A 179,630-nucleotide genomic window follows, 5' to 3' on the forward strand; every position below is an offset into this window, starting at 1 on the left:
CGGGTGCCGAGCGGGGCGACCTTCGCGAACGTGCCGCGCTGCGGGGTGACCTGCTTCGGCGCGACCGTCACGCCGTCGGCGCGGACACCGGCGCCGATGATCCGGTAGACCTCGTCGGTGTAGAGCCGGGCAGTCGGTGCGTCGGCCGAGTGCGAGTACTTCGCGACGACCTCGTACCAACGACCGGAGTCCTTGCGGGCGTCGCCCTGCAGACCGGCGGCATCGGCGTACGCGTCGAGCACTGCGGCGGCGCCGTCGATGTTCGAGGGAGTGTCCTTGGCGAGCTTCTCGACCGGCAGGCCGGTCAGCTTGGCGGCCTCGGACATCGTGTGGTTCTCGTTGTTGCTGACCAGGTGCATGACGCCGTAGCCGTTGTCCTGGCTCGGCTCACCGTTGTGACCGTCCAGGTGCGACTCCGCGTACCCGACGCCGACCAGCAGCTCCCGCGGTACGTCGTACTTGGTCGCGGCCGATGTGAACGCGGACGAGATGTCGATCGAGCCGACCGGCTGGGTCGGCTCGACGGCGCTGCTCGGCAGGGCACTCAGCGCCAGGGCGCCGGCGGCCGCCGCAGCCAGGAGGGCGGAGAGTCTGGGCACGGGTACTCGGGCGATTTTCCCCATGGGCGGTTCCTTCCCTTGGTCGGTCCGTCGAGGGGCGGTCGACGGTCCCGAATGCAAGCTAGCCGTCACGCTAGGCGAAAACCTTCCGCCATGACCAGTAGTTGAGTGAACTTTTTCCCGTCACCGCGTGAATTCGCCTCGTTACGCAATTCTGCCACGCAGGACGATCAGTTTCGGGTGCGACAGGACGGCGGGGTTCGCGCGCGGATCCTCCTCGTAGACGACCAGATCGGCCGGATCCCCCGGCTGCAGTGTGCTCGGTACGCCGAGCCACTCGCGCGCCGCCCACGATCCAGCGGCCAGCGCCTGCTCCCCCGACATCCCGATCCCGGTCAGCGCCTGGATCTCACTCGCGATCAGACCATGTCCGAGGACGCCGCCGGCGTCGGTTCCGGCGTACACCGGAACTCCGGCCTCGAACGCATCCCGGAGCCGGTGCAGCCGACGCTCGTACAGGTCGGTCATGTGTGCTGAGTAGATCGGGAACTTGGCCGCGGCCTGATCGGCGTACTCCGGGAAGTTCTCCAGCTGGATCAACGTCGGTACGACGGCCACCCGGCGCTCGGCCATCTGCGCGAGCATCTCGGGTTCGACACCGGTGCCGTGCTCGATGCAGTCGATCCCCGCAGCCAGCAGATCGGGCAGGGCGTGCTCACCGAAGACGTGCGCGGTGACCCGGGCGCCGAGCTCATGGGCGCGGGCGATCGCCGCATTCAGCGCCTCGGCCGGCCAGCACGGGGTCAGGTCGCCGGCATCCCGGTCGATCCAGTCGCCGACCAGCTTCACCCAGCCGTCGCTGCGGCCGGCCTCCTGCTCGACGTACGCGACCAGCTCCTCCGGCTCGATCTCCCAGCCGTAGTTGCGGATGTAGCGCTTCGAGCGGGCAATGTGGCGGCCGGCCCGGATGATCTTCGGCAGATCCGGCCGATCGTCGATCCAGCGGGTGTCGGTCGGTGAACCGGCATCCCGGACCAGCAACGCACCGGCGTCCCGGTCGGCGATCGCCTGCTGCTCCGCGGTCGCCGCGTCGACCCCACCGACGGTGTCCAGGCCGATGTGACAGTGCGCGTCGACGAGGCCGGGGATGATCCAGCCGCCGGTGTGGACGGTCGTCACCTCGGCAGCGGCGGGCCGGTCGACGACCAGCCCGCCACTGAGGTGAAGCTCCTGCTGCTCACCGGACGGCAACACCGTGCCGACGAGCCTGAGTACGCCGGATTCACTCATGGAGTGACCGTATCCGGCCAGGGATCACCCGTGCGAGCCCCCACCCGGCGTACACGTCGGGGTGGTCGGGTCCGCCGAACACGGCGTCCCGCTCGGGGTCTCCGTCGGCGTCGGCGTGGGTGTCGGCGTCGGAGAGGGAGTCGGCGTCGGCGTGGGAGTCGGCGTCGGGCTCGGCGTCGGCTTCTGTGTCGGCGGCTTGGTCGGCTTCTGCGTCGGCGGTTTCGTCGGCTGCTCCACCGGGTCCGGCGTCGTCGTCGGCAACGTCGGCTTCTTCGTCGGCGTCGGGGTCGGCGTCTTGGGGTCGCCCGGCACGTCCGGGACCTGGCGCGGGTCGACCTTCCGCTCGGCGTTACCGGTCGGCTTCGGGACCGACAGCAGGCCCTTCTGGTTCGGGATCAGGACGGCGTTCTTGCTGTAGACGCGCATCCACTTCAGCACCGTGGCGACGAAGTCCTTGGAGTGCTGGTAGCGCAGCAGGGACTCGACCAGGTCGCGCGGGCGCCTCAGGTCGTCGCCCTCGGCGCAGAGGTAGACGGCCACGGTGGTCACCGCGTCGTACACGTTGTTGGGGTTGCGGAAGGCGTCGCCGTTACCGTCGGCACCGTAGTCGGCCCAGACCTGCGGGATGATCTGCATCGGGCCGACGGCCCGGTCCCAGACCAGGTCGCTGTCGAACTTGCCCTTGTCACTGTCGGGGATCTTGCCGTTGCCGTTCTTGCCGTTGAGCACCGGACCGAAGATCTTGCCGCGGGTGGTGCCGGCCACGTCGACCCGGCCGCCACTGGCGTGGTCGGACTCGACCTTGCCGATCCCGGCCAGCAACGGCCAGGTGAGACCACAGTTCGGCCGGACCACGGCGAGATTCGCGGTGGCGCGGCGGTAGGCGGGGAAAACCCCGCGCGGGATGCCGTTGACGGCCCCCGGACGCCCGGGACGGACCACCGAGCGGCCGTCGGTGGCCCCTTGGACGGGCACGTCGGCACGGGCAGGCTTGTCGGATCCGAGCCGGCCGTCCACTCCGGGACGCTGCGGCACGATCATCGTCAGTTCGTCGAACTCACCGCTGTTCAGGCCGGCTCCAGGCTGAGGAGCAACCGGACTGTCCGTCGCGAGCTGACCGGAGGCACCGGCCCCACCCGAAGCCACTGTCACGATCGCCCCGACCAGGAGCGGGACCGTACACAGTGACGCGATGATTATTTTGACCCGACGGTTTCCACTACGGGTTAGGCGCATAGTCGGCTCAACGACCGATAGGCCAAAAAGTTACCTCAAGACGACGCAAAGTTATCCGCCCCACCCTTGACCTGATCGAACAGCACGAAATCGTGCAGGACAAGGGGTTTTCCGGGCCCGACCACTACTTCGGCTGGGGGGCCACCTGCTCGGTCTGACCGGCCGGGCTCGGGCTCGGCGTGGTGCAGGGCGACGGCGTCGTCGTCGGGTCGTCGGCCTGTGCCTGCTGCGCACCGGACGGAGTGCCGCTCGGCGTCGTCGACGGCGTGTCCGGGCCCTCCGGGGTGGGCGTCGGAGTCGGGGTCGGCGTCGGCGTGGGGGTCGGCGTCGGGGTGCAGACCGGCGGGGTCGGCGTCGGCGTGTGCTTCGTCGGCGGCGGCGTGTACGGCGGCTTCGGCGTCTTGGTGGGCGTCGGAGTCGGGGTCGGCGTCGTCGGCTTCGGGGTGGTGGGCTTCGGCGTCGTCGGCTTCGGCGTGGTCGGAGTGACCGTCGGAGTCGGGGTCGGCGTCGGGCTCGTGGTGTTGTTGCGCGTCGGGTTGTTGACGTTGCCGTTGTCACCAGGCGGGGTGATCACGCCCGGCGTGTCCGGAACCTTCACGGTCGTCTTGCTGTAGGACTGCATCCAGCGCAGCACCGTGGAGACGTAGTCCATCGAGTGGTTGTAGCGCAGCACCGACTGGACCAGCCCCTGGGCGTCGGCCAGGTTGGCACCGCCCGAGCAGAGGTAGTCACCGGCGGCCCGGGCCGCGTCGTACACGTTGTGCGGGTTCTTGACGCCGTCGCCGTTGCCGTCCGCGCCGAAGGACTTCCAGGTACCCGGGATGAACTGCATCGGGCCGACCGCCCGGTCCCACTGCTTGTCGTCGTCCCACTGGCCTTGGTCGGTATCGGAGATCGCCGCCATGCCCGGGCCACCGTTCAGCACCGGGCCGAGGATCTTGCCGCGGGTGTCGCCGTTGGTCTCGACCTTGCCGCCGTTCGCGTGGTCGGACTCGACCTTGCCGATGCCGGCCAGCAGCGGCCAGGTGATGTGGCAGTTCGGCGTCGCGGCGGCCAGATCGTTCGCGACCTTCTGGTACGCCGCCAGCACGGTGCCGGGGATGCCGGAGGTGTCACCGGTGATGCCGGGGATCGGCGGGACGTTGCCGTCGGTGCTCCCGGTGACCGGGACCGAGACCGTCGACTTCTCCTGGGTCGGCAGGCTGCCGTCGACCCCGGGCTGGTTCGGGACGTCGTTCACCAGGTCGTCGAAGACCGCGTCCGGCCGCGGGGCGGCCAGGGCGTGCGCGTCCACGATGAACGTGTTCGACGTGACACCGCCGATCACGAACACGGCGACCATCGCCGTCGGCGGAGCCAAGCACACCCAGGTAGCGGTGAGCTTGCCCCGCCACGTGTCCAGGTTCTTGAACTGCTGCCTCATCCGATCCGTCCTTCGACGTTTCCGCAGTTTCGACTTTCTCCGGGCGTGGGGTCGATCTTAGCGGGCCCAGGAGCATCGACAACGGGTAACGGGGTGTCACTTGGTGCAGTGACCGGTTGTCCGATCGGGCAGGATCAGTGCCCCGTCACCGCCTGTCACCGACCTCCTATTGGCCGCCGAGCATCTTCTTCAGGTCGTCGGGCAGCTCGAAATCGCCGCCGTTCTGGCCGCCGAACGCGGCCGGCAGCTCACCGGGCTGCGGTGGCTGCGGCTGCGCCGGGGCGCCGGAGCGCTTGGCCGGGTTGCCGGAACCGCGCTTCTTGCCCTTCTTGGCCTGCTGCTGCTTCGCCTTGCGCGCGCCGCCACCCGGCATCCCCGGCATGCCGGGCATCCCCGGGATGCCCTTGCCGGAGGCCATCGCGGACATCATCTTGCGGGCCTCGAAGAACCGCTCGACCAGACCGCTGACGGTGGCGACCTCGGTCCCCGAACCCTTCGCGATCCGGGCCCGGCGGGAGCCGTTGATGATGTTCGGGTCGGTCCGCTCGGCCGGGGTCATCGAGTGGATGACGGCCTCGATCCGGTCGATCTCGCGCTCGTCGAAGTTCTCCAGCTGGTCCTTGAACTGGCTGGCGCCGGGCAGCATGCCGAAGATCTTGGTCAGCGGGCCCATCTTGCGCACCGACTGCATCTGGGCGAGGAAGTCGTCGAGCGTGAAGTCCTTGCCGCCGCGCTTCTGCAGCTTGGCGGCCGTCTTCGCGGCCTCGTCGGCGTCGAAGGTCCGCTCGGCGGACTCGATCAGGCTCATCACGTCGCCCATACCGAGGATGCGCGAGGCCATCCGGTCGGGGTGGAAGACGTCGAAGTCCTCGAGCTTCTCGCCGTTGCTGGCGAACATCACCTGGCGGCCGGTCACCTGCGCGATCGACAGCGCGGCACCACCGCGGGCGTCACCGTCCAGCTTGGACAGCACCACGCCGTCGAAGCCGACGCCGTCGAGGAAGGCCTGCGCGGTGACGACCGCGTCCTGACCGATCATCGCGTCGACGACGAACAGGATCTCGTCGGGGTTGACCGCGTCGCGGATGTCCGCGGCCTGCTTCATCAGCTCCTCGTCGACACCCAGCCGGCCGGCCGTGTCGACGATCACCACGCTGTGCTGCTTGGCCCGCGCCTCGTCCATCGCCTTCCGGGCCACGTCCACCGGATCGCCGACACCGTTGCCCGGCTCGGGAGCGAACACCGGTACGCCGGCCCGCTCACCGACCACCTGGAGCTGGGTCACCGCGTTCGGCCGCTGCAGGTCGGCCGCGACCAGGATCGGCGTCTGGTGCTGCGTCTCCTTCAGCCACTTGGCCAGCTTGCCGGCCAGCGTCGTCTTACCCGCGCCCTGCAGACCCGCCAGCATGATCACCGTCGGCGGCCGCTTGGCCATCCGCAGCTCACGAGTCTCCCCGCCGAGGATGCCGACGAGCTCCTCGTTCACGATCTTGATCACCTGCTGCGCCGGGTTCAGCCCCCCGCGCACCTCGGCCCCGCTGGCCCGCTCCCGGATCTTCGCGATGAAGTCCTTCACCACCGGCAGCGCGACATCCGCCTCCAGCAACGCGATCCGGATCTCCCGCGTCGTCGCCTCGATATCGGCGTCGGTCAGCTTGCCCTTGCCGCGCAGATTCTTGAACGCAGCGGACAACCGATCGGAAAGCGTGTCGAACACGGGAAAGTCCATCCTCTAGCGAGCACCGAACAACTCTCAGAGTCTACCGGCCACCCAACGCTCTCCCACCGCCCGACCTTGAGCACCGCTCAGTCACCTGAACCGCCGTTCGATGGTTGAACCGTGCTCAAGGTGAATGGCGGCGGTCACCTTGAGCACGGTTCGGTCGTTTGGGCGGCGCTTCGGTGGTTGACCCGTGCACAAAGTGCGGGGGGTCCCGGGGCTGTGGATAACCGCGGCACGGTGGGACGGGTTCGGGCTAGCGTTCTGCCATGGGCCTCGACGACTTCAGCTCCCGCCGATTCGCACGGCTGCTCCTGCTGATGCGGCAGTCGACCGATGCGTATGTGACGGCGTCAGAGGATCTCTACGCTCTGGTTCCGGACCTACCTGAGGCGGAGCGCGCCGACGCGGTCGACCAGATCGAGCGCCTCGGCGAGCACCTCGGGTTCCTCGCCGAACGCCGGACTCGCGGCGAATCCGTCCGCTCCGCCGAGTTGCCGGACTTCTCGGCCGCGACCGACTTCAGCAGCCGCCGAGCCGCCCAGGAGCGCCTCCTGACCGACGAGTTGCTCGACCTCCTCGTGACCGCTCAAGAAGATCTCTACGCGCTGGTTCCCGACCTCCCCGAGCCCGACCGCGCCGACGCGGTCGACCAGATCGAGCGCGCCGGTACGTATCTCAGCTTCCTCACCGAGCGCGCGACCCGGGCCGAGCAGCTCGCCGGCCAAGCAGTCGGTGACGCCCTCGTCGGCCGCCGCGGCATCGACGACAAACTCGCCGGCATCGCCGCCGCCTGCAGCTACGTCTGGGCCCTCGCCGACGAACTGGAGCGCGAAGGCAAATCCAAAGAATCCAGTCAGGTCCGCTGGAAGACCCGCCCTCTCGACTGCACCTCCCGCGATCTCGAAGACCCGACCGTCCCCTGGGCCGACCACAACGTCACCCACTACGAGCCCACCATCCAGGAGAGCCTCGAAGGCCGCCTCTGGATGGACCTCCCCGAAGGGCGCCGCTGATGGACATCGCCAAGATCAACTCGCTGTTCGCCCAAGCCCGCCACGAACAACGCCAGCACCCCGCGTACGACGTACGCCCCACCCAGCACGAGATCCGCACCCTCGTCGCCGGCGAACCCGACTCCGACGACAAAACCTGGGCTCTCCGCCTGGCCGACAACCTCGCCAGCCCGCTCCCGCCCGCAAGAGAGTGGAGCGCCCTGTACGACGAAGCCGCCGCCATCGCGGGTGAGCTCCCGGCCGCCGACGCCCCGATCGAGCAGCAGGTGGCTGCACTCAGCGAGGCTCGACGACGGATCTGGGAGATCGCCGATCGCGCCGCTCCGGACGAAGAGGTCCACATCCGGGCGCTGGCGTCGCCTCTCGAGCGGATCCAGGACTACCTTCAGCCACCGACGTTCGGGTCCGGTGACTGACCATGGCCCGGTATGAGCTGATCCCGCCAGACTCCCGGGTCCACCAGGAGTTCACACGGCTGTATCGGCTCGCACAGCAACAACGGCCGGGCAGTGGTGGTCGGTGGAATGGGGAACTGTACGCACTCCACGACGGTGGGTCGGCACAGCTGAACTCGCAGACGGGCGCCATCGCCTTGTCCGCGGACCGGGTCCTGCCGTACCTCGCGCGACAGGTCCCGCCGAACCAGCACGACCACCAGGCAGGCGCCTTGCGGACGGTCCTGGAGATGTCGACGCACGCGAGCATGTCGGTAGCGCCGGAGTCATCTCCGCATTCCCACAGCCTGGCGGCGGGAATTGGCGAGGTTCGGGTGGCGACTGACTTCGAAGCCTTCGCCAACCGTGCTGGATATCCACAGCTGACCTTGCCTACATCCGAGCCGTCAGGCGTCCACGCGGCTGCCGACAGTCTGTTGACGCAGGCGTCTGGGCTTACTACTGGGCGGGACGAGTTGTTGAGTGAGTTGGTGGCAACGCCGGTTGGACAGCAGTTCGATCGGTTGGCCAATGGAGTCGTGCGGAATCGGCTGCGGGAGGAGGTTCCGTATGGCCGGCAGGAGGCGGCCCGGGCTCGGTTGATCGAGCCGATGCTGCACGAGGCGTGGCCGAGGCTGCCTGCTCACGACGCAGCCGCCGGGCAGCAGGTGGCCGACGAGATCCGCACCGGCCTCAACTCCACTGTCGAAGAGCTCCGCCACGAACACCACCCAGCCAGTACGGCGCACGCTCCGACCAGCACGTCGATGGACGGGCAGCTGCGGTTTCTGGCGGGACAAGCGAGCCCGACGCGCGCGACGTCGTACCGGCCGGAACTCGGCGATGGGGCGCGCGGGCGCGGCGGTACGAAGACCCAGGCGACGGAACGTGGCCTGGAGTAGGCGCTACGATCCTCTAACCGAAAGAATCATCATTACCGGTTAGGGAGGGATTGTGGGGCGGAGTCGGGTGGTGGTGGACGGGCCTTCGAACTTGGGGTTGCGGCCGCCGGCGGAAGGGACCGTGCCGGGCTGCTACAAGCTTGCGGGCGCGTTGCGGGATCAGGGGATCATCCAGCGGATCGGCGCTACCGATGCGGGCTGCATGGTGCCGCCGCGCTACGACCGTGGCGACTGGAAACCTGGTGACGGAGTCTTCAACGCCGCAGCGATGGCTTCGTACAGCGTGCGGCTGGCGGATCGCGTGGGCGCACTCCTGGACGACAAGAAGTTCGTAGTCCTGCTGGGTGGGGAGTGCAGCAATCTGCTCGGACCGGCGCTGGCACTCAAGAGGCGAGGCCGGTACGGCGTCGTCTACCTGGACGGGCATTCGGACATGCGGACCGTCGACAACGACGAGTACGTCGGCGCTGCCGGCGGCGAGGCGTTGGCGCTCGTGACTGGGCGCGGGCAGGACGACCTGACCGACCTGGAGGGGCTGAAGCCCTACGTGCGCGATGCCGTGATGCTCGGCTACCGGGAAGATGAGGCCTATCTGGACACGCTCAACCAAGCAGGCATCCCGCACTGGTCAGCACTCGACCTCATCGCCGACGCCGCAGGCGCAGCCACCTCAGTGCTTGAGCACCTGAGCGGGCTCGACGGATTCTGGGTGCACCTGGACGTGGACATCCTGGATGCGGCCATCATGCCCGCGGTCGACAGTCCGGACCCGGGCGGCATCGACCACGCCCAACTCCAAGCGCTCCTCCGCCCATTGCTGGCCGACGAGAAGTGCGTCGGGATCGACATCGGCATCTACGACCCCGACCTCGATCCCGACCTGATCTATGCGGCGGAACTCACCGACAGCCTGGTAGCGGCACTCAGGTAATCAGAAAGCGTTCCAGACCAGCCCCTGGCCGTGATCCCCGATCCGCCCGAGCACTCGCCGCCCGCCACCCGGCCAGTTCTCCAGCTCGATCAGGAAGTCGCCGCCCGCCGCCGTCGGCTCGAACCGCAGTCGCGCAAGCGGCGCCGACTCGTCCGCCCGCTCTCCCAGCTCAGCCAGGTGCGCGTCCACGGCCGCACGGTCCGCCTCGGTCAGGTACTGCCACATGATCGAGTGCCACAGCACCGTCACGTGGCCCGGTGACAGCTCCAGCCCGCGCACGAACGAGACCGCGTCCTCACGCCGTACGTCGGCCGGCACCTGCCGCGCGACCTCCAACGCACCGCGCAGCCGCATCAATCGCTCGGACATGTCCGGCCACACGTACGACGTCAGCGTCCGAGCGCCCTCCGCCGACAGCGGGTTCACCGGCGCGATGTCCGAGCCGACCCGCTCAGCGATCCGCAACGTGACCGGCTCAAGCCTCCGCCCCGACCAGGCGTCCTCAATGACCACCGGGCTGTCGGCAGCGCCGTACGACTCACCATCGGCGAGGTAGTGGAAGTGGTCCGCCCGCAGGTTGAGCCCAGCACTCGCACCGATCTCGAACAGCCGCACCGGCAGCGGCACCTCCTGCATCAACTGCAGCAGACCGCCATAGAGCGCGGCCGCCCGCCGTACCTCGTTGGTCTGCGGCGGCTGAGTCAGCAACGCCCGCACCTCGGCGGACCGGGACTGCAGCACCTGCTCGAACGCCTCCCACCCGAGCACGGGGTCCCACTCCCCACCAACGCTCGGATAGAAGACCGCCAGCTCAGGCGCCTCCCCCGCCAGCACCAGACCGTGTACGGCGCCCAGCAGCCGCAGCCCGATCACGGCTCCCGGCGGCGGGTCCTCATACCCAGCCAGTACGTCGGCAGCCACGCCACCGACCTCGTAGTTGTCCACGAGCCGCCGCAGGATGTCGGCGTACATCGGAGACCCGAGGCCTTCGCACCGGACGGCCTGACGCTGAAGTGACCCTAGGAGAGGCATGGCCTAGAGGTTAGAACGTCAGGCGATCCAGCACGGTCTTGGACGTCGTCCGCGCGTCCTCCTCCTCAAGAGGAGAGCCATGGCGATCAGTGAGGTAGAAGACATCCACACACTCGGCCCCCAGCGTGCTGACGTGCGCTGATCTGATGTCAGCGCCAGTTGCCGCTATGGCCGAGGTGACGTCGTACATGAGCCCGGGTCGGTCGTGGGCTCGCACCTGCAGCACCGTGGCGGTTTCGGATACGCCTGGCAACAGGTCCACCCGGCTGGCGACTCTTGGCGCAGACGAGTCACGTGCGGCCAAACGCCGTACCAGGTCGGTGTTGTCGCGGAGGGCGACTGCCAGTCGGTCGCGGAGGCGGACTGGGTCGGGCGGCGAGCCGGCGACGGACCACTGGGAGATGCCCAGGCCGTCGACGGAGGTGACGACGGCGGCCCGAACAGCGAGCCGTTCCACCGCCAGTACGGCGGCCACTGTCGACAGCGTGCCCACCTGATCCGGTACGGCGACATTGACGCGGAGGTCGCCGTGGTGATCAGTGACGGAGACGCCGAGCTGGCCGATGCCGACGACCTGGTGCAGGGGCGGGACTGGGATCGGCGGATTGTCGGTCCACATCCCCTCACCACCACCGGACAGTTCACCGCGCACACGACGGCACAACTCGCCAACCAGCCGCATCCGCCACGGCGAGGACGCCGCGGGACCGGCCGCGCGCGCATCGGCGTACGTGAGCGCCTCCAACAGGTCCAGCGTCTCGGTATCCCGGACGATCCCCGACACCAGCTCGACCGTCATCGGGTCGTCCAGATCGCGTCGGGTGGCGACCTGCGCCAGCATCAGGTGCTGGCGGACGAGCAGCGTGATGATGTCGGAGTCTGATTCGCTGAACCCGATCCGACGAGCAACGCGGGCAGCGATCACCGCACCGGTGACACTGTGGTCGCCGTCGACCGCCTTGCCGAGGTCATGCACTAGGGCCGCGATCAGCAGGAGGTCAGGCCGCCGTACATCCCGCACCATCTTGGAAGCCTCGACACACGTCTCCAGCAGATGCCGGTCGACAGTGAAGCGGTGGATCGCCGACTGCGGCGGCCGGAACCGCACGGTGTCCCATTCGGGCAGGATCCGCGTGATGTAGCCGGCCTGGTCCAGCGCCTCCCACACCTCAAGCAGGCCCTCACCCGCACCCAGCAGTGCACACAGCAGTCGCCGTGCTTCACCAGGCCAGGGCTCAGACAGAGCCAAGGCCTTCTCAGCCAGCCGCATGCACACCGCAGGAGACAGTCCCAGCTCACGATCCGCAGCGACCGCAGCCGCCCGCAGACCCAGTACGGCGTCCCGCTCCGGCCGCGCATCCGGCATCAGCACGACTTCACCCTCGTGCTGGCCAACGCCTTCATCAAGAGCGAGCAGCAGAGGCCCACCAGTGCGTTGGAACCGCCGCGTCCGTGGCGGCCGAGTCAGCAGACTCTCCACCCGCCGCCACGACATGTCGCACACGTAGGCAAGCGTCCGGCCCGTCTCGTACACGTGCCGCAGCAAGGCATCCCGACCATCCAGTCCGAGCCCAGCCGCGACCTCACCGGCCACATCCGCAACCAGCCGGTCGGTCGCACGACCAGCCACCGTATGCAGCTCGTCACGCACATCCAGCAGCTCCCGCCGGACTCGCTCCACCACGGGATGCGGTACGTCGATCAACCACGAGGCCACCAAGGCACGCAGTACGACGGCATCCCGCAGACCGCCGTACGCCTCCTTCAAGTCCGGTTCGGCCAGATGCGCCAGCTCACCGACCGATGACGCCCGGTCCCGGCACGCCTGCGCCAGCTCGGGCAGTCTGGTCTTCGCCGTCCGCCGCCAGTCGGCCATCAGCACGGACCGCAGCTCCAGCGTCAGATGCGAGTCCCCCGCGACATGCCGCGCGTCCAGCAACCCCAGTGCGACCCGCACGTCTTCTGCTGCCGCCGAGCGGGCCTGGGCGACCGTCCGGACACTGTGGTCCAGCTTGGTGCGCGAGTCCCACAACGGGTACCAGATCTGGGCCGCCAGCTCGTCCAGCCGTGGGTACCCGTCGACGTGCAGGAGCATCACGTCGAGATCGCTGTACGGCGAGAGCTCCTCCCGGCCGTAGCCGCCGACAGCGACCAGGGCAACGCCCTCGGTGGGTACACCGAGGGCGTCGCATGCCTTGGAGAGGAGCAGGTACAGCAGCGCGTCGGCCTCCTCGGCCCTGGCGCGCCGCTGTTCTGCTCGATCCAGCATCTAGAGAGCGTCTCCGTCCAGCTCACCGGTACGGACCCGGACGATCGTCTCGACCGAGGTCACCCAGACCTTGCCGTCACCGATCTTGCCGGTCTGCGCGGCCTTCACGATCACGTCGACCACGTCGGCGCCGTCACTGTCCTCGACGACCACCTCGAGCCGCACCTTCGGTACCAGGTCCACCTCGTACTCCGCGCCGCGGTAGACCTCGGTGTGGCCCTTCTGCCGGCCGTAGCCGCTGGCCTCCGACACAGTCATCCCGGTGACGCCGAAGGTCTCCAGGGCAGCCCGGACATCTTCCAGCTTGTGCGGCTTGACCACCGCGGTGATCAGCTTCATGCGTTGGCACCTTCCTTCTCGGAAGTCTCGGTGGAGCCATTGTCCGTGGTCGCCACGACGCGGGTCGCCAGCGCCCCGCGGACACCGCTCGCGCTGAGGAAGTCGTACGCCGTCTCGGCGTGCTCGACCTGGTCGACACCGGTGACCTCGTCCTCTTCGGACAGCCGGAAGCCGATCGTCTTGTCGATCACCTTGCCGAGGATGAACGCGACCCCGAAGGAGTACACGCCGACCGCCAGGTTGGCCAGTGCCTGCTTGCCGAGCTGCGAAGCGCCGCCGCCGTAGAACAGGCCGTCGACCGCCGACGGCGCCGCCGCCGTACCGAGCAGGCCGATCGCCAGCGAACCGAACAGACCGCCGACCAGGTGCACGCCGACCACGTCGAGCGAGTCGTCGAAGCCGAGCTTGTACTTCAGCGAGACCGCGAAGGCGCAGATCGCACCGGCGAACACACCGAGGATGATCGCGCCGATCGGGCTGACCGCGCCACAGGACGGGGTGATCGCGACCAGACCGGCCACCGCACCCGAGGCCAGCCCCAGCGTGGTGGCCTTGCCGTGCACGAGCCGCTCCACGATCAGCCAGCCGATCACCGCGGCAGCGGTGGCGACCTGCGTGTTCACGAAGGTGACCGATGCGGTGGTGCCGGCGCTCAGCGCCGAACCGGCGTTGAACCCGAACCAGCCGAACCACAGCAGACCGGCACCGAGCAGGACCAGCGGCAGGCTGTGCGGCCGCATCGGGTCCTTCTTCCAGCCGACCCGCTTGCCCAGCACGATCGCCAGCGCCAGCGCGGCCGCACCGGCGTTCACGTGCACCGCCGTACCGCCGGCGAAGTCGATCGCCTTCAGCTTGTCGCCGATCCAGCCACCGTTGCCGTCGTCCAGGAACCAGACCGAGTGGGCGACCGGGAAGTACACCAGGCACGTCCAGCCGACCACGAACGCGATCCAGCCGCGGAACGTCACCCGGTCGGCGATGGCACCTGAGATCAGCGCCGGGGTGATGATCGCGAACATCAGCTGGAAGGCGACGAAGGCGAGCGTCGGGGTGCTCCCGCTGATCGCTTCGGGGGCCATCAGGCCCTTCAGTCCGACCTCGGAGAAGTCGCCGATCACATGTCCGCTGTCACCAGCGAACGTCAGTGAGTAACCGACCACCACCCACAAGATGGTGACGACGGCGATGGTGACGAAGCTCATCATCATCATGTTCAGCACGCTCTTCACGCGCACCATGCCGCCGTAGAAGAAAGCCAGGCCCGGTGTCATCAGCATCACCAGGGCAGCGCTAGCCAAGACCCAGGCGGTATCGCCGGCGTTGATCTCCATCAACGTCATCCCTTCCATGTCATCAGGGGGTGGCCGGCGTCCTCATTCGGGAGAACTCCACAACTCCGGGGAGCCCGCGCCCAGCCACATCGCAAACGGTGTCGGCGCGCCGTTTCAGCCGATCGGTCCGTTTGTTTCCGGCATGTGACAAAGCGGCCTCCCAGGTGACATCGGCGTGACATCGGCACCCAAGGGCCTCGGTATGGCACTCTGGCCTGGACCACACGGGACCGCAGCCGCGCCACTGCACCCGTCCGAAGTAGGGAACGAAATGGAGATCGATCACGGGGTGACGCCGCGCCGCGGCCGGCCACGGGACCCTGACGCGGAGCCGAGGATCCGCCAGTACGCCGTGCAGCTGCTGCTGGAGCGTGGGTTCGACGGAATGACGGTGGACGACGTCGCGGAGGCCGCAGGAGTCGGCAAAGCGACGATCTACCGGCGGTGGGCGAGCAAAGAGGAGCTCGCCAACGATGCGATGGCCGGCCTGTTCGACATCGAGATCCCCGATGCCGACACCGGCTCACTGGCCGGAGACCTGCGAGAGGTCTACGGCACTGCTCTGACGTTCGTGAACACCCCGGCCGGGGTCGCGCTGATGCGGCTCGGGATCACCGAGGCGAACCGTGACGAGCGGTCCGCGGTGATCTACAGGTCGTTGCTCGATCGCCGTATCGAGCTCACAAAGGCTGCCCTGCAACGCGCCTGGGCCCGCGGTGAGCCGATCCGGCGCGAGGCCGATCCGGTCATGATGGTGCAGTGGCTGTCCGGTTTGTTCGTGTTGCGCACCGTGCTCAACGAGCCGATGCCGAAGCCCGAGGACGCCGACCTCCTGGTCGAACTGACACTGCGAGTGATCCGCGAGCCTTCAGCCGGTGACGGGTAGCCAGCCGTAGGCGAACGCCGCAAGGACGGCCAGCGCGAACCCAACCGCCAGCAGTACTCCGACCAGCGCCGTACGGCGTCGGCGGCGGTTGAGGATCACGCCGGCCGTCCAGGCGCGGTCGGCCAGGCTGACCTCCGGCAGGTCCTCGGAAACCTGGTGCAGCAGCGGTCCGATGTCCTCACGCCTCATCTGGTCTCCCCTGCCGCGATAGCCCTCCGGAAACGCTCGAACGCGGACAGTCCCTGGGCATGCACAGCGGTGTGCGACATGGTCAGTACGTCGGCCACCTCGAACTCGGTGAGCTCTTCCAGGTGCAACAGGACCAGGACCGTCCGCTGAGTAGGTGTGAGGTCCGCCAGGGCCTGTTCGACCGGGTCCTCGGTCTCCGGAAAGGGCCGCACCCGGCTCCACCGCGTCAGGGCCGGTTGGTAAAGCAAACGCTGGACGAAGACGTCCGGATCGTCCACCTTCGGCCAGTGCAGTGACAGCCGGGTGAAGGCGTGCAACAGAGTGTGCTCGGCTCGTTCCAGCTCTCCGTACACGAGGTACGCAGTACGTAACCATCTGCCCTGTCGCGCATCAACGTACGAGGCGAACTCGGGGTCGACCGTGTCGAGCACGGCCCTATTAGACCTCTCAACTACCGCGTGCGGCGAGAGCCAACCGCGTCTCTTCTGCAATCAGATCGCCGTTGATCGCCGCACCGGCCCGCAGCCCCGCACCGGCCGCCTGCAGGACCTGTCCCATCGGGTCGGTCACGTTGCCGGCCGCAAAGACTCCTGGCACCGCTGTCTCGCCCTTGGCATCGACCACGAGCGCATCGCCGTACACGACGCCAGCAGCCTCCTGAGCAGTCACCTCGAGCCCCAGTCCGGTCAGGAAGCTCGCCTTGGCGCGCAGAGTGGTCTGTACCGTGAGGACGTCCCGCGAGATGACCTTGCCGCCCTCCAGCCGGACACCGGTGAGCTTGCCGTCCATCACCTCGACCTGCTCGACTTTCCCTTGTACGACGGCGATCTGCCGCGCCGCGAGCTCCTCCCACTGCTCGTCGGTCAGGTCTGGACCGGTGTGCAGGAACAGCGTCACGTCATCACTCAACTGCCGGAACATCTGCGCCTGGTGCACCGCCATCGGACTGGTCGCCAGTACGCCGATCGCCTGGTCCTGCACCTCCCAGCCATGGCAGTACGGGCAGTGCAGCACGTCCTTGCCCCACTGCTCGGCCAGACCGGCAACGTCCGGCAGCAGGTCGGTCAGTCCGGTGGCGACCAGGATCCGTCGCCCCTGGTACGACGTACCGTCCGCCAGCTCGACAGTGAACACGTCACCGCGTCTCACCTCGGTGACGGTGCCGGTCGCGAACTCACCGCCGTACCCGGCGACCTCTTCGCGGCCGAGCGCGTAGATCTCGCTCGGCGGCGTCCCGTCCCGGGTGAGGAAGTTCTGCACGTGGCCGGCCGGGGCGTTCCGCGGCCGGCCGTCGTCGATCACCAGCACCGACCGGCGCGACCGCACCAAGGCCAGCGCCCCACTCAACCCCGCCGCACCGCCACCGACCACGATCACGTCATACATGATTAGCTCCTCTCGTCCCCTAGAGGATCCGCAATGATTCTCGTTTTCGACAACATTGTTTGCCAGAATGGCAACATGGAACCCTTCGAGGACGACCGGGAAGCGCCGGCGGCGGTGAGGATCACGACCGCACCGCCTTCGCGGCCTTCACGGCGAGGGACTCGACGGCGCGCTGCAGGTCGGCGCGATAGCCGATGAACAGGCGGTTGGCCAGCGCCGGCGCCCAGGTGCCCTGCCGCGCCACGTTGAAGACGCGGTGAACGAGCCGGGTCTCGCCGCCGTGGCGCTCCGCAGTGTATTCGCCGCGGTACCACCAGCCGCCCTGCAGACTGAGCAGGCCGGGACTCCGACCCACACCGGGCCCGGAGGTGACGGCAACAGCGGCGTCCCAGCCGAGCTCGTGCAACAGCCAGTCGCCGTCGATCAGCGCTCGCAGTTCGTCCACAGCGGCCGGGACGGGCGCGGACGCTTCGAACAGCAATCTGCGCTTCCCGCCGCTCAGCGTCGTCTGAGGTGCTTCGGACATGGGTGATTCCCTTCGGTGAACTGTGGCCCGCCGCACTAGGCTCACCGGTGCAATCCCCGAGCCGTGCCGCGTGACCATCTGGTTGCGTGTCTGCGGTTCCGGTCCGGGAGCGGCGCGCCAACGCCGCCCCGGACCACTTCATCTCACTCCGTCGGTGCCACCTCCGGTGTGAGCGCGATGAGCGCAGCGAGGTCGGGCCAGGCGAGGCGCTCGGACTCGAGGTCGGAGACCAGCGCCGCCACCCAGTCCCGCTCGGCGGCGACACGGGCCCGTTCGAACTCGACCTCCAGCATCAGCACCCGTGGCACCGGCGTCTCGGCGAGCACCGTGTTGAGTGCGGCGGAGCTCGCCTCCAGCGCATCGTGGCGTGTGCGCAACGCGGCCGCCGCCGCGTCCGGCGGCAGGCAGCCGATGAACGACAGCGCCGCAACGAGCAGTGTCGCGTCCGGATCAGGTGTCGCCAGCAGCCGCCGTACCCTGGCGGCCAGCTCGGTGCGACCGGCATCGGTGAGCGCGTAGACGATGCGTTCGGGTCGGGTGCCGTCGCGGATGGTGTCGGCCACGGCGATGAGCTCGTCGCGCAGCAGCCGCTCGACGGAGTGGTACATGCTCCGCGGCAGCCCGGTCACGAAGTCCTTGTGCGTGTCGATCATCAACCGGTGCATCTCGTAGGTGTGACGTGGCCCGGTCATCAGCAACGCGAGCACAGTGAGGCCGGGAAGATCCCGATCCGCGCGCTGTAAGCCCATGTCGACCGCTCCCTCGTTGACGCGACTTGCACTATGGCAGATTGCCATAGTCGAGCGCAAGCGCGAACCGGCGGCCTGCGGTGGATTGCAGAACGCCGTGCTCGACGATCCGCAATGATTCTCGTTTTCGACAACATTGTTTGCCATAGTGGCAACGACCGGGGTGGCGGGGCGGGGAAAGGATAAAAATGGAAGACTTCGAGGACGTCCTGGAAGCAGTGGGACCACGCTTGAAGACGTTGCGGGTCGAGCGCGGGACGACGTTGGCCCAGCTGTCGGAGTCGACGGGGATCTCGGTCAGCACGCTGTCGCGTCTGGAGTCCGGGCAGCGCAAGCCGACGCTGGAGCTGTTGTTGCCGTTGGCACGCGCTCACCAGGTGCAGCTGGACGAGCTGGTGGACGCGCCGACCACAGGTGACCCGCGGATCCATGCGAAGCCGGTCAAGCACCATGGCGGCGCGACCGTCATTCCGCTCAGCAAACGGCCCGGCGGGCTGCAGGCGTACAAGCAGATCGTGCCGAAGGGCTGGCCGGGCGGAGAGGTCAACCAGAAGACCCATGAGGGCTATGACTGGGTCTACGTGCTGTCGGGGAAGCTCCGGATCGTGCTCGGCGACAACGACTTCATCCTGACCGCCGGTGAGGTCGCCGAGTTCGACACCCGGGTGCCGCACTGGTTCGGCAACGCTGCGGCCGGGCCGACCGAACTGCTGTGTCTCTACGGACCGCAGGGGGAACGGATGCACGTCAGGGCGCGCACCCGCTAATCTTCGGCAGTCGATCTCGGCTATTGAGGAGCTGGTAGTGAGCGTCGCGTTGTTCACCTTGGGCGGCACCATCGCGATGGCCGGCGGCCGCCGGCTGAACGGAGCGGATCTGACCGCGGCCGTGCCCGGTCTGGCCGAGCTGGGCCATCCAGTAGAGATCCAGGACATCGAAGCGGTCCCGAGCGCCAACCTGACCGCAGCGAAGGTGCTTGAGGTCGTCGACGCCGCGTCGAAGGCAGTAGCTGCCGGCGCCGCCGGAGTCGTCGTCACGCAAGGCACGGACACGCTGGAAGAGACGTCGTTCCTGGTTGACCAGGTGTGGCCGCACTCGCAACCGTTCGTCCTGACTGGTGCCATGCGCAACCCCACGCTGGCCGGACCGGACGGACCGGCCAATGTGCTGGCCGCCTGCCGCGTCGCCTGCTCCCCTGTCGCCCGCGACCTCGGTGCGCTGGTGGTGTTCAAGGAAGAGATCCACGCCGCCCGCTGGGTCCGCAAGACACACAGCACCAGTACGGCGACCTTCATGTCGCCCAACGTCGGTCCGATCGGCCATGTGGTCGAGGACCAGGTCCGCATCCTCGCCCGTCCGGCACGGCTGGACGGTGTCCAGGGCAGTGCGGAGCCGGCCGACCTGGACGCCAACCGGGTAGCGCTCTACACGATGACCATGGATGACGATGGTCTGTTGCTGAAGGGGCTGGCCGAGACTCACCAGGGTCTGGTGGTGGCCGGCTTCGGTGCGGGACACGTGCCGGCGGCGCTCGCTCCGGTACTCGGTGAGCTCGCGGCGGCGATGCCCGTCGTACTGACGTCGCGCACTGGCGGTGGCTCGATCGTGCGGAACACGTACAACGCTCCGGGTGCGGAGACCGATCTGTTGCAGCGTGGGCTGATCGACGGTGGCTTCCTCGACCCCTACAAGGCGCGGGTGCTCCTACGGTTGCTGCTGGCAACCGATGACGACATCAGTGCGGCGTTTGCTCAGTACCAGTGAGCGCGTCGGCCTTCTTCAGCAGATAGTCGCGCTCGGGCAGACTCGTCGTACTGCGAGCTGCCTCCCGGAAATGCTTCACCGCGGTGTCGGTGTCGCCCTGCATCTCGTACAGATGGCCGCGGGTCGCGTCGAGCCGATGGTTGCCGCTCAGCTCCTGGTCCAGCGGCTCCAACAGCTTGAGACCTGCGTCCGGTCCGTCGACCATGGCTGCTGCGATGGCGCGGTTGAGCTTCACCATCGGATTGCCCGACAGGTCCTCGAGCAGTCCGTAGAGCGCGAAGATCTGCGGCCAGTCGGTGTCCTCCGCGCGCTGCACCTCGTCATGGAGGGCAGCGATCGCGGCCTGCAACTGGTACTCACCCAGTGGTGGCGTGTGGAACGCTTTCACGGCCAGCTCGACGCCTTCGGCGACGTAGTCGGCGTTCCAGAGCGTGCGGTCCTGTTCGGCAAGCGGGATGAGCTCTCCGGCGCTACCGGTGCGCGCTGCCCGACGGGCGTCGGTCAACAGCATCAGGGCCAGCAGACCGGTGACCTGGCCGTCGTCGAGCTGTGCGTGCACAGCGCGGGTCAGTCGGATCGCCTCACTCGACAGGTCGCCCCGGTGCAGCTCTGAGCCGCTGCTGGTCGCATAGCCCTCGTTGAACATCAGATAGAGCACATGCAGCACGTTGCGCAGCCGGTCCGCATCGGCGGTCAGCTCGAAGGTCTCACCCTTGAGCTTGCTCTTGGCCCGGCTGATCCGCTGCGCCATCGTTGCCTCTGGCACCAAGTACGCCGTGGCGATCTCAGCGGTGGTGAGCCCACCGACCGCCCGCAGCGTGAGCGCGATGGCCGAGGCCGGCGTCAGCCCCGGGTGACAGCACAGGAACAGCAGCCGGAGAGTGTCGTCGTACTCCTCGACCTCCTCCGGCGGCAGCTCGCGCAGCGCGGCCCGTTCCTCCCGGGCCCGTCGGGCCTGGGCCTGCCTGATCTCGTCGATGAACCGCCGCGACGCGGTCTGGATCAGCCAGGCCTTCGGGTTGTCCGGCTGCCCGTCCCGCGGCCACGTGGTCGCGGCCGCGAGCAAAGCCTCCTGTACGGCGTCCTCGGCCGCGGCGAAGTCACCGGACCGCCGGACGACAGCCCCGAGGACCTGCGGCGTCAGCTCACGCAGCAGATCCTCGAGTTGGTGCTCAGATGTCCCAGAAGTCTGCATCCGAACCCATCAGTCGGCGGACCTCGATCGGCTGCTCGATGGGCACGCCACCGGGCCCAGGCGCACTGGACTGCTCGGCGGCGATCTCCAGCGCGCGCTCCTCCGACTCGACGTCGATCATCGTGTACCCGGCCAGGATCTCCTTGGCCTCGGCATACGGCCCGTCCGTGATCACCGGCGCGCTCACACTCGCCGCCCGCACCACCTTGGCGTGCTTCGGCCAGGTCAGCCCCTGCACGTCGACCAGCTCGCCGCTCTCGCGGAGCCGGTCCAGTGTCGCGGTCAGGTGGTCCAGGTGGGCCTTGCGGTCCGCCTCGTCCCACTCGTGCATGGTCGTTGCCGCCGTACCGCCATCGTGGTTGATCAGCAACAGGAACTTGGTCATCTCAGGGTCCTCCTCGGTTGTGCTTTTCCCGGAGGACGAAGCCAGCACCGGGCTCTCGACATGTTCCGATGAAATCAGTCGAGGAGGGCGTCGACGAACTGCTCGGGGTCGAAGGGGGCCAGGTCGTCTGCGCCTTCACCGAGGCCGACGAGCTTGACCGGTACGCCGAGCTCGCGCTGCACCGCGATGACGATGCCGCCCTTCGCCGTACCGTCGAGCTTGGTCAGCACCAGGCCAGTTACGTTGATGACTTCGGCGAAGACGCGGGCCTGGGTGAGGCCGTTCTGACCGGTGGTGGCGTCGATGACGAGCAGCACCTCGTCGACCTCGGCCGACTTCTCGATGACGCGCTTGACCTTGCCGAGCTCGTCCATCAGGCCGGTCTTGGTGTGCAGCCGCCCGGCGGTGTCCACCAGGACGACGTCGGCCTCCTCCGCGATGCCCTGCTTGACCGCGTCGAACGCGATGCTGGCCGGGTCACCGCCCTCGGGACCGCGCACGGTCCGGACGCCGACGCGCTCACCCCAGGTCTGCAGCTGGTCCGCGGCCGCGGCCCGGAACGTGTCCGCCGCCCCGAGGACCACGTGCTTGTCCTCGGCGACCAGCACGCGGGCGAGCTTGCCGACCGTGGTGGTCTTACCGGTGCCGTTCACGCCGACGACCAGTACGACGGCCGGCTGCGTCTCCCGGCGAGTCACCGCGAGCGAGCGGTCCATCGACGGGTCGACCAGCGCGATCAGCTCCTCGCGGAGGATGTCCCGGGCCTGTGCGGCCCCGACACCCTCGACGCGCATCCGCGTGCGCAGCTTCTCCACCAGCTCCTGGGTCGGCGCCACGCCGACGTCGGCGGTGATGAGGGTGGTCTCGATGTCCTCCCACGCTTCCTCGTCGAGCTTGTCCCGCGACAGCAGCGCGAGCAGGCCCTTCCCGAGGGAGCCCTGTGAGCGGGCCAGACGTGCCCGGAGCCGAACCAGCCGACCCTGCGCGGACTCGGGCTTGTCGAGCGTCGCGGCCTCATCCGGCAGCTCGGTGTCCTCGAGCGTCCGGGTCGGAGTGTCGCGCGGTGTCTCGGCGTCGTCGCCAACCTTCGGCTCGGCGGTGTCCAGCGACGCCGGACGCTCCGCCGTGGGCAGCGCCGAGCGCCGGCGCCGGGTCACGACGAGTCCGGTCGCGCCGCCCAGTACAACGACCGCGACGACGATGATCGCGATCAGGACCTGGTCAGTCAGCAAGGTGACAAGCTGTGAGGTGAACACGGTTACTCATCTTGGCAGACGCCCGGCCCGCCCCTCGCATCCCGCACGAAGGATGCCGCGTCCGTCACGGGAGGCGCACCGCCCGTCGCAGCGCGTGAGCGGGTGCCAGCTCGGGCCGATGAGTCAGCAGTACGACGGTCCGCCGCCCGGCCGCCGCGAACAGGTCCGCCAGCAGTGCCCGGCCGGTCTCCTCGTCCAGGTGCTCGGTGGGCTCGTCCAGCACCAGTACGTCGCGGTCCGCGAGCAGCAACCGGGCGAACGCCAGCCGCTGCCGCTCACCACCGGACAGCCGGGCACCGTGCTCGCCCACCATCGTGTCCAGCCCGTCCGGCAGCCCTTCGACGAATACCCCGAGCCGCGCGAGATACAGCGCCCGCCACAGCCGCAGGTCGCTCGCACCGGGCTGCGCGAGGAGCAGATTCTCCCGGATGGTCGTGTCGAACACGTGGCTCTCCTGCGTCAGCAGCCCCACCACCGACCGCACCTGGTCGCCTTCGAGACTCGCCAGATCCACACCGTCCATCAGCACCTCACCATCTCGAGGCTCCAGGAACCGGAGCAACACCGCCGCCAACGTGCTCTTGCCGGATCCGCTCACCCCCGTGATCACCACGCGGCTCCCGGCCGGCATGTCCAGGCTGAGCCCATCCAGTACGTCGTCGTCGCCGTACCCGACGTGCAGGTGCTTCACCTCTAGGTCACGCCCCCGCGGTAGCGCCGCGGCCAATGTGGGCTCATGCACCGGCTCGGGCGCGTCGACGAGCTCCTGGACCCGGCCGAGTGCCGCCCGGACTCGAATGGCTAGCTGAGCGGCCGCCGGGATCCCACCGAGGACATCAGCCAACGCCAGCGGAGTAAGGACGAGTACGGCGAACACCGCGCCGGTGATATTCGCCGTACTGCCCAGCACCAGTCCCGCAACGCTCGCCCCGCCCACGCACAGCACCAGCAGCGCACCGCCGAGCCCAGCGCTCCAGGCCGACCGACGCTCTGCCGCCGCCAGCCGGTCGTCATGCGCACTGAAGGCGGCCAGTACGTCGTCCACCGCATTGAAGGCGACGATGTCGCCCGCGGTCAGCAGCGTCTCGGTGGCGGCCGCAGCCACGTCACCACGCTCACCCGCGATCCGGCGCTCCGCCCGCGCGGCCGTCCTCGCGGTCAGCCACGGTACGACGGTGCACGCGATCAGCACCGCCAACGCGACGGCCACTCCGGCCACCGGCAACAGGAGCACTAACAGCGTCACGGTCGCGGCGGCCGTGACCATGGCGACCGCCACCGGCAACAGCACTCGCAACCACAGATCGAGGACCGCATCCACATCCAGCACCAGCCGGGCCAGCAGGTCCCCTTGCCGACGACCACTCAACCCACCCGGCGCAATCCGCTCCAGCCGACCGGTGATCCGCGCCCGCGTCTCCCCCAGCACCCGGTACGCCGCGTCGTGGCCGGCCAGGCGTTCGACGTACCGGAAGACGCCACGACCGACACCGAACGCGCGCACCGCCACGATCGGCACCATCAGGATCAGCACCGGCGGCTGAGCCGCCGCAGTGGTAATCAGCCAGGCCGAGGTCGCCAGCAACGCCACCGCAGAGCCAGACGCAGCGACGCCCGCAACCAACGCGAGCACCAACCGCCACCACACTCGGCCCTCCGGCCGCACCAATGCCCAACTGCTCATGCCGGCACCAACTCTCGGGTTCCCACGACGACTGTTCGATCGGCGGCTGCTAGTAGTGCGGGCCGGTGCGCGACCATCAGCACGGTCCGACCGGTGGCTCGCAACCCTGCAACGACTGCTGCCTCCGCCTCGGCGTCCAGCCCAGCCGTCGGCTCGTCGAGCAGCAGCACAGGCGCATCGGTCACCAGCGCACGAGCCAGCGCGACTCGCCGCTGCTGACCGCCCGACAGCAACTGCCCGCGCTCCCCCACCGCCTTGTCCAGCTCCAGCTCACCAGCACCCGCCGCCAGCAAGGCCAACCGCACCTCGTCATCGGACGCCAGAGGCCGACCAAGCCGCACGTTGTCCGCGACCGTCCCCATCCGCAGTCCCGGCCGCTGCGGCACCCAGGCGAACTGCCGCCGCCACACGCTCGGTTCGAACTCGTCCGCCGCACTCCCGCCAACCACGACCACACCTCGCTCCGGAACCACGAAGCCGAGCAACACTGCGAGCACCGTCGACTTCCCAGCCCCACTGGCTCCGCTCAGCGCGACCACCTCACCGGGCCGAACCTCCAGGTCGAACCCATCAAGCGCCGGCTCCGACCGACCCGGATACCGCACCGTCACGTCATGCAGTTGCAGAGCCGTAGCCGTTAGATCCGGTACGTCGGTCCGCTCCCCGCGCTCCGGCAGCGGCGTCTCCAACACCCGGAACACCTCTTCACTGGCTGCCACCCCATCCGCACTGGCGTGGAACTGCATGCCGACCTGACGCAGCGGCAGGTATGCCTCGGGCGCCAGGATCAGCACCATCAGCGCGGTCTCCAGCCCCAGGTGCCCGTTGATCAGCCGCAGCCCAACTCCGACCGCCACCAGCGCCACCGAGATGCTGGCCAGCAACTCCAGCGCAAACGACGACAGGAACGCGACCCGCAGACTGCTCATCGACGCAACCCGGTGCCGATCCGTCACCCGCCGCACGGCGTCTTCCTGGGCCTTGGCGCGACCGAACAGCTTGAGCGTCGGCAAGCCTGTCACCACATCCGTGAAGTGGTGAGCCAGCACCCCCAGCGCACGCTGCCGCCGTCGGCTGTGCGCCTGCGTCGCCCAGCCGATCAGCGCCATGAAGATCGGAATCAGGGGCAGCGTGACCACGACCGTCCCGGCCGCGATCAGATCGCCGGTCGCCATCCAGCCGATCACTCCGGCCGGAACCGTTGCCGCGAGCACCAATTGCGGCAGGTAGCGGGCGAAGTACGGATCAAGGTCGTCGAGTCCCTTGGTCAGCAGCGTGGTCAGCGCACTACTGCGCTCACCACTCAGCCACACCGGACCGAGCTTCAGCGAGTGCTCCAGCACCTGCCGCCGCAGAGTGGACTTCACCGCAGCCGCAGTGCGCTGCGCCACCACCTCCTGCAGCCACAGCAGCGCCGCACGACCAGCCACCACCGCAGCCAGCGCCCACGCCACCCCTGTCACGTCAGCGCCGCGGAGCACCACCCCTGCAATCCCACGCGCCAGCAGGACCGCCTGCACGACAATCAGCACGCCACTGGCGATGCCGATCAGAACCGACGCAGCCAGGAAAACCCGGGCCGCTCGCGCCCGGCGCAACAGCCTTGGGTCGAGGGGCTTCATGCCACCACGACCCGCTTGCGGAACACCCAGTACGTCCAGCCCTGGTAGAGCAGCACCAGTGGAGTGAAGATGCCGGCGATGATCGTCAGGATCTTCAACGTGTACGCCGTTGAGGCCGCCTCGACCGCGGTCAGTGTCGACTGCGGGTCCAGCGTGGACGGGATCACCACGGGGAACAGGGCCGCGAACAACGACACCACGGCCAGCCCGGTCGCCACCGCCGTACCGGCGAAAGCCCAGCCTTCACGGCCGAACCTGTTGGCCACCAGACCGCCGACGAAGGCCAGTGCAGCAGCAGCGGCCACAATCGCCGAGCCGGTGTCACCACGCAGCGCTTGTGCCCACCAGAGGAAGGCGACGGCCAGGACTGCGGTCACAACCCCGAGCCGCGCGGCCAGCCGGTTCGCCCGCTCGCGCAATACGCCGTCGGTCCGCAGCGCCAGGAAGATCGCGCCATGCGTGACGAACACCGCCACGAACGTCACCCCGCCGAGCAGTGCGAACGGACTGAACAGATCGCCCAGGCTGCCGACGAACTCGTGGGAGTTGTCCAGCGGTACGCCGCGAACCAGGTTGGCGAAGGTGATCCCCCAGAGCAGCGCTGGCACCACCGAGCCGATGGTGATCAGCGTGTCCATCCGTCCACGCCACAACAGGTCGGCGCGCTTCCCGCGGTACTCCAGCGCGACCCCGCGCAGGATCAGCGCCACCAGAATCGCGAACAGCGGCAGGTAGAACCCGCTGAACAGCGTCGCGTACCACTCCGGGAACGCGGCGAACGTGGCCGCACCCGCCATCACCAGCCAGACCTCGTTGCCGTCCCAGACCGGGCCGATCGTGGTGATCGCCGCCCGGCGCTCGGGCTCGTCCCGGCCGATCACTCGCAGCAGCGCGCCGACGCCGAAGTCGAAACCCTCCAGCACGAAGTACCCGGTCCACAGCCCCGCAATCACGAGGAACCAGACAGTCGTGAGCTCCATCAGTCAGCCCCTTCAGTACGCGAACGAGAGCGGTTCGGCGGATTCGGAATCGTCCGGCTCGGAGCCGGGCGCGGGGGCGTCCGTCCCAGCCAGTCCACCCCGGATCGTGCGGAGCATCAGCTTCACCTCGACCACCGCGAGCACGCCGTACAGGACGGTGAAGCCGACCAGCGACGTGATCACCTCGCCCGCGGTGGTGCCCGGCGAAACACCCGAGGCCGTTGGCAGCAGCCCGAACACCAGCCAGGGCTGGCGACCGGTCTCGGTGAAGATCCAGCCGAAGCAGTTGGCCACCAGGGGTAGCAGTGGCAGCGGTGCGACCACCCAGATCAGCCACTTGGCCGGCGCCCGCCCCCTTCTGGTTGCCCACAGCAACCACAGTGCGATCGCGCCGGAGGCCATCCCGACCCCGATCATCAGGCGGAAGGTCCAGTAGGCGAGCGGCACGTTCGGGCTGTAGGAGCCCGGTCCGTAGAGCGTCTCGTACGCCTGCTGCAGCGAGTTGATGCCCTTCACCTCGCCGTCGAGGTGACCGGTGCCAAGGAAGGACAGCAGGTACGGCACCTTGATCGAGAAGATCTCCTTCGAACCGTCCAGCGTGCCGATCGTGAAGACCGAGAACGACGCCGGCTTCTCGGTCTCGTAGAGCGCCTCGGCGGCGGCCATCTTCATCGGCTGCACCTCGGTCATCACCTTGCCCTGCCGGTCGCCGCTGAGCGCGACCCCGGCGCTGGCCACCAGCACGATCACCGCACCGATCTTCAGCGCGGACCGGAACACCTCCCGGTCGACCGTCGGCCGGCGGAGCAGATGCCACAACGCGACCCCGGCCACGAACGCACCGCCGACCATGAAGGCCGCGAAGATCGTGTGCGGGTAGGTGACGAGCACGACTTTGTTGGTGAGCACCGCCCACAGGTCGGTCAGCTCGGCCCGCCCACGCTCGGCGTTGTAGCGGAAACCGACCGGGTTCTGCATCCACGAGTTGGCCGCGAGGATGAAGTACGCCGACAGTTGCGTGCCCAGCACGACCATCCAGATGCAGCCGAGGTGCACCAGCTTCGGCAGCCGGTCCCAGCCGAACATCCACAGGCCGATGAAGGTCGACTCGACGAAGAACGCGAGCAGCCCCTCCAGCGCCAGCGGGGCGCCGAACACGTCGCCGACGAAGCGCGAGTAGTCGCTCCAGTTCATCCCGAACTGGAACTCCTGGACGAGACCGGTGACCACACCCATCGCGATGTTGATCAGGAACAGCTTCCCGTAGAACTTGGTCAGCCGCAGGTACTTCTCCTTGCCGGTCCGGTACCACGCGGTCTGCAACCCGGCGGTGATCGCGACCAGCGAGATCGTCACCGGCACGAAGAAGAAGTGATAAACGGTGGTGACGGCGAACTGCCACCGGGCCAGATCCAGCGTGTCCACGGAACCCCTCCAGAACACATCTACGACGTTACGTAGTAGATGCTACAACGGATCTACTACAACGTGTAGTTACACTGGTCACGTGACCAGTGAGGAGAAGGCCCCGCGGCCGCTCGGCGATCTCGAGCGAGTCGTCATGGAGCAACTATGGGCGGCGCCCGACGCGCTCACGGTGCGCGCTGTCTACGAGCAGGTCTCCACCACCCGCAACCTCGCCTACACGACCGTGATGACGGTCCTGGACCGGCTGGCGAAGAAGAATCTCACCGAGCGCGAGCGCGACGGGAAGGCCTGGCGCTACCGGGCCGCCGCACCACGCGAGGAGATGGCCGCCGACCTCATGCGGGACGCCCTCGATCGCGCGGGCGATCGCCGTGAGGCCCTGGTCCGGTTCGTCGGCCAGGTCAGTGACGAAGAGGCCGCGCTGCTCAGAGAGGCGCTGGCCAAGCTGGAGGAGCGGGAGGGGTGATCACCCCGGTCCTGTTGGCCGCACTGGCCCTGGTGCTCACCGGACCGGCGCCGGCTCTGCTGGCACGTTCCTCTTGGCCGTACCGCGTCCCCCGCGCCGCCGTCGCGCTCTGGCAGGCGATCGCGCTGGCCGCCGTACTGGCTGCTCTTGGTGCCGGTATCGCGCTCTCCTACTCCACCGCGGGTGAGCCAGGCGAGCCACGCTTCGATCCGTCGTCACCACGCGACCTCCTGGCCGCAGCGATCCTCGCCATGACCGCACTGGTTGTCCTGAGACTCCTGTGGGCCACAGGGAAGGTGGCCGTCGGCACGCGGGCGCGACGAAGACGGCACCGCGACCTGGTCGACGTACTGGCCACACCGGATGGCCTGATCCCCGGACTGCGTGTCCTAGCTGAAGAAACGCCGCTCGCCTACTGCCTACCTGCCATCAGCGGTCACCGCGTGGTCGTGTCCGTCGGTGCGCTCGACCGGCTCGACGACACTGAGCTCAAGGCGGTCCTCGCTCACGAGCAGGCACATCTGCGTGCGCGACACGACCTGGTGCTGGAGGCGTTCACCGCACTCCACGCAGCCTTCCCCCGCTGGGTACGCAGCGAGGTAGCGCTCGACCAAGCCCGCACGCTCGTCGAGCTCCTGGCCGACGACGACGCCCGCCGCCGCAACGGCCCACGTCCACTGGCGAGAGCCCTGGTTGCTTTGGCCGGCTCCCCCGCCCCCGAAGCCGCCCTAGCTGCGGCCAAATCCTCCACCGTGCTGCGCGTTCAGCGACTGGCCGACCCAGAGCCCGGCAACACAGCACTTGCCGTCGGCACCTACACCGCCGCCGCCCTGCTGCTCGTCCTCCCCACCTTCACGGTCGCCGCCCCCATCGTCAAAGCCATCATCAACGCCGTCGGCTGAACACGCGCCCGTCAAGGCACACCCTGCCCCCTCGCACCGCACGATGAACCACTCGGCACGGCGACCCGGCTCGGGAGCTGGATCGCGCCCCCTAAACCGGTTCGGGGAGGATTCACCCCCCGAATAGGGCTGCGGTCCTCCCCAAACCGGTTTGGGGAGGACCGGCCTGCACTGTTCCAGAGGCTGGGGAGTCCTGCCACCCGATTCGGCGGGGTACCGCTCCCCAGCGCCGCAGACGGCACCGCATTTGACACGACCCCGAACCGCCTAACTATGCGGCATAGGGGTTGCCCCTTCAGATGGTGGGTTGCCCGCTGAAAATCTCAAGGGGCAACCCACCAGTTCAGGGGGCAACCCGAGTCTTTTCGGCGGCCAGCCACTCGACCGCCAAAGGCGGCCTGCTGAAACCGTGCGGCGCGGCCGATGGCGGGTGGCGCAGGTACGGCGAACTGTCAGGCGACGCTCTTGATCGGCATTACCAGGAAGGCTGCGGCCAGCCCGGCGAAGCACGAGGCGAGGAACAGGGTCGGGAAGCCGAACGAGTTGATCAGCCACCCACCGGCGCCGGCGGCGAAGACGTACGGCAGCGAGTTGGCGATCTGGATGACGCCCAGGTCCTTCCCGCGATCCTCTGCGTGCGGCAGCACCTGGGTGACCAGGGCCTGGTCGACCGACAGATAAGCGCCGTACCCGATTCCCAGAATCGCGGCGCCGACGATCGCAGCCGACATCTGCGGCACGAAGGCGAAGAGCAATGCCGCCGAACCCTGCAGGGCCGAGGCGATCACCACCATGCGCTTGCGCTTGCCGGACTTGTCGGACCGGCGGCCCGACGGCACCGCGACGGCCACGACGGCGACCGTGTAGACCAGGATGAGGACCAGCGTGCCGTTGTCGGGATCGGTGTGCACCTCGTCCTTGAGGTACTGGTAGAGGAAGATCTGGGCCAGCGCGTTGGAGAGCTGGATCATGAAGCGCTGCCCGAAGGCCCAGGCGAAGTCCGCGTGTTTGAGCGGAGCGACAACACCGACCGCGATCGCCTTGAGATCCAGCGGCGGCCGTTCACTGCGCGCGAGCGGGATCCCCTTCGTGAACAGGGCAAACGGGAGCACCAGCACGAACATCAGCACGGCGAGGCCGACGTACGCGTCAAGGATGCCGGTCAGCAGCAGCGTCAGCACCACGACGCCGGCCACCGGTCCGACCGACTGAGCGACACCCTGGTAGCCGGAGATGGTCGCTCGCTGATTGACCGGAACCTCATCCGGTACGGCGGTCTGCAGCGCGACGCTGACTGCGGCGTACCCAACCTGGAAAACGGCCCAGCCGAGGACGATGCCGAGTACGCCGTGTTGCAGTCCCTGGAAGACGAACGCGACGGCGGCGAGCGCCGTACCGTAGAGGACCCACGGCTGGCGGCGGCCACGTCGGTTCAGCGTCCGGTCCGAGAAGGCACCGGCCAACACCGAGACGACGACAGTGACGAGAGCAGCCACGAGATTGGCCAGGCTCTGCGCGGAGACCGCGGCCGAGCTGACGTTGTCGGTGACCTCGTTGGTATGGCGCGGCAGCAGCACCTGCTGGGTGGCGAAGTACGCCATGAAGATGCCGAAGTTCGCCAGCGTCCAGTACCGAGCCCAGTACGCCGGAACCCGGGTGACCGGCTCAGCCAGCGCCGAGGTCCGCGGAACGTCGATATCCGTCATCCCACCACGATCGGGCATCATCGCCCCGAAGGGAATAACTGAACTATTGTCAGTTTCGGTGGGGTGCTGCCTACGATGGGGCATGGACAGCACAGCGCTCGAAGGGGCGATCAGTGATCTCGCGGGGGCCAAGGAGCGGTGGGCCGAGCTGCCGATCGCCGGCCGGCTCGACTACCTGAACCGGATCCGGACCCTCGTAGCCGGGCGGGCGGATGCCTGGGTCGCGCTGGCGGCACAGGCCAAAGGGCTGCGTCAGGACTCCCCCCTGCTCAACGAGGAGTGGCTGGGTGGCCCGTACGCCGTACTGGGCTGGATCAACGCGATCACCGAGACGCTGCAGGCCCTCGACGCCGGCACCGACCCGCTGCGTGGGTCCAAGGTGAGCCAGCGCGCTGACGGGCAGACCGTCGTACGGGTCGCACCGCACGACTTCAACGAGTGGCTGCTGCTGAACGGCTTCAGCACCGAGGTGTGGATGCAGCCAGGTGTTACGCCGGCCAACGTCCGTGACAGCCTCGGGAGCGCGTACCGCGGCCCGCGGCCCACCGGCCAGGTCGCGCTGGTGCTCGGTGCGGGGAACGTCTCCTCGATCGCACCGCTCGACCTGCTGTACAAGCTGTACGCCGACAACGAGGTCGTCGTCTGCAAGCTGAACCCGGTCAACGACTACCTCGGTCCGACCTTCGAGGAGATCTTCGCGCCGCTGATCGAGGACGGGTACGTCCGGTTCGTGTACGGCGGCGCCGACGTCGGCGAGTATCTCTGCACGCACGCGGGCGTCGACACGATCCATGTGACCGGCAGCGAGCGCACCCACGACGCGATCGTGTACGGCGTCGGTCCGGAGGCAGCGGCCCGTCGCGAGCGGGATGAACGCGTCAACCCGAAGCCGGTCTCCGCGGAGCTCGGCGGGGTCGGCCCGACGATCGTCGTACCGGGCCCATGGTCGAAGGCCGACATCGCCTTCCAGGCCGAGCACATCGCCACCCAGAAGCTGCAGAACAGCGGGTTCAACTGCATCGCCGCGCAGGTGCTGGTGCTACCTGAGGGCTGGGAGCACACCGAGGCCCTGATCGCCGCCGTACGGAGCGCACTCGAGAAGGCCGAGCAGCGGCCCGCCTACTACCCCGGTGCCGACGACCGGCGCCAGGGCGCGGCCGACGCCTATGCGCAGGCCGAGGCACTCACCGGCAACCGCACGCTGGTGACGGGCGTCGACGCGTCTGACCCGAAGGCCTACGCGTTCACGACCGAGTTCTTCGCACCGGTGCTGGCGACCACGACGTTGCCTGCGGCAGGGTTCCTGGAGCGGGCGGTGACGTTCGCGAACGAGCAACTGCACGGCACACTCGGCGCGAACATCCTGGTACACCCGCGGACGCTCCGCGAGCTGGGTCCGAAGCTGGACGACGCGGTGGCGGCGCTGCGGTTCGGGACAGTGGCGATCAACGCGTGGACAGGTGTCGGCTACGCCAGCCCGCGCGCGACCTGGGGCGCGTTCCCCGGTCACACGCCGGACGACATCCAGAGTGGGACCGGCGTGGTGCACAACGCGTTGCTGTTCGACCGGGCGCAGAAGACCGTCGTTCGTGGACCGTTCACACCGTTCCCGCGCTCGATCGGTTCGGGTGAGCTGGCGATGTCGCCGCGGCCGCCGTGGTTCGTCACCAACAAGACCGCGCTGGCCACGGCCGAGCGGCTCACTCGCTTCGCCGCGGATGGCAAGCTGCGCCGGCTCCCCGGCATCTTGGCTTCGGCGATGCGCGGCTGAGTCAGGACATGGCTGCGGGGTTCGGCCTCACGCTGATCACCTACAACATCCTGCAGCTGCCGCTGTTCGGCTCCGCACGCCGGGCAGCGCTGGCCGCGCAGGTTCTCGAGACGGCCGACGCCGACATCGTCGTACTCAACGAAGCCTTCAACCGGCCGGCCCGCAGGCTGGTGCTGCACGGCCTCGGCAAGCGCGGGTACGCCGTCACTCCAGAGGTCGGCCGGAAGAACCGCGCGTGGACGAGCGCATCGGGCCGGGACCGGCGCTGGAGCACGCTCGCCGGTGGCGGCATCTACATCGCCAGTCGGCTGCCGGTCCTCGAGCAACACCAGCACCGTTATCGGGCGTACAAGCCGCTGACCTCAGACGCCCTCTCCAACAAGGGCGCCGCTCTGGTCGCCCTGCAGACACCGGTGGGCCGGCTCTGGGTTGCTGCGACTCACCTGCAGGCGGACGAGCGCGGCTCCCATCACGCCGTACGGATGCAGCAGCTGGACGAGCTACGCCGCTTCGTCGCCAGTACGGCGGGAGCCGGTGAACCAGTGCTCGTCGTCGGCGACCTCAACGTCGAGTACTACCCCGACGGCCGCGACCTCGCCGAGGCCGAACGCACCCTGGGGGGCACGATCCTCACTGGCCCCATCCACGAACCCACCTTCGACGGCAGCCTCAACCGAGTGCTCCCCCACCGCTACCGCACCTACCGCAACGTCCTGGACTACGTCGGCAGCATCGGTCCGAGTCTGGAGATCACCACGCGGACCCTCACTGACGAGACGGCCCGAGACGCCTCCGACCACTTCCCGGTCCAGGCCACCGTGACGATCAGCTAGCCGGCCGGTAGCGCATCAGTACGCCGTTGCCGGCCCACGGGCGCGCCTCGATCAGCTCGAGGGCCACCCGCTGATCGGAGAAGACAGGCCGGCCCGCACCCAGCAGCACCGGGCACACGCGCAGCTGGATCTCGTCGACCAGCCCGGCAGCGAGCAACGAGTGGAAGAGCGAGATGCTCCCCCACAAGATGATGTCCTTGCCGTCCTCGGCCTTCAGCTCGCGCACAGCCTCGACATCACGGACCACTGTCGCCGGCTCATGCGCTCCCCACGGAGCCTCCGCGAGGGTCGTCGAGACGACCACCTTGCGCAGCCCGTTGAGCAACGGGGTGATCGGCTCGGCGGCCGCGGCCTCCGTCGGCCAGAAGGCGACGAAGATCTTGTACGTCTCGGCGCCGAGCAGCATCGTGTCGATCCGCTCGAACGTCGCCCGGTCCTCGGCATCGTGCTCGCCGACCGTGGCGAAGAACGGCGTCTCGCCGTCCGCGTCGGCGGCGAACCCGTCGAGCGTCACATACTCCTGGAAGATGAGCTGTCTCATCTTCCGCAGACTAGTGCTAGCCGAAGTGTTTGCCCTCACCTCGCGCGACCGCGAGCAGGACCAGCCCGGCCAGGACCAGCAGAACAACCATGGTTACAACGAACGTCAGCACTTCTCTCCCCGATTTCCCAACCCAGATCCCCAGCGTCTAACCAGTGGACGATCTCAGTCGCGCAAAAGTTCCCCGAACGCCTTGGTGATCTCGGCCACTGACCACTGCAGGGTGTGCGGCGTGATCACCAGCTCGATCCACGACCAGCCCGGTACGGCGGTTGGTTGCCAAGGGCCACAAATGGACTCGCGGGTGCGCTCCATCCGGTCGACCGTCGCGGCCTCGATCACGGCGGCGTCGCGGGGCGCGTAGACCTGGAACGAGTTGGTGTGCGGCGGTTCGGGGACCACCCGATAGCCCGCGGCCTGCAGCGCGGTGGCGACTTCGACTGCTCGCTTGTAGAGGTCGTCCATCTGCGGCAGGACTGCCCGCAGCCCTTCGCGCGCGGCGACGGCGTACGGGAGCATCGTGTAGAGGTTGCCGCCCAGGCGTCGCTGCCAGCGCCGGGCCTCGGCGATCACGTCCTCCGGCCCGGCCAGGACCGCACCGGCCAGTCCACCGAGCACCTTGTAGAACGACAGGTACACCGACGTGGCCAGCGCGGAGATCTCCGCCAGGCTGTGTCCCAGGTACGGCGTGCTCTCCCACAAGCGCGCGCCGTCCAGATGCAGCGGTACGCCGCGCTCCGCGCACGCCTCGGCGAACACCACCAGCTCGTCCCAGGTCGGCAGCAGGAACCCCGGCTCGCGCAGCGGCAGTTCCAGCGTCACCGCGGCGAGCTTCCCCGGAATCGCGGCCAGCTCGTCCGGCCGCGGCTGCCGCGGGTCGGAGGTCAGCCGCTCGATCCGGAGGTGGTGCACCTCTTCCAGTGCGTTCAGCTCGTGCACCAGGAGGTGGGACTGTCCGTGGACTGCTACCCGCTTGGTCCCCGCACGGTCGGCGTACACACGCAGGACGCTCTGCTGCGCCATGATGCCGGACGGCATGAAGACCGCGGCCGGCTTGCCCAGCAGGTCGGCGACCTCCTGCTCCAGCGCCTCGATGTCGCCGCCGTGGCCGTAACTGTCGTAGCGCTCGTCGGTGGCGGCCTCCGCCAGGCGTCGGAGCCGCTCCGGCGCCGGGACCCGCGCCTGTGACAGCCAGCGGTCACAGGCGTCGCTGGCGGACTTACGACGGGCGCGGAGATCGTCTGCGGAAGTAGCCACGACTCAATCCTCTCCCGAGGCCGCAACCAGATTTCAGACGGTGGTGGTGACGACGTGCTCGCCCTGCACGGTCTTGATCTCGACCGACTGCACCTGGTCCGGCCGCACCAGCACACCGCCACCGAACCGGCTACCGTCCTGCGCTGCCTTGCCCGAGACCAGCCAGCTGCCCGCAGTCCAGGTCTTGCCGGCCTTGTCTGTCACGAACATCACGCACTCGGCACCAGGCTTCAGACCGGTGATCTGCACCCGCACCCACGTCCAGCCCTCACGGGGCTCCACGGTGGTCGTCATCGACGTACCAGTCACCGCGTCGACCGCACTGACCTGCCTGGAACCTGGAACGGGCGCATCGGCCTGGTCAACTGTCTGACGACCAATCAGTACGCCGCCGCCCAGCGCACCGGCCACGACGACCACTGCGGCCGCGACCAGCAGCCACGGCTTCCGGCTCTTCTTAACCGGCTGGCGCACCTCACGGAGGGTGCGCTGCAGCAGCAGGTCACCGTCCTCGGGCGGTCCGTCCAGGAACGCTTCCGGCGGCACCTCGCCGAGGAGCTCCTTCATCTCCTCGAGCTCGGCCAGCTCGGTCCGGCACTCGGCACACGTCGCCAGGTGCTCGTCGACCTCACGGATCTCGGCAGGCTCCAACGCACCCAGTGCATAGGCGCCCAGCTGCGAGTGATCGTGTTCACTCATCGGGTCACCTCCGGTCCTGCCATCACCGCGCGCAGAGCTCGGAGGGCGTAGTACGTTCTCGATTTCACGGTACCCGGCGGCACACCGAGTTCCTTGGCCGCCTCGGCCACTGAGCGGCCCCGGTAGTACAGCTCGACCAACACTTCACGGTGCTCGGGTGAGACCTGGTCCAGTGCGCCCAGCACCACCATGGTGTTCACCACTGCCTCGGAGTGGTCCCGCTCGACCGGAGGCTGGTCAACCACGTCGGCAACCTCGACAGGTCGGGCTGCTCGCGCTCTGGCTCGGTCAGTGACGATGTTGCGCGCCACGGTCAGCAGCCAGCCCCGCACCGAGCCCTTGGTCTGATTCAGGTCGTCTGCATGCTTCCAAGCCCGGACCAGAGTCTCCTGTACGACGTCCTCCGCCGCAGCGCGGTCGCCGGTCAGCCGGGTGGCATACGCGAGCACGCTCCGACCGTGCTCGGCGTACAGGGAGCGGACGAACGTCTCGGCCGCGTCCTGCCCCTGGTTAGCACCCACCGTCGGAACGATAGCGGGTGCCCACCCGGGGTAGTACTCAGTAGCCGGAATTGCCATCGGTCGACGGCTGGGTCGTGATCTTTTTCCCGTCCGGGCCAACGACCCACCAGACGCCGCCGACGGCCTGCCCCTTGGTCTCACCGGCCTTCGAGTCAGACGCGAACAGGTAGATCGGCAGTCCGCCCACAGCCAACTGCTTGCTGCCGTCCGACCGGGTGATCGTGGAGACCTCCACGCCGTCCAGCTTCGGCGTACTGTCCCCAGCGGCCACAGCCGGCCACTTCGCCAGACAGTCGCCCTCACAGTTGGACTTGCCGGCGGTGTCCTTGTCGAACACGTACACGGTCCGGCCGTTGCCGTCGACAAGGATCTTGCCGAGTCCGCTGTCCGCAACCTTCAACTGGTCGGCGGACTGCGACGTACCGCCGCTTGCCTTGCTGTCCGCGCCCTTGTCGTCACCACAAGCAGTCAACGCGCCGAGCCCCAGCACGACTACTCCCATTACAGCGGCCACACGCCTCATCAGGTCCTCCTCGAAAGTCCGTTGAACACCTGCCATACGTGGCGATCCGGCGAGTGGTTCAATCGGCTTATGAGCCAAGAGATCCCGGCCGCGGTCCAGCGTGCGCTCACCGCGATCGACGAGCAGGACAACGAGGCGTTCGTGGCAGCCTTCGCCGCCGACGGGTACGTCGACGACTGGGGCCGCCAGTTCCGTGGACCCGAACAGATCCGGTCGTGGAGCGACAACGAGCTGATCGGCAAGCGCGCGACGTTCACCGACACTCAGGTCTCCACACCGGGCAACCCGATCACCCTGGTCACCCAGGTGGGCGGTGACGGCTTCAACGGCCCGTCCCACTTCACCTTCGACGTCCAGGGTGATCAGCTCGCCTCGATGACCATCACGGCCTGAGCAGGACCTTGCCCTTCCGGCCCGGCTGCTGGGAGTGCGCCACTGCCTTCGCGTACTCCGCCACCGGGTAGACCGCTTCCACCCGCGTCTGCAGCACCCCGTCCACGGTCAGCTGGGCCAGAGCGTCGTACGTCTGCTGGATCTCGCTGGCAGGAGCCTGCTCCAGCCAGTTGGGGATCCACACTCCGCGCACCTGCAGCTGCCGGTAGATGAGGTCACCAAGGCCGACTGCAGGCGCCTGGCCGGTCACCGATGAGTAGCTGACCACAGTGCCGCCGAACGCGGCCCACTGCGCCAGTGCGCCCACCGTCGAGTCTCCGGTGCCGTCGACCACTAGCTCGAAGCGGTCCGTCCCCAGTGCGGACCGGATGCGCCCCGAGAGGTCGTCCCCGTCGACCAGTACGACGTCGGACTGCAACCCCTCCGCCGCCTCCGGCCGCCGTACGACGCTCAGGGTCTTGTAGCCCGCATGCTTCGCCAGTGCGGTGACGTACTGACCCACTGCCGAGTTTCCGAGGTTCAGACCGACCCAGTCCCCCGGCTTCAGGTCGACGAACTTCGTCAGCGCGAGGTGCGCAGTCAGCGGGTTCGTACCGAGCATCGCCAGCTGCAGCGGGTCGCCCTCGTCCGTGATCGGTACGACGTTCGCCGCCTTGACCACGACCTCGTCGGCCCAGGTGCCCTGCTCGTAGTTCGGCTTGATCAGCACGCGGCGTCCACGCAGGCCGGCGTCGGCCGCGCTCCCCACCTGGGTCACTCGGCCGATCCCCTCGGTGCCGAGGTCGAACGGCGTCTCGATCTGGTAGCCATAGTTGCCACTGGCAAGCATCGAGTCGACCGGGTTGATCGTGGCCGCCTCGATCGCGACCACCACGTCGTCCGGGCCGAGCGTTCCGGCACCGGTCTCCAGCACCGCGTTGTCGAGCAGCTCGCCGCGGGCCTTCAGTACTACCTTCATCGTGTTGCTCCTGTCGTGAGAACCATCCGGAACCGGGCCGCGCCGGACATCATCCGGTCGTAGGCGCCGGCGGCCTGCTCGAGCGGGACCCGCTCGACCATCGGCCGGACATCGTGGGCGAGGGCGAACGCGAGGTTCTCCTCGTTCTCGCTCGGGGTGCCGGTCAGCGACCCCTCGATCGACCGGCCGCCGAAGATCAGCGAGCCGGTGGTGACCTCGATCGGGTCGGCCGCCGCACCGACGACGACCAACTTGCCGCGCACGCCGAGCCCGTCGACCAGCGGTGTCATCGAGGCACCGCTCGCCGCGGTCGCGACGATCACCTGAGCGCCGCCGAGCTCCTGCAGTGCCTTGCCCGGGTCGACGACCGAGCTGTCGATGTAGTCGGTCGCACCGAGCTTCAGAGCCAGCTCACGCTTGTCCTCGCCGCGGGCGATCGCAGCCACCCGCAGACCGAGCTTGGCGGCGTACTGAATGGCGAGGTGGCCAAGACCGCCGATGCCCTGCACCGCAACCAGCCCACCCGGCCGGGCCGCGCCCTTACGCAGCGCGTTGTACACAGTGATCCCCGCGCAGAGCAGCGGCGCAGCCTCCGCCGCGTCCCACTCCTCCGGTACGGCGACCAGTCCGCTCACCGGCGCGGTGAGGTAGTCGGCGTACCCGCCGTCGATGGTGTCACCGGTGACTGGCTGATTTGTGCAGTAGACGAACTCGCCCTGCCGGCAGTTCTCGCACACACCGCAGTGCCCGGCGAGGAAGCCGACGCCGACCCGCTGGCCGATGGCCCACGCCTCGACCCCGGTGCCGACCTCGTCGATCCACCCGACCACCTCGTGGCCGGGGACGACCGGCGTACCGGCGGACCGGCTGCCGTTCAGGTTGTGCACGCCCAGGACATCGCTGTGACAGACGCCGCAGGCCTCCACCCGGATCCGGACCTGACCGGCGCCGGGCGCTGACAACTCACGCTCTACCTGCGTGAAGGCTCCGTCCAGAGCCTCGATCGCGCGATAGGTAGCCATATCTCTCCTCTAAGACGGTCGGTCATCTTGTATTGGTCAAAGCAAAGCCGCCCGCACCCGAGGGCGGCTGAAATCAGGCCAGCAACGCGTCGAAGGTGACCGCGAAGAAGACGTCGAAGGCCTCGGCGGTCTTGTCCGCCCGGGCCCGCAACAACGTGCCCTCCCAGGCGCTGGTCAGGTAATACGCCGCCTGGTGCGGATCGAGCGACGTACGAATGGATCCGTCCGCCTGCCCCTGCTTGATCGCCTCGGTCAGTACGTCGGCCCAGTAGTCCCAGTTGCCCTTGACCCGCTTCCGCAACGGCTCACTGTGGTCGACCACCTCGGCCCCGAAGTTCCCGTACATGCACCCCTTGGTGAACTCCGGCAACTCGTCCCGCAGGAACTCGAAGTGCCGGCGCATCCGCTCCACCGGCGGCACCGACCGGTCACCCAGCTCGCTCATCCGGCGCGTCTCGCCGTACCGCTCCAGCGCCACCTCGGCCAGCGCCTCTTTGCTCTCGAAGTGGTTGTAGAACGACCCCTTCGGCACCCCCGCCCGGTCGGTGATGTCCTTCACCGCCGCCGCATTGAACCCCCGCTCCAGGAACAGCTCGACGCCCGCCCCCAGAATCTCTTCCCGCATACTCCGCCTGGCCATGTCCCCAATATGACCGGTCGTCTCAAAAACCGCAAGCCCCGCCCGGCGCCGTCATCCATTTGGTGGGCTGACCCACCCGGTTGTGGGTGAGCCCACTGCATGCGGTTAGCCCACCCACAACGCCGTGGGCCCACCCACCAAATGGTTGGGGCGGCGCGGGGCGGGGGCGCTTGGTGGGCGGCCGGGGGCGGACCGGCCCGACCACCGGCTACACCGGTTCGGGTTCGCGGATGCGTTGGGAGATGACGGCGGAGACGCCGTCGCCGCGCATGGTGACGCCGTAGAGGGCGTCGGCGACCTCCATGGTGCGCTTCTGGTGGGTGATGACCAGGAGTTGGCTGTTCTCGCGGAGCTCTTCGTAGATCTCCAGGAGGCGGCCGAGGTTGGTGTCGTCGAGGGCCGCTTCGACCTCGTCCAGGATGTAGAAGGGCGAGGGGCGGGCCTTGAAGAGGGCGACCAGGAAGGCGACCGCGACCAGGGAGCGCTCACCGCCGGACAGCAGCGAGAGGCGCTTGACCTTCTTGCCGGGCGGGCGGGCCTCGACGTCGATGCCGGTGGCGAGCATGTCGCTGGGGTCGGTGAGGATCAGGCGGCCTTCACCGCCGGGGAAGAGCCGGCTGAAGACGTGCTGGAAGGCGATCTCGACGTCGCGGTAGGCCTCGGTGAAGACCTGCTCGACGCGGTCGTCGACCTCCTTGACGATGTCCATCAGGTCGCGGCGGGACTTGCGCAGGTCCTCGAGCTGCTCGGACAGGAAGCGGTGCCGCTCCTCCATCGCGTCGAACTCCTCGAGCGCGAGCGGGTTGATCCGGCCGAGCTGGTTCAGGGACCGCTCGGCGGACTTGAGCCGCTTCTCGACCTTGGCCCGGTCGAACGGCTCGCCCTCGAGCTCGAGGGTGTTGTCGTCGCCGTCCTTGGGCAGCGGCGGCACCAGCTTGTCCGGCCCGTACTCCGCGACGAGCGCCTCGACTGCGATGCCCAGCTCACCAAGCGCCTTCTCGTACAGCTGCTCGAGCCGCATCTTCTGCTCGGCCCGGGCCAGCGCGTCGCGGTGGACGGTGTTGGTCAGCTGCTCCAGCTCGGAGCTCAGGTTCCGGGTCGCGGAGCGCGCCTGCGACAGCGCCTGCTCACGGTCGGACCGCTGCGCCTGGATCGCAGACCGCTCGGACGCCGCCAGCTGCAGCGAGTGCTCCAACCGGGCCAGCACGTGGCCGGTCGCCAGGTGCACGGCCTGCGCGGCCTCGGACTGCCGTGCCCGGCGGGCAGCACGGGCGATCGCGCGGGCACGTGCCTCGCGCTCCTGCCGAGCTGCACGCTCCAGCTGGTCGGCCCGGCCGGACAGCGCCCGGGCCCGCTCCTCAGTGGTGCGCAGCGCGAGCCGCGCCTCCATCTCGGCTGCCCGCCCGGCCTTGGCGGCCTCGGCGAGCTGGTCACGCGTTGACGTGTCCGGTTCGTCGCCGTCCTCGTCGAACATCTCGGCGTCGTTCAGCCGCTCTTCGAGCTCGGCCAGACCGGACAGGTTCTTGTCGCGCTCAGCCTCGGCCGCAGCGATCGCCTCGGCCATCCGCTGCGCTTCACCGCGGGAGGCCTTGGCCAGCGACCCGAAGTGCGCGAGCTGCTCGGCCACCGCCGCCATCGCGGCATCCGACTCGTGCAGCCGGGCCAGCGTGATCTCGACGGACTCCTTCTGCCGGGAGCGCTCGTCCTCCATCCCGGACAGCTCGAACCGCAGCCGCTCACTGCGCGCGGTCGCCTCGATCAGCTTCTCCGCGGCCTCGTCGACCGCCGACTGCACCTCGATCAGGCTCGGCGCGGCGTCAGAACCGCCGTACGCGAAATGCGCCCCCAGTACGTCGCCCGCCCGCGTCGAGCAGGTGACGTCGGGCAGGTTCCTGACCAGCGACTGTGCCGCGGCGACGTCGTCGACGACCGCGACCTTGCGGAGCAGCCGGCGCAGGCCGGGTCGCAGGTTCTGCGGGCACTCGACGACATCGACGGCGTACAAGGCGCCGTACGGAAGGCTTGGCCAGGTCGCGTAGTCGTCGGCCGGGGCGTCGCCCAGGAGCATCCCGGCGCGGCCGAGGTCGTGCTCCTTCAGGTGGCCGACCGCGGCCAAGGCAGCGTCGGCGTGGGTGACGGCGACCGCGTCGGCGGCCTCACCGAGAGCGGCCGCGATGGCCGTCTCGTACCCGGAGCGCACGCTCAGCAGCGCCGCGACCGAACCCATCAGGCCGGCGATCTGCTCGGAGGCGGCCAGCAGGGCACCGGCGCCGTCCTTGCGGTTCAGGCCCAGCTCCAGCGCCTCCTTGCGCGCGCTCAGACCGGTCCGCTCACGCTCGGCGTCCCGCTCCTCGGCGCGCAGCTTGGCCAGCCGCTCGTCCAGCTCGTCCAGAACCGACTGAGCCGCCTCGTACTGATCGTCGAGGCCACGCTCACCGGCGTCAAGCCCGGCGACCTGGGTCTCCAGCGCGGTGAAGTCGTGCTGAGCCTTGGCGGCCCGCGCCTCGGCCTCGTTCATGTTCGTCGCCAGGCGGCCGATCTCGGACTCGGCGGCGGCCGCGCGGCTCTTCAGCGCGTTCACCTGGCCGGTCAGCCGGGCCAGGCCCTCGCGACGGTCGGAGGCGGCCCGGATCAGCGCCGAGATCCGGCGGTCTTCCTCGGCCTCTTGGTTCTCCAGCGCCTGACGGCGCTCGACGGACTCGGCCAGCAGCTCCGAATGAGCCTCGACCTCGGCCTCGATCTGGGCCTCGGTCTCGCGGACCCGCGCGGCCTCCAGTTCGAGCTCGTCGGGGTCGCGCCCAGAGCGCGGACCGTCGTCGGCCTCGTCGTTCAGCGAGCGGATCCGGTCGGCGGCGATCCGGGCGGTGCCCTTGATCTTCTCGCCGAACCCGGACAGCTGGTACCAGGTGTCCTGGGCGGCCTGCAGGGCCGGCGCGTCCTCGCGGAGCGCCTCCTCGAGCTCGGCCTCCAGGTCGCGCGCCTCGCGCAGCTTGGCCTCGATCTCGGTACGGCGTTCTGTCATCCGCGCCTCGTCGGCCAGCTCGGCCTCGAGCGCGGACTGGGCCTGGACGATGTCGTCGGCCAGCAGCCGGGAGCGGCCGTCGCGGACCTCGGCCTGGATCGTCACGGCCCGGCGCGCCACCTCCGCCTGGCGCCCGAGCGGCTTCAGCTGGCGGCGGATCTCGGCGATCAGGTCGCCGAGCCGGTGCAGGTTGCCCTCGGTGGCCTCCAGCTTCCGGATCGCCTTTTCCTTGCGCTTGCGGTGCTTCAGGACGCCGGCGGCCTCCTCGACGAAGCCGCGGCGGCCCTCCGGGGTCGCGCGCAGGATCGAGTCGAGCTGGCCCTGACCGACGATGACGTGCATCTCGCGGCCGATACCGGAGTCGCTGAGCAGTTCCTGGACGTCCAGCAGCCGGCAGCTCTGGCCGTTGATCTGGTAGTCCGAGCCGCCGTTGCGGAACATCGTCCGGCTGATCGTGACCTCGGCGTACTCGATCGGGAGCGCGCCGTCGGTGTTGTCGATGGTCAGCACCACCTCGGCGCGGCCCAGCGGGGCGCGGCCCGAGGTGCCGGCGAAGATGACGTCCTCCATCTTGCCGCCACGCAGGGATTTCGCGCCCTGCTCGCCCATCACCCAGGCGAGGGCGTCGACGACGTTGGACTTACCGGAGCCGTTCGGGCCGACGATGCAGGTGATCCCCGGTTCGAAGTTCATCGTCGTGGCCGACGCGAACGACTTGAAGCCTCGGAGCGTCATGCTCTTCAGATACAAAGCGATGCTCTCCAACCCGTGAAAGGACAGACGATACCGAAGGAACCGTCGCAACTCGTAACGCTGTCGCTACCCGGGGAAGTAGTTCCGTCGCACAGTCTACAAAACGCTGTCCGCGAAACCGTGGAGGCCTACCGGTCGGAACGGCAGGCAAGGTGTGGTGGGAGCACAACATCGGGACAAGCACAACCGGCGGAGGCCCGGACGGGGGCCACCGCCGTCCATCGTGCGGTTTGAGCGTGCAGGGTGCGACCGGAGCTGGTCGCGACCAGGGTCGTCAGACCGTGGCAGGCGTACGCAGAGCCTCGTCGACTGTCAGCAGCCGGCCCTCATGGACCTGTGCGACGAGATGGTCGTTCTCTGCCTGCAGGCGCATCACGTGCGCCTCCAGATCGGCGACACGCCGGTTGAGCAGACGAACCTGCTCGAGCATGCGCGGGTCAGTGCCTCCAAGGTGCCCTAAAAGAGCCTTGGCCATTGTGCTGTCCTCCGGAAGGGTTCTGGCCGGGTATGCGCGCCCTCGCAGTCAAGACACGATAGGGTGCGCCGAAAATGTGTACCGTCTTTCAGGGTGACACCGGCGAGGCCGACGGTCAACCTGGGCCACACTTATTAACAATACCTCGCTTACCAGCGGACCAGCCGCGGTACCGGCTGACATCTCGGGCACCGGAACGACGAACGGTTCATGAACGGCTCACGGCGGATCGGCCGGCCGTCCCGCGGACACGGCGAACCCTCTTGCCCGTAGACGTTCAGGCCGCGTTCGAAGTAGCCGGACTCGCCGTTCACGTTGACGTACAAGGCGTCGAAACTGGTCCCGCCGACCCCCAGCGCCGCGGCCATCACCTCATGGGCATGGCGGAGAATTTCCCTTGCCTGTAAGGGTTTCAGCGAGTCCGTGGCTCTGGCGTAGTGCAGCTTCGCGCGCCACAAGGCCTCGTCGGCATAGATATTCCCGATCCCGCTGACCACGGTCTGGTCCAGCAGCGCTCGTTTGAGACCGGTCTTGCGGCGCCGCAGCGCGGCCGCGGCCGCCTCCGGATCGAACAGAGGATCGAACGGGTCCCGGGCGATGTGGGCGATCTCATCCGGGAGCTCGGCGCCACCTTCGGAATACGACAGACCACCGAACATCCGCTGGTCCACAAACCGGACCTCTCCGCCGTCGTCGGCGAACCGGAACCGGACCCGCAGATGGGCCTCGTCGGGCGCGCCGACCGGCTGGACACGGAATTGGCCGCTCATGCCGAGATGAGTGAGAACCGCGTCACCCGAGGCAAGCGGCAGCCAGAGGTATTTTCCGCGCCGGGCCGGCGCGGCGAAGACCTGCCCCTTGAGCCGGGCCACGAAATCGTCCGGTCCGGCGAGATGACGCCGTACCGGACGGGGGTGCAGGACCTCGACCGCATCGATGGTGCGGCCGGTGGTGAAGTCCGCCAGACCTCGGCGGACCACCTCTACCTCTGGGAGCTCGGGCACCTGTGGATACTAGGGCTGCTGCGAAGGATCCGTGCTGTCGGGATGCGCGGCGCGCAGGGCCTTCCAGGCGGTCTCTGCGGCCTGCTGCTCGGCTTCCTTCTTGCTGCGGCCGATGCCGTGACCGTAGGTCTCCGCACCGATCCGCACCCGCGCCTCGAACGTCTTGGCGTGGTCGGGACCGGACTCGGCGATCACGTACTCCGGGACGCCGACACCGAGCTGGGCGACCAGCTCCTGCAGCGACGTCTTCCAGTCCAGGCCGGCGCCGAGCCGGGCCGAGGACTCCATCAGGTCGTCGAACAGCCGGTGCACGACCATGCCGGCCACCTCGAACCCACGGTCCAGGTAGACGGCGCCGATCAGCGCCTCGACGCAGTCGGCCAGGATCGACGACTTGTCGCGGCCGCCGGTGGCTTCCTCCCCGCGGCCGAGCCGCAGGTACTTGCCCAGCTTGAGCTCCCGGGCGACCCCCGCGAGCGCACGCATGTTGACCACGGCGGCGCGCAGCTTGGCCAGCCGGCCCTCGGAGAGGTCCGGATGGTTGCGGAACAGCGACTCCGTGACGATGACCCCGAGCACGGAGTCCCCGAGGAACTCCAGCCGCTCGTTTGTCGGCAACCCACCGTTCTCGTACGCGAACGAGCGGTGGGTGAAGGCGTGCTCCAGCAAATTGTCAGCCAGCGCTACGCCGAGCCGTACGTTCAGCTCGGCGTAGGGCCCCCCATGCGCCGGGTCAGGCCCGGCGTCGACTGATGAATTCACTGATAGTGCCGTTTAGCTCTCGACGACCTGGCGACGCTCGCCCTTGGCGCCGTACTGGCCGCAGGTGGGGCAAACGGTGTGCTGCAGGTGCTTGGCGCGGCAGGCGGGGTTCACGCAGGTCACCAGCGACGGGGCAGTGGTCTTCCACTGAGCCCGGCGGTTGCGGGTGTTGCTGCGCGACATCTTCCGCTTCGGAACGGCCACGGTTATGACTCCTCGGTTCGGCCGGGGGCTGGTTGACCCGGCCGGCTGGTGTGCGTGTATTCGGTGTTCAGTTGTCTTGCTGGTCGTTCTTCAGCAGTCCGCCCAGGGCGGCCCACCGGGGGTCTCCCCCGTCCTCGTGCTGGTGACCGGGCTCCTCCACCAGGCGCACCCCACACTCGGGGCACAGTCCCGGACAGTCGTCCGAACACAGCGGCTGGAACGGTAGCGCGAGCACCACCTGATCCCGCAATGCCGGCTCGAGGTCGATCAGATCGCCCTCCATCCGGCTGGCCTCATCCGGCTCGGCCTCGCTCTCCGGGTAGACGTACAGCTCCTGGACGTCAGCGAGGAACTCGTCCTCGATATCGACCAGGCACCGCGCGCACTCCCCGACCAGCCGGCCGGCGGCCGATCCGGAGACGAGCACCCCTTCGACAACCGACTCCAGCCGTAGATCGAACTGGATCGGGTCGCCCTCGGGGACGCCGATCACATCGATACCGAGATCTGCCGGTGCTGCGGCCGTGAAGGAGACTTCGCGCTGGGACCCGGCGCGGCGTGACAGCTCGTGCGTGTCGATCACGAGTGGGGACCGCGGATCCAAGACGCTCAGGACATCCCTTTCAGGCGTGGGCAGGCATAAATCTCGGTCTCAACGAGACCGGTAGACCACATTATCAACTACCTGGCCGGACACCCAATTCGGGGCCTATCGGTGTTTCGCCAGTAACCGTGTGTGAACACTCGCCGTCACGAAGGAGGACACGTCGCCACCGAGTTTGGAGATCTCCTTGACCCAGCTGGAGGAGATGAAGCCGTGCTCGGCGGCGGTCGGCAGGAACACCGTATCGACACCGGTCATCCGCCGGTTCAGGTGGGCCATCTGCAGCTCGTAGTCGTAGTCGGCCGCGGTCCGCAGACCCTTCACGATCACGCCCGCCCCCTGCTCGGTGCAGAAGTCGACCAGCAGCCCGTCGAAGGTGGCGATCCGGACGTTCGGGAACGGCTCCGCGAGCTCGGTCAGCATCTCGACCCGCTCGGCGTCGCTGAACAGGCGGTTCTTGGACTGGTTCACCCCGGCCGCGACGATCAGCTCCGTGAAGGCGCCGGCCGCGCGGGCGATGACGTCCAGGTGACCGATGGTCGGCGGGTCGAACGAGCCCGGAAACACAGCCTTAGCCATGGCGGTGACCGTACCAAAGCCGGGCCTCGCCGTACTTGCGGTCGCGCAGCCCGGTGAACCCTTCCGGCCACTCCCACGGCTCCCGCTTCCCGCGCTCGACCACCACGAAGGCGTCAGCGGCCAGCCAGCCGTTGGCCGCCAGGGCGACCAGCACGTCCTGCAGCTCGGCGGTCTCCAGCTTGTACGGCGGATCGGCGTACAGGAGGTCGAATTCCGCCAGAGGCTCCCCTGCCGCCAGCTTCTCGACCGGCCGGCTCAGCACGGTCACCCCGGGCAGCCCGACCACCTTGATGTTCGCCGTGATCACCTCGGCCGCCTTGCGGTCCGACTCGACCAGCACCACCTTGGCCGCTCCCCGCGAGAGCGCCTCAAGGCCGATCGCCCCGGAACCGGCGTACAGGTCGAGGACCTTGACCCCGTCGAAGCTGCTGAACTCCGCCTCGAGAGACGAGAACAACGCCTCCCTGGTCCGGTCGGTCGTCGGCCGCGTCCCATCCCCCGGCGGTACGGCGATCCGCCTGCCGCCCGCCACTCCCCCGATGACACGTGTCACGTCTTCTCCAGGTATTCGGTGGACTCGGATGCCAGCGCGCTCTGCACGAATGAACGCAGCGCCGGGTACTCGGCCAGCTCCGCGTCGACCGAGATCAGCGACTGCGCCACGTGGCGGGCGGTGAAGATCAGGTCCTCGTCCCGCAGCACGCTCAGCAGCTTCAGGCTGCTCCGCTTGCCCGACTGAGCCACGCCCAGGACGTCGCCCTCGCGGCGGGTCTCCAGGTCGATCCGCGACAGCTCGAACCCGTCCGTGGTGGACGCCACCGCGGCCAGCCGCCCGTACGACGCCGTACCGTCCCACAGGTCGGTGACCAGCAGGCAGAGCCCGGGCACCTTGCCCCGGCCGACCCGGCCGCGCAGCTGGTGCAGCTGCGAGATGCCGAACCGGTCGGCGTCCATGATCACCATCGTCGAGGCGTTCGGTACGTCGACGCCGACCTCGATCACCGTGGTCGCGATCAGCACGTCGACCTCGCCGGCCGCGAACCGGGTCATCACCGCGTCCTTCTCGTCGGCCGGCAACCGGCCGTGCAGGATCTCCACCCGCAGGTCGTGCAGGATCTCGCCGAGCGCCTCGGCCACCTGCATCACCGAGATCGGCGGCCGGGCCTGCTTCTTCCCGTCGCCGCCCTCGTCGCCCGCCGCGAGATCGCCTTCCTCGTCGGCGGCGTTCTTCACGTCGTCACCGATCCGCGGACAGACGACGTACGCCTGGTGGCCCTTGCCGACCTCCTCGCGGACCCGCGCCCAAGCCCGCTCCAGCCATTCGGGCTTCTGCTTGGCCGGTACGACGGACGACTGGATCGGCGAGCGACCGGCCGGGAGCTCGGTCAGCGTCGACACCGCCAGATCGCCGAAGACGGTCATCGCGACTGTCCGCGGGATCGGGGTCGCCGTCATGACCAGCACGTGCGGGGTGTTCTCGCCGGATTTCGCGCTCAGCGCCGCTCGCTGCTCGACGCCGAACCGGTGCTGCTCGTCGACCACCACGAGCCCGAGGTCGGCGAACTGCACCTTGTCCTCAAGCAATGCATGGGTGCCGACGACGATTCCGGCGGCTCCGCTCGCGGCGTCCAACATCGCCGTACGGCGGGCTGCCGCGTTGAGCGAACCGGTCAGCAGACCGACCTTCGTGGCATGCTCCGCGCCACCGAGCATGCCCTGCTCGGCCAGGTCACCGAGCATCTTGATCAGCGTCTTGTGGTGCTGGGTGGCGAGCACCTCGGTCGGTGCGAGCAGGACGGCCTGGCCGCCGTTGTCGACCACGGACAGCATCGCCCGCAACGCCACCACCGTCTTGCCGGAACCGACCTCACCCTGCAGCAGCCGGTGCATCGGGTGCGGCCGCTTCAGATCGGCGAAGATCTCCTCGCCCACCTCGGCCTGGCCGGCGGTGAGCGAGAACGGGAGCCGCTTGTCGAACTCGTCGAGCAGGCCGCCGGCGGTTCGCGGCCGCGCGACCGCCTTCAGCGCATCGGTGACCGCACGGCGCTGCGCCAGGATCGTCTGCATCACCAGCGCCTCCTCGAACCGGAAGCGTTTCTGGGCGTCGCTGATGTCCTTCTCGGTATCGGGCAGATGCACCTTCTGCAGCGCCTCGACCAGGCCGAGCAGCTTCTCCTTGCGCAGGATCAGCTCCGGGACCGGATCCTCGAGATCCTCACCCAGGTTGTCCAGAACGATCTTGATGCTGCGCTCGATCGTTGCGGTCGGCAACTTCGCGGTCGCCGGGTAGAGCGGACGGAACGGCCGGGCCCGGCGTTCGATCTCGGCCTCGGTGAGATCCTCGTCGTCGAGGATCTCGGTACCCGGGCCCTTGAGCTGCATGATGTCGCGGAACATCGTCACCTCGCCCCAGAACAGGGCCGCCGTACCGGGCGTGAGCTTGGTGGCGAGCCAGGGCTGGTTGAAGAACGCGAGCTCCAGGTCGTGCTTGCCGTCGGTCACCACGACCTTGGTCAGCGTCTTGCGCCGGGTCCACTTCTGCACCTCGACGAGCGGGATCTCGGCCTTCGTGTCGAGCGACCGCACGGTGACCTTCTTGACCCGGCCGTTGACCGTCGCCTGGTCGCCGACCTCGAGCTCGTCGAAGGGGGTCAACTCGCCCTTCTTCAGGTAGCGCCGCGGGTAATGGCGCAGTAGGTCGCCGACGGTCTCGATGGCGAGCACGTCTGCAAAAGTCTTGGCCGTCTTGGCTCCGACGAAATCGCGGAGCTTGCGGTCCATGTCTGCCATTTGATTGAACACAGTTATTCGACCCCGATCAACAACGGGTACCTGTCTTGCCCTCCGTCGTACACCACGACATCGACATCTTTGCGTTGCTTGCGCACGTGCCGCTCGATCGCCGCGGCCAATTCGGGGTCCGCGTCGCGGCCGGTGACGATGGTCAGCAGCTCACCGCCACCGCCCAACAGCCGGTCCACAACGCCGAGCGCGGCCTCGGTGATGTCCTGGGTGATGAGGACAAAGTCACCATCGATCACGCCGAGTGCGTCGCCGAGCTGGCAACGGCCGGCCATCGTCCAGGCTTCCTTCACCGCGATCGTGACCGCACCATGCCGGGTCTGCCCGGCGGCCGCGGACTGGTGCACGACGTCGTCGTCGAAGCTCGCAGCAGCATCATGTACGGCGATCGCCGCCAGCCCCTGGACCTGGGCCCGAGTGGGGATCACGGCAACCCGGATGCCGTCCTGGCGGGCCGCCGTGGCGGCTGCCTCGGCGACCGCGATGGAGTCCTTGTCGTTCGGCAACAGCACGATCTCGGTCGCCTTCGACTTCTCGATCGCGGCCAGCAGCTCGCCGGTCGAACACCGTCGCCCCGGTCCACCGACCACGACCTTGGCACCGGCCTCGGTGAACAGGTCGGCCAGTCCTTCCCCGGCGACCACCGCGATCACCGCGCGGCCGGGAGGCGGCTCATGATGCGCTTGGTCAGCGCTCTGCTGATCTTTACTGAAATGAGTGACCCGGATCCGGTGCGGGCGGCCGATCGCGATGCCCAGCTCAATCGCCGTACCGACGTCGTCAGCATGCACGTGGACGTTCCAGAGGCCGTCTCCGCCGACCACGACCACCGAGTCACCCAGGGCTGCCAGCTGCCGCCGGAAGTCCCCGACAGCCTCGTCAGCGGCGTCCAGGAGGTACATCACCTCGTACGCCGGCCCCTCCGGGCTCAGGTCACCGGCAACCTCCTGCGGTTCGACCCGGGCCGGTACGTCGATCGTCACGGTCCGACCTGTCAGCACCGACTCCATGGCACCGAGGATCACCACCAGGCCGGCTCCCCCGGCGTCGACCACCCCGGCCCGGCGCAGTACGTCGAGCTGCTCGGTCGTCTTGGTGAGCGCCTGCCGTGCGGACGCCACTGCGGCCAGGCAGACATCCGCCAGGCTCTTGCCGTCGTTGGCCGCGGTCATCGCCCCGTTGGCGGCCTGCCGGGCGACGGTAAGCATGGTCCCCTCGACGGGTTCCGCGACCGCGCCGTACGCGGCATCAGCGGCGTACGTGAGCGCATCGGCGAACGCAGCCGCCTCACTCATCCGCGGATCAGCCAGTACGCCGTCGGTCACCTGGTCCCGCGGCAGGTTCTCGGCCAGCCGCATCCCACACGCCCGAACCAGCTGCGAGGTGATCACCCCCGAGTTCCCCCGCGCCCCGAGCAGCGCGCCGCGCCCGAACGCCTGCACCGCCTCCGCGAACGTCAGCTCCCCCTTGGGCAGCGCCTCACAAGCCGCCTCCCAGGTCAGGTAGAGGTTCGTCCCCGTGTCCCCGTCCGGTACCGGATACACGTTCAGCTCGTCGATCCCGGTCCGCGCCCGTCCCAACTCCACCAGCGCGGTCCGAGCCCAAGCGCGCAATACCCCGACCGTCAATTCCTCCACGCCCGGAACATTAACGCCCCACCCGCCCCCAAGCGTCTCCCCCGGCCCGGCGCCTCACCCTCAGCCGGTACAAGTCCACCTTGAGCACCGCTCAACCATCTGGTGGGGGCGGATGTGGTTGGTGGGTGCACAAAGTCCCACGCCGGCGGCACCTTGAGCACGGGTCAACCATTCGGTGGGGGCGGAGGTGGTTGGTGGGTGCTCAAGGTCCGGTACGGCGGGAGTCGGGCGCTCGCGGACGGGGTGATGGGCGCGGGCGGGTGGGTGTGGGGTTGCGGATGGGGGGATGTGGGGTGGGCTTCGGTACGGTCGGGCGGTGAATGTGTTGTTCTCGGTTGCGGGTGACAGTTACGAGTGGGCTGTGCGGGAGATCCGTGCCGAGTTCGGGAAGGTGCCGTTTCAGCGGGTCGGTGCGGATATCGGGCGGGTAACCGGCCCGGGGGTGCAGGAGCTGGCCGAGGCTTGTGACTCGGGGCGGATCATGTTCGTCCGGCATCTGACCAACGAGGTCGCGAGCCTGGACGAGTTGCCGCCTGGTTACGAGCTGGCCGAGATGATTCTGAGCGAGCTGCCGGTGTATCCGAAGATGCTCGCGGTGCAGGCGTGGACGGATCGCGCGGGGACCGGCGGGACGTATTACCACCGGATCGAGGAGGCACTGGCCGAGCGCGGAGTGGGAGTCACCCGGTCCGGTCAGGAGTGGGTGGTCTCGTGCTTCGAGAGCCCGCGTGCGGTGCTGCTCGGCGTGAACCGGCTGGCGGACAGCCTGTCGGACTGGCCCGGTGGGCGGATGCGGCTCGCGAGAGGTGAGGAACGCGTCTCGCGGTCGGAGTTCAAGCTGGAAGAGGCGATCGCGACCTTCGGGCTGGAGTTGCCGCCGGGTGGCAAGGCGGTCGACCTCGGCGCCTCACCAGGCGGCTGGACGCGGATCCTGCGGCTGCATGGGCAGGAGGTGTGGTCGGTGGACCCTGGCTACCTGGACGAGCGGCTGCACGGCGACCGCGGGATCCATCACGCGGCGACGACCGCCGGCCGGTTCTTCGCCGAGAACCGGACCAGGTTCGACGTCGCGGTGAACGACATGCGGATGGACCAGGTGCTGAGCGCCCGGATGATGCTCGACGCGGCCCAGCACCTCAAGGCCGGTGGACTCGCGGTGGTGACCCTGAAGGGCGGCGGCAAGAACCCGCTCGACGGCGCCCGCCGCGGACTAGACGTCCTGGGCGCGGAGTACGACGTACTGCACGCGCGCCAGCTCCACCACAACCGCAACGAAATCACGGTCGTAGCCCGCAGACGGCGCTAACTCTTTCCCCACCCCACGGCCCTGGACAGGAGAAACACGACAAGGCGCCCCGGGTCGAAACCCGAGGCGCCTGTGTCAGCCCTACACGGAAAGACTTGCAGGCGGTCGACTAGCCGACTACGCGCTGGACCTTGCCGGCCTTGATGCAGGACGTGCAGACCTTCATGCGGGTCGGGGTTCCCTTGATGATCGCCCGGACCGGCTGGATGTTGGGGTTGAAACGGCGGGGCGTACGAGCCTTGACCCGCCGGATCATCGCGCCCTTACCCAGGCGGGCAACGCTGTTGCCGAACGTCGGCTGCTTGCCGCAGACATCGCACTTCTTAGACATGATTCTCCGTGTTCAGGGTCGTGACACCGACAAACCATGTTACATGGGTGTCAGGGCTCGACCAATTCGGTCAACCTACGCTCGTCACGCAGTGAGGTACGCCACTTCTTCGTCAGTCAGCGACACTGTCAGACCAGGCGTCGAGGTCCGCGTCTCACTGATGTGCCGGGGCCCGATCAACGGGAACACCGGGTACGGCTGATGCAGCAACCAGGCCAGTGCGATCGCGGTCGGCTCGACTCCCTTGGCGGCCGCGAGCTCCCGGGCCCGGTCCAGTCTACGGAAGTTCTCGTCGGAGTAGAAACAGCGGACCAGTTCCTCGTCCGACCGGTCCTCGGGTTTCGCCCGTCCGGTGAAGAATCCGCGGGCCTGACTCGACCACGGGAACAGCGCAACCTGACGGTCCCGCAACCAGGCCTGCGACTCGTCGTCCGACACATGCCGGCACCCGGCCCACGGTACGTCGTACGCTCGCGCGAGGCTGAGGTGGTTGCTCAGCAGCGTGAACGGTTGCTTTCCATGAGCCGTCGCATACGCGTTGGCCTCGTCGAATCGCTCGAGCGACCAGTTGGACCCACCGTACGCCTTGATCCGGCCGGCCTTGAAGTGCTCATCCAGTACGTCGACGAACTCGCCGACCGGGATTTCCTCGTTGTCGCGGTGCATCAGGTACAGATCGACGTGGTCGGTCTGCAGCCGCCCGAGGCTCTCCTCCAGCTGGCTGGTGATGGAGGAGGGATCACAGTGCGGGGTGTGCGCACCCTTGCCGATGACAACGACCTCGTCGCGGTTGCCGCGCGTCTTCATCCACTGGCCGAGCAGCTTCTCGCCGTACCCGCCGCTGTAGATATAGGCCGTGTCGAACGTCGTCCCGCCACGCTCGACGAAGTCGTCGAAGACCGTGGCGGCGTGGGTGAGGCTGTACTGGTTGTCCACGCCCATCACGACCCGCGAGACCTGCTTGTCCAGGCCGGCGACGGTCCCGTACTTCATCGGGGCATCGGTACGTCGGGCCAACGGCCGGCCGCTCGCGGTCGGGATCGCGGCGTCGTCGCGCTCGATCGCGTACTGCTGACCGATCGCCGCCCGCCAAGCGTCCTGGACCGTGAGGTTGCCGAGAGTGTCGGCCCAGTTCATCTCGGGTGCCTGGCGTTCGGAGATGGCCGCGGCGACCGCCTCTGCTTCGGCCGCGTAGATGAGCGCGGGCTCGGCCGAGATCTCGCGCACGCTCTCGCCGACCTTGTGCAGGGTGACGTGCGTCGGCTTGCCGTCGCCGCCGAACCACGGGTCCTCGACGATCAGGTAGCCCTTGCTGCCGACGATCCGGACCTGGTTCTGGTCGCCGAGCCGGACGCCGGTCGTGACGTGCGCGGTGACGCCGCCGTCGAAGAACAGCGTCGCGGCGGTCCACTCGTCAGCGCCGGTCTCCCCCACTGTCCCGACCGCGTTCACGGCGGCAGGTTCGGCGTACGGGAGTCCTCGGTCGGCGCCGGCGATCAGGCGCGCGTACGAGACCGGGTAGCCGCCGACGTCGAGGATGCCGCCGCCCGCGAGCTCGTCGGCGTAGATGCGGCTGGTCGGGTTGAAGGAGGCGTTGAACGCGAACGTCGCCTCGATCTGGTGGACCTTGCCGACCTCACCGTCGCGGACCAACTGGGCGACCAGCTTGGTCTGCGGGAGGCAGCGGTACATGTACGCCTCCATCAGGAAGACGTCGTTGCGCACCGCCGCCTCGATGATCGCCTCGGCCCAGGCCTTGTTGATCGCGAGCGGCTTCTCGCACAGCACGTGCTTGCCCGCGTCAGCCGCCTTGATCGCCCACTCGGGGTGCATCGGATGCGGCGTCGCGACATAGATCGCGTCCACGGTCTCGTCGGCCAGCAAGGCGTCGTACGAGCCGTGCCTGGTCGGGATGTCGAAACGGTTGCCGAACTCGTCGGCGGAGGCGAGCGACCGGCTGCCGACCGAGACCACCTCGTTGGCCGGTGAGGTCGGCACCTGCTCGGCGAAGCGGGACGCGATGTTCCCGGTCCCGAGAATGCCCCAGCGGAGTTTGCTGTCAGTCAAAGGAGATCCCTCGTCAGGTTTTTGAGGACGGTCAAGACTTCATGGCGCCGGCCGCGAGGTCGGCGATGAACGAGCGGGCGCCGATCAGGAAGACCCCGATCAACGGAATCACACTCATCAACGCTCCGGCCATCACCATCGAGTAGTCGGTGTTGTACAGGCCGTTGAGCTGGTCGAGCGCGACCTGCAGGGTGAGCCGGTTGGGGTCGGTCATCACGATCAACGGCCAGAGGTAGTCGTTCCAGACGTTGATGAAGGTGAAGATGCCGAGGAAGGCCATGCCGGGCCGCAGTACCGGCAGACCGACACTCAGGTACTGCCGGAAGAAGCCGGCGCCGTCGACCTTGGCGGCCGAGATCAGTTCGTCCGGGATCGCGCCCGCGGCGTACTGGCGCATCCAGAAGATGCCGAACGCGTTCGCGGCCCCGGGGATGATGAGCGCCTTCAGCGATCCGATCCACCCGAACTGCGCCAGCGTCACGAACTGCGGCACCAGCGAGAGCTGGGCCGGGATCATGAAAGTTGCCAAGAGCAACCCGAACAGCACCTTGCGGCCGGGGAACTCGTACTTCGCGAACGCGAAGGCCGCCAGCGAGTCGAAGAACAGCACCAGCACAGTGACAGACACCGAGGCGATCAGCGTGAGCAGCATCGAACCGAAGAAGTCGACGTTGTCGAGCACCTTGCCCATGTTCTCGAACAGGTGCGAGCCGATCCACAGCTTCGGCGGGTAGGCGAAGATGTCCGGTGTGGTGTTGGAGGCCATCACGACCATCCAGTAGAACGGGAACAGCGAGACCGCGACACCGAGCATCAGCACGACGTGACCGACGGTGCTGCGCAGGCGCTCAGCGGGCGTCATCAGCAGCCTCCTTCTGTACGGCGATCTTGCGTTCCACCCGGCGTTTGGCCCGGCTCGTCACGCGTTCGTCGTCGTTGCCGCCGATCAGCCGCCAGTTGATGATGCTGAACAGCACGATCAGGATGAACAGCGCCCAGCCGATGGCGGCGCCGTACCCGAACTGGTTCTTGATGAACGCGCTCTGGTAGAGGTACGAGACGATCGTCATGCCTGCGTCGCCCGGACCGCCGATGTTGTTGGTGTCGCCGAACAGCACCCGCGACTCGGTGAAGATCTGCAGCCCGCCGATGGTCGAGGTGACCGCGGTGAACAGGATCACCGGCCGCAACATCGGCACGGTGATCCGCCAGAACGTCTGCCGCGGGCTCGCGCCGTCCATCTTGGCGGCCTCGTAGACATCGGCCGAGATCGCCTGCAACCCGGCCAGGTAGATGATCGCGTTGTAGCCGACCCAGCGCCAGGTGACGATCGTCGCGATCGCGATCTTGATCCCCCACGGCTGCGTCAGCCAGTCGAACTTGGCGAGCCCGATCGACTGCAGGAACGCGTTCAGCAGACCGAAGTTGTTGCTGAAGATCGACCCGAAGACGAGCGTGACGGCGACCACCGAGGTGACGTTCGGGATGAAGTACGCGATCCGGTAGAAGGTGCGGAACCGGGTCGCGTTGTGCAGCGCGTTCGCGATCACCAGCGCGAGCAGCAGCATCGGGACCGTCGACAGCACCCAGATGATCATCGTGTTGCCGATGGCTTTCCAGAACGTCGGATCACTGAGCAGGTAGCTGTACTGCTCGAGTCCGACCCACTTCATCGACCCGATGCCGTCCCAGGAATGGAACGAGATCCAGATCGAGAACAGGATCGGGAACGCCCCGAAGACCGCGAACAGGATGAAGAACGGCGAGATCGCCGCGTACTGCGGGAACGCCTGCCGGACCTTGTTCGGCGGCTTCTCGTCGGTCTCCTGGGTCGTGTGCACAGTGGCCGGGAGAGCTTTGCTGACCGCCATCTCAGATCGCCCCCGCCCGGGTCAGTTCCCGCTCGATCTGCCGTTGGGCGTCTTTCCACGCCTGGTCCGGCGCCTTGCCGCCGGTCTCGACGTTGACCAGCTCGGCGCTGAGCGGCGAACCGATGATCGAGTCGTACGGCGAGAAGTACGCGCCGGGGTACTTCTTCGCGGACTCGGCGAACACGTCCACGATCTGCTGCCCGCCGAAGAACTCGTCCGGCGCGCTCAGCCGGGAGTCGGTGTAGGAGGCCGGCGTGGACGGGAACAGCACCGGGTCGAGGAAGGCCTGGGCCTGGTTCTTCGCCGACTCCAGCCAACTGATGAAGGCGAACGCCGCGGCCGGGTTCTTGCAGTACTTCGTGATCGCGAGGAACGAGCCACCGCGGTTGCCGGGTCCACCAGGAGCCGCCGTCACCCGCCACAGGCCCTTCGTCTTCGGCGCCGCGTTCTTCGGTCCGAGCTGCGCCCACCAGACCGCAGCGTTGAACGCGACCAGCTTGCCGTTGCTGATGATGGCCTTGGCGTCCGTCGACCCGTCCTGAGCGTTGGCCGACAGCCCTTCCTTCACCACCCGTACGGCGAGATCGAACGCCTCCCGCACGTGGTCCTGATCGCCGATGTACTGACCGTCGGCGCTCATGTACCGCTTCGGCGCCTGCGCCATCCGGTAGGCGAAGATGCTGTTCACGTTGTCGGTGATCGCGGAGCCGGGAGCCGCCTGCTGGATCTTCTTGCCGAGGGCGATGTAGGTGTCCCAGTCCGGCGCCTGCTCGGCGAGGGCGGCCGGATCGACGTCGACCCCGGCCTTCTGCAGAAGGTCGCTGCGGTAGAACAGCGCGGTCGGACCGGTGTCCATCGGGTAGGCCATCATCTTGTTCTGGGTGACGCCGAGCTTCCACTTCCAGGGCAGGAAGTCCGCCTCCCGGTCCCGGGCGCCGAGCTCGTACAGGTCGTGGAACTGGTCCGCGTTCGGGAAGTAGGTCGCGACGTCGTCGTTGATCGCGACGATGTCGGGCACCAGGGACTTGCCGGCCAGCGCGGTCAGCACCTTGGTCTTGTAGTTGCTCCCGATCCGGGTCATCGACAGCTTCAGGCCGTCGTACCCGGGGATCGCCTTCTCGGCCTGCGCGATCAGGTCGTCGTTGACCGAGCCGACCCAGGTCCACATACTCAGTTCGCTCGCGGTCCCCAGCGAACTGCGGGAACCACATCCGGTCAGCCCCACGGCAGCGGCGGCGGCACCGCCTGCGAGGAACGTCCTTCTGCTCAGCGGCATACGCCTCACCCGGCGCTTTCTGTTGGAAGCTGTCCGATCGTGTTTACGTAGCCATTAGGTAAGCGCATACCGGCTTAACCGGTCAAGGGGTGGGGCTGACAGGATGAGTTCCTATGACGCCCGAGATCACTACTGTCCTCTTCGACGCCGACGGCGTCATCCAGCGCGGCACCCAGGACTGGACCGGCCGGCTGCACGCGATGGTCGCCGGTGACGGCGAAGGTTTCATCAACGACCTGATGCTGTCCGAGGGGCCCGCGCTCGTGGGCAAGGAGGAGTTCCGGGACGCGGTGGGCGGCGTACTGAAGCGCTGGCACGTCACGGCGAGCCTCGACGAGGTGCTCGAGCCGTGGAGCTGGTTCGCCGCCGAGCCGGTGGTGGTCGAGCTGATCCAGAAGCTGCGCCAGGCCGGGATCAAGTGCCACCTGGCCACCAACCAGCACGCCTACCGCCGCGACGTGATGCAGGAGCGCGGGTACGGCGACTGGTTCGACCAGTCGTTCTATTCGTGCGACCTGGGCCTCCGCAAACCCGACCCGGCCTACTTCCGCGCGATCCTGTCGGCGACCGGCGCTCCAGCCTCCTCGGTCCTGTTCGTCGACGACCTCTCGGTGAACGTCGAAGGCGCCCGCTCCATCGGTATCAACGCCGAGGTCTACGACCTCAACACCGCCGGACCGGACGCCCTCACCGACTTGCTACGGAAGTACGGACTACCGGCCTGACGCTGCGGCTGAGGGCGAAGAGGATCAGTAGCAGCGGGATGGTGATCAGGTAGGCCAGGCGGAGATCGACGAGGCGCGCTAGGCCTGCCAGGGCGGCTGGGGTGATGAGGATGGCGGTGCCGGAGGCGAGGGCGCCGAGGGCTGCCAGGCGGGTGGGGCTGAGGCCGGGCATCGCTACTAGCGCTGCGAGGGTGACCGGGTAGAGCGGGGCGACGCCGATGCCGGCGATGATCAGGCCGAGGGCGATCAGGGCGGGCGCGTTGAGCAGGCTGACAAACAGGGTGCCGATGATCGCGAGGCTGCCGCCGATGACCACCGGGGGCACCGAGCGCCAGTGGACTGGGCCGATTGCCCGTCCCACGGCCATTCCGATCGGGAAGCTGCTGCCGAGGAGGGCTGCGACGGCCAGGGTCAGTCCGGAGTCGACCAGCCGAGCCACTGCCCAGACGACGAAGCAGAACTCGACACCAACAGCCAGTACGACGCGCAGCCAGCCGAGGGCCACGGTCCGGCCGACCGCGTGACCAGTGGGTGCTTCGGACAGGACAGGCGGTACGACGTCCGGGCCTTTGACGGTGGCCAGGATCAGCAGCGGCGGTACGGCGACCAGCATGGCGACGCGACCGGTGATCCCGAGAGCGTCGATCAGGCCAATGGTGAGCGGGGCGAGGATGCCGGCTGCGCTGGAGACCGCATTGACGCGGCTGAGCCGTGCAGCGGCAGTAGGCCCGTGGAGCATCAGTGGGGCGAGCAGGACAAGCAGTGCACCGCCCAGACCGATACAGAGCCCGCCGACGACCACAACGGCGTACACGGGAGCTAGAGCGAGCAGTGCGGCACCGACGGCGCAGATGACGGAGCCAGCGCGCAGTACGACGCCGATCGACCAGGCGCGCAGGAGTCGGGGGCCTACTGCGGCCACGATCACCAGACCGACAGCGAAGGCGGACGAGAGCAGGGCCAGCCGACCAGTGGGCTCGTGGAGGTCGCGGGCGAGGATGGCGACGCAGGCGCCCAGGCCTGCGAGCAGATAGCCCAGTGAGGAGAGGCTGATCCCGATCTGCAGCTCCTCGGACCGCGCGGTCATTCGGTGAACAGCTGGACGAGGCGGTGGAGGTCCGGCAGCCGGATGTCGGCCGGGATGCCCTTCACACCGGCGGTGGTGGCGCCTGAGGCTTTGCCAGCAGCCAGACCAACGGGCGTGTCCTCGACGACCAGGCAGCGCTGAATCTCGACACCCACCAGCTCGGCGGCGCGGAGGTAGCCCTCAGGGTTGGGTTTGCCGTAGGCGACGTCGTCGATGGTGACCAGGATCGACGGCGCGATCCCCGCGGCGGCGAGCCGGACCTTGGCCAGCACGTCCGGGGCGCTCGTGTAGACCGCCCACGGCAGGCCGAGGCGTTCGAGGGTCGCGATCAGTTCGTGCGCACCGGGGGTCGGCACGACATCGGAGACGTCGTCGGTCTCGAGTTCAAGGACGCGGGTGCCCGCGGCAGCACGCTCGGAGTCGGTCAGGTCGGGCAGGAACTGCGCGACGGTGGCCGCCGCCGGGTTGCCGTGGGCGACCGCCAGCACCTCGGCCGGCGAGAGGCCGTACTCCGTTGCCCAGGTGCTCCAGCTCCGGTCGACGACCGCATCCGAATCGACGAGGGTGCCATCCATGTCGAACAGCACTGCGCGGATGTCCCGGATCTCCACTGCTCCTCCATTAAACTCGTCGTACGAGTATAAGATGGGACAATGTTATGACCAGTGGGCGCCGTGGACAATGGCAGACCGCCGCCGAGATCCTCACCCGGGTGAGCCGACACCCGGGGATCACCCGCGCCGCTGTCGCGCAGGAGCTCCGGCTGAGCACCAGCTCGGCTACGGAGGTGACGGCTCGGCTGCGTGAGGCGCATCTGCTGTCCGAAGCACCGGCACCGAGCCGAGGGCGTGGTCGGCCGACCACGCTGCTGCAGGCGCACCCGTCTGGTCCGCTAGCGCTGGCGCTCGACCTGCGGCAGAGCAACTGGCGCACTGCGGTCGTCGGGCTCGACGGCTCGTTCCTGAGCCAGGATGACCACCGGCACCGCACACGCCGTGCCTCAACAGTGCTCGGGAACCTCCACCGCGCCGTACAGGAAGCACAGCACCAGTACGGCGATCGGCTGCGCGCTGTTGGTTTGGCTGTGCCCGGGACTTTGCGCGGCAGCCTGCTGCTGCAGTCGTCGGCGCCGGAGTGGGCTGCACTCGACCTCGAGACGATCACTGCCGGCACGGATCTGCCGCTGGTGGCCGGCAACGACGCCACCCTCAGCGGACTCGCCGAGGCACGCGGCGGGGCTGCCGTCGGCGCGGGGACGGCACTGCACCTCATCATCGAGGCAGGTATCGGCGGGACGCTGCTCATCGACGGCGCACCGGCGCTCGGCGCATCTGGAGCGGCCGGCGAGTTCGGGCACACGCCGTACGGAGACCGGAGCCGTGCCTGTCTCTGTGGTGCACACGGTTGCTGGAACCTGGAGGTGGACGGACGCGCACTCGCCTACCACCTGCAGGAGCCCGATCCTGACGATCCGCACGCCTACACCCTGCAGGTCCTGGCCCGCACCGACGCCGCGGCCGTGCAGGCGGTCGAGAAGGTCGTCGCGGCGATCGGCGCCGGACTGGCCGGGCTGGTCAACGCCCACGACCCCGACGTGATCACCATCGGCGGCCTGGCGGTCCCTCTCCGAGCAGCCGCCGAGGATGTCTTCCACCAGGCCTACCTGGCCAGCCTTATGCACTTCCACCGCGCGGACCCGCCGCCCGTCGTACCGGCAGCCCACCAGTCCGACGGTCCCCTCCGGGGCGCCGCCGCGCTGGCGCTCGACCACCTCATGACAGAGGAGGCGCTCGCCAACTGGGCAGCTACTCGGTGACCGCCTCGGCAGCCTCGGTTTCAGCTTCGGCCTCTGCCTCGGTTTCCTCCACCTCGACCGGCTTCGGCTTGGGCACGATCGGTGGCTCCACCTTGGCCAGGATGCCCAGGATGTCGTGGCGGTGGTGCTGGACCTCGTGGGCGGTGTGGCGGATGACCCAGCCCAGCGAGCGAGGCATCCGGACCGGGTAGTTGTAGAGGCCCAGCTTGCCCAGCTGTGGCGGCGTGAGGACTCGCGCGGCAGCACCGAACTCCTTGGCGAACCGCACGAGGGCAGCAGCGACCTCCATGGGGTCCTGGTGTTCGTACTTGGCCTGCTTCACGCGCCCGGTGCGGTCCATGGGCGCGTAGACCGGGCGGTCCTCGGCGAGGCACTGGGCGATGCGCAGGCGCTGCACTTCCAGTACGTCGCGGACGTGGCAGGCGTACTCGATCGCCGACCACACCTCGGGCTCGGGCCGCAGCCGTACGACGTTGGAGTCCGGACCTGCGGCGGCCTTGGTGAGCGCCATGCTGCAGTCGGCGGACTGGCGGACGAGCAGGGTCACTGTGCCCTGCAGGTCACCGGTGTCGTAGTTGAAGCCGCACTGCTCGCAGTACCCGTCGACCGGGGGCTGCTTCGTCAACTGCCACTCCCTCGAAATCTCCACGCGTGATCGACCGGACCGATCCCACCACCGAGTGCGAACCCGGCCTGGATCGCACCGGTCACGTACTCCTTGGCGGCACCGACCGCACTCTCGACGTCGTACCCACGAGCCAGGTACGTCGCGATCGCGCTCGCCAACGTACATCCGGTGCCATGGGTGTGCCGGTTGTCGGCCCGGACCGCACTGTAGGCCCGTCGGACCCCAGCGCCGTGCAACACGTCAACAGCGGCCGTGCCGACATCATGCCCGCCTTTGACGAGCACCCAGGACGCACCGGCCTCCAGCAGGATCTTGGCGGCCAGATCGCGGTCCTCGACGGTCTCCAGCGAGACACCGGCGACAGGACCCAGCTCAGTCAGGTTCGGCGTCAGCACAGTCGCCAGTGGCACGATCTCAGCCCGTACGGCGTCCATCGCGTCCGCGGCGAGTAGCGCGTCACCATGCTTGGACACCGACACCGGATCGACCACCACCGGCACCGACGGCGGCAGCGTGCGCAGGAGCGACGCGACGACGCGCACCATCGATTCGGACGCCAGCATGCCGGTCTTCACCGCATCCACACCGATGTCGTCGACCACACTGTGGAACTGCGCCCGCACCTGTTCCTCAGGCAGCTCCCAAGCCCCCTGCACACCCAGACTGTTCTGTGCGGTGATCGCCGTCAGCACGCTCATCCCGTGCACACCGTTGGCCAGCATCGTCTTCAGGTCGGCCTGGATCCCAGCGCCTCCGCCGGAGTCCGAACCGGCGATCGTCAGCACGCGTGGCGGTCGATTCATCTCAGCTCCTGAAGTGGGCGTGGCCGGACTCGGCGGCGTACGACGCTCCGTCGACGGTGACCGTACCGGCCGGGCGATCCTCATTGCCTTCGGCAACTGATCCGATGACGGTCCAGCCCTCCGGTACGTCGGCCGGCTCGAAGGTACCGACCAGTGCGTGGTCCTCTCCCCCGGTCAGCACGAACTTGAGCGCGTCCACCCCAGTCGCCGCGGCCACCGCCTGCAGCGGCTCCGGTACGGCGAGAGCCTTCGTGTGGATGTCGATGACGACGTGACTGGCCACAGCGATGTGACCGAGGTCAGCCAGCAGGCCGTCGCTCACATCACACATGGACGACGCTCCGGCGAGCGCGGCCCGCGGACCTTCGCCGTACGGCGGTTGTGGGCGCCGGTGTGCCTCGACCACAGTCCGCGGTGACCGGAAGCCTCGTGTCAGCACGGCATAACCGGCCTCGGCCCACCCCAGTCGACCGGCGACGGCCACCTCATCACCGGGCCGCGCGCCAGACCGTAGTACTGGCGCCCGTCCGTCGAGTGAACCGAAGGCTGTCACCGAGATGACGATCTTGTCGGACTGCACGGTGTCGCCACCCACGATGGCCGCGGACACCAGCTCACACTCGTCCACGAGCCCCTGGTAGAGCTCCTGGACCCAGGCGACCGGCAGGTCCGCAGGTCCACCAAAACCGATCACCAGTGAGGTCGGTCGAGCCCCCATCGCCACGACGTCGGCCAGGTTCTGTGCGGCGGCCTTGCGGCCCACGTCGTACGCGGAAGACCAGTCCTGACGGAAATGGCGGCCCTCGACCAGCAGGTCGGTGGTGATCACCATGCGGCCGTCGGGCGCGGCGACGACGGCGGCGTCGTCGCCTGGACCGACCAGGACGTCCTCAGTGGTGGACAGCCCCTTGGTGAGGGCCTCGATCAGGCCGAACTCACCTGTGCTCCCCAACGTCTCTGTCACGTCAGCAGACCTCCCATGTACCGGAACGGAGTCTAGGCGGTACCGTGACCGGGCAACGAAGAGTACGCCCGGCGCGTGTGCAGTACCGTGGCCGGTGCCCAGCTGAGGACGACTGAGTGGAGAACGACGTGGTGGTCCAGGCCTACATCCTGATCCAGACCGAGGTCGGCAAGGCCGCCGATGTCGCAGCGCAGATCGCCGAGGTCCAGGGCGTCACCCTGGCCGAGGACGTCACCGGTCCGTACGACGTGATCGTCCGCGCGGAAGCCCGCAACGTCGACGAACTGGGCAAACTGGTGGTTGCCCGCGTTCAGAACGTGCCCGGGATCACCCGCACGCTGACCTGCCCCGTCGTCCACATCTGAACGGGTCCAAGGCCGCCACTGCCACTCGTTTCGTTTCGCATGCCCAAGTTCCTGCTCGCTGCACTCGGCCTGCTCGTGCTCGCCGGGTGCAGCCCGGGCCCCACGCCGGTCCCGGTGCCGTCACCGGCCCCTGAGGTCGCGGCTGCCTGTGAGCCGCTGATCAAGGCGCTGCCGGCCAAGGTGCTCGACGCCAAGCGCCGCAAGGCCGACCCGCCCAGCCCGCTCACCACCGCGTACGGCGATCCGCCGATCGAGGTGACCTGTGGGGTCGCCCAACCGGCCGGGATGGCCCAGGCGCAGTCCCAGTGCTTCGAGGTGAACGGCGTCGGCTGGTTCGCCAAAGAGGTCACCAACGGCACCATCTTCACCACCATCGGCCGGGCGCTGTACCTGGAGATCGCAGTCCCCGACAAGTACAGCCCCGAGGCGAATGCCCTCACCGACGTCTCCGACGCCGTCAAGCAGTACAACAAGCTCATCACCCCCTGCACCTAAGCCCCGCCCGCCCCGCCCCGCCCCGCCGCACTCCGCCCGCCTCGCCTCGCCCCGCCCCGCCCCGCCTCGCCGGCAATTTCAGGGGATCTCCCCTGAAATTGCCGGTTCTCCGGTCAAAAATTGAGGGGAGAACCGGCGAACTGGAGGGATATCCGTTCATATTGCACGGGCCGGCAGGCAGGGGTGGGCAGGGGTGGGCAGGGCACGGGTGGGCGGAGCAGGGGTGGCTCGATGGGCCGCGTCGGTGAGCGTGGGACCGGTTCGCGGCGGCTGAGGATGGCGCCTCAGCGCAGGCCGGTCGACCGGGTCAGGGCCAGGGTCAGCAGGCGGTCGACGAGAGCGGGGTAGTCGAGGCCGGACGCGTTCCACAGCAGCGGGAACATGCTCTTCGGCGTGAAGCCCGGCATGGTGTTGATCTCGTTGATGACGATCCGGCCGTCCGGCTCCAGGAAGAAGTCGACCCGGGCCAGCCCCTCCCCCTCGATCGCCTCGAACGCGGTCACCGCTTGCGCCCGCAACTGCGCCGCGACCTCGTCCGGGAGTTCCGCAGGGATCGTCAGCGCGGCGAAGTCATCACCCTCGGGCAGGTACTTCGTCTCGAAGTCGTAGAACTCGTGCCCGCCCCCCGAGACCGTGATCTCGCCGCAGACACTCGCATCGGGACGAGCGCCGTTCAGACCCTGCAGTACGGCGACCTCGATCTCGCGCGGGTTCGTCGCGGCGGCCTCGATCAGCACCTTCGGATCGTGCACGCGCGCCGCCGCGATGGCCTCGTCAAGCTCCTCCGGCCCGTCCACCTTGCTGATGCCCAGGCTCGACCCACCGCGCGCAGGCTTTACGAACACCGGGTAGCCGAGTGCATCCACCGCCGCCCGGTCCACCTGCGCGCCCCGTACGACGACGTACGGGGTGATCTGCAGACCGGCGGCCTGGAGGACGACCTTCATGAAGTGCTTGTCCATGCCGACGGCACTGGCCAGTACGCCGGAACCGACGTACCGGATGTCTGTCATCTCCAGCAGTCCCTGGATGGTGCCGTCCTCACCCCAGGGACCGTGCAGCAGCGGGAAGACCACGTCGACCTCGCCGAGCGTGTTCGGCACCGAGCCAGGCTCGTTGACGACGAGCTCCCGGTTCGAGCCGAACAGCACCGGCAACGCGGTGACGTCGACCTCGGGGAGCTTGCCGTCGGTGATCGACAGGTGCTCCGGGTCGCCGCTCTCCAGCACCCAGTGGCCGCTGGTGCTGATGCCGATCGGGATCACGTCGTACTTGTCCCGGTCGATCGCCTGCAGGACGTTGGCGGCGGTCACACACGAGATGGCGTGCTCGCTCGAGCGGCCGCCGAAGACCACCGCGACCCGGATTTTGCGTTCAGAGCTCACCGGCCCGACTTTAGCGGGCCCTACCAGGTGACCGGCAACGCCTGTACGCCGTACACCAGGCTGTTGTCCTTGAACTTGATCTCGTCGAACGGGACGGCCAGCCGCAGCGTCGGGATCCGCGCGTAGAGCCGGGTGAAGACCTCCTGCAGTTCGACGCGGGCCAGCTGCTGACCGAGGCACTGGTGCGGTCCGAAGCCGAAGGCGACGTGGGCCGAGCCCTGGCGAGCCACGTCCAACTCGCCTGGGTTCTCGAACACCTCCGCGTCCCAGTTCGCCGCTGACAGAGCGGCCACCAGGTAGTCGCCGGCCTCGATCGTGGCGGCTCCGGACGGGATGTCGTCGGTCACGTGCCGGAACAGGCCGAACTGGATGACGGACAGATACCGGAGCAGCTCCTCGACCGCGGTCGCCGCGAGCTCTGGCTTCGCCCGGAGCGCCTCGAGCTGACCGGGCTCGCGAAGCAGCGCGAGGGTGCTGAGCGCGATCATGTTCGCGGTCGTCTCGTGCCCGGCGATCAGCAGGGTGATGCCGATGGTCACCAGCTCGGGGATCGTGAGGTTCTCGCCCAGCTCCTCGCCACGAGTGATCACGCGGGACAGCATGTCGTCCGCACGGTCGGCCTGCTTGGCCATCACCAGTCCGGCCATGTACTGGTTGAGCGCGTCGGCGACCCTCGTGACCTCATCGGGGTCGGCGTCGATCGACACCAGCACCGCGCTGCGCTCCTGGAACTCGGCCCGGTCCTCGTACGGCACGCCGAGGAGCTCGCAGATGACCAGCGACGGGATCGGGAGCGCGAACGCCTCGACCAGATCGATCGGGCCGCCGTGCGCGAGCATCGCGTCGATGTGCTCGTCGATCAGCTTCGCGACCCGCGGCCGGTACGCCTCCATCCGCTTGACCGCGAACTCCGTGGCCAGCACCCGCCGCAACCGCCGGTGCGCCAGGCCGTCGACCTGCAGGATCGAGCCGGACTCGACCTCCCGGTCGAGCTCCACGGCCGCGATGACGTGATCGGACGGCGCCGACCGGGAGCTGAGCGCGGGATCCCGGAGCACCGTGCGGACGTCGTTGTACCGGCTGACAACCCAGGCGTCGACACCGGCCGGGGTGGACACCTTCGAGGGCGCCTCGCGGTCGCGCAGAGCGGCGTAGCCGCTGGCCGGGTCGAACGGGCAGCCGGACGGCCGCTGCGTCGGGAAAGCCGGCCTGGTCGCGTTCTCGGTCATGCGCACCCCTATCGATCGATTATGGCAGTCACTACCATATGACTGTACTTGCCGATCGGCAGCAGCTGCCGGTGCGTCGGTGACCCGGTACTCTGCCCGCGGAGGTGCAGATGGGACTGCGGGAGCTCAAGCGGGAACGGACTCGCCGGCTGATCGCCGACAAGGCATTCGAGCTGTTCAGCGATCACGGCTTCGGCCGGACCACGGTCGAGCAGATCGCGGCCGCGGCGGAGGTCGGTCCGAGCACGCTCTACCGGTACTTCCCGACCAAGGAGACGCTGGTCCTCGAGTTCGTCGAGGAGAGCCTGATGGGCGCCGTCGCCTGGTTCCACGAGCAGCCGCCGGTGGACCTCCCCGACGGTCTGCAGGCCGTCATCGAGCACGTCCTCGACCAGCTCGACGCCAACCCCGACCGGGTTCGCGCGGTCTACGACCTGGCCGACCACACGCCCTCGGTCAGCGCGCAGCTCAACGACCTGATCTGGCAGTTCCGCAATGCCCTCGCCGACGAGCTGACCGGCCGGCTGTCCGGCCAGGACCCACAGCTCGTGGAGTTCACCGCATCCCTGTCGGCGGGCAGCGTCATGAACATCATCGAGACCGTCGTGCGGATGTGGGTGGACAACCCGGACGGCGTCGAGGTGAAGGTGCTGGCCCGCCGGGCGATGGGGCTGCTGCGCGGCGGCGGCATCCCCCTGCCCGGTACGGCGTCCTGTCCCGGCGACAATGCTGTGCATGGCCCCTGAACTCGATCCATCCACTGTCGTCGTCCATGCCGGCCGCCCGGAACGCGTACCCAACGCGCCGGTCGGCGATTCGCCGGTGTTCAGTTCGACGTACGTCGCGGGTGGTGATCGGGGCTATGGGCGCTTCGGCAATGACGCGTGGACGGCGTTCGAGGAGACGCTCGGCGCGCTCGAGGGTGGACGCGCTCTAACCTTCGCCTCCGGTATGGCGGCCGCCGCGGCCGTGTGTGACCTCGTCCCGGTCGGTGGTCGGGTCGTCGCGCCCATCCACGCCTACTCGGGTGTACTCGCCCTCCTCGACCAACAGGCCGCCACCGGACGCCTCAGCGTCACCCGAGTAGACGTAGCCAACACCGAAGCCGTCGCCGCAGCAGTCCTAGGCGCCGACATGCTGTGGGTCGAGTCGCCAACGAACCCAGCCATGGAAGTGGCCGACCTCCCCGCGATCATCGCAGCAGCGCGCGCGACTGCCGGTGGGACGTGGGTTGCTACTTCAACAACGGGGCAGGTGCTCGCGGGCGTGGCGAGCTTGCCCACGCGAGGACCGATCGTGGTTGTGGACAACACGTTTGCGACGCCGCTTCTCCAGCAGCCGTTGGGGATGGGCGCGGACATCGTCATGCACTCCGCGACCAAGTTCATCGCCGGCCACTCGGACGTCGTACTGGGCGCTGTGGTGACGGCGGATGACGAGTTGTGGGCCGCGCTGGAGTTGCGGCGGCGGAGCCTGGGCGCGATTCCGGGGCCGATGGAGACTTGGCTTGCGTTGCGTGGGTTGCGGACGCTGGCTCTGCGGTTGGAGCGGTCGCAGTCGACCGCCGCCTTCCTGGCGCAGCGGCTGCTCGAGCATCCGCGGGTCAGCCGGGTACGGTACCCGGGCCTGCCGGACGATGCCGGTCACGCCCGGGCGGCGGCGCAGATGTCCGGGTTCGGCGCGATCCTCTCGTTCGAGGTCGGTGGGGATGCCGAATACGCCCAGCGGATCTGCGAGAGCACCAAGTTGTGGCTGCACGCGACCAGCCTGGGCGGCGTCGAGTCCCTGCTGGAACGGCGACGCCGCTGGCCGATCGAAGTGCCGACGATCCCCGAGGACCTGATCCGGTTGTCGGTCGGCATCGAGCACCCCGCTGACCTGTGGGCCGATCTGGAGCAGGCGTTCACTTCCGCGACTTGAGCACCGGCCCGCCGAAGAACGTCAATACGCACAGCACCAGCGGCAGGATGAACGCGAGGTTCAGCGGCATCCAATGCGCCAGCCCGCCGATCAACGCCGGGCCGGCGAGCAGACCGACGTACCCGAGTCCGACCACGCGCGCCATCAGCACGCCGGCCGAGCGCGGGTCGAGGTTGCCGGCGGCGGTGAAGAGCTGCGGTACGCCGCCGGCCAGGCCGAGACCGAACACCGCCCAACCAACGAGCCCGAGTGCGACCCACGGACTGACGATGACGATCGCGATCCCGAACGCGGCCAGCGCTGCGCCCCAGCGCACGATCGCGGCCGGACCGACGACGGCCGCGACCCGGTCGGTGAGGAACCGACCAACGGTCATGGCGACGGCAAAGGCGCCGTACGCGTAGGCCGCCGTACTGACTGAGGTGCCGAGGACGTCGCGGAACTGCAGCGCGGCCCAGTCGTTGGCCACGCCCTCGGACAGCATCAGGCCGAAGGCCAGCGCGCCGAGCGCCCAGACCAGCTTGGCCGGTGGCTTGGTGCGCTCCTCAGCCTGCTCCTCTTCCGCAGGTTCGGTTGCCTCTAGCAAGAATCGACCGGCGCCGACGGCAACGATGATGCAGACCACGCCAGCGGCGCCGAGCGTGGTCTCAGTCGGTACGCCGGCGCGCAGCGTGGTCGCGCCGATCAGCGCAGCGATCGCACCGCCGATCGACCAGACCGCGTGGAACGCCGCCATGATCGGCCGCGGGTAGCCGCGCTCGACCACGACGGCCTGCGCGTTCATGCCGACGTCGATCGCGCCGTTGCCGAAGCCGAGGAAGATCAGCGCGATCCCGAGGCTCCACCAGTTCTGCGCCAGGCCCGGGCCGAACAGGGCGATGCCGAGCAGGATTCCGGCAGCCGGAACGAGTCGGCGTTGACCAAGGCGGTCAACGAGCGGACCGGCGAGCTGCATGCCAGCGAAGGCCGCGCCACCGAGCACGAGTAACAGCAGGCCGAGCGTGCTGTGGGAGATGCCGGTCGCGTGTTCGATGCTGGGGATGTGGACGACCCACATCCCGACCGCGAAGCCGTTCAGGCCGAAGTACAGCCAGGTGGCGACGCGGGCGGCTCTGGGCGGGGCGGTCTGTTGGGGCTGCTGAGTCGCAGTCACTGGGATTCCTCCGGATCCGCCACCTCGACCAACGCGCCGCGCTGCATGAGCAGGGTGCGCTGGTCCTCGGGGGCGGAGGGGTCGGTGATGATCAGGTCGGGCCGTTCGGCCGGGCAGACATAGGCGAGCGCAGCGCGGTCCCACTTGGCGCCGTCGGCGAGCACGATCGACCGCGCGGCGACGCTCATCGCCGCCTGCTTCACCTCGGCATCACCAAGGTCGAAGGCCGTCATGCCGGCGTCGAGGCTGAACGCGCACGGGCTCAGTACGGCGACGTCGAACCGCAGCGCTCGCAGCGACGCGATAGCCAGTGGACCGACCAGCGACAGCTCGCCCTGACGCGCCTCACCGCCAGGAATCAGCAGCCGGACGCGCGGCGCCTCGGTCAACTCCTGGGCGACGCGCAGCGACAACGGCATCACCGTGACCGCGCGATCGTGGAGCAACCGCGCCACCTCGAGGGCCGTCGTACCGGAGTCGAGAACGATCGTGTCGCCGTCCTTGAGGTGCGCCACCGCGGCGCGCGCGATCGCCCGCTTGGCGGCGACCGCCTCCTGGGAACGCAGCGAGTACGGCGGCTCCACGCCGGTCGGCATCGCCGGTACGGCGCCACCATGCACCCGCCGGAGGACACCCTGCGCGGCGAGGAAGTCGAGATCGCGACGGATGGTCATATCCGAGGACTCGGTCGCGTCGACCAGTTCCTGGACGGAGATTCGGTTTCCCCCGCGGAGTCGATCTATGATCGTTTGATGCCGTTCTGCACTTCTCACACGCAGAAATCTACCATCCCCCTGATCGTTCGAACAGATGGATTGTTTACTTGTGGCTGACGACACCCAACTGCTCAAGCGCTCCCGGTACGCCGTGGCCGCCGTCTTCTGCGTGCACGGATCGGTGACGGGGTCCTTCGCGACCCGGGTGCCGTGGATCCAGGACCACGCCCATCTCTCCCCCGGCGAGCTCGGCCTGGCCCTCGCCTTCCCGGCGATCGGCGCCGCGCTGATGATGCCGCTCGCCGCTCGCATCAGCCACCGCTTCGGCACCCGGACCGCCCTGCGCGGCCTGCTCGCGCTCTGGACCCTCGCGCTGATCCTGCCGTCGTTCGCGCCGGGCTTGCTGACGCTGTGCGCGGCCTTACTCGTGTACGGCGGTACGTCGGGGATGGCCGATGTCGCGATGAACGCCCTCGGGGTCGAGGTGGAGCACCGACTGAAGAAGTCGATCATGTCCGGCCTGCACGGGATGTGGAGTCTTGGTGCGCTGATCGGATCGGCAGTCGGCACGATCGCGGCCCATGCCGATCTGAGTGCGCAGGTTCACCACGTCATCGCGGCCGTCGTACTGACTGTGCTCGGCGCTGTGGTCTGTCAGTTCGTACTGAACATCCATCCCTCGGATGATGAGGAGCCGCCGGCACGGTTCGCGTTGCCGCCGCGGTCGGCGTTGCTGATCGGCGCGGTCGGGTTCTGCGCGGTCTTCGCCGAGGGCGCGAGCCTGGACTGGTCGGCGGTCTACCTACGCGACATCCTGGACAGTTCGGCCGGCGTCGCCGCTGGTGCAACAACCGGCTTCGCGCTGACGATGGCCATCGCACGGTTGACCGGAGATGCGGTCGTCGACCGGTTCGGCGCCGTCCGAACGGTTCGGTTGAGCGGAGTGATCGCGGTCGCGGGCGGGATCCTGGTGGTGCTCGCCCCGAACGCGGTCGCCGCGATGATCGGGTTCGGACTGATCGGGATCGGCGTTGCGGTCGTCGTACCGCTCGCTTTCGTTGCCGCCGCGCGCAGCGGATCGAACGCGTCGCAAGCCATCGCCGGTGTCGCGACCATCACTTATGCCTCTGGGCTGGTCGCGCCGTCGATCATCGGTGGGATCGCGCAGGCCAGCAACCTGACCGTCTCGTTCATCGTGGTCACCGCCCTCGCCGCCGCTCTCGCCTTCTTCGCGCCGGTCCTGCGCACCCGCCCAGCCACCCGGACCACCGCGTGAGCTACCTGCGGATGAGTCGCATTAGAGTGACGACCATGAGTGAGGATTCTCCGCGCCCGGAGTCGGTCTAGTGTCCCCAGCACGCCGCGCTGCACTTCTCACAGCGAGCGTCTTCTTGGTCGCATTGTGTCTGCGCCCGGCGCTCACCGCGGTAGGTCCGGTCCTGCCGCGGATCGGCGCTGACGAGGGACTCGGCGAGGCTGCTCAGGGTTTGCTGGCCGCGCTGCCGTTGCTGGCGTTCGCGGCCGCCTCCCCCTTGGTGCATCTGGCGTCCCGGCGGTTCGGGATGGAGCGCACGGTGCTGATCTCGCTCGTCGTACTGGCGGTGAGCAGTATCGCCCGCTCGTACACCGGCTTTGCTGGGCTCTGGATCGGTACCGTCGTCATCGGCGCATCGATTGCCGTCGGCAACGTTCTGGTCCCGGTCATCCTGAAGCGCGATTACGCCGCACACGTCTCCCGAGCGACCGGCATCTACACGGCCTTCATCACCACCGGCGCCGCGATGGCCTCGATCGTCGCCGTACCGATCGCCGACGCCGCCGACTGGCGCCTCTCCCTCGCGATCTGGGGCGGGCTAGCTCTAGCGGTCGCACTGATCTGGCTCCCCCGTTCCATCGCCTCCGAACCACCAGCGCGAGTCGTAGCGGACGCCGTACCGTTGGTCAGCGTCTGGCGGCAACCCATGGCCTGGCTGGTCACCGGCTTCATGGGGCTGCAGTCGACCAGCTTCTATCTCCTCGTGAACTGGCTCCCCACCATCGAGATCTCCACGGGAATCTCGGAACGTACGGCGGGCGTCCACGTCTTCCTGTTCCAAGGCTTCGGCCTGATCGGCGGCCTCACCATCCCCCGCCTCATGAAGAACCCGATCAGCCAACGCGCCGGCGCAGTCACCGCCAGCATCCCGATCCTGATCGCCCTCCTGGGCCTCCTGCTCGCTCCCGGCCTGGCAGTCCTCTGGGCAATGGTCGCCGGCCTAGGCCAAGGCGCCGCCCTAGTAGCCGCCCTCACCCTCATCAGCCTCCGCGGCCGCACCCACCACGAAACCGCCCAGCTCTCCGGCATGGCCCAATCAGTCGGCTACCTCCTAGCCGCCACCGGCCCCGTCATAGCCGGCGCCCTAACCCAGCAAACCGGCTCCTGGCACACCACCCTCATCGTCTTCGCAACCCTCTCCGCCCTACAAATCTGCCTAGGCCTAGCCGCCGGCCGCCCCCGCCCCACACATCCTGTCTCCTGCCACTAGTGGTGGCCTGAGGCACGAAGAGGCGGCCCGAGACCTGTGGCACGAGGTCTCCAGCCATCAGATCCTGACCCACGCCACTAGTGGCGGCCGGGGCCAGATCGTCCTAGCGCCAGGAGGTGTCGGTGCAGCAGCCGCCACAACCGCCCGAGGCCTGGTCCGTGCTCCATCCGTGAAAGATGTACCGACCAGCGCGATCACGCCCGTGGCGTGAAGATTCGGACAGTTGCCGCGAGCCCCCTTCCCGAACCGCAACCACAGCCCGTCAACCCCAAGCAACGTGAACCCGATCGCGGCGCCCTTCCCGAACCGCAACCACAGCCCGTCAACCATAGGCAACGCTGAGGGCTGGTCGCGGCCTCGCCATCCCCCTCAGCCACCGCGGCGCCCAGCCACCCCGTCTTTAATCGGCCGCAGACATGCCCAGCCACAGCGAGACATAGCCGGCCGAGTCGCCTACCTGGCCGCCCTGCCACTCAACCGCCTCCGGCGGTCGACTGAAACCTTCGGGCGCGCCAGGTAGATGGCTGAGGGGGATGGTGCGGTCGGCGACCGAGGTGCACGTTGCCTGAGCTTCCGGGCTGTGGCTTGGGTACGTGATGCCCGAGGCCTGCGCTACGGGTGAGATTTTCGGGTCCAGGCGACGAAGAACTCACCGACTAACGCACCCGGCAGCCGTCGTCTGGTCGGGGCGGATGGCTGACCGCGTGTCGGGGGTGTGTACCCCCTGTGGTGGGCGTGAACAAGCTATGACCTGTCCACACTCACCATTTCTTGTTCAAGCCCCCGGTGGTTGGCGCGGCTCGGCCGCCTGGCGGCGGCCACTGAAGCCTTCGGGCGCGCCGGGTAGATGGCTGAGGGGGATGGTGCGGTCGGCGACCAGGCTGGGCGTTGCCTGGGCTTCCGGGCTGTGGCTGGGGTGCGTGATGCTCGAGGGGTCTTGCGTTAGCCGGTAACTTTTCGGGTCCAGGTGACGAAAAAGTACCGGCTAACGTCATGGATGGTGTGGGCAAGTTGAGTGCGCAACCAGCCCACACCAACAGCCCACACATCCGTTGTAAATAAGGGCTTCTCGGCTCGAAAACTGTCGGTGGGCGTGGCTATGCTTTTCGGTATGGAGATCTTGGCGATGCGCCCGGTGTGCCTGCAGAGTGACAGCGAACTGCTGTCCTCTCTCGACACGCTGGAAACCGTCGAGGCCCTGATCAAAACCGCCAAACTCCAAGTCATCGCCGACCTCCACGCCAGAGGCACCGCCCAGGCACTCGGCGCCCGCGACACCATCGAACTCGTGTCACAGCGGTACCGGCTCAACCCCGCCGACGTCCGCAAGGACGTGGCGTTTTCTGGGGCCCTCGGCAAGTATTCGGCGGTCATGGACGCGTTGCCTGATCCCACCGACCCGTCGCGTCCGGCGGTTCTGGATCCGGCGCTGGCCAAGGTCATCGTCACGACCCTGGAGAAGGCACCCGCCTCAGTTCCGGTCGACCAACTGGAGGTCGCAGAAGAACAGATGGTCAACGCCGCACGGATCTCCAATCCCCGCGAACTGACCAAGTTCGGTCAGGAGGTTCTGGCGCGGCTGGATACCGATGGTGCTGAGCCGGCTGAGGACGAGGCGCGGGCGAAGGAGTCGCTGCGGCTGCGGCAGGTCGACGGTGGGGTGAAGTTCTCGGGGTTCGTGGCCGGTGCCAGCGGCGAACAGTTGCTCACCCAGATCCACGCCGGCGCCAAACCGCACAAGACGATCGACGGAGAACGCGACCCGCGGCCGCTTGACGTTCGCCAGGTCGACGCCTTCAAAGGCATCCTGGACGCCGCCGCGGGCAACCCCGACCATCCCGGCGTACCGCACATCACCGTCACCATCGACTTCAACGACCTCAAAGCCCATCTCGGCACAGTCACCGAGGCCGCCGCCACCAACACCCCCGCACCCACCCCGACCGGCGGGACGGGGTCTGCAAGTGCGGCCGGTCCGGCTGGTACACCCAGCACAACCGACAGCGCGAACGCGGCCCGTCTGTCGAACACGGCCGGTTCACCGGATGGTGTGGGCGCGGCCGGCATGGCCGGTCCGTCAGACGCGATCGGTTCACCGGATGGTGTGGGCGCGGTCGGCATGGCCGGTACGACGGACGCGGTCGGTTCACCGAACGGTATGGGCGCGGTCGGATCGTCGGGTGCGGTCGGATCGTCGGGTGCGGTCGGATCGTCGGGTGCGGTCGGATCGTCGGGTGCGGTCGGATCGTCGGGTGCGGTCGGTTCGTCGGGTGCGGTGGGTGAAATGGTGTTCGGAGGCAACCTGTCGGCCTCGGCAGTGCGGCTGCTGGCCTGTGACGCCGCGATCCTGCCCATCGTTCTCGGCGGCGACTCCCAGCCGCTGGATGTCGGGACCGAGCAACGGTTCGTGAACCGATACATCCGCCGGGCCTTGAACAAGCGCGACAAAGGCTGTGTGGTGTGCAAGGCACCACCGTGGATGTGTCACGCCCACCACCTGATCCACTGGGCCGACGGCGGCCCCACCAGCCTCCACAACCTCGCCCTGCTCTGCGCCGCCCACCACCGCGCCGTCCACAACGGCCAGTGGGCTGTCTCGATCACCAGCGACGGGGTAGTCGAGGTGACACGCCCGGACTGGGCCGACCCACCCTTGACCGACCCTGCTGATCTGGCCGCGGTCTTTGCCTGGGCCACCCCTGCCCACAGCGACAACGACAACGTCTCCAACGCGAACACCACCAGTGCCGGTGCCGGCGCGAATGCCGGCATGGCCGGCGCCGGTGCCAGCTTCAGCACGAGCAGCGCCGGGGTCAGCCGTGCCGGTGCAGGCCAGGTCAGTGACTGCGAGGGATGGCCTGGTGCCAGTGCCAGTGCCGGTGACGGCGACGCGCGTTCCGATGCCAGTGTGGGCGGGGCAGGTTTCACTAGCGACCCGGTGACCTGGCCGCCCGACCGGCTCCCCACCGCCAGTACCCCGCCCGACCCGGAACTCGCCGCTGCCCGCGAAGCCTTCCGGGCCCGGCTGCTCTCGCTGACGCCCAACTACCCGTGATCCCTGGGCCGATGACACTCCCGCAGCCGGACGGTAAACCACACTCGTCCCGGTCACTGCCCACCCACGTCGCTGCCCACCCCCCACCTCGCGGAACGCTCAGCCACGCCCGCAGGGGTGACGTGCACTAGACCACGACCGCCACGATCCGGCACCCCGGGGGCCGGTCACGCGGCAGGCGACCGGCGACCGGCCACAGGCGACCGGCAGGTCGGGGTGACCCCGCGCCCGGTTGGGGAGTTGGGGGACACGGTAGGCGTCACCCGGGCGGTTGTCTCGCTAGCGTCCGAAGACTCGCGGGGCGTGGTCGGCGATTCTTCGGACGCTAATCGGCCAACACGAGGTGGAGCCGGTCTCGGGTGGAGGGCGATGTCTTCCCGAGCCGCAACCACAGCCCGTGAGCCCCAGGCAGCGTGCAAGGTGGTCGCCGGCCTCGCCATCCACCTCAGCCACCGCCTCGCCCAGCCACCCGGCTTTGATCGGCCGCAGCCGGCCGCAGCCGCAAGCAGACGTCACCGGCCGAGTCGCACACCCCAGCGGCCCTGCCACCCGACCACCGAACGGCGATCGACTGAACCTTCGAGCCAAGCCGGTGAACGTAGCGGCGCCTCAGGGACAGCTTAGGTGGATGGGGGCGCGCTGGCGGATATCGCGCTAACGTCCGAAGACTCGCGGGACGTGGTCGGCGATTCTTCGGACGTTAATCGGTCAGCACGAGGGAAGCCGGTCTCACCTGCGTGGCGGGCGTCTTTCCTGAAGCGCAACCACAGACCGGCAACCCCAAGCAACCGGCAGTCGGTCGCCGGCCGCACCATCCACCTCAGCCACCGCCTCGCCCAGCCATCCGGCTTTGATCGGCCGCAGCCGGCCTCAGCCACAAGCAGACATCACCGGCCGAGTCGCTTGCCCGGGTTTAGAGCAGGGTGTTGAGGACTTCTTCGGCTTCGGCGTAGCCGGCGTCACTGATGCGTTGGAGTTCGAGGAGGTCTTTGGCCGCGGCGGCTCGGCGGGTGAGGTGTTCACCGGCGCGGTCGTTGCCTTCGTCGAGGAGGCCGTTGAGGGTGTCGAGATCGGAGCGCTCGTCAGCCAGGTCGGCGAGCTTGTCGGCTGCCTTCTCGTTGCCTTCGTCGGCCAGCGCCCGGAGTGTCTCGAAGTCCGTCATGAGACCGAGTATGCGCCCGGCCGACCCGGCAAACTATCGGGGGCTTGGACAGGAACTGGTGGGCTGACCCAGGTCATGACCTAAGCCCCCGTCTACGTGTGCTGACCCCCGCCGGGTGGCGGGGGTGGAGGCCGACGCCTTACTTGTCGGTGGCGAAGGCGGCGTCGAAGGCGGCGGTGGGCTTGTCGAAGGCCAGGGCGCGGATGACGTTGACGGCTTCGGCGGCGCCGACCTTGCGTTCCATGCCGGCGTCTTCCCACTCGACGGAGATCGGGCCTTCGTAGCCGATCGAGTTCAGGACGCGGAAGCAGTCTTCCCAGGCGACGTCACCGTGGCCGGTGGAGTAGAAGTCCCAGCCGCGGCGGGGGTCGCCCCAGGGCAGGTGGGAGCCGAGGCGGCCGTTGCGGCCGCCGCCGACGCGCATGCGGGTGTCTTTGCAGTCGACGTGGTAGATGCGGTCCTTGAAGTCCCAGAGGAACGCGACCGGGTCGATGTCCTGCCAGACCATGTGCGACGGGTCCCAGTTGAGACCGAAGGCCTCGCGGTGGCCGATCGCCTCGAGCGTCAGCGTGGTGGTCCAGTAGTCGTAGGCGATCTCCGACGGGTGCACCTCGTGCGCGAACCGGACGCCTTCGGCGTCGAACACGTCGAGGATCGGGTTCCATCGGTCGGCGAAGTCCTGGTAGCCGGCGTCGATCACCGAGGCGGGGACCGGCGGGAACATGGCGACGTACTGCCAGATGGAGGAGCCGGTGAAGCCGATCACCGTGTTCACGCCGAGCTTGGCCGCGGCGCGGGCGGTGTTCTTGAGGTCCTCGGCCGCGCGCTGGCGGACGCCTTCGCCGTCACCGTCGCCCCAGATCCGGGACGGCACGATCGCCTGGTGCCGGAAGTCGATCGGGTTGTCGCAGACCGCCTGACCCACCAGGTGGTTCGAGATCGCGTAGACGCTGAGGTTGTACTTCTCCAGGATGTCCTTGCGGGTCTGGACGTACGAGTCGTCGTCGACCGCCTGCTGCACGTCGAAGTGGTCGCCGGAGCAGGCGATCTCCACCCCGTCGTACCCGGCCTCGGAGGCGAACTGGCAGACCTCCTCGAACGGCAGGTCGGCCCACTGGCCGGTGAACAGCGTGATCGGGCGTGGCATGTGTGAGGCTCCTTAGACGGTGATCCAGCTGCTGTCCGCAGCAGCTGAGCGCAGTACGGCGTCGATCAGCTGGGCGGATCGCGCACCGGCGGCGAAATCGGGCAGGCCGTCCGGGCGGTCACCCAGTACGGCGGCATAGCTGTCCGCGACGAATGAGTCGAACGCGTCCTGGTAGCCCTGGGCGTGACCGGCGGGCAGCCGGTTCACCCGGGCCGCACCGGGGCTCAGCGTCTCGGGGTCGCGGGTCAGGAGCTGGGAGGCGGTACGACGGCCGGCCCACAGCCGGTCCGGGTCCTCCTGGTCGAAGCCGAAGCTCCCCTCGGTCCCGGAGATCTCCAGGTACAGGCGGTTCTTCCGGCCTGCCGCGACCTGGCTGACGACGATCGTGCCGACCACTCCGGCCTCGGTGCGGAACTGTGCGGTGGCCAGGTCCTCAGTGCGCACCTCGACGCCGCCACGCGACGACCGCACCGTCCGGAGCTGCGCACTGATCGCAGCGATGCGGTCGCCGGTCACGAACTCGGTCAGGTCACACCAATGCGAGCCGATATCAGCGAACGTCCGCGACGGTCCGCCAGCCACGTCATCCACTCGCCAGTTCTGGTCGTCCGCACCGGCCAGCCAGTCCTGCAGGTACGAACCGTGCAGGCTGGTGATCTCACCGGCCTCACCTGCGGCCAGCCGCGCCCGCAGCTCGCGCACCATCGGGTGGTAGCGGTAGACGAACGGTACGGCGCCCACCAGGCCGGCCTCGTGCGCTGCGGCCTCCAGACCCGTCGCGTCGGCCACAGACGTCGCCAGGGGCTTCTCACAGATCACGTGCTTGCCTGCGGCGATCGCCTGCAGGGTCACCTCGCGGTGGGTGTTGTTCGGCGTACAGACGTGGATCACGTCGACGTCAGCGGCCAGCAGGTCGGCGAGTGTCGCGTACCCACGCTCGGCGCCGGACGCCTCGGCCGCAGCCTCCGCCCGCTCCGGGCTGGATCCGACCGCTCCGACGATCTGCGCGCCGGAGACCAGCGCCGATCTGCCGTGCACCCGGCCCATGAAACCGCCGCCGACCAGTCCGACCTTGAGATTACTGGCGACCTTCAGCTTGGTGGACACATCGAAGGACGCTATGTGAGACTTTTGTACCCTGTCAAGCAAAAGCCAGGGCCCCCGTCGACGAAAGGGCGGAAGTTCATGACCGACGCCCCCGACGCCGTCCTCCGGCTACTGCTGGACGGACGCGCGCGGACCCGGGCCGAGCTGATCGACTCCAGCGGCCTGGCCCGCTCGACCGTGACCGGCCGGATCGAATCGCTGCTGGCGTCCGGACTCGTCGTACCGTCCGGTGAGGCAGCGTCGACGGGCGGCCGACCACCGGCCAGGTTCCGGCTCAACCCACGAGCGCGGCTGATCCTCGCCGCGGACGTCGGCGCCACCCACCTGACCGTCGCCCTCACCGACCTGACCGGCGAGATCCTCGACCGCTCGACGACGCCGCTGAACATTGCCGAAGGCCCCGAGGTCGTCCTGACCGAGGTCATCCGCCAAGGCCGATCGTTGCTGAAGGCGGCGGGCCGGTCCCGCGCCGACCTGGCCGGCACCGGCGTCGGCCTGCCCGGCCCGGTCGAGCACTCCACCGGCCGCCCGAACCACCCGCCGATCATGCCCGGTTGGGACTCGTACGACGTCGTCGGGCGACTCGGCCGTGAGCTCCCGGGGCCCGTACTCGTCGACAACGACGTGAACATCATGGCGCTTGGCGAACACGCCACCGAGTACGCCGATGTCGAGCACCTACTGTTCGTCAAAGTCGCCACCGGCATCGGGGCCGGCGTGATCAGCGGCGGCCGCCTGCACCGCGGCGCCCAGGGCGCCGCCGGGGACATCGGCCACATCCAAAGCCCAGGTCACACCGAGCTGTGCCGCTGCGGCAACACCGGTTGTCTGGAGGCGGTCGCCTCGTCGGCCGCGCTCGCGGCCAAACTCGAGCACGCGACGACCAGCCACGACATCGTCCGGCTCGTCCGCCAAGGCGACGCCGAAGCGACCGCCGCGGTCCGGCAGGCCGGTCGTGAGATCGGAACCGTCCTCGCCGCCGCCGTCAGCCTGCTCAACCCGTCAGTCATCGTCGTCGGAGGCTCCCTCGCCCAAGCCGGCGACAACCTGTTAGCCGGCCTCCGCGAGACCATCTACTCCCGATCGTTGCCCTTGGCCACCAAAGACCTCCGCGTCGTCCCGTCCCGGAGCGGACCGGACGCGCCGCTACGAGGTGCGGCCGTCCTCGTGCAACGGCAGCTGCTCATCTGACAACTGCGCCACCATCTCAGCGAACTCCGCACGCTGGGTCGTCAGCGACTCACGCAGTACGGCGAGGTCGGCGTCTGTCAACGGCCCTGGCCGTCCCATCCGCTCCCGGAACCAGTCGGGCCACGGGCCGACGAAGTCGAACCTGCCCAGGTCGATCTGGACACCGGGCCGTAGCTCAGCCACCTCCGCACCCAGCAAGTCCAGCCACGCCATCTGGTCCCGCAGGAACAGCAGCATCTGTGCGTCGTCCGCTTCAGCACGAGCACTCGCATCAGGCCACATGGCCCGGTAGGCCTGCAGCCGGGTGCCGGCCAGCCGATCGGCCACGGGCGTGACCTGAGATCCGAGGTGGGTCAGCAAGATGAAGGCGGTCGCCCGCTCGACGCCGTCGCCGGACTCGAGCATGAGGTTGACGAGTTGGTTGCCGAAGGCCACTGGATCGGCGGTCTGCACCCACGACTGCCCGGCAGCATCGGACACGAGTCGCTTCATGGAGGCCGCCAACCAGAACCGTACGTCGGAGGTGGTCAGCTCGGGTCGCCACGGCCCCGCAGTCAACCGCCACCGGCCAGGCGCGTCCCAGCTCAGCCACGGCAACAGCACGCCCTGCACTCCAAGCGGGCTCAGCTTGGGCCCGTCGAACATGCCCAGCCGTCCCAGCCGATCGATCGCCGCCCGCGCAAGGTCGCTCGCGGCCAATCCGTTGAGTCCTGGGTGGTACGCCGCGTAGATCGCCGCCAGCACCTCGTCACGATCGGGCAGCGGTACGTCGACGACCACAGCGCGGGCCATCGTGTACCAGCACTCCACCCGGCGCCCGGGATCCGACCACACCGCGAACTGCGGCCCCGGCACCACCCGGGCACCGGTCGATCCCACCAGCTCGGACAGCGCCGCAATCCGCCAAGCCTCCTGTACGGCGGCCGCGTCCGTGAAGGTCGTCTCAGCCAGCACCCGTGTCACCGAGTCGTCGTCGAGAGCCCCACCGGCCGCGATCGACGGCTGCGCCACCAGCCACTCCGCCAACTCAACCACTGCCGCTACCAGCGGCGCCTGAGCCGCTGCAGCGCCAACCTCTGACGGCAGGACCGTCTGCGGAGCCGGAACCGTCACTCCACCGAACGGATCGCCGCCCAGCGACACGGGCTGCCGCCGCAACGGGCCTACCAACCGGTCCTGCTCGACCCAAGGCAAAGCGTCGAACTCGGCCTGCCACGCCTTCCGATCAGCTACATCCTTGCGCTGCTGATTCAGCCGAACCATCAAGGACCAACCGTAGGAATCGTCAAGGTGCCGCCCCAGCGCTCCCGTGAGCACGGCCAGCACCGCCTCGACATCGCGGCGCAACGAGGCCGCGGAGTCCCGATCGCCCTCGAACACGACGAAGTCGCGCAGTACCGGCAGCGTCGTCACGGCGGCCGCACGCCAGGCCTCGTCGATCTGCAGCACGTACGGCGCTACCTCGAGGACCGTGTTCGCCAGCGACTCCTTGGGCCAGCTCCACGGGTCGGTGTGCCCGAGCACCTCAGCCCGGCAGACGAGCAAGTCCCGGAGCAGGCCGAGGTCGGGCTCGGCCATCGCGCCGGTCTCGTCCAACCAGCCGGGGATACGGTTGACGAAGGCATCGATCTGGTCCATACCGAGACGCTAGTAAGACCTGGGGTCACGCCCAGTTGATCGCCAACTCGTCGATCAGCACCAGTGCCGGATCGAGCGAGATGTCTCCGCGCCGGGTAGCGCCGAACCCGTACCGCCGCCCCCAGTACGCCGTCCGCACGAGCTCCAGCTGCATCCATCGCCGGACCCGGGCCCGGTCGAGCTCAGCGGCCTCGCAGTACGCCGCGAGTTCCCGCTCCATCGCCGCGTGGAAATCGCCGTTCATCAGCACCAGCGTCCGGGCCTTCAGGAACGTGACGAAGTCGTACGCCGGATCCCCGATCAGACCCTTCGGATCAATCGCCAGCCACGGCTCCCGATCCGCGCTCAAGATGTTCCGATGATGCAGATCCCCATGAATCAGTACGTCGGGCTGCTTGCGCACCAGTTCGTCGATGACCTCGAACGCCCGAGCGACCACCGCGGCAGGCAGTGCTCCCGGGAACTCAGCCGAATCCCGCTGCAGTTCCTCGGCCCACTCATCCGCACGGTCTTGCAGTCGAGGAAGACCTTCAGGTGCCGGGATCGACAGCAGGCGGCTCATCTGCCCGCCGACCACTGCGACGTCTGCGCCTGAATCGCGCAACGTCGTGGAGTGGGCCCTCTCCAGCAGCATGGCGTAGTACTCGTCGGCGCGCTCGTGCAGGTGGACTGCGCCGCGACCTGCCCAGGCTGTGTAGGCGTCTGGCTCGTGAACGTTGCCCGGGTGGGTGAACGACACCTTCATGACCAGGGGCTCACCTGAACGTCGTACCGGCACGATCACGCCGACCTCGCCGTGCATCCAGTCGCCGTCCGGCGTGCAGTCCCAGCGATCGACCAGCTCCTCGACAATCCCGGGCAGCGTCGCGAGCCACGCCGTACCGGCTGAGCCTTCGCGGTTGGTGGTGGCGGCGGCGAAGGCTTCGGGGATCACCAGCGCTCCGCCTTCGCCGAGCGGGAGACGAGACTGAACAGCATGTCCTTCGGGGTCATTTCCCCGGCGACAACTTTGGTCACAGCTTCGGCGATCGGCATCTCCACATCGTGCCGGTGCGCAAGCTCAGTGATCGACGAGCAGGACTTCACACCCTCGGCGACCTGCCGCGTCGCGCCGGCGATCTCGGCGACCGTCATCCCCTGGCCGAGCTTCTCGCCGAAGGTCCGGTTCCGCGACAGCGGCGACGAACACGTGGCGACCAGGTCACCGAGCCCAGCCAGACCGGAGAACGTGTGCTCATCCGCGCCCAGCGCCGCACCCAGCCGAGCCGTCTCCGCCAGACCACGCGTGATCACCGAAGCCCGCGCGTTGTCGCCAAAACCGAAACCGACCGCCATCCCCACGGCCAACGCGATCACGTTCTTCGTCGCGCCACCAAGCTCACACCCGACGACATCCGTGTTCGTGTAGGGCCGAAACGTCCCCGAGTGGCACAGCTTCTGCAACCGGTTCGCCGTACCCTCATCCGCACAGGCCACCACCGCGGCCGCAGGCTGGCCCTCAGCGATCTCGCGCGCCAGGTTCGGCCCCGACACCACCGCGATCCGCTCCGGCCCGGCACCGGTCAGCTCAGCGATGACCTCGGACATCCGCAGCGTCGTACCGACCTCGACGCCCTTCATCAAACTCACCAGCGGTACGGCGTCCGGCAGCACTCCGGCCCAGTCCCGCAGGTTCTCCCGCAGTGACTGCGAAGGCACGGACAGTACGACGGCCTCCGCGCCCTCGGCCGCAGCCGCCGGATCGTGCGTCGCGGTGATCGCCTCGGACAGGCGGATCCCCGGCAGGTAGTCGGGGTTCTCGTGCTGGGTGTTGATCACGTCGCACACCGACTGACGCCGGGCCCACAACGAGACCTGGTTCCCCGCCCCCGCCAGCACCGTGGCGAACGCCGTCCCCCACGAGCCCGCACCGAACACCGCGACCTTGGTCATTCGCTCTCCTCACGACGGGACTTGCGCAGATCGAACAACTCCTTGGGCGGCGTCTCACCGCGCAGTTCACCCAGCGTCTCGGCGAGCGCGGTCATGATCACCTCGGTTGCCTCGTGCAACAGCTGGTTGGTGATCGGCTTGCCCTGGAAAGCACTCAGGTCGACCGGCTTCCCCGCCCGCGCCAGCACGGTCTTGCGCGGCAGCAGCCGGAGCCGCAGATGACCCGTATAGGACTGCAGAATCTCCTGCGCACCCCAGTTCGCGATCGGAATCACCGGCGCCCCGGTCATCAACGCGATCCGGGCGGCCCCGGTCTTTCCCGTCATCGGCCACAACGCCGGGTCGCGGGTAATGGTGCCTTCGGGATAAACGCCGACGCACTCACCGCGTTCGACCGCCGCCACCGCGTCGCGGAAAGCATCCGCGGCCTGGGTGGAATCACGGTGCACCGGGATCTGACCGGCGCTGGTGATGATCCGGCCGAGGATCGGCAGTGTGAACAACGATGCCTTGCCGAGCAGCCGCGGGATCCGGCGGCATTCCCAGATGAAGAAGCCGAGCACCAACGGGTCGAAATGCGAGATGTGATTCGGCACGAAGACCACGCCACCGGTCCGCGGCATGTTCTCCCGGCCGCTGAAGACCGGCTTGGTCCAGATCAGCATGAACGGTTTGACGAGCGCGACGATCACGCCGAACCAGAAACCCCGCCGCGGCCTCGGGTCGTCCACTACTGCCTCCTGGTGCTGGTCACTGCTCTCCGCCATGGGAGAATCCTGCCTGATGGCAGACCTACAGGTCGTTCCCTGGATCCTGGCGATCCCGGTGAAGCGTACGGCGATCGCGAAGAGCCGGCTGGCTGCGGCCTACCCGCAGCACCGTCCGGAGCTCGCGCGCGCCTTCGCTGTCGACACTACTGCGGCCGCGCTGGCTTCGGGATTGGTGCGCGCGGTTCTCGTGGTCACCGACGACCCGGTCGTTGCCGCGGACGTGACCGCGGTCGGAGCCCACGTCGTACCGGATCATGGCGACGACGGCCTCAACGGCGCCCTCCGGTATGGCGCCTCAATCGCCGCTGCACGCTTCCCAGAGCATGGTGTGGCTGCGCTGTCGGCCGATCTGCCCGCATTGCGTCCAGCCGAGCTCACCGCCGTACTGGCTGCCTGCACTGCCCCGCGGTCGTTCGTGATCGACGAACCAGGCACCGGTACGACGATGCTCGCGGCCGCGGCCGGGGTCGACCTCGATCCCCGCTTCGGTGTCGGCTCCGCCCTGGCCCACCAGGCGTCCGGCGCGGTTCCGATCGAGCTGACCGGCATCGACTCGGTACGGCGTGATGTCGATACCGCCGCGGATCTCGCGCACGCGATCCAGCTGGGCGTTGGTCCCGCGACCGCCGACGTGATGTCACTGGTGCTGGGTTCCGTCACCGGATCCGAAGGCCTAGCCTGCTGACATGCAAGCCACCGTGAGCCGTTACGACAGCGAGAATTTCTCCGGAGCGGTGCTGACCGACACCGGGATCGAGCTTCCCTTTACCGTGCACGCGATCGCGGAGACTCCGGTTCGCCTGCTGCGGGTGGGCCAGCGCGTCCGCATCGAGACCACCGGCTCCGGTGCGGGCCTGGCGATCACCAAGGTCGAGTTCGCCACCAAGCTCTAAGAGACAAGCACTAAGAGACAAGCACTGCTCTGTACAGCAGCACTGCGCTGTATCGCAGCGAAGGCCGGTCGCTCCTGGAGGGAGTGACCGGCCTTCTGCCGTAGTGCTAGTTACTTCAGCGTGCTGCGCGCTTGGCCGGAGCCTTCTTCGCGGCGACCTTCTTGGCGGGGGCCTTCTTGGCCGGCGCCTTCTTGGCTACTGCCTTGACCGGAGCAGCCTTCTTGGCCGGGGCCTTCTTGGCGGCGGCCTTGACGGGCGCAGCCTTCTTGGCGGCAGCCTTGACCGGAGCGGCCTTCTTGGCAACGGCCTTGGCCGGCGCCTTCTTCGCTACCGTCTTGGTCGCGGCGGCCTTGGCCGGCGCGGCCTTCTTGGCCGGAGCGGCCGCCTTGGTGGCGGTCGCGGTGGCCTTCGGGGCGACGAGCTTCGGCAGCTTCTTCGCACCGGAGACAACGGCCTTGAGCTCCGCACCCGCGCGGAACTTCGGCACTACGGTCTTCTTCGCCTTCAGAACCTGGTTCGTCCGCGGGTTGCGGACCAGGCGGGCCGGACGATCGATGGCTTCAAAGGCACCGAAACCGGTGATGGCGACCTTGCCACCCTTCTTGGTCAGCTCGCGCTGGATGGTGTCGATGATCGACTCCAAGGCGTGCTGAGCCTGGCGGCGGTTTCCGTCGAAGTGCACTGCGAGCGCTTCGACCAACTGGCTCTTGTTCACTGTCTTCCCTCCGTGAACTAGGTGTCGAGCACAGCGCTCGATCTCACAGGAACGTTATGGACTGAACAGGCCGTTGCCAAACACCAACGCGGCAATTCGGCTTGTTTTTAGGCGATTCTTGGCCCAAACAGCCCTGATCGGGTGTTCCTGCGAGGTTTTGAGGTGTTTCCGGGACCTCTTACAGCCAGCCGCGGCGCTTGAAGATCTGGTGCAGACCTCCACACACCAACCCCATCAGGCCGATCGCGAACGGGTATCCGTACTGCCAATGCAGCTCTGGCATGTTGTCGAAGTTCATCCCGTAGACGGTGCCGATCAGGGTCGGTGCGAACAGGATCGCCGCCCACGCGGAGATCCGCTTCACCTCTTCGTTCTGCTCACTGCCGGCCAGCGCGAGACTCTTCATCTCCTCGTTCTGCTGCTGGGCCACCAGGGTCGCGTTCACCGTCAGGATGTCGCGCAGCAGTTCGCGGAATCCGTCGACCTTCTCGACCACTTCGGTGACGTGGTCCGCGACGTCGCGCAGATAACGCTGCAGTTCCTCGTCGACGCCGTACTTGTCGAAGCCGCCGCGCAATCCCTGCAGCATCCCGACCAGCGGCCGGGTCGCGCGCTGGAACTCGATGACCTCACGGGACAGCTCGTAGATACGCCGCGACACCTTCGGATCGCCGCGGAAGACCTCGGTCTCGATCTCGTCGATGTCGTTCTCGAGACCGGCAACCACTGGTGCGTAGCCGTCGACCACCTTGTCCATGATCGCGTAGAGAACCGCCTCGGTGCCGAGGTTGAGCAGCTCGGGGTCGTGCTCGACCCGACGCCGGACCGCTGCCAGGTTGGGCGCTTCGGCATGCCGGACCGTCACCACGAAGTCCGGGCCGACGAAGATGTGCACCTCGCCGAACTCGACCTCCTCGGTCGCGTCCCGGTACCGCGCTGCCTTCAGTACGACGAACAAGGTGTCGCCGTACCGCTCGAGCTTCGGCCGCTGATGGGCCTGGATGGCGTCCTCGACGGCCAGCTCGTGCAGGTCGAACTCACTGGCCAGCGAGTTCAGTTCGCGCTGGTCCGGGCGATACAGGCCGATCCAGGCCAGGCCGCGCGGCGCCTTGTGCAGCACGCGATAGGTCTCGGCCAGCGACTCGGGCGAAGCGATCCGCCGCCCGTCGCAGTAGATCGCGCTGTCGACGACGCTGTGGCCCTTGGGCTTCTGGGGGTCGCGCGGCTTCTCGACCGTGGGCTCGATCACCGGGGCAGGTGCAGCGTGCTTCCGCGCGGTACCACGCAGTGACGGCGTACGGCTGAAGGCCCGAAAAGTGCGCAGGCGAAGGTCGGACATGAGTCCTCCAGGTGCGGTGGTTCGAGTGAGAGAGACGGCACACGTCTGCTCGACCACTACTGCACGAGGACGGAAAGTCAGCCCTGCAAAGGTCGAGCGAGACCTCTAGGTCTGGAGGGATCGCTGTTCATCAGCGCCTCACCTCCTCGGTCTCGCAAGCCTGTTCTGAAAAAGCCCCTGATCGGGCAACCACGCAAGGGTAACACCAGAGTTATCGCCCCTGTAGCGACAAGCGTTACAGGGGCGGCAACCGTTGCTCTTAAGCCTTGGCCGGCAAGGTGGCCGGCTTGAAGGCCGGCCGGGTGGCCTCGTACGCCGAGATGTCGGCCTCGTGGGACAAGGTGATGCCGACGTCGTCGAGCCCGTTCAGCAGCCGGTAGCGCGTGTAGTCGTCGATCTCGAACGGCGCGGAGAGCTCACCGGCCGAGATCGTCTTGTTCTCCAGGTCCACGGTCACCTTGGTGCCCGGGTCGTTCTCGATCGTCGTCCACAGCTGCTCGACGACGTCCTGGCTGACCAGCGCCGCGAGCAGTCCGGCCTTGCCGGAGTTGCCGCGGAAGATGTCGCCGAAGCGCGAACACACGACCACGCGGAACCCGTAGTCGAGCAGGGCCCAGACCGCGTGCTCACGCGAGGATCCGGTGCCGAAATCGGGTCCGGCCACGAGCACCGAGACACCGCCGTACTCCGGCTGGTTCAGGACGAACTCGGGATCGTTGCGCCAGGCAGCGAACAGGCCGTCCTCGAAGCCGGTCCGGGTGACCCGCTTCAGGTACTCGGCCGGGATGATCTGGTCGGTGTCGACGTTGCTGCGGCGCAGCGGGGCCGCCGTACCGATGTGCTGGATGAAAGCTTCCATGATTCCGTTGCTCCTCAGACGCTCTCGGGGACGGCCACATCGACCGGCTGCAGATCGGCCGGGGCAGCAAGGGTCCCGGTGACTGCGGTGGCGGCGGCAACCAATGGCGAGACCAGGTGGGTGCGGCCGCCCTTGCCCTGACGGCCTTCGAAGTTGCGGTTCGAGGTGGACGCGCTGCGCTCACCGGGAGCCAGCGTGTCCGGGTTCATGCCCAGGCACATCGAGCAGCCCGCGCCACGCCATTCGGCGCCGGCGTCCTTGAAGATCCGGTCCAGACCTTCGGACTCGGCCTGCAGCCGAACCCGGCCCGATCCCGGTACGACGAGCATCCGGGTGCCGTCGGCAACCTTCCGCCCGGCCAGTACGCCGGCCGCGGCCCGCAGGTCCTCGATCCGGCCGTTGGTGCAGGAGCCCAGGAAGACGGTGTCGACCTTCACCTCGCGCAACGGCGTACCGGCCGTGAGGCCCATGTACTCCAGCGCGCGCTGGGCAGCGACCTTGTCGTTCTCGTTGTCGAAGTCGTCCGGCGACGGCACGTTGGCCGACAGCGGAACACCCTGGCCGGGGTTGGTTCCCCAGGTGACGAACGGCGCGATGTCCTCGGCGCGCAGCACGACCTCGCGGTCGAAGGTGGCGTCCTCGTCGGTCGCCAGGCTCTTCCAGTACTCGACCGCGGCTTCCCAGTCGACGCCCTGCGGCGCGTGCGGCTTGTCCTGCAGGTAGTTGAAGGTCGTCTCGTCCGGCGCGATCATGCCGGCCTTGGCGCCCCACTCGATCGACATGTTGCAGATCGTCATCCGCGCTTCCATGCTGAGCGCGCGAATCGCCTCACCGCGATACTCGACGATGTAGCCCTGGCCGCCGCCGGTGCCGACCTGCGCGATCAGCGCGAGCACCAGGTCCTTGGCCGAGACGCCATCGGGCAGTACGCCGTCGACCGTGACCGCCATCGTCTTCGGCCGCGCCTGCATCAGCGTCTGGGTCGCCAGCACGTGCTCGACCTCGCTGGTACCGATGCCGAAGGCAATCGCCCCGAACGCGCCGTGGGTGGAGGTGTGGCTGTCACCGCAGACCACGGTCATCCCGGGCTGGGTCAGGCCGAGCTGCGGGCCGATCACGTGCACGACGCCCTGGTCCGGGTCGCCGAGCGTGTGGATCCGGACGCCGAACTCCTTGGCGTTCTTGCGCAGCGTGTCCACCTGGGTGCGCGACACCAGGTCGGCGATCGGCTTGTCCACATCGAGCGTCGGGACGTTGTGGTCCTCGGTCGCGATCGTCAGATCGGGCCGCCGAACCTGCCGGCCGGCCAGCCGCAGACCGTCGAACGCCTGCGGGCTCGTCACCTCATGAACAAGGTGGAGGTCGATGTAAAGGAGGTCGGGCTCTCCGTCGGCATGGCGCACGACATGCGCATCCCAGACCTTTTCCGACAACGTCCTACCCATCAGACTCGCTCCCTTAGATACTTGTCCCACCCCGCCGCCCCGAGCGGTTCGGTTGGCTTTGTGGTGAGGTGCTTTCGCTCACAGTGCTCTCGATCGAGGCACCGGAGCGACTTGCGTTCCACGATTCGAGACGGCAATATCGTCTCATGGACAACTCTAGCGGAGTCGGCGTGCTCGACAAAGCAGCTCTCGTTCTGTCCGCACTCGAGTCCGGGCCGGCGACCCTGGCCGGACTCGTGGCGGCGACGGGGCTGGCGCGGCCGACGGCACACCGGTTGGCGGTCGCTCTCGAGCACCACCGGCTGGTCGGCCGGGACATGCAGGGACGCTTCGTGCTCGGACCGCGACTCAGCGAGTTGGCCTCCGCCGCCGGTGAGGACCGCCTGCTGGCGACCGCCGGTCCGGTGCTGGCCCGACTGCGTGACATCACTGGTGAATCGGCCCAGTTGTTCCGCCGTCAGGGCGAGTACCGCGTCTGCGTCGCAGCGGCCGAGCGCCCGTCCGGTCTGCGCGACACCGTCCCCGTGGGCAGCCAGCTGACCATGGCGGCCGGCTCAGCTGCTCAGATTCTGCTTGCCTGGGAGGACCCGGAGCGCATGCACCGCGGCCTCCACAACGCGACCTTCAACGCTGCCGCACTGGCCGGCGTCCGGCGTCGCGGCTGGGCGCACTCGGTCGGTGAGCGTGAGCAGGGCGTTGCCTCGGTCTCGGCACCGGTCCGCTCCCCCAGCGGCAAGGTGATTGCCTCGGTCTCCGTATCCGGCCCGATCGAGCGCCTGTCCCGTCAGCCCGGCCGCATGCACGCCCCGGCCGTCATGGCCGCGGCAGAGCGGCTCTCCGAAGCACTGCGCCGCGCTTCGGAGTAGCTAACACCCGCAGGAAGTCCGCGGTACCAACTCAAAGTCCAAGACCACTCTGGCCGCCTCCCGATCGGGGGCGGCCAGCAGTACGTCTACCGCCTGCCGCGCGATCTCGTCGACCGGCTGCCGCACACTGGCCAACGGTGGAATCGAGACAGCACACTCATCGGTGCCGTCGACACCCATCACCGCAACATCCTCCGGGACCCGCAGTCCGGCCTCCCACGCAGCAAATAGCACGCCGAATGCCTGCTCGTCCGTAGCGCAGTAGACAGCCCGCGGTGGCCGCTTCTGCTGAAACCAAGCCTGTACGGCGTCCCGCGCGGCGAACCGGGATACGGGCCCAGCGGTGTATCGCACGGTGGTCTTGGGATGCCTCGCCAGCGCCCGCTCCACGCCAGCCCGGTGTTGCGCCGTACCGGGTGAGTCTTCTGGGCCTGTTAAGACAGCCAGCGTTTTGTAGCCGTGGGCCAGCAGGTGATCCACAGCAGCCTCAGCCGCAGCCACGTAGTCAATAGACAGTGTCGAGACCGTCACACCATCCGGAACCGGGTGCAGGGCAACCACTGGCACACCTGCCGAGTGGAACCGCCGGATCGCCGGCTCCGCCAGCAGAGACACCAGTACGACGCCATCCACCTTCCGCTCGATGAATGAGCCGATGTGCGCGGACTCCTGGGCCGGATCACCCGCTGAGTCGCCGATCAGCAGCAGATGGCCGTGTGACCGCGCCACGATCTCCAGGTGCTCGGTGAGTGTGGCGAAGAACGGGTTGCGGACCTGTGGAATCAACAGCCCTAAAGAGAAGGTGCGTCCGGCACTCAACGCACGGGCCACGGCGTTCGGCTTGTAGTCGAGCTCGGCCGCCGCCTCCAGCACCCGTTGCCGAGTCGCCTCGGCTACTGGGCGCGGGCCGTTGTTGAAGACGTAGCTGACGACGGCAGTCGACGTACCGGCTCGCTCTGCGACGTCACGAGCCGTCGCCATCAGTCTCCCCACCAGCGGCCACGATGCGCGCGGTGATCTCCTCAGCCACGGCAGCGGGGTCGAGATCGGTCACGATCCGCACGGTACCCGCCGGATCCGGAGTGAACGTACTGAGACCACCGTCCGCGATCGTGACTCGTCCCCGCGGAGACAGGGTGAACAGATCGGGCCGGGACAGCGTGAGCACGGCAACCGGGTCGTGCGGCACGTTCCACGTCTCTTTCCAGTACGCCCACCACTGCTCGATATCCGCGCCCAGTGCAGCGCCGAGTGGGCCAGCCGCCCGGATCCGTTGCAGGAGGTCGGGTCCGATGGCCACCTGCTCAGTGATCTCGATCGCGGTGATCGTCGTCGGGATGCCGGCCGTGAGAACTGTTCGCGTAGCCACGTCATCGCTCTTGAAGTTGTGCTCCGGCTTGGCGGCCGGACCAAAGTGGCCACCCATCACCGACAGGTGGCGGATCCACTGCGCGACCTGCGGCTCCAGCTCGAGTGCAGCGGCCAGATTGGTCAGAGGGCCGATCGCAACGACATCAAGCTCACCAGGGTTGGCTTGCAGTCGGGCAATGAGGTCCTCGGGTGCACTGCCAGGTGCGAACGTCTCCGCGTCCAGACCACTGTGCAGCGTGCCTTCGTGCCCGGCCCACCACACCTTGCGGCCCGACAGCGTTTCCGCCGTACCGGCGACGACTGTGAGGTCACGACCGGCCAGAGCGCCGTACCGGCGGGCCAATTGGGCGCGGAGCCGGGTGTCGCCGTACACGGTGTGGGTGGCAACGAGGTCCAGGCTGGGGGTGCCCAGGATCAGGGCCAGGGCCATCGCGTCGTCGACGTCCGAGCCGATGTCGGTGTCGAGGATCAGTTGGCGCATCGAGGTCACTCCCTACTTGAGTCCGCTGGAGGAGACGGACTGGACGAAGTACCGCTGGAAACTCGCGATGACGACCAGCGGGATGATCGTGAGGACGACGGCACCGGAGAAGACCAGGCCGTAGTCAGTGAAGTTCTGCCCCTGCAGGTTGGCGAGGGCAACCGGGCCGACGATGTGCTTGGCATCGGTACCGATCAACAGCGGCCAGACGTAGGACTGCCACTGGAAGAGGAACAGCATCAGGCCGGCACCGATCAGCGCGGGCCGCGACAACGGCAGGTAGATCCACCGGAACACACCGAACCAGCTGAGCCCATCCAGGCGGCCGGCCTCGACCAGCTCGGTCGGGATGCCGAGGAAGAACTGCCGGAGCAGGAAGATCGCCATCCCGTTGCCGATGCCCGGCAGGATCAGTCCGGTGAAGGTGTTGGTCAGGTTCCAGTCCCGGAACATCGTGGACAGCGGGATCGCGATCGCGTCGAACGGCACCAAGAAGCTCAGTACGACGACGCCGAACGCGAGCCCGCGACCGCGGTACTGGAACGCCGCGAGCCCGAAGGCGGCGGAGGCACAGACCGCCAGGCCGACCAGGACGGTGGCCGCACTGACCAGGATTGAGTTGAGCGTCGCGCGACCGATCTCGCCACCGAACAGGTCGCGGTAGTTAAGGAGTGTGGGGCGCAACTCGAAGAACGACTCCCACGTCAACGGACTGAGATGGGCGAACGTCTCCGCGCCGGGGCGCAGCGAGTTCGTGACGACCCACAGCAGTGGGATGAAGAAGAGCAGACCGATCACGGCGCCAAGCGCCGACAGGCTGAGTCGCTGCGCTCGATTCCTTCCCCGCCCCACCGCCCCGGTCACTGGTCACCTCGCAAGAGCCGGAACTGCGCGGCCACGATCGCGAGGGTGAGGACGACGAGCAGCACGACCTCGGCCTGGGCGACGTGGATATCGCCGAGTGCGTAGGCGCGGGTGTAGACGTCGTACATCAGAAGGTTGCTGAATCCGTTCGGTCCGCCCTTGGTGAGGATCTGCACCGGTGCGAACACGAGCAGGTTCGACACGGTGTCCGCGACGAGCACGAACGCCAGTGGCCGCCGTACCAAGGGAAGCGTCACTGAAATCATCCGGCGCCAGGCACCGGCGCCATCGAGCAGTGCGGCTTCGCGGATCTCGTCCGGGATGTCTTGGATGCCTGCGATCAGGAAGAGCATCCAGTAGCCGACGCCGATCCAGGACAGCAGCACGATCAGAGCCGGGAGGACCTGGCTCGACGAGGTAAGGAACGGCTGGTCCGGGAGACCGAGCCGGGCCAGGAAGCTGTTGGCGATTCCGTCCGGCCGGTAGATCACGCTCCAGATCACCGCCGAGACCGCGGGTGGGGTGGCGATCGGCAGGATGACGAGTGTGCGCCACAGCCTGGCGCCGGGTGCGCGTTGGGTGAAGAACACCGCGAGCAGGAACGACGCGACGACCTGGATCGGATTCACCAGCACGGTGAAGAGGAGGGTGATCGCGACGGCCTGCCGGAAGTCCTTGTTCGCCAACAGGTCCGAGTAGTTGCTGAAACCGGTGAAGACGCGGCCGCCGCGGAGCAGACTCTCGGCGTAGAAGCTCTCGACCAGCGCGTAGATCGCCGGACCGATCCGGAGCACCGCCAGGCTGATCAGCGCCGGCGCCAAGAAGGCGAGCGCGATCAGCCCTTGCCGCTGCTTCTTCACTTGATCGCCTTCTTCAACGAATCGACCGCCAAGCCTCCGTCAGTTGACGGGTGGCCTCAGCCAGGCGGGCATTGGGTTCACTGCCGTTGCGGATGTCGGCGAACGCCTTGCCCATGACTTCCTCGAACTGGATGTAGCCGACACTCACCGGCCGCGAGGTCGCCGTACTGGCTGCCTCGTACGCCGTGATCGCGGTCGCGCCCTTGGTGTGCTGACCGGAGTAGGCGTCCATCTCGGGCAGGTACCGCTTCAGCGCGTCGAGGTTGGCCGGGATGATCGTGGTCGTCTGCGTGGTGAGCAGGTTGCCGGTCGGGTCGAGCGTCGCGAACTCCAGGAACTTCCGCGCCATCCCCTGCTGCTTGGATGCCGGGTTGATCCCCAGCGACCACGAGCCGGTCGGCGTCACCGGCTTGCCGCCAGCGAAGTACGGCATCGGCGCGACACCCCAGTCGAACTTCGCCGTACCGAAGATCTTCAGGTCCCACGGACCACCGACGAAGAACGCCGCGTTGCCGGTACTGAACACCGGGCCGGTCTGGAACCCACCGATCCCCCGAGGTGACAGGCCGCTCTGGTACGTCGCGCCGTACCACTGCATGGCCTTCTTCCAGCCGTCGGTCTCGACGGCCGGGGTGAGTGCGTCATCGCCGGTGATGCCGGAGCCACCGCCGAGCGACTCCACCAGTGGCTGCAGCTGGTAGTAGGCCTCCGGCTGCTCGGTGAACAGCCCGTACTTCGTCCCCGCCTGCTGCGCCTTCCGCCCGGCCGCCTCAACCTGCTCCCACGTCCAGCGCTTGGCCGGGTCCGCGGTCGGCGGCGTGACCTGCGCCTTGGCCAGCGCGGTCTTGTTGTAGAAGAGGAACTGCGTCGAGTTCCACATCGGCAGCGACCACAGCTTGTCGCGGAAGTGATTGACCTTGTACGCCGTCTCCCCGAACGAGGTCTTCGCCCGCCCGTCCAGCTCGCTGAGGTCGGTCAGAAAGCCCTTCGCGGCCAACTGCGACACCCGCGGCTCGTCCACCGTGTAGACGTCGATCCCGGCGTCCTTCGCGCTCAGCCGCTGCTGCATCGTCGCGTTGAACTGGTCGAACGGGATCTGGTTGTAGGTGACCCTGATCCCGGGGTACTTCGTCTGAAAGGCCGAGATCAACGGGTGGTAGGTCTCCGCGTTGTCCGTCCCGGTGAACGTGATCGTCCCGGTCTCCGGCCCGGCATCCCCGCCAGCCGGCTGATCCGGCGACCCGCCACACCCCGCCACCAGCACAGCCGCCACCACCGCTGCAAACACCGCACTCCGCTTCATGGGCACCTCTCACGACGCCGAGAAATCTAACCGCTTAGACTCTAAGCGCTTAGACCATCGGAGTCCAGGACTGCTACCCCAGCGGACCACACCCGCCGCCTCGACGACCGCCGTACCAACGAGCGCCGTACCAACGAGCGCCGTACCGACGCCGCCGTACCCGCCAAGGGCAATTTGAGGGGATATCCGGATATCCCCGCAAGTGCACCCTTCTCCGTTCAAATTTTGAGGGGAGAACCAGCAACGTGAGCGGATATCCGTTCACGTTGCAAGGGGTGATGTGGGGCGCACCGCAGACCTCATCCCCGGCCCCGGTGCCGGCCGGGTGGCGATCTGGAGAGGATGCACCCCCCGAACGCGTCCTGGGTCCTCCCCGAACCGGTGTGGGGAGGATCGGCCATCGCCGTCACCTGACCAACCGACCTCGGCCGCGGCAAACAGAAGCGCCTCTCATCGGTGATGAGAGGCGCTCTTCTCTGGTAGCCCCGACGGGATTCGAACCCGCGCTACCGCCTTGAGAGGGCGGCGTGCTAGGCCGCTACACAACGGGGCCAGAGGTGTGCCGACCGGTCCTTGCGGACCGGGCAACGAGGTTGAACTTTACCGATTTTCATCGGTGCGGTCCAATCCGCTGGGGTACTAGGACTCGAACCTAGACTAACTGAACCAGAATCAGACGGGCTGCCAATTACCCCATACCCCAAAGGCATTTCGCTGAGCTGAGAGTTTGTTTCCGCCCTCACCAACCCGGCTCGGAGAGCTTACCCGAGCCACCCGCCGGACACCAAAACGAGCCCCCTCCGGCGGGTTGTCACACCCGTCACACCATTCTCGGGAGTTGGGCCAGCGGCAGCTTGCAGGTGGTCTCGAGGTTCTCGCGGCGGGTGATCAGAACGGCGACCGCTCCGAACGCGGCGAACTTCAGGATGTCGAGAATCACCAGCGACCACGGGGCATCCGTGGCTCCGAGACTCGAGCCGACGCTGTTGGTCAGGGCGGCGTACACGAAGGTCACCACGTTGTTGGCCGCGTGTGCCGCGATCGACGCCTCGAGGCCGCCGGTGCGGATGGCGAGGAAGCCCGCGAGCAGGCCGAAGGCGAACCGGTCGAGGAACAGCGCCGGGCTCTGCCACGGCCAGACGCCGTGCGCCATCGTGAACAGCACGGTCGTGACCAGGACCGCCACCAGCGGGCTCCGGACGAACGCACCGACCCCCTGCAGCAGGTAACCGCGGAAGAAGTACTCCTCCCCCGCCGCCTGGAACGTCGAGGTCAGCAACGCGACCAGGATCACGCCGACGACGTCCGGGGCCATCCCGGTCTTGCTGTTGTCGAGCACGCTGACCAGTCCAGCCTTGACCGCCAGCAGGGCGACGAGCTCGAGGGCGACTGCCGCGACGGCGAACCAGGCCAGCGGCCTCCAGCGCAGCCGGCCGACCACGGACGACAGCAGCCCCGGCGCCTGCCGGTTCAGGAGGCGGGCGACCCAGATGCTCAGCGGGATCAGCGAGATCAGGTAGAAGTTCGTCATCAGCAGCGTGATCCACGACGTCGTACCGGGCGGATCCACCCGGATCGCGCGGCCGATACTCAGGAACAGCACGCCGGCGATCGACCAGCCGACGAAGATGGTCAGGGCGCCGAGGACGACGTACCCGGTGGGGGTCGCGTCGTTCTTCAAGAGGCGTTGGTACGTCGGTGCTGCCATCAGTGCTCCACTTTCCCGCGCGCCTGCTCGATGCGCCGCAACGAAACCTCGCGGCCGAGCAGCTCCATCGATTCGAACAGCGGGGGCGAGACGCGGCGGCCGGAAACGGCGACGCGGACCGGGCCGAACGCCTTCTTCGGCTTCAGGCCGAGGCCGTCGACCAGCGACGACCGCAGAGCGGCCTCGATCGCCTCGGTGGTCCACTCGACGCTCGCGAGAGCCTTGGCCGAGGCCTCCAGGACCGTGCCGGCGTCACCGGCCAGCACCTTCGCCGCGGCGTCGGGCTCGATCACGAAGTGCCGTTGGCCAGGCTCCGCCAGGCGGTGATCGCCGGCGAACAGGAAGCCGAGCAGCTCGACCGACTCACCCAGCGCATCCATCCGCTCTTGCACCAGCGGTACGGCGGCCCGCAGTACGGCGAGCTGCTCGTCGGTCGGCTCGGACGGCAGGTACCCGGCGCTGACCAGGAAGGGGACCGTGCGGGCGGCGAACTCGTCCTGCGGCAGCATTCGCATGTGCGCGGCGTTGATCGCCTCACACTTCTTCTGGTCGAAGCGGGCCGCGTTCGAGTTCACCTTGCGGATGTCGAAGGCCTCGATCATCTCCGCCATCGTGAACACGTCGCGGTCGTCGGCGATCGACCAGCCGAGCAGGGCCAGGTAGTTCAGCAGGCCCTCGGGCAGGAAGCCCTGGGTGCGGTACTCGTCCAGGCCGGCGCCCAGGTCGCGCTTGGACAGCTTCTTGTTGCCCTCGGAACCCATCACCATCGGCAGATGCCCGAAGCGGGGTGTCCGGCCACTGCCGATCCCGATCTCGGCGAGCGCCTCGTACAAGGCGATCTGGCGCGGCGTCGAGGACAGCAGGTCCTCACCGCGCAGCACGTGGGTGATGTTCATCAGGGCGTCGTCCACCGGGTTCACCAGCGGGTAGAGCGGGTAGCCGTTCGCCCGGACCAGGACGTAGTCGCCGAGGTTCTCCGGCAGGAAAGTGATCTCGCCACGGACCAGGTCGTCGAACACGATCGGCCGGTCCGGCATCCGCAGCCGGACGACCGGCCGGCGGCCCTCGTCCAGGAACGCTTCCCGCTGCTCATCGGTCAGCGCGCGGCAGTGACCGTCGTACCCGCTGGGCTGTCCGGCCGAGCGAGCGGCGTCGCGGCGGTCGTCGAGCTCCTCCTGCGAGCAATAGCAGTGGTACGCCTTCCCGGTCGCCATCAGCTTGGTGACGATGTCGGCGTAGATGTCCATCCGCTCGGACTGCAGGTAGGGACCGAGGTCACCACCGACACTGGGACCCTCGTCCCAGGTCAGGCCGAGCCACCGCAGCGCGTCGAGCGTGTAGTCGAGCGCCTCTGGGGTGTTCCGGGTCTGATCGGTGTCCTCGATCCGGAGCACGAGCGTGCCGCCGTAGTGCCGGGCGAAGGCCCAGTTGAACAAGGCACTGCGAATGTTGCCGACCGTGAGCAGGCCAGTCGGGGACGGTGGGAACCGGACCCGGACCTGCTCCGGTCTCAGGCCGCCCAGGACGTCGGAATCGTCGCGAGCGGGCCGCTCAGTCACGCACGATCACCCTGTTCGTCAGCGTCCCGAGGCCTTCGACGGTGACCGAGACCGAGTCACCGGGCAGCATCGGGCCGACACCGGCCGGGGTCCCGGTCAGTACGACGTCGCCGGGCAGCAGCGTCGTGAACGAGGTGATGTAGGCCAGCACGGTCGGGATGTCGAAGATGAACTGCGACGTCCGGCCGTCCTGCTTGGTCTCGCCGTTCAGGGTCGTCGTCACCCGCAGATCCGCCACGTCGAGGTCGGTCTGGATCCACGGGCCGAGCGGGCAGAACGTGTCGTAGCCCTTGGCCCGGGCCCACTGGCCGTCGGTCTTCTGCAGGTCGCGAGCGGTCACGTCGTTCGCGATCGTGTACCCGAAGATCACCTCTTCGGCGCGCTCCTTGGGCAGATCGCGGCAGATCCGGCCGATCACGATCGCCAGCTCACCCTCGAACTGCAGGTCGTTGGTCTGCTCGGGGTAGACGATGCCGTCCAGCGGGCCGACCACCGAGGTGTTCGGCTTCAGGAAGATCATCGGCTCCTTCGGCACCTCGTTGCCCAGCTCGGCGGCGTGCGCGGCGTAGTTGCGGCCGACGCACACCACCTTGCTGCGCGGGATCACCGGAGCGAGCAGCCGGACGTCGGCCAGTTGCAGCGTCTCCCCGGTGAGCTGGACGGGCCGGTAGAGCGGGTCGGAGTCGAGGAGGGCGACGGTTCCGACGAGCCCCTCAGGGTCGTCGGTCTCGACGATGCCGTACTTGGGTTCGTCGTCGACGGAGAATCTGGCGATACGCACGGGCCCGAGCCTACCGTCGCAGTGGAATGAGACAGTGGTGCGGTGACTTGGGAGATCCGCCGGGCCCAACCGGACGAGTACGACGCCGTCGGCGAACTGACCGTGGAGGCGTACTCACACGACGGCTTCGTCCGCGGTGAGTACGCGATGACGCTCCGTGCTGCCGCCGATCGCGCCGTACAGGCTGAGCTGTGGGTGGCGGCTGACGCCGACGGCCTGCTCGGCACGGTCACCTATTGCCCGGCCGGATCGCCGTACCGGGAGATCGGGCTGGACGACGAGGGCGAGTTCCGGATGCTCGGAGTCGCCGGACGCGCGCGTGGGCTGGGGATCGGGACGGCGCTGACCGAGCACTGTATAGAACAGACTCGCTCGCGCGGACTGCCCCGGATCGTGCTCAGCAGTGCTGTGTATATGAAGACAGCGCACCGGATCTACGAGCGACTCGGTTTCACTCGCCTCCCGGAGCGTGACTGGTCACCGGTCGCCGGTATCGATCTCTACGCGTTCTCACTAGCGCTGTGACCACTACTCTCCCCCGCTCGGACTGGGAGCCCTTGCAGCAGGCGCACACTCTGCGAGCGGACGCCCTGCTGGCTGGGCATCTCGCCCGCAAGCAGCGACGAGAGGCCCACCCGGTCGAGGACTTCCTCTTCACCTATTACTCTGCTCGCCCGAACCAGCTGCGCCTCTGGCACCCTGGGCCGAGCCTCCGGCTGCTCGATGCTCCCGAGTACGGCGATCGCCGTGGCTATGTGGTGATGGACGGCACTGCGCAGCTCGATCCCGCCGAGATCGGGCGCCGGACGGACAGCATCAAGTGGATCCGCGCACTGCTCGGCACCACGCTGGACCGCCAACCGCAGTTCGGGTGTTTCGGTTTGCACGAATGGGCGATGGTGTACCGGACGGACGCCGTACGGCATCAGAAGTGGCCGCTGCGATTGGGGGCCGCAGGCACCGATCAGGTGGTCCAGTCGCACAAGATCGGCTGCTCGCACTTCGACGCGTTCCGGTTCTTCACCGACGAAGCACGGCCGCTGAACGTCCTGCAGCCGACGCGCGAGTCCCAGCCGCAGCTGGAGCAGGGCGGCTGTCTGCACGCCAACATGGACCTCTACAAGTGGGCGACCAAGCTCGCGCCGTTCACCCCGAGCGCGCTGGTGCTGGACTGTTTCGAGCTCGCGCGCGACATCCGCACACTGGATATGCGCGCCTCGCCGTACGATCTGGCGCCGCTCGGCTACGAGCCGGTCCGCATCGAAACCGCAGCCGGCAAGGCCGAGTACGCCGCCGCCCAGCGCACCTTCGCCACCCGGGCCCGGCCGCTCCGCGAGCAACTCGTTGCCCTGTGCGACGAGTTGCTGGTCTAACCTCCGTCCATGGGAAAGATTGTCTCCATCGCCTTCGGCGTGTTGCTGACCGTGCTCGGCGCCGTCTGGACACTGCAGGGGCTGGGCTACCTCAAGGGCAGCTCGATGACCGGCAGTTCGCTGTGGGCCATCGTCGGCCCGATCGTCGCCGCCTTCGGCGTCGGGCTGCTGTACGTCGCCATCCGGGGGCCACGGAAGCGCTGACAGGGCCCGCCGCCATGGTTCAATCTTCAGCGTGACGAGCCAGACCACGGGGGTACGGACCCCGGCCAAGGCCGCTTTGATGATCGGCGCCCTCGGCGTCGTCTTCGGCGACATCGGGACCAGTCCGATCTATGCCATCCAGACGATCTTCAACCCAGGTGACCCGCATCCGGTGGCGACCGCCACCACGAACGTCTTCGGGATCATCTCCCTGGTCTTCTGGTCGGTCACGATCGTGGTGACCCTGAAGTACGTGCTGCTGGTGCTGCGCGCCGACAACCACGGCGAGGGCGGCATCCTCGCGATGATCACCCTGATCCGCGGCACCGGCGGGTCGAGCGGCCGCCGGACCACCGTCGTGCTGGCCGCCCTGGGCATCTTCGGCGCCTCGTTGTTCTTCGGTGACTCGATGATCACACCGGCCATCTCGGTGCTGTCCGCGGTCGAGGGGATCGAGGTTCTCCAGCCGGGCCTGGCGGCGTGGGTGGTGCCGATCACCGCGGCGATCATCCTCGGCCTGTTCAGCGTGCAGCGCCACGGCAGCGGCCGGATCGGCCGCTCGTTCGGGCCGATCATGATCGTCTGGTTCATCACGATCGCCGTCTGCGGGATCGGCGGCATCGTGCGGCACCCGAGCATCCTCAAGGCCCTGTCCCCCACCTACGCGATCGGATTCCTGACCGGCCACTTCGGTACGGCGTTCTTCGCCCTGGCCGCTGTCGTCCTGGCGATCACCGGCGCCGAGGCCCTCTACGCCGATCTCGGGCACTTCGGCCGTAAGCCGATCACCAGGGCCTGGCTGTTCATGGTCTTCCCCGCCCTCATCCTGAGCTACCTCGGCCAGGGCGCCCTGGTCCTGGAGGACCCGAACGGCTTCACCAGCCCGTTCTTCCTGCTGGTCCCGGAGTGGGGCCGGATCCCGATGGTGGTCCTGGCCACCGCCGCCACCGTCATCGCCGCGCAGGCCGTGATCACCGGCGCCTTCTCGGTCGCGCACCAGGCTGTCCAGCTCGGCTACCTGCCCCGGCTGCGGATCAGGTACACCTCGACCGAGAGCGCCGGCCAGATCTACGTGCCGTGGGTGAACTGGGCGCTGATGATCGCGGTCCTGACCCTGGTGTTCGCCTTCGAGAGCTCCGCCGCCCTGGCGTTCGCCTACGGGATGGCGGTCACCGGGACGATCGTCATCAACTCCCTGCTGTTCTTCTACCTCGTCCGCAAACTGTGGCGGAAGCCGCTGTGGATGGTCATCGTCGGCGCGGTCTTCTTCCTCAGCGTCGAGCTCCTGTTCCTCGCCGCGAACCTGACCAAGTTCGTCCACGGCGGCTGGCTACCACTGCTGATCGCGGTCACCGTCTTCACCGTGCTCACCACCTGGCAGCAGGGCCGTCAGCTCGTCACGGCCAAGCGCGAGAAAGAGGAGGGCCTGCTCCGCGAGTTCATCGACACCCTGCACGAGCGCCCGATCACCCGCGTCCCCGGTACGGCGGTCTTCCTCAACCGTGGCAACACCACCGTGCCGCTCGCGATGCGCGCCAATGTCGAGCACAACCACGTCCTGCACCGCAACGTGGTCATCCTGTCGATCGAGACCCTCACGGTCCCGCACGTCCCCGAAGAGGAGCGCGTCCTGGTCGACGACCTCGGCTACACCGACGACGGCATCATCCACGTCACCGCCCGCCTGGGCTACGTCGAGAACGCCAACGTCCCCGAGATCCTCGCCCAGGCGGCCGCCCAGAGCACCGAGCTGACCGTCGACCCCGACGACACCTCCTACTTCCTCTCCGCCATCGAGCTCAAGCTGGGCGACACCCCCGGCATGCCCCGCTGGCGCAAGCACATCTTCCTGGCCACCACCGGCATCACCGCCGACGCGGCGGAGTACTTCCACCTCCCCCGCGAACAGGTCGTCATCGTGGGATCCCAGATCACTGTTTAGGCGGTGTGTCGACCAGACGGTCGAAGGCGAGGCCACTGGAGGCCTCGCCACGGCCGCTGGAACGCTTGGCGCTGAGCCAGAGCGAAACCGATCCATCGCGCCAGCGGGTCCGGTTGTAGGCGGTGGTGACAGTGGTGCCGGTGCGCGGCACCTCCTCTTCGTGGACGAGGTACTTGCCCTTGTTCGCCACCAGTCCCTCGCGGAGCAGGCTGGTCTGCGGACGCACCGGCTGACCGTCGATACCGAGCATCGCGCCGCGGCGGAGCTGGATCGTCCGGTTGCTCCCGGCCACCTGGACCGGGACGAACGGGATCCAGTGGTCCGGCACCGAGCTCATCGTCTCGTAGGCGACTGGAGCCAGTGGACCGGTCGCTTCGACCTCTGGCCAGAACTTGCGCCGGTACGCCGTTCGCTCGGCGGCGACCTCACTTCCGCGCCGCCCGCGACCCGTGGCCAGCGGGACGGTCTGCTCGATCGCCCAGACCATGTTCGCGTTCTCGTCCCGGACCAGCAGCGCTTCCTCGAGGGTAGGCCCTTCGCTCACCTTCGGGACCGTGGCCGGCAGATAGAGACTGGTGTCGGCGGAGACGTGCTCGGACCCGATGGTGTCCAGGCCGAACATCGCCCAGCGGCGCTTGTCTTCGTCGTCACCGGCTCCGGCCGGCGTGACCCACAGCCGCTCCTCGAACACATCGGTCACTGCGAGCCCCTGGACCGTGGCGATCGCTCCGGCGGGCAGATCACACGGTACGACGTACCAGTCGTTGCTGTAGACGAGGGCGAACTCCAGGAAGACCAGCCGGGCGAGGTCGGTGCTGTCCGGGCGGACACTGGCGAAGTTCGTCCGGCCGTCCTCGAAGGCCCACCAGCGCGGCAGCGGCATCCCGGAGAACCGGACCGGCGCCGGGAACACCGTCGTCGTCACCGGTGCGGACGGAGGCGCCGCGCCACCCAGTGTGGCCTGGGAGTCGATCGAGAACGCATGCCAGTCGAGGTCACCGCCGGGGTACTCCTCGGCGGTCAGCACCCGCTCGCCGGTCGCCGTCTGCGCGGCGACGGAGAACCGGTGCTCCAGCCGGCTCGAATCCCAGGCACCGTTGTCGACGGGCTGGTCAATCAGCTCATCGAACCACGCGACCAGCAACGGACCGAGCCGCCGCAGCTCGGCCGCGGCGAGGATATTGGTGAGCAGCCCGGGGATTCCGTTGTCGGCGAAGCCACCGCTCTTGCAGTGCAGATAGAGCTCGTAGCCGTCCATCCGCCGGCCCGCGACCGTCTGCTGCGCCGACCAGACCTCCGGATGCGCGACCCGGGCGCTGTCCAGATCGAGATCCGGATTCGGTGCTGCGATCGGCCACCGCTTGACGTACTTGGCGCCGAGCCCGAGCACCGTCGGAATCAGGTCATTGGCTCCGATCATTTTCAGCCAGCGCCGCCCGATCGCCAGCCGCAGGTCGTAGGAGATCCGGTCGGTACCGATCGTGAACGGCACCTTGCGCCGCTCGGCCCGCGACTCCAGCGGATAGTCCGGCTTCAGCTCCTGGACCGCGCCGTCGCCCGGACGGAACCGGCTCGGCGTGGTCACCTCCACGTGATAGGTGGCCGTCACCGGCGACCCGCCGTCGGATCCGCGGAACTCGCCGAGCTGCCACTGCCGGCTCAGCATCCACAACGGATCGCGGACCTCGGCCCGCAACGCCCGGCTGAAGTCGGTCGTCCGCGGTCGCCCCTCCAGCCGGTTCCACAGTCCGACGGTCGGCAACTCGCGGTCCCGCAGCGCCGCCGCCATCTCGTCGATGCGGACGGGCGGTTCCTCACTCATTTGGCCCCCAGGGCTTCGGCTTTCCAGCGGAGATTGCCGGTGGCCAGGTCGGTGCTGATGGTGATCTGCTGCCGGGTCGCCGACAGGACAGTGGCCGGTAGCAACTGCCCGTACGCCGTCCGGTCCAGTTGCGCGGGCTCCACCGCACGAACCTTGGCCAGCTGATAGGTGTCGTTGACCGCATCGACGAGATCGGACCAGCTCCACTTCCCGTCGGCGCTGCGCACCGGCGGCGCGACGAGCAGCATGGTCTGTGGCGGTTCCGAGTCCGGCCCGTCGTAGTTCAAGGCGATACCGCTGGACTCGACAGCCGCCGGGATCACTTCGGTCCACTCGTCCAGCAGGAGACCGCAGTACCGGTCACCGTCCATCGAGCGGGCCGCGTAGTGCGCGGTATAGAGCAGCTTGTCCTCATTGAGGTCGTAGTCGGCCCTGAACTCGAGGCCCAGCCAACCGTCCTCGTCGCGGTACGGCAGTTGGACCGGCGTGAGCTCAGGCTCACGCCAACCGGCGATCGGGCCGAGCAGCCCGCCGTCACCACGCAACGCATCGCTGAGCAGCACAACCTGCTCCCACCAGCGCGGCTTCTCCCGGACCCGCGCCACACCGTGCGCCCAGTCGTCGATGGCGAGCTTGGGCAGGTGCGCGAGCAACTGCTTGCTCTCGTCCCTGCTGTTCTGCCATTGGTCGAGCACACCAGCCGGTACGCCGAACTCCGGGATCACGAGGACGTCCTCGCCGAGCAGGATCTTCAGCGCGTCAGTGGTCGCCAGCACCCGATCCGGACCGGGCCCGGCGGCGTCGTACTTGACCAGCTCCAGACCGGCGTTCTTGGTCCGCTCGTCGATCTCCTTGCCCAGTGTCCTGGCCCGGTCGCGCAGGTCGGTGGCGGACCCGATGATCCGGTCCTGGAACGGTTTCAGGTCGATGCCGGTGGCATCGAACTTGGCGAGCGGCAGCTTGTCGATCGCGGCCAGCAGACCACTGAGCGTGGGCTCCGTGGTCTTCGCCAGCGCCTCGTACTCGCCGCGCCGCCGATCGAAGTTCGACCGATCGCTGCGGAGCCGGGTACGGAACGCCAGCGGGCTGGTGGCCGGCACCGGCGTGGTGAGCAAGAGCCGCTCGACCTGGAGCAGCAACCGGAACCGCGCATCGTCGGATGTGCTCGACGGCAACGCGTCGTACGTCTTCAGGAGATCGTCGGCAGCCTTGAGCGAACCCTTCAACCGCTCGTGGACGACGTTCGCCGCGGCCAGAACCTCGCTGTACACCTCACCGCGCCAGCGCGCCAGCTCGCCCCAACTGCTCCGCACCATCCCGAATCCACTCGCGGTGACGCCAAGCCCGGCGTACTCCGTCAGCAGACTGTCGATCTGGGCGACGAGCTTGGCTCGCTGGACCGGCTCGACCAGCAGCGGGGTGTTCTTGTCCTCCAAGGTCTGCGCCCGGGTCCGCAGCTGGCCGAGGCTCGCGAGCACTGCCACGACCCGATCCTTGTCCAGTACGACGTTCTCGTCCGCGGACCGTCCGGCTGTCGCGGCACCGGCCGCCGGGGTCAGGTCGGTGGATCGCAGCGGCCGCGACGTCGTCAGCAGGGTCCGCAGTGCGTCGACGAGCGGGGACAGCTCGAAGAAGGTGACCTTGTTCTCGATCCGCTCGGTGTAGTGGATCGTCAGCCGGGCGTCCGGCCGTGGCTTGTCGCGGGCGATGACCGCGCCGAGGATCCTGTCGTCGAGGTCGGTCATCGCGCCCTCGTTCTGCGGGCGGAGCGCCCAGAGCAGGTCGATCGACGACAGCCCGAGGTCGGACTGGCTGACGATCCGGCTCTTCGGAGTACCGTCCGGTGCCTTCCACCGGACGATCACCTGCACGGTCTCGGCCGGCGGCACGATGTCCGGCAGCCAGACGTCGACCGCAGGCTCGGCCTTCCCCCGCGGCGTGGGCCGCTGGGCCGGATCGAGATCGGTGCGCAGGTTGAGACCGAAGCGATGGGTCAGCGTGTGACCGCTGCGCGGCGTCCTGATCACCGCAGGATCCGGCGGCAGCCCTTCCTTGGCATAGGCGTCCAAGGTCGCCGAGGCTCGTTCCGGGTTCCCCATCAACGCCTGATGGGTGCCTTCGGCAACGGCCAGGTCGGCGAGCGCGTCCTGGACGTCGATGAGCTTCTTGACCTCCGCGGTGATGACTTCTGCCTGGGTCTCGCTGGCCGGCCGCAGCTTCGGCAGACCCCAGGGGTAGAGGGCCTCGGGGCCCAGCGGAGCGACATGCCGGATCAACTCGAGGCCGTCGACGACGTTGCGCGCCTCCAGCACCTCGATCGCCGTACCGTCCGGCGCCTTCGTCAGCTTGCCCGACCGCAGCGGGAACTGCTGACGCAGCGACAGAATGAACTTGTCCAGCTCGACATCGGTGTACAGGTCGTGCAAACCGCGCTCCAACCGGTAGCCGAGCACCGCGCCCAGCGACTGGCCCTGGCGCATCGAATCCAGCACCGACAGCGCGATCCGGATCCGCTCGCTGGTCAAGTTGATCGCGAACGTGTCGGGATCGGTCGCACTGTGATTGGCCTGGTAGCCGGCCCGCAGTACGGCGGCTGTCGTGGCGTGACTCATGGAGGGCGCGTGGATATAGCCCCCGTTGCTGGTGTCCTCGCGCAGCGGCCGCGGATCGTGGTCGGTGAAGATCTTCGCCAGCTCACCGGTAAGCGTCTTGTTCGGCAACGCGGGAAGACGTGGTTTGACACCGTCGAGCCATCCGTACGCGCCGATGTGGACGCCGCGCTTCACGGTCCCGTCGGCTTGATAGCGCAGCTCGGCAAGACGTTCGGTGACCAGACCGGTTCGCCAGGCGTCCAGCCGGTACGTCGCCAGATCCAGATGCTCGGTGAGGACCCGCTCGAGCTTGGCCGTCGGCAGCTTGGCCAGGTGCCCGATCGCTTGCAGCTGTTCACGCAGCCGCGCGGTCTCGGTCGCCGTGTCCAGCACATCCGGGATGTACTCGGCGATGGTCTTCGCCGGGTCGATCGCCTCGATGCGCGAGTACAGCGTCCGGTACCGGCTCTCGCTCGGGATCGCACCGGTGGTGATGTGGATGAACGCCGGATCAGCCGTCGGTACGTCGATCCCGGCGCGGGCCGCCAGCTGCCGGGCCGCGTCCTCCCACCCCAGGAGCAGGGCGTGCCGCAGCAGCAGGTAGAGGATCGCCGCCGGCGGATTCCCGTCGAGACCGTCCTCGAGCCGGATCACGTCCAGGTTGCTCGCGCCGTACGTCGTGAGCCAGGTCAGGTAGTCCTTGCGCAGCGACTTGGTCTCCGACAGCGGCCCGTCCTCGACCAGCGGCCCGAGCAACGGGTACTGCGTCTCCAGCGGCAGGCGGCCGATCACATCAGGGTCAGGACCGGCGTACCCGAGTCTCTGCAGCAGCGCGCGAATCTCGACCGGACCGGCAAGCTCATCAAGACCGGTGAGCTCGAGACTGGCGAGACTCGCGCCGCGCAGGATCTCGGCGGCACTGCGCGAGTACCGCTGGTGGAACTCGGCCGACGACGGATGCAGCGCCAGGATGTCGAGCAGCAACTGATGCGCCTGCCGCGGGGTGTCGAGATGCGGTACGTCGAGAGCGGCCCGATCCCAGTCCTCGCCGATCGTGCTCACCACGCGCTTGAGCCCGGAACGGAAGTCGCCCTCCGGCCACGCCAGCCGTTTGAACGCAGTCGTCGGCAGCACGCCGTACGGCTGCCGTCCGACCCGTACGGCGGGCAGCGGCCCGCGACCGGTCACCGAGCGCAGGAAGAACTGCCGGGTCTGCTCGACCGTCGCGGCCGGCAGCATCGGGTTCAGGGTTGTCGCGAGGAAGTTGCCCCAAGTGGCCGGCCAGAGCGCGGTGTTCGCCGCGCGCGCGTCCTGCTGATCGGTGCCGTCCGCGTTCGGGACGGCCATCACCTGGGCGGGGTCGAGACCCAGCAACTCGGCGTACCACTGCCCGTCGGACCTGGTCGCCGCATCAGTCGCCAACGCGGGCATCGTCGCCGGCGCCGCTTCGGTGCCGACCTGTCCGGCGGACCGCTCCTCGGTGTTGTTGGTCGGCGTCCCTTGCGCGACGAACGAGAAACCGTCGGAGCTGCGGAGCTGGTCGGTGATCAGGCTCCCCAGCTCGGCGGCCTCCGACTCGGGGGTCGAGCCGGTGCGCAGGCCGATCACGACCAGCCGGTCGACACCACCCGCGTAGTCACCCTCGCGCTTGATCCGGATCCCCATCCCGAGGTCGACCGCGCGCTGGAAGTTCGTCAGCCACAGCAGCTTGTCCGGCACATGCAGTTCGCGCGTGTCCTTGTCGATCTGAAGCTGGTCCTCGCGCGGCGTCTTCGGGTCGGGGCTGACCGCCAGCCGCTGCTGACTCAGCGGGGTGCCCGGGAAGGCGAAGACCTGGCGATCACCGATGAACCCGATGAACATGAACCGATCCGGCAGCAGCCTTGCCTCGGCGGCCCGCGCCCACGAGAACGGCGCGAACCCGGCCGGCCTCGGCAGCACGAGGAAGGCCACCGTCACCGCATCACCGGCACCGGCCGGGATGTTGTCGATCCCGACCGGACGACGCGCACGGATCGCCTCCGCCCGGGCGGGACCGACGGCTGTGAGCAGAGCGAAGTCGGCCGACCGGATCGCGTCGCGATCACCGCGAGCGCGCCAGATCGACGTCCAGTACGTCGTCGTCGGCTGCCGATCGGCGGCCGGTAAGGCCTGCGGGGTACTGATCACCAGGACCGGCCCCGTCGTGGTCGGCCGGTCCTGCGGATTGGCCGGGTGATGATCGCCGACCAGCCAACCGGCTCGGCCGATCGCGATCTGCGTGGTCAGCTGCCGCCACGCCACCTGTACCGCGGCCTGATCGCCACCCGCCATCCAGACAGCGGTCCAGTACGCCGACACCGCGCCGAACTCGGCCTCGGTCGGCAGCTTCTCGAACTTGTCGATCGACCACTCGTCGGGAAACACCCGGACCAGCAGGTGGGTCTCGGTGAACCGGGTCTCCAGCCGGACCGGGCCGAGCAGCACTGGGTAGCTGTCGGACAACCGGTCCGCGGGCAGTTCGGCGGCCGGCAGGGATTCAGTCATCAGGGCAACATCTCCTGGGCGTGCACGGCCATCAGAATCGGGACCTGGAACAACATGTAGGCAAGGTCGGCGGAGCTCAGCTTCCAGTTCCACTCCGGCAGTGCGTCGTCGTCCAGCTTCTGGATTTCCTTGTCCTCGTCGTCGTCCGGATCGGGATCGCCCGGGTCGTTGGCCGCGACCAGCCGCACGGTGACGTCCGCGGCCAGCTCGATGAACCCAGTGCTGTGCGGGTCGACGTTGCCCCAGGCCAGGTCGTTCCAGACCTCGACGTTCTTCGCCTCGCTCTCGTCGAGCCCGAACCGCAGCTCGCCGGGCCGTTCCTTGATCACGAAGAACCAGCCGGCCTCCCCGGGCTCGGGCTCGCCCGGCAGCTGCGGTCCGCCCTTGGCCTTGGCCGCGGTCAGGTCGAAGCCGAGCAGGTAGATGTCCGGCTCGACCTTGGCCGCGTAGATCGGGGTCCGGATCTCGGTGTCCAGATCGCGCTCCCGGCTGAGATCGGGCTCGGTGCCGTTCAGCTCCCACTTCGCCTTCTGCGCGTAGATGGCCGCGGTGGGGTACTTCTTCAGCAGGTCACCGCGAATCACCAGGACCAGCTCGTCCTCGTTCTCCTTGGTGGCCTCGCGATGATCGTGACCACCGAGCACCGACTCGGGCACCCACTCGTTGACCGGTGGGATGTCGTAGAGCCGCTCCCGGCGATCCTCAGCACTCTCGCCCTCCGGACCGGGAATCGCGTGGACGTCCCAGAACTGGCGGAACGGCGTACCGCGCAGGTCCGTCGGGAACTCCCGCCACAGCAACTCGCGAGCGAACTCGTGGTTGAGGCCGACCAGGTAGGACTCGATGAACTCCTGATTGGTCTCCAGCAGCGTGATGCTGTTCTGCTCGACCAGCCCGATGTTGGGGACGAACAGATCCGGTGACAGCTTCAGCAGCGACTCGTACATCGGCTCGTCGAACACCGGGTAGGCCATCGCCTCGATGAACTGGTCGGCGAACGGACGCAACCGTTGCGGCAACCGCACCGCGTTCAGCAGGCTCCGCGGTACCGTCTCCTCCGCAGACAACCCAGCCTGTACGGCGTCCGTCGTCGCCGCGAGCCCGAGTTCGGGGCGCACGGGCGCCTCCGCGCCGGCAGCTGCCTCGGTGAAGCTGCGCGCTACATCGGCCAACGCCCTCGCGAGCCGATCGTCGGTCACCGTCTCGACGGCGAACTGGGCCGCGTGGCTGACCAGCCGCTCCGCGGTCAGCCCACCGGGCGCCGTCTTGGGCGGCGCGGCGACCACCGTGCCCTCGTCGATCAGCGTGATCAGCTCCGCAGGCGGCGGCGCGTGCTCGAAGTCGAGAGCCCGCATCAACCGGCCCGGGCGCATCATCCGGCGCATCGGCGCCGACACCGGCGCGGCCGCCACCCGGCTGCCGGCCAGGTGGTAGCCGACGGCAACGGTCTCGACGGCACCGGCTCCGCCGGCACCGTTCAGGCCGGCCCCGCCCGGGACCTGAGTGGTGACGCGGGAGTGGGCGGGCGCCGTCAGGGTCAGCGCCCGCCCGGAGCGTGTGGCCGCGCGGGCGTTCGCGGCCGGTTCCTCGAGGTGCTTGGTCTGGATCCGGCCGGCGACCTGGCGGGCCAACTGGGCGGCGCGAATCTTCGCGTTCACCGCGATCACGTCGCCGACCTGCTCCCAGGCCGCCGCCATCAGTTCCTCCTGGCGCTCCTTGACCACCTGGGTGCCAAAGTTCGCCGCCATCCGGAACCGTGGATCCAGATTGAGTTTGTGCAACCAGGCGCGCTTGAGCGGACCGTCGACATCCAGTCGCGAGGTCAGGGCATGCCAGCGCCCGTACAACGGCGGCGTGACGATCGGGTCGTCGTCGTCGGCGAGCAGGTCTACGACGCCGTACTGGGTGTGCGCCGCGACCACCCCGATCCCCTGGTAGTCACCGCCGAGGTTGATCCAGTCGGCGAGCTTGCGCTGGAACGGCTGCGGGAAGCTGGTCTTGTCCCACTGGTCGAACGCGTCGTCCTTGGTCCCGATGACCCGTAGCGCCCCGCCGAGCCGCAGGACGCCGCTCGGCGAGTCCGGAATCGTCGTCGTGACGCCCGGCAGCAGCGGATGCGGCTTGTTGTGCGCGTCGACGTCGCGCCGGGCAACCAGCGGATTCTGTTCCCGCGGCTGCAACAGCCGGACGAGGTCCTCGAAGTCGCCTTTGGTGCCGGTGCTGAAGTACCAGCGGTGATAGTACGGCAGGCTCGATGCTTCGGCCCGGTCGTAGTTGCCGTCGGTACCGCCCCAGCTCGGGTACTCCGCCGACGGCGTCTTGCGCGGATCCAGCCCCAGACCGGCGAGCCGGCCGGCCTCGAAGGACGGCACCAGGAACGCGTGGTAGCCGGTACTGGCGGACAGGTGCCGCGGCGACATCAGCCGCGAGCAGGCCAGATCGGGGTTCGTCCGGAGTACTTCCTGGAAGCGAGCCATCGCGGCGTCGTTGTTGTCCGCAAGGACCTTGTCGGCCAGCGGACCGTTCACATGGACGTGCGCCCAGGCGCCCAGCTTATCCGGGTTCGGCAGCGCCGCGGGGTTGCTGACCGTGATGAACGGCAGCGGGCGGCCGGTCACGGCACCATCGGTGAACTCGCCGCCGCCCGAGCCGTCCGGGCCTGCGGCCAGCACCACCAGCGCCAGCCACGGCCGGATCCGGCCGGTCTCCGGGTCGATCCCGGCCGGACTGTACCGCCAGAGGAAGTCCTCGTCGTAGAACTCGATGTGGGCCAGGTAGTTCGGCTCGACGTTGGTGACCCACGGCCGCGGCTCGGTCCGGACGATCGCCCGCGGGTCGATGCCGATCACGTCGCCGGGGCCGTACAGCTCGACCGGCTGCGTGATGTCCTGCGGTGCACCACCGTCGGCCTGCAGCCGAAGGCCGACCGGGATGGTCGCCCGCCCGGACGCCCCCGCACCGCCGGTGATCTTGGTCGCGATCCCGGTGCGCAGGAAGGGCAGGAAGGAGTAGTAGGACCCGTCCTCGCTCACGCCGGGCTCCAGACTTCGGCCGTCGCGGTCAGCTCGTCCTTACCTGGCTCGGCCGCAGCTGGTCCGGAGCGGGTGACGCCACCGATGACGACCACCTTGCCGTCGACCGCGGCCGCGGCGAACCCGAACCGGCCGGCGGCCAGCTGACCCGCCGGCTGCCAGGAACCCGCCTTGAGCTGCAAGGCGTTCGGATAGCCGATGTCGGCCGTGGCGCCATCGGTGCCTCCGGCAACCAATGCTTCCTTGTCCGCCAGCGCGACGGCACGGTGCCCACTCCGCCCGTACGGCAGGTCCGGTCCCGGAGTCCACCCCGAACCGGGCGTGTAGATCTCGGTGGACCGGAGACTGAACGGATTGAACGTGCCGTCGCCTGGACCACCTGGCGAGTGGCCGCCGACCACCAGCACGGTGTTGTCCGACAGTTCGACGGCCTGGTGCTGCGTCCGCGGTACGGCGAGACTCCCGGTCGCCGTCCACGTGTTCTTCGTGGTGTCGTACAACTCGCAGTACGCGAGCGCCGCATCCGCCGTACCGGAGACCGGCGTACTGCCGCCGATGACGAGGATCAGGTTGTTGCTGAGCAGGATCGACTGGTGACCGCTGCGGGCGTCGATCATCGGCGCCGCGTCGGACCACGTGCCGTCGCTGGGCGTGAAGATCTCGGCCGAGGCCAAGGCACCGTGCGATTGGGGCGAACGGCGGTTGCGGCCGCCGGTGACCAGCACCCGGCCGTCCGACATCACGACGGCGCTGTGCCCCCAGCGGCCGACCTTCAGGTCACCGGTCGTGCCGACCCACTTCTTGTCCTTCGGGACATACAGCTCGGCCTTCTTCGAACCTTCCGACGGGAACGTCGCCGTACCGGTGATCCCACCGGCGACCAGAACCACGTCGTCCTTGAGGAACGTCATCGTGTGCAGGCGCCGGGCCAGGGTCAGCGGCAGGGTCTCGGTCCATTTGTCGTCGCCGACCGCGTAGAACGCCGACTTGTCCAGCGCCTTCCCAGTAGCGTCCGCGCCGCCGGCCACCAGCACCCGCTTGTCCGACAGTACGACCGCCGTGTCGTCCTGCCCGGTCCAGGCCGTGGCCGTGGTCAGCGGGTCCTTCGTGGGCTTCCAGGTCATGACTGAGTCCTCCATCAGGGCGTGAAAAGCTCGGCGGTCGAGACGCTGACCGTGCTCCGTTCGATGCCGCCGGCAACGAGCAGGCGGCCGTCCGGAAGCAGTGCAGCGGCGAAGTCGGTACGGCCGGTGCCGAGCGGGCCCGTGCTGCGCCAGGTGTCCTTGGCCGGGTGGTAGACGAGGACCGAGCGGAAGCCGGCATCGTGGGCCGGGCCGGTGGAACCACCGATCACGACCACCTCCCCCGTCGCGATCCGGATGCTGTGGTGATGGCTGCGACCGGTCGGCAGATCCTTGACCCGCTTCCAGACGCCGTCCCGGTAGACCTCGGCGGTCCGCTGGCCGGCCGGATCGAACCGCCGGGCCACCGCGACTCCGGAGGCGTCGCCGCCGGTCACCAGCACTGCGCCGTCATCGCCCAGCACGGTCGCCTGGTGCCCACTGCGCGGGACGGTCAGATCGCCGGTCACCCTCCACGTCTTGGCGGCCGGGTCGAAGAGCTCGCAGAACGCGAGCGGCGCCGACTGCGCGTCGCCGGTCGGCCGGCGGCCACCGATCACGAGCACCTGCTCACCGATCAGCACTGCCTGGTGATCGGTCCTGGCCTCGCTCATCGCACCGACCGACGTCCACTTGCGGGTCGCCGGATCGAACAACTCTGCCGATGCCAGGGCACGGCCGTCGGTACTGTTGCCGCCGGCAACGAGGACCAGGCCGCTCTTCAGCCGCGTCGCGGTGTGCCCCGACCGGCCGGCTGTGAGCGGAGCCGGCACCGCGGACCAGGTGTTGGTGACTGGGTCGAAGATCTCGGCCGAGGTCTCGGTACCGATCCCGCCGATGGCCAGGGCGCGGCCGTTCAGCAAGGTGGTGAGCGTGTGCCCGGTCCGCGCCACAGTCAGCTCACCCGGTGCGGTCCAGGTTGCGGTGTCCACCTCGAACAGTCCGCCGGACCTCGTCGGAACACCGTCCGGTGTGGTACCACCGGCGTACAGGACCTTGCCGTTGTTCAGGGCAACCATCGGCGAACCGGCGGCCGTCACCGGCAGGATGCCCGCGGACGACCAGCGCTCCGGCACCGGCGGCGTCCCGTGGGCTTCGTCGACCGGGATCACGTGCAGCTTGTCGGCGAGCCGCGGGTCCTTGCCGACCCAGTCGCTCATCGCATCCGTCGCAGCCGATGCGCTGCGGAAGCTGGTCGCCGTACTGCCTGGGGCGAAAGCCTGCGAATTGTCGCGGGCGTGCGCAACGACGTACCGGCGGCCAGGGATCTTCACCGCATCGTCGAACGGCTGCAACTGCTTGGCCCGCTGCTGCGACAGTGGCGACGTACTGATGCTGTTGCCGGCCAGCAGTTGGCGGAAGACCACCGGGTTGGGCTCGTAGTACTTCGGCTTCGGCTTGACCGCGGCGCCGACCGTAGCCAACGGCTCGGTACGGCGCGGCTTGGGCTTGCGTTTGTTGTCCAGGATCCGCAGCTCGTAGCGCGAGCTGCGCCGGACGAACCTCGACCTGGCGATCTCGGTCGCGCTCTGCACGGCGGTCAGCTCGATCCCGGCATCCTGCAGTTCGTAGGCCGGCCGGCTCAGCTTCGTCGCGTCGTCCATCGTCTGGTACTGCGCCATCGCGAACTGATCGTCGGTCGCTGCCACCTGGACCAGGCCGCTGTTCGGAGCCGGCTCGACGGTGAATCGGTGGCCGTCGCGCGGCGCCTGCTGACCGACCTTGTCCAGCCGGACCCCGAGCGGGATCGCGCGCTGCCGGACGGTCAGCGTGCCCATCGGGTGCAGCACCAGGTCCTCGGTCGGATCGAGCTGCCGCAACGTCACCAGGGGCTTGGTGCCGCCGGTCGGCAACTGCGTGCGCCAGCCCTCGACCTTGCTGATCTCCGAGATCAGCAGCGGCATCACGTCGACCGGCGGCAGGACGGTGTTGTGCTCCTCGCCCCAGCTGATGTCGAAATCGGCCGAGATCTCGAAGAACAGCAGCGAGATCGACCCGCGCCCGTGCGCCCGGAACGGCGCCGGCCCCTCGAGGACGAAGTGCAGGTCGATCCCGAACAGCCCGACACCGAAGGCCTTCAGCGACACGCCCGCCTCGACCTCGATCACGAACGCGAACGGCGAGAACCGGAACAGCGCGTCGAACCCGAGGTGCCCGTGCAGACCGAAGTCGTCGAAGCCCAGCGTCAGCTCGGCGTGTGCCCCGAACTGCACCGAGTTGCTGGTGATCGCGAAATACCCTTCGACCCGGATCTTCGCCGCCGCCTGGTTCAGGATGTCGATCGCCAGCCGGCGCGGGACCGGGAACGGCAACGCCGGCGGCTGGAACGCCGGGTGGAACCCACCGACCGTCAGCACCAGCTCGGCGTCGTCCCCCCAGCCGACCAGCAGCCCGATGCCGCCCTCGATCGACATGAACAGGATCCGCGACTCGAACAGCTCCGCGAAGAACCACAACCGCGACTTGTCGAACTCGATCGCCCCGGCGAAGTTCACCTGCAGCACCAGCAGCGGCAGCTCCTTGGTCGGCAGCAGGCATTTCAGGACACCGACGATCGCGATGTTGCCCGGGATCTCGATGATGACCCCGAGCGACACCGTCACGATGGACGGCGTACCCCAGCCGATCTTGGCCATCGGCCCGATCAGGAACTTGCCGTCCTCGGCCGGGAAGAACGTCCGCAGGTCACTGAGGATCCGCGGCGCGTTCGCCACCACGTCCTTCGGGAACATCACCGACTCGATCGCCCCGCTGCGCACCCCCTGCGCGAGCGCGTCCAGGTTCATCCCGCGGTTCAGCCCGACCAGCCCGCCGACCGCGAGCAGCGTGAATCCGTACCCCAGCTGGATCCCGCCACCACCGAACTCGGTCGCGATCACGATCAGCAGCGAGAACCCGTCGCTCCCGTCCGGCTTCTTCGTGCTGATCAGCCCGATCGCCTTCAGCTCCAGGAAGTTCGCGAACTCCAGCTCCAGCGCCCCGGCGTACTCGCCCTTGTCCGGATCGAACGACAGGTAACCCCCACCGCTGATCACACCGGCGTCGACCGACAGCCCGACCCCCTTCGGTGGCTTGAACCCGAACGACACGTCCAGCGGCCCGAGATTCCCGTCCCCGTCCGACCGGATCGCGAACGTGGCCCGCACCCCGATGTCCTCGACCACCGCCTGCATCGGCCCGAACGCGACCTTGAACGTCGTCCCGACCCCGACCGGGATCCCGTCCGCCCCGGCCCCGACCGACAGCGTCAGCGCCTGAACCTCCACCGGCCCGATCTGCAGATGCACCGGAATCTGCAACTCCAGCCCCGCCGACCCCCGGAAGTACAACCCGTCCCGTCCCGACAGCCCCACCGTCAGATCAGCATCGATCTGCACCCCGTCCTTCGGCAGCACCGCCCCGATGAACCCATCAGCCCCGGCCGGCGAAAACACGAACCGGAGCCCCTCAAGACTCACCTCGCCATAGACATCCGGCCCGCTCCCACCCACGCGAACCCCGGCCCCACCCGACAACTTCCGGTACTCCAGCCGAGTCTTCCCCGCCTCCCCGAACAGCAGCGTCGGCGCACCATCCGCCTTGCCCCGCGCGACCTTCGCCTCCAGACTCGCGAGCTCGCGGCCGGGCACCCCCTCGAACCCGGTCACCACCTCCAGCGGCTCCCCCGGCCGGATCAAGAGGGCAAACCCAGCCGTCAGATCCGCTCCCGAACGAACCGTCACCTTGAAGTCAGGACCGATCTCGTACTCGAACCCCAGCGCCCCCGCAAACTCCGGAAACACCACCACCCCGGGCAACCGCCCACCCCCCGCCGGCAAGAAGCCCACATCGACCGCCGCCGACAGCCGCGTGTTCTCCCGCTGATGGTTGAAGAATGACGCCCGAATGACGCGGTCGTATCCACCGTCAGGGCCCTGCACGATCTCCGCGACCCGAGGGCTCATCCGATCCGCCGCCACCTGTTGCTGCAGACCGGCGAACAGATTGTCCACCTGACGGGAGAATGCCGCGAAGTCGAAGTCCGCGGTCGCCCAGCCGAACGCCTCGTGCAACACCTGCCCGGGGTCGCCCAGTAACTTCGGCAACGCCTCCAGCACCAGCTCGTGCTGAAGGTAGGCAGTCCTCCCGCCACCCGCGGCGACGTACCTGGTCCGGATGATTCCGAGCAGACGCAGTCCGGCTTCGAGCCCCGGCCGGTACGACGAGAGGTAGTGGATGATCAGGTAGTCGAGGAGCTGCCGGGGAAACTTCTCGCGAAAACCGGCTGCTCGCAGCGCAGCCGGGATGGCGCTGTCCGGCGCAGACGCCAGCGCACGGATGCTGTCGACCATCGCTTGCAGAGCAGCCGCGACGCGGGCCAGATCGCTGGCATCGAAGTCGCCGTTCGGCTCACCGATCGCCCCGTCGACCGACAGCCCGCCATCGCCGAGTACCGCCACCAATGCCTCGTAGAGACGATCGGCCGACGACCCGAGAGACTGCACGGCCGGAGGTACCTGATCGGTGTCCCAGCCGAGCTCCAGCAAGAGTCCGACGGCACGATCCGGCGTCTGCAGGATCGAGCGCAACCTCAACAGCGCCTGGCCGACGCCGGCCACCAACTGCCCGACCATACCCAGCTCAGTCATCCTTCTTGGCCCCCGGGTAGCGGTCGCTCACTCTGGAATGCAGGCTGGGATTGACGCGGCTGACGATCAGCCACCGGCAGACGAAGCAGAACTCGCCGTGGTGATCCTTGCCGTGCTGGTCGCGCATCTTGCAGGTCCCGGCCGGACGGTAGATGCCACCGGGGAAGCGATCGCCGCCCTCGTAGACACCGATCAGCTGATCCTCGAAATGCGGCATCTTGACGTTCGGCATGTCGCTCACCGGCTCGTCGGGCGCCGACTTCGGATTGAAGTTGTCCAGATCCTTGTTGAGCGGCTTCTTCTGGGTGGCGATGTAGGCGATCACGTTGGGGTCGGTCGCCACCAGGACAGTCCCCGCCTTGTCCCTGACCGGCACGTAGAGCAGCGTGCCGGCCGGGAACTCCAGGCCGGCTGCCAGACCGGTCTTGGACAGCGTGATCATGCCGGTCCAGCGGTCGACCAGGATCGACAGTCCCTCGGTCTGCGGGGGCTGGTTCGGGCCGTCCGACAACTGCTGACCGTCGGCGTCGATGTGGCGCAGGCGCAGCGTCGCGGTGAGCTTGCGCGCCTCGGCCCAGGCCCACTGGTCCAGGGCGACGGAGCTGACCCGGACCGTGATCCTGCCCGCTACCGACGTCGCCGGCTCCTGCAGGATCGACGAGATCCGGGCGCGGAGCAGCTTGGCCCACTTCAGGTTCGCCGGGTTGATCTTGTTGTCGCCCTGGGTGTCTGCGATCGAGTGGTAGCGAACCAGGTTGTCCGTGACCTCCGGAACGATCGAGTCGGCGTCCGGATGCCGTCCTGCCGCCGTCTCGTACTCGTCCGCGAGGTTGAAACTGTGGCCGAACTCGTGCGCGATCAGGTCGGCCATCCGGCCGTAGTCGTGCGTCGGGGTGCCTGCTGGTGGATTCACCCGGTCCAGCACATTTCCCGACAGGGCCGCCGACACCTCCGAGGTTGCGCCCAGCGACGTCGCCATCGCGAGATGCTCGTGGAAGTTGGTCCCGCCGCTGAACGGTTCGTTGCAGATCACACCGATCATCCCGGCGCTGGGCTTGAAGGTGCCTCTCTGGCGAACCCACAGCTTCGTCCCGAGCTTGTCCCCCGGATTCAGCTCCAGGTTGCCGATCAGCTGCATCAGCGACAGGTCCGGCGCCAGCAAGGTCCGCAACTCCGGCGGATGCCGCCGCGGGTCCGGCACGGGGTTCGACGTTCCCTGCGTCACGAAGAACTGGTGCAGACGCTGGACGAAGTCCCGGATGTTCTCCGGAATGTCCGTGTCATCGGTGGGTGGTTTGACCTCCGTCCCGCCCGACTGCGACTCGCGGTCTGCCAGCCGCGCCCCGAAGGACATCCCCAGCACGGTGTCCCTGGCCTGCAGGATTCCGGCCGGCACCTGCGCTTTCCACGCCTCGACAAGCTTGCGGTCCACCTTCGCCTTGTCGAACGAGGCGTACTTCAGCTCAGTCCAGAGGGCGACGAGCTCGTCCCGGTCGCGCGTCTCGCCGCGGGGCGGCAGACCGACCAGTGCCACCAGCCGATCGACGTCGTACATCGCCTCGTCGCCGGCCGAGGCCGGAGTCGGAATGGGCGAGCCTACCTTGACGTCGCCGCCCTTCGCGGCCGTCAGCGGTGGCCCGATCGTCGCCAGCCGCTCCTGCGACGCCGTGAAGTGCGAGAAGATGTTGAAGTCGTCGGCCAGCATCGGGTAGGGCTGGTGCCGCTTCTGCGACAGCAGCACCGCAGTCGCCTGCCGGACGCGCTCCTCGAAGAGCCCCTTCTCGTCCTGCGTGAAGCCGTCCGCGACGAAGAGCATGGTGTGGGTGGACTCGACCGCCGCGAGGCTCACGATCTTGACCTTGTCGAGCTTGCGAGTCGCCCGGTAGTTGACGGCACGGACCGGCAGCGGCTTCGGCGTACCGCCGGGAAGCGTGCCGGTGATCTCCACTGGGGCGGTCGTCTCCGCCACGCCCCGCAACCTGCCGTCGCCGGTGATCCGGACCAGGTTCTCGTTGGACGACGCCAGCCGGATGTAGCCGTGCGCGGTGATGTCTCCGATCAGATCCACGTGCGGGTCGTTCGGGCTGAACTTGGCATAGACCGAGGGCAGCGCGTGCCCCAGCGCCGGGATGGTGACGCCGTCGACGACCGTGTCGTTCTCGACCGCGGTGGTGAGCGACTTGTTGCCGAACCACCAGTCGGTCATCTCGCTGTGCACCTGCACCCGCCCGACGATGTACTCATCGGTCCCGATCACCCGAACCTGGAAGAGGTAGACACCGGGATGCTCACTCTGCAGGCGACCGTTGCCGTCGACCTCAGGCAGTTCCTTGCGCCGCGAGCCGAGCGCCTTGTACGGCGCGAAGAAGTCGAAGGCGAGCTTTTCGCGGCTGACCGCCCTGAGGACGTGCTGTGCGCCGGCCCCGAAGCGCTGCTTGAGGCTGACGGTCACCCCGCCGCCCACCAGGATGTGCAGGTCGCAGTGCGGGAAAAAGACAGATCCGGCCAAGCCCCCAGGTCCTTTCCTCTTCGTGGCGGACGAAAAGCAGTGACGCCCGTCCAGGATCCGGGAGGCCGACAGCAGTCGACAACCGTGGGTGACGCCTTGTGCACCATCGGGCATGCGGTCGGCGTGATCGGGTCGCATTGACTTTGCACGGCGACTCGGGGTTCAATTCGAACAGGTGTTCGATTGGAAGGGAAGCTCGATGGCCGAGGCGTTCGACTGGGAGTTGCTGCATCGGCCGTCGGCGATGGCGATGGTGCGGGGACAGTTGGGGTTCAGTTGGCTTGTGCTGTCGGGACGGTTGGCGCGGCTGACCGACGACGAGTACTTCTGGCAGCCGCGCGGTGAGGCGTTGACCGTCGTACGGCGGCATTACCCGAGCCACTACCGGTCACAGGGCGCCGGCGAGTGGGTCGCGCAGTGGCCGGACGAGCCGGATCATCGGGGACCGCGGACGATCGCGTGGCTGATCGCGCATCTGACGGAGACGTTCTTCGAGCGGTGGGAGTGGACGTTCGGGCCGCGGGAGCAGGGCCGCGGCGACATCACGCTGCATGGGAACGCACGCGACGCGGTGGCCTGGCTGACCCATTGGGTGGAGGCCTGGCAGGACGGGATCGCGGCGCTGATGGAGGACCAGGTGACGACGACGGGGCTCAGTCAGGCGACCGCGCTGGACGCCGAAGAGCCGTTCGGGCACGTCGTGTTACGTCTCAATCGCGAACTGATTCATCACGGATCAGAGATCATGACGCTACAGGATCTGTATGGCGTGGCCGCGTGAGGACCACAACATATGCGCCGACGGCGTGTCGCCTACCACTAGATCTAGCGACTCACCTAGAGTCTTCTCTGCTGGCGGTCAGGGGAATCCGGTGCAATTCCGGAGCTGCCCCGCAACGGTGAGCGGAGAGTTTCCGCGAGTCCGGGTACCTGTCGCCGGCGCGTGCACCGCCGGTGCACGCGGTCCGAGACCTCGAGGGTGGGTCGCAGGGCGTGACGACAGCTTTCCCGGCCGGTGCTGTCCGTCCCGTCATGCATGCACGCCCTCTCAGGTCGCGGTCCTTCGTACGCGCAGGGAGAGAAGAGCTTCTGTGACCATCGCTTCCACATCCCGATCGGCGGCCGACGAGGCCGGCCACGGGACCCAGCTGACCGTCGTACGCCGCGATGGCAGTAACACCGATTTCGACGCGACCAAGATCTCGGTCGCCGTCACGAAGGCGTTCCTCGCGGTCGAGGGCAACGACGCCGGCGCCACCCACCGGGTCCGTGACCTGGTGACCGACCTGACCGGCCGGGTCGTCGAGGCGCTGACGCGGCGCGGTGACACCCGCAGCGTCCAGGTCGAGGACATCCAGGACCAGGTCGAGCTGGCTCTGATGCGCGCGGGAGAGCATCAGGTCGCCAGGGCCTACGTCCTGTACCGCGAAGAGCGCAACAAGGCCCGCACCCCCGCCGACGCGGCGGAGCTGGCCGAGACCAAGCCGGTCGTGTCGGTCCGCCAGGCCGACGGGACCCGGGGCCCGCTCGACGTCGAGCGGCTGCGCGTGATCGTCGCCGAGGCCGCCGCCGGTCTGGACGCGGTCGACTCCGAGCAGATCCTGAACGAGACGATCGGCTCCTGCTACGACGGCATCGCCCAGCACGAGGTCGAGCTGGCGCTGGTGATGGCCGCCCGGTCCTACGTCGAGACCGAGCCGCAGTACAGCTACGCCGCCTCCCGCCTGCTGCTGGACCAGATCCGCCGCGAGGCGCTCGGCCGCGTGCACGGCGAGCCCCGGCAGGCCAGCCAGGCCGACATGGCCACGGCCTACCCCGAATACTTCCCGCGCTACATCGCGACCGGGATCGAGGCCGGCCTGCTCGACCCCGAGCTGGCCACCTTCGACCTGGACCGGCTGTCCGCGGCGATCCATCCCGAGCGCGACCTGGACTTCGCCTTCCTCGGGCTGCAGACGCTGTACGACCGCTACCTGCTGCACATCGACAAGACCCGGTTCGAGCTGCCGCAGGCGTTCTTCCTGCGGGTCGCGATGGGGATGGCGCTGCGCGAGGAGGACCGCGAGGGCCGCGCGATCCAGTTCTACGAGCTGCTCAGCTCGTTCCGCTTCATGTCGTCGACGCCGACCCTGTTCAACTCCGGTACGACGCGTCCGCAGCTCTCGTCCTGCTTCCTCACCACGGTGGACGACGACCTGTCCGGCATCTTCGCCGGGATCCGCAACAACGCCCTGCTCGCCAAGTACTCCGGCGGTCTCGGCAACGACTGGACCCCGGTCCGCGGCATCGGCGCCAAGATCCGCGGCACCAACGGTGAGTCGCAGGGCGTCGTACCGTTCCTGAAGATCGCCAACGACACGGCCGTCGCGGTCAACCAGGGCGGCAAGCGCAAGGGCGCGGTCTGCGCCTACCTCGAGACCTGGCACATGGACATCGAGGAGTTCCTCGATCTGCGCAAGAACACCGGCGACGAGCGCCGGCGGACGCACGACATGAACACCGCCAATTGGGTGCCGGACCTGTTCCTGCAGCGGGTCGAGGCCGACGGCCAGTGGACGCTGTTCTCCCCCGACGAGGTCCCGGACCTGCACGACCTGTTCGGGAGTGAGTTCCAGACGGCGTACGAGAAGTACGAGGCGGCCGCCGACCGCGGTGAGATCCGGGTCTTCCGCCGGGTCCGCGCGCTTGACCTGTGGCGCCGGATGCTGACCGTGCTGTTCGAGACCGGTCACCCGTGGATCACCTTCAAGGACCCTTGCAACCTGCGCTCGCCGCAGCAGCACAGCGGTGTCGTGCACTCGTCGAACCTGTGCACCGAGATCACGCTGAACACGACGGTCGACGAGACCGCGGTCTGCAACCTGGGCTCGGTCAACCTGGTCGCGCACCTGACCGAGACCGGCCTGGACGCAGAACTACTCCGCGACACCGTGAAGACCGCGGTCCGGATGCTCGACAATGTCATCGACGTGAACTTCTACACGACGCCGGAGTCGGAGCGCGCCAACCAGCGGCACCGTCCGGTCGGCCTCGGCCTGATGGGTTTCGCGGACGCACTGTTCTCGCTCCGCATCCCGTACTCGTCGGAGGCTGCCATCGCCTTCGCCGACAGCTCGATGGAGGCGATCAGCTACCACGCGATCGAGGCGTCCAGTGATCTGGCCGCCGAGCGCGGCGCCTACTCGACGTACGAGGGCTCGCTGTGGAGCAAGGGCGTGCTGCCGATCGACTCGCTGGAGATCCTGCGCGCGGCCCGCAAGGGTGACGTGATCCTCGACGACACCAAGTCGCTCGACTGGGACGCCCTGCGCACCAAGCTCCTTCGTGACGGCATGCGGAACTCCAACGTGATGGCGATCGCGCCGACCGCGACGATCTCCAACATCTGCGGGGTCAGCCAGTCGATCGAACCGGCGTACTCGAACCTCTTCGTGAAGTCGAACATGTCCGGTGAGTTCACCGTCGCGAACCCGTACCTGGTCAACGACCTGAAGGCGCGCGGGCTGTGGGATCAGGTGATGGTCTCCGACCTCAAGTACCACGACGGCATCCTGACCACCATCGACCGGGTTCCGGCCGACCTGCGCGAGCTGTACGCGACCGCGTTCGAGATCGACCCGCTGTGGCTGATCAAGGCCGCGTCGCGCCGGCAGAAGTGGATCGACCAGGCGCAGTCGCTCAACCTCTACATGGCATCGCCGTCCGGCAAGGCGCTCGACGAGCTCTACCGCAACGCCTGGCGTTACGGGCTGAAGACGACGTACTACCTGCGGTCGCAGTCGAAGACCCATGTGGAGAAGTCGACACTGCAGGGCACCGACGGCAAGCTCAACGCCGTCTCCGCCACCATCCCGGCCGTCGTACCGGTGACCGCGCCGTCGGCCATCGACAACGCTCCGCTGCCCGAACCGACCGGAGCGATCTGCTCGCTCGAAGACCCTGACTGCGAGGCCTGCCAGTGACGACCACAGACAACGCCACGGGCCTCGGCTCGATCACCGTCGGCGCCTCCCGCATCGACGTCTCCGACAAGGCGATGATCAACGCCCGCGCCGACGTCAACCAGCTGCTCCCGCTGAAGTACACATGGGCCTGGGAGAAGTACCTGGCCGGCTGCAACAACCACTGGATGCCGACCGAGGTCTCCATGCAGGCCGACATCTCGCTGTGGAAGAGTAAGGACGGCCTGACCGACGACGAGCGCCTGATGCTCAAGCGCAACCTGGGCTTCTTCGCCACCGCGGAGTCCCTGGTAGCGAACAACATCGTGCTCGCCGTCTACCGCCAGCTCACCAACCCCGAGTGCCGTCAGTACCTGCTGCGCCAGGCGTTCGAGGAGGCCGTGCACACGCACACCTTCCAGTACATCTGTACGTCGCTCGGTCTGGACGAGGGCGAGCTGTTCAACATGTACCGCGAGGTCCCGTCGATCTCCGACAAGGACGCCTGGGCCCTGAAGTACACCCAGCACCTCGAGGACCCGGACTTCAAGACCGGTACGCCGGAGTCCGACACCGCGTTCCTGCGCGACCTGATCGCGTTCTACGTCGTCTTCGAAGGCATGTGGTTCTACACCGGCTTCGCGCAGATCCTCTCGCTCGGCCGCCGCAACAAGATGGTCGGCATCGCCGAGCAGTACCAGTACATCCTGCGCGACGAGTCGATCCACCTGAACTTCGGCATCGACTGCATCAACCAGATCAAGCAGGAGAACCCGCACCTGTGGACGGCCGAGTTCCAGGCCGAGGTCCGGCAGATGCTCACCGAGGCGTGCGAGCTCGAGGTCGCCTACGGCCGCTCGACCATGCCGAACGGCATGCTCGGCCTGACCGCCGACCTCTGCGAGCAGTACATGCACTTCATCACCGACCGCCGCGCCGAGCAGATCGGCATCGCCCCGATCTTCGGCGAGACCCGCAACCCGTTCGGCTGGATGTCCGAAGTCATGGACCTCAAGAAGGAGAAGAACTTCTTCGAGACCCGAGTCATCGAATACCAGTCCTCCTCTGGCCTCAGCTGGGACTAACCCCCACCCTGTACGACGGGAGCCGGGGAACCCACACGGGGTTCCCGGCTCCTCCCCTTCCCCCCCCCCCCCCCCCCCCCGCGCCCCACATCCCAACAACCGCAAACATGGCGCGCGGGTCCTTCGGACGTTACGGCCAGCCCTGCGCTAACGTCCGAACAACCGCAGACATGGCGTGCGGGTCCTTCGGACGTTAGCGGTCTGATCAGTTGGCTTCCCGCAGTGCTCCACCTTGAGCACCCCTCAACCATTGGCGGGGCTCACGGATGGTCGAACCGTGCACAAAGTGGAGCTGCACATCCACCTTGAGCACCGGTCAACCATCGACGAGGCCCGAGAACGGCTGATCCGTGCTCAAAGTGAGCGATCCGCCCCACCAGCACCTCAAGCACCCATCAACCCTTGGCGGTTCCGCGCGCTCTGGCTCGCCTGCTGGACGCCTGCTGGCGGGCGGTCAGCTGACCGTCACGTCCAGGACGCCGATGACCTTCTCCAGGCGGGCGGCGACCCGGCCGGCGTCAAAACCGTTGCCTGCGACAACCACCCGCAGCGTGCACTTCTCCAGGCACAGCGAGAGCTCGCGCACGTCGTACGGATTCAGCAGTACGGCGATCCGCGCGAGCATGCCACAGGTCTCGACCACGTCGGCGGTGAAGACCGTGGTGACAGGGGCCGCGGGTACGGCGGCCGGAGCTTCGAGTACGGCGGTCATCGGACAACCTCCTTGTGACGCAGGAGGCCGTAGGTGAAGCCGTCGACGAGGGCCTCCCAGGATGCCTCGACGATGTTGTGGCCGACGCCGACGGTGACCCAGGAGCCTTCGCCGTCCGCGGTCTGGATGAGGACTCTGATCACCGCGTCGGTGCCGTGCCCCTGGTCGAGGATGCGCACCTTGTAGTCGACCAGCTCGAACTTGTTCACCACCGGATACGCCCGCTCGATCGCCGTCCGGAGCGCGTGGTCGAGGGCGTTGACCGGGCCGTTGCCCTCACCGGTGACGATCTCGCGCTCTCCCCCGGCGACCAGCTTCACCGTCGACTCCGAGACCGCCTCGCCGTCGGCACGGGATTCGGTGATCACGCGCCAGGACTCGACGTCGAAGAACGACGCCCGCTTCCCGTCGACCTCTTCGGTGAGCAGCAGCGAGAACGACGCGTCGGCCGCCTCGAAGGTGTAACCGCGGGCCTCGAGCTCCTTGACCCGGTCGGCGACCCGGGCGACGAGTTCGCGGTCGTTGCCGAGGTCGAAGCCGAGCTCGCGGCCCTTGAGCTCGATGCTGGCCCGGCCGGCCATCTCCGAGACGAGCATCCTCATGTCGTTGCCGACCCGGCTCGGATCCGTGTGCTGGTAGAGATCCGGGTCGACCTTGATCGCGCTGGCGTGCAGCCCCGCCTTGTGGGCGAAGGCGGACAGGCCGACGTACGGCTGCCGGGTCGACGGCGGCACGTTGGTCACTTCGGCGATCGCGTGCGCGATCCGGAACGAGTCGGCGAGGTTCCCGGCCGGCAGCAGCTCCATCTCGCGCTTGAGTTCGAGGTTGGCCACGACCGCAAGCAGGTCGGCGTTGCCGGTGCGTTCGCCGTACCCGTTGATCGTGCCCTGGACGTGCGTGACGCCGGCCTCGACGGCGGCGATCGAATTCGCCACGGCGCAGCCGCCGTCGTTGTGGGCGTGGATGCCGAGCCGGGCGCCGGTGTTCTCTAGGACGTCGCGGACGATGTCCTGCAGCTCGCGCGGCAGCGTCCCGCCGTTCGTGTCGCAGAGCGCGACCACGTCGGCGCCGGCCTCGGCCGAGACCCGTACTACCTCAAGCGCGTACGCACGGTTGGCGCGGTACCCGTCGAAGAAGTGCTCGGTGTCGAGGAAGACCCGCTGCCCGCTCTCCCGCAGGTGCCGGATCGTGTCGGCGACCATCCGCAGGTTCTCGTCCAGCGTGGTCCGCAACGCGCGCTCCACATGCGCATCGTGGCTCTTGGCAACGAGTGTGACGACCGACGCGCCGGACTCGCGCAGCGCCGCGACCTGCTGGTCGTCCGCCGCCGCGGTCCCCGGCTTGCAGGTCGCGCCGAACGCGGCGAAGGTCGCGTTCCGCAGGTCCAGCTCGGTCCGCGCCCGCTGGAAGAACTCGGTGTCCTTCGGTACGGCGCCCGGCCAGCCACCCTCGATGAATCCAACGCCCAGGTCGTCCAGGTGCTGCGCGATGGCAATCTTGTCCGCCACGGACAGCGCGAGCCCCTCCTGCTGCGCACCGTCGCGCAGGGTCGTGTCGTAGACGTGGAACTCGTCGGAGATGCTCATGATCGAGGCCTTCCGGTGACGCTGGCGAATCGGGCTGTGCGGTCGGGCTGCGGAGTCGGTAGCTGCGGAGTCGGTAGTAGGGGGCAAACAAAAAACCCCCCGCAAGGTGCGAGAGGTCCACGCGCTCAGGTACTGCTGGCTGAGCGCGCCTAGGTAATAATCACCCGGTGGTTGTTCATGACAATTCGCAGTCTGCCACACAAAGTCCGTCAGGTAACGAGACCGTCTCGCATCACGAACATCCGGTACTCAGACCAGTACTGGGGAGTAGCCGATAGTTCAGCCGGTCAGCGACCAGCCCGGATCGTCCCACGCGGTGTAGAAGTCCTCACGGGACAGCTCGCGCACTCCCCAGGCCTCGCGGTCGAGTCCCCTGTCGGTGAGCATGCCCTCGTCGTCCTCGAGCCGCTGCCACCAGTACCGCCGGATCTCGCCGTCCTCCCGCGCACCGAGCTGCCGTACGACGACCCACTCGCGCTCGTGCCAGACCGCCTCGAACAGCCAGTCCGTGCCGTCGTCGGCCGCGACCGCGCCGTACGTCCGGGGCGCCGTCCCGCGGTCGAGATCGCGGATCAGGTCGACCGTCGTCCGGACCGCGACCACGGTCTCGTACGACCAGTCGCGGCGCTGAGCCAGGTCCGTGTAATACGCCTGGACATCGACCGGAAGGCTGCTCATGGCGCCTGACCTTATCGGGCCGATCCAGGCCCCAGGACCCATAGGGCCTGAGAAGATCCTGTGAATCAAGGCAGACCGCCCCGTCCTGTCACCCGAGAGGTAGCGCGATGAAGATCCTGCTGACCACCCTCCTAGCAGTGACCACAGCTGTGCCGGTCGCGAACGTCGAGATCACGCCGACGAGCGTGACCGCGAGCACCAGCGACGCCAACGTCGCGACCAATGCCGTGGACAACAACTACTCGACCCGCTGGTCGGGCGACGGCGACGGCGCCACGCTGACCCTCGATCTCGGCGGCACCAAGACCGTCAGCCACCTCAAAGTCGCCGCCTACAAGGGCGACGAGCGCAAGAACGACTTCGAGCTGCAACTGCTCAACGGCTCCACCTGGATCACCGTGTACGACGGCCTCAGTAGCGGCAGCACCACCGGCCTGCAGACCTTCGACTTCACCGACCAGCCCGCAAGCAAGGTCCGGTACGTCGGTCATGGGTACCAACTGAACTCCGGCGGTACCGGGACGTGGAACAGCGTCACCGAGTTCGAGATCTGGGGAAGTGGTGGCAGCGACCCTGCTCCGCAGGTACCGGCCGACGTCCTCGACCTGACCAACTGGAAGATCACGCTCCCGATCGGCGCGGACGAGAGCCCGACCGAGATCAAGCAGCCAGCCCTTGCCACCTACTCGAACGACCCGTACTTCAAGGTCGTCGGGGACGGCGTGCAGTTCCGGGCGCCGGTCAACGGCGTCACCACCAGCGGTTCGGGCTACCCACGCTCGGAACTGCGGGAGATGACCAACAACGGCAGCAGCAACGCCAGCTGGTCGTCCACCTCGGGTACGCACACTCTCGTCGTACGGGAGTCTTTTGATCAGCTGCCGGCCGACAAGCCGCAGTTGGTCGGCGCGCAGATCCACGACGCGAACGACGACGGCACGGTCTTCCGGCTCGAGGGCAGCAGCCTCTACATCACCAACGGCGACACAACCCACCACAAGCTCGTGACCAGCTCGTATGTCCTCGGCACCGTCTTCGAGGCCAAGTTCGTCGTCAGCGGCGGCCAGACGAAGGCCTACTACAACGGCACCCTGCAGACCACGATCACCAAGAACTTCTCCGGCGCCTACTTCAAAGCCGGCGCCTACACCCAAGCCAACTGCACCAACTCATCCCCCTGCGCCACCACCAACTACGGCCAAACCACCCTCAAGTCAGTCACCGTCACCCACTCCTGAAACCACAACGTCCGAAGAACACACGGGCTGTGTACCGCGGTTCTTCGGACGCTAGGTGGTTGGAGTCAGCAGACCTTGGTCATCCAGTTGTGGGGGTCGGCGGCGCGGCCGTACTGGAGGTCGAGGAGGGCGCTGCGGACGGCGGCGGTGACCGGGCCACCGTTGCCGTCGGCCACCTGGACCTCGCCGTCCTTCCACTTCAGGGAGGCGACCGGGGTGATCACGGCGGCGGTGCCGCAGGCGAAGACCTCGCGGATCCGGCCGGAGACGGCGCCGTCGCGCCACTCGTCGACCGAGATCTTGCGCTCGGCAACGGAGTGGCCGAGGTCGGTGACGAGCTTCAGGATCGAGTCCCGGGTGACGCCCTCGAGGATGGTGCCGGACAGTTCCGGGGTGACGACCGAGTTGTCGTCGAGGACGAAGTACAGGTTCATCCCGCCGAGCTCTTCGACCCACTTCTTCTCGATCGCGTCCAGGAAGGCGACCTGGTCGCAGCCGTTCTCGATCGCCTCGGCCTGGGCCAGCAGCGACGCGGCGTAGTTGCCACCGGTCTTGGCGGCACCGGTGCCGCCGGGGGCCGCGCGGGTGTACTCCTCGCTCAGCCAGATCCGGACCGGCTTCACACCGCCGCTGAAGTACGAGCCGGCCGGGGAGGCGATCGCGCAGTACGTCACCTGGGCGGACGGGCGGACGCCGAGGAACGGGTCCGATCCGAACATGAACGGGCGCAGGTACAGCGAGGTCTCACCACCGGTGGGCACCCAGGCCTGGTCCAGCTCGACGAGCGCCTTGACCGAGTCCAGGAACGCGGACTCGGGCAGCTCCGGCAGCGCGAGCCGGCGGGCCGACTTTGCGAACCGGGCCGCGTTGGCCTCGGGGCGGAACATGTGGATCGAGTCGTCGGGATGACGGTAGGCCTTCATCCCCTCGAAGATGGTCTGGGCGTAGTGGAACACCGAGGTCGCCGGAGACAGCTCCAGCGGTCCGAAGGCGGTGATCCGTGCGTCGTGCCAGCCCTGGTCCTTCGTCCACGTGGCGATCGCCATGTGGTCGGAGAAGTACTGCCCGAAGCCTGGGTTCGCCAGGATCGAGGCACGCTGGTCGTCGCTCGCCGGTTGGGTGTTCGGCTCAACGATGAACTTCAAAGCGCTCATAGCGGCACCGTACCTGTTGCGTGACTGGTCATGCGAGAGCCCCGTTTCAGCCGGCGGCGCGCTTGGTGATCGCGTCGCCGATCTCCGCGGTGGTCCGGACACTGCCCGTGCGCTCCTCGATATCGGCCGTGACGGCCGCCTCGATCGCGGCCGCCGCCGCGGGCAGGCCGAGGTGGTCGAGCAGCAGCGCCGCGGACAGGATCGCCGCCGTCGGGTCCGCCTTCTGCTGGCCGGCGATGTCCGGGGCGGAACCGTGCACCGGCTCGAACATGCTCGGCGCGGTCCGGTCCGGGTTGATGTTGCCGCTCGCGGCCAGCCCGATACCGCCGGTGATCGCCGCGGCCAGGTCGGTGAGGATGTCGCCGAACAGGTTGTCGGTGACGATCACGTCGAACCGGGCCGGGTCGGTGACCAGGAAGATCGTTGCCGCGTCCACGTGCAGGTAGTCGACCGCGATGTCGGGGAAGTCGGCCTTCACCTTGTCCACGGTCCGCGTCCACAGGTGACCGGCATGCACGAGCACGTTGTTCTTGTGCACCAGCGTGAGCTTCTTGCGCGGCCGCGCCTGCGCGCGGGCAAACGCATCCCGTACGACGCGCTCCACGCCGTACGCGGTGTTGACCGAAACCTCGGTGGCGATCTCGGCCGGCGTCCCGACCCGCAGTGCGCCGCCGTTACCGACGTACGGGCCTTCAGTGCCTTCGCGGACGACGACGAAGTCGACCTCGCCCGGGTTCGCCAGCGGGGAGCCGACGGACGGGTAGATCTTCGAGGGGCGCAGGTTCACGTAGTGATCGAGGGTGAACCGCAGTTTGAGCAGCAGACCGCGCTCGAGGACGCCGGACGGGACGCTCGGGTCGCCGACGGCACCGAGCAGGATCGCGTCGTGCTTGCGAATCTCCTCGAGCTCGGCGTCCGGGAGCGTCTCACCGGTGGCGTGCCAGCGCTTGGCTCCGAGGTCGTACTCGGTCCGCTCGAACGTCACGCCGTGCTGGGCGGCTACCGCGTCGAGGACCTTGAGGGCCTCGGTGGTGACCTCCGGTCCGATCCCGTCTCCGGGAACGACGGCCAGCGTGAAGTTCTTGTTGTCGCTCACTTCTTGGGTTCTCCCCCGTTGTCGCGGCGGTTCATGGCCTCTTGGACAGCCTTGACCTCGTCGCCGGCCGGGCGGGGCTTGCGGCGGCGCGCCGCCTTCCGCTCCCGGGCGTCAATCGCGGGCCAGTTGGCTGGATACATGTCGTACATGCTGCACTCTCCCCGGTTGGTCATGGGCGGCAGGATGGGTCCGAATTTACTCTGGTGTGCGACTATTTCGCCACAATGCGGGCATTCGATCCCGGTATGTGAGATTCGAGTGCGGGCCCTGGACCGGAGCTGTGCAACTCTCAACCGGTGAGTGCTCCTCCAGAACTGCCGCCGCTGGTTTCCGCGGCCCTCAGCCTGTCCGGACGACGCGGATTCGTCAGCTCCACCCGGAACGAGACCGGTCGCCTGCTGGCCAGTCTCGCCGCGTCCAAGACCGGCCTGCTCGGCGAGCTCGGCACCGGTTGCGGCGTCGGTTCGGCCTGGTTGCGCAGCGGTGCGAACGAGGGCACCAAGATCGTCACCGCGGAGAGCGACCCGCAGCTGGCCCAGGTGGTCGCCGAGCTGTTCGCCGACGACGAGCGCATCGAGGTCGTCTCGGCCGACTGGACCGCGCTGATCGAGCGCGGCCCGTTCGCGCTGCTGTTCGTGGACGCCCGCGAGGCCAAGATCTCGGCCCGCGACGTGATCGCCGACGTGATCGAGCCCGGCGGCTTCGTCGTCCTGGACGACTTCACCCCGTCCGGCGTCTGGCCGCCGATGTACGAGGGCCGCGTCGACACGCTCCGCCAGGAGTGGCTGATGGACTCCCGCTTCACCACCGTCGAGGTGATGGTGGCCGCGGACGCCGCAGTACTCCTCGCCACCCGCCGCTAACCCTCCCCCATCTGATGGGTTAACCAGCCAGATTGTGAGTTATGGACTCGCATGCGGGTGCAGAACCCACAAGCTCGTGGGTGAACCCATGAGATTGGCGGGCATAGGGCGGGCCCGGACACTTGGGTCCGGGCCCTGACCAGCCACCATGCGCCTGCGGGTGGCTGGCTATTGCTCAGTTAAACAGCCATACGGTCTAGTCAGGCGTCAAGGTCCACAGTGCGGGCAGTGTCCGCCTGGACCGCCGAGGCGATGTCGTCCAGTACGGCGGGGGCCACGGCCGAGTCGACCGACAGGGCGACCAGCGCCTTGCCGCCCTTGCGGTCCCGGCTCACCTGCATGCCGGCGATGTTGACCTCGGCGTCGCCGAGGATGCGGCCGATCTGGCCGACGATGCCGGGACGGTCCTCGTAGGTGAAGAACGCGAGGTGCGCGGCCAGCTCGACCTCGACGTCGAAGCCGTCGACCTCGACCAGGCGCTCCGACTGCCGGACGCCGACCAGCGTGCCGCTGACCGAGACCTGCGCACCGTCGGCGAGGGTGCCGCGGAGCGTGATCAGGTTGCGGTGCTCCGGGCTCTCGTGGTCGGTGACGAGCCGGACCTCGAGGCCCCGCTCGGCCGCCAGCAGCGGCGCGTTCACGTAGGAAACGTTGTCCTCGACAACATCCGCGAAGACACCCTTGAGCGCGGCCAGCTCCAGCACCTTGACGTCGTACTGGGTGATCTCGCCGCGGACCTCGACGTCGAGCTGCTGCGCGACGCCACCGGCCAGCGCGGTGAAGATCCGGCCGAGCTTCTCGGTCAGGCCGATCCCGGGCCGGACGTCCTCGGCGATCACGCCGCCCTGGACGTTGACCGCGTCCGGCACGAGCTCACCCGACAGGGCGAGGCGGACCGACTTGGCGACGGCGATACCGGCCTTCTCCTGCGCCTCGTCGGTCGACGCGCCCAGGTGCGGGGTGGCGACGACGTTCTCGAACTCGAACAGCGGCGAGTCGGTGCAGGGCTCCTTGGCGAACACGTCGAGCCCGGCCGCGGCCACCCGGCCCTCCTTGAGCGCCGAGTAGAGCGCGGTCTCGTCGACGATGCCGCCGCGGGCCGCGTTCACGATGATGACCTCGGGCTTGACCTTGTGCAGCTGCTCGTCACCGATCAGCCCGATCGTCTCCGGGGTCTTCGGCAGGTGCACCGAGATGAAGTCCGACGCGGCCAGCAGCTCGTCCAGCGACGCGAGCCGGACGCCCATCTGCGCGGCCCGGCCGGCCTGCACGTACGGGTCGTAGGCGATCACGTTCATGCCGAAGGCGGCCAGCCGCTGCGCGACCAGGACGCCGATCTTGCCCAGGCCGACGATGCCGACGGTCTTCTCGAACAGCTCGACACCGGAGAACTTCGACCGCTTCCACTCGCCGTTCTTCAGCGAGAGGTCGGCGGCCGGCACCCGGCGCGCGGCGGCCAGCAGCAGGGCGACGGCCAGCTCGGCGGCGCTGACGATGTTGGAGGTCGGCGCGTTCACGACCATCACACCGGCCTGGGTGGCGGCCTTAACGTCGACGTTGTCCAGGCCGACGCCGGCCCGGGCGACGACCTTCAGCTTCTTGGCCGCGGCCAGGGCCTCGGCGTCCACCTTGGTGGCGCTGCGGATCAGGATCGCGTCGACGTCGGCGATGGCCGGGATCAGCTCGGCGCGGTCGGCGCCGTTCGCGTGCCGGATCTCGAAATCGGGACCGAGGGCCTCGACGGTGGCCGGGCTCAGCTCTTCGGCGATCAGGACGACGGGACGAGTCACATCAGTCATGGGAGATGTCTCCTGCGAAGCGGTAGGGGCTCATGAACAGAGCACCGCGCTGTGCCCGCTAAGGGAAGCCTACCTCAGGTGCCGTTGCAAGGCTGCGGGTCCACCGCCGGCTTGGACTGGTCGAGCAGCAGCGCGGTCCCCGACCGCACCAGCTTGTACCGCGTGTCGAGCCGGTTGCAGGTCTGACCGCCCGACTTGTGCGCGGTCGGGGCGAACAACGCCACGAACGACACCCGCACGTTCACGCTGGTGTCGGCGTTCTCAGTGACCTCGGTCACCGTCGGGTTGAAGAAGTACGTCGTCTGGTGGCTGAGCCGGTCCTGCTCCGTCGAGAGCGCCCCGATCAGCCGCGGCGAGTAGTACTTACGGACGCCCACGAAGTCGTGCCGATTCTGCAGGACGAGATAGTTGGCCAGGAACTTCTGGGCCTGCGTGGCGAGTGTCGTCGCCGCCACTTGCAGCTCCGGGGTGACGGCTCCCTGCGGCCCCTTCGACTCTTCGCAGCCACCGACGGCCGCTGCCACACCGCCTTCCTGCGCAACGAACGGGCGCAAGGCTTCGACCGGCGCGATCCGGCTGTCCGCGGCCGAGGTCCCCGTCACCATGCCGACCACGTGGCCGGACTTGGCGACTACTGGTCCACCGAGCTTCGCGGTGTTCATCACCTCGCCGAGCGAACGCGGGCGTCGTACCGATCCGACCTGCTGTACGACGAGCTCGCCGGACTGCGTGTAGCCGAACAGTGCTCGCTCCGCCTGAGCATCCGGCGTACCGGTGGCGAGGGTGAGCGGCGGCTGCGGCGTGCGGCCGATCACGCGCAGCAGTGCGATGCCGTCGCCGGCGCTGAGAACATTGGCGCGCCAGACTGCGCCGTCAGAGGTCACGACCGCGACGCCCTTGGCCTCCTGAACCACCACGCCCGCGGTCAGAATCAGACCGTCGCCGACGATCGTCCCAGTGCCCTCACCAGTGCCGCTGCAAGTCGTCGCCAGTACCCGTACGACGCTCTTCGATCCGGCCGCCAGCGTCTTGGCTGTGTCGATCGACAGCCGGTCCTGGCGGATGAACCAACCGGCGGCAGCGCCACCGGCTACGACGAGCAGGAAGACCATCAGGCCGGCCAGGAAGCGGCCGTAGAGCCAGGGACGGCGCTGGGGCGGCGGAGTACGCCGTACCGGCGGTTGTAGCTGGGTCAGCGGCGGCGCGCCGGCGGGCACCCGTCGGGGCGGCCTCGGCCCCGGCCTGCCGTCGTGCACCACCGATTCACCCTCCTCGTCACCTGCCGCTACCGATCGTGGCCGATTGTGCCAGCTCCGGCGGGCAAACGACGGAAGGCCCGGACCGTCCACCTGAACGGTCCGGGCCTTCCGTCACAGCATCAGCGGGCGGCGCTGCCCTCGACGTAGTCGTCGTCGTGCGACTTGACCCACGCCATCAGGCCGCGCAGTTCCTTGCCCACGGCCTCGATCGGGTGCTCCTGGGACTTCTTGCGGAACTCGGCGAACTCCGGTGCGCCGGCGTCCTGGTCGGCGATGAAGCGGGCCGCGAAGGTGCCGTTGGTGATGTCGTCGAGGACATCCTTCATCCGCGCCTTCACCGAGGCGTCGATGATCCGCGGGCCGGAGACGTAGTCGCCGTACTCGGCGGTGTCGGAGACCGACCAGCGCTGCTTGGCGATGCCGCCTTCGTAGATCAGGTCGACGATCAGCTTGAGCTCGTGCAGGCACTCGAAGTACGCGACCTCCGGCTGGTAGCCGGCCTCGGTCAGCGTCTCGAATCCGGCCTGGATCAGCGCGGACACGCCGCCACACAGGACGGCCTGCTCACCGAACAGGTCGGTCTCGGTCTCCTCGGTGAAGGTGGTCTTGATGCCGCCGGCGCGGAGGCCGCCGATGCCCTTGGCGTACGACAGCGCCAGGTCCCAGGCCTTGCCGGAGGCGTCCTGCTCGACGGCGACGAGCACCGGGACACCACGGCCCTCGGTGTACTCACGCCGTACGAGGTGTCCCGGGCCCTTGGGGGCGACCATGAAGACGTCGACACCGGCCGGGGGCTTGATGTAGCCGAAGCGGATGTTGAAGCCGTGCCCGAAGACGAGCGCGTCACCGTCGGCCAGGTTCGGCTCGATCGCCTCGGCGTACAGCTTGCGCTGCGCCGGGTCCGGAGCGAGCACGACGATGACGTTGGCCTCTTCGACCGCCTCGGCCGGGGTGACGACACGCAGGCCCTCGGCCTCGGCCTTCGCCCGGCTCTTCGAGCCCTCGAGCAGGCCGACGCGGACGTCGACGCCGGAGTCACGCAGCGAGAGCGCGTGCGCGTGGCCCTGCGAGCCGTAGCCGAGAACGGCCACGCTCTTGCCCTGGATCACCGACAGGTCGGCGTTGTCGTCGTAGAACATTTCTGCTGCCACTTGGAGCGTTCTCCTCTTGATGGTTGGTACGGCGTCAGCCGTGTCGGGCCGGAGCTACCGGACGGCCCGGCGGCGGCGCCGGCACCGGGTGCGGAGTCGTTTGGTGATGGCGTTCTGGAGGTTGGGCCTGGATCGTCGGGGTTCCCGACTGCACGTGCGGCGGGGGCACCGGAACCGGCCGGAGGGTTCGGTCGGAGATGGAGCGGCTGCCCCGTCCGATCGCCACCATGCCGGACTGCACCAGCTCACGCACGCCGAAGGGTTCCAGCACCCGGAGCATGGCCTCGAGTTTCTCGGGATTGCCGGTCGCCTCGATCGTGATCGCGTCCGGTGCCACGTCCACCACCTTCGCACGGAACAGCTGGACGGTCTCCAGCACCTGCCCCCTGGTCAGGGTGTCCGCCTTCACCTTCACCAGCAGCAGTTCGCGCTGAACCGTCTGCGTGGGCTCGAGTTCGACGATCTTGATCACGTTGATCAGCTTGTTCAGCTGCTTGGTGATCTGCTCCAAAGGCTGCTCGTCCACGCTGACCGCGATGGTCATCCGGGACACCTCCGGGTGCTCGGTCGGGCCGACCGCGAGCGAGTCGATGTTGAAGCCCCGCCGCGAGATCAGCGCGGCCACGCGGGCCAGCACACCGTGCTTGTTCTCGACCAGAATGCTCAGCGTGTGTTTTGACATCAGAGCTCCTCGCTGTCCCACTGGGGCGCCATGTCGCGGGCGATCTGGATCTCGTCGTTGCTGACGCCGGCGGCGACCATCGGCCAGACCATCGCGTCGCGGTGCACGACGAAGTCGACCACGACCGGCTGGTCGGTCACCGACATCGCCTTGTCGATCGTCGCGTCCACCGAAGCCTTGTCGGAGCAGCGCAGACCGACCCCGCCCATCGCCTCGGCCAGCTTGGCGAAGTCTGGGATCCGGTTCGAGTGCAGGTCGGTGTTGGAGTACCGCTTGTCGTAGAACAGCGTCTGCCACTGCCGGACCATGCCCAGCGACTGGTTGTTGATCACGGCAACCTTGATCGGGATGCCCTCGAGCGCACAGGTGACCAGCTCCTGGTTGGTCATCTGGAAGCAGCCGTCACCGTCGATCGCCCACACGGTCTTGTCCGGCCGAGCGACCTTGGCGCCCATCGCGGCCGGCACCGAGTAGCCCATGGTGCCGAGGCCGCCGGAGTTCAGCCAGTGCCGCGGCTTCTCGAACGGCAGGTAGTGCGCGGACCACATCTGGTGCTGGCCGACACCCGCGGTGTAGATCGTGTCCGGGCCGGCGATCTGGCCGATCCGCTGGATCACGTACTGCGGGGACAGGCTGCCGTCCTCGGGCTCGTCGTACCCGAGCGGGTACTTCTCCCGGACCGACTCCAACTGGTGCCGCCAGGTGTCGTACGACGGGGTCCGGCCACTGTTCGCGATCTCGGTGCGGAGTGCGGCGATGAGGTCGCTGATGACCTCCTTGCAGTCCCCCACGATCGGCACGTCGGCAACGCGGTTCTTGCCGATCTCAGCCGGGTCGATGTCGGCGTGGATGACCTTCGCCTCGGGAGCGAACGAGTCGAGCTTGCCGGTCACCCGGTCGTCGAAGCGGGCGCCGAGCGTGATCAGCAGATCGGAACGCTGCAGAGCGCCGACCGCGGAGACCGAACCGTGCATGCCCGGCATACCGAAGTGCAGCTCGTGGGTGTCCGGCAGTGCGCCGCGGGCCATCAGCGTGGTGACGACCGGGATGCCGAGCAGCTCGGCAAGCTCCTTCAGCTCCACCTCCGCCTGCGCGCGGATCACACCCCCACCGACGTACAGGACGGGCTTCTCGGCGGCGACGATCAGCCGGGCCGCCTCGCGCACCTGCTTGGGGTGCGGGCGGGTGACCGGGCGGTACCCGGGCAGCGACAGCTCGGTCGGCCACACGAAGTCGACCTTGGCCTGCATCGCGTCCTTGGTCACGTCCACCAGGACCGGACCGGGCCGGCCGGTGGAGGCGATGTGGAACGCCTCGGCGATCGTGGTCGCGATGTCGTTGGGGTCGTTGACCAGGAAGTTGTGCTTGGTGATCGGCATCGTGATGCCGCGGATGTCGGCCTCCTGGAAGGCGTCCGTCCCGATCGCGGCGCTGGCCACCTGACCGGTGATCGCGACCAGCGGGACCGAGTCCATGTAGGCGTCGGCGATCGGCGTGACCAGGTTCGTCGCGCCCGGGCCGGAGGTCGCCATACAGACTCCGACCTTGCCCGACGCGGCGGCGTACCCCTGCGCGGCGTGGCCGGCGCCCTGCTCGTGACGTACCAGGATGTGGCGGATCTGGGTCGAGTCGAGCATCGGGTCGTACGCCGGGAGGATCGCCCCGCCCGGGATGCCGAAGACGGTGTCCACTCCGGCATGTTCCAGTGCGCGGATCAGAGCCTGTGCCCCGGTCAGCTGCTCACTCATGAGTGCCTTCCCTCAATCCAGTCACGTTGATTGGCCTTGCTTTTCGCGACCGATCCATCCTCGCTCGTGTTCGCTGTCCTGACGCTACTGGGTCTCAGATAGTCGCCCTGGCAACAACTGTGTCCAATAAAAAGGCCCCTTCTGCCGGTTGGCTGAAGGGGCGCGCTCGACTCAGAGGTCGCGTCAGTCGGCGCGCCGCACAAGTACGAGGAGAATCGATCGCATGTAGGCATTATTCGCCCGCCGACAAGGTCCAGGTCAAGTTCAGCACCACGCTGTCCCACCATCCGAGACGCCAATCCCACCCCCTGGCGCCTCTTCCCACTCCTCCCGCGCCCTCTTACTCCTCCCACCCCTACTCCTCCCACGCACCGTTGCTCCTCCCGCGCCCCCTACTCCTCCCACGCCTGGTACTCCTCCCCGGCTCCGCCGGTTCCCCCGGCCCGGCTCTCGGGCGCGGTGCATTTGACCGGATATCCGTTGAACTCGCCCCTTCTCCCCTGAAATTTCGGGGGGAGAAGGGGGGCAACTTGAGGGGAGATCCGTTCAAATTTCGGGAGGGGGTACGGCGGCCACCGGCGGAGGTGGGCGAGGTCGAGACGGGTCCGGGGCTCGACGACCGTGGAGTACGCCGATTTGAGTGGTTAGCCAGCCAAATCGGGGGTTTGGCACCGTGGTTGCGGGTGCTTAACCCCTGATCTGGGTGGTTAGGCAGGCAAATGGGGGTTGGTCAGGGGCGGAGGCAGGACGGGGGTCGGGAGCGAAGCGGGGCGGGGCGGGGCGGGGCGGGGCGGGGCGGGTGTGGAGCGGGCGGGGCGGTTAGCCGCAGGTGGCGCCTTGGGAGGCTGAGCCGACCAGGCGGACGTACTTACCGAGGACGCCCTTGGTGATCGCGGGTTGCTTGGGCGTCCAGCCTTCGGTACGGCGGGTCAGTTCGTCGGCGTCGACGTGGAGATCGAGCGTGCGGTTCGCGACGTCGAGGGTGATCCGGTCGCCGTCGCGGACGAACGCGATCGGCCCGCCGTCGACGGCTTCGGGCGCGACGTGGCCGACGCACAATCCCGTCGTACCGCCGGAGAACCGGCCGTCGGTGAGCAGCAGCACGTCCTTGCCGAGGCCGGCGCCCTTGATCGCGCCGGTGACCGCGAGCATCTCGCGCATCCCCGGGCCGCCCTTCGGGCCTTCGTAGCGGATCACGACCACGTCGCCCGGGTTCAGTTCCGGTACGGCGTCCATCGCGGCGCGCTCGCCGTCGAAGACGCGCGCCGTACCCTCGAACACGTCGGAATCGAACCCGGCGCTCTTCACGACCGCACCCTCGGGCGCGAGCGAGCCGTGCAGGATCGTGATTCCGCCGGTGGGGTGGATCGGCTTGTCCAGTGCGCGGATGATCGCCCCGTCGACATCCGGCGGCGCGATGTCAGCGAGGTTCTCGGCCATCGTCTTGCCGGTGACGGTCAGGCAGTCGCCGTGCAGGAGACCCGCGTCGAGCAACGCACGCATGATCACCGGGATCCCGCCGACGCGGTCGACGTCCGTCATCACATAGCGGCCGAACGGCTTCAGGTCACCCAGGTGCGGGACCTTCTCGCCGACCCGGTTGAAGTCGGCCAGGGTCAGATCGACCTCGGCCTCGCGCGCGATCGCGAGCAGATGCAGTACGGCGTTCGTCGAGCCACCGAGCGCCATCACCACGGCGATCGCGTTCTCGAACGCCTCCTTGGTGAGGATCTGCCGGGCCGTGATCCCCTTCTGCAGAAGGCCGACCACGGCCTCGCCGGACTTGCGCGCATAGCCATCACGGCGGCGATCCACCGCGGGCGGCGCGGCCGATCCGGGCAGCGACATCCCGAGAGCTTCGGCGGACGCCGCCATCGTGTTGGCGGTGTACATGCCGCCGCACGCACCCTCACCCGGGCAGATCGCCCGCTCGACCGCGTCGACCTCCTCGCGAGTGATCAGGCCGCGAACACACGCGCCGACCGCCTCGAAGGCGTCGATGATCGTCACGTCCTTGTCGCCCAAACGGCCAGGCATGATCGAACCGGCGTACAGGAAGACGGACGCCAGGTCGAGCCGGGCCGCAGCCATCAGCATGCCGGGCAGGGACTTGTCGCAGCCGGCCAGCAGGACCGAGCCGTCGAGGCGCTCGGCCTCCATCACGGTCTCGACCGAGTCGGCGATGATTTCGCGGCTGACGAGTGAGTAGTGCATGCCGACGTGGCCCATCGAGATGCCGTCGGAGACGCTGATCGTGCCGAACTCCAGCGGGTACCCACCGGCCGCGTGCACGCCTTCCTTGACCGCCTTCGCGAGCCGGTCCAGCGAGAGGTTGCAGGGGGTGATCTCGTTCCAGCTCGAGGCCACGCCGATCTGCGGCTTCACCCAGTCGTCGTCCCCCATGCCGACCGCTCGGAGCATCCCTCGGCTCGCGGTAGCTTCCAGACCATCGGTGACAGTGCGGCTGCGGGGCTTCACATCGACCATGGGCTCACTCTAAACACTTTGCCCTCGTGCTTCGGTCTCTCTAGCGTTCGCCGGGTGGATGATCCTTACGGTGACGAGCAACTGGTCGAGCTCTACGACCTCGACAACCCTCCTGGCGACGACACGGTGTACTTCCATGCGGTGGCCGACTCGCTGAAGGTCTCGAAGATCGTCGATCTCGGCTGCGGTACCGGGCTGCTCGCGCGCTCACTGGCCGTGGACGGGCGCGAGGTGATCGGCATCGACCCGAGCCTCACGATGCTGAACTACGCCCGCCGTACGCCCAGCACGGTCACCTGGATCTCCGGCGACGCCGGCATGGTCGAGCCGACCGGCGATGTCGACCTGGTGCTCTGCACCGGGAACACATTGATGCACATCCCTTCGCTCGCTGAACCCTTCGCCGCGATCGCGGGTGCGTTGCGGACGGGCGGCGTACTGGTCTTCGAGTCCCGGAACCCCGCGGCCCGGGCGTGGGAGTCGTGGACGCGCGAGGCGACGTACGGGGATCGCGACACGGCGATCGGGCACCTCACCGAATGGCTCGACCTCATCGAGGTCAGCGACGACGGCCGGGTCGTCTTCGACGCACACAACCTGTACGACGACGGCCGGGACGACGTCTATCGCACCGAGCTGTTCTTCCGGTCCGTCGACGAGATCTCGAAGGCCCTGGAGGCGGCCGGGTTCATCGTCAATGTGTACGCCGGCTGGCACGAGCAGCCGTTCGAGCCGGACTCCCGCCTGATGGTCTTCCGTGCGGAAAAGCTTTAGTCCATCTGCTTCGTGAGGGCGTCGGCGAAGCCGGTGAGGCCGCCGACGTAACCCCACGGGACACTCTCGATTCGGCCCTCGGTGCGGGTGGCGTGCTCCATCGCTTCCCGCTTCGCACCCGCCCACTTGAGCGCGAACGCCATCGTCCCGTTGGCCGAGACGTCAGCGGGGTCCGGCGTCCGGCCGTCGTTCCACCACTTGTCGCGGGCCGCGAGCAACTGCGGTCGCCGGGCTGTGACGCCGCTCGCGTACCGCTTCATTCGCTCGACCTTCGTCCGCTCCTTGTCGGAGGCGATCTCGAGCCAGACCTCATTGAACACGTTGGCCGCGATCGTGCACAGCACGCTGCCCGGCCGCGCCCGCTCCACCACGCCGTCGCCGAACTCGATCAGCTCAGCCAGCTCCAGACCGGACCACTTCTTCGCCAGCACCTGAACCCGGCCGGTGTGCGCCGCGTAGCTGCCCGGGTGACGGACGAGAGCGGCGTGGAAGATCTCCGCCTTGTCCTCCAACTCCGCTTGCAGCCCCAGGGCCGCCCACTGCAGCACCTCCCACGGGACCGCGTCGTCGGCCGCCGAGACAATCGCGCCCTGCAACACCTCGGCCGCCGTACGGAGAATGTCGTGGAACGTCGTGAACCGCTGCGCCGACACGTCCTTGGCCCGCTGCCCGGTTCGCACCGCCCACGCCTCGAAGACCAGCGTCTGCCCGTACCAGAGCAGTAGATCCGGATCCTTCGGGTAGGCCTCCAGCCGCAGCTCCAGTTGTTCGCTCCGCCCCACCGCTGCCTTGGCAAGGCCGGTGGCGCGGATCGACCGCAGGTTGGTGTTGGCCGGCGTGACCTTGAGCAACGCCAGTCCGGTGGACAGATCTCCCCGCCGTACCGCCGCATAGGCCGTGTCGAGGTCAGCGTCCAGCCAGGCCTGGTCCAGCCTCAGGCCGGACACGTCGACGCCCGGCGCCGCCTTCCGCGAGAAGATCCCCATTCGCGGATCGTAAGACCGTTCTGGCGGCTCTGGACCCCAATTGCACGTTCCTGCAATAAGCTTGACCTACCGCGACTGGCGAGGGTGGGTCACCACCGGGGAGCGGCCGACTACGTGGCGTCGACCGCCTGGGCGCCTCCAGCTTCTGGAGGCCTCTCTTGCGCTACGGAATGAACCCCCACCAGCCTGCCGCTCTTGCCGTCATCGGAGCCCGCGCTCCGTTCACGGTGGTCTCGGGCAGTCCGTCGTATATCAACGTCCTCGACGCCCTCACCGGCTGGCAACTCGTCCGCGAAGCCGCGACTGCTTTCGGGGTGCCCGCAGCCGCGTCGTACAAGCATGTCTCGCCGGCCGGCGCCGCCCTCGGTACGACGGTTGTGGAGGCGTACCGCCGTGCCCGCGACGCCGACCCCAAGTCGTCGTACGGCGATTTCGTCGCGGTGTCACACCCGGTGGATCTTGAGCTCGCCGAGGTGCTGCGCCGTGTCGTGAGCGACGGGATCATCGCGCCCGGCTTCGAGCCGGGTGTCGTGGAGATCCTGGCCGCGAAGAAGCGCGGCACGTATCTGGTGCTGGAGGCGGACCCCGCGTTCGAGCCGCCACTGGAGGAGGTGCGCGAGCTCTACGGTCTCCGGTTGAGTCAACATCGCGACGACCTCCCGCTGACCCGGGACCTCCTGAGCCCAGAGGTCCCATCGGCGGCTGCTGACGATCTCCTGCTCGGCCTGATCGTCGTCCGCTACACCCAGTCCAACACCGTCGCTCTCTTGAAGGACGGCATGGCCATCGGCATCGGCGCCGGCCAGCAATCCCGAGTCGACTGCACGAGGACAGCCGGCCTCAAAGCCGCCTCCTGGTGGTCCCGCCACTCGAACGAGCCCTTGACTGGCGTCTCCATGGTCTCCGACGGCGCTCTCCCCTTCCCCGACAACGTGGACGAGGCGGCCCGCTTCGGCGTAGCCCACATCGCCGAACCCGCCGGCTCCATCCGCTCAGACCAGGTAGCCGCCGCCTGCACGGCCGCCAACATCACCTGGTCCCCCACCAACGTCCGCCTCTTCCGCCACTGACGAGGGCTAGCCGCCGGCGACGCTGGGGAGGACGAGGAGGTGGTCGCCGTCGGTTAGTGGGGTGTCGGCGCCGGCGAGGTCGCGGACGTTGTCCTGGCCGAGGAAGAGGTTGACGTGCCGCCGTACGGCGCCTTGCTCGTCGATCAGGCGGCGGCGCAGTGGGGCGTCGAGGGCGGTGAGGACGCTGCGCACCGTCGGGTCCGGGCCGGGGTCGACGGTGACGCGATCGGCACCGGCCGCGAACGGGCGCAGTACCGGTGGGAGGTCGAGGGTGATCACAGGACCGCGGCCCGCAGGGTGAGTACGTCGGGGAGGTGGCGAGCGACCTCGCTCCAGGTGTCGCCCGCGTCGGCGCTGGCGTAGACGCAGCCGTCGCGAGTGCCGACGTACACGCCGGCCGGGTCGGCGGTGTCGGTCGTCAGCGCGTCACGCAGGACGGGAACGTAGGAGACGTCGGGCAGGCCCTTGGTCAACGGCTCCCAGGTCGCTCCCGCGTCGCGCGAGCGGTAGACGCGGCAGGTGGCGTCCGGAGGAATTCGGTTGCCGTCAGCAACCAGCGGGAAGACGTACACGGTGTCGGGCTCGTGCGGGTGCACAGCGATCGGGAAGCCGAAGTCCGACGGCAGTCCGTCCGCGATCGACTTCCAGATCTGACCACCGTCATCGGACCGATAGACCCCGTGATGGTTCTGCGCGAACAGCCGATCCGGTACGGCGGGGTGCCCCGCGAGCTTGTGGACACACTGACCGAACTCCGGATCCGGGTCGGGCAGGAAGTACGCCTTGATCCCGTGGTTGGCCGGCGACCACGTCGTACCGCCGTCGGCCGTCTGATAGACCCCGCCGGTCGACATCGCGACGCTCATCCGCGCGGGGTCGGTCGGATGCGGCAGCACCGTGTGGACGGCCTGACCGCCGAAGCCCGCACCCCATTGCTCACGATGCGGGTGGTCCCACAGCCCGCGGACGAGCTCGAACGTCACTCCCCCGTCGGTCGACTTCCACAACGCCGACGGCTGGCTCCCGGCGTACACGACACCAGGTTCGACGCCCGGCTGGATCTGCCAGACCCGCTCCAGCGACGCATCCGTCCCCGTGGGGAACCCGATCGCGCCCTCCGGCGGCTCGTCCCAGCTCGCGCCGAGGTCGTCGGAGTGGAAGACCGCCGGCCCCCAGTGTTCACTCGTCCCGCCCACGAACAGCCGCGGCCGCTCACCGCGAGTGTCGATGCCCACGGCGTACACGCCCTGCATCTCGAACGCAGGCCCGTCGAGCCTCCACTCCCGGCGCGCAGCGTCGCTGCGGCCGATCCAGAGCCCCTTCTTGGTCCCGATCAGCAGTACAGCCTCGGACATCGTTGTCCTCCTACCGTGGCGGCCCTGCCACCACATTGACGAGTGCTTCGCCGCGCACGTAGCGCTCCAGTTGCGCCCGCACCAACCGGGCGACCCGCGGCTCGAACGCCGTCGAGGCACCCCCACGGTGCGGGTTGATCAGCACATTCGGAGCAGACCACAGCGGATGCCCCGACGGCAACGGCTCGGGGTCGGTGACGTCGACGGCGGCGGAGATACGGCCTGTGGCGAGCTCGGCGATGAGAGCGTCGGTGTCGACGATGACTCCGCGAGCCACGTTCACCAGCAGCGCTCGGTCCTTCAACTGGCTGAGGAACTTGGCGTCGACCATGCCGCGCGTCTCGTCAGTCGCGGGAGTCAGCAGTACGACGACATCCGCGCGCGGCAGCAGGTCAGGGAGGTCAGTCGTGGGATGTACGCCGTCCCGCGGCCGCCGCGCGACCCGAACCACCTCACACTCGAACCCGGCCAGCCGCCGTTCCAGCGCCTCACCGATCGACCCGTACCCAATGATCAGCACGGTCCGATCCGCCAGCGAGTCATCCATCTCGCCATAGTTGTCGCCGGGCCACACCCCAAGGTCCTGGTTGCGGACCGCCCGAGGGATCCGCCGGTACGACGCCAGGATCAGCCCGACCGCCAGTTCGGCCGTCGACGCGTCGTGCACACCCCGCGCATTGCACAAGGTGACGCCCTCCGGCAGATGCGGCAGCACACCCTCGAACCCAGCAGTCTGCAACTGGACCACCTTCAGGTCCGGCATCGTCGCGAACACCGCGGGGAAGTCCACCACACCCATGTACTCAGGCACATAGAACTCAGCCCCATCAGCCTGCGCCGCCACCCCCTCAGGCACCCCCCGCAGCACCCGCTCCGGATCCGCCCACGGGAGCGCTGCCTTCACCAAGTCACCCATAGGTCCGAACTTACCCCGGGCCGCTCGCCGTGACAGAAGTCCCATGCGCCCTCCGAATCACCGTCGTACTCTGATTAGGTGCCTTCGACATCGGATGTGGCTGCCACGCTCGATCACGATCAGGCGGTAGGGCGGCTGCGGGCGTCGTACCAGCGCATCCCCGTGGGCGAACCCGTCCGGCTGGCGAAGAAGAGTTCGAACCTGTTCCGCCCGCGTACGGCGGTGGAGCGGCCGGGGCTGGACGTGTCCGGGCTGACCGGCGTGATCAGTGTCGACCCGGTCGCGCGGACGGCCGACGTACAGGGCATGTGCACGTATGAGGACCTGGTCGCGGCGACCCTGCCGCACGGGCTGACGCCGATGGTGGTCCCACAGCTCAAGACGATCACGCTGGGTGGAGCGGTGACTGGGCTCGGGATCGAGTCCTCGTCGTTCCGCGCCGGGCTGCCGCACGAGTCGGTGCTGGAGATGGACATCCTCACCGGCGCTGGTGAGGTGGTGACCGCACGGCCTTCGGGTGAGCACGCCGACCTCTTCCGGATGTTCCCGAACTCCTACGGCACGCTCGGGTACGCCACCCGGCTGCGGATCTCCCTCGACCGCATCTCGCCGTACGTCGCCCTGCGCCATGTGCGGTTGTCTCTGGACGAGCTGGCACCGGTCCTGGACGGGATCGTTGCCTCAGGCGCCTATCGCGACGAGCCGGTGCACTTCGTCGACGGGGTTGCGTTCACCCCTTCAGAGGCTTATCTGACGCTCGGCCGCAACAGCGACGCCGTGGCCCAGACGAGTGACTACACCGGCCAGCAGATCTTCTACCGCTCCATCCAGCAGCGACAGACCGACGTCCTCACCGCACACGACTACCTGTGGCGCTGGGACACCGACTGGTTCTGGTGTTCGGCCGCCTTCGGTGCCCAGAACCCTTGGGTACGGCGGTTCTGGCCGCGCCGGTGGCGTCGCAGCGACGTGTTCCACAAGCTCGTCGGCTTCGAGAACCGTCATCAGGTTGCGGCCCGGATCAGTGCCCGCCGCGGTCAGCCGCCGCGCGAGCGCGTCGTACAGGATGTTGAGATCCCGGTAGCTGCGTTGGCCGCGTTCTTGCGCTGGTTCGATGCTGAGGTCGGGATGCGGCCTGTGTGGCTGTGCCCGCTCCGCCTGCGTGGATCCGCTGCGTGGCCGCTCTACCCGCTCGCACCTGGCGAGACCTACGTGAACGTCGGCTTCTGGGGCACCGTCCCGATCGCTCCTGATGCTGAGGACGGCGACGTCAACCGCTCGATCGAGGACGCGGTCGCCCGCTTCGGCGGCCACAAGTCGCTCTACTCCGACGCCTACTACGACAGAGACACCTTCGACCGGCTCTACAACGTCCCGGCCCTGACTGAGGTGAAACAACGCTACGACCCGGACGCCCGGCTCACCGGGCTCTACGAAAAGGCGGTGACGCGCCGATGACGACGCTCGCAACCCAGGTATCCATCGCAGACGCCCTGACAACCGTGACCCCGGACGGCCTCCCGTTCCGCTTCACGGCGTACGACGGCAGCGCCACCGGCCCGGTGGACTCCCCCATCCACATGCATCTGGCGACCGAACGCGGCCTCTCCTACGTACTGACGGCCCCCGGCGACCTCGGCCTCGTCCGTGCCTACGTCATGGGCGACCTCGAGATCACCGGCGTCCACCCTGCGAACCCGTACGAGTTCATGCGGATGATGCTCAACCAGGTCCACTTCGAACGCCCCACCCCCGCCGAAGCCCTCCGCATCGTCCGGGGCCTCGGCTGGAGCTACTTGAAGCCGCCTCCACCCCCACCCCAGGAGCACCTCCCCAAGTGGCGTCGCACCTTCGAGGGTCTTCGCCATTCCCGCACCCGCGACAAGGCCGCGATCCACCACCACTACGACGTCTCCAACACGTTCTACGAGTGGATCCTCGGCCCCTCGATGACCTACACCTGCGCCGTATACCCGTCCTTGGATGCTTCCTTGGAGGAAGCGCAATACGAGAAATACGACCTGGTCGCGCGGAAATTGGATCTGCGTTCTGGCATGCGGTTATTGGACGTCGGCTGCGGCTGGGGTGGCATGGTCCGTCACGCCGCCCGCGAGTACGGCGTACAGGCCCTAGGTGTCACGTTGTCCGCCGAACAAGCCCACTGGGCCAACGAGGCCATCAAACGCGAAGGCCTCGAGGACCTGGCCGAAGTCCGCTTCCTCGACTACCGCGACGTCCCCGAACGCGACTTCGACGCCATCAGCTCCATCGGCCTCACCGAACACATCGGCGTCCGCAACTACCCGTCGTACTTCGGCTTCCTCTTGGACCGCCTGAAGCCCGGCGGCCGGCTCCTCAACCACAGCATCACCCGCCCCGACAACCACTTCCGCTCCACCGGCGCCTTCATCGACCGCTATATCTTCCCCGACGGCGAGTTAATCGGCTCCGGCCGCATCATCGCGGAAGCCCAAGACGCCGGCTTCGAAGTCCGCCACTCCGAAAACCTCCGCGAACACTACGCGTTGACGTTGGGCGCCTGGTCCGACAATTTGATGTCCCACTGGGACGAGGCGGTGGCGGAGGTCGGCCCCGCCACAGCCAAAATCTGGGGCTTGTACTTAGCCGCCTGCCGCGTGGGCTTCGAACGCAACAACACCCAACTCCACCAATTCCTAGCCGTAAAACTGGACGGCACCGACGCCCACTTCCCCCTCCGCCCCACCTGGCTCAGCTAGTAGAACCGGCTCGTGCTTTCTGCTCCGCACCGCATGCCGAAGCAGAAAGCGCGAGGCTGTCAGTTGCTGTCCCTGGCTGACGGGGGCCACGGCTTCGCGCCCGGAGCAAGGATCTTCAGGCATTCGAGCGGATGCGACGCCATCACAGCGAACTCAATCGCATCGTCAACAGTCCTGCCGAGCTCCCAGATCCGCCCCAATCCGGTCGCCACCACCCAACCGTCATCACGCACGAACACACTCGAGGAGCTGAGCCATTCGCCAAACGGATACCAGTTGCCACCCAACTCCCGCTCCAACTCCTCGGCGAGCGCCCGGTGACCCGATCCTGCCAGAATCGGATCAACCGTTAGCGGCTCATCGTTCGAGAAGTTCGGTCCCTCAACAACCGCCGACCCAACTGAGAGTCCTCCGAATGAGCGCAGTGCCTGCGCGGCAACCTCGCTGACTCGGTATCCCTGCGCATCAAGCTCGGCCATCCACGCCGAGATATCGATCGAACGATCCTGACGCCACCCGGCGTCGGCCAACTCGTCGACAACACGTGCAGAAAATCTTGAATCATCAGCCAGCACAGCACCTACGATTCCCGGAGTCGGCCTCGAACAGCAACACCTCGCCGAGGCAGGCAAACTTGCAAGCACCGCAGGCGACGACCACGTGAGCGACTGCATCACCACCGCACAACAGCCGGCGTCGACTGCGTAAGACACAAAGCCAAGTCCGATCGTCATCTCAGCAATACGCCTGTACGCCGTCTCTCCAAGTGCTCCCAGCCATGCTGCCCCAGCTCGATTCCCATCGGCTATGTCCTCCCTTGAGCACGACCTGGCGGGGGCATCCATTTACACTGGGCCACCTCAGCACGACCGCGCGAAAGACTTCAGAGTCGAATCCGCATCTTATTCGATCTCATTCAAACTCACGCGATAATCGCGCCGCACATCCTCCACAAGACGCTTTCGGGCAGCTTTTACCATTCCGCGCGCCCACCACGAGACGCCGGGAATCCCGGGAAATACATCTGGAATTAGAAGTGCGCGAAATCTCGAATCAACCCGCTCCACATTCTTACGAAGTTGCGATAATTCAGGGAACCTCTGTAATTGCGGAGAATTTAACGCCCTCTCCAATGCGTCTCTCGACGTGAGATCATTGAAGTAATCTTCTGCGCCGAGCGGATAACCGTGCTCGCAATCATCAACGAACCTCACCCACCGCTCAAGGAGCGCCTCTGGCATAGTGTCCCGCCAGCGCCCTGAGGCCCTAATGAAAGTAGAGAACTCTTCTCCGAACTCATCATCGGCTCGATTCATCGAGCACCCTCCCTTATGAAGTATGTACCAGGGTCATCGGGACGAAAATAGGTCGTAATAGTATTCCCCTTTCTCATCCCGATTCTCCCACTTGAATCTAGTCTGATTATTGTTCCGTCGCTTCGAATTGCCTGACGCGCACCCGCCGGACAAGTCTCCGAACACATCAGAGATTTAGCATCTGCCACATAGTTTTCAAATCCTTTGTCCAGATCCTTGACGGCATACTCAGGCATATCCGGTGTACGCGTCGCCTGCCCGGCATCATCAAGCCCCAGTACATGTTTGTCAAAGTGCTCGTCTGCCACGCCAGGCGCAAAGTCACAGTTGTGAACCAGCACGGGATCAGGCCCCGCCAGGACATAGTATGTGTGATGGTTAGCGACCGTGAGGTTGTAGACACGCGCCTCTTCGGTGTACGCCCGCACTCCCGCAACAGCCAGTACGTCGCCTCCATCGGTTGTCGCGAGGAGATCACCGACACGTAGATCTCTCGCCGCCACCCAGGCATTCTGCGCCGGTACATAGAACGGATGCCCAGCGGTAGCAGTAACAACGCCAGGCCGCGCACCACCCCTTGAGCCGATTGCCGCCGCCGTTACATCAACAAGGTCTTTTCGACCCTGACCAATAATGGTTCTAACGACGTGCTCAGCAGAGGTCTTTCCAGTCGAAGGGTCGGTCGCGAGAATGGAGTCGCCGAGTTTGAGCTTCTCGATCGGCCGCCGCGACCCATCGGCCATCAGGACGAGGGTTCGTGGCATGAATGAATTGCAATCACCGAGAGCTTTGAGGGCCTTACGGGAACCTACCCAGTCTTGGACGGCACTGCCGGCTTTACCGACGAGGTTCCAAATATTTCCCATGAGCTTGCGAAACTTGTTGATCTTGAGCAGATACTTCGTGGCGAGCTTGGCGGCTATGCCGCCGACGAAGCTACTGAGGACGGTGACGCCAGTGGAGATGCAGCCGCCGATGTCGCCTTCGGTGAAGCAGTTGAGGGCGTCGGTGATACCGAGCTCGTCGGCGGCGATCTTCACAAGGGCCTTGACGACCTCCTTGATGATCTTCTTTGCCTTCTCCTGCCGTTCCCAATGCTTGGTGATCTTGTCAGCCAGATCGACCTGCCTGGCGCGGGTTGTCGGGTCGACCTTGTCCTCGGACCTCGTCGGCGTCCGCGGGGCATGCACCCCGTCGTCGAGCATGTTGTCGTCGTAGATCGCCTTCAGGCCGTCGGGGTCGCTGTAGGTTCCCGGGCTGTTGTTGCCGTAGGCATAGGCGTTCATCGTCATGGGGTCGTTGAAATCAACGAGCGGGTCGACGCTGATGAAACGGCCTAGCTTCGGGTCGTACTCGCGCGCGCCGAGATGGGTCAGACCTGTTGATTCGTCTTCGACACCGTTGACGAAACCTCTGGCGTTTGGCTCCCAGGTGGGTGATGGAGTGCCCCTCGGGTTACCGAAGGGGTCCATGAAGCGGCGGGAGATCGTGGCGGCGACGCCGTCGAACGAGACCGTCGAGGTTCCCTGCGCGTCGGGCATGAGGTACTCGACCGACGACGAACTGGTGCGCATGGCGATCGTCTTGCCGTTGAAGTCGTAGTACCGGGTCGAGGCAAGAGTCTCGGCGGTCCCGCTCTTCTCCCAACGGACTTCGGTCGAGGCGAGGTAAAGCGTGGCGCCCTTCGGGTCACGACGGATCAGCCGAGTGCCGTCGGCGTCGTAGATGAAACTGGTGTCACCGGCCGGGCCCGCGACCTTCGCCAGGTGTCCTTCGGCATCCCAGGTGAAGTTGTCGGTGTCACCACCGACGTTTCGGGTGGACATGTTGCCGGATGCGTCATAGCCGTAGTCGTCGGCGGAGGTGCCTCCTGGGCCTGAGGAGGAGACACCGGTGACAGCGTGCGGCCGATCGGCCGTCGCGGCCGGGTAGGCGTAGGTGGACGTCGTGTCGCCGTTGGCCTTGTGGTCGGTGATCGTTCGGCGGTTGCCGGCGACGTCGAACGTGTAGGACTGCCAGTACGGCGCAGGCCCGCCGAGGGTTGAGGCGGACTTCGGGTCGGTGCAGTTGGTGCCTGGGGTCCAGGCCTCGGTGGTGCGACGGAGGTAGTCCGTGGTGAAGCACTGAAGATCGACGGTGGCACCGAACTTGTGCGAGACAGACTTCACGTTCGCGGAGTCGTCGTACGTATAGGTGAAGGTATCGTCCGGCTGGGCGATGCCTTCCCGGTTGACCTCCATCTCCGTCAGACGCCGAGTACCTCGTTGGTAGGTGAACTGCTGGTACGCCGTCTTCCCGGTCTGCTGGCCCACGTGATAGAGGCCGGGCGAACCGTAGACGTCATAGGTGACGCCGCTGACGTACGACTGCCAGCCGCCCATCTTGTCCAGGTTGCCGTTCTCGTCGTACACGAGGTCGATCGACTCGTCGGGCAGTCCGGGAACCTTCGGCAGGCCGGCCTTCTTGATGCTGCCGTCGGGGTTGTACGACGTGGTCGTCGTGTAGGTTCCGGCCAGTCCCTTCACCGACTCCGAGTCAGGGATGACGACCTTGCTTCCCGTCGGTCGGCCCAAGGCGTCGTAGCCGGTGACGGCGGAGACGTAGTTGGCTCCATCGATCGTCCGAGTCGAGGAGGTCAGGAGACCCTTGGCCAGAGTGTCGTAAATCCAACTGCTGACCACAGGGCCGTCCGCAGATCCGGTGCGTACGGCGGTCTTTCGGTCGAGCTCGTCGTAGGAGTAGAACAGCTGCTGACCGCGCGCGTCCTTGGTCGAGGTCACCCGGTCCGTAGCGTCGTACGTCGTCGTAGTCGTGCCCTTGTCGGGGTCATCAGTGCGCACCTGGCGGCCGCGGATGTCGTAGCCGAAGCCCCATACACTGCCGGCGGCGTTGGTGACCGTCGAGACCTGGTCGTCGGGCGTGTAGGTGTACTTCGTCGAATCGAACGCGCCGGTCGCGGCCCGGCCCTTGTACTGCCTCAGCTCGGTCGTCTTGCCCCGGGCGTCGAACAGCGTGGTCGTGGTCGTGCTTCCCTCCGGAGGTACGACGGTCGTCGAGTCGCCGGTGTAGGTGGTCGTCGTTCGCCACTGCTCGTTGTTGTCGACGAGGAATTGCGACAGGGTCGCCCGGTTGGCGCCGTCGTAGGTGGTCTTGGTCCGGGCCGGCAGGTTCTCCTCGCTGGGCACGAACAGAACATTGGACGGCTGCGAGTTGCTGTCGTGGTACGGACCGTTCGAGGAAATCACGTTGCCGCGTTCGTCGTACCGCGTGTCGACGAGAACTCGTCCGAGGCCGGTGGCAGAAGGTGACTGAACCTGACGCGGACGCAGCATTCCGTCCAGCAGAGTCTTGCTAGTCCTGTAGGTTCCGTCCGGCTTCAGCTGCTGCGTGGTGATGACGTTCGGCGCGTTGTTGGGCACCAGGTAGCTGAAGATCATCGACGCACTGATGTTGTCGGCCTTGGAACGGTCCGGAAGCCAGACGCCGGTCAGACGGCCGAGCGCGTCGTATGTGAGGTCGGTGCGGCGGTTGTTGGCATCGATCTCGGCGACCGACGCTCCCCAGGCAGGCGCGATGACGCTCGTGCTCGTATAGCCCTTCGCGTCGGTGGTCACCGTCTGCGTGACCGGTCCCGTCGTCGACGGGGTGAACTCGACCTTGCTGGTCAGGGTGTCGAGAGCGTCGTACGTCTCGATGACCCGGCCGCGCGCGTCGTACACGGTACGAACACGCTGCTCGTAGACAGGTCCAGTCGTCCAGCGGCTCATCGTGTCGACCTTCGTCAGAAGGCCACGGGTCGGCGCGGCGGTCAGGCTGCTCGAACTGTCGTAGTAGCTCCGCTCATCCGAGATCACGTCCGCCGGCCGATTCGGAGTCGCGTCGCACTTGGCAGAGACCTTCTCCTCACGACTGACCGGACCCCAGATCCACAGGTCGGAGTTCGAGTTGTAGGTGTAGCGCGTACACCTGTCGTCCGACGACGTCGCCAGATCACCAAGATCGTCCGAGGTCAGCGGCAGTCCGTGTCCGTCGAAGGTGGTGTCCACCTGGCTGACTCGATCCGTACCAGTGCTCAACCGAGTCCGAGTGACCGTCGACTGCGTGCGCAGGAGCAGGGCGGTGTAGCCACCCGCCGAACCGGTCGAACTCACCCAAGGCGTCGAGATCGTGCCGCTGACAACCGCTCCACCGGCGCCGTTGTAAGTGATCTGTTCCCGCACGAACCCGTTGAACCGTTCGGTGTCCTCGACAGACTTGTTCTGGCTGTCGGTGACAGCGGCGGTTCGCCGTGTAGTGCCTTCGCGATCGAGATAGTCGTCGTGCATGCCGCGGAAGTAGGTGTATCGCGTTTGGGTCTTGGCACCGTCAGCAGCACCACTGCGGACATAGACGTTCTCGTAGCCTCGCCATTCGCCCCAGGTTCGCTGCTTCGGCACGGTGAACTGGCTGTTGTCGAAGTGCCAGGCAGGCGAACCGACATACTCGTAGAAGGTCTGTAGGTCGGGCTCGTTGGTCACCCGGTCGTCAACGGTGACCGACGCGACGACGTACTTGTGGAAGAAGTGCATCGTCGGGTCTTCGGCGCCTTCGACCGTCCAATACACGGGGAAGCAGCGCTTGGTGTTGTTCTGCAGCGCGTTCGGATTCGGCTTCGAGGTCGGCGAGCAGTCCGGCGGGCTGTACTTGACATTGGTCGTCTGGCCGGATTCGGAGTTGATCGCAGTAACGCGGTACTTGTTCATCGCCGGCGCCGCGTCGCCCGTCGCGTCGACCCGGTTGGGCATCGACTGGCCCAGGAAGGTGACGGTGGGGTTGGCGATCGCCGTACCCGCCATGCCCTTGTGGGTGATTGAACTCAGCCACAAGGCGGGGGTGTCCGCGTTCGGGAACGACTGGGTCAGCGTCCAGGTGTCAACATCCGAATACCGGTTGTTGCTGTTCAGGACGCCGGTGCTGATGGAAGTCAGGCGCTTCCGGGTGAAGAACGAGGGCGAGGTCCGGTCAGGGCACGTAGTCGACGAGGTACAGATCTGGTCGAAGGGGGTGTCCGGCCATTTCGAAGCGTTCGCCTCGGTCAACTGAGCCGGGTCGCAGGTCACGGTTCCGGAGGGGACGCAGCGCTCGGAAACCTGGAACGAGACCTGCGCCGGGGCGGCCGCCGTCGTCTCGGTGGCGTCGGCGACCTTCCCGTAGTTGATCTTGTCCAGATAGCTGGCCCGTTGATAGAGCGAGGCACCTTCGTTCTTGTTGCGTCCGTAGTAGTTGGTCTCCTGAACGTACTGGTACGTCATCAGGTTCTTGTTCAGGTCGACGACCTTGTCGACACTCCAGCGCCACGCCTGCTGGCAATACGAGGTCTTGTACGCCGTCTCGTAGCAGGGGTCGCCTTCATGGTTGCCGAACACCGGCACGGTACTGACGGAGTTTGCCTTGTCGCCGTTGGTCAGGGTGGGGTTCTGACCGAAGGAGTACTTGGTGCCGTCGGTCGTGGTGACCTGCCAGTACTCGCCGTTCTTGCTCCCGTCCTTGCTCCCCTGCGCGCCGTTCGCGGCGCCGTAGCGCCGCTCGATCAGCGATCCGTCGTCGTTCTTCAGCCGGAATGTGTCGACCTTGTTCACGGTGTCCGAACTGAGCTTGAACAGCTCACCGGAGTGGCTGCCGAGCGACAGGAAGGCGTTGTCGGACTTCCAGCACAGGTCGCCGGTCTTGATCTTGTTATTGCTCTGCGGCGTCATGTCGTCGGAGCACGAAACGTACTTCCGCTCGATGTAGCCGGCGTCGAGGCTGTGCCCCTGGCCGACCCACGACGCCTGGTTGTTGGTCGAGGCGACCTGGCCATCGACGGAGGCCGAGCTGTAGCCGATCGACAGCTCCGGCCGCGGCCCCGAAACACCCGGAGGAACCCGCAGCGGGTAACTCCAGGTGAAGTCGCCCGTCTGAGTTCCGACGTTCCACGCGGAGGACGGAGACAACGTGGTGGCGGCGTACGAGCCGGTCGAGCCAGACGCTGCAGCTGCAACTGCCAGGGTGGTGAACTGAGTCGGCGCCGGCTTTGCCTGCGGGACGGGTGCGATATCGACCTCGCCGCTGACCACCTTGGCTACCGTGTCGTTCTTGGCTGCGGACACAACCTGCTTCTGGACGCATGCGCCGCCGTCGGAGCAGCTCAGTTCGACCAGACGCAGCCGTGACGCCCAGTCACCGCCGTACGCATCCTCGAACTTCGAGTAGTCGACCGACACCTTCATCCGGGTGGCTGCCGCCTGCGCGTCGCTACGGGAGAGCCGCAGTACGACGCCTCGAACGCCGAGGCGAGTACTGTCGGCCTGGCTCAAGACTTCGAGCTTGGCGCCGGTGGCCGGCGCCGATTTCGCAAGTGACTTGACCGACACCGATACAGGCGAGTCAGCGGCAATCCCAGCCAAACCGCCGAGCGGTAGAGCCGCAGTCCCGACGGCGGCGACGGTCGGCATAGGCCAGACCGGCTCGGCTGGAACGTAAGCAGGCATGTCCGCCTGCTTGGCCGCGGCCGGAACGAAGGTCTTGCCGGGTGTGGACTTCTCCTGCTGGACAGTTGGCGCGGGTACCTTCGGTCCCTTTGCCTGTGCTTCGGGAACATACGACGCGACTCCAGCGACAAGGCTGACGCCGAGAAGCGTTACGAGAGCAGCCGTCCTCGGACGGGATTTGTGCAGACGCATGATTGTCCTCGGTCAGTTGGGCGAACTGTCGCGGTCGTCTTGGAAGATGGCGTCGTCATCGATGACTCCGGGATAGGTGCGAACGTCGTCGATCTGACCGTCCAGCGGATACGTGGTGCCGGAGACTGAACCGACTCCGAGCCGGAGAACACCAGCACGGTCAACAGGCGCGGATGGTGCGGTCTTGGCATAAAACGTGTGCGCCAAAGAATCGATGACGTCGAGCTTCATCGAGCGGACCCGCTCGTCGTAGCGGCCAACCAGGTAGACCCAGTCTCCGGCGACATAGGGCGACACGTCCGAACGAACGATCGCTGTCTCTGTCCCGTCGGCACCTGGGAGCGAGAAACCCCAGACCACTGTTCTGTTGTCGGGATCGGACAAGTCCTGGCTGACCGCTCCGAGCGTGAAACCACTCGTGCCCGCGCCGTCCTCACTGAACGCGATCCGCCGACCGCCTTGGTCGGAAAGCCTCACTCTTGCGCTCACGGTGAAGCTGTGGCTGGTATCGAGCATGTTCGTCATCGCGGAGGCAGCCGAATCGGTAGGTGGCAGCCGCACCGACCAGTCCTTCTTCAGATCCGCCTCCTGCCAGTGGTCGCCCGGGAGCCAGCTCGCTCCTCCGCTGAGAGTCATCGGCCGCCTGAGGCCACTCGAGTCGGCAAGAGTCGACCCATCCCCCTCGTCGATCCGCCAACCGCCTTCCGAGTCGGCCGTCTTGACGGTGATCTCCAGCTCGGCGACGCCACTCTGGTTGCCGCTGCGGTCGTAGGCCCAGGCTCGGAAGACCATTGGACCGGTCTTGGTCAGATCACGTCTGAACGACGCCTCATGGTTCTCGTTCGGCAGGTTGACGCTCGTCGGCTCATCACCGTCGACGGTGTACCGGAAGTAGTTCTGATCGACCTGCGTCTCCTTGATGTAGACACTGATCCGATCGTTCAGCAGGAACACCGGGTCTTCACCGGTATCGGCAATTTCGAGCCGCGGCGCCGGCGGGGCGGCGACATCCACGATGAACCAGCACATGCCTGAGTAGGCGGACCAGGTCACGCCGTCATTCGCCCGACCTCGCCATCCGACGACCTCGTTGACCCGAACCGGATTCATTCGTGGCGAGGGCGTGTAGTCGATCGTGCTCGTAGCGACCTTGGTGCTGCTGTTGACCGTTTGGCTGGGGGCGTCCTTGCCGTTCCGCCAGATCTCGAACTGAACAAATGATGTCTGTCGGTCGGGGTCGACGATCTGGAGATGGAGAACCGGCTGCGTGTTGTTGAGCCGCGACGGCTTGGTCACATCGGTAGAACATGTCGCCGTGGGCTCGGTGAATCGAGCACTCGCAAGCTTCGGAACGGTGTTGTAGATCACCACGAGCTTGACGTCTTTACGGAACCGCTTCCACGCCATGTCGTCGGATTCACTCGCGGCTCGCAAACCGAGATAGACGTACGACTTGCTCGCGGCGGCCTCTTCGGCGACGGCGGCCTTGACGTCGAACTCGAGCCACTTGCCGCCTTGCGTGCACTCGGGCCGGCCGACGGCATCCACCGCAGAGTCCAGATTCCGCTTCCAGACCCCGGCCTGCGTTCCGTTGCTCCAGTTGACGCCGGTACCGATCGGCGTCAACTGCCAGGCCTGGACCTCCTTCTTCGTGCAACTCGCGGCCCAGGTCTCGAATGCGCTGAAGGTCGCACTGGTGATCTGGGCGCCGGTCAGCGACCCCAGGCGCATTTTGTAGATCAGCCGCTTGCGGCTCCAGGGCTCGAACGACTGGAAACCGACCCCCTCGGGGCCTGCCCAGTTCCAGGACGACGTCGTCGGGTAGCGCTCGTTGATCATCGCCCGGCCCTCTTGCGCGAAGCTCAGAGTGGGGTCGATGTGCAGCGGGTACTCCGTAGCGGGGTCGTTGACGAGCGCCGTCGCCGGGCTGATCGTCAGGGCATCCTGAGTGACGGCTACCGGCAACTGAGCAATCTTGTCGCCCTCGAGCGGTGCCTCAGCGCGATCATCGTCGGTCGGCGCCTTCGCCTCGCCGCGGGAATCCCAGGCGATCGGCTGCGGGCCCGTGAAGACGAGGGCACCAAGATCGTCCCGGGCCTCGATCACGCCACCGGCAACCTTGGCAACGGTCAGGCCTGGAGCGTCCATCGCGAGCTCGAGCCGCTGCAGTTGCGGCAACCGCGCGGCCTCTGGCGTCTTCACGATCAGAACTTCGCTGTAGGAGTCAGCGGACGCCGTGACCTTCAAGTCCACGTCCGGGTAGACGTTGGAGTAGAGGGCGCTGTCGTCCTCAAGAGTCGGCGTCGGCAACGAGTCGGGCAAGCTCAGCTTGAGCTCGTAGCCCTGGGACTTCACCGAAATCAGCGGTCCGCTGCCCCCACCGGAGAACGCCATGTCCATGGCGGTCGCGCGGGGACGCACCCGGCCGTCGGCAGCCCGCTCGAGAGTGGTGTCGATGTCGACCCAATCGGCGCCTCGCTGTACACGAACCGGGACGCTGTCCTGCTCGAGCGTGAATGTGCCGTCCGGATTCGCGAAGGTTTGGGACGCCTCAGTTCGCTTTTCAAGCACTTCTACGCGCTGACCACTTGCCTTCGCCCGCTTGGACGGCGAATCCTTTTCCGCCGACGTGCTGCTCGCCGCTGCTGGCTGAGCGCGCACCTGCTCGACCACCAACGCTCCGAACAGCCCCACTGCCAGCGCGCAAAGACCTGCTACCGCACGCCGAGATCCAGTTTTCCGCCACTTGGGCAGACCCCACCCGTTCATTGCCCCACCGCTCCTAAGACTCCCCCGAGCCACAGATGCGTACCGAATCCTAGAGGTAGCTGAGCGTCACCGACACATACAACCCATACAAACGACCCATACAAATGGCCGTTGCCCCTCCAACCGCGGTGATCTGTCTCACCTCGGCGAGATGTTCTTGCCTGCTTACGACATGCGTGTCAGCGACCCGCCCCCGGTGACCCCGACCGACGTCTTCACGCCGTCCACCGTGAGGTCGATCACGAACGTCGTACCGGACATCCGGGTCGTGTAACCGACCTGCCCGTTGAGGCGCACCGGGATGACCAGCGACACCATGCTGACCGACTTGCCGATGCGCGCGAACATCACCGTCGGGGCGGCCTTGCGGGTGTTGATGTTCGGAAAGACCCAGCCCTGTTTCGGGGCGGTCTGGGCTTGCTTGACCAACGTGGAGCCGGCCGGTACAGCCGCTCCTCGATACGGAACCTGCAGCAGCACGGTTCGGGTGTTCTCACCGGCCTTCTTCGCTACTGCCGCCGTACGCGACGTGACCGTCGCGGTCTGGTCCGACGGAAGGTGCCAGAGCGTCTGGAACTGCTGGGACGTCTTGGCCGAGGCTCGATCCAGCGTCACGATCACGTCTGGCTTCCGCAGCACCAGAACGGCACGCACTCGGTTGACCCCGGCTGCGGGTGAGTCCTTGAGCTCGAAGAAGTCCGCTGCCGGCTTCGCTGAGTACTGCGTCAGCGTGGTCGCCGGATTCGCGTCCGCCAACTGCGGTGTGGTCAAGGTGCTGTGCGCGTACGGACCCATCACCCACGGCCGCCAGCCGTCATTCACATAGCCCGAATAGCCGCTGTCGACGACGATGTCACGTCCACGGGCCTGATAGGTGAGCGAGGTGTGGTCGACGTGACCGTGCAGTGCCCGGCGGCCGCCGAATCGCAGGCTGTACGCCGATTCGGACGGGAACGGGACCGTCGATCCCCAGCCGGATCGGCCGAAGACGTAGCCGGCCTTGTAGACCGCGACCCGATCCACCGGCGCCGTACCGGACTTGCCCTGGCTCGCGGCGTACTCCATCGGCGTACCGGCGATGTTGTAGGTCTTTACGGTCTCTGTGTCGCCGATCTGGTGGAGCAGGCCCTGCGGCGTAGTCGCGTGCGCGATGAACTTCGCCAGCAGCTCTCGCCGGGTCTTGATGGTCGTGCCCGGGTCGACACCGCAGCCTTCGAGGGCAGTCGCGGCACGGCCCCACAGCGAATAGTTGAACTGGGCGTAGTTGGTGGACTGCTCGTTGGTCGCGCCCTGGTCGTCGATCGCCGTCGTGATCGCCTGCCCCAGCCGGGTCTGCGCGGTGGTCATGTAGTCGTCGCGATTCAACGTGCACCCGACACCGAACAGAGCGATGCTCTCGTCCGTGCCGTGGTTCCCGGCGCCGCCCCAGTTGTTGATCATGAACGTGGCATGGTCAACCAACGCCTGATCGATCCAGGAGTAGTCCTCCGGCAGCGTCTCGACGCCGAGATTCGCCAAGACCGCTTGCCGGGTACAGATGATCACGTTCGTCCGATGCATCGTCGCCTCATGGGCACCGGCGTCGGACTTCCAGGAGTACGGATTGTCCTTCACCCAGTCGCGAACAACCGCCGTCACATGGTCCAGCGCGGCTTTGTCACCATTCGCGGCCGCGCCGATGCCCTGCCCGAGCCAGCGCAGCGAATGCAGCCACATGTACCAACTGGGGTTGTTGTACGGGTTCGACTTCCAGTTCACGTTGCCCTGGCCGTCGCCGACCTTGTACGGCGCGAAGGTGCTCCAAATGAACGTGTCATCCATAACCGCGCTCAGCGGAACGGCGTCGTCGATCGTGCTGAAGCCGGGGCAGACATAGGTCCCGCCGGCCGCCTTGGCCGCGGCCTGCGTCCGCGACTTGATGTCGGTCGCGGCCTTCCCGGTCACCGGCACGTAGTTCGCCGTACCGGGCACGTACTGCGACTCGCTCGGCTCCGGAATGTCCGGCAGCACCGCGATTCCGGGACCGCTTGCTGCGGATGTCGGCGCAGCGGGTCCAGTCAGCGCGATCCCACCCACTCCCGCCATGACGACAGCAGCCGAAAACACGCGTCTGAACACCACGAAGTTCCCCCACCATGAAGCTGCCCGTAGGCAGCACCCCAGATCCCCTTGTCGCCCCCGACGCTTCATAGTGTGCACGCCCGATTACGGTTAAGCCAATCGACTCGAACCGCGAGAACGGTACGAACCACGCCTTTGACGCGGACGTGTGCCTGTCAGGGGGCTACGGCGATTCGTTGTTCGGTGTAGGTGGGGCTGAGGTTGCCGGCTCGGTCGTAGGACCAGGCTCGGATGGGGGTGGGGCCGGAGTCGGTGAGTTTGACGGTGACTTTGCCGGGGCAGGCGGGGATGGGGGAACCGGGGGCACTGGTGGCGACGGCGTACGCGTACTGCGTGACGTCGGTGGAACCGGCGTTGCCGAAGGTGAGGGTGATCTTCTGGCCTACTTTGTAGGGGCCGGGGCTCAGGGTGAGGGTCGGCGCGTTGGGACGGACCGTGTCGATGCTGAGTTCGCAACCCGCAGACCACGGGGATGCCGCGCCGGTGCTGTCGACGACGCGGGCCTGCCAGGAGTAGGTGGTTGCATCGGCGAGGGTGGGCTCACTGCCGGCCTCGAACCAGACGCCGACGACCTTGGTGAAGCTCTCACTGGTGAAGACCTCGGTGCCGTCTGCGAGGTTCTTGAGCCGAAACTCGACCTTGACCGATCGCCCGTCGTTCTCATCGGCGGCTGGCACGAAGGCTTGTAGACGCGGGCTCGTCTGATTGACGAGCGGGCGGTTGACACCGCGGATGCAACTGGTCGCGGGATTTGTCGTCCGCAGGTTCTCGTCGGTGGGAGCGGCCGGAGCGGCGTACGCCGTGGTGGGGATGATCAGGGCGGCCAGAGTGGTGGCGGCGAAGAGGCGTGCGCGCATGCGAAGTCCTTCGGTGAAAGGGCGGCCCCGAGCCTTCGAGCCGTGAGCAGGTGAGCTCACTGCGATTGATGCAATCCCCTGAGTGAAAGTTGTGGCGTACCGAAGGACGGGTAGTGGTCGGCGGCTTGGGGAGCATCGGGGCGGACTGGTGGCTCTCGAGACGCGGCTGGCGAGGACCACTACCCGTTGGTTGGTACGCAGCCGACTGGAGTTGATGCCGACCGCGCATGAACGGCGGGGTGCATCGGCATTGGACTGCGGGTGGGGCGGGGGGTGACGGTGGGTGGGTGACTGTCGAGTTCGGGGTGTTGGTGGATGTTCGGGACGACCGGTACGGCGACGTGGGCGACGAGGTGGTCCGGGCCGAGCGGTTGGGGTTTACGAGTGCTTGGTTGTCGGAGCATCACTTGGCGCGGGATGGGGCCTTGCCTTCGGTTTTGGTGATGGCGGGGGTGTTGCTGGGACGCACTCGGCAGATTCGGGTGGGGACGAATGTGCTGGTGTTGCCGTTCCGGCATCCCGTGCAGGTGGCGGAGGACGCCGCCGTACTCGATCTGGTGTCGGGTGGGCGGTTTGTGTTGGGGGTGGGCCAGGGGTATTCGGAACGGGAGTTCGAGCTGTTCGGGATAGATCGGCGGCAGCGGGGGCGGTTGCTCGAGGAGGGGGTGGGGGTGATCCGGCGGGCCTGGGCGGGCGAGTCGGGGGTGACGCCTCGGCCGGCTCACGACGTTCCGATTTATGTGGCTGGCGTGACGGCGGCCGGGCTGAAACGGGCCGCGCGGGTCGGCGACGGGCTCCTGGTGTACTGCGCTACGCCGAAGGATTTCGTGGCTCGACGGCGATTGATGGACGAGGTGCTGACCGACGTGCCGCCATTGATCTGCACGGGGATCATGCATGTCGACGAGGATGCGGATCGGGCGTGGGCCGTGGCGGCGCCGGGGATTGCTTATCTCGAGGGCGAGATCGCGTCGTACGGCGGGAACGAGCCACCGGTGTTGCGCCGGGAGGATTACTTGGTCGGTACGCCGGAAGAGGTCGCGCGACGGTTGATCCAGTTGCAGGCTCAGACCGGATTCGTCCAGTTTGCGCACTGGATGCGCTTGCCGGGGATGGCGCAGGACGTGGCGATGCGGTCTCTCGAGTTGATTGCGCGCCGGATTGTTCCGGCCGTGCGGGCTGGGGGTGGGCGATAGCTTGGGGAGATCGGCTAGCTGAGGAGACGGCGTGGCACGGACGTGGGCGGCGGGGTTGGCGGCGGTTGCGGTGCTGGCGGGGTGCTCGGAAGCGGGTGGAGGGCCGGCTCCGAGTAGCAGCGCCGGTACGACGGGGGCGGCGCCGAGCGCTAGTGGGCAGATCCAGCTGACGGTGGCGTCGACGGTGGTGACGGGGATTGACGTGCCTTGGGGGTTGGCGTTCTTGCCGGACAAGAGTGCATTGGTGGCTGAGCGGGACTCCGGCAAGGTGAAGCGCATCGTCGACGGCAAGGCGACTGAGGTCGGGACCGTTGAGGGGGTGGATCCCTCGTCGGAGGGTGGGCTGCTCGGGCTCGCGGTCGACCCCAAGGCGCCGTACGTGTATGCGTATTTCTCGGCGAGCGGCGACAACCGGATAGCTCGGCTGACGTACAAGGATGGGCGGTTGTCGGAGCAGACGACGATCCTCGACGGGATCCCGCAGGCGGCGATCCACAACGGGGGGCGGTTGCGGTTCGGGCCGGATGGGTTCCTGTACGTCGGGACGGGTGACGGCGGTGATCGGCCGAACTCGCAGAACGACGATTCGCTGGGTGGGAAGATCCTGCGGATCACGACCGAGGGGAAGGCCGCGCCGGGGAATCCGGGCAACAGGTTGTGGATCACCAAGGGGCATCGGAATGTGCAGGGCCTCACGTTCGACGGGACTCAGCTGTACGCCGCTGAGTTCGGGCAGAACACGTGGGACGAGCTGAACGCGATCACGCCTGGGTCGAACTACGGGTGGCCGGCGGCGGAGGGAGCCGAGGGGCTGGACGGGATGGTGGATCCGATCGCGCAGTGGAGGACGAGTGACGCGTCGCCGAGTGGGGCGGCGTTCGCGCGGGGGCATGTGTTCATGGCGTCGTTGCGGGGTGAGCGGTTGTGGGCGGTACCGGTCGCGGGCGGGAAGCGGGTTGGTGAGCCGCAGGCTTTCTTCGTGGGGAAGTACGGACGGTTGCGGACGGTGGAGGTCGCCCCGGACGGATCGTTGTGGGTCACGACGTCCAACACCGATGGGCGTGGTGAGAGTCGAGAGGGCGACGATCGGATCCTGCGGGTGACGATCGGATGATGAACGGCTGAAGGAAATCTGTTGTGTGACTGACATCTGAGCCGTCAACCGTTTGGGCGTTTCGGCCGTCTGGTACTAGTGGGGAGGAACCCCTTACACAGAACATTTTTCGGAGGAGTTGGTAATGCGGCCCGATCAGGCAGTCGTCCCCAGCAGTGTCGTCGCTTCGGTGGGCACCTTCACGGATGCTCAGCAGACAGTCGACTATCTGCGCAGTTACGGGATGGACTCACGAAGCCTGGAGGTGGTCGGCGCCGAGCTGCGGCTGTCCCGCAGACAGGCTGCGGTGCCGGTCGTCCGCCGGACTCTGATGAGCGCGGGCGCGGGTGCACTGCTCGGCGTACTGAGTGGGGTGTTCGTGACGCTGGTCGCGGAGACCACGCTGACCGCGTTCTCGGTGTTGCTGTGGGGTTTCGTGTACGGCGTACTGGTCGGAGCGATGTGGGGGCTGTTCCAGGGGCTCGTGCGGAACCGGCCCGATGCGCCCGCGGTCGAGGTGATCGTGCCGTCGTACTACGAGGTCCGGTGCGCGCTGGAGGACGTCTCGGTGGCGCTCAGCCTGCTGGGTACCGAGCCTGAGCCTGAGCCCGTGGTCGAGCCCGAGCCTGTGCTGAGTTCGCGGCTGCTGGTCCAGCCGCCGCAGCGCTTCGTCGCGCCCGCGCCTGAGCCTGAGCCTGTGGTCGAGCCGGGGCCCGTGGTTCAGCCGGGGCCCGTGGTTCAGCCGGAGCCCGTCGTTGCGCCTGAGCCGGTCGTGAAGCCCAACTACCTGGTCGAGCCTCCCCAGCGCACCGTGCGCCCCGAGCCTGAAGCCGCGCCAGAGCCGGAGCCGATCGCGGAGACGAAGGCGGAGGAGCCGGTCGCTGAGTCGAAGCCTGACGACACGACGCCTGTAGTCGACGAGAAGCCACCGGTACGACGCCAGCCGTCGCAGACGACTCGCAAAGCCCGCGCGAAGAAGAAGACGGCCCGCACTAACGCCGCCTAACCCCGTGGACCACGCCCACTTCCGCCGTACGGCGGTAGCTCCCGTCCTGGCCGCGTATGCCGCAACCCCCGGCGTGGACGCAGTCATGCTGGGCGGATCCACGGCTCGCGGCGACGCGGACCGCTGGTCAGACGTCGAGGTCGGCGTCTTCTGGGCCCGACCGCCGACCCTGGCTGAGCGCCTGGCGCCCGCGCCAAGCGTCCGTCCGGGCACGCCTGAGGACGACGACCCACCCTGGTACGACTATCTCGAGCTGGACGGGTTGGCGATCGACGTCGAGCACGCATTGTCGAGCAAGGTCGAGGAGACTCTCGGCCTTGTCCTCGAGGCCTGTATCCCCGATCCGGACGGTCTGACGTTGCTCAAGGGCCTCGTGGACGGGAGCGATATCGGCGGTCCCCGTCCGGAGTTGGTTCATATGTGGCAGCGGCGAGCGTCGACGTACCCGCGAAAGCTGGCGATCGCGATCGTCGAGCGAGACGGGGCAATCGACAAGTTCTGGCGATGCCAGATGCTGGCCGAGCGAGACAACCCGGTCCTACTCGCGCGCGAGTTTCTCCGCGTGACCAACCAGCTGCTCACAGTCCTGCACGCCGTGAACGGCTGCTACACCGGGCACGTGCTCGCCTTCAAACGTCTAGATGCGATGGAGGCCGAGCTGTCCCACGCACCCGCCGACCTGGCCCAACGCTTGCGGACCGTCTTCGCCGCTCCCCCGCCAGAGGCCACCGAGGTACTGCGCCAACTGGTCGAGGCCACCTACGACGTGATCGAGGCCGAACTACCCGAGGCAGACGTCACCCGCCTACGAACCCGCTTCCGCACAACCCGCAGACCTATCGAATAGGTGGTGGAGCGCGACCGCTCCACCACCCTCCGAACTAGATGCCTAGCTTGACGTTCAGCAGCTCGCGGACCTTGGCTGCGTCTGCTTGGCCGCGCATGTCCTTCATGACGGCGCCGATGAGGGCACCGGCTGCTGCGGGCTTGCCGGAGTTGACCTTCTCGACCACGTCCGGGTTGGCGGCGATGGCTCGGTCGATGGCCTCGAGCAGGGGGCCGTCGTCGGAGACCAGGGCCAGGCCGCGCTTCTCGATGACCTCGGCAGGGGTGCCTTCGCCAGCGAGCAGGCCTTCGAAGACCTGGCGGGCGAGCTTGTCGTTGAGGGTGCCCTCGTCGACGAGCTTCTGGACCTCGGCGACCTGGGGTGGGCCGACCGGCAACGCGTCGAGGTCGGTGCCCTGCTCGTTGGCGAAGCGAGCGAGCTCGCCCAGCCACCACTTCTTGGCGGCTGCAGCGGCAACGCCGAGCTCGACCGTGGCGACGATCGACTCCAACGCACCACTGTTGATGACGTCGCGCATCTCCGGGTCGGTGAAACCCCAGTCCGTCTGCAGCCGGGCGCGGCGCAGCGAGGGGGCCTCGGGCAGAGTCGCCCGCAGCTCCTCGACCCATTCGCGTGACGGCGCGACCGGGACCAGATCCGGCTCAGGGAAGTAGCGGTAGTCATCGGCGTCGGACTTCTCGCGACCAGAGGTCGTGACTCCGGTGTCCTCGTGCCAGTGGCGCGTCTCCTGCAGGATCTTCCCGCCGGCATTCAGTACGGCGGCCTGTCGCGTGATCTCGTAGGTGATCGCGCGCTCGACCGAGCGGAACGAGTTCACGTTCTTGGTCTCGGTGCGGGTGCCCAGCACGGAACTACCGGCAGGCTTCAACGACACGTTGGCGTCACACCGCAGCGACCCCTGGTCCATCCGCACGTCCGAGACGTCGAGTGCGAGCAGCAGGTCGCGCAGCTGGCTCACGAACGCGCGGGCGACCGCGGCGGCCTTGGCCGGCGGGACCTCGATCGTCTTGGTGACGATCTCGATCAGCGGGATGCCGGCCCGGTTGTAGTCGACCAGCGAGTGCGAGGCGCCCTGGATGCGGCCGGTCGCGCCGCCGACGTGGGTGGACTTGCCGGTGTCCTCCTCCATGTGGGCGCGCTCGATCTCGATCCGGTACGTCTCACCGTCGACCACAACCTCGGACCACCCGTTGAAGGCGATCGGCTCGTCGTACTGGGAGGTCTGGAAGTTCTTCGGCATGTCCGGGTAGAAGTAGTTCTTCCGGGCGAACCGGCACCACTCCGCGATCTCGCAGTTCAGCGCGAGGCCGATCTTGATCGCGGACTCGACGCCGCGCGCGTTCACCACCGGCAGCGCGCCGGGCAGGCCGAGGCAGACCGGGCAGGTCTGCGTGTTCGGCGGGGCGCCGAACTCGGTCGGGCAGCCGCAGAACATCTTCGACTTGGTGTTCAGCTCGACGTGGACCTCGAGACCCATGACCGGGTCGTACTGCGCGAGGGCATCGTCAATGGCAACAACATCCGCGGTCATCGGGTCACCTCCAGCTCCGGAGCCTTCGACATCAGTACGCCGCCCCACTGCTCGGCCAGCGCGGACTCGAGCGCGGCGCCCACCGTGTACAGCAGGTCGTCGCGCATCACCGGCGCCATCACGTGGAAGCCGACCGGCAGCCCGTCCTCGTCGGCCAGGCCGCACGGGAAGGATGCCGCCGCGTTGCCCGCCAGGTTCGACGGGATGGTGCAGAGGTCGTTCTTGTACATGGCGATCGGGTCGTTGATCCGGTCGCCGATCGCGAACGCGGTCGTCGGCGTGGCCGGCGAGACCAGGACATCGACCTGCTCGTAAGCCTTGATGAAGTCGCGGGCGATCAGCGTCCGCACCTTCTGCGCCTGGCCGTAGTACGCGTCGTAGTAACCGCTCGACAGTGCGTGCGTGCCGAGGATGATGCGGCGCTTCACCTCGTCGCCGAAGCCGGCCTCGCGGCTCAGCCCCGTCACCTTCTCCGCACTGTTCGTGCCGTCGTCGCCGACGCGCAGTCCGTACCGCATGGCGTCGAACTTGGCCAGGTTGGACGAGGCCTCGCTCGGCAGGATCAGGTAGTACGCCGGCAGCGCGTACTCGAAGTGCGGGCAGGAGACCTCGACGACCTCGGCACCCAGCTTGGTGAGCAGCTCGACCGCCTCGTGGAAGCGAGCCTCGACACCCGGCTGGTAGCCCTCGCCACCGAGCTCCTTGACGACACCGATCCGCAGACCGGAGACATCACCGTTGCGGGCAGCCGCCACGACAGGGGGAACATCCTGGTTGATCGAGGTGGAGTCCATCGGGTCCCACCCCGCGATCACCTCGTGCAGCAGCGCCGCATCCAGCGTCGTCCGAGCACACGGCCCAGGAGTGTCCAGCGAGGACGCGAGCGCGATCAGGCCGTACCGCGAAGTTCCGCCGTACGTCGGCTTGACCCCGACCGTGCCCGTGAAGGCGCCCGGCTGGCGGATCGAACCGCCGGTGTCGGTCCCGATCGCGAGCGGTGCCTCGTACGCCGAGATGGCCGCGGACGACCCACCGCCGGAACCGCCGGGGATCCGGGCGAGGTCCCACGGGTTGTGCGTGGTCCCGTACGCAGAGTTCTCAGTGGAGGAGCCCATCGCGAACTCGTCCATGTTGGTCTTGCCGAGGATGACGATGCCGGCGGCCTTCAGCCGCTTCACCACCGTCGAGTCGTACGGCGGCTTCCAGCCCTCGAGGATCTTCGAGCCGGCCGTGGTCGGCACGCCCTCCTGGGTCAGCACGTCCTTGAGCGCCAGCGGGACTCCGGCCAGCGGACCGAGCTCCTCGCCGGCCGCGCGCTTCGCATCGACGGCGGCGGCCTGCGCCAGCGCACCCTCGGTGTCGACATGCAGGAACGCGTGCACACTGCCGTCGACGGCAGCGATCCGGTCCAGATGCGCCTGGGTCACCTCGACCGAACTGGTCTGCTTGGACGCCATCAGCTCGGAGAGCTCGACCGCGGTCTTCCTGGTCAAGTCAGACATGTCAGTCCTCCTCCAGGATCCGCGGCACCCGGAATCGCTGCGCCTCGGCTGCCGGGGCGCCGGACAGCGCCTGCTCCGGGGTGAGGCACGGGACGTTCTCGTCGGCGCGCATCACGTTCGTCAGCGGCAGGGCGTGCGAGGTCGGCGGAATGTCGTCCGCCGCGACCTGGCTGACCTGCCCGACCAGGGTGATGATCTGGTCGAGCTGTGGCGCGAGGTGATCGAGCTCGGCATCGCTGAGCTCAATCCGCGCCAGTCGCGCCAGGTGCGCAACCTCTTCGCGGGTAATCGATGGCATGAACCGATCCAATGTGTCTGCAGTTGCGGGACGCGCCACTATGAACCTCTTAGTGACACTCAAGTCATCCTAGAGGGCGGCTATGACAGGTTTATTTCCTCGTCCCCCGTTCGCGCTTCGAGAGGCCCCGGGCGTGTTGCGGGCTCCGCTCTGTAACATGGGCGGCGACAGGGCGTTATGTGCAAGGTGATCGGCTGGGAGATGATCGTTCGGTGTTCCTGCTGCGATTGATCATCCCGGACCGGCCCGGTTCGCTCGGCACCGTCGCCACCGCCCTCGGCGAGGTCAGTGCCGACATCCACGCCATCGAGATCGTCGAGCACCGCCGGGAGAACGGCACGGCCGTCGACGACATCGTCGTCGACCTCCCGCCCGGCGTCCTGCCCGACCGGCTCGTCTCGGCCTGCAACAGCGTGGACGACGTCGAGGTGATCTGGTTCTCCCGGTACGGCGCCGGCGGCGGACTGCACATGGACCTCGAAGCGGTTGAGCAGATGACGTCGGCCCCGGCCGACGCGATCGACCTCCTGATCGAGCAGAGCCCCGCCGTACTGCATGCCGACTGGGCCGTCCTTCTGGACGGAACGGGCTCCGACGTGAAGGTCGTGCTCGAGACCAGTGCCACTCCGGAGTTCGGTGACGTGGCGGCGGCCTGGCTGCCGCTGGAGAAGGCCACCACGCTGGACGCGCCGGACCACAAGGGTCTGTCCGAGTCCGTGCTGGTCGCCGCACCGCTGGAGAACGACCGCCGGATCATCGTGGTCGGGCGTCGCGGCGGACCGGAGTTTCTCGGCTCCGAGGTGGCTCGGCTGAGCTACCTCGCCTCACTCGCAGTTACCATCCGCGCCACCGCCTGACCAGCTCGCACACCTACTTCCAGCTATCCCAGCTGGAAGTAGGTGAACGTCCAGAGCCCGGCGATGATCAGCAGCACCAGGACCCCGATCAGCGACACGATCAGGATCGCCTGGCTGTTGCTGCCGCTGCGCTCCGGGAGGTCGAACTGGGTAGGGCCCCAGGCCCCACCCCCCTCGACACGCTGCACGGCCTCAGGCGGTGGTGCGACCATCGCCTGCTCGTCCCGCTTCTCCCGGGGCAGCTTCATCAGGTCTCCGTCGATCGGCTCACACGTAATACGACTCTGCGTTGATGCTAATCGTCCGGGACAAGTAGTCGTCACGATCGTTGTTGTCGATCTCGACCCGCCAGCCGCCGACGTAGGCCGCAGCCGCCTTGCCGTCGTTGTGCTTGTCGATGAATTCCTTCAGTGCCGCGGCGTCCGTGCCCTTCAGGGTGCCGAAGGCATCGCCCACCGCTGCCGGCCACGCGGCCTCGGCGTCGTTCTTACGGCCGGAGACGCTGATCTCCAGCCGCTTGATGCCGCCGCCGGAGGACCCGAAGCCGTAGATGCGCTGCGAGCCGAAGTCGCCGATCTTCTTGGTGCAGATGGTCTTGCAGTCGTAGCCCTTGGCCTTCAGGCCGGCCATCAGCTGCGCCTCCGTGGTCTGCCAGGTCTTCTCCGGGATGTCGAACGACTCCTCGCCCGACTTCCGGCCGGCCAGCACGACCGAGCTGTCGTTGTTCAGCCGGAACTCGCCCCACGACGTGCCGACCTTGTCCGACTTCTGACCGGTCTTGACCGCGTCCTGGATCTTCTTGACCTCGCTGCCGCCGAAGGTGTCGTTACCGAGCGCCTGCAGCGCGGCGTCGAAGCTGACCGCGGCGTTGTTCCGGTTGTCGTCGTCGCGCGACGTCAGCTGGACGCTGATGATCGTCCCGTCCTTGGTGAACTGGAAGATCGCGTCGACCTGGGTCGGCCCGTCGTACTTGAAGCAGCCGCGGTGTCCGCCGGCGTCGTTGTTGAACAGGTCGCTGCACTGGTAGCCGATGCCCTGGAGCTTCTTCGACACGTTGTCCGCCTGGCCGGCCGCGTTGCCCGGCCCGCTGGTGTCGCTGGTCGGCTGCGAGGTGCCGCCGGTCGGGTCGGCGGTCGGCTTGTCGTCGCCACCGAGCCCGCGAACGACCAGCACGATGATCAGGCCGATCAGCAGAATGCCGACCACGCCACCACCGATCACCAGCGGCATCTTGTCCTTGCCGATGCCACCAGGTCCCTTGGAGCCACCTGGCCCGGCGGGACCTTGCTGCCACGGCTGCTGGCCACCCTGCTGCTGGTGCCAACCGCCCTGCTGCTGGTTGCCCTGCTGTCCCCAGGCCTGCTGCTGGTAGGGCTGTTCACCCTGCTGCGGACGCTGGCCCCAGCCCTGCGGGGGCTGACCCTGCTGCGGGGGCTGACCTTGAGGAGGCTGGCCCTGCGGAGGCTGGCCCTGCGGTTGACCGGGCTGCGGCCGTCCAGGCTGCTGCCCCCATCCGCCACCACCCTGCTGCGGAGGTTGGCCCTGCGGCTGCTGCGGCTGCTGCGGTTGCCCCCAGCTGCCACCGCCCTGGGCAGGTGGCTGTTGACCCCAGCCGCCCTGGCCTCCTTGGCCCCCCTGCTGTCCGCCCGGCTGGCCCCCCGGCTGCCCGGAACCCCACGGTCCCTGTGGCGGCGTCGTCATATTCGCTCCTTTGACCCATGCATGGACGTGCAAAACTAACAGTCCGACGGCTCAGCTCCGCCGCCGGATCCATTGAGTCCGCAGGTTGTTCAGGACTAGGCCGGCTCCGGTCTGCTCGCGACCGCGGCCGCCGCCTCCGCGCCGTCGTCCAGCAGCACCTGGAATCCCGCCGCGTCCAGAATCGGTACGCCGAGCTGAACCGCCTTGTCGTACTTCGATCCCGGCGAGTCACCGACCACGACGAACGACGTCTTCTTCGACACCGACCCCGCGACCTTGCCTCCGCGGGACACGATCGCCTCGGTGGCTTCGTCGCGGCTGAAGCCCTCGACCGTCCCGGTGACCACGACCGACACACCGGTCAGCGTCTGCTCGACTGTCGGCCCGGTTCGCTCCTGGCGCATCACGACGCCCGCGGCCTTCCACTTGTCCACGATCGCCTGGTGCCAGGCCACCGCGAACCACTCGATCATGGCCTGCGCGATGGTCGGCCCGACGCCTTCGATCTCGGCCAGCTGCTCCTCGGTCGCGGCGCGGATGTCCTCGATGTCGTCGTACACCTCGGTCAGTGCCTCCGCCGCGGTCGGGCCGACATGCCGGATCGACAGCGCCACGAGGACCCGGTTGAGCTGCTGTGCCTTGGCAGCTTCGAGATTCGCGATCAGCTTGCGGGCGTTGGCTGACAACACCCCGGCTTTGGTGGTGAAGAAACCGCTCTCGGCCAACCGCTCCTCGGTCAGCGCGAACAGATCGCCCTCATCAGCCACCAGCCCGTCACGAACCAGTGCCTCGGCAGCCTGATACCCCAGCCCCTCGATATCGAACGACGACCGCCCGGCCAGGTAGAACAACCGCTCCTTGACCTGCCCCGGGCAGAACTGTGAGTTGGGACAGCGGATGTCGACGTCGGACTCCTTGGCCGGCGCCAGCAACGTGTTGCACTCCGGACAGTGCGTCGGCATCACCCAGGCGGGCAGGCCCTTCGGCCGCAGCGCGACCACCGGGCCGAGGATCTCCGGAATCACGTCGCCCGCCTTCCGCAGTACGACGGTGTCTCCCGGCCGGACGTCCTTGCGGGCGACCTCCTTGGCGTTGTGCAGTGTCGAAAACTCGACGGTCGACCCGGCGACCCGGACCGGCTCCATGTGCCCGAACGGCGTCACCCGGCCAGTGCGACCGACGTTCACCTTGATGTCGACGAGCTTGGTCGTGACTTCCTCCGGCGGGTACTTGAACGCGATCGCCCAGCGCGGCGCACTCGACGTGGAGCCGAGCGCCCGCTGCAGGTCGATCTCGTCGACCTTCACCACCACCCCGTCGATCTCGTGATCGACCGAGTGCCGGTTCTCGCCGTAGTACGCGATGAATTCGTTGACCTCGCCCAGCGTCTCCACCCGGCGCGCGCGGTCGCTCACCGGCAGGCCCCAGGCCTTCAGTTGCTCGTACGCCGAAGACAGCCGCCCGAACCGATGTCCCTCGACCTTGCCCAGGCCGTGCACCACGAACCGCAGCGGGCGATTCGCCGACACCCCCGAATCCTTCTGCCGTAGCGATCCGGCCGCGCTGTTGCGTGGGTTGGAGAAGACGTCCTTGCCGGCCTCGGCCAGCTGCGCGTTCAGCTCGGTGAAGTCCTCGACCCGGAAGTAGACCTCGCCCCGGACCTCGAGAAACGCCGGTACGTCGTCGCCCTGCAACTGCTCCGGGATGCTCTTGATCGTCCGAACGTTGGCCGTCACGTCCTCGCCGGTCCGGCCGTCGCCGCGCGTCCCGCCGCTGACGAGACGACCGTTCTCATAGACCAGATCGAGGGCGAGACCGTCGACCTTGAGCTCACACAGGAACCCCGAGTCGTGGATCTGCTGAACGGTCACCTCCCGCTCGAGCCGCTTCGCCCAGGCCTCCATCTGCTCGGCCGAGAACGCGTTCGCGAGGCTCTCCATCCGCATCGGGTGCTCGATCGGCGCGAACAACGTCGAGATCGGTACGCCGACCTTCTGCGTCGGCGAATCCGGCGTCCGCAGCTCGTTGTACTGCTCCTCGATCGCCTGCAGCTCGTGCATCAACGCGTCGAAGTCGGCATCGGAGATGACCGAGCTGCCCAGGTAGTACTTCGCCCGGTGCTCCTCGATCTCGTTGCTCAGGGCAGCATGCCGCTCACGCACTTCAGGCGGTGCTTCCGGAATCTCCTCGCTCATAACCAGAATCTACCGCCGCCCTCCGACAAAACCGCCCCTCCCGCCACGTCCGTGAGTCCGAGCCGCACCCCCGCACCCCCGCACCCCCGCACCCCCGCACCCACGCACCCACGCACCCACGCACCCACGAGCGAATCCCCAACCGGCGAACCCTCCAACTCGGTGGATATCCGGCTCTCCTGATGCATGTGTGGGTGGTTTGAGCGCGCCTTGAATGGCGCACGCCGTTCCCTGTCTAGGTTTCTGAGCTGTCTAGGAA

Annotated in this window: 150 protein-coding genes, 2 tRNA genes, 1 pseudogene and 2 riboswitches (1 of these 155 cut by a window edge); of the genes and pseudogenes, 44 read left to right on the forward strand and 109 right to left on the reverse strand. The window is 67.7% G+C overall.

The window, feature by feature from the left end; all coding sequences use genetic code 11:
- From ACFVWG_RS28250 to ffh, 5 genes are all read right to left on the reverse strand, one after another.
- Window positions 1-599, reverse strand: the beginning of a protein-coding gene (locus ACFVWG_RS28250) for an N-acetylmuramoyl-L-alanine amidase (RefSeq protein ID WP_391546446.1). It extends 754 nt beyond the left edge of the window; only the first 599 of its 1,353 coding nucleotides appear in the window; the start codon lies at window positions 597-599; the stop codon falls past the left edge of the window.
- Window positions 600-764: 165 nt separating this feature from the next.
- Window positions 765-1,850: an amidohydrolase family protein gene (locus ACFVWG_RS28255; protein WP_391546447.1), complete on the reverse strand. Its 1,086-nt coding sequence runs from the start codon at window positions 1,848-1,850 to the stop codon at window positions 765-767.
- A gap of 24 nt (window positions 1,851-1,874) precedes the next feature.
- Window positions 1,875-3,002 (reverse strand): lytic transglycosylase domain-containing protein, encoded by a 1,128-nt coding sequence (locus ACFVWG_RS28260; RefSeq protein ID WP_391546448.1) that lies wholly within the window; start codon window positions 3,000-3,002, stop codon window positions 1,875-1,877.
- Window positions 3,003-3,210: 208 nt separating this feature from the next.
- The gene (locus tag ACFVWG_RS28265; protein ID WP_391546449.1) at window positions 3,211-4,509 is read right to left on the reverse strand and encodes a lytic transglycosylase domain-containing protein; all 1,299 of its coding nucleotides are present in this window, start codon (window positions 4,507-4,509) and stop codon (window positions 3,211-3,213) included.
- Window positions 4,510-4,675: 166 nt separating this feature from the next.
- On the reverse strand, window positions 4,676-6,226 hold the full coding sequence (gene ffh, locus ACFVWG_RS28270; RefSeq protein ID WP_391546450.1) for a signal recognition particle protein: 1,551 nt from the start codon (window positions 6,224-6,226) through the stop codon (window positions 4,676-4,678).
- A 272-nt stretch (window positions 6,227-6,498) separates the two neighbouring features.
- Between ffh and ACFVWG_RS28275 the strand changes: the two genes are divergently transcribed.
- The 4 genes from ACFVWG_RS28275 to ACFVWG_RS28290 are packed head-to-tail and all read left to right on the forward strand — an operon-like array spanning window position 6,499 to window position 9,512.
- The gene (locus ACFVWG_RS28275) at window positions 6,499-7,245 is read left to right on the forward strand and encodes a hypothetical protein (protein WP_391546451.1); all 747 of its coding nucleotides are present in this window, start codon (window positions 6,499-6,501) and stop codon (window positions 7,243-7,245) included.
- On the forward strand, window positions 7,245-7,661 hold the full coding sequence (locus tag ACFVWG_RS28280; protein ID WP_391546452.1) for a hypothetical protein: 417 nt from the start codon (window positions 7,245-7,247) through the stop codon (window positions 7,659-7,661). The genes ACFVWG_RS28275 and ACFVWG_RS28280 overlap by 1 nt, the downstream gene beginning before the upstream one ends.
- A 2-nt stretch (window positions 7,662-7,663) precedes the next feature.
- On the forward strand, window positions 7,664-8,581 hold the full coding sequence (locus tag ACFVWG_RS28285; RefSeq protein ID WP_391546453.1) for a hypothetical protein: 918 nt from the start codon (window positions 7,664-7,666) through the stop codon (window positions 8,579-8,581).
- Between the two features lie 52 nt (window positions 8,582-8,633).
- Window positions 8,634-9,512 (forward strand): arginase family protein, encoded by an 879-nt coding sequence (locus tag ACFVWG_RS28290; RefSeq protein ID WP_391546454.1) that lies wholly within the window; start codon window positions 8,634-8,636, stop codon window positions 9,510-9,512.
- Here the strand turns inward: ACFVWG_RS28290 and ACFVWG_RS28295 are convergent, their stop codons facing one another.
- From ACFVWG_RS28295 to ACFVWG_RS28310, 4 genes are read right to left on the reverse strand one after another with little or no spacing between them, the layout of a single operon-like run.
- A complete protein-coding gene (locus ACFVWG_RS28295; protein WP_391546455.1) occupies window positions 9,513-10,544 on the reverse strand; it encodes a DUF2332 domain-containing protein in 1,032 nt (343 codons plus the stop codon).
- Between the two features lie 10 nt (window positions 10,545-10,554).
- Window positions 10,555-12,813: a [protein-PII] uridylyltransferase gene (locus tag ACFVWG_RS28300; protein WP_391546456.1), complete on the reverse strand. Its 2,259-nt coding sequence runs from the start codon at window positions 12,811-12,813 to the stop codon at window positions 10,555-10,557.
- Window positions 12,814-13,152 (reverse strand): P-II family nitrogen regulator, encoded by a 339-nt coding sequence (locus ACFVWG_RS28305; protein ID WP_391546457.1) that lies wholly within the window; start codon window positions 13,150-13,152, stop codon window positions 12,814-12,816.
- On the reverse strand, window positions 13,149-14,492 hold the full coding sequence (locus ACFVWG_RS28310; protein WP_391546592.1) for an ammonium transporter: 1,344 nt from the start codon (window positions 14,490-14,492) through the stop codon (window positions 13,149-13,151). The genes ACFVWG_RS28305 and ACFVWG_RS28310 overlap by 4 nt, the downstream gene beginning before the upstream one ends.
- Window positions 14,493-14,754: 262 nt before the next feature.
- Between ACFVWG_RS28310 and ACFVWG_RS28315 the strand changes: the two genes are divergently transcribed.
- Window positions 14,755-15,369, forward strand: a complete 615-nt coding sequence (locus ACFVWG_RS28315; protein WP_391546458.1) for a TetR/AcrR family transcriptional regulator — start codon at window positions 14,755-14,757, stop codon at window positions 15,367-15,369.
- On the opposite strand, the gene ACFVWG_RS28320 is transcribed toward ACFVWG_RS28315, so the two are convergent.
- The 5 genes from ACFVWG_RS28320 to ACFVWG_RS28340 form a co-directional block, all read right to left on the reverse strand.
- A complete protein-coding gene (locus ACFVWG_RS28320; protein ID WP_391546459.1) occupies window positions 15,352-15,558 on the reverse strand; it encodes a hypothetical protein in 207 nt (68 codons plus the stop codon). The two genes, ACFVWG_RS28315 and ACFVWG_RS28320, sit on opposite strands and share 18 nt — an antisense overlap.
- Entirely contained in the window at window positions 15,555-15,989 is a 435-nt protein-coding gene (locus tag ACFVWG_RS28325) for an RNA polymerase subunit sigma-24 (RefSeq protein WP_391546460.1), read from the reverse strand. Before ACFVWG_RS28325 ends, ACFVWG_RS28320 begins: the two co-directional genes overlap by 4 nt.
- A 16-nt stretch (window positions 15,990-16,005) precedes the next feature.
- A complete protein-coding gene (locus ACFVWG_RS28330; RefSeq protein WP_391546461.1) occupies window positions 16,006-16,944 on the reverse strand; it encodes an NAD(P)/FAD-dependent oxidoreductase in 939 nt (312 codons plus the stop codon).
- Window positions 16,945-17,065: 121 nt separating this feature from the next.
- Window positions 17,066-17,470, reverse strand: a complete 405-nt coding sequence (locus tag ACFVWG_RS28335; protein WP_391546462.1) for a hypothetical protein — start codon at window positions 17,468-17,470, stop codon at window positions 17,066-17,068.
- Between the two features lie 143 nt (window positions 17,471-17,613).
- Window positions 17,614-18,219, reverse strand: coding sequence for a PadR family transcriptional regulator (locus ACFVWG_RS28340; RefSeq protein ID WP_391546463.1), 606 nt, complete (start codon window positions 18,217-18,219; stop codon window positions 17,614-17,616).
- Window positions 18,220-18,407: 188 nt separating this feature from the next.
- On the opposite strand from ACFVWG_RS28340, the gene ACFVWG_RS28345 reads away from it, so the two are divergent.
- Window positions 18,408-18,986, forward strand: coding sequence for a helix-turn-helix domain-containing protein (locus ACFVWG_RS28345; protein ID WP_391546464.1), 579 nt, complete (start codon window positions 18,408-18,410; stop codon window positions 18,984-18,986).
- Window positions 18,987-19,023: 37 nt separating this feature from the next.
- The gene (locus tag ACFVWG_RS28350) at window positions 19,024-19,983 is read left to right on the forward strand and encodes an asparaginase (protein ID WP_391546465.1); all 960 of its coding nucleotides are present in this window, start codon (window positions 19,024-19,026) and stop codon (window positions 19,981-19,983) included.
- Here ACFVWG_RS28350 and ACFVWG_RS28355 read toward each other — a convergent pair.
- From ACFVWG_RS28355 to ACFVWG_RS28385, 7 genes are all read right to left on the reverse strand, one after another.
- Window positions 19,955-21,178 (reverse strand): RNA polymerase sigma factor, encoded by a 1,224-nt coding sequence (locus tag ACFVWG_RS28355; RefSeq protein WP_391546466.1) that lies wholly within the window; start codon window positions 21,176-21,178, stop codon window positions 19,955-19,957. The two genes, ACFVWG_RS28350 and ACFVWG_RS28355, sit on opposite strands and share 29 nt — an antisense overlap.
- Window positions 21,156-21,563: a YciI family protein gene (locus ACFVWG_RS28360; RefSeq protein WP_391546467.1), complete on the reverse strand. Its 408-nt coding sequence runs from the start codon at window positions 21,561-21,563 to the stop codon at window positions 21,156-21,158. Before ACFVWG_RS28360 ends, ACFVWG_RS28355 begins: the two co-directional genes overlap by 23 nt.
- Before the next feature lie 74 nt (window positions 21,564-21,637).
- A complete protein-coding gene (gene ftsY, locus ACFVWG_RS28365) occupies window positions 21,638-22,819 on the reverse strand; it encodes a signal recognition particle-docking protein FtsY (RefSeq protein WP_391546468.1) in 1,182 nt (393 codons plus the stop codon).
- 64 nt (window positions 22,820-22,883) lie between these two features.
- Window positions 22,884-24,503 (reverse strand): thiol reductant ABC exporter subunit CydC, encoded by a 1,620-nt coding sequence (gene cydC, locus ACFVWG_RS28370; protein ID WP_391546469.1) that lies wholly within the window; start codon window positions 24,501-24,503, stop codon window positions 22,884-22,886.
- A complete protein-coding gene (gene cydD / locus ACFVWG_RS28375) occupies window positions 24,500-26,125 on the reverse strand; it encodes a thiol reductant ABC exporter subunit CydD (RefSeq protein WP_391546470.1) in 1,626 nt (541 codons plus the stop codon). The genes cydC and cydD overlap by 4 nt, the downstream gene beginning before the upstream one ends.
- Window positions 26,122-27,105 carry a cytochrome d ubiquinol oxidase subunit II gene (gene cydB / locus ACFVWG_RS28380; protein WP_391546471.1) on the reverse strand — a complete coding sequence of 328 codons (984 nt, stop codon included), beginning with the start codon at window positions 27,103-27,105 and terminating at the stop codon, window positions 26,122-26,124. Before cydB ends, cydD begins: the two co-directional genes overlap by 4 nt.
- A 12-nt stretch (window positions 27,106-27,117) precedes the next feature.
- A complete protein-coding gene (locus ACFVWG_RS28385; RefSeq protein WP_391546472.1) occupies window positions 27,118-28,530 on the reverse strand; it encodes a cytochrome ubiquinol oxidase subunit I in 1,413 nt (470 codons plus the stop codon).
- An 82-nt stretch (window positions 28,531-28,612) separates the two neighbouring features.
- Here ACFVWG_RS28385 and ACFVWG_RS28390 point away from each other — a divergent pair, with 82 nt between their 5' ends.
- Window positions 28,613-28,999 (forward strand): BlaI/MecI/CopY family transcriptional regulator, encoded by a 387-nt coding sequence (locus ACFVWG_RS28390; protein WP_391546473.1) that lies wholly within the window; start codon window positions 28,613-28,615, stop codon window positions 28,997-28,999.
- Entirely contained in the window at window positions 28,996-29,901 is a 906-nt protein-coding gene (locus ACFVWG_RS28395; protein WP_391546474.1) for a M56 family metallopeptidase, read from the forward strand. The genes ACFVWG_RS28390 and ACFVWG_RS28395 overlap by 4 nt, the downstream gene beginning before the upstream one ends.
- Window positions 29,902-30,353: 452 nt before the next feature.
- On the opposite strand, the gene ACFVWG_RS28400 is transcribed toward ACFVWG_RS28395, so the two are convergent.
- Complete coding sequence (locus ACFVWG_RS28400; protein WP_391546475.1) at window positions 30,354-31,607, reverse strand: MFS transporter; 1,254 nt, start codon at window positions 31,605-31,607, stop codon at window positions 30,354-30,356.
- Window positions 31,608-31,689: 82 nt separating this feature from the next.
- On the opposite strand from ACFVWG_RS28400, the gene ACFVWG_RS28405 reads away from it, so the two are divergent.
- Both ACFVWG_RS28405 and ACFVWG_RS28410 read left to right on the forward strand, forming a co-directional pair.
- On the forward strand, window positions 31,690-33,378 hold the full coding sequence (locus tag ACFVWG_RS28405; RefSeq protein WP_391546476.1) for an aldehyde dehydrogenase family protein: 1,689 nt from the start codon (window positions 31,690-31,692) through the stop codon (window positions 33,376-33,378).
- Window positions 33,379-33,386: 8 nt separating this feature from the next.
- Complete coding sequence (locus tag ACFVWG_RS28410) at window positions 33,387-34,211, forward strand: sphingomyelin phosphodiesterase (RefSeq protein ID WP_391546477.1); 825 nt, start codon at window positions 33,387-33,389, stop codon at window positions 34,209-34,211.
- On the opposite strand, the gene ACFVWG_RS28415 is transcribed toward ACFVWG_RS28410, so the two are convergent.
- The 5 genes from ACFVWG_RS28415 to ACFVWG_RS28435 form a co-directional block, all read right to left on the reverse strand.
- Window positions 34,204-34,752 (reverse strand): dihydrofolate reductase family protein, encoded by a 549-nt coding sequence (locus ACFVWG_RS28415; protein ID WP_391546478.1) that lies wholly within the window; start codon window positions 34,750-34,752, stop codon window positions 34,204-34,206. The two genes, ACFVWG_RS28410 and ACFVWG_RS28415, sit on opposite strands and share 8 nt — an antisense overlap.
- A gap of 165 nt (window positions 34,753-34,917) precedes the next feature.
- Entirely contained in the window at window positions 34,918-36,009 is a 1,092-nt protein-coding gene (locus ACFVWG_RS28420) for a threonine aldolase family protein (RefSeq protein ID WP_391546479.1), read from the reverse strand.
- Between the two features lie 33 nt (window positions 36,010-36,042).
- Window positions 36,043-36,708 carry an anti-sigma factor family protein gene (locus tag ACFVWG_RS28425; protein WP_391546480.1) on the reverse strand — a complete coding sequence of 222 codons (666 nt, stop codon included), beginning with the start codon at window positions 36,706-36,708 and terminating at the stop codon, window positions 36,043-36,045.
- A complete protein-coding gene (locus ACFVWG_RS28430; protein WP_391546481.1) occupies window positions 36,705-37,229 on the reverse strand; it encodes a sigma-70 family RNA polymerase sigma factor in 525 nt (174 codons plus the stop codon). Before ACFVWG_RS28430 ends, ACFVWG_RS28425 begins: the two co-directional genes overlap by 4 nt.
- Window positions 37,230-37,266: 37 nt before the next feature.
- The gene (locus ACFVWG_RS28435) at window positions 37,267-37,752 is read right to left on the reverse strand and encodes a hypothetical protein (RefSeq protein ID WP_391546482.1); all 486 of its coding nucleotides are present in this window, start codon (window positions 37,750-37,752) and stop codon (window positions 37,267-37,269) included.
- Between the two features lie 69 nt (window positions 37,753-37,821).
- Here ACFVWG_RS28435 and ACFVWG_RS28440 point away from each other — a divergent pair, with 69 nt between their 5' ends.
- On the forward strand, window positions 37,822-38,145 hold the full coding sequence (locus ACFVWG_RS28440) for a nuclear transport factor 2 family protein (protein WP_391546483.1): 324 nt from the start codon (window positions 37,822-37,824) through the stop codon (window positions 38,143-38,145).
- Here ACFVWG_RS28440 and ACFVWG_RS28445 read toward each other — a convergent pair.
- The 13 genes from ACFVWG_RS28445 to ACFVWG_RS28505 all read right to left on the reverse strand — a co-directional run bounded on the left by ACFVWG_RS28445 (window position 38,135) and on the right by ACFVWG_RS28505 (window position 52,607).
- Entirely contained in the window at window positions 38,135-39,103 is a 969-nt protein-coding gene (locus ACFVWG_RS28445; RefSeq protein WP_391546484.1) for a zinc-dependent alcohol dehydrogenase family protein, read from the reverse strand. The genes ACFVWG_RS28440 and ACFVWG_RS28445 overlap by 11 nt on opposite strands.
- The gene (locus ACFVWG_RS28450) at window positions 39,100-40,125 is read right to left on the reverse strand and encodes an alcohol dehydrogenase (protein WP_391546485.1); all 1,026 of its coding nucleotides are present in this window, start codon (window positions 40,123-40,125) and stop codon (window positions 39,100-39,102) included. The genes ACFVWG_RS28445 and ACFVWG_RS28450 overlap by 4 nt, the downstream gene beginning before the upstream one ends.
- 73 nt (window positions 40,126-40,198) lie before the next feature.
- Window positions 40,199-40,765, reverse strand: a complete 567-nt coding sequence (locus ACFVWG_RS28455; RefSeq protein WP_391546486.1) for a TetR/AcrR family transcriptional regulator — start codon at window positions 40,763-40,765, stop codon at window positions 40,199-40,201.
- A gap of 208 nt (window positions 40,766-40,973) precedes the next feature.
- Window positions 40,974-44,522: a chromosome segregation protein SMC gene (gene smc, locus ACFVWG_RS28460; protein WP_391546487.1), complete on the reverse strand. Its 3,549-nt coding sequence runs from the start codon at window positions 44,520-44,522 to the stop codon at window positions 40,974-40,976.
- A 292-nt stretch (window positions 44,523-44,814) separates the two neighbouring features.
- A complete protein-coding gene (locus tag ACFVWG_RS28465) occupies window positions 44,815-44,970 on the reverse strand; it encodes a hypothetical protein (RefSeq protein WP_238176310.1) in 156 nt (51 codons plus the stop codon).
- Window positions 44,971-45,164: 194 nt separating this feature from the next.
- Window positions 45,165-46,019, reverse strand: coding sequence for a bifunctional DNA-formamidopyrimidine glycosylase/DNA-(apurinic or apyrimidinic site) lyase (gene mutM / locus ACFVWG_RS28470; RefSeq protein ID WP_391546488.1), 855 nt, complete (start codon window positions 46,017-46,019; stop codon window positions 45,165-45,167).
- 9 nt (window positions 46,020-46,028) lie between these two features.
- Complete coding sequence (rnc, locus tag ACFVWG_RS28475; protein ID WP_391546489.1) at window positions 46,029-46,781, reverse strand: ribonuclease III; 753 nt, start codon at window positions 46,779-46,781, stop codon at window positions 46,029-46,031.
- 12 nt (window positions 46,782-46,793) lie between these two features.
- Window positions 46,794-46,985 carry a 50S ribosomal protein L32 gene (gene rpmF / locus ACFVWG_RS28480; protein ID WP_131355175.1) on the reverse strand — a complete coding sequence of 64 codons (192 nt, stop codon included), beginning with the start codon at window positions 46,983-46,985 and terminating at the stop codon, window positions 46,794-46,796.
- A gap of 67 nt (window positions 46,986-47,052) precedes the next feature.
- On the reverse strand, window positions 47,053-47,568 hold the full coding sequence (locus ACFVWG_RS28485; protein WP_391546490.1) for a YceD family protein: 516 nt from the start codon (window positions 47,566-47,568) through the stop codon (window positions 47,053-47,055).
- A gap of 126 nt (window positions 47,569-47,694) precedes the next feature.
- Entirely contained in the window at window positions 47,695-48,168 is a 474-nt protein-coding gene (gene coaD / locus ACFVWG_RS28490) for a pantetheine-phosphate adenylyltransferase (RefSeq protein ID WP_391546491.1), read from the reverse strand.
- Window positions 48,161-48,721: a 16S rRNA (guanine(966)-N(2))-methyltransferase RsmD gene (gene rsmD / locus ACFVWG_RS28495; RefSeq protein ID WP_391546492.1), complete on the reverse strand. Its 561-nt coding sequence runs from the start codon at window positions 48,719-48,721 to the stop codon at window positions 48,161-48,163. Before rsmD ends, coaD begins: the two co-directional genes overlap by 8 nt.
- Window positions 48,718-50,958 (reverse strand): ATP-dependent DNA helicase RecG, encoded by a 2,241-nt coding sequence (gene recG, locus ACFVWG_RS28500; protein ID WP_391546493.1) that lies wholly within the window; start codon window positions 50,956-50,958, stop codon window positions 48,718-48,720. The genes rsmD and recG overlap by 4 nt, the downstream gene beginning before the upstream one ends.
- A 14-nt stretch (window positions 50,959-50,972) precedes the next feature.
- Window positions 50,973-52,607: a DAK2 domain-containing protein gene (locus ACFVWG_RS28505; protein ID WP_391546494.1), complete on the reverse strand. Its 1,635-nt coding sequence runs from the start codon at window positions 52,605-52,607 to the stop codon at window positions 50,973-50,975.
- 316 nt (window positions 52,608-52,923) lie between these two features.
- Here ACFVWG_RS28505 and ACFVWG_RS28510 point away from each other — a divergent pair, with 316 nt between their 5' ends.
- On the forward strand, window positions 52,924-53,913 hold the full coding sequence (locus tag ACFVWG_RS28510; RefSeq protein WP_391546495.1) for an SAM-dependent methyltransferase: 990 nt from the start codon (window positions 52,924-52,926) through the stop codon (window positions 53,911-53,913).
- Between the two features lie 109 nt (window positions 53,914-54,022).
- Here the strand turns inward: ACFVWG_RS28510 and rpmB are convergent, their stop codons facing one another.
- The 5 genes from rpmB to ACFVWG_RS28535 all read right to left on the reverse strand — a co-directional run bounded on the left by rpmB (window position 54,023) and on the right by ACFVWG_RS28535 (window position 59,458).
- Window positions 54,023-54,244 (reverse strand): 50S ribosomal protein L28, encoded by a 222-nt coding sequence (gene rpmB / locus ACFVWG_RS28515; RefSeq protein WP_184830723.1) that lies wholly within the window; start codon window positions 54,242-54,244, stop codon window positions 54,023-54,025.
- Window positions 54,245-54,328: 84 nt separating this feature from the next.
- Window positions 54,329-56,311: an aldo/keto reductase gene (locus tag ACFVWG_RS28520; RefSeq protein ID WP_391546496.1), complete on the reverse strand. Its 1,983-nt coding sequence runs from the start codon at window positions 56,309-56,311 to the stop codon at window positions 54,329-54,331.
- 31 nt (window positions 56,312-56,342) lie between these two features.
- Window positions 56,343-57,173, reverse strand: a complete 831-nt coding sequence (locus ACFVWG_RS28525; protein ID WP_391546497.1) for a carbohydrate ABC transporter permease — start codon at window positions 57,171-57,173, stop codon at window positions 56,343-56,345.
- Window positions 57,160-58,182 (reverse strand): carbohydrate ABC transporter permease, encoded by a 1,023-nt coding sequence (locus ACFVWG_RS28530; RefSeq protein ID WP_391546498.1) that lies wholly within the window; start codon window positions 58,180-58,182, stop codon window positions 57,160-57,162. The genes ACFVWG_RS28525 and ACFVWG_RS28530 overlap by 14 nt, the downstream gene beginning before the upstream one ends.
- A gap of 1 nt (window position 58,183) precedes the next feature.
- The gene (locus ACFVWG_RS28535) at window positions 58,184-59,458 is read right to left on the reverse strand and encodes an ABC transporter substrate-binding protein (RefSeq protein WP_391546499.1); all 1,275 of its coding nucleotides are present in this window, start codon (window positions 59,456-59,458) and stop codon (window positions 58,184-58,186) included.
- Window positions 59,459-59,571: 113 nt separating this feature from the next.
- On the opposite strand from ACFVWG_RS28535, the gene ACFVWG_RS28540 reads away from it, so the two are divergent.
- Window positions 59,572-60,183 carry an HAD-IA family hydrolase gene (locus ACFVWG_RS28540; protein ID WP_391546500.1) on the forward strand — a complete coding sequence of 204 codons (612 nt, stop codon included), beginning with the start codon at window positions 59,572-59,574 and terminating at the stop codon, window positions 60,181-60,183.
- Here ACFVWG_RS28540 and ACFVWG_RS28545 read toward each other — a convergent pair.
- Window positions 60,146-61,270, reverse strand: a complete 1,125-nt coding sequence (locus ACFVWG_RS28545) for an MFS transporter (protein ID WP_391546501.1) — start codon at window positions 61,268-61,270, stop codon at window positions 60,146-60,148. The genes ACFVWG_RS28540 and ACFVWG_RS28545 overlap by 38 nt on opposite strands.
- Window positions 61,267-61,881, reverse strand: a complete 615-nt coding sequence (locus tag ACFVWG_RS28550) for an HAD-IA family hydrolase (RefSeq protein ID WP_391546502.1) — start codon at window positions 61,879-61,881, stop codon at window positions 61,267-61,269. Before ACFVWG_RS28550 ends, ACFVWG_RS28545 begins: the two co-directional genes overlap by 4 nt.
- Window positions 61,882-61,928: 47 nt before the next feature.
- Between ACFVWG_RS28550 and ACFVWG_RS28555 the strand changes: the two genes are divergently transcribed.
- Window positions 61,929-63,086, forward strand: coding sequence for an ROK family protein (locus tag ACFVWG_RS28555; RefSeq protein WP_391546503.1), 1,158 nt, complete (start codon window positions 61,929-61,931; stop codon window positions 63,084-63,086).
- Here the strand turns inward: ACFVWG_RS28555 and ACFVWG_RS28560 are convergent.
- Genes ACFVWG_RS28560 through ACFVWG_RS28570 form a run of 3 tightly spaced genes read right to left on the reverse strand, consistent with a single transcriptional unit; the run spans window position 63,076 to window position 65,481 of the window.
- The gene (locus ACFVWG_RS28560; RefSeq protein ID WP_391546504.1) at window positions 63,076-63,711 is read right to left on the reverse strand and encodes a DinB family protein; all 636 of its coding nucleotides are present in this window, start codon (window positions 63,709-63,711) and stop codon (window positions 63,076-63,078) included. The genes ACFVWG_RS28555 and ACFVWG_RS28560 overlap by 11 nt on opposite strands.
- Window positions 63,708-64,517: a bifunctional hydroxymethylpyrimidine kinase/phosphomethylpyrimidine kinase gene (thiD, locus tag ACFVWG_RS28565; protein ID WP_391546505.1), complete on the reverse strand. Its 810-nt coding sequence runs from the start codon at window positions 64,515-64,517 to the stop codon at window positions 63,708-63,710. The genes ACFVWG_RS28560 and thiD overlap by 4 nt, the downstream gene beginning before the upstream one ends.
- A gap of 1 nt (window position 64,518) precedes the next feature.
- Window positions 64,519-65,481, reverse strand: coding sequence for a thiamine-phosphate kinase (locus tag ACFVWG_RS28570; RefSeq protein WP_391546506.1), 963 nt, complete (start codon window positions 65,479-65,481; stop codon window positions 64,519-64,521).
- A gap of 131 nt (window positions 65,482-65,612) precedes the next feature.
- Between ACFVWG_RS28570 and ACFVWG_RS28575 the strand changes: the two genes are divergently transcribed.
- On the forward strand, window positions 65,613-65,846 hold the full coding sequence (locus tag ACFVWG_RS28575) for an Lrp/AsnC family transcriptional regulator (RefSeq protein ID WP_041290445.1): 234 nt from the start codon (window positions 65,613-65,615) through the stop codon (window positions 65,844-65,846).
- Between the two features lie 39 nt (window positions 65,847-65,885).
- Window positions 65,886-66,341: a DUF3515 domain-containing protein gene (locus ACFVWG_RS28580; protein WP_391546507.1), complete on the forward strand. Its 456-nt coding sequence runs from the start codon at window positions 65,886-65,888 to the stop codon at window positions 66,339-66,341.
- 284 nt (window positions 66,342-66,625) lie between these two features.
- Here ACFVWG_RS28580 and ACFVWG_RS28585 read toward each other — a convergent pair whose 3' ends face one another.
- Entirely contained in the window at window positions 66,626-67,726 is a 1,101-nt protein-coding gene (locus ACFVWG_RS28585; protein ID WP_391546508.1) for a D-alanine--D-alanine ligase family protein, read from the reverse strand.
- Window positions 67,727-67,746: 20 nt separating this feature from the next.
- On the reverse strand, window positions 67,747-68,955 hold the full coding sequence (locus ACFVWG_RS28590) for a cytochrome P450 (RefSeq protein ID WP_391546509.1): 1,209 nt from the start codon (window positions 68,953-68,955) through the stop codon (window positions 67,747-67,749).
- Between the two features lie 110 nt (window positions 68,956-69,065).
- Between ACFVWG_RS28590 and ACFVWG_RS28595 the strand changes: the two genes are divergently transcribed.
- Window positions 69,066-69,701 carry a TetR/AcrR family transcriptional regulator gene (locus ACFVWG_RS28595; RefSeq protein WP_391546510.1) on the forward strand — a complete coding sequence of 212 codons (636 nt, stop codon included), beginning with the start codon at window positions 69,066-69,068 and terminating at the stop codon, window positions 69,699-69,701.
- A complete protein-coding gene (locus ACFVWG_RS28600; protein ID WP_391546511.1) occupies window positions 69,691-70,875 on the forward strand; it encodes a trans-sulfuration enzyme family protein in 1,185 nt (394 codons plus the stop codon). Before ACFVWG_RS28595 ends, ACFVWG_RS28600 begins: the two co-directional genes overlap by 11 nt.
- Here the strand turns inward: ACFVWG_RS28600 and ACFVWG_RS28605 are convergent.
- Both ACFVWG_RS28605 and ACFVWG_RS28610 read right to left on the reverse strand, forming a co-directional pair.
- Window positions 70,859-72,028: an MFS transporter gene (locus ACFVWG_RS28605; protein WP_391546512.1), complete on the reverse strand. Its 1,170-nt coding sequence runs from the start codon at window positions 72,026-72,028 to the stop codon at window positions 70,859-70,861. The two genes, ACFVWG_RS28600 and ACFVWG_RS28605, sit on opposite strands and share 17 nt — an antisense overlap.
- Window positions 72,025-72,801 carry a DeoR/GlpR family DNA-binding transcription regulator gene (locus ACFVWG_RS28610; protein ID WP_391546513.1) on the reverse strand — a complete coding sequence of 259 codons (777 nt, stop codon included), beginning with the start codon at window positions 72,799-72,801 and terminating at the stop codon, window positions 72,025-72,027. Before ACFVWG_RS28610 ends, ACFVWG_RS28605 begins: the two co-directional genes overlap by 4 nt.
- A gap of 52 nt (window positions 72,802-72,853) precedes the next feature.
- Between ACFVWG_RS28610 and ACFVWG_RS28615 the strand changes: the two genes are divergently transcribed.
- The 3 genes from ACFVWG_RS28615 (at window position 72,854) to ACFVWG_RS28625 (ending at window position 78,324) form a co-directional block, all read left to right on the forward strand.
- Complete coding sequence (locus ACFVWG_RS28615) at window positions 72,854-74,020, forward strand: MFS transporter (protein ID WP_391546514.1); 1,167 nt, start codon at window positions 72,854-72,856, stop codon at window positions 74,018-74,020.
- 115 nt (window positions 74,021-74,135) lie between these two features.
- Entirely contained in the window at window positions 74,136-75,269 is a 1,134-nt protein-coding gene (locus ACFVWG_RS28620) for an MFS transporter (protein WP_391546515.1), read from the forward strand.
- Window positions 75,270-76,380: 1,111 nt separating this feature from the next.
- On the forward strand, window positions 76,381-78,324 hold the full coding sequence (locus tag ACFVWG_RS28625) for a DUF222 domain-containing protein (RefSeq protein WP_391546516.1): 1,944 nt from the start codon (window positions 76,381-76,383) through the stop codon (window positions 78,322-78,324).
- Window positions 78,325-79,237: 913 nt separating this feature from the next.
- On the opposite strand, the gene ACFVWG_RS28630 is transcribed toward ACFVWG_RS28625, so the two are convergent.
- The 3 genes from ACFVWG_RS28630 to ACFVWG_RS28640 form a co-directional block, all read right to left on the reverse strand.
- Complete coding sequence (locus ACFVWG_RS28630) at window positions 79,238-79,486, reverse strand: hypothetical protein (protein ID WP_391546517.1); 249 nt, start codon at window positions 79,484-79,486, stop codon at window positions 79,238-79,240.
- A 139-nt stretch (window positions 79,487-79,625) separates the two neighbouring features.
- Complete coding sequence (locus ACFVWG_RS28635) at window positions 79,626-80,633, reverse strand: sugar phosphate isomerase/epimerase family protein (protein WP_391546518.1); 1,008 nt, start codon at window positions 80,631-80,633, stop codon at window positions 79,626-79,628.
- Window positions 80,634-80,645: 12 nt separating this feature from the next.
- Window positions 80,646-81,740, reverse strand: a complete 1,095-nt coding sequence (locus ACFVWG_RS28640) for a Gfo/Idh/MocA family protein (protein WP_391546519.1) — start codon at window positions 81,738-81,740, stop codon at window positions 80,646-80,648.
- Between the two features lie 78 nt (window positions 81,741-81,818).
- Between ACFVWG_RS28640 and ACFVWG_RS28645 the strand changes: the two genes are divergently transcribed.
- Window positions 81,819-82,931, forward strand: coding sequence for an ROK family protein (locus ACFVWG_RS28645; RefSeq protein WP_391546520.1), 1,113 nt, complete (start codon window positions 81,819-81,821; stop codon window positions 82,929-82,931).
- Here ACFVWG_RS28645 and ACFVWG_RS28650 read toward each other — a convergent pair.
- The 4 genes from ACFVWG_RS28650 to ACFVWG_RS28665 are packed head-to-tail and all read right to left on the reverse strand — an operon-like array spanning window position 82,887 to window position 87,268.
- Complete coding sequence (locus ACFVWG_RS28650) at window positions 82,887-84,569, reverse strand: hypothetical protein (RefSeq protein ID WP_391546521.1); 1,683 nt, start codon at window positions 84,567-84,569, stop codon at window positions 82,887-82,889. The genes ACFVWG_RS28645 and ACFVWG_RS28650 overlap by 45 nt on opposite strands.
- Window positions 84,570-84,594: 25 nt before the next feature.
- A complete protein-coding gene (locus ACFVWG_RS28655; RefSeq protein ID WP_391546522.1) occupies window positions 84,595-85,503 on the reverse strand; it encodes an aminoglycoside phosphotransferase family protein in 909 nt (302 codons plus the stop codon).
- A complete protein-coding gene (locus ACFVWG_RS28660) occupies window positions 85,500-86,501 on the reverse strand; it encodes an NAD(P)H-dependent glycerol-3-phosphate dehydrogenase (protein ID WP_391546523.1) in 1,002 nt (333 codons plus the stop codon). Before ACFVWG_RS28660 ends, ACFVWG_RS28655 begins: the two co-directional genes overlap by 4 nt.
- The gene (locus ACFVWG_RS28665) at window positions 86,498-87,268 is read right to left on the reverse strand and encodes a lysophospholipid acyltransferase family protein (RefSeq protein WP_391546524.1); all 771 of its coding nucleotides are present in this window, start codon (window positions 87,266-87,268) and stop codon (window positions 86,498-86,500) included. The genes ACFVWG_RS28660 and ACFVWG_RS28665 overlap by 4 nt, the downstream gene beginning before the upstream one ends.
- Window positions 87,269-87,284: 16 nt before the next feature.
- Between ACFVWG_RS28665 and cofC the strand changes: the two genes are divergently transcribed.
- Window positions 87,285-87,956 (forward strand): 2-phospho-L-lactate guanylyltransferase, encoded by a 672-nt coding sequence (gene cofC / locus ACFVWG_RS28670; RefSeq protein WP_391546525.1) that lies wholly within the window; start codon window positions 87,285-87,287, stop codon window positions 87,954-87,956.
- Between the two features lies 1 nt (window position 87,957).
- Window positions 87,958-88,164 (forward strand): hypothetical protein, encoded by a 207-nt coding sequence (locus ACFVWG_RS28675; protein ID WP_391546526.1) that lies wholly within the window; start codon window positions 87,958-87,960, stop codon window positions 88,162-88,164.
- A gap of 115 nt (window positions 88,165-88,279) precedes the next feature.
- Here the strand turns inward: ACFVWG_RS28675 and ACFVWG_RS28680 are convergent, their stop codons facing one another.
- The 4 genes from ACFVWG_RS28680 to leuC all read right to left on the reverse strand — a co-directional run bounded on the left by ACFVWG_RS28680 (window position 88,280) and on the right by leuC (window position 92,522).
- A complete protein-coding gene (locus tag ACFVWG_RS28680; protein ID WP_391546527.1) occupies window positions 88,280-88,879 on the reverse strand; it encodes an HU family DNA-binding protein in 600 nt (199 codons plus the stop codon).
- Between the two features lie 178 nt (window positions 88,880-89,057).
- Window positions 89,058-90,218, reverse strand: a complete 1,161-nt coding sequence (corA, locus tag ACFVWG_RS28685; protein ID WP_391546528.1) for a magnesium/cobalt transporter CorA — start codon at window positions 90,216-90,218, stop codon at window positions 89,058-89,060.
- Window positions 90,219-90,477: 259 nt separating this feature from the next.
- Window positions 90,478-91,077, reverse strand: coding sequence for a 3-isopropylmalate dehydratase small subunit (gene leuD / locus ACFVWG_RS28690; protein WP_391546529.1), 600 nt, complete (start codon window positions 91,075-91,077; stop codon window positions 90,478-90,480).
- 14 nt (window positions 91,078-91,091) lie between these two features.
- Window positions 91,092-92,522: a 3-isopropylmalate dehydratase large subunit gene (gene leuC, locus ACFVWG_RS28695; RefSeq protein ID WP_391546530.1), complete on the reverse strand. Its 1,431-nt coding sequence runs from the start codon at window positions 92,520-92,522 to the stop codon at window positions 91,092-91,094.
- Between the two features lie 146 nt (window positions 92,523-92,668).
- Between leuC and ACFVWG_RS28700 the strand changes: the two genes are divergently transcribed.
- On the forward strand, window positions 92,669-93,388 hold the full coding sequence (locus tag ACFVWG_RS28700) for an IclR family transcriptional regulator (protein ID WP_132176781.1): 720 nt from the start codon (window positions 92,669-92,671) through the stop codon (window positions 93,386-93,388).
- On the opposite strand, the gene ACFVWG_RS28705 is transcribed toward ACFVWG_RS28700, so the two are convergent.
- The 10 genes from ACFVWG_RS28705 to ACFVWG_RS28750 form a co-directional block, all read right to left on the reverse strand.
- Complete coding sequence (locus ACFVWG_RS28705) at window positions 93,389-94,369, reverse strand: LacI family DNA-binding transcriptional regulator (protein ID WP_391546531.1); 981 nt, start codon at window positions 94,367-94,369, stop codon at window positions 93,389-93,391.
- Window positions 94,353-95,240 carry a nucleoside hydrolase gene (locus ACFVWG_RS28710; protein WP_391546532.1) on the reverse strand — a complete coding sequence of 296 codons (888 nt, stop codon included), beginning with the start codon at window positions 95,238-95,240 and terminating at the stop codon, window positions 94,353-94,355. Before ACFVWG_RS28710 ends, ACFVWG_RS28705 begins: the two co-directional genes overlap by 17 nt.
- A 12-nt stretch (window positions 95,241-95,252) precedes the next feature.
- Window positions 95,253-96,104, reverse strand: a complete 852-nt coding sequence (locus ACFVWG_RS28715; protein ID WP_391546533.1) for a carbohydrate ABC transporter permease — start codon at window positions 96,102-96,104, stop codon at window positions 95,253-95,255.
- Window positions 96,101-96,964: a carbohydrate ABC transporter permease gene (locus tag ACFVWG_RS28720; protein WP_391546534.1), complete on the reverse strand. Its 864-nt coding sequence runs from the start codon at window positions 96,962-96,964 to the stop codon at window positions 96,101-96,103. The genes ACFVWG_RS28715 and ACFVWG_RS28720 overlap by 4 nt, the downstream gene beginning before the upstream one ends.
- 13 nt (window positions 96,965-96,977) lie before the next feature.
- The gene (locus ACFVWG_RS28725; RefSeq protein WP_391546535.1) at window positions 96,978-98,267 is read right to left on the reverse strand and encodes an ABC transporter substrate-binding protein; all 1,290 of its coding nucleotides are present in this window, start codon (window positions 98,265-98,267) and stop codon (window positions 96,978-96,980) included.
- 477 nt (window positions 98,268-98,744) lie between these two features.
- Window positions 98,745-98,820, reverse strand: a tRNA-Glu gene (locus tag ACFVWG_RS28730).
- Window positions 98,821-98,898: 78 nt separating this feature from the next.
- Window positions 98,899-98,970: transfer RNA gene (locus tag ACFVWG_RS28735), tRNA-Gln, on the reverse strand.
- Window positions 98,971-99,087: 117 nt separating this feature from the next.
- The gene (locus tag ACFVWG_RS28740; protein ID WP_391546536.1) at window positions 99,088-99,975 is read right to left on the reverse strand and encodes a CPBP family intramembrane glutamic endopeptidase; all 888 of its coding nucleotides are present in this window, start codon (window positions 99,973-99,975) and stop codon (window positions 99,088-99,090) included.
- On the reverse strand, window positions 99,975-101,534 hold the full coding sequence (gene gltX, locus ACFVWG_RS28745; protein WP_391546537.1) for a glutamate--tRNA ligase: 1,560 nt from the start codon (window positions 101,532-101,534) through the stop codon (window positions 99,975-99,977). The genes ACFVWG_RS28740 and gltX overlap by 1 nt, the downstream gene beginning before the upstream one ends.
- On the reverse strand, window positions 101,527-102,315 hold the full coding sequence (locus ACFVWG_RS28750) for a fumarylacetoacetate hydrolase family protein (protein ID WP_391546538.1): 789 nt from the start codon (window positions 102,313-102,315) through the stop codon (window positions 101,527-101,529). The genes gltX and ACFVWG_RS28750 overlap by 8 nt, the downstream gene beginning before the upstream one ends.
- Before the next feature lie 42 nt (window positions 102,316-102,357).
- Here ACFVWG_RS28750 and ACFVWG_RS28755 point away from each other — a divergent pair, with 42 nt between their 5' ends.
- The 4 genes from ACFVWG_RS28755 to ACFVWG_RS28770 are packed head-to-tail and all read left to right on the forward strand — an operon-like array spanning window position 102,358 to window position 105,834.
- Window positions 102,358-102,840 (forward strand): GNAT family N-acetyltransferase, encoded by a 483-nt coding sequence (locus ACFVWG_RS28755; RefSeq protein WP_391546539.1) that lies wholly within the window; start codon window positions 102,358-102,360, stop codon window positions 102,838-102,840.
- Complete coding sequence (locus ACFVWG_RS28760) at window positions 102,837-103,688, forward strand: 3-methyladenine DNA glycosylase (RefSeq protein ID WP_391546540.1); 852 nt, start codon at window positions 102,837-102,839, stop codon at window positions 103,686-103,688. The genes ACFVWG_RS28755 and ACFVWG_RS28760 overlap by 4 nt, the downstream gene beginning before the upstream one ends.
- 9 nt (window positions 103,689-103,697) lie before the next feature.
- The gene (locus ACFVWG_RS28765) at window positions 103,698-103,892 is read left to right on the forward strand and encodes a hypothetical protein (RefSeq protein ID WP_391546541.1); all 195 of its coding nucleotides are present in this window, start codon (window positions 103,698-103,700) and stop codon (window positions 103,890-103,892) included.
- 31 nt (window positions 103,893-103,923) lie between these two features.
- Window positions 103,924-105,834, forward strand: coding sequence for a potassium transporter Kup (locus tag ACFVWG_RS28770; protein WP_391546542.1), 1,911 nt, complete (start codon window positions 103,924-103,926; stop codon window positions 105,832-105,834).
- On the opposite strand, the gene ACFVWG_RS28775 is transcribed toward ACFVWG_RS28770, so the two are convergent.
- From ACFVWG_RS28775 to ACFVWG_RS28800, 6 genes are read right to left on the reverse strand one after another with little or no spacing between them, the layout of a single operon-like run.
- Window positions 105,824-107,656 (reverse strand): hypothetical protein, encoded by a 1,833-nt coding sequence (locus ACFVWG_RS28775; protein WP_391546543.1) that lies wholly within the window; start codon window positions 107,654-107,656, stop codon window positions 105,824-105,826. The two genes, ACFVWG_RS28770 and ACFVWG_RS28775, sit on opposite strands and share 11 nt — an antisense overlap.
- The gene (locus tag ACFVWG_RS28780) at window positions 107,653-112,773 is read right to left on the reverse strand and encodes a hypothetical protein (protein WP_391546544.1); all 5,121 of its coding nucleotides are present in this window, start codon (window positions 112,771-112,773) and stop codon (window positions 107,653-107,655) included. Before ACFVWG_RS28780 ends, ACFVWG_RS28775 begins: the two co-directional genes overlap by 4 nt.
- A complete protein-coding gene (locus ACFVWG_RS28785; protein WP_391546545.1) occupies window positions 112,773-115,805 on the reverse strand; it encodes a hypothetical protein in 3,033 nt (1,010 codons plus the stop codon). The genes ACFVWG_RS28780 and ACFVWG_RS28785 overlap by 1 nt, the downstream gene beginning before the upstream one ends.
- Window positions 115,802-116,929 carry a Kelch repeat-containing protein gene (locus ACFVWG_RS28790; RefSeq protein WP_391546546.1) on the reverse strand — a complete coding sequence of 376 codons (1,128 nt, stop codon included), beginning with the start codon at window positions 116,927-116,929 and terminating at the stop codon, window positions 115,802-115,804. Before ACFVWG_RS28790 ends, ACFVWG_RS28785 begins: the two co-directional genes overlap by 4 nt.
- Before the next feature lie 14 nt (window positions 116,930-116,943).
- Window positions 116,944-121,554: a DUF6603 domain-containing protein gene (locus ACFVWG_RS28795; protein ID WP_391546547.1), complete on the reverse strand. Its 4,611-nt coding sequence runs from the start codon at window positions 121,552-121,554 to the stop codon at window positions 116,944-116,946.
- The gene (locus ACFVWG_RS28800; RefSeq protein WP_391546548.1) at window positions 121,547-124,063 is read right to left on the reverse strand and encodes a hypothetical protein; all 2,517 of its coding nucleotides are present in this window, start codon (window positions 124,061-124,063) and stop codon (window positions 121,547-121,549) included. The genes ACFVWG_RS28795 and ACFVWG_RS28800 overlap by 8 nt, the downstream gene beginning before the upstream one ends.
- Before the next feature lie 175 nt (window positions 124,064-124,238).
- On the opposite strand from ACFVWG_RS28800, the gene ACFVWG_RS28805 reads away from it, so the two are divergent.
- The 3 genes from ACFVWG_RS28805 to ACFVWG_RS28815 all read left to right on the forward strand — a co-directional run bounded on the left by ACFVWG_RS28805 (window position 124,239) and on the right by ACFVWG_RS28815 (window position 129,089).
- Window positions 124,239-124,844 carry a DinB family protein gene (locus ACFVWG_RS28805; protein ID WP_391546549.1) on the forward strand — a complete coding sequence of 202 codons (606 nt, stop codon included), beginning with the start codon at window positions 124,239-124,241 and terminating at the stop codon, window positions 124,842-124,844.
- A 58-nt stretch (window positions 124,845-124,902) separates the two neighbouring features.
- Window positions 124,903-125,016: riboswitch (cobalamin riboswitch) on the forward strand.
- Between the two features lie 138 nt (window positions 125,017-125,154).
- Window positions 125,155-128,025, forward strand: a complete 2,871-nt coding sequence (locus ACFVWG_RS28810; protein WP_391546550.1) for a ribonucleoside-diphosphate reductase subunit alpha — start codon at window positions 125,155-125,157, stop codon at window positions 128,023-128,025.
- Window positions 128,016-129,089, forward strand: a complete 1,074-nt coding sequence (locus ACFVWG_RS28815; RefSeq protein ID WP_391546593.1) for a ribonucleotide-diphosphate reductase subunit beta — start codon at window positions 128,016-128,018, stop codon at window positions 129,087-129,089. Before ACFVWG_RS28810 ends, ACFVWG_RS28815 begins: the two co-directional genes overlap by 10 nt.
- 454 nt (window positions 129,090-129,543) lie before the next feature.
- Here ACFVWG_RS28815 and ACFVWG_RS28820 read toward each other — a convergent pair whose 3' ends face one another.
- The 3 genes from ACFVWG_RS28820 to ACFVWG_RS28830 form a co-directional block, all read right to left on the reverse strand.
- Entirely contained in the window at window positions 129,544-129,801 is a 258-nt protein-coding gene (locus tag ACFVWG_RS28820) for a hypothetical protein (RefSeq protein WP_391546551.1), read from the reverse strand.
- Window positions 129,798-131,387 (reverse strand): citramalate synthase, encoded by a 1,590-nt coding sequence (cimA, locus tag ACFVWG_RS28825; RefSeq protein ID WP_391546552.1) that lies wholly within the window; start codon window positions 131,385-131,387, stop codon window positions 129,798-129,800. The genes ACFVWG_RS28820 and cimA overlap by 4 nt, the downstream gene beginning before the upstream one ends.
- 279 nt (window positions 131,388-131,666) lie before the next feature.
- On the reverse strand, window positions 131,667-132,065 hold the full coding sequence (locus tag ACFVWG_RS28830; RefSeq protein ID WP_391546553.1) for a hypothetical protein: 399 nt from the start codon (window positions 132,063-132,065) through the stop codon (window positions 131,667-131,669).
- Window positions 132,066-132,172: 107 nt separating this feature from the next.
- On the opposite strand from ACFVWG_RS28830, the gene ACFVWG_RS28835 reads away from it, so the two are divergent.
- Complete coding sequence (locus tag ACFVWG_RS28835) at window positions 132,173-133,303, forward strand: polysaccharide lyase family 7 protein (RefSeq protein ID WP_391546554.1); 1,131 nt, start codon at window positions 132,173-132,175, stop codon at window positions 133,301-133,303.
- A gap of 65 nt (window positions 133,304-133,368) precedes the next feature.
- Here the strand turns inward: ACFVWG_RS28835 and ACFVWG_RS28840 are convergent, their stop codons facing one another.
- From ACFVWG_RS28840 to ACFVWG_RS28850, 3 genes are read right to left on the reverse strand one after another with little or no spacing between them, the layout of a single operon-like run.
- Window positions 133,369-134,457, reverse strand: a complete 1,089-nt coding sequence (locus tag ACFVWG_RS28840; protein WP_391546555.1) for a branched-chain amino acid aminotransferase — start codon at window positions 134,455-134,457, stop codon at window positions 133,369-133,371.
- Window positions 134,458-134,503: 46 nt separating this feature from the next.
- Window positions 134,504-135,553: a 3-isopropylmalate dehydrogenase gene (locus ACFVWG_RS28845; protein ID WP_391546556.1), complete on the reverse strand. Its 1,050-nt coding sequence runs from the start codon at window positions 135,551-135,553 to the stop codon at window positions 134,504-134,506.
- Window positions 135,550-135,726 (reverse strand): hypothetical protein, encoded by a 177-nt coding sequence (locus tag ACFVWG_RS28850; protein WP_391546557.1) that lies wholly within the window; start codon window positions 135,724-135,726, stop codon window positions 135,550-135,552. Before ACFVWG_RS28850 ends, ACFVWG_RS28845 begins: the two co-directional genes overlap by 4 nt.
- A gap of 123 nt (window positions 135,727-135,849) precedes the next feature.
- Here ACFVWG_RS28850 and ACFVWG_RS28855 point away from each other — a divergent pair, with 123 nt between their 5' ends.
- Complete coding sequence (locus tag ACFVWG_RS28855) at window positions 135,850-136,416, forward strand: O-methyltransferase (protein WP_391546558.1); 567 nt, start codon at window positions 135,850-135,852, stop codon at window positions 136,414-136,416.
- A gap of 200 nt (window positions 136,417-136,616) precedes the next feature.
- Here ACFVWG_RS28855 and serA read toward each other — a convergent pair whose 3' ends face one another.
- The 6 genes and pseudogenes from serA to ilvD all read right to left on the reverse strand — a co-directional run bounded on the left by serA (window position 136,617) and on the right by ilvD (window position 145,542).
- Complete coding sequence (serA, locus tag ACFVWG_RS28860) at window positions 136,617-138,215, reverse strand: phosphoglycerate dehydrogenase (RefSeq protein ID WP_391546559.1); 1,599 nt, start codon at window positions 138,213-138,215, stop codon at window positions 136,617-136,619.
- 74 nt (window positions 138,216-138,289) lie between these two features.
- Entirely contained in the window at window positions 138,290-139,474 is a 1,185-nt protein-coding gene (locus ACFVWG_RS28865; RefSeq protein WP_391546560.1) for a serine protease, read from the reverse strand.
- A gap of 119 nt (window positions 139,475-139,593) precedes the next feature.
- On the reverse strand, window positions 139,594-140,613 hold the full coding sequence (gene ilvC, locus ACFVWG_RS28870; RefSeq protein ID WP_391546594.1) for a ketol-acid reductoisomerase: 1,020 nt from the start codon (window positions 140,611-140,613) through the stop codon (window positions 139,594-139,596).
- A gap of 190 nt (window positions 140,614-140,803) precedes the next feature.
- Window positions 140,804-141,307, reverse strand: a pseudogene (ilvN, locus tag ACFVWG_RS28875) (acetolactate synthase small subunit); the annotation flags it as partial.
- Window positions 141,307-143,055: an acetolactate synthase large subunit gene (locus ACFVWG_RS28880; RefSeq protein WP_391546561.1), complete on the reverse strand. Its 1,749-nt coding sequence runs from the start codon at window positions 143,053-143,055 to the stop codon at window positions 141,307-141,309. The gene ACFVWG_RS28880 and the pseudogene ilvN, both read right to left, overlap by 1 nt.
- 819 nt (window positions 143,056-143,874) lie before the next feature.
- Window positions 143,875-145,542 (reverse strand): dihydroxy-acid dehydratase, encoded by a 1,668-nt coding sequence (gene ilvD, locus ACFVWG_RS28885; RefSeq protein WP_391546562.1) that lies wholly within the window; start codon window positions 145,540-145,542, stop codon window positions 143,875-143,877.
- A 54-nt stretch (window positions 145,543-145,596) separates the two neighbouring features.
- Between ilvD and ACFVWG_RS28890 the strand changes: the two genes are divergently transcribed.
- On the forward strand, window positions 145,597-146,316 hold the full coding sequence (locus ACFVWG_RS28890) for a class I SAM-dependent methyltransferase (RefSeq protein ID WP_391546563.1): 720 nt from the start codon (window positions 145,597-145,599) through the stop codon (window positions 146,314-146,316).
- Here ACFVWG_RS28890 and ACFVWG_RS28895 read toward each other — a convergent pair.
- Window positions 146,313-147,302: a hypothetical protein gene (locus tag ACFVWG_RS28895; RefSeq protein ID WP_391546564.1), complete on the reverse strand. Its 990-nt coding sequence runs from the start codon at window positions 147,300-147,302 to the stop codon at window positions 146,313-146,315. The genes ACFVWG_RS28890 and ACFVWG_RS28895 overlap by 4 nt on opposite strands.
- A gap of 61 nt (window positions 147,303-147,363) precedes the next feature.
- Window positions 147,364-147,443, forward strand: a riboswitch (ZMP/ZTP riboswitch).
- A 17-nt stretch (window positions 147,444-147,460) separates the two neighbouring features.
- Here ACFVWG_RS28895 and ACFVWG_RS28900 point away from each other — a divergent pair.
- Window positions 147,461-148,372: a 5-aminoimidazole-4-carboxamide ribonucleotide transformylase gene (locus ACFVWG_RS28900; protein WP_391546565.1), complete on the forward strand. Its 912-nt coding sequence runs from the start codon at window positions 147,461-147,463 to the stop codon at window positions 148,370-148,372.
- A gap of 6 nt (window positions 148,373-148,378) precedes the next feature.
- Here ACFVWG_RS28900 and ACFVWG_RS28905 read toward each other — a convergent pair whose 3' ends face one another.
- Genes ACFVWG_RS28905 through ACFVWG_RS28915 form a run of 3 tightly spaced genes read right to left on the reverse strand, consistent with a single transcriptional unit; the run spans window position 148,379 to window position 150,643 of the window.
- Window positions 148,379-148,651, reverse strand: a complete 273-nt coding sequence (locus tag ACFVWG_RS28905; protein WP_391546566.1) for a MoaD/ThiS family protein — start codon at window positions 148,649-148,651, stop codon at window positions 148,379-148,381.
- Entirely contained in the window at window positions 148,648-149,727 is a 1,080-nt protein-coding gene (locus ACFVWG_RS28910; protein ID WP_391546567.1) for a WD40/YVTN/BNR-like repeat-containing protein, read from the reverse strand. Before ACFVWG_RS28910 ends, ACFVWG_RS28905 begins: the two co-directional genes overlap by 4 nt.
- 10 nt (window positions 149,728-149,737) lie before the next feature.
- Window positions 149,738-150,643: a 2-hydroxyacid dehydrogenase gene (locus ACFVWG_RS28915; protein WP_391546568.1), complete on the reverse strand. Its 906-nt coding sequence runs from the start codon at window positions 150,641-150,643 to the stop codon at window positions 149,738-149,740.
- 78 nt (window positions 150,644-150,721) lie between these two features.
- Here ACFVWG_RS28915 and ACFVWG_RS28920 point away from each other — a divergent pair, with 78 nt between their 5' ends.
- The gene (locus ACFVWG_RS28920; RefSeq protein WP_391546569.1) at window positions 150,722-152,101 is read left to right on the forward strand and encodes an FAD-binding oxidoreductase; all 1,380 of its coding nucleotides are present in this window, start codon (window positions 150,722-150,724) and stop codon (window positions 152,099-152,101) included.
- On the forward strand, window positions 152,098-153,381 hold the full coding sequence (locus ACFVWG_RS28925) for a class I SAM-dependent methyltransferase (RefSeq protein ID WP_391546570.1): 1,284 nt from the start codon (window positions 152,098-152,100) through the stop codon (window positions 153,379-153,381). The genes ACFVWG_RS28920 and ACFVWG_RS28925 overlap by 4 nt, the downstream gene beginning before the upstream one ends.
- Before the next feature lie 59 nt (window positions 153,382-153,440).
- Here the strand turns inward: ACFVWG_RS28925 and ACFVWG_RS28930 are convergent, their stop codons facing one another.
- The 6 genes from ACFVWG_RS28930 to ACFVWG_RS28955 all read right to left on the reverse strand — a co-directional run bounded on the left by ACFVWG_RS28930 (window position 153,441) and on the right by ACFVWG_RS28955 (window position 167,145).
- The gene (locus ACFVWG_RS28930) at window positions 153,441-153,956 is read right to left on the reverse strand and encodes an SUKH-3 domain-containing protein (protein WP_391546571.1); all 516 of its coding nucleotides are present in this window, start codon (window positions 153,954-153,956) and stop codon (window positions 153,441-153,443) included.
- Window positions 153,957-154,283: 327 nt separating this feature from the next.
- The gene (locus ACFVWG_RS28935) at window positions 154,284-154,697 is read right to left on the reverse strand and encodes a hypothetical protein (RefSeq protein WP_391546572.1); all 414 of its coding nucleotides are present in this window, start codon (window positions 154,695-154,697) and stop codon (window positions 154,284-154,286) included.
- Window positions 154,694-161,206, reverse strand: a complete 6,513-nt coding sequence (locus ACFVWG_RS28940) for a polymorphic toxin-type HINT domain-containing protein (RefSeq protein WP_391546573.1) — start codon at window positions 161,204-161,206, stop codon at window positions 154,694-154,696. The genes ACFVWG_RS28935 and ACFVWG_RS28940 overlap by 4 nt, the downstream gene beginning before the upstream one ends.
- A 204-nt stretch (window positions 161,207-161,410) precedes the next feature.
- On the reverse strand, window positions 161,411-163,969 hold the full coding sequence (locus ACFVWG_RS28945) for a LamG-like jellyroll fold domain-containing protein (protein ID WP_391546574.1): 2,559 nt from the start codon (window positions 163,967-163,969) through the stop codon (window positions 161,411-161,413).
- Between the two features lie 363 nt (window positions 163,970-164,332).
- On the reverse strand, window positions 164,333-166,252 hold the full coding sequence (locus ACFVWG_RS28950; protein WP_391546575.1) for a heparinase II/III family protein: 1,920 nt from the start codon (window positions 166,250-166,252) through the stop codon (window positions 164,333-164,335).
- A gap of 191 nt (window positions 166,253-166,443) precedes the next feature.
- Window positions 166,444-167,145, reverse strand: coding sequence for a hypothetical protein (locus ACFVWG_RS28955; protein ID WP_391546576.1), 702 nt, complete (start codon window positions 167,143-167,145; stop codon window positions 166,444-166,446).
- Window positions 167,146-167,432: 287 nt separating this feature from the next.
- On the opposite strand from ACFVWG_RS28955, the gene ACFVWG_RS28960 reads away from it, so the two are divergent.
- The 4 genes from ACFVWG_RS28960 to ACFVWG_RS28975 all read left to right on the forward strand — a co-directional run bounded on the left by ACFVWG_RS28960 (window position 167,433) and on the right by ACFVWG_RS28975 (window position 171,287).
- Window positions 167,433-168,341 carry an LLM class flavin-dependent oxidoreductase gene (locus ACFVWG_RS28960; protein ID WP_391546577.1) on the forward strand — a complete coding sequence of 303 codons (909 nt, stop codon included), beginning with the start codon at window positions 167,433-167,435 and terminating at the stop codon, window positions 168,339-168,341.
- Between the two features lie 31 nt (window positions 168,342-168,372).
- Window positions 168,373-169,455, forward strand: a complete 1,083-nt coding sequence (locus ACFVWG_RS28965; protein WP_391546578.1) for a PQQ-dependent sugar dehydrogenase — start codon at window positions 168,373-168,375, stop codon at window positions 169,453-169,455.
- A gap of 124 nt (window positions 169,456-169,579) precedes the next feature.
- A complete protein-coding gene (locus tag ACFVWG_RS28970; protein ID WP_391546579.1) occupies window positions 169,580-170,440 on the forward strand; it encodes a general stress protein in 861 nt (286 codons plus the stop codon).
- A gap of 4 nt (window positions 170,441-170,444) precedes the next feature.
- Window positions 170,445-171,287 (forward strand): hypothetical protein, encoded by an 843-nt coding sequence (locus ACFVWG_RS28975; RefSeq protein ID WP_391546580.1) that lies wholly within the window; start codon window positions 170,445-170,447, stop codon window positions 171,285-171,287.
- A gap of 34 nt (window positions 171,288-171,321) precedes the next feature.
- On the opposite strand, the gene gatB is transcribed toward ACFVWG_RS28975, so the two are convergent.
- From gatB to gatC, 3 genes are read right to left on the reverse strand one after another with little or no spacing between them, the layout of a single operon-like run.
- A complete protein-coding gene (gatB, locus tag ACFVWG_RS28980) occupies window positions 171,322-172,818 on the reverse strand; it encodes an Asp-tRNA(Asn)/Glu-tRNA(Gln) amidotransferase subunit GatB (RefSeq protein WP_391546581.1) in 1,497 nt (498 codons plus the stop codon).
- Complete coding sequence (gatA, locus tag ACFVWG_RS28985) at window positions 172,815-174,320, reverse strand: Asp-tRNA(Asn)/Glu-tRNA(Gln) amidotransferase subunit GatA (RefSeq protein ID WP_391546582.1); 1,506 nt, start codon at window positions 174,318-174,320, stop codon at window positions 172,815-172,817. The genes gatB and gatA overlap by 4 nt, the downstream gene beginning before the upstream one ends.
- A gap of 1 nt (window position 174,321) precedes the next feature.
- On the reverse strand, window positions 174,322-174,618 hold the full coding sequence (gatC, locus tag ACFVWG_RS28990) for an Asp-tRNA(Asn)/Glu-tRNA(Gln) amidotransferase subunit GatC (RefSeq protein WP_344155145.1): 297 nt from the start codon (window positions 174,616-174,618) through the stop codon (window positions 174,322-174,324).
- Window positions 174,619-174,830: 212 nt separating this feature from the next.
- Between gatC and ACFVWG_RS28995 the strand changes: the two genes are divergently transcribed.
- Window positions 174,831-175,475, forward strand: a complete 645-nt coding sequence (locus tag ACFVWG_RS28995) for an amino acid-binding protein (RefSeq protein ID WP_391546583.1) — start codon at window positions 174,831-174,833, stop codon at window positions 175,473-175,475.
- Between the two features lie 23 nt (window positions 175,476-175,498).
- Here ACFVWG_RS28995 and ACFVWG_RS29000 read toward each other — a convergent pair whose 3' ends face one another.
- From ACFVWG_RS29000 to ligA, 3 genes are all read right to left on the reverse strand, one after another.
- Entirely contained in the window at window positions 175,499-175,723 is a 225-nt protein-coding gene (locus ACFVWG_RS29000; protein WP_391546584.1) for a hypothetical protein, read from the reverse strand.
- Window positions 175,724-175,742: 19 nt separating this feature from the next.
- The gene (locus ACFVWG_RS29005) at window positions 175,743-177,176 is read right to left on the reverse strand and encodes a hypothetical protein (RefSeq protein ID WP_391546585.1); all 1,434 of its coding nucleotides are present in this window, start codon (window positions 177,174-177,176) and stop codon (window positions 175,743-175,745) included.
- 95 nt (window positions 177,177-177,271) lie between these two features.
- Window positions 177,272-179,371 carry an NAD-dependent DNA ligase LigA gene (ligA, locus tag ACFVWG_RS29010; RefSeq protein WP_391546586.1) on the reverse strand — a complete coding sequence of 700 codons (2,100 nt, stop codon included), beginning with the start codon at window positions 179,369-179,371 and terminating at the stop codon, window positions 177,272-177,274.
- Window positions 179,372-179,630 lie beyond the last annotated feature (259 nt).

This window comes from Kribbella sp. NPDC058245, assembly GCF_042882005.1.
GTDB lineage: Bacteria > Actinomycetota > Actinomycetes > Propionibacteriales > Kribbellaceae > Kribbella.

Excerpts from the sequence above, each read along its gene's own strand:
- ACFVWG_RS28255 (WP_391546447.1), bottom strand. The coding sequence starts at position 1,850 with ATGAGTGAATCCGGCGTACTCAGGCTCGTCGGCACGGTGTTGCCGTCC.
- ACFVWG_RS28265 (WP_391546449.1), bottom strand. The coding sequence starts at position 4,509 with ATGAGGCAGCAGTTCAAGAACCTGGACACGTGGCGGGGCAAGCTCACC.
- ACFVWG_RS28275 (WP_391546451.1), top strand. The coding sequence starts at position 6,499 with ATGGGCCTCGACGACTTCAGCTCCCGCCGATTCGCACGGCTGCTCCTG.
- ACFVWG_RS28280 (WP_391546452.1), top strand. The coding sequence starts at position 7,245 with ATGGACATCGCCAAGATCAACTCGCTGTTCGCCCAAGCCCGCCACGAA.
- ACFVWG_RS28285 (WP_391546453.1), top strand. The coding sequence starts at position 7,664 with ATGGCCCGGTATGAGCTGATCCCGCCAGACTCCCGGGTCCACCAGGAG.
- ACFVWG_RS28295 (WP_391546455.1), bottom strand. The coding sequence starts at position 10,544 with ATGCCTCTCCTAGGGTCACTTCAGCGTCAGGCCGTCCGGTGCGAAGGC.
- ACFVWG_RS28300 (WP_391546456.1), bottom strand. The coding sequence starts at position 12,813 with ATGCTGGATCGAGCAGAACAGCGGCGCGCCAGGGCCGAGGAGGCCGAC.
- ACFVWG_RS28305 (WP_391546457.1), bottom strand. The coding sequence starts at position 13,152 with ATGAAGCTGATCACCGCGGTGGTCAAGCCGCACAAGCTGGAAGATGTC.
- ACFVWG_RS28310 (WP_391546592.1), bottom strand. The coding sequence starts at position 14,492 with ATGACGTTGATGGAGATCAACGCCGGCGATACCGCCTGGGTCTTGGCT.
- ACFVWG_RS28315 (WP_391546458.1), top strand. The coding sequence starts at position 14,755 with ATGGAGATCGATCACGGGGTGACGCCGCGCCGCGGCCGGCCACGGGAC.
- ACFVWG_RS28320 (WP_391546459.1), bottom strand. The coding sequence starts at position 15,558 with ATGAGGCGTGAGGACATCGGACCGCTGCTGCACCAGGTTTCCGAGGAC.
- ACFVWG_RS28330 (WP_391546461.1), bottom strand. The coding sequence starts at position 16,944 with ATGTATGACGTGATCGTGGTCGGTGGCGGTGCGGCGGGGTTGAGTGGG.
- ACFVWG_RS28335 (WP_391546462.1), bottom strand. The coding sequence starts at position 17,470 with ATGTCCGAAGCACCTCAGACGACGCTGAGCGGCGGGAAGCGCAGATTG.
- ACFVWG_RS28340 (WP_391546463.1), bottom strand. The coding sequence starts at position 18,219 with ATGGGCTTACAGCGCGCGGATCGGGATCTTCCCGGCCTCACTGTGCTC.
- ACFVWG_RS28345 (WP_391546464.1), top strand. The coding sequence starts at position 18,408 with ATGGAAGACTTCGAGGACGTCCTGGAAGCAGTGGGACCACGCTTGAAG.
- ACFVWG_RS28355 (WP_391546466.1), bottom strand. The coding sequence starts at position 21,178 with ATGCAGACTTCTGGGACATCTGAGCACCAACTCGAGGATCTGCTGCGT.
- ACFVWG_RS28360 (WP_391546467.1), bottom strand. The coding sequence starts at position 21,563 with ATGACCAAGTTCCTGTTGCTGATCAACCACGATGGCGGTACGGCGGCA.
- cydC (WP_391546469.1), bottom strand. The coding sequence starts at position 24,503 with ATGAGCAGTTGGGCATTGGTGCGGCCGGAGGGCCGAGTGTGGTGGCGG.
- cydD (WP_391546470.1), bottom strand. The coding sequence starts at position 26,125 with ATGAAGCCCCTCGACCCAAGGCTGTTGCGCCGGGCGCGAGCGGCCCGG.
- cydB (WP_391546471.1), bottom strand. The coding sequence starts at position 27,105 with ATGGAGCTCACGACTGTCTGGTTCCTCGTGATTGCGGGGCTGTGGACC.
- ACFVWG_RS28400 (WP_391546475.1), bottom strand. The coding sequence starts at position 31,607 with ATGACGGATATCGACGTTCCGCGGACCTCGGCGCTGGCTGAGCCGGTC.
- ACFVWG_RS28405 (WP_391546476.1), top strand. The coding sequence starts at position 31,690 with ATGGACAGCACAGCGCTCGAAGGGGCGATCAGTGATCTCGCGGGGGCC.
- ACFVWG_RS28410 (WP_391546477.1), top strand. The coding sequence starts at position 33,387 with ATGGCTGCGGGGTTCGGCCTCACGCTGATCACCTACAACATCCTGCAG.
- ACFVWG_RS28415 (WP_391546478.1), bottom strand. The coding sequence starts at position 34,752 with ATGAGACAGCTCATCTTCCAGGAGTATGTGACGCTCGACGGGTTCGCC.
- ACFVWG_RS28425 (WP_391546480.1), bottom strand. The coding sequence starts at position 36,708 with ATGAGTGAACACGATCACTCGCAGCTGGGCGCCTATGCACTGGGTGCG.
- ACFVWG_RS28435 (WP_391546482.1), bottom strand. The coding sequence starts at position 37,752 with ATGAGGCGTGTGGCCGCTGTAATGGGAGTAGTCGTGCTGGGGCTCGGC.
- ACFVWG_RS28440 (WP_391546483.1), top strand. The coding sequence starts at position 37,822 with ATGAGCCAAGAGATCCCGGCCGCGGTCCAGCGTGCGCTCACCGCGATC.
- ACFVWG_RS28445 (WP_391546484.1), bottom strand. The coding sequence starts at position 39,103 with ATGAAGGTAGTACTGAAGGCCCGCGGCGAGCTGCTCGACAACGCGGTG.
- ACFVWG_RS28450 (WP_391546485.1), bottom strand. The coding sequence starts at position 40,125 with ATGGCTACCTATCGCGCGATCGAGGCTCTGGACGGAGCCTTCACGCAG.
- ACFVWG_RS28455 (WP_391546486.1), bottom strand. The coding sequence starts at position 40,765 with ATGGCCAGGCGGAGTATGCGGGAAGAGATTCTGGGGGCGGGCGTCGAG.
- smc (WP_391546487.1), bottom strand. The coding sequence starts at position 44,522 with ATGACGCTCCGAGGCTTCAAGTCGTTCGCGTCGGCCACGACGATGAAC.
- ACFVWG_RS28465 (WP_238176310.1), bottom strand. The coding sequence starts at position 44,970 with ATGCTCGAGCAGGTTCGTCTGCTCAACCGGCGTGTCGCCGATCTGGAG.
- coaD (WP_391546491.1), bottom strand. The coding sequence starts at position 48,168 with ATGGCTAAGGCTGTGTTTCCGGGCTCGTTCGACCCGCCGACCATCGGT.
- recG (WP_391546493.1), bottom strand. The coding sequence starts at position 50,958 with ATGGCAGACATGGACCGCAAGCTCCGCGATTTCGTCGGAGCCAAGACG.
- rpmB (WP_184830723.1), bottom strand. The coding sequence starts at position 54,244 with ATGTCTAAGAAGTGCGATGTCTGCGGCAAGCAGCCGACGTTCGGCAAC.
- ACFVWG_RS28525 (WP_391546497.1), bottom strand. The coding sequence starts at position 57,173 with ATGACGCCCGCTGAGCGCCTGCGCAGCACCGTCGGTCACGTCGTGCTG.
- ACFVWG_RS28530 (WP_391546498.1), bottom strand. The coding sequence starts at position 58,182 with ATGGCGGTCAGCAAAGCTCTCCCGGCCACTGTGCACACGACCCAGGAG.
- ACFVWG_RS28535 (WP_391546499.1), bottom strand. The coding sequence starts at position 59,458 with ATGCCGCTGAGCAGAAGGACGTTCCTCGCAGGCGGTGCCGCCGCCGCT.
- ACFVWG_RS28540 (WP_391546500.1), top strand. The coding sequence starts at position 59,572 with ATGACGCCCGAGATCACTACTGTCCTCTTCGACGCCGACGGCGTCATC.
- ACFVWG_RS28545 (WP_391546501.1), bottom strand. The coding sequence starts at position 61,270 with ATGACCGCGCGGTCCGAGGAGCTGCAGATCGGGATCAGCCTCTCCTCA.
- ACFVWG_RS28555 (WP_391546503.1), top strand. The coding sequence starts at position 61,929 with ATGACCAGTGGGCGCCGTGGACAATGGCAGACCGCCGCCGAGATCCTC.
- thiD (WP_391546505.1), bottom strand. The coding sequence starts at position 64,517 with ATGAATCGACCGCCACGCGTGCTGACGATCGCCGGTTCGGACTCCGGC.
- ACFVWG_RS28580 (WP_391546507.1), top strand. The coding sequence starts at position 65,886 with ATGCCCAAGTTCCTGCTCGCTGCACTCGGCCTGCTCGTGCTCGCCGGG.
- ACFVWG_RS28590 (WP_391546509.1), bottom strand. The coding sequence starts at position 68,955 with ATGACCGAGAACGCGACCAGGCCGGCTTTCCCGACGCAGCGGCCGTCC.
- ACFVWG_RS28595 (WP_391546510.1), top strand. The coding sequence starts at position 69,066 with ATGGGACTGCGGGAGCTCAAGCGGGAACGGACTCGCCGGCTGATCGCC.
- ACFVWG_RS28600 (WP_391546511.1), top strand. The coding sequence starts at position 69,691 with ATGGCCCCTGAACTCGATCCATCCACTGTCGTCGTCCATGCCGGCCGC.
- ACFVWG_RS28625 (WP_391546516.1), top strand. The coding sequence starts at position 76,381 with ATGGAGATCTTGGCGATGCGCCCGGTGTGCCTGCAGAGTGACAGCGAA.
- ACFVWG_RS28630 (WP_391546517.1), bottom strand. The coding sequence starts at position 79,486 with ATGACGGACTTCGAGACACTCCGGGCGCTGGCCGACGAAGGCAACGAG.
- ACFVWG_RS28635 (WP_391546518.1), bottom strand. The coding sequence starts at position 80,633 with ATGCCACGCCCGATCACGCTGTTCACCGGCCAGTGGGCCGACCTGCCG.
- ACFVWG_RS28645 (WP_391546520.1), top strand. The coding sequence starts at position 81,819 with ATGACCGACGCCCCCGACGCCGTCCTCCGGCTACTGCTGGACGGACGC.
- ACFVWG_RS28650 (WP_391546521.1), bottom strand. The coding sequence starts at position 84,569 with ATGGACCAGATCGATGCCTTCGTCAACCGTATCCCCGGCTGGTTGGAC.
- ACFVWG_RS28660 (WP_391546523.1), bottom strand. The coding sequence starts at position 86,501 with ATGACCAAGGTCGCGGTGTTCGGTGCGGGCTCGTGGGGGACGGCGTTC.
- ACFVWG_RS28665 (WP_391546524.1), bottom strand. The coding sequence starts at position 87,268 with ATGGCGGAGAGCAGTGACCAGCACCAGGAGGCAGTAGTGGACGACCCG.
- cofC (WP_391546525.1), top strand. The coding sequence starts at position 87,285 with ATGGCAGACCTACAGGTCGTTCCCTGGATCCTGGCGATCCCGGTGAAG.
- ACFVWG_RS28675 (WP_391546526.1), top strand. The coding sequence starts at position 87,958 with ATGCAAGCCACCGTGAGCCGTTACGACAGCGAGAATTTCTCCGGAGCG.
- corA (WP_391546528.1), bottom strand. The coding sequence starts at position 90,218 with ATGTCCGACCTTCGCCTGCGCACTTTTCGGGCCTTCAGCCGTACGCCG.
- leuD (WP_391546529.1), bottom strand. The coding sequence starts at position 91,077 with ATGGAAGCTTTCATCCAGCACATCGGTACGGCGGCCCCGCTGCGCCGC.
- leuC (WP_391546530.1), bottom strand. The coding sequence starts at position 92,522 with ATGGGTAGGACGTTGTCGGAAAAGGTCTGGGATGCGCATGTCGTGCGC.
- ACFVWG_RS28700 (WP_132176781.1), top strand. The coding sequence starts at position 92,669 with ATGGACAACTCTAGCGGAGTCGGCGTGCTCGACAAAGCAGCTCTCGTT.
- ACFVWG_RS28705 (WP_391546531.1), bottom strand. The coding sequence starts at position 94,369 with ATGGCGACGGCTCGTGACGTCGCAGAGCGAGCCGGTACGTCGACTGCC.
- ACFVWG_RS28710 (WP_391546532.1), bottom strand. The coding sequence starts at position 95,240 with ATGCGCCAACTGATCCTCGACACCGACATCGGCTCGGACGTCGACGAC.
- ACFVWG_RS28725 (WP_391546535.1), bottom strand. The coding sequence starts at position 98,267 with ATGAAGCGGAGTGCGGTGTTTGCAGCGGTGGTGGCGGCTGTGCTGGTG.
- ACFVWG_RS28740 (WP_391546536.1), bottom strand. The coding sequence starts at position 99,975 with ATGGCAGCACCGACGTACCAACGCCTCTTGAAGAACGACGCGACCCCC.
- ACFVWG_RS28765 (WP_391546541.1), top strand. The coding sequence starts at position 103,698 with ATGGGAAAGATTGTCTCCATCGCCTTCGGCGTGTTGCTGACCGTGCTC.
- ACFVWG_RS28775 (WP_391546543.1), bottom strand. The coding sequence starts at position 107,656 with ATGAGTGAGGAACCGCCCGTCCGCATCGACGAGATGGCGGCGGCGCTG.
- ACFVWG_RS28780 (WP_391546544.1), bottom strand. The coding sequence starts at position 112,773 with ATGACTGAATCCCTGCCGGCCGCCGAACTGCCCGCGGACCGGTTGTCC.
- ACFVWG_RS28790 (WP_391546546.1), bottom strand. The coding sequence starts at position 116,929 with ATGACCTGGAAGCCCACGAAGGACCCGCTGACCACGGCCACGGCCTGG.
- ACFVWG_RS28795 (WP_391546547.1), bottom strand. The coding sequence starts at position 121,554 with ATGACTGAGCTGGGTATGGTCGGGCAGTTGGTGGCCGGCGTCGGCCAG.
- ACFVWG_RS28820 (WP_391546551.1), bottom strand. The coding sequence starts at position 129,801 with ATGACCGCCGTACTCGAAGCTCCGGCCGCCGTACCCGCGGCCCCTGTC.
- cimA (WP_391546552.1), bottom strand. The coding sequence starts at position 131,387 with ATGAGCATCTCCGACGAGTTCCACGTCTACGACACGACCCTGCGCGAC.
- ACFVWG_RS28830 (WP_391546553.1), bottom strand. The coding sequence starts at position 132,065 with ATGAGCAGCCTTCCGGTCGATGTCCAGGCGTATTACACGGACCTGGCT.
- ACFVWG_RS28835 (WP_391546554.1), top strand. The coding sequence starts at position 132,173 with ATGAAGATCCTGCTGACCACCCTCCTAGCAGTGACCACAGCTGTGCCG.
- ACFVWG_RS28840 (WP_391546555.1), bottom strand. The coding sequence starts at position 134,457 with ATGAGCGCTTTGAAGTTCATCGTTGAGCCGAACACCCAACCGGCGAGC.
- ACFVWG_RS28850 (WP_391546557.1), bottom strand. The coding sequence starts at position 135,726 with ATGACCAACCGGGGAGAGTGCAGCATGTACGACATGTATCCAGCCAAC.
- serA (WP_391546559.1), bottom strand. The coding sequence starts at position 138,215 with ATGACTGATGTGACTCGTCCCGTCGTCCTGATCGCCGAAGAGCTGAGC.
- ilvC (WP_391546594.1), bottom strand. The coding sequence starts at position 140,613 with ATGTTCTACGACGACAACGCCGACCTGTCGGTGATCCAGGGCAAGAGC.
- ACFVWG_RS28880 (WP_391546561.1), bottom strand. The coding sequence starts at position 143,055 with ATGAGTGAGCAGCTGACCGGGGCACAGGCTCTGATCCGCGCACTGGAA.
- ilvD (WP_391546562.1), bottom strand. The coding sequence starts at position 145,542 with ATGGTCGATGTGAAGCCCCGCAGCCGCACTGTCACCGATGGTCTGGAA.
- ACFVWG_RS28895 (WP_391546564.1), bottom strand. The coding sequence starts at position 147,302 with ATGGGGATCTTCTCGCGGAAGGCGGCGCCGGGCGTCGACGTGTCCGGC.
- ACFVWG_RS28910 (WP_391546567.1), bottom strand. The coding sequence starts at position 149,727 with ATGTCCGAGGCTGTACTGCTGATCGGGACCAAGAAGGGGCTCTGGATC.
- ACFVWG_RS28915 (WP_391546568.1), bottom strand. The coding sequence starts at position 150,643 with ATGGGTGACTTGGTGAAGGCAGCGCTCCCGTGGGCGGATCCGGAGCGG.
- ACFVWG_RS28925 (WP_391546570.1), top strand. The coding sequence starts at position 152,098 with ATGACGACGCTCGCAACCCAGGTATCCATCGCAGACGCCCTGACAACC.
- ACFVWG_RS28935 (WP_391546572.1), bottom strand. The coding sequence starts at position 154,697 with ATGAATCGAGCCGATGATGAGTTCGGAGAAGAGTTCTCTACTTTCATT.
- ACFVWG_RS28940 (WP_391546573.1), bottom strand. The coding sequence starts at position 161,206 with ATGCCTGCTTACGTTCCAGCCGAGCCGGTCTGGCCTATGCCGACCGTC.
- ACFVWG_RS28950 (WP_391546575.1), bottom strand. The coding sequence starts at position 166,252 with ATGGCGGGAGTGGGTGGGATCGCGCTGACTGGACCCGCTGCGCCGACA.
- ACFVWG_RS28955 (WP_391546576.1), bottom strand. The coding sequence starts at position 167,145 with ATGCGCGCACGCCTCTTCGCCGCCACCACTCTGGCCGCCCTGATCATC.
- ACFVWG_RS28970 (WP_391546579.1), top strand. The coding sequence starts at position 169,580 with ATGCGGCCCGATCAGGCAGTCGTCCCCAGCAGTGTCGTCGCTTCGGTG.
- gatB (WP_391546581.1), bottom strand. The coding sequence starts at position 172,818 with ATGACCGCGGATGTTGTTGCCATTGACGATGCCCTCGCGCAGTACGAC.
- gatA (WP_391546582.1), bottom strand. The coding sequence starts at position 174,320 with ATGTCTGACTTGACCAGGAAGACCGCGGTCGAGCTCTCCGAGCTGATG.
- gatC (WP_344155145.1), bottom strand. The coding sequence starts at position 174,618 with ATGCCATCGATTACCCGCGAAGAGGTTGCGCACCTGGCGCGACTGGCG.
- ACFVWG_RS29000 (WP_391546584.1), bottom strand. The coding sequence starts at position 175,723 with ATGAAGCTGCCCCGGGAGAAGCGGGACGAGCAGGCGATGGTCGCACCA.
- ACFVWG_RS29005 (WP_391546585.1), bottom strand. The coding sequence starts at position 177,176 with ATGACGACGCCGCCACAGGGACCGTGGGGTTCCGGGCAGCCGGGGGGC.
- ligA (WP_391546586.1), bottom strand. The coding sequence starts at position 179,371 with ATGAGCGAGGAGATTCCGGAAGCACCGCCTGAAGTGCGTGAGCGGCAT.